Source organism: Variovorax sp. ZS18.2.2 (assembly GCF_024701975.1).
In the GTDB taxonomy this organism is placed as follows: domain Bacteria; phylum Pseudomonadota; class Gammaproteobacteria; order Burkholderiales; family Burkholderiaceae_C; genus Variovorax.
This window is the reverse complement of the sequence record NZ_JANLNM010000001.1, coordinates 1,177,730-1,405,781: the sequence shown is the minus strand read 5'-3', so window position 1 is coordinate 1,405,781 and position 228,052 is coordinate 1,177,730. Positions and strand designations below refer to the sequence as shown.

Sequence of the window (228,052 nt, the reverse complement as noted above, 5' to 3'; positions counted from 1 at the left end):
CATCGAGCGCGAAGCGCGCCGCCACCTCGGCCACACGCTCGGAGCCCTTGGCGATCACGATGAACTGCACGATCGCGATGATGAGGAACACCACCCCACCGACCACCACGTTGTTGCCCACGATCAGCTTGCCGAAGGTGTCGATGATGTGGCCCGCGTTGGCGTGCAGAAGGATGAGCTTGGTGGATGCGATGTTCAGCGCAAGGCGGAACAGCGTGGTGAACAGAAGCAGCGAAGGAAAGGTCGACAGCGACAGCGCCGAAGGCACGTACATCGCAACGATCAGCAGCACCAGGCTGATGGCCAGGTTGCTCGCGATCAGGAAGTCGAGCAGCGGCGTGGGCAGCGGCAATACGAACAGCGCCACCACCACCACGAGCAGCGCAGCGAGCAACAAATCGTTATAGCGACCTGCATTGCTCAGCAGGTCACGAAAACTTCCGCGGTACTGTTGAAGAGATCGCGAGGAATTCGCCATTGCGTCCTTGCTCAAGTGGAATCTTGGAGTTGTTTTCCGATGCGCACTGCCTCCAGTTGCGCAACGAGCGTGATGAAGAGTCCCACGTCGCGATGCACTCTAAGCGGCGCCCTCCGATCACGGCAACCACGAGTTCTCGTAAGTACGAATGACCTGTGGCGCGCGCGGCACTACGCGTTCCCGTACTACCTGCACCCTGCCCCTTTCGCTAAGCTGCGCCGACCCGATGCGAAGCTGTTCGCGTTGTTGCTCGAAGGTATGTAGACAGTGACAGAACGTAGACATTGTTCGAACGAAAGCATGCATGCCGAGCCACGCCGTTGAAGCGGTGACGGAACTCGGCGAAGCCCGCGCATTGCCTCGCGCCGATGCGGCGAATGTGCGAGCGCTCAATCGTCTCTATGCGGCCGCACCGGTGCGTGGCGTGGCAGCACGCGGCGTGAGCTACCAGCTCGCGTGGCACCACGATGCGGCCTTCGGCCACACGACGCGCGAGCGCTACAGCTTCAGGCTCGGCGCGCACGTGGGCCACCTCGCGATGGATGCGCCGAGCATGCAGGTGCTGCTCGGCGAACGCCGCATCGACCTCTTGCCGCGCGACCTTCGCTACATCCTCCTGGCCGATGCGCTGCATCCGGTGATCGATGCGCTTGAGAAAGCGCTGCGCCTGCATTTCGAATGGCAGCCGTCGGAGGCCGAAGCAAGAGAACCCCGCGATGCGCGCGAAGCCCGCGAGCAGCCCCTCGTGCACTGCGACCCCGAGCGCGCGGCCTTCTTCGTGGCCACGCCATCGGACGGCGGCGCGATGCTGCGCGGCTTCGTGCAGTTCGACGATGCCGCGACGCTCGACGCACTCGTGCCGCCCACCACCGGACCGCTGCATGCCGTGCGCACCAGCGAGGCCTTCCACACGCTGCGCATGCCGGTGAGTTTTCAACTCGGCAGCACGCCGATCCAGCTTCGCGAGATCAGCAGCATCCGCCCCGGCGACATCGTCGGCATCGAGCAATGGAGTTCTTCGGGCGGCGGCATCGTCGTCACCGCCGCGCTGGGCGGCCCGACCGGGCTGTTTCTCTCGGCCGTGGCCGAAGGCTCGCGCATCACCGTTCAGCAATCGAGAGACAGTGCCATGAAGCCAGACACGCCCGCCGACCCTGCGGCCGCCGCAGACAACAACGTCAACCTGCCGCTCGACCGGCTCGATGCGCTGGAGGTGACGCTGCGCTTCGAGGTGGGCGACCTGTCGCTGTCGCTCGGCGAGTTGAAGAGCATCCGCGCGGGCCACGTGTTCGACCTGGCCGAACCGCTGAACCGCAGCCCGGTGCGCATCCTTGCGCACGGCAACGTGCTGGGCAAGGGCTACCTCGTGGCCGTGGGTGATCGCCTGGGGGTGCGCGTGTCGGAGTTCGCGCCCGGTGAAGTTTGACTAGATAGAACAACGCAGAACGAGGCCGCCCATGCAAGGAGGAATCCCGGAGCCACTCACCCTCGTCGCGGTGATGGTCGCGTTCGGCTTCGCGACCTTCGCGGCGCTGATGGTGACGAGCTATACCAAGCTGGTGATCGTGTTCGGCCTCCTGCGCACCGCGCTCGGCCTGCAGCAGACGCCGCCGAACATGGTGCTCAACGGCATCGCGATCATCCTCACGGTCTACATCATGGCGCCGGTCGGCATGGACATCGGCGACACGCTGCGCAACCGCAACTTCGGCGTCAAGGGCGAGAGCATGGGCGACATCATGGCGGTGATCGATGCCGCCAAGGTGCCGGTGAAGGAGTTCCTGCAGAAGCACACGCACGAGCGCGAACGGCAGTTCTTTCTGAAGTCGGCTTCCAACATCTGGCCCAAGGCGCGGGCCGAGCAGTTGAAGGACGACGACTTCATGGTGCTGGTGCCCAGCTTCACGTTGAGCGAACTGACGCGCGCGTTCCAGATCGGTTTCATCATCTACCTGGTGTTCGTGGTGGTGGACCTGATCGTGGCGACGGTGCTGCTCGCGCTCGGCATGTCGATGATCGCGCCGACCACCATCTCGCTGCCGTTCAAGCTGTTGCTGTTCGTGATGCTGGATGGGTGGACGCGGCTGGTGCACGGGCTGGTGCTTTCGTACCGCTGAGTTCGTCCACGAGCCGGTCGACCGCAGCCTCGGCCTTCTGCATCGATTGGGCGAGCTGTTCGCCGCCGAACTCGTCGCACTCCACCGCCGCCTCATGCACATCGGTGATGCCGATATAGCCGAACACCGAGCGCACTGAGGCTTCCGTATGGTTCAGGTGCGCGATGCGCCCGCCTGGGTCGTAGCCATGGTCGCCGCGCGCACCGAGCAGCACCATGCGCTTGCCGGCGTCGGCGAGCATCGGCCAGTACGGCACGGCACCGCGCGCACGTTCGAAACCGAAGGTGCGGCCCACACGCACGATGTTGTCGATGTACGCCTTGAACTGCGCGGGCACGCTGAAGTTGTACATCGGCAGGCCCACCACGATCAGGTCGGCGGCGACGAGTTGATCGACGAGGCGGTCGCTTTCTGCGAGCACATCGGCCATCCAGGGTTCGCGGTCGGAGGGTGCGGTGAAGGCGGCATGGATCCAGCGGCTGTCGACGTAGCCGGGCGGGTGCTGGCCGACGTCGAGATGGTCGATGCGGTCGTCGGGACGCGCCGCGAGCCAGCGCTCGACAAAGCGTGCGGAGAGGCGTCGCGTGTGCGAGCCGTGGGGGTCGGTGCCCGAGAGGCCCGGGCGGGCGCTGGCGTCGATGTGGAGCAGGTTGAGGGTCATGTCGCTCTTTCGGTGAATAGATGGATGAGTTGATCTGCGCTGTGTTGCGCTGTCAGAATGACTGCACAGGCCTTGAATCTATGGATACACATGGCCATTCACAAACGATCATTTCTCCCGTCATGCAAGAGATTGGCTCACCTGTTCGACCACTGCGCCGCCTGCCTCCCCTGCTCTCGCTGCGGGCCTTCGAGGCCGCGGCCGCGCACCTGAGCTTCCAGCGCGCGGCGGTCGAGCTCTCGGTCACGCCCTCGGCCATCAGCCACCAGGTGCGCGCGCTCGAAGACACGCTGGGTCAGCCGCTGTTTCGCCGGCTCACGCGGCAACTCGCGCTGACGCCCGCGGGTCAGCGGCTCTTTGATGACTTGCGCATAGGCTTCGATGCACTCGAAGCAGGCGTCGACCGGTTGCGCCGGCCTGCGGCTTCGCAATCCGTCACGCTCACCACCAACACGGCCTTCGCGGCACGCTGGGTGCTGCCGCGCATGGCGGTCTTCCGCCAGGCCTGCCCCGGTATCGAGCTGCGGCTGCATGCGGGCGACACGGTGGTCGACCTGGCGCGCGGCGATGCAGACATCGCGGTGCGCTCGGGCAGCGGCAACTGGCCGGGGCTGGCGGTCAGCGAGCTGATGCCCGAGCGCTATGCGCCCTTGTGCAGCCCGATGCTGGGCCTGCGCCGCAAGGGCGATCTACCAAAGCACCAGCTGATCCATTGCGACTGGCAGCCGCAGGCGCTGGCGCCGGCGCTGTGGTCGCGCTGGTTTCGTGAAGCGGGCATCGCGCCGCCGCGTGGACGGTCGACCAGGGCGGCGGGCCTGTCGTTCTCGGACGAGACGCACGCGATGCTCGCCGCGCTGGCGGGCCACGGCATCGCGCTGCTGAGTCTCACGCTCGCGGCCGAGGAGTTGCGCAGCGGCGCGCTGGTGCAGCCCTTCGGGCCGGCACTCGATACGGGGAGCTACTTTCTCGCGACCGCGAACGGGCGAGAGAACGAACCTGCGATCCGGGCCGTGTGGCAGTGGATCGAATCGCAGGCTGCCGCCGGCTGATCAGGCCAACGGGTCTGTGATCTCGCGAAGCGCCATGCGCTTGTAGCCCTCCACCAGCGCCGCGCCTTCGGTTGCATCGACTGCGATGGCCAGGCGGATGGTCGCCTCGCCCATCTCCCAGATCAGGAAAGCGGTTTGCTCGATGCGCTTGATGTCGGCGCGGGCACGCACCTTGTGCACCTTGAACATCGCGTCGGCGAGCATCTGCCCGCAGGCGCGGCTCTCGGTGAGCTGCAAGGTCAGCAGTTGCCTGTCGACCTGCATGCCGCTCCAGATGTCGCGCATGACGGGGCGCTCGTTGACGATGGCGTAGTACACGTCCACCAGCGCCGCGAAGGACGACTGCAGGCTCGCGAGGTTTGTCACGTCCTTGAGGCCGTCGCGGATGCACTCGCGGCTCGCGGCATTGATGCGCTCGGCCAGCATGCGGATCAGCGCGGCCTTCTCGGGGAAGTACTGGTAGAGCGAGCCGATCGAGATGCCGGCGGATGCGGCGACCTCGCTCATCTTGAGCTGGTCGCTGCCGCCGCGCACGATGAGCTCGGCGGCCGCTTCGAGGATGCGCTCCACGCGCGCCTTGCTGCGCTCCTGGATCGGACTCTTTCTGGCCGAAGGCGCCTCGGCGACGGCCACCTGCGATTGCAAGGATGCACTGCGTGTCATAGGGTCGCCCGGGGGTTGACATTCAAAATGTGAGTATCTATCATTTTTTACGTGAGCATTACTCACATTATCTCAAGGAGTTCGAAAATGGCAATCAGCAGCAGCACCCGGGATGATGTGCATCCCATTTTGGTACTCGGCGCGAACGGCAAGACCGGCGGGCGCGTTCTGGACCGGCTCCGCGCCGCCGGGCATGCAGTGCGTGTCGGCTCGCGCTCCGCGCATCCGCGCTTCGATTGGGAAGACCGGGCCACCTGGACTGCCGCGCTCGAGGACGTGCGCGCCGTCTACGTCGCCTACCAGCCCGACCTGTGCGTGCCGGGCGCCGTCGAGACGGTGACCGCGTTCTACGCTGCGGCCGCCAAGGCCGGCGTCGAAAGAGTCGTGCTCCTGTCGGGCCGAGGCGAGCCCGAAGCGCAAGACGCAGAGAAGGCCCTGCAGGCCACCACGCTCGACTGGACCATCGTGCGCGCCAGCTGGTTCTTCCAGAACTTCAGCGAGAACTACTTTCTGGACGAAATCGTCGCAGGCGCGATCACCCTGCCCGAAGGGCTGGCACCGGAGCCCTTCATCGATGCCGACGACATCGCCGACATCGCAGCCGAAGCGCTGGTCGACAGTCGCCACAGCCGCAAGCTGTACGAGCTGACCGGCTCCCAGGCTTTCACCTTCCCGGAAGCCATCGCAGAGATCGGCCGCGCGACGAATCGGCAGATCGACTGCAACATCATTTCGATGGACGAATACGCCAAGGTGCTGTCTGAAGCCGGCCTGCCGCCAGACCTTTCGTGGCTCGTCATCTACCTGTTCACCACCGTGCTCGATGGCCGCAACACGCCCATCGCCCACGGCGTGGAACAGGCGCTGGGCCGCCCGCCGCGCACCTTCGCCGACTACGTTGCGCGCACGGCCCCGACCGGCGTGTGGGGAGCCAAGTGATGATGGGCAAGACCGCGACGGTGCTGATCCTCGTCAGCGCCTTTTCCACGGCGATGGTCGCCGGCATCTTCTACGCGTTCTCTTCGTTCGTGATGCCCGCGCTCGCGCGCATCCAGAACAGCGAAGGCATCCATGCGATGAATTCGATCAACGTCACGGTGATCACGCCGAGTTTTATGCTTTTGTTCATGGGCAGCGCCGTGCTGGGCATCGTGCTCGGGGGCTGGTCGCTGTTCTCGATCTCGCAGCTCGATTCGCAACTCGTCCTGCTCGCAAGCCTGCTCTACGTGGTCGGCTGCTTCGGCGTGACGATGGCCCTCAACGTGCCGCTGAACAACCAGCTCGCAGCGACATCGCCCACCGACGGCCATGTGTTCTGGCAGACCTACCTCAAGACCTGGACGCTGTGGAACAGCGTGCGGACCGCCTCCTCGGCACTCGCCGCGATCGTCTTCGTTGCAGTTGCATTAAAGCGGGCCACCGCGTAGGGCTTTGCAGCTTGCGCATGCACGTGGAACATGGTTTCATCCAAAAGAAACAGGGAGTAAGTAGAACAACCGGTTCAGGAGAGGAATCGAGATGAAGCACCATGACTCGCGCGTGCTCGCGGCACTGGCACTGCTGACCACCTGCATGGCATCGATCGATGCGCGTGCGGCCGACGGCACCATTCATTTCACGGGCGAAATCGTCGCAGCCCCTTACGAGATGCGCCTCGCGGCGCACGCGCCGGCACCGGCGCCAACGGTGGCCCACCGCAAGAGCGGCTCGGGCCCCGTCGCCGAACTCTCCTTCGTGCAGCAACGCGTGGACCGGCCCAGCGGCACCGTGCGAATCGACGGGCTCGGCGCCCTGCCCCTGCGCACCGTGTTCACCGATGCCCAGGGCCGACAGCATCCCTTCGATCCTTCACAGGCACGCGAAATCGGCCTGGACGGGGGCAAGCTGTCCATTGCGACGCTACGGCAGCCGCCCACAGGCCGCGTGGCGGCCGCCATGGTGACGGTCAGCTACAACTGACCGCGCACCGGCGCAACCTCAAGCTGCGCGAAGCTGCTCGCGCAGCTTCTGGCCGATCTCGGGCCTTTCGAGGAACGGATCGGCCGGGTTCACGACCGCCACGATGTTCTCCATGCGTGCGCGCACGTTGCCCAATGCCTTGGGGTGGCTGAACACGTAGAACTGGTTGTCGCTGATGGCGTCGAACACCTTCGCCGCGACTTCGGCCGCGGTGATCTTGCCGCTGCTCACCGCCTTGTTGCTCATGGCCTGGCCGATGAGCTGGCTCTTGGTGAGTTCGGTGTCCTTCGGCGCATTCGGGCGGTTGCGCTCGCTGCTCGTGATACCGGTCGGCACGAAATACGGGCACAGCAGGCTCGCGCCGATCTGGTCGGTGACCAGCGTCAGGTCCTGGTACAGCGTCTCGGTGAGGCTCACGACCGCGGCCTTGGCGGCGTTGTAGATGCCCATGTTGGGCGGCGTGAGCAGGCCCGCCATGCTGGCGGTGTTGGTGATGTGGCCGCGGTAGCCGGGGTCCTTGGCGGCAGCTTCGAGCATCATCGGCGTGAACAGGCGCACGCCGTGGATCACGCCCCAGAGGTCCACGCCCAGCACCCATTCCCAGTCGGACACCGTGTTCTCCCACACGAGCCCGCCCGCGCCCACGCCGGCGTTGTTGAACACGAAGTGCGGCGCGCCGAAACGCTCCTTCACGGCGGCGGCCAGCGCTTCCATCTGCGCGGCATCGGACACGTCGACCTTGCGGGCCAGCACCTGCGCGCCGGCGGCTTCCATTTCAGCCTTGGCCTTGTCCAGCGCGTCCTGCTGCACGTCGACCAGCACGAGGTTCATGCCGCGCCCAGCGCCGATGCGCGCGCATTCGAGGCCGAAGCCCGAGCCCGCGCCGGTGAGAACGGCGGTCTTGCCCTTGAAGTCCTGAATCATTTGCCGGTGTCCTTCTTGCGTTGAATGTCTCTGACGTTGGAGCCGCTATTGAAGTACGGAACGCGCCATCGCGCAGTCACGAAGGTGCCCGACGCGGGGACGCTTCAGGCTTCTGCTTTTTTCAGCACATAGCCGATGCGCGGAAAGTGCACATGCACCGTGCCGATGCGCTCGTCGCTGCGCTCCAGCGTGTAGTGCGTGCGCGTGGCGGCCACCAGCGTGCCCGACGTTTCCTCCAGGCCGAAGCTCTCGGCGCGGATGGTCACGGCGCTGCCGAGCGCGATGCCGTGGTCGTCCTGGAAGGTGCTGTCGGTCAGCAGCGTGTGCGGCGTCGCGGCCTTGGCCACGGCAACGGCTTCGTCGGCGCTGAACTTCTCGGGCGCGCCATGCCCGATGGCGGCCATGCGGTCCATCCAGTCGACCACCGCGGGCGTCAGGTCGAGGATGGTGCGCACCGACTCGATGCGGCGCGTGTACCAGAGCGGGTGGTAGGCCGCGAAGTCGCTGATGCTCGGCACCTCGCCCAGGAGGTAATGGCGGTCGTCCAGCATGTCCGACAGGCGGCGCAGGTACGACTTGTAGGCGCTGGTGGCATCGGCCGGACGCAGGCGCGTCATGTTGCCCGCGCTCATCTTGCCGCGGTCTTCGCCGAAGGCCTTGGCCGCCTCGGGCGGCGCCTTCGCAAACACTTCGGCCGCGCCCTTGGGCTGCAGGTTCCAGGCCATCGCGGCCCAGAACAGGGTTGTGTCGGCCCACTGCGCGAGGATGCGCGACAAGCCCTTCTCGGGCTCCGGGTACAGCGTGGGCTCGGGCTGCAGGTGCTCCAGCACGTCGGCGATGAGCGCGCTGTCGCAGTACATGTCGGCGCCGATCTGCAGGAACGGCGTCTTGCGGTAGCCGCCGGTGAGCAGCTCCACATCGGGCTTGGGCATGATCGGCGGGATGAAGACCGACTTCCACGGCAGCTGCTTGGCGCCGAGGATCAGCCGCACCTTCTCCGAGAACGGCGAGGTGGTGTAGTGGTGGAGGATCAGGTCGGCCATGGGTTTCGGTTTCCTTGTAGTCGTGAGGCTGAATCCACCTCCACCGTTCGGGCTGAGCCTGTCGAAGCTGCGCGTGGCACTTCGACAGGCTCAGTGCGAACGGATTCGCGGGGTGGCGTGAATATCTATAGAGGACTTGCGCGCCGGATGATCGAATCGAAATCGGTGCCCGCGCCCAGCGTGCCGAAGGCATTGCCCCAGTCGCCGCCCAGGCGCGAAGCACAGAACGCCCCGACCACCGCGGGCGGTGCCGTCTGCGCAAGCAATGAAGCCTGCACGGCCAGCGCCACGTCCTGTGCCAGACGACGCGCCTCCACCTCGGAGGCCATCGCCTCGATGCGCGCCGGCAGCGCGTCGGCCAGTCGGTCGAGTGCGGCGTGCTGGCCGCGGGCCGGCGCCAGTTCCTTGGTCAGTGCCGCCACCGCATCGCCCTTGCGCAGGCCCCGCAGCAAGTCGAGCGCCATGATGTTGCCCGCGCCTTCCCAGATCGAGTTGAGCGGCATCTCGCGATAGACGCGGGCCATGATGCCTTCGCCGCCCTCTTCCACATAGCCGTTGCCGCCCAGGCACTCCATCGCCTCCTGCGCGAAATGGCTGCCGCGCTTGCAGATCCAGAACTTGGCGACCGGCGTGAGCAGGCGCGCCATCAGGCGTTCGTGTTCGTCGTCCGGATGGTCGAAGGCGCGGGCCAGGCGAATGGCCAGCGCGGTCGAGGCTTCGCTTTCGAGCGCAAGGTCGGCCAGCACGTTCTTCATGAGCGGCTGCTCGATCAGCGGCTTGCCAAAGGCGTTGCGCTGCGATGCGTGGTTGATGGCGATGCTCAACGCCTGCCGCATCAGGCCGCTGGTGCCCAGCGCGCAGTCGAGCCGGGTCATCGTGCCCATCTCCAGGATCTGCGGAATGCCGCGCCCCTCCTCGCCCACCAGCCAGGCGCTGGCGCTGTGGAACTCGACCTCGGAACTCGCGTTGGCCTTGTTGCCGAGCTTGTCCTTCAGGCGCTGGATGTGGATGGCGTTGCGCGAGCCATCGGGCAACACGCGCGGCAGGAAGAAGCAGCTCAACCCGGCCGGCGCCTGCGCGAGCACCAGGAAGGCATCGCACATCGGCGCCGAGAAGAACCACTTGTGGCCGGTGATCGCGTAGCGCTCGCCCCAGGCGTCGCTGCCATCGCGCACGGCCTTGGTGGTGTTGGCCCGCACGTCGGAGCCGCCCTGCTTCTCGGTCATGCCCATGCCCATGGTCACGCCGGGCTTGTCCTTGAAGGACTTGAGCGCCGGGTCATACCAGAGGCTCGTGAGCTTGGGGCCCCAATCGGCGTACACGGCCGCATTGCCGCGCAGCGCGGGCGTGACCGCATAGCTCATCGAGATCGGGCACAGCATCGAGGGCTCCAGCTCGGTGAAGAGCATGAAGCCGGCCGCGCGCAGCACATGCGGAGATGCCGACGTGCCCGCCCAGGGCGTGCCGTGCAGGCCGGCGCCCACGGCAGCCGACATGAGCACGTGGTAGCTCGGATGAAACTCCACCTCGTCGATGCGCCGCCCGAAGCGATCGTGCGTGTGCAGCTCGGGCGTGTGGATGTTGGCCAGCCGCGCATGCGTCTGCATCTCGGTCGAGCCGATGGTCACGCCCAGCTCCTGCAACGGCGCTACCTGCAGTTGCGGCGCATTGAACTTCAACGCATCGCGCAGGGGCCGGTTGGTCTCGAACAGGTTGTAGTCCGCGAGCGGTGCGGGCTGGTTAAACACCTCATGTGTCGTTTCCATGACCGGCCTCCTTGCCGTGCGTTCAGTGCATTCAGATCAACTTGACCAGTTGCTTGCCGAAATTCTTGCCTTTGAGCAAACCCAGGAAGGCCTCAGGGGCGGACTCGATGCCCTCTGCAATCGATTCGCGCGGCTTGAGCTTGCCCGTGCCCACCAGCGTGCCGAGCTCGGTCAGCGCCTCGGGCCACACTTCCAGGTGCTCGCTGACGATGAAGCCTTCGATCTTCATGCGGTTGATGAGGATCAGCGCGGGGTTCGCCAGCGGCAGCGGTGCGCCGTCGTAGCCCGCGATCATTCCGCACAGCGCCACGCGCGCGAAGGCGTTGCAGCGCAGCAGCACCGCGTCGAAGATGTAGCCGCCGACGTTCTCGAAGTAGCCGTCGATGCCGTTCGGGCAGGCTTCCTTCAGCGCCGCGCTCATGGACTTCACGTCGGGGTGCTGGCGGTAGTCGATGCAGGCGTCGAAGCCGAGTTCGTCGGTCACGTACTTGCACTTGTCCGGGCCGCCCGCGATGCCCACCACGCGGCAGCCGCGCGCCTTGGCGAGCGCACCGAAGGCGCTGCCGACCGCACCGCTGGCGGCAGTGATGACCACGGTTTCGCCGGCCTTGGGCGCAATGATCTTCACGAGGCCGTACCAGGCCGTGACGCCCGGCATGCCCACTGCGCCGAGGTAATGCGACAGCGGCACATGCGTGGTGTCGACCTTCTTCAGCGAGCCGGGCTGCGAGCCATCGACCACGCTGTACTCCTGCCAGCCGCCGAAGCCGACCACCTTGTCGCCGACCGCGTACTTCGGATGCTTGCTCTCGACCACTTCGCCGACCGTGCCGCCCTGGAACACCTGGCCCACGGGCTGCGGCTGCGCGTAGCTCTTGGCGTCGTTCATGCGCCCGCGCATGTACGGATCGAGGCTCATGTAGTGGTGGCGCACCAGCACCTGGTTGTCGGCGAGCGCAGGCGTCTCGACGGTCACCAGCTTGAAGTTGCCGGCAACGGCTTCGCCATCGGGGCGGTTGTCGAGGTGGATCTGCTTGTTCGTGGGCATGTGTGTCTCCTGGGGAATTCGGTCAGTCGGTCGAAGGCGGCCGCATTTCATTCGCGCTGGCGGGGCCGGTCGGCAATCGGCGCTTCACGTACTTGAAGGTGCCGGTCGCATGGGCGCACACGCGCTCCTGCTCGTCGTAGATCTTGGCTTCGGTAAAGGCCAGCGTCGCGGTGCGATGTATCAGCGTGCCGCGCGCATGCAGCGGGCCGACCGAGGGCTGCATGAAGCTGGTCTTCATCTCGATCGTGACCACGCCGGTCTCGGGCGCCACGCTGCGCGCGGCCGCTGCCATGGTGATGTCCAGCAGCGTCATGCAGGCGCCGCCGTGCGTCACGTCGAAGGTGTTCAGGTGCTCGGGCTTGGCCGTATAGATGATCTCGGACTCGCCGCCCTCGAACTTCGTGAGTTCGAAGCCCAGGTGGCGCGCGAACGGGATCTGGCTCGTGTACGAGCGGATGTTGATGTCAGAGGATGAGGCGTCAGTGTTCATTGAATTTTTTCGTGAGACACCGCGGAACCGGCTTCGCCGGGCCGCAGGTGTCGCCCCCGGCGAGGGGGTTGGCGTAGCGACACGAAGTGCGCGCAGCCTGGGGGAGAACTCACGCTGCGCCGAGGACCACGCTCACGCCGCCGTCCACCGCCAGCCACTGGCCGGTGATGTGCTTGCCGGCATCGCTCGCGTACAGCAGCGTCAGGCCCTTCAGGTCTTCCTCGTCGCCCAGGCGTCCGAGCGGTGCCTGCGCGGCCATTTTTTCTTCGCCCAGCGACTTGATCAGGCCCGCCGCCATCTTCGTCATGAAGAAGCCCGGGCAGATCGCGTTCACGGTGATGCCGTACTTGCCCCACTCGGCCGCCAGCGTGCGGGTGAAGCCGATCACCGCCGTCTTGGAGGTGTTGTAGGCCAGCGTCTGCATCTCGGGCGGGTTGCCGTTCAGGCCGGCGATCGAGGCGATGTTGATGATGCGGCCGGTCTTCTTCGGGATCATGTAGCCGTTGGCAATCTGCTGCGACAGGATGAAATAGCCGCGCACGTTGAGGTTCATCACCTTGTCCCAGGCCTCGACCGGGTGGCTCTCGGCGGGCGAACCCCAGCTCGCGCCGGCGTTGTTGACCAGGATGTCGACCGCGCCCATGCGCTGCAGCGTCTCGTCGGCCAGGCGGCGGGTGTCTTCTTCCTTGGAGCAATCGGCGGCGATCCAGCGCGCGTCGATGCCGGCGGCCTGCAGCTCGGCGGCGGCCTGCTCCAGGTCGTCGGCCTTGCGCGAACTCAGCATGATCTTCGCGCCGGCTTCGCCGAGCGCATGGGCCATCTGCAGGCCCAGGCCGCGCGAGCCGCCGGTGATGAGGGCGGTCTTGCCCTTCAGGTCGAAAAGCTGTTGGGCAGTGCGTGGCGTCATGTCTGTGTCTCCGGAGTCGGTGTGAAGAAGGAAGAGATCGAAGGCATCGCGCCGATGCTACGAAGCGGCTTCGGCCAAATCGACGGCCGCGACCTTGCCCGATGCCACGGCTGCCTTCAGCCCGCGCCAGTCGGCCTGGTTGACGTCGGCATAGGCTTCGGCGAAATCGGCGAGCGCGGTGTTGAAGGTCTTGGAGCGTCCGAGGTAACCGTCGATGGCCCAGGCGTCGCCGCCCTTGGCATGTGCGCGCGCGAGGCTGTAGCCGCAAGCCTCGGCAAATTCGAGCAGGTCGACGGGCTTGAAGTCCTCGAGCTTGTACGAAGCCTTCATGTCGCGCAGTTGCCGCACGTAGAAGCCGCGTCCGCCCTGCGCTTCGGCCCAGCCCAGGAACACGTCGCTCGCAGCTTGCGCGAGCTTCTGCCCCTGCACCACGCGCTGGCCCGGCGAGCCCTGCTCCGGCGGCGAGCCCAGATGCGGTTCGAGCACCGAGTCGCAGGCTTCCTTGCATTGCAGGAACAGCGGATGAACCCCATCGGCCACCAGCAGCAACAGGAAGCAGCGCCGCCCCACCGAGCCCACGCCAGGCGTGAGCACCGTGACGTCGTGCAGCTCGTAGCGGTCGAACAGCCGCTGGCGCTCCGGCGGCAGGCTCGCGCGGTATTGCGCGAGGAAGGCCGGCAAGCCGGCACGGAAGCGGCGGATCTCGCGGGCCGTCGCCTTGGCGTCGTGGTACACGAACGGCGGCTGCTCGCGCATCATCAGGCGCCCGTCGACGATCTCGGTGGCGCCCGTGGCGAACACGCGCGAGGTGCTGCGGCGGGCCTTCTTGATGACCGCGAGCTCGGTCGCGTCCTGCGCGCCGAGCTTCAGCAGCGTCTGCGAGGTGAGGCGCGCGTACCAGGCGTCCAGCGTGTCCATCTGCGCGAAGCGGCGCATGCGGTCGCGATACGCCTCGGCCAGTTGCCGGACCGCATCGCGCCCCACACGCGGCTTGAACTTGAGGTCGCGTGCAGCCACGACGAACGAGGTGGCCAGCCGGCGCACGTCCCAGTCGAACGGGCCTTGCAGGGTCTCGTCGAAATCGTTGATGTCGAAGACCAGCGAGCGCTCGGGGCTGGCGAAGAAGCCGAAGTTCGCAAGGTGCGCATCGCCGCACAGCTGCGTGACGACGCCGCTGTGCGGCAGCTTCGCCAGGTCGTTCGCCATCAGGCTGGCGGCACCGCGGTAGAAGGTGAAGGGGCTGACCAGCATGCGGCCGTGGCGCACCGGCACCAGCTCGGGCACGCGGCCGCGGTTGGAGGCCTTCAGCCAGCCGAGCGGGTCGCGGTCCTTGGCATCGGGCTTGGGTGACTCGGCCCACTGGTCGAGCGTGCAGCGCGCGCGCTGTGCGCGGCCGAACGCCCGCCGGTCGGCCGGCGAAGCTTTCGCGTCGGGTGCGCGGGGTTCAGACTTCATAGTCCATGCACTGCCGCGCTTCGCGCACGGCACCGATGAAAGGCTTGAGCGCCACATGCTGCGGGTGGTCCGCATAGGCCGCGAGCGCGGCCGCATCGGTGAATTCCGAGTACAGCACCAGGTCGTATGTGGCCTCGAGCCCGGGCTGGGCAATGGCCACCTCGAAGCGGTGCGTGCCAGGCGAGAGCTTCGCGCAGGCATCGAGCAGCGCCTTGGCCTTCAGCAGGTTGGTCGCCTTGTCGGCGCCCTCGGCGTGCTCCTTGAACTTCCACATCACGATGTGCTTGAGCATGGTCTGGCCTTCTTGCTTATTTCTTGTCGTTCAGGCGCGAGCGCACATAGATGAGCACGAAGCCCACCAGCGCGAGCACGCCGCCAGGCGTGGCCATCGACCAGCCGAGCACGGCATCGGTGCGGCCTGTGGCGATGCCCAGGATCACCAGGAACAGGCCGCCATAGATCAGGATCCAGATCCACTTTTCGAGCCGGGCGTGCGGCTTCGGGGGTTTGACGGGGGTGGGCGTGTTGGGGGCGGCGTTGGCCATTGTCAGAAAGCGTCCTCGGGCAAAGCGGTACAGGTGGGGTCGCGGCTCTCGACCACGTTGAGCCAGGCACCGATTTTCGGCAGCTCGTAGTGGAAGAAGTAGTCCGTGGCGCCGATCTTGCCAGCTGTTACCGCCCTCGCCTTGTCCGCGTCGATTTCGAGCGCCCGCCGCGCCACGTCCAGCCAGAGCCAGGCGAGCACCGTGTGGCCGAAGGCCTGCATGTACGGCACGGCGTTGGCCAGCGCGTCGGCCGGGTCGCCCGTGGACCAGGCGGCCTCGGTGGCGCTGCCGATGCGCTGCAGCGCGGCGCCCAGCGCCTTGGCATGCGGCGCGAGCGCGGGCACCTTGGCCGTGCGACCGATGGTCTCGGTGATGCGACCGGCCAGCAGTTGCAGGCCACGGCCTTTTTCCATCAGCACCTTGCGGCCCAGCAGGTCGGCCGCCTGGATGCCGTGCGTGCCCTCGTGGATCATGTTCAGGCGGTTGTCGCGCCAGTACTGCTCCACCGGAAAGTCGCGCGTGTAGCCGTAGCCGCCATGCACCTGGATCGCGAGCGAATTGGCTTCCAGGCACCATTCGCTCGGCCAGCTCTTGGCGATGGGCGTGAGCACTTCGAGCAACAGCCGCGCATCGTCGGCCGCCTGTGCATCGCCGGTCTTCTGCGTGTCGACCAGCCGGGCGCAGTACAGCTCCAGCGCCAGCGCGCCCTCGCAGTACGCCTTCTGCGCAAGCAGCATGCGGCGCACGTCCGCGTGTTCGATGATGCGGACCTGCGGACTGGCCGAGTCCTTCGCCACCTGGCTGCCTGCACCGGCCTCGGGCTTCTTCACGAGACGGCCCTGCGGCCGGCTCTTCGCGTACTCCAGCGAAGCGTAGTAACCGGCCATGCCGAGCATGGTCGCGGCCGTGCCCACGCCGATCCGTGCCTCGTTCATCATGTGGAACATGCAGTGCAGGCCCTTGCCGGGCGCGCCGACGAGATAACCCACTGCGCCCGCCTTGCCATCGACCGGGTACTTGCCCTCGCCAAAGTTCAACAACGTGTTGGTCGTGCCGCGCCAGCCCAGCTTATGGTTCAGGCCCGCCAGCGCCACGTCGTTGCGCTCGCCGGTCAGCTCGCCCTTCGTGTTCACCATGCGCTTGGGCACGATGAAGAGCGAGATGCCGCGCGTGCCCGGCACCAGCTTGCCGTTCTCGTCGGGGATCTTGGCGAGCACGATGTGCACGATGTTCTCGGTCAGCTCGTGATCGCCGGACGAGATCCACATCTTGTTGCCGGTGAGGCGGTAGCGCGGCCCGAGCGGATCGTCTTGAGAGTCCGCGCCATCGGGCACAGCGCGCGTGGCCACGTCGCTCAGTGACGAACCGGCCTGCGGCTCCGACAGGCACATGGTGCCCGCCCAGCGACCGGAGAACTCGTTCTTCGCGAACACCTCTTTCTGCATCTCGGTGCCGTGCACCATCAGCAGGTTGGCGTTGCCGCTGGTGAGCATGTTGGAGCCGATGCTCACCGAGGCCATCGCAAAGAAGCTGTTGGCCGCGGCCGACAGCGTGTAGGGCAGTTGCATGCCGCCGATGTCGTAGTCCTGCGCGGCGCTCATCATTCCCGATTCGACAAAAGCCTTGTGCGCGTCATGCGTGGCCTTCGGCAGGATGACCTTCTCGCCGTCGAAATGCGGCTCCTGCGTGTCGACCGTGCGATTGAACGGCGCGTACTTCTCGCGCGCAATGCGCTCGCAGGTGTCGAGCACGGCGTCGAAGGTTTCGCGCGAGTGGTCGGCGAAGCGCTCGCTCTGGTTGAGCGACTCGGCATCGAGCCAGTCGTAGAGCAGGAAGTCGAGGGTGGGACGCAGGCTCATGTGGGGTGTCTCTTCTGGCTACTTCTTCGAGGATTCGGGCAGCTTCGCGATGGTGCCCTGCGCGAGCGCGCAGAGCTTTTCCACACCGCCCGTCACCGCGAAGATCTCGCAGGTGCAGACGGCTTGCGAACTGCCGGTGTGCACGGCCTTGGCGCGCGCGATGAGGCGATCGCCGACGGCTGGCCGCACGTAATTGATCTTGAATTCGGAGGTCACCACCGGCACGCGCAAGGCGGTGCCGCCGGCGAAGGTCAGCGCGTTGTCGGCCATGTAGCTCACGATGCCGCCGTGGGCGAAACCGTTCTGCTGCTTGAGCTGCGCGGTCAGCGGCAGCTGGAGATCGACGTTTCCCGGCGAGAGCGCGTGCATTTCTGCACCGATCAACACGCTGAAGGGTTGCGAGGCCAGGACGCCCCGCCCCATTTCGAGCAGGGCCAGAAGGGCTTCGGGCGAGACCTGGATGTCACCGCCCGACATGATTACAAGACCTCGAACACGCCCGCGGCACCCATGCCGCCGCCGATGCACATCGTGACCAGCACCTTCTTCGCGCCGCGGCGCTTGCCCTCGATGAGCGCGTGGCCCGTCAGGCGCTGGCCGCTCACGCCGTAGGGGTGGCCGACTGCGATGGCGCCGCCGTCCACGTTCAGGCGATCGCCCGGGATGCCGAGCTTGTCGCGGCAGTAGATCACCTGCACGGCGAAGGCTTCGTTCAGCTCCCACAGGTCGATGTCGTTGACCGTGAGGCCCAGGCGCTTGAGCACCTTGGGAATCGCGAAGACCGGGCCGATGCCCATCTCGTCGGGCTCGCAGCCGGCCACGGCAAAGCCGAGGAAACGGCCGAGGGGCTTGAGGCCCTTTTGCTGCGCGTACTTTTCGTCGACCACCACGCAGGCGCCGCCGCCGTCGGAGAACTGGCTGGCATTGCCGGCCGAGATCAGCCCGCCGGGAATGGCCGAGCGGATGCCGCTGATGCCTTCCTTGGTGGTGCCGGCGCGGATGCCTTCGTCGTTCTCGATCGTGACTTCCTTGGTGCGCAGGCCCATCACCGGGTCGGCCACGCCGGCCAGCACGGTGATCGGTGCAATTTCTTCCTTGAAGCGGCCGGCTTCGAGCGCGGCGGTGGCGCGCTGCTGGCTCGCCGCGCCGTATTCGTCCATGGCATCGCGGCCGATGTTGTAGCGCTTGGCGACCTGCTCGGCCGTCTGCAGCATGTTCCAGTAGATCTCGGGCTTGTGCTTCACGAGCCACGGGTCGGCCAGCATGTGCTTGTTGGCTTCGTTCTGCACGCACGAGATGCTCTCGACGCCGCCGGCCACGTACACGTCGCCTTCGCCCGCGATGATGCGTTGCGCGGCGGTGGCGATGGTCTGCAGGCCCGAGGAGCAGAAGCGGTTGATCGTCATGCCCGAGGTGGTGACCGGGCAGCCGGCGCGCAGCGCGATCTGGCGTGCGATGTTGGAGCCGGTGGCACCTTCGGGCGTGGCGCAACCCATGATGACGTCATCGACTTCGGCGGCGTCGATGCCGGCGCGCGAGATGGCGTGCTGAACGGCGTGACCGCCGAGCGTGGCACCGTGCGTCATGTTGAAGGCACCCTTCCAGCTCTTCGCGAGCGGCGTGCGGGCGGTGGAAACAATGACGGCGCTGGTCATGGTGAGGTCCTTTGAAGATGGAAGGGAAAAGAGGGTGTGGTCGTCATTGCGCCGGAGCAGCGTTGCTGTTGCTCAGGAGCTGGTGATAGAAGCCGATCATCTCGCCGTAGTTGGAGATGGCCAGACGTTCGTTATTGCCGTGAAAGCGCGCGAGGTCTTCGCCCTTCACGCGGAACGGCGAGAAGCGGAAAACGGCGTCGCTCACGAGGCTGAAGTGGCGCGAGTCGGTGGCTGCCGTCATGAGGCCCGGGGCCACGACCGCATCGGGAAAGGTCTGGCGCACAGCCTGCTGGATCGCGCGGTAGCCGGTGCTGTCGGTCGGCGACACGGGCGACGGCTCGGAGTTGCCGGGGTACTGCTTGATCTTGATGTCGTCATTGGCCAGCGTCTTGCGCAGGTGCGCCTCGACGCTCGCGATGCTGTCGCCCGGCAGGATGCGGAAGTTGACGGCTGCCTCGGCGCGGCCGGGCAGCACGTTGTCCTTGTTGCCGGCGCGCACGATGGTGAGCGCCGTGGTCGTGCGCAGCATGGCGTTGCTGCTCGGGCTCTTCTCGAGCTGGCCGCGCACCAGCGGCTCGGTGAGCCACAGGTTGGAGAGCATCACGCGGTTGACGCCGCTCATCTCGGGTGCGAGCGCACCGAACATCTGCCCCGCCACGCCCGTGATACCACCGGGCATCGGGTTGGCTTCGAGCCGGGCGAGCGCCGCGCTCATGCTGCCGATGGCGCTGTGCAGCGGCGGCATCGACGAATGGCCGGGGGCGGTGTCGAGCGAAAGGAAGAAGGTGCCGTAGCCCTTCTCGGCCAGGCCGATCAGCGCCGCGGGCTTCGAAAGGCCGGGCAGCACGCCATCGAGCACGAGCAGGCCTTCGTCGAGCACCCAGTCCAGGCGCACGTTGCGCGACTTGAGCAGCTCGGCAATGGGTAGCGCGCCGCGCAGGCCGCTCACCTCCTCGTCGTCGCCCATCACGAGATAGACGGTCTGCTTCGGCTTGAAGCCGGCGCCGATGAGCAGCTCGATGGCTTCCATCTGCGCGAAAAGATTGCTCTTGTTGTCGAGCGTGCCGCGGCCCCAGACGAAGCCGTCCTTGATCTCGCCCGCGAAGGGATCGACCGTCCAGGCCTTCTCGGTGCCGGGGGCGATGGGCACCATGTCCTGGTGCGCCATCAGCGCGATGGGCTTGGCCGACGGATCGGTGCCGGTCCATGTGTAGAGCAGCGCCTTGCTACCCACGACTTCCTTCTTGAGGGTGGCGTGGACCTTGGGGTACTGCTGTTCGAGGTAGGCGTGCAGCTTGTCGAACTCGGCCGCGTTGGTGGCCGGGTCATCGAGGCCCGACACCGTGCGGAACGTGATCGCCGTCGATAGCCGTTTGGCTGCCGCCTGCAGATCGATGTCCAGCTTCGGTGCGGGCGCCACCGCCAATTGCTGCGATGGCGTGGTCCAGGTCTTGACCGCCACGGCGGCTACCAATGCCAGAAGCACCAGCAGCAGCCCGAGGAAGATGCGTTTCAACATAGGCGGTCAGGACTGACGGATCAGCTGAAGGACTTGCCTTCGGCCACCAGCTTCTGGATCAGCGGTGCGGGCTGCCAGAACTCGGCGTCGTCGCGTGGGTTCTTCGCGAAGCGCTTCATCGACTCGGCCACGTTGTAGAGACCCACTTGCGACGCATAGTGCATCGGGCCGCCGCGCCAGATCGGGAAGCCGTAGCCGGTGAGGTACACCATGTCGATGTCGCCGGACTTCGACGCGATGCCGTCTTCCAGGATGTGCGCGCCTTCGTTGACCAGCGCATACACCAGGCGTTGCACGATCTCCTCGTCGGAGATCTTGCGCGGCGTGATGCCCAGTTCCTTGCGGTGGTCCTCGATCATCTTGTTGACGAGTTCCGAAGGAATCGCATCGCGCTTGCCGGCCTGGTAGTCGTACCACCCTGCCCCGGTCTTCTGGCCGAAGCGGCCCAGTTCGCAGAGCTTGTCGGCCGTGCGGCTGTACTTCATGTCGGCACGCTCGGTGGCGCGGCGCTTGCGAATGGCCCAGCCGATGTCGTTGCCGGCCAGGTCGCCCATGCGGAACGGACCCATGGCAAAGCCGAACTTCTCGACAGCCTTGTCCACTTGCTGCGGCGTCGCACCTTCATCGAGCAGGAAGCCCGCCTGACGCGAGTACTGCTCGATCATGCGGTTGCCGATGAAGCCGTCGCACACGCCCGAGACCACCGAGGTTTTCTTGATCTTCTTGCCGATGGCCATGACCGTGGCGAGCACGTCCTTGGCGGTGGCCTTGCCGCGCACCACTTCGAGCAGCTTCATCACATTGGCCGGGCTGAAGAAGTGCATGCCGACCACGTCCTGCGGACGCTCGGTGAACGAAGCGATCTTGTCGACATCGAGCGTCGAGGTGTTCGAGGCCAGGATCGCGCCCTTCTTGGCGACGCGGTCGAGTTCCTTGAAGACCTTTTCCTTGACGCCGATTTCTTCGAACACCGCTTCGATGATGAGGTCCGCGTCCTTCAGGTCGTCGTAGCTCAGCGTGGTGCTCAGGAGCGCCATGCGCTGCTCGTACTTGTCCTGCTTGAGCTTGCCCTTCTTGACCTGGGCTTCGTAGTTCTTCTTGATGGTGGCGACGCCGCGGTCGAGCGCGTCCTGCTTCATCTCGAGAATCTTCACGGGGATGCCCGCGTTCAGGAAGTTCATCGAGATGCCGCCGCCCATGGTGCCGGCGCCGATCACGCCCACGGCCTTGATCTCGCGCTTGGCGGTGTCTTCGGGCACATCGGGAATCTTCGACGCAGCGCGCTCGGCCATGAACAGGTGGCGCAGCGCCAGCGATTCAGGCGTGAACATCAGCGCGGTGAAGAGACGGCGCTCCTCGGCCATGCCTTCGTCGAACTTCAGCTTGGTGGCAGCCTGCACGGCGTCGATGCACTTGAGCGGCGCCGGGTAGTTCTTGGACATGCCGCCGACCATGTTCTTGGTGAACTGGAAGTAGGCGTCGCCTTGCGGGTGCTTGCACGGCAAGTTGCGCACCAGCGGCAGCGCTTCACCTGTCTTGCCGGCCACGCTCTTGGCGAAGGCCACGGCCTCTTCGAACACCGACTCAGGCGAAGCGGCCAGCTTGTCGAACAGCTTCTGGCCCGGCAGGCTCGCGAGCAGTTCGCTCTTCACGGGCTCGCCGCTCACGATCATGTTGAGCGCGGTTTCCACACCGATCACGCGCGGCAGACGCTGTGTGCCGCCGGCGCCGGGCAAAAGGCCCAGCTTGACTTCGGGCAGTGCCACGCTGGTGCCGGGAGCGGCCACGCGGTAGTGGCAGCCGAGCGCCAGTTCGAGGCCGCCGCCCATGCACACGGAATGGATGGCTGCAACGATGGGCTTGGGGGAGGCTTCGAGCGTGAGGATCACGCTCAGCAGGTTGGGCTCTTGGAGCGCCTTGGGCGTGCCGAACTCCTTGATGTCCGCACCGCCGGAGAACGCCTTGCCGGCGCCGGTGATGACGATGGCCTTGACGGCGTCGTCGGCATTGGCCTTGGCCAGGCCATCGGTGATGCCGATGCGGGTCGAGAAACCGAGACCGTTGACCGGAGGGTTGGTCAGTGTGATCACGGCGACATCGCCGAGCACTTTGTATTCAGCCGTCATGCTGCGTTCCTTGGTGTGTGAAGAAAAAGAAGAAAAAGCACGAGTGTTCTTTTTCGAGGGATTCTAGGCGTTTCGCGTGGCTCAACAATGGCACGCAGTCGCTGTCGGGACAAGCCCTTCATGAGGAGGGCGGGCCTTTCGGGGAACACCGCGGAACCGGCTTTGCCGGGCCGCAGGTGTTGCCCCCTGCAAGGGGGTTGGCGTAGCGACACGAAGTGCGCGAAGCCTGGGGGTTTGCTAGACTTCCAGCCACTCTTTGCGAGTGGTGGCATCCGCGCGCAGGCTGTCCGGCGTGCCGTCGAACACGATGCTGCCGTGGCCCATCACGAGCGCGCGGTCGGAGATCTGCATCGCGATGGTGAGCTTCTGCTCGATCAGCAGCACCGAGATACCTTTGTCCTTGAGCGTACGCAGGTATTGCCCCACCAGCTCCACGATCTTGGGCGCAAGGCCTTCGGTGGGCTCGTCGATGATGATGAGGTCGGGGTCGCCCATCAGCGTGCGGCACAGCGTGAGCATCTGCTGCTCGCCGCCCGAGAGCACGCCGGCCTCGGTGTGCTGGCGCTCCTTCAGGCGCGGGAACATGGTGTACATGTCGTCGAACTGCCAACGGCTGCCCTTGCCCGTGCCCTTCTGCCCCAGCAGCAGGTTCTGGTGCACCGTGAGCTTGGGGAAAATGTCGCGGTTCTCGGGCACGTAGCCGATGCCCAGGTGGGCGATCTCGTAGGCCTTCTTGCGCAGGATGTCCTGGTCCTTCCAGCGCAGCGTGCCTTCGGCATGCACCAGGCCCATGATGGCCTTGGCGGTGGTCGAGCGGCCCGAGCCGTTGCGACCCAGCAGCGCGACGATTTCGCCGGGGCCGACGTCGAACGAAACGCCATGCAGCACATGGCTCTTGCCGTAGTAGGCGTGGATGTCGTGAAGCTTCAGCATGTCAGTGTCCCGCCCCTTGTGCGTCGGCCACCGAGGACCCGAGATAAGCCTCTTGAACCCGCGCGTTGGCGCGAACTGCGGCAGGCGTGTCGAAGGCGATGACCTCGCCGTACACCACCACCGCGATCTTGTCGGCGAGGCCGAAGACCACGCCCATGTCGTGCTCCACCGTCAGCAGCGTCTTGCCGACCGTCACTTGCTTGATGAGCGAGATGAAGTGCGAGGTCTCGGTCTTGCTCATGCCGGCCGTGGGTTCGTCCAGCAAGATGACACCGGCACCGCCCGCGATCGTCACGCCGATTTCCAGCGCGCGCTGCTCGGCATAGGTGAGGTTCACCGCATGCACGTCGCGCTTGCGCTCCAGGCCGATCTGCTTGATGAGCTCTTCGGTGCGCGCATTGGCATCGTCCAGGTTCGAGAGAAAACGGAGGAACGTGTACTTGTAGCCCAGGCTCCAGAGCACGCCGCAGCGCAGGTTCTCGAACACGCTCAGCTTCGGGAAGATGTTCGTGATCTGGAAGCTGCGCGAAAGGCCCAGCCGGTTGATCTCGTAGGGCTTCTTGCCGTCGATGCGCTCGCCGTTCAGCAGCACCTCGCCGCTCGTGGGCGTGAGGCGGCCGCTGATCAGATTGAACAGCGTCGACTTGCCTGCTCCGTTCGGGCCGATGATGGCCACGCGTTCGCCGGCGTTCACCGCCAGGTCCACGCCGCGGATGATTTCGGTCTTGCCGAAATTCTTGCGCAGCGCCTTCAGTTCCAGTGCATATTGCGCGCTCATTTACGCCGCCTCCCGACGTTTGATTTCTGCTTCTATTTCTTCTTGCGCGTGGCCCCAGACGCGCACGAAGCGGCGTCGCGCCACTTCCAGCGCGCCCAGGCCGATCGCCAGGATCACGGCCGCGCCGAGCCAGCTGCCGACACCCGCGGTGTTGAGCGCCACACCGAAGAAGTTCAGCGTTGGGCCCATCGCTGCGTTGAGCTGGATGTGATAGATCATCTCGATCAGCGCGGCCGCACCGACGACGACCGGAACCAGTGCCACGGCGAGCGCAAGGTACAGCCACCAGAAGCGGTCGAACTTGCCGAACTTCGCGACCCGCAGGTTCATCATGATCAGGCTCGCGATGCCGCCGGGGGCGAACATCACCATGAACACGAACACCAGGCCGAAGTAGAGCTGCCAGGCCTTCGAGAGTTCGGACAGCAGGATCGACGCGAACACCAGCAGCACCGCGCCGATGATCGGTCCGAAGAAGAACACCGCGCCACCCAGGAAGGTGAACAGCAGGTAGCCGCCCGAGCGGATGGCGTTGAGGCTGTCGGCCGCGTTCACGATCTCGAAGTTGATGGAAGCCAGGCCACCACCGATGCCGGCGAAGAAGCCCGCGATGATGAATGCGAAGTAGCGCACGCGCTGCGTGTTGTAGCCGATGAATTCGACACGCTCCGGGTTGTCGCGCACCGCGTTCAGCATGCGGCCGAGCGGCGTGCCGGTGAAGGCATACATCAGCGCGGTGCAGACGAAGCAGTACGCGGCGATCAGGTAGTACACCTGGATCTGCGAACCGAAGTTGAAGCCGAAGAAGGTCGGGCCGTACACACGGTCGGTGGTGATGCCGCCTTCGCCGCCGAAGAAGCTCGGGAACATCAGCGCCATCGAGGCCACCAGTTCGCCGATGCCCATGGTGATCATCGCGAAGGTGGTACCCGACTTCTTGGTGGTGACGAAACCGAGCAAGATCGCGAAGAACATGCCGGCCAGGCCGCCCACCAGCGGGATCAGCACCAGCGGAATCTGCACGCCGCCCTTGCTGCCCATGTTCATTGCATGGATCGCCAGAAACGAGCCCAGGCCGACGTAGACCGCATGGCCGAAGCTCAGCATGCCGCCCTGCCCCAGCAGGATGTTGTAGCTCAGGCAGATGATGATGAGATAGCCCATCTGCGAGAGCATCGTGAGCGCCAGGCTGCTCTTGAAGAACAGCGGCGAGATGACCAGCACGACGGCGAACAGCGTCCAGATCAGGTAGCGCCCGATGTTCCAGGGCTTGAAGCGGTAGTACTGTGTGGTTGCAGTGGTCATGGGGTCAGTCCTCCCGGGTTCCAAGAAGACCCTTGGGCCGGAAGATGAGGATCAGCACCAGGAACAGGTACGGCAGGATCGGCGCGACCTGCGAGATCGTGAGCTTGAGCAACTCATAGCCGAAGGTCTGGTCGGTCACCGTCATGCCGATGGCGCGCAGGCCCGTGGCCAGCGACTGGTCCATGGCGACCGCGAAGGTCTGGATGACGCCGATCAGCAGCGACGCGAGGAACGCACCTGCCAGCGAGCCCATGCCGCCGACCACCACCACCACGAAGATGATCGAGCCGACCGAGGCCGCCATCGCGGGCTCGGTGACGTAGGTGTTGCCGCCGACCACGCCCGCGAGGCCCGCGAGTGCGGCGCCGCCGCCGAACACCAGCATGAAGATGCGCGGCACGTTGTGGCCCAGCGCCTCGACCATGTCGGGGTGCTTGAGCGCCGCCTGAATGACGAGGCCGATGCGCGTGCGCGTGAGCAGCAGCCACACCGAGATCAGCATCAGCACCGCCACCAGCATGATGAAGGAGCGCGACTTCGGAAACTGCGTGCCGTAGAGCGAAAACAGCGGGCCCTGCAACTGGGTCGGCAGGCCGTAGGGCACGGTGGAGCGGCCCCAGGCCAGCTGCACCAGTTCGAGGATGAGGTACGAGAGGCCGAAGGTCACCAGCAGTTCGGGCACGTGGCCGAACTTGTGGACCCGGCGCAGGCTGTAGCGCTCGAAACCCGCGCCCAAAAGGCCCACCAGCAGCGGCGCGATGAACAGCGCCGGCCAGAAGCCGATGATGCCCGACAGCGTGTACGCAATGTAGGCGCCGAGCATGTAGAAGCTGGCGTGCGCGAAATTGAGCACGCCCATCATGCTGAAGATCAGCGTAAGGCCAGAGCTCAGCATGAACAACAGCAGCCCGTAGCTGACGCCGTTGAGCAGCGAGATGACGAAGAATTCGACGTTCATCGGTCTTTCGGATGCGTGAAAAAGAAAGAGGCCCGAATGTTGAAGTCGGGCCTCGTCCGGTCAGGCGACGGCGGCGGTCAGGAAGCCGCGGCGCCGGGTCGCTTCATCTGGCACGTCGTCGGCGTGCTCGCGACGTAGGGCTCGTAGTACTTCACCGGGGCCATCGTGTAGCCGGTGTTCTCCGGGCTGTACGGGTTCTTGGCGTCGGCCTTCTGCCAGCGCGAGATGTAGAGACCCTGCTGCAGCTGGTGGTCGGTCTTGCGCATCTCGACGTCGCCGTTGAAGCTCTTGAACTTCATGCCTTCCAGCGCGGCCGCGACCTTGACGGGCTCGGTCGACTTGGTGCGCGCGAAGGCCTCGCTCAGCATCGCGTACGCCGTGTAGACGCTGGCGGTGTACAGGTCGTCGTTGAAGCGCTTCTTGAACTCACCCATCAGTGGCTGCAGCGGGCCCGGCGCGTTGTAGTGGCTGTAGGCGGCCATGAAGACCTTGCCGTCGGAGGCCGCCCCCATCGCGGTCGGCGTGCCGGTGACGCTGGCGTAGTAGGTATAGAACTTGACGTTCAGGCCCGAGTCGTTGGCCGACTTGATGAGCAGCGCCAGATCGGAGCCCCAGTTGCCGGTGATGACCGTGTCGGCGCCCGAGGCCTTGATCTTGGCGATATAGGGCGAGAAGTCGCGCACCTGGGCGAGCGGGTGCAGGTCGTCGCCGACGATTTCCACGTCGGGGCGCTTGGCCTTCAGGTTGTCCTTGGCGAACTTGGAGACTTGCTGGCCGTGCGAGTAGTTCTGGTTGATCAGGTAGACCTTCTTGATGTCGGTCTGGTCCTTCATGAAGGTGGTGAGCGCCTCCATCTTCATGGAGGTGTCGGCATCGAGGCGGAAGTGCCAGTAGCTGCACTTGCTGTTGGTGAGATCGGGATCGACCGCCGCATAGTTGATGTAGAGCACTTCCTTGCCCGGGTTGCGGGCGTTGTGCTTTTCCAGCGCGTCGATGATGGCGAGCGCGGGGCCGGAGCCGTTGCCCTGCACCACGTAGCGCGCGCCCTGGTCCATGGCCGATCGCAGTGCGCTGGTGGTTTCCTGGGGGCTCAACTTGTTGTCGATGCCGATGATCTCGAACTTCACGCCGGCCACGTTCTTCTTGTTGAATTCTTCGGCCAGGAACTGGAAGGTCTTGAGCTGGTTCGTGCCCACCGCGGCCATGAGGCCCGAGAGCGGGTCGAGCCATGCGATCTTGACGGTTTCACCCTTCTGGGCCAGAGCGCCTGTGGCACTCGCGGCAAGGATGGCTGCGGTAGCGATTTTCAGAGCGAACTTCACGATCTATTTCTCCTGGTCAAACCGAATCAAAAAGCCTTGCACGAGCGTACAAGCGTTCGCAGCCCCTCCCCTCAGGGAATGCCCGTAAGGGGGTGGCCGCGAAGGCCCGTTTCTATCGCGCAGGCGACAGCGCATTTCTCCAATTGCTACCCACCGGTAGACAGCTTCTACCGATGAGTAGGAAATGCGTTCACAAAGACGCCTAGGGGCGCTTCATCTGGCAGGTCGTGGGCGTGCTCGCCACATACGACTCGTAGTACTTCACGGGGACGTTGGTGTAGCCGGTGTTCTCGGCGTCGTAGGGGTACTTGGCGCTCGCCTTCTCCCAGCGCGAGATGTAGAGGCCCTGCTGCAACTGATGGTCGGCCTTGCGCATTTCGACCTCGCCGTTGAAGCTCTTGATCTTCATGCCTTCGAGGGCCGCGGCCACCTTCACGGGATCGGTCGACTTGGTCTGCACGAAGGCGGCATCGAGCAATGCGAACGTGTGATAGATCGAGGACTGCGTCAGGTCGTCGTTCATCTTCTTCTTGTAGCCGGCGAGCAGTTTCTGGATCTCGCCGCCCATGTTGTAGTGGGCATAGGCCACCGTGTAGACCTTGCCGGCCGAGGTGGCGCCCATGGCCGTGGGCGTGCCGGCGCCCGGTGCGTAGTACGTGAGGAACTTGACGTCCAGCCCCGAGTCGTTCGCCGCCTTGATGAGCAGTGAGAGGTCCGAACCCCAGTTGCCTGTGATGACCGTGTCGGCGCCCGAGGCCTTGATCTTGGCGATGTAGGGCGAGAAGTCGCGCACCTGCGCGAGCGGATGCAGGTCGTCGCCCACGATCTGGATGTCGGGGCGCTTGACCTTCAGGTCTTCCTTGGCGAACTTCGACACTTGCACGCCGTGCGCGTAGTTCTGACCGAGGATGTAGACCTTCTTGATGTCGGGCTGGTCCTTCATCCAGGCGGTCAGTGCTTCCATCTTCATGGAGGTGTCGGCGTCCAGGCGAAAGTGCCAGTAGCTGCACTTGCTGTTGGTGAGGTCGGGATCGACCGCCGCGTAGTTCAGGTAGAGCAGTTCCTTGCCGGGATTGCGCGCGTTGTTCTTCTCGATGGCATCGATGATGGCGAGCGCCGGGCCGGAGCCGTTGCCCTGGGTGATGTAGCGCGCGCCCTGGTCCTGCGCCGAGCGCAGCGCGGCGGTGGTTTCCTGCGGGCTCAACTTGTTGTCGATGGCAATGATCTCGAACTTCACGCCCGACGCATTCTTCTTGTTGAACTCCTCAGCCAGGAACTGCGTGGTCTTGAGCTGGTTGGTGCCGACCGCGGCCATCAGGCCGGACAGCGGATCCAGCCATGCGATCTTGACCGTCTCGCCCTTCTGGGCGAACGCGGCGGTCACGCTCACCAACATGGCACAGGCAGCGACTGACTTGAGAGCAAATTGCATGAAGAGTCTCCTGAAAGAAAGGCGGGATGGTGCGAAATGGGGCGGGATGCCAGCGTACAAGTGCCCCTTTTTTCTACGCACAGGGATTGCCCGGAAGGAAGCCCGCCGGAGCGGTCTTCCTATCGCATGCGCGACAGTGCAGGTGGACTTCGAGGGTGCGTCAGAGCGTTGGCAGCTTGTAGTCCTTGAGCAGTTCGCGCAGCTTGGTCTTCAATATCTTTCCGGTGGCGCCGATCGGAATGGCCTCGACGAAGACCACGTCGTCGGGGATCTGCCATTTGGCGGTCTTGCCTTCGTAGAACTTCAGCAGCTCCTCGCGCGTGACCTCGGCGCCGGGCTTCTTCACGACCGCGATGATCGGCCGCTCGTCCCACTTCGGATGGAACACGCCGATGCAGGCGGCCATGGCCACGGCCGGATGCGCGACGGCGATGTTCTCGATCTCGATCGAGCTGATCCACTCGCCACCGGACTTGATCACGTCCTTGCTGCGATCGGTGATCTGCAGGTAGCCCTCGGCGTCGATGGTGGCGACGTCGCCGGTGGGGAACCAGCCGCGGCCTTGCGCATCGGGAATGAGCGGATCGCCGCCCTCGCCCTTGAAGTATTCCTTGACGATCCAGGGGCCTTTGACCAGCAGATCGCCGTAGGCCTTGCCGTCCCAGGGCAGCTCGTTGCCGTCGCCATCGACGATCTTCAGGTCGACGCCGAAGATCGCGCGGCCCTGCTTCATGCGGATCTGCAACTGCGCATCGGGCGGCAGCGACAGGTGCTTGTTCTTGAGCGTGCACAGCGTGCCGAGCGGGCTCATCTCGGTCATGCCCCAGGCGTGCAGCACCTCGACGTTGAACTTCTCCTGGAACGCCCTGATCATCGCCGGCGGGCAGGCCGAGCCGCCGATCACGGTGCGGTTCAGCTTGCTGAACTTCAGGTCGCCGGCCTGCATGTGGCCGAGCATCATCTGCCACACGGTGGGCACGCCGGCCGCAAAGGTCACGCCTTCGGATTCGATCAGCTCGAACACCGACTTGCCGTCCAGCGCCGGGCCGGGAAACACGAGCTTGCAGCCCACGAGCGCCGCCGAGTACGGAATGCCCCAGGCGTTGACGTGGAACATGGGCACGACCGGCAGCACCGAATCGCGCGCCGACAGGTGCATGACGTCGGGCAAGGCCGCGGCGTAGGCATGCAGCATGGTCGAGCGGTGGCTGTAGAGCGCGGCCTTGGGGTTGCCCGTGGTGCCGCTCGTGTAGCACATGCTCGAGGCCGAGTTCTCGTCGAAGGTGGGCCAGTCGTAGTCGGACGGCTGCGCGCCCATCCAGCTTTCGTAGCTCACCAGGTTGGGGATGCCGCTGTCGGCCGGCAGCTTGTCGGCATCACAAAGCGCAATCCATTTCCGGATCGTGGGGCACCTGGCATGCACCGCCTGCACCAGCGGCAGGAAGGTGAGGTCGAAGCACAGGATCTGGTCTTCGGCATGGTTGGCGATCCAGGCGATCTGGTCGGGGTGCAGGCGCGGGTTGATGGTGTGCAGCACGCGGCCGCTGCCGCTCACGCCGTAGTACAGCTCCAGGTGGCGATAGCCGTTCCAGGCGAGCGTGGCAATGCGGTCGCTGAAGAGCAGCTGCTCGCCATCGAGCGCATTGGCCACCTGCCGGGCACGCGATGCGATTCCGCCCCAGTTGGTGCGGTGAATGTCGCCTTCGACCCGGCGCGAAACGATCTCACCATCGCCGTTGTGGCGCTCGACGAACTCGATCAGCGACGAGATCAAAAGCGGTTGGTCTTGCATCAAACCCAGCATCTACAGGCTCCTTGTTTCAACAAAATTCAGTGGTTTCTCGGACTACGGCGATTCACGCAATTTATGTGCGTTCGCACAATGACAGAAACCCGCAGTCTGCGAGGACCGATCTGTCGTCCGGATGACAGCTGGCGCTTGCCGGAGCATGCAGGCACCTCGCCAACGCGGCGGCCATCGCCACCGCGTTGGTGTGCCTTGATTCGCGCGCAGTGCTCAAGGCGCGCTGTTCTGCAGCTGCGTCTTGCTGGCGTCGAGCACGATCTTGCGTGGCCAGTTGGGCCAGGTCACACCCAGGCCCGAATGGTTCGGATTGCCGGTGCGCGCGAACGCAGACAGGCTGCCGACCATCGCATCCGACAACGCCTCGCGTCCCGGCCGGTTCGCCTCGCCAAAGGAGAACGAGAAGATGCTGGTGCCGAAGTTGTGGAACATGAACGCCGTGTCCAGCCCGTGCGTGGCGCCATAGACGGTGTTGAACGGCGCCACCTGCTGGCTCCAGTCGAAGCGGTAGTACCAGGTCCTGGTTGGCAGGTACTTGGCCACCGAGTCGATCTGCGCGGGCAGGCCGTTCAGGAAGATCGCGTTGGTGGCGAAATCCGACGCCGCCTTCCAGCCGTTCAGCGGCTTATCTACCGGCAGGTAGGGTGCGTTGATCAGGTCGGCCTCGGTGAGCGTCACGGGTGCGTCGGGGTTGAAGTTGTATTGCAGGCCGAAGCGCTCGTAGTCGGTGGGCTTGAAGCCCAGGCCCTGCCCCGTGAAGGTCCCGAACAGGTTGGCGAACAGCGTGCCTTCGTCGCGCGTGTTGCCGATCAGCATCGGCACCTTGTTGAACCTGCCGGCATCGACCTCGGCGCGCGAGTTCACCGGCAGGATGGTGCCGTCCTCGATCGGTGCAGGCGCGTTGCCCAGCTGCGGGTTCGCGAGCACGATGGTCAGGAGCTTGCTTGCCGGAAGGCCGCGCAGATACGTTGCCACCTGGGCATCCGTCTGTGTCGCCACCCACGCATTCGCCGAGGTGGTGTCGGTGGCCTTGCCGTCGGCGATGACGATGGCGTTCAGCAGTCCCTTCGCGTAGGTCTGCGCGGTGGCGCGCGGGTAGAAGGAGATCCCGCCGCTCAACGGCGCCGCCTTGTGCAGCAGGCCGGCCGACGCACTCGATACGACCAGCCCCCAGGTATTGACCGCGCCCGCCGACTGCCCCATCACCGTGACGTTGCCCGCGTCGCCGCCGAAGGCGCCGATGTTGGACTGGATGAACTTCAGGGCCTGCATCTGGTCGAGCAGCGCGAAGTTGCCCGAGTCATTGCTCGCATTGCCGGTCTTGAGCTGCGGCAGGTCGAGCCAGCCGAGCATGCCCAGGCGGTAGTTGATCGTCACGACGACGGCGTTGCCACGCTTCGCGAGCTGCGCGCCGTCGTAGCCTGGATCGGCCGTGTAGCCCGAGATGTTGCTGCCGCCGTAGATGTAGACGATCACCGGCAGTTTGGCGTCCGCACCGGCCGGGCGCCAGATGTTGAGCGTCAGGCAGTCCTCGTCGCCCACTGGCTTGCCGAAGCCCTCGCGCACGGCCAGACCGAAGGGCGCGTCGTTGGGCGCGGGGCTGAAATAGCGTCCGCCCTGAGCGCAGCCGTGGCCGAACTTCGTTGCGGCGCGCACGCCCTCCCAGGCCTTGGGGTCGGCGGGCGGTGCCCAGCGCAGCGCGCCGACCGGCGGCCGGGCGAACGGAACACCCTTCCACGAATAGGTGCCCGTCTTGGCGCTGTCGTCCACGCCTTCGATCTTGCCGATGGTGGTCTGGCGCACCATGGGACCGTCGGCGGCCGGGGGCGGCGCAGCCGGCGGCCCCACGGGAACGATCGGTGTGAAGGAAAAACCGGAGTCCGAGCCGCCGCCGCAGGCGGAGAGCGCGATGCAGGCCGCGACCCCCATGGCGCGCGCCACCGTTCCCACCGCTGTTTGCCGGGTTGCGTCCTGGCTTTCCGTTGTCTCTGCTGTATTCATTGTTTGTCTCCACACCGGGTTAATCGGAATTCCTGCGTCGGTGTCCCGCGGCCATACTCCGGCCGACCGGACCCGCCAGAAAATTCTAGGAACGGACCGCATTTCCCCCGCTATCGCAAGCGAGCCAATTCAATGACTTCAGGAGCCTCCATGCCGCATGCCCAGCGCCGACCGCAACGCCGGCCGGGCTGCGCCCAGCAGCAACCGGAACTGCGGACCAGCTCGGCCGCCTGGCTCGAAGGCGTGCTCTCGATGTTCGAGGCCGAGGGGCTGGACGTGCCCTCGCTGCTGCGCGAAGCCGGCTTCGACCCCGATTCGCTGCACCGGCAGAACGCACGCGTGCCGGTCGACGAGATCTCCGTGCTCTGGCAACTGGCCGTGGCGCGCGCCGGCAAGCCCACGCTGGGCCTGCACCGGGACCTGGCCGCCACGCACAGCAAGCTGGGCACGGTCGGCCACGCCATGGCCTGCAGCGCCGACCTGGGCGCGGCACTCACCCGGCTCACCCGTTACATGGCCGTGATCTCGGACGCGACCGCCTTCTCGATGCGGCCCGAGGCGCGCGGCGCCTGGATGGTGATGGAGCACACCGGCGGCAGCCTGCCGATCCCGCGCCAGCGCGTCGAATACGCCCTTCTGACCGTCTTCATGCAGTGCCAGTGGCTCACCCGGCGCGAGCTGCAGCCGCTGGCCATGGAGTTCGTCTACCCGCCGCCGGCCGACGACCGGCTGCACCGCGAAGCCTTCGGCTGCCCGATCCGCTACAACGCGCCCGCCAACCGTCTCTTGCTGTCGGCGGCCGACATGGCCATGCCGCTGCCCACCTACCATCCGACGCTCGGCGAGATGCAGGAGCATCTGCTGGACGACCAGTTGAACCTGCTGGGCCAGACCACCACCGGCAACCTGGTGTGCGCCGAGATTGCGCGCCGGCTGCCGCATGGCGAGCCGCGCCGGCAGGACGTGGCCGCGGGCCTGGGCCTCGCGGAGCGCACGCTGCAGCGGCGGCTGCAAGAAGAGTCGGTGTCGTTCCAGTCGCTGCTCGACCGCACCCGCCGGGAGCTCGCGCAGCAGTACCTGGCGGAAGACCGCCACACGCTCACCGATGTGGCGGACATGCTCGGCTTCGTCGACAGCAGCAACTTCTTTCGGGCCTGCAAACGCTGGTTCGGCCTGCCGCCCGCGCAGTACCGGGCGCGGATCTGGGATACGCCGGCGCTGGCGCACTGAGTCGTTCCGGGCCCCGATGGCCCGTGCAGCAAGGGGTTACGGCCGGTGCCGGACAATCCGGGCATGAGCCTGCTTGCTGAAGACACGGACGTCGCGGACCTGGGATTGCGCTGGAAACCCGGTTTCGCGGCCCTCGGCCCCGCCTTTCTCACCCACCTGCGTCCAACGCCGCTGCCCGATCCGTACTGGGTAGGCCACAGCGAGGCGGTGGCGCGCGAACTGGGTTTGCCGGCCGATTGGCGGCAATCAGACATCACGCTCGCGGCGCTGACCGGCAGCCTGCCGATCGCCGGCACCAACCCTTTCGCCACGGTCTACAGCGGGCACCAGTTCGGCGTGTGGGCCGGCCAGCTCGGCGATGGGCGGGCGATCATGCTGGGCGAAACCGAAGGCGGGCTCGAGGTGCAACTCAAGGGCGCGGGCCGCACCCCCTACTCCCGCGGCGGCGATGGCCGCGCGGTGCTGCGCTCCAGCATCCGCGAATTCCTCTGCAGCGAGGCCATGCACGGCCTGGGCATCCCGACCACCCGTGCGCTCAGCGTGACCGGCTCCGACGCCCGCGTGTTCCGCGAGGAGCCCGAGAGTGCCGCCGTTGTGGCCCGCGTGGCGCCGAGCTTCATTCGCTTCGGCCATTTCGAGCACTTCGCAGCCAACCAGCGCGAAGGCGAACTGCGCGCCCTCGCCGACTACGTCATCGACCGCTACTACCCCGCCTGCCGCACCACCGACCGCTTCAACGGCAACGCGTACGCCGGCTTCCTCGAAGCCGTGAGCGAGCGCACCGCCGCCCTGCTCGCCCAATGGCAGGCCGTGGGTTTCTGCCACGGGGTGATGAACACCGACAACATGAGCATCCTCGGGCTCACCATCGACTACGGGCCATTCCAGTTCCTGGACGGCTTCGATCCGCGCCACATCTGCAACCACAGCGACACCAGCGGGCGCTACGCCTTCAACCAGCAGCCGAACGTGGCGTACTGGAACCTCTTTTGCCTCGCACAGGCGCTGCTGCCGCTGATCGGCGACCAGGAAGTCGCCGTCGCCGCGCTGGAGTCGTACAAGACGGTGTTCCCGAACGCGTTCGAGGCCCGCATGCGCGCCAAGCTCGGCCTCGCGGATTCGGCCGAAAGCGACCGCGCGCTGATCGAAGGCGCGCTCAAGCTGCTGGCCGCCGGCAAGGTCGACTACACGATCTTCTGGCGACGCCTTTCGCAGTACATGGCCGATGGCAACGCCGAGCCGGTGCGCGACATGTTCCTGGACCGCGCGGGCTTCGATACCTGGCTGCTCTCATTTTCAGAGCGCCACGCGCAGTCGGTGCGTTCGGAAGCCACCGGTTTGATGCTCAGATCCAACCCGAAATACGTGCTGCGGAACCACCTGGGCCAGCAAGCCATCGAAGCGGCTGGTCAAAAAGACTTCTCGGGTGTGGCAACCTTGCTCACGCTGCTCGAAACCCCATTTGAAGAACATCCCGGCGCCAACGCGTATGCCGGCTTCCCGCCCGACTGGGCTTCCACGATTGAAATCAGCTGCTCATCATGACCAACACCGTTGAAAAAACCGACGCCGAATGGAAGGCCCTGCTCGCTGAAAAAGGCGCGGAACCCGCCGCCTTCGAGGTGACCCGCCATGCCGCCACCGAACGCCCCTTCACCGGCAAGTACGAAGCCCACTGGGACGACGGCACCTACCACTGCGTGTGCTGCGGCGCGAAGCTGTTCGAATCGGGCACCAAGTTCGACGCCGGCTGCGGCTGGCCCAGCTTCTCGGAAGAAGCGGTGCCCGGCGCCATCAGGAACATCGTCGACCGTTCGCATGGCATGGTGCGCACCGAGAATGTCTGCGCCAATTGCGGCGCCCACCTGGGGCACGTGTTCCCCGACGGCCCCACCGACACCGGCCTGCGCTATTGCATGAACTCGGCGTCGCTCGACTTCCAGAAAAAATGAAACTGATCCTCGACTTCTTCCCGATCCTGCTGTTCTTCGGCGCCTACAAGCTCGCCGACATCTACACCGCCACCGGCGTGCTGATGGCCGCCACCGTGGTGCAGATGGCCATCATCTATGCGATGGAGCGCAAGCTCCAGGCGATGCAGAAGGCCACGCTGGTGCTGATTCTTCTGTTCGGCACGCTCACGCTGGTGCTGCACGACGACCGCTTCATCAAGTGGAAGCCCACCGTGCTCTACGGCGCAATGGCGATCGCGCTGGCCGTGGCGCTCTGGGCGCTGAAGAAGAACTTTTTGAAGATGCTGCTGGGCTCGCAACTCGAACTGCCCGACCGCATCTGGGGCCGCCTGAACGTGGCGTGGATCGGCTACTGCCTCTTCATGGCGCTCATCAACGGCTACGTGGCGGCCTACTTCACCACCGAGGCCTGGGTCAACTTCAAGCTCTGGGGCTACGTGTTCCCGATCGTCTTCCTGGTGGCGCAGGGCCTGTACATCGCGCCGCACCTGAAAGAAGACAAGCCGACCGCATGACGAACACGACGACCATTCCCCTGCCGACCGTGGCTGCGCTCGAGAACGCGCTGCGCGAAGCGCTGGCTCCCACGCAGCTCGAGGTGATCGACGAAAGCGCTGCGCACGCAGGGCACACGGGCGCCAATGCAGAGGGCTACGGTACCCATTTCCGCGTGCGCATCGCCTCCCCGTTCTTCGAAGGGAAGCCTCGCGTGGCGCGACATCGCCTTGTGTATGATGCCCTCCAAGTTTTTATCGCACAGGGTCTGCACGCCATCGCCATCGAGGTGCTCTGAGTCGTCCAATCGCTTGCACGTGGCCCTCGCCGCGATGCCCAGCCCTCGCTCCTCCCCTTTTGTCCGTCTCTCTCCGCTTTCTTTCACGCGCCTTTTCCTACACGCGCATTTCCTCTCCAGCCTGATATTCATTCCATGAAAAAACACATCTTGCAGGCCGTTGCGGCCGCAGCGCTGATCGGTGCCATTCCCATGGCGGCTCTGGCGCAGAACGCAGCCATCGTGAACGGCAAGCCGGTGCCCAAGGCCCGCATGGACGTTCTGGCGCAACAACTGGCCGCCGCAGGCCGCCCGGTGACGCCGGAAATGCAAAACCAGCTGCGCGACGAAATCGTGGCCCGCGAAGTGTTCATGCAGGAAGCGCAGAAGCAAGGCCTGGACGCCAACGACGACTACAAGAACCAGCTCGAACTCGCCCGCCAGGCCATCCTGATCCGCGCGCTGTTCGACAACTACCGCAAGACCAACCCGGTCTCGGACGCTGACGTGAAGGCCGAGTACGACAAGTTCGTCGCGGCCAACGGCGGCAAGGAATACAAGGCCCGCCACATCCTGGTGGAGACCGAAGACCAGGCCAAGAAGATCATGGCCGACCTGAAGAAGGGCGCCAAGTTCGAAGACATCGCCAAGAAGCAGAGCAAGGACCCGGGATCGGGCGCCAACGGCGGCGACCTCGACTGGGCCAACCCCGCGAGCTTCGTGCCCGAGTTCTCGGAAGCGATGATCAAGCTGAAGAAGGGCGAGACCACCCCGGCGCCCGTCAAGACGCAGTTCGGCTATCACATCATCCGCGTGGACGACATCCGCCAGGCCCAACTGCCGAAGCTGGAAGAAGTGAAGCCGCAGGTTACGCAGCAGCTGCAGCAGCAGCGTTTGCAGAAGTACCAAGAGGAATTGCGCGCGAAGGCCAAGGTCGAGTAAGCCCCAGGCTTCCACCTCCCTTAAAAAAAACGGCCCGCAGGCCGTTTTTTTTCGACTGCCGCAGCAGCATTCAGGCGATCAGCCCACCCACTTGCGCGCGTTGCGCCAGATCTGCATCCAGGGGCTGAGTTCGCTCCGGTCGCCCGGCGTCCAGCTCATCTGGATGTTGCGGAACACGCGCTCCGGGTGCGGCATCACGGCGGTGAAGCGGCCGTCGGGCGTGGTGACCGAAGTGAGGCCGCCGGCGCTGCCGTTCGGGTTGAACGGGTACTGCTCGGTCGCGCTGCCGTGGTTGTCCACGAAGCGCATCGCCGCGATGGCCTTGGCCGCGTCGCCGCGGTGCTTGAAGTTGGCGTAGCCCTCGCCGTGCGCCACCGCGATCGGCAGGCGGCTGCCGGCCATGCCTGCGAAGAAGAGGCTCGGCGATTCGAGCACTTCGACCATCGACAGGCGCGCCTCGAAGCGCTCGCTCTGGTTGGTGGTGAAACGCGGCCAGGCTTCCGCGCCCGGGATGATGTCGGCCAGCTCGGCGAACATCTGGCAGCCGTTGCACACGCCCAGGCCAAAGGTGTCTTCGCGGCCGAAGAAGGCCTTGAACTGCTCGGCCAGCTTGGGGTTGAAGGTGATGCTGCGCGCCCAGCCGATGCCGGCGCCCAGCGTGTCGCCGTAGCTGAAGCCGCCGCAGGCGACCACGCCCTTGAAGTCGGCGAGGTCCGCCCTGCCCGTCTGCAGGTCGGTCATATGCACGTCGTAGGCCTCGAAGCCGGCTTCGGTGAACGCGTAGGCCATCTCGACGTGCGAGTTGACGCCCTGCTCGCGCAGGATCGCCACCTTGGGGCGCGATTGCAGGATGGCAGGCGCTGCAGGCTGCGCATTCGGCAGGAACACATGCATGCCGGGGTCCGATGACTCACCGGCCGCGGCGTGCTCTGCATCGGCGCAGGCCGGGTTGTCGCGCTCGCGGGCGATCTTCCAGCTGACCGAGTCCCAGACCTGATGCAGGTCGTGAAGGCTGGCGCTGAACACCGACTTGGCATCGCGCCAGACTTCGAGCTTGCCCTTGCCCGCATCCATGGTCGAGCTCGTGGGCCGCGTCTTGCCGACGAAGTGGCTGTGGGCGCTGAGGCCGTGGGCGCGCAGCACCTGCATCACGTCATTGCGCTCGGCCGTGCGCACCTGCAGCACCATGCCCAGCTCTTCGTTGAACAGCGCCTTGAGCGTGAGTTCTTCGCGCCTCGCGCTGACCTGCTGCGCCCAGTTCTTGGCGTCGCCGGTTTCCATGCGGCTGTCGGAAATGCCGTCGCCTTCGGTGACCAGCACGTCGACGTTGAGCGCCACGCCGACATGGCCGGCAAAGGCCATTTCGCAGGCGGTGGCGAACAGGCCGCCGTCGCTGCGGTCGTGCATCGCAAGGATCTTGCCGTCGGCGCGCAGGGCGTTCACGGCATTCACGAGTGCCACGAGCTGCGCCGGATCGTCGAGGTCGGGCACAGTGTCGCCGCTCTGGCCGAGCGTCTGCGAGAGGATGCTGCCGGCCATGCGGTGCTGGCCACGGCCCAGGTCGATCAGCACGAGCGTGGTGTCGGCTTCTTCTGCATCGAGCTGCGGCGTGAGCGTGCCGCGCACGTCGGCCAGCGAGGCGAAGGCGGTGACGATCAGGCTGACCGGCGACGTGACCTTTTTCGCTTCATCGCCGTCCTTCCACTGCGTCCGCATCGACAGCGAATCCTTGCCGACCGGAATCGACACGCCCAGCGCCGGGCACAGTTCCAGGCCGACGGCCTTGACGGTCTCGTACAGCGCGGCGTCTTCGCCGGGCTCGCCGCAGGCGGCCATCCAGTTGGCAGACAGCTTGACGCGCGAAAGTTCGATCGGTGCGGCCAGCAGGTTGGTGATGGCCTCGGCCACGGCCATGCGGCCCGAGGCCGGTGCGTCGAGCGCGGCCAGCGGCGTGCGCTCGCCCATGCTCATGGCTTCGCCAGCGAAGCCCTTGTAGTCGGCCAGCGTCACGGCGCAATCGGCCACGGGCACCTGCCAGGGGCCGACCATCTGGTCGCGGTGGCTCATGCCGCCCACGGTGCGGTCGCCGATGGTGATCAGGAAGCGCTTGGAGGCCACGGTCGGATGCGCGAGCACCTCGATGGCGGCCTTCTGCAGGTCCACGCCCGTGAGATCGAGCGGCTTGAAAGTGCGCGCGACGGTCTTCACGTCGCGGTGCATCTTGGGCGGCTTGCCGAGCAGCACATCCATCGGCATGTCGACCGGCTGCACGGCCGCGCCTTCGTCGGCCACCAGCAACTGGCGCTCTTCGGTCGCCACGCCGACCACCGAGAACGGGCAGCGCTCGCGCTCGCAGAAGGCCTTGAACTGTTCGAGCGACTCCGGCGCGATGGCCAGCACGTAGCGCTCCTGGCTTTCGTTGCACCAGATTTCCTTGGGCGCCATGCCCGACTCTTCGAGCGGCACGGCGCGCAGGTCGAAGCGCGCGCCGCGGCCGGCGTCGTTGGTCAGCTCGGGGAAGGCATTGCTCAGGCCGCCCGCGCCCACGTCGTGGATCGCCAGGATCGGGTTGGCCGCGCCCTGCTGCCAGCAGTGGTTGATGACCTCCTGCGCGCGGCGTTCGATCTCGGGGTTACCGCGCTGCACCGAGTCGAAGTCGAGCTCGGCTGCGTTGGCGCCGGTCGCCATCGAGCTGGCGGCGCTGCCGCCCATGCCGATGCGCATGCCGGGGCCGCCGAGCTGGATCAGCAGCGAGCCGGCCGGGAACTGGATCTTCTTGGTCTGGGTCGCATCGATGCTGCCGAGGCCGCCCGCGATCATGATGGGCTTGTGGTAGCCGCGCTGCACGGTGTCGAGGTCGCTCGTCACCGCCTGTTCGTACTCGCGGAAGTAGCCCAGCAGGTTGGGACGGCCGAACTCGTTGTTGAACGCGGCGCCGCCGAGCGGCCCCTCGGTCATGATTTGAAGCGGGCTGGCGATGTGTTCGGGCTTGCCGTAGTGGCCGTCTTCGGGCCAGAGCTTGGAGACGGTGAAGCCGGTCAGGCCCGCCTTGGGCTTGGAGCCGCGGCCGGTGGCGCCTTCGTCGCGGATCTCGCCGCCCGCACCGGTCGAGGCGCCCGGGAACGGGGAAATCGCGGTCGGGTGGTTGTGCGTCTCGACCTTCATCAGCACATGGCTCAGGGCGCTATCTTTTTGATAGCTCTGCGAGCCGTCGGCCGGAATGAAGCGCTCGATGGTCGCGCCTTCCATCACCGAGGCGTTGTCCGCATAGGCGATCACCGTGTGCTGCGGGTTTTGCTTCTCGGTGTGGCGGATCATCGAGAACAGGCTCTGCGGCTGCGCCTTGCCATCGATGGTGAACTGGGCATTGAAGATCTTGTGGCGGCAGTGCTCGCTGTTGGCCTGCGCGAACATCATCAGTTCGACGTCGCTGGGGTTTCGGCCGAGGCGCGTGAAGGCTTCGACGAGGTAGTCGATCTCGTCCTCGGCCAGCGCGAGGCCGAAACCGGTGTTGGCGGCCACCAGGGCTTCGCGGCCACCCGTTTGCACGTCGACCTGTGCCATCGGCTGGGCCGGCAGTTCGCTGAAGAGGCTGGCCGCCTGCTCCACGGTGGCGAGCACCGATTCGGTCATGCGGTCGTGCAGCGGGCCAGCCACGGCGGCGAGCGTGTCGCCCTCGATGACGGGCGCCTTGCCGATCAGCGGCGACTTGAGCTTCAGGTGGTACTGGGTGACGCGCTCGACCCGGCGCAGCGCCAGGCCGCAGTTGTGGGCGATGTCCGTGGCCTTGGAGGCCCAGGGCGACACGGTGCCCAGCCGCGGCGTGACGACCACTGAGGTGCCCGCCTTGGCCGGCGCCTCGAAGGGCTCGCCGTAGGTCAGCAGCGCAGCGAAGCGGTCATGGCCGACCGCGTCGAGCGCCGCGTCGGTAACCACCAGATGGACGAAACGGGCCGAGATGCCCTCGATGCGCGGCTCGATGGCCTGCAGCTTCGGCAGCAGTTGCCGTGCGCGGAAATCGCTGAGTGCGCTGCCGCCCTCGAACAGGGTTACGACGGGAAGGGCTTGGGATGCGGGCTGCGTCACGGTCGATGTGGGGCCTCGGGGGCCGCGTTGGGAATCAAGGAAACGGGGCGAATGGCCGCTGACTGGGGTCATCCGCGTTAGCCCGGGATTTTAGGCCAACGCCGGGCCGCCCCAAGTTGGCCGCCCCCCTCGGGGGGCAGCGGGAACACGAAGTGTCCCGCGTTGGGGGCAGGCCCATTCTCCGATGGGATAATTCGAATCATGAGCATTACTTACAAAGACGCTGCAGGCATCGAAGCCATGCGCGTCGCCTGTCGCCTCGGCTCCGAGGTGCTGGACTACCTCACGCCCTTCATCAAGCCCGGCATCACGACCAACGACGTGGACCGGCTCGCCGCCGAATACATGGTCAAGCAGGGCACCACCTCGGCCACGGTGGGCTACATGGGCGCCAGCAGCGTCCCGTTCCCCAAGTCGCTCTGCACCTCGGTGAACCACGTGGTGTGCCACGGCATCCCCAACGACAAGCCCCTGAAAAAGGGCGACATCATGAATGTCGACGTCACCGTCATCAAGGACGGCTGGTTCGGCGACAACAGCCGCATGTTCGTGATCGGCGATGCCTCCATCGCGGCCAAGCGCCTGTGCAGCATCACCTTCGAAGCCATGTGGCACGGCATCCTGCAGGTGCGCCCGGGCGCCCACCTGGGCGACGTGGGCCATGCGATCCAGAAGTTCGCCGAGGGCCAGGGCTTCTCGATCGTGCGCGAGTTCTGCGGCCACGGCGTGGGCCAACGCTTTCACGAAGAACCGCAGGTGCTGCACTACGGCCGCCCGGGCACCATGGAAGAGCTCAAGCCCGGCATGATCTTCACCATCGAGCCGATGATCAACGCCGGCAAGCGAGACGTGAAGGAAGACTTCAAGGGCGGCCAGTACGACGGCTGGACCATCGTCACCCGCGACCATTCGCTGTCGGCCCAGTGGGAGCACTCGGTGCTCGTCACCGAAACCGGCTACGAAGTGCTGACCCTGTCGGAAGGCAGCCCGCCGCTGCCCTCCTTCGTCACCTCGACCAAAACCTGACGCGCCCGAGCGCGCCCCGCCGTGATCGAAGCAGCCAAGATCGACGTGGCGACGCTGCGTGAAGCCTATCGCGCGAAGAAGCTCGCCCTCTTCGACACCCTGCGCTTTGCGCGCGCCCCCACCCGCAGCGTGCACACGGTGCTGCGCCAGCTCTCGGCGCTGGCCGACCAGACGCTCTGCACCCTCTGGCAGGAAGCCGATTTCGGCGATTCGCTCACGCTGGCGGCCGTCGGCGGCTTCGGCCGCGGCGAGCTGTTCCCGTACTCCGACGTCGACGTGCTCCTCCTCTTGCCGCCCGAAGGCCACGAGAGCGAGATCGACCCGGCCCGCATCGAGGCCTTCATCGGCCACTGCTGGGATGCCGGGCTTGAAATCGGCTCCAGTGTGCGCACCGTCGAGGAGTGCCTGGCCGAGGCCGAGAAGGACGTCACCGTCCAGACCTCGCTGCTCGAGTCGCGGCTGATCGCAGGCAACAAGAAGCTCTTCGTCGCCTTCCGCCGCCGCTTCACGCGCGCCATCGATCCGCAGGCCTTCTTCGTGGCCAAGTCGCAGGAAATGCGGCACCGCCACCAGAAGTTCGACAACACGCCCTACGCGCTCGAGCCCAACTGCAAGGAATCGCCGGGCGGGCTGCGCGACCTGCAGACCATCCTCTGGATGACCAAGGCCGCCGGCTACGGCAGCCGCTGGGACGACCTGGCCAAGAACGGCCTGGCCACCTCCTTCGAGGCGCAGCAGATCAAGCGCAACGAGGCGCTGCTCTCGCTGATTCGCGCCCGGCTGCACGTGATTGCCAACCGGCGCGAAGACCGGCTGGTGTTCGACCTGCAGACCGCCGTGGCCGCGAGCTTCGGCTACGAAAGCACGATCGACGGAGGGCAGCGCAAGGCCAGCGAGGCGCTGATGCGGCGCTACTACTGGGCGGCCAAGGCCGTGTCCCAGCTCAACCAGATCCTGCTGCTCAACATCTCCGAGCGCCTGCAGCCGAGCGACGAGCAGCACACGCCGATCAACGAGCGCTTCTACGAGCGCGCCGGCCTCATCGAGATCGCGAGCGACGACCTCTACGAGCGCGAGCCGCATGCGGTGCTCGAGACCTTCCTGCTCTACCAGAAGACCATCGGCGTGAAGGGCCTGTCGGCGCGCACGCTGCGCGCGCTCTACAACGCGCGCCATGTGATGGACAGCAAGTTCCGCAACGACCCGGTCAACCACGAGACCTTCATGCGGATCCTGCTGCAGCCCTACGGCATCACGCATGCCTTCCGGCTGATGAACCAGACCTCGGTGCTGGGGCGGTACCTGCGCGTGTTCCGCAGCATCGTGGGACAGATGCAGCACGACCTGTTCCACGTGTACACGGTGGACCAGCACATCCTGATGGTGTTGCGCAACGTGCGGCGCTTCTTCATTGCCGAGCATGCGCACGAGTACCCGTTCTGCTCGCAGCTCGCGGCCGGCTGGGACAAGCCCTGGATCCTGTACGTTGCCGCCCTCTTCCACGACATCGCCAAGGGCCGGGGCGGTGACCATTCCACGCTCGGCGCGCGCGACGTGCAGCGCTTCTGCAAGCAGCACGGCATTGCGCGCGAAGACTCCAAACTCATCGAATTCCTCGTAGCCGAGCACCTGGTGATGAGCCAGGTTGCGCAAAAGCAGGACCTGAGCGACCCCGAGGTGATCGGCGCCTTCGCCAAGCGCGTGGGCAACGAGCGCTACCTCACGGCCCTTTACCTGCTGACCATCGCCGACATCCGCGGCACCTCGCCGCGCGTGTGGAATGCGTGGAAGGGCAAGCTGCTCGAAGACCTGTACCGCTACACGCTGCGCGCCCTCGGCGGCCGCATGCCCGACCCGGACGCCGAAGTCGAATCGCGCAAGCGCGAGGCGCTGGTGCAGCTGGCCCTGCACGCGCAGCGCTTCGAGGCGCACAAGGCGCTGTGGGACACGCTCGATGTCGGCTATTTCATGCGCCACGACGCGAGCGAGATCGCCTGGCATGCGATGCAGTTGTCGCGCTTCGTGCCGCCGAAGAACATGCCGGTCGACCCGAAGGCCGCGCCCGTGGTGCGCGCGCACCTGTCGCCCGTGGGCGAAGGCCTGCAGGTGGTGGTCTACACGCCCGACCAGCCCGACCTGTTCGCGCGCATCTGCGGCTATTTCGACCAGGCCTCGTTCAGCATCCTGGATGCCAAGGTTCACACCACGAGCAACGGCTATGCGCTCGACACCTTCCAGGTTGTGACCACCTTCCTGCCCGACCACTACCGCGACCTGATCAGCATGGTGGAGTCGGGCCTCGCGCAAACGCTCACCGAAGCCGGCGCCCTGCCCCCGCCGAGCATGGGCCGGGTGTCGCGCCGGGTGCGGAGTTTTCCGATCAAGCCGCGCATCAGCCTGTTGCCCGACGACAAGGCGCAGCGCTGGCTGCTCAACATCTCGGCCAGCGACCGCGCGGGTCTGCTGTATTCGGTGGCGCGGGTGCTGGCGCGCCATCACCTCAATCTGCAGCTCGCCAAGGTCACGACCCTGGGCGAGCGGGTGGAAGACACCTTTTTGATCAGCGGCCCCGAGCTCCAGGGCCAGAAGACGCAGCTCGCGATCGAGACCGAGCTGATGGAAGCGCTGGCCTCCTGACCCGCTGCGTCAGCCGCAGTACGCGCCGACGATCCGGCCGGTGGGTTCGACCTGCAGGTTGAGGCGCGTGGGGTCTTGCGCGGTGCTCGCGGCTTCCGTTGCGGGCACGGTGCGGCCGGTCTTGGCGCCCGCGCGTTGCAGCATTTCCTGCAGCAGAGCCTGGGTCGCCTGCAAGCCGAGCCCGAAGCGGGCGGCCGCGGCCTGGCAGGTTTCCGGCGGCGGCGCGAAGCTCGGCGGCTCGGGCACCTCGGAGGTCAGCGGGCGGTCCTTGGGCGGGGCTGCGCAGCCCGCCATCAACAGGGCCACCGCCGACAGACACAACCAGCTTCGACCATTCTTCATGCGCATACTTTTTTGCTCCTTGAAACTGGTGGAAGCTTATTCGCCAAAAACGACACGACGCACACAGGTTAAGCCAGCGGTACACAAAGCATCAACTAATTCACGATGGGTATCGGCGCTGCCTTTTCGATGGCGTATCCTGAAAGCGATGCATGCAGCCAAGGCCCGATGGGCACCCCCTTCATGACACAGCAATCCCACACCGTTTTCCTGGTCGACGTCGACAACACCCTGCTCGACAACGACCGCGTCGTCGGCGACCTGCGCGCTCACCTCGAGCAAGCCTTCGGCACCGAGAGCGCCAACCGCTACTGGGTGGCCTTCGAGGCGCTGCGCAACGAACTCGGCTACGTCGACTACCTCGGCGCATTGCAGCGCTACCGGGCCGAGGAAAGCAAGCGCAGCATGAGCGATTCGCGGCTGCTCCTGATGTCGAGCTTTCTCATCGACTACCCCTTTGCCGACCGCCTGTACCCCGGCGCGCTCGATGTGCTCAAGCATCTGCGCCGCTACGGCCCGACCGTGATCCTGTCCGATGGCGACGTGGTGTTCCAGCCGCGCAAGGTGCAGCGCTCGGGCCTGTGGGACGCGGTCGAAGGCCGCGTGCTGATCTATGTGCACAAGGAGCAGATGCTCGACACCATCGAGGAGTGCCATCCCGCGGCGCACTACGTGATGGTCGACGACAAGCTGCGCCTGCTTTCCGCCATGAAGACGATCTGGGGGCCGCGGCTCACCACCGTCTTCGTGCGGCAAGGCCACTACGCGCTCGATGCGCAGGCCATTGCCGCCTACGCGCCCGCCGACATCACCATCGAACGCATCGGCGACCTCATTCAAATCGACAACTGGGCACCCAAGAAATGAGCGCCGCGCCGGGCCGCCCCAAGCAAGCTCGCACCGCAGTGCGAAGCACGGAGGTTATTTAATGACTCAAAAAACCAATCCCCTCGCGGGCCAACCTGCGCCTCTCGAATTGCTGGTGAACGTGCCACGCCTGATTTCGGCGTACTACACGGGCCGGCCCGATCCGTCGGTGCCCGCGCAGCGCGTGGCCTTCGGCACCTCGGGCCATCGCGGCTCGTCGTTCGACGACGCGTTCAACGAATGGCATGTGCTGGCGATCAGCCAAGCCATTTGCGACTACCGCAAGCAGAAAGGCATCGACGGTCCGCTGTTCCTCGGCATCGACACGCACGCGCTTTCCACGCCCGCCTTCAGCAGCGCGGTCGAAGTGCTGGCCGCCAACGGCGTCGAGCTGATGCTCTCGAAGGACGACGAGTACACGCCTACGCCGGCCGTCTCGCATGCGATCCTGGTCTACAACCGCGGCCGCACGACAGGGTTGGCCGACGGCATCGTCATCACGCCTTCGCACAACCCGCCCGAGAGCGGCGGTTTCAAGTACAACCCGCCGAACGGCGGCCCCGCCGGCACGGACATCACCTCCGCCGTCGAAGCCGCCGCCAACAAGATGCTGGCTAACCAGCTCGAAGGCGTGAAGCGCATGCCGCTCGCGCAGGCGCTGAAGGCCTCCACCACGCACCGGCACGACTATCTGAACACCTACGTCGAAGACCTGGCCCAGGTGCTCGACATGGACGCCATCCGCGGCGTGGAAATCGATCTCGGCGTCGACCCGCTCGGCGGCGCCGGCGTGCATTACTGGCCGGCCATCGCCGAGCGCTACAAGCTCCAGCGCCTCACCGTGCTGAACCAGGAGGTCGACCCGACCTTCCGCTTCATGTCGCTCGACTGGGACGGCCGCATCCGCATGGACCCGTCCTCCCCCGATGCGATGCACAAGCTGATCGCGCTGAAGGACCGCTTCGGCATCGCCTTCGCCTGCGACACCGACCACGACCGCCATGGCGTGGTCACGCGCAGCGCGGGCCTGATGCAGCCGAACAGCTACCTCGCGGTGATGATCGACTACCTCTACACGCACCGCCCGCAATGGCCGGCGGGCGCGGCCGTCGGCAAGACGGTGGTGAGCAGCCAGATGATCGACCGCGTCACCGCCCGGCTCGGGCGCAAGCTCTACGAAGTGCCGGTGGGCTTCAAGTGGTTCGTCGACGGGCTGGTGGAAGGATCGCTGGGCTTCGGCGGCGAGGAAAGCGCCGGCGCGACCTTCCTGCGCCACGACGGTTCGGCGTGGACCACGGACAAGGACGGCATGGTGCCCGCCCTGCTCTCGGCCGAGATCGCCGCGCGCACCGGGCGCGACCCGGGTGAGCGCTATGCGGAACTGACGCAGGCACTCGGGCAGCCGGTGTCCGACCGCGTGGATGCGGCGGCGACGGTCGAGCAGAAGAAGAAGCTGTCGAACCTGTCGCCGCAGCAGGTCAGTTCGACCGAGCTGGCGGGCGACAAGATCGAGGCCGTGCTGAGCCATGCGCCCGGCAACGGCGCGGCCATTGGGGGCGTGAAGGTCGTCACCGCCAATGGCTGGTTTGCGGCGCGGCCCTCAGGCACGGAGAACATCTACAAGGTCTACGGCGAGAGCTTCAAGGGCGCGGAGCACCTCGCGCGCATTCTCGAAGAGGCACAGCAGCTGGTGGACAAGGCGCTGTCGAGCTGACGCCGACCATGGAAGCCCACGCGCTGCGCCTGAACCCGGGCGACGACTTGCGCGCGGCGCTCGATGCGGCGCTGAAGCAACGCGGCGCCGAAGCGGCTTTCGTGGTCTCCGGCATCGGCAGCCTGAACGGCGCGCGCATCCGGTATGCCGGTTTGGAAAACGCCGCGGTGCTCGAAGGCGATCTCGAAATCCTCACGCTGTCCGGCACGCTCTCGCCGGACGGCGCTCATCTGCACATCAGCGTGTCGGACAGCATAGGCCAGGTGCGCGGCGGCCATGTCGCACCGGGCTGCACCGTACGAACCACTGCCGAAATCCTGATCGCCTGGCTGCCCGAATGGCGCTTTGCCCGCGAGCACGACCCTGCAACCGGCTACCCCGAACTGGTGCCGCGCCCCAAGGCCTGAGCAGGTTCAGTGCGGCTCCTTGTTGAGGTCGTACTTCATCACGCGGCCGTGGCGGCCTTCGATGTCGCGCTCGACCGCATACACGTCGCCGCTCGGCAGCTGGCGCTGCGAGAGCACCGTATCGAGCGTGGCCATGTCTGCTGCATCGAGCTGCAGCGACAGCACCTTCAGGTGGTCCGCCAGATGGTCGCCGCGCCGCACGCCGACGATCACGCCCGCCACCTGCGGCTGCTGCAGCACCCAGCGCATCGCCACCGTGGCGATCGACGTGCCGTGCCGCTCTGCCACCCTCTTCAACTGCAGCAGCAACTGCTGGAACAGCTCCCATCCGCCGAAGTCATCGATGACGAGCTTGTACTTGACCAGCGACCGGTTCTCGTAAGGCTCCCGCGGCTCGCTCGCACCGAGCCAGCGCTCCGAGAGAAACCCGCCGGCCACGCTGCCGTAGCACAGCAACTGGATGCCCGACGCCGCGCAATACGGCGCCAGCGTCGGCTGCGGCCGCTGGTCGAGCAGCGAATACTGCACCTGCATGCTACGCAGCGGTACATCGGCGTCGACCAGTTCGCGCACCCGCGCGGTGTCGAAATTGGTGCCGCCCAGCAGCTCGATCTTGCCGGCGCGCTGTAGCTCCTGCAGCCAGTGCGCCACCTCGACATAGCGCGGCACGCCGTAGTCCCACCAATGGAACTGCACGAGGTCGAGCCGCTCGACGCCCAGGCGCTGCAGCGAGCGGTCGATGGTCTGTTCGACCTGGCGCCTGTCGATCTGCGCGAGCGTCGCCAGGTCGGGCACGAACTTGGTGTGCACGCGCAATTGCGAGAGGCTGCCGCTGCCGTGGCGCGCGATGTGCTCGCGCCGGAAGTCGCCGATCAGCTCTTCCACGCCCGTGTAGATGTCGGCGCAGTCGAAGGTGGTGATGCCGGCTTCGTAGTAGGCCGCCATGTCGGCGATGGCCGCGGCGCGGTCGATGCCGCCATGGCCGCCGGCCAGTTGCCAGCCGCCCTTGAGCAGACGGGAGATCGAGTAGTTCGGCGCGAGGTCGATGCGTTGCGGTTGGCTCATGGGTTCTGCCTGGAAGGCTTGGAGGGGTGGACCACGGCCGTGGTGTCGGCGTGGCGGAAAACGCGCGTCGCGGTGCGCGTGATGCGAAAGCGCGACGGGCAGTGCGGATCGGGGCACGCCACTTCGGCGTCGGTGCTCATCCAGTCGTTGGCATCGGTGGGGCGCTGCTTGGCCGCGAGCAGCGGCAGCAAGGCGCCCAGCGAGTAGATCGAGAAGCCCTGCCCCTCGGGCAGGTGCAGCATCTCGCCACGCAGCTCGAAATAATCGCCGACCCTGGCATTGCAGTAGAGCTTCGCGCCTTCGGGCGCGACCACTTCGACGCGCAGGTCGTAGAGCGTGAAGGCGCCGTCGTCCGGTGTTGTCGTGGTGTTCATGCTTCAGGGGTTCGGTGGGGTGACGGACAGGATGATTTCGGTCGGCGCCTGCGAGGCGTTGATGTAGCGGTGCGGCAGCCGCGCATCGAAGGAGATGCTCTCGCCGGCCTTCACCGCGTAGTCGACCCCCGCCACCTGCGCCACCAGCGCGCCCGCGACGACGTAGACGCATTCGGCCGATTCGTGGCCGCGCGGCTCGTCGGCCGACATCTGGCCCGGCTCGAGCACGGCGCGCAGCACTTCGAGCTGGCCCGCGCCGGCCGTGAGGCGCTCGTAGGCCACCTGGCCTTTGGGCGCGGTGAGCATCACGCGCTGACTCGGCCGGCTGATCCAGACGGTGGGCGGCGTCGGCTCCGAGAACAGCGAGGACACCGATTCGCCGAACACGCCCGCGAGCCGGCGCAGGGTTTCCAGGCTGGGATCGGTGACGGCGCGCTCGATCTGGCTCAGCAGCGTGGCGGACACGCCCGCCTGCGCCGCCAGTTCGCGCAGGGACAGACCACGGGCCGTTCGCAATTCCTTCAGTCGGTCGCCGATCATGGGGTTGAGTCTTCCTTTGCTTCTTGTTTGTGCATCCACACAGCACAACAAGCGGGATGGTATGTACGGTTCTGGTGCACGTCAAGCGCTAGAAATCGCTGCGCATGCCCCACGTTCTCCAACGATCTTTGCCGCCAACCCTGCTTGTGCTTTGTGCATTTTCTCTGCACACTCCGCGCCCATATCGTGCAGTAATACTTTACAGGAGCATCGAGATGGCCGACCCGCATTCCCCCACACGCCCCACCCGGCGACGCCTTGGACACCGCTGGCTGCTGGTCTTTCCGTTCATCTGGCAGGCCTGCCTCGCGCCGGCCGTGAACGACATCGCGCTCACCCCGTTCGGACTGCCCTTTCCCATGTTCTGGCAGATGGCGGGCATCGTGCTGACCAGCGTGGTCATCGCCATCGTGTTCCGGCTCGATGCCAAGGCCGGCGTGGAGGCCGAGGAAGCCGCCTTCCTCGCCCACAGCCTGAAGACGCATGAGGACGGCGCACCATGAAGCTCGCCATCGTCCTGGCCATCCTGCTCGCGACCGTGGCGGGTGCCATCGCCTACGGGCGCCGCACGCGCCGCGCCAACAACTTCGCCGACTGGGCCGTCGGCGGGCGCAGCCTCGGCACGCTGGTCTTCTGGTTCATGAACGCGGGCGAGGTCTACACGACCTTCGCGGTGCTCGGCATCTCGGGCTACGCCTGGGCGCTGGGCGCGCCGGCGTACCTCGCGTTCTGTTCGGTGTCGATGAGCTATGCGGTCGGCTACTGGCTGATGCCACGGATCTGGCGCGCGGGGCGCATCGGCAAGCTGCTCACGCAGTCCGACTTCTTCGCCGCGCGCTACGAGGCGCCGTGGCTGGGCGTGCTGACCGGCGTGGTCGGCATCGCCTCGCTGGTGGTCTATGTGCAGATCCAGCTGGTGAGCCTCGGGCTGATCGTGCAGCTCACGCTCGGCAACAGCATCACGAGCGAAGCCGCGACCATCGGCGCCGGCGTCCTGATGATCGCGTTCGTGTTCGTCGCGGGCGTGCGTTCCGCCGCCTTCGCCGCGGGTGTGAAAGACGTGCTGATGGTGGTCGTGGTGGTGCTGCTCAGCGTCACCGTGGCCAGCAAGGTGGGCGCGGCTTCGCTGCTCGACCTGTTCTCGATGGCGGAGGCGAAGCACCCGGGCATCGGCAAGTTCCCGGGGCTGGACGCCACCTCGCCGACCACCGCGATCTGGCTCATGACCTCGGCGATCAACATCGCGCTGGGCAACTGGGTGTTCCCGCACCTGTTCCAGATGTCGTACACGGCGCACAGCGCGACGGCGATCCGCCGCAACGCGATCTGGCAGCCGCTGTATTCGCTGGCGTATTTCTTCATCATCCTGCTGGGCTTCGCGGCGCTCCTGGCGCAGACGCAGCCGCCGGGCGGCAACCTCAATGCGGCGCTGCTGCAGTTCGTGTCCGACCGCTATCCGGCGTGGATGGTCGGGCTGCTGGCGGGCACGGGCTTCCTGCTGGCGCTGGCGCCCGGGTCGTTGCTGCTGCTGACGGCCGGGTCGATCTTCACGCGCAATGTGGTGCGGCCGTTCAGGAGCGGGCTGAGCGAGCGCGCATCATTGGCGCTGTCGCGCGGCTCGCTGGTGATCTTCGCGGCGATCGCCGTCTGGCTGTCGGTGAGCCAGAAGGGGTCGCTGGTGAAGATCCTGCTCGACGCGTATTCGGCCATCGGCATGCTCGCGCCCGGCGTGTTCCTCGGATTCCTGTGGAAGCGCACGAGTGCGATCGGCGTGCTGGCCGGGCTGGTCGCGGGCTTCGTCGCGCTGCTGGCGCCGTTCGCGGCGAAGTTCTGGGCGGCGACCGTGCCGCAGTGGGAGGCCGGGCTGATCGCGATGGCCATCAACGCCGCAGTCGTCGTGGTCGTGAGCCTCGTGACGAAAGCGCCGCGGGACAAGGCCGTCGCGCTCGGACTGCAGGACGACAGTCCGCAGGATGCTCAGGTCGGCGCGCTCGCCAGCCTGCGCTCCAGCCACACGCTGTAGCGCGAGAGCCCGAAGCACAGCACCCAGTACACGGCGGCGATGAAGAGATAGCCCTCGAGGTAGAACGGCCGCCAGACCGGATCGCCGCCGAGCGCGAGGCCCAGCGCGCCGGTCAGCTCGAACAGGCCCACGACGGTGACGAGCGAGGTGTCCTTCAGCGTGCCGACCACGCTGTTGGTCAGTGCGGGCACGACCAGGCGCAGGGCCTGCGGCAGCACGATGTCGCGCTGCACCGGCCAGCGCCCGAAGCCCAGCGCCATCGCCACCTCGGTCTGCCCGCGCGGCACGGCCTGCAGGCCGCCGCGGATGATTTCGGCCAAGTACGCCGCGACGAACAGCGTGAGGCCCGCGAGCACCCGCACCAACACGTCCGGCTGCCAGCCCGCCGGCCACAGCAGCGGCAGCAGGAACGAGGCCATGAACAGCACCGAGATCAGCGGCACGCCGCGCACCAGCTCGATGTAGCTCGCGCTCAGCGTGCGAACCACCGGCCAGCCGGAACGCCGACCCAGGGCGAGCAGCAGCGCGAGCGGAAAGGCCAGCGCCAGCCCGACCACCGCCAATCCGATGGTGAGCGGCAGGCCGCCCCAGCGACTGGTCGGCACGTTGCTCAGCCCAAAGACACCGCCGCGCATCAGCAGCACGAACAGCAGCAGCGCGACGACCCACAGCGGCACCAGCCACCAGCGCCAGCTGCGCGGCCAGGCGCTCAGCACGGTGACGGCGGACAGCACGACCACCGCGATGGCTGGGCGCCATTGCTCTTCGTAAGGGAAGCGGCCGAACAGCATCGGCCGCCATTTCTCGGCCACCACGCCCCAGCAGGCGCCGTGCTGCACCGCGCGGCAGGCTTCGGCATCGGCGCGGAACACCGCGTGCACCACGGCCCAATTGAAGATATGAAAACCGACCCACGCGAGCAGCACGATCAGCAGCACAGTCGCCAGCGCGCGCAGCGGCGAACCCCAGAGTTCGCTGCGCCACGCGATCGGGCCTTGCGCGACATTCCTCATCGCCAGCCCCGCAAAGCGACACGCGCGTTGTAGCGGTTCATGCCGAAGGAGATCGCGAGCGACAGCAGCAGGTACACCGCCATGATGATCGCGATGCACTCGAAGGCCCTGCCATTCGAGCCGATGGTGGTGTTGGCCACCGACACGAGCTCCGGATAGCCCACGGCCACCGCGAGCGACGAATTCTTGACGAGGCTCAGCAACTGGTTGGTGAGCGAAGGCACGATCACCCGCAGCGCCTGCGGCAGGATCACGATGCGCAGCTGCTGCACCGACGACAACCCCAGCGCCTGCCCCGCCAGCACCTGCCCCTGCGAAACCGACAGGATGCCGGCGCGCACGATCTCCGCGACGAACGCCGCCGAGTAGAACGACAGGCCCGCGACGATGGTCACGTACTCGGGGCTCGGCGCCGCACCGCCGCTCACGCCGAAATCGCCACGCTCGGGCCATTCGAAATGCGTGGGCCACCAGCCGCCCTCGCCCGCCACGGGCCACGGTACGCTGAGCCCGCCTTTACTGAGCCACACGCCCGGCAGCAGCCGCACGGGCTCGGTCGGGTCGGGCAACAGGTTCGCCATCGCGAAGGCCAGCATCAGCAGTTGCACCAGCAGCGGCACGTTGCGCAGCAGCTCGACATACGCGGTGCAGATGCCGCGCAGCAGCACGTGCGGCGCGAGCCGGCCGATGCCGATCAGCGTGCCGAGAACGACCGAAAAAATCGCCGCCGGGACTGCCGCCCGCACCGTGTTGATCAGGCCCGCGAGAAAGGCGCGCCAGAACGGCTGGCTGGCATCGAAATCGAGCCAGCCCTCGCTGATCGAGAAGCCCGCGGGCTCGGTGAGAAAGTCGAAGCCGGATCGAACGCCGCGTGCACGCAGCACGTCGAGCGCATGGTGCACCACCCAGAAGGCGCCGGCCACGACGGCCAGCACCAGCAGCGCCTGGACGGTCCAGGCCAGCCAGGCGCCGCGGCGCGAGGCGCCCTCAGGACTCATCGCACGGGTGGTGCGTAAATCAGGCCGCCTTTGCTCCACAGGTTGTTGGAGCCGCGCGGCAGCTTGAGCACCGACTTCGGTCCGACGTTGCGCTCGAACACTTCACCGTAGTTGCCCACGGCCTTGATCGCGCGGAACGACCAGTCCTTGTCCAGGCCCAGCAGCTTGCCGAGGTCTTCGCCGGTGCCGACCAGGCGCTGCTGCGCCGGGTCTTTGCTGCTGGCCTTGAGCTCGTCGGCATTGGCCTGCGTGACGCCGGCTTCCTCCGCCTCGATGAGCGCGTTGGGCACCCACTTGGCAATGGCGAACCACTCGTCGTCGCCGCGGCGCACCAGGGGCGCGAGCGGTTCCTTGGAGATCAGCTCGGGCAGGATGAGGTAGTCGTCGGGGTTCGGCGCTTCCTTGTTGCGCAGGCCCGCGAGCGCCGAGGCGTCGGTCGTGAAGGCCTGGCAGCGGCCCGAGAAGAAGGCCTTGAACGAGGCCTCGAAGCTCTCGAAGACGACAGTCTTCACGGGGATGTTCAGGCCGCGGAAGTAGTCGGAGACGTTCTTCTCGTTGGTGGTGCCCGACTGGGTGCAGATGGTGGCGTTCTTCAGTTGCTTGGCGCTCGTCACCTTGAGCTTCTTCGGCACCAGGAAGCCCTGGCCGTCGTAGTAGGTGATGGTGGTGAAGTTGAAGCCGAGCGAGGCGTCGCGCGTGAGCGTCCAGGTGGTGTTGCGCGCGAGGATGTCGATCTCGCCGGCCTGCAGGGCCGAGAAGCGCTGCTGCGAATTGAGGGGCACGAAGTCGACCTTCTTCGCATCGCCGAGCACGGCCGCTGCAATGGCGCGGCAGGTGTCGACATCCAGGCCCGACCAGTTGCCCTGGGTGTCCGGTGCGGAGAAGCCCGCCACCCCGTTGGTCACGCCGCACTTGACGGTGCCGCGCTGCTTGACCGCATCGAGCGTCTTGCCCGCGAAGGCCGGTGCGGCAGTGACAAGGGCGACCAGGGATGCGGCGGCGATCAGGGCCGGGCGGAATCGGTTTTTCATGGGTGTGTTTCTCCTCAACAGACAACAAAAGGCAGTGTACGGGGCGGCGCCGCGGCGCGCCAAAGAACGCTCGGTTGGATGCATATGCCCGACCACGCATCAATACCGCAATACCATACGGCCCTTTATCAACTCTCCCGAACAGGAATCACACAATGTTCAAGTCCGACGACACCGGCAAGCTCGTTCTGCGCCTCGCGCTGGGCATCCTCATCCTGCTGCACGGCGTGGCCAAGGTCACCAAGGGCGTGGACGGCATCGGCGGCATGCTCGCCTCGCACGGCCTGCCGGCCTTCCTGGCGTACGGGGTCTATGTCGGTGAAATCCTGGCGCCCGCGCTGCTGATCGTCGGCCTGTTCACGCGGCCCGCCGCGGTGATCGTGGCGATCAACATGCTGGTGGCGATCTGGCTGGTGCACCGCAAGGACCTCGGCGCCATCAACGGCCAGGGCGGCTGGGCGCTGGAACTGCAGGGCATGTTCCTCTTCGCGGCGATCTCGCTGGCCTTCACGGGCGGCGGCCGCTTCGGCCTCAGCAACAGGTAACGACCGGGGCTTGGCGCCTCAGTCGTCGTCCGCTGCATCGAGGCCCGGAAACAGGACCTCGGTGTAGCCGAAGCGCGAGAAATCGCGCACCCGCATCGGGTACAGCTTGCCCAGCAGGTGATCGACTTCATGCTGTACCACGCGCGCATGAAAACCGCTGGCGACCCGGTCGATCGGGTCGCCATACGGATCGAAGCCGGTATAGCGGATATTGGCGAAGCGCGGCACCACGCCGCGCAGGCCCGGCACCGAGAGACACCCTTCCCAGCCTTCTTCCTCGTCCTCGCCGATGGGCGTGATGACGGGGTTCAGCAGCACGGTGCGGGGCACCGGCGGCGCGTCGGGGTAGCGGGGGTTGACGATATCGGTGCCGAAGATGACGAGTTGCTGATCCACGCCGATCTGCGGGGCCGCGAGGCCGGCGCCGTTGACCGCATGCATGGTCTCGAACATGTCGCGCACCAGGAGGTGCAGTTCGTCGGTATCGAAAGCGGCGACCGGCTGCGCGATGCGCAGCAGCCGGGGGTCGCCCATCTTGAGTATTTCGCGAATGGCCATCGCGGGATTATCGCGATGGCCGCGAGGCCATGCTCAGGGGATGCCGCCGGGGTTGTTCTTCGAGTCCGGCGAGGTCCACAGCCGCGCCCGGCCTTGGGGCATCTGCTGCGGCTGCGAGGGGGTGACGCCCGGAATGCCACCACCGGCGGTGCCAGGACCCGTACGACCACCGCCCCAATCGACCCGCGGAGGACGCGCGGCGGGGTAGCCGGGCCTCACCGCGGGGTAGCCCGGGCGCACGGCCGGATAGCCGGGGCGGCCCCCATAGTACGGACGGCGGTCGTAGTAACGGCCACGGTCGTAATAGCCACCGCCCTGGATATAGACCGGCGCTGGCGCAACGACCACGGGCGACGGATCGGAGTAGTACGGCTCCGAGTAACCACCGGAGTAGCCCCCCGAGTAATACGGATCGCCGGGGACCGCAACGCAGCCGGTCAGCAGCGCGAGGCCGCCGAGGGCAATGCTGGCACCAAGAACGCGAATTTTCTGCATGAGGGGCTCCTTGTTGGCCTTCAGTTTTCTTTCAACGTCAGGTTGTAGACCCTGTTGACTGCGCTGCGATGAAGTCACGTAACGGCCGGTAAAGAGGCGGCCCCGCCGAACCTCACTCCGTGATGCCGTTCTCGAGAATCTCCAGCATACGCGCCTCGTCGATCACTGCCACCCCGATTTCCCGGGCCTTGTCGAGCTTGCTGCCGGCTTCTTCGCCGGCCACGAGGTAGTGGGTCTTCTTGCTGACGGAGCCGGAGACCTTTGCACCGGCTGCCTCCAATTTATCCTTCGCCTCATCGCGGCCCAGCGTAGGAAGGGTACCGGTGATCACGAAGGTCAGGCCCGCCAACGGCTTGGGCGCGCGGGCCGCGGGCTCGCCCTCTTCCCAGGTCAATCCGCAGGCACGCAGTTGCTCGACGACCTCGCGGTTGTGCGGCTGGTCGAAGAAGGTGCGCAGGCTCTGCGCCACCACCGGGCCCACGTCGTTGACCTCGAGCAGGTGCTCCTCGGTCGCGTCCATGATGGCGTCGAGCTTGCCGAAATGCTTGGCAAGGTCCTTCGCCGTGCTCTCTCCGACGTGCCGGATGCCCAGGCCGAAGAGGAAGCGCGGCAGCGTCGTTTTCTTGGAGGCTTCGAGCGCATCGACGAGATTTTTGGCCGACTTCTCGGCCATGCGGTCCAAGCCCGCCAACGTGACGAAGCCAAGTTTGTAGAGATCGGGCAACGTGCGGATCAGGCTGGCATCGACCAATTGCTCCACCAGCTTGTCACCGAGCCCATCGACATAGACCGCACGCCGTGCCGCGAAGTGCAGGATGGCCTCCTTGCGCTGCGCCGCGCAGAACAGCCCGCCGGTGCAGCGGTAGTCGACTTCTTCTTCCTCGCGCACCGCCGCCGAGCCGCACACGGGGCACTCGTGCGGCATGGTGAAGATCGGGCCGCGTTCGCCCTCAGGCCTGGCGAGGCTCTCGGGCACCACGCCGACCACTTCGGGAATCACGTCACCCGCGCGGCGCACGATGACCGTGTCGCCCACGCGCACGTCCTTGCGGCGCGCTTCGTCCTCGTTGTGCAGCGTAGCGTTGGTCACGGTCACGCCACCGACGAACACCGGGGCCAGCTTGGCCACCGGCGTGAGCTTGCCGGTGCGGCCGACCTGGATCTCGATGCCGAGCACTTCGGTGAGCTGCTCCTGCGCCGGGTACTTGTGGGCCACCGCCCAGCGCGGCTCGCGCGAAACAAAGCCAAGTTGCCGCTGCAGCTCGACGCTGTCGACCTTGTAGACCACGCCATCGATGTCGTAGGGCAAGGCATCGCGCTGGCGACCGATGTTTTCGTGGAACGCGATCAGTTCGATCGCGCCTTTCGCCCGCGCCGTCTGCGTGGCCACAGGGAAGCCCCAGGCGTGGAACTGCTGCAGCCAGTCGAACTGGGTCGGGCAGTCGGGCCCGCCTTCTGCGGCCGGCGTGACTTCACCGAGGCCGTACGCAAAGAAGCTCAGCGGCCGCGCCGCGGCAATCGCCGGATCGAGCTGGCGCACCGCGCCGGCGGCCGCATTGCGCGGATTGACGAACACCTTCTCGTTCTTCTGGCCAGCCGCGATCTTCTCGCGCTGGCGCTCGTTGAGCGCATCGAAATCGGCGCGCTTCATATAAACCTCGCCGCGCACCTCGACCACGGGCGGTGCCTTGCCATTGAGCCGCAGTGGAATCTCGCGCACCGTGCGGATGTTCTGCGTGACCTCTTCGCCGACTTCGCCGTCGCCGCGCGTCGCGGCCTGCACCAGCACGCCGTCTTCGTAGCGCAGGTTCATGGCCAGGCCGTCGAACTTGAGCTCGCAGACGTACTCGACCTGCGGTCCGTCCTCGGCCAGGCCCAACTCCTTGCGCACGCGCGCATCGAAGGCGCTCGCGCCGCCGGGCGTGATGTCGGTCTCGGTGCGGATCGACAGCATCGGCACCTTGTGACGCACCTTGGTGAAGCCGTCGAGCACCTTGCCGCCCACGCGCTGCGTCGGCGAATCGGGCGTGCGCAGCTCGGGAAACTCCGTCTCCAGGGCCTGCAGGCGCTGGAACAGCTTGTCGTACTCGGCGTCGGGCACCGAAGGCGCGTCGAGCACGTAATAAAGGTGGGCGTGCTTGTGAAGCTGTTCGCTCAGTGCGGCGGCTTCGCGTGCCGCTTCGTCGCGCGTCGTCATGTGGGTGTCTCCCGAAGGTCGGAGTTAGCTGAAGAGGCGCCGTGCAAGCGGCGAGCCCGCCGCGAGATCACGCGCATCGAGCGTGTCGTAAAGCTGCTCGAGGTCGTTGCCGATGACGTCCATCGTCTCGTCGCGCAGCAACTGGCCGTCGCTGTCGGTCACCACGCCGTCCATCTCGCGTGCGAGCGTGGCAGCGGCTTCGCGCATGCGGCGGAACGGCTCTTCGGCGCGGTCGACCTGCGGCACGTCCAGGCTCAGGCTGAGCTCGCGGATGGCCGATTGCGCCGGGTCGTCGGCCAGCGCAGCCTGGGTGTCGAAGGCCAACCCGAGGATCGGCGGCAGGCCGATTTCGCCGGTCGGCAGCACCATGCGCCCCGGGATGATGCCGGCCACGAAGCCGAGTCGCGCGGCATTCTGCTGCACGTAGCCCGGGCTCCAGGCCGCATGCAGCGCGCGCAGCACGAAGCCGAGTTGCGCGTCGTGCGCACTGGCGAACTGGTCGAGCTCGCGGGCCCGCGCCACTTCGTCGAGCATCTCGGGAAACTCGGGCGAACCATTGACCGCATCGGCAAAGGCCTGCGCCTTGACCACGAACTCGGAGTACTCGATCTCGTTGAGCGCGCCCGTGCGGTTGGCCAGCTGCACGCCGACCTGGAACGCGCTGTAGCGCTGCCCAGCGACCGGTGGTTCCCATTGGGCGGTGTGCTCGTTGAGGCCTTCGATGGCGACCGGCTTGCTGCCCGCGCGCCGCGTCGGCGGCATGGCCGCGATGGCGGCGTCGCCCGAGGCAAGGCCATCCAGCGACACCGGGGCGATCACGTCGATCAGCGGGTCGAGCCCGCCGCGCCGCTCGCCGGTGGCGACCGGAACGCCGCTGGGCGCCGGCAGGTCAGGATCGAACAGGGGCTCGTGGCGATCGTGCGCCGAGCGCTGGTTCGGATCGACGTGCAGCATCGGCTCCACGCCGTCGCCCGACGACATCGAGCGTTCCACGTCGGCCAGCGCGGTATCCACCGCATCGGGCTGGCGCGGCGCATTGCGGCGCGACATCAGGGCTTCGTAGCCGACGACGGCCGCGAGAACGAGGCCTCCAAGAATGGAGAGAGCGAGAGTGAGATTGCTCATGCGCGCCGCCAGCCTCAGGCGGCCTCGACCATGGAAGCCGCAGCCTCCATGTCCACCGCGACGATGCGCGAAACGCCCTGCTCCTGCATCGTGACGCCGATCAACTGCTCGGCCATTTCCATGGCGATCTTGTTGTGGCTGATGAAGAGGAACTGGGTTTCGCGGCTCATGGCGGTCACGAGTTTGGCATAGCGCTCGGTGTTCGCGTCGTCCAGCGGCGCGTCCACTTCGTCCAGCAGGCAGAACGGCGCCGGGTTGAGCTGGAAGATGGCAAACACCAGCGCGATGGCCGTGAGCGCCTTCTCGCCGCCCGAGAGCAGGTGAATGGTCTGGTTCTTCTTGCCGGGCGGCTGCGCGAGCACCTGCACGCCGGCATCGAGGATTTCGTCGCCCGTCATCACCAGCCGCGCGTTGCCGCCGCCGAAGAGCTCGGGGAACATGCGGCTGAAGTGCTCGTTGACGATCTTGAAGGTGCCGCCAAGCAGGTCGCGCGTTTCGGCGTCGATCTTGCGGATGGCGTCTTCGAGCGTGCCGATGGCTTCGTTCAGGTCGGCCGACTGGGCATCGAGGAAGGTCTTGCGCTCGCTCGCGATTGCGAGTTCGTCGAGCGCGGCGAGGTTCACCGCGCCGAGTGCGACGACTTCGCGGTTGAGGCGGTCGATTTCGCTTTGCAGGCCGGTCAGGCGCACCTTGTCGGTCTCGATGGATTGCGCAATGGCTTCGAGGTCGGCGCCGGCGTCTTCCAGCAACTGCTGGTACTGCTCGACACCCAGGCGCGCGGCCTGTTCCTTGAGCTGGAATTCGGTGATGCGCTGACGCAGCGGATCGAGCTCGCGCTCCAGCTGCAGACGGCGCTCGTCGCTGGCGCGCAGCTTGAGCGTGAGGTCGTCGTACTGGCTGCGCGATGCGCCGAGCGCGGTTTCGCGTTCGAGCTTGAGCGACAGCGCGTCCTGCAGGCCAGCCTGCGCGGCGGCATCGGACAGGCGGCCCAGTTCGGCGCGGGCGCGCTCGTCTTCGTCGGTGAGCGCCACGGTCTGCTGCGATGCAGTCTCGATGGCGCGATTCAATTCGGCACGGCGCGCTTCGAGCGTGCGCTGCGAGAAGGTGGCCTCCTGCGCCTGGCGCTCCAGGCTGCGGTGCTGCTCGCGGCTGGCATTCAGCGCGCGGCCGGCTTCGATCACGCGCTCGTCGAGTTGGGCGTGGCGCTCCTGGCTATCGGCCAGTTGCATGTCAAGCTCTTCGAAGCGGCCTTCGGCGGCGACGCGCTTTTCCTGCAGTTCTTCGAGCTGCGCGTCGACTTCGCCGAGGTCGGACGCCAGCTGCTGGCTGCGCGCACGCGTCTGCTCGGCGAGCTGGGTCATGCGCAGGGTCTCGACCTGCAGTTCGTGGGCGCGCGACTGGGTGTCGGCGGCTTCACGACGCGCAGTCACGAGGCGTTGCGCCGCATCGCCGTAGGCGGCTTCGGCGCGGATCAACGCGGTGCGCGCTTCTTCATTGATGAGCGTCTGCGCGCGGAGCTGGCGCTCCAGGTTTTCCATTTCCTGCTGGCGGGCCAGGAGGCCGGCCTGCTCGGAATCGGGTGCGTAGAAGTTGACGCTGTGCGAGGACACGGCATGGCCGCTCTGCACATAGATGACTTCACCCGGCTGCAGCGTGGCGCGCTGCGCCAGTGCTTCTTCGAAACTCGCTGCGGTGTAGCAGCCGTGGAGCCAGTCGTTCAGCAAGGCTTGCTGGCCGGCATCGTTCAAACGCAACAGGCTCGACAGCCGGGGCAGCGTGGTCGTGACCTGCGGCGCACCGGCCGCAGGCGGGCTGTAGAACGCCAGCTTGGCCGGCGGCGCATCGTTGCCGAAGGCGCGGACCATGTCGAGCCGGCTGACTTCAAGCGCGCCCAGACGCTCGCGGAGAGCAGCTTCGAGCGCGCTCTCCCAGCCCTGCTCGATGTGGATGCGGCTCCACAGGCCCTGAAGGCCGTCGAGGCCATGCTTGGCGAGCCAGGGGGCCAGCTTGCCATCGGTCTTGACCTTCTCTTGCAACGCGCGCAACGCTTCGAGCCGCGCCGAGAACTCGGCGTGGCGCGCACCTTCGGTATTGACGGCCTGCTGCTTTGCGCGGCGGTCGTCGTCGAGCTGCGGCACGGCTTCCTGCAGTTCGTGCAGGCGGGCTTCGGCTTCGCTGGCGGTTTCCTGCGCCGCGGCGAGTTGCTCCTGCATGTCGAGCAGGCGGGCCTCGTCGGGTGCGGCCAGCGCGTTCTGGTCGGCGCGCAGGCGCTCGCTGCGCTGCGTGAGCTGGCGGCTCTGGTCTTCGATGTTGCGCTGGTCGGCGGCCAGCACCTGGATCTGCTGCTGCACCTGCGACACGGTCGTGCGCTGGGTGTTGGCCTCGTCCTGGGCGCGCTGCACGGCTTCTTCGAGCTCGGGCATGCGCGCGTCGTGTTCCTCGAGCTGGGCGGCCAGCAGGATCGCCTGCTCTTCGGCATCGACGCCCTTCCCGGCCAGCGTTTCGATCTCGGTCTCGGCCTCTTCGCGGCGCGTGCCCCACTGGCCCATCTGCTCGCGCAGTTGGACGAGCCGCTGCTCGACGCGTTGGCGGCCTTCGACCACGAAGCGGATCTCGCCTTCGAGCCGGCCGACTTCGGCGCTGGCCTCGTAGAGCTTGCCCTGCGCCTGGTTGACCTGGTCGCCGGCCGCGTAGTGGGCTTGGCGCACGGTCTCGAGTTCGGCTTCGATGTGGCGCAGGTCTGCGGTGCGCGATTCGAGGTCGTTGATCGCCTTTTCAGAATCGGACTTGATCTTGGCCTGGTCGGCATCGCTCTCACTGCGCTTGAGGAACCACAGCTGGTGCTGCTTCTTCGTGGCATCGCCCTGCAGCGTGTTGTAGCGCGCGGCCACCTCGGCCTGCTTCTCGAGCTTCTCGAGGTTGGCGTTGAGTTCGCGCAGGATGTCTTCGACGCGCGTGAGGTTCTCGCGCGTGTCGCCCAGGCGGTTTTCGGTCTCGCGGCGGCGCTCCTTGTACTTGGAGACGCCGGCTGCTTCCTCGAGGAACAGGCGCAGTTCCTCGGGCTTGGATTCGATGATCCTGCTGATCGTGCCCTGGCCGATGATGGCGTAGGCGCGCGGGCCGAGGCCGGTGCCCAGGAACACGTCCTGCACGTCGCGGCGGCGCACCGGCTGGTTGTTGATGTAGTAGCTGCTGGTGCCGTCGCGCGTGAGCACGCGCCGCACGGCGATTTCGCCGAACTGGTTCCACTGGCCGCCGGCGCGGTGGTCGGCGTTGTCGAACACCAGCTCGACGCTCGAACGGCTGGCCTGCTTGCGGGTGGTCGTGCCGTTGAAGATCACGTCCTGCATCGACTCGCCGCGCAGCTCCGAGGCGCGCGATTCGCCGAGCACCCAGCGCACCGCATCCATGATGTTCGACTTGCCGCAACCGTTGGGCCCGACCACGCCGACCAGTTGGCCCGGCAGCAGGAAGTTGGTGGGTTCGGCGAACGACTTGAAGCCCGAGAGCTTGATGGAATTGAGACGCACGACTTGTCGGCCTGCCTTGACATTAACGCCAAGGTATTGATTTGTAAGGAAAAATGCACGGGCCCGCAGCTTGAAGCGAGCCGCCGCCCCAGTCTTGGATGATAACGTCAGGGCATGAGTGTTTCTCCGGTTTTACCCCTTGCGGCACGCCGCACCTGCCTGCTGGCGGGCGCTGCCTCCTTGCTCGGCCTGGCGGGTTGCTCGTCGGTCCGTTCGACCGAGCGCGCCGAGCCCTATGCCAACCAGGAATGGCTGCAATCCGGCGCCAACCGCATCGCGAATCTCTCCCTGCGCGACAACCTGCAGTCGATTCGGCGTGTGCAGACCACGCTCTACAAACGCAACCCGCGGGAATGGCGCAAGTCGGCGGCGAGCATCGACGAGGCCAGCCAACGCGCCTGGGACGCGGTACTGAAAGGCCCCGACCTGCCCGAGTTGCGCGGCGCTACCGGCATCGAGGCCATCCGGCTGGCTTTCGAAACGGCGCCGCAGCCCTACCAGGGTGATCGCGTCGCGGCGCTGGTGTTTGGCTGGGCCTCGATGCTCAAGCAGGCCAACGGCGGCACCTGGGAGCAGACCATGATCGACGGCGTCGATGCCGAGAACAGCTACCGGGCCGCGCGCAATTTCGAGATATCGCTCTGGCTGATCTCCTCCAAGACCGCCCCCGACGGCCAGCCGCTGCTGCTGGCCACCGAGATCAGCGAGCGCGGCCGCAACCTTGTGGCCGACCGCGAACTGTCGAAGGTGGTGGCCCGGCTCGACCTGCTGGCCGCACAGGCCGACGAGAAATACCGCCGCGCGGCGCTTGATTTCGGGCAGAACTGGGTGATGGGCGTGGTCATGCCCTTCTTCACGATGCTGCCGAAATAGGCCTGCCGAACCGCATGAATTTGGAGGAAATATATTTCCTAAAATGCCATTTACGGTAATATATTTCCGTGAACAAGCAGGAACTCATCACCACCCTGGTCGCGCGGCGCGATGCCTCGGGCCTCTCGACCGCCGAGATTGCGCTGCGCTCGGGGCTCACCGAGCGCTCGGTGCGCAATGCCCTGAGCCTTCAGGGCAACCCACAGATGTCGTCGCTGCTCGCGCTGGTCGATGCGCTCGGACTGGAACTGCAGCTGGCACCCAAGGGCTTCGGCGAAACCGCAGCCACCGATCCCGGCTACCGCCCCGTCACCACCCGCGTAGGCCACGCGGTCGCGCAGGCGCCGGCCCCGCCGCCGTACACCACCACCAACAACAAGCGCCGCTCGCCATGAATGTCAAGATCCTTGAGATCTCGCTCGGCACGCGGCGCTTCGGCAAGCTCTTCCAGTACGCCGACCTGTGTCGTTTCGTGGCGGAACCCGAGCTGATCGCCGCGCCGCCACCAGAGGTGCTGTCCCTCTCGATGGTGGCGAGCGACCCCGCCACACAGGCCGCCCTCTGGAGCGACGTGAAGAATCCTCTCTTCAACGCCCAGGGCGGACAGCTCCCCCGCTTCTTCCAGAACCTGCTGCCCGAAGGCGTGCTGCGCAGCCACATCGCGCAACTCCGCGGCTGCCGGGAGAACGATCACTTCGAGCTGCTCGCGGCCTGCGGCGGCGATTTGCCCGGCGCGGTGAGCGCCAAGCCGGTGTCGGTGGACCGCGGCACGCTGCAGCGCCTCATCACCCAGGACCAGGACGCGCTCGAGATGTCCGTGGTCGAGCTGCCGATGCCGCAGGGCATCTCGGTCTCGGGCGTGCAGCCCAAGCTTGGCCTGCGTCGCCAGGGCGGGCGCTACGTGGCGCGCACGCGGGCCGGCGCGAGCACGCGCGTGATCGCCAAGCTGCCCGTGGCCGGGCGCCCGCACATGCCGCAGCTCGAAATGCTCTCGCTGCGGATGGCGGGCGCCGCGGGCGTCGAGGTGTGCGATGCTGAACTCGCGCCGCTCTCGGCCATCAAGGCCGAGCACAGCTACGCACTACCCGACGAACCCGACTTCCTGGCCGTCACACGCTTCGACCGCGACGGCGCACGCCGCATTCACTTCGAAGATTTCGCGCAGGTGCTCGCCGTGGACCCGATGCACAAGTACAGCGCGAGCTACCTCGACATGGCGCTCGCGATGCAGGCCTTCCCCTCGCTGGGCGAGGACGCGGTACTCGAGCTCGTGCGGCGCCTCGCGGTGAACGACCTGCTCGGCAACCCCGATGCCCACCTGAAGAACTTCGGCGTGCTGTATGCCGACGGCGTCGCGCCGCAGTTGGCGCCGGCCTACGACATCGTTGCGTACGCGGCGATCCAGGGCGTCGACGGCCATGCGCTTCCGCTCCTGCCGACGAACACCGCGGCGCCCAGGCGCACCGCCCTCTTCACACCCGCCAACGTGCGCGCCTTCTGTTTCTCGACCGGCCTGCACGAACCGCTGGTGCGGCGCGTGGTCGCCGACGCAGCACGGCTCGCGCGCAGCCTCTGGCCCGGGATGATCGACACATCGACGCTTCCCGCGCCATGGAAGAAACGGCTGCAGCAACGCTTGCAGGCACACCCCTTGCTGCAAGGCATGACCAAGCGCGGCAAATAGGCCAACAGAAAAACACGCCCCCTAGAATGATTCCGCCCTTCACCCCTCAACCCATTCGAGGCAGCAGCAACTCATGAGCTCCATCAATTTCATCGGCGGCGAAAAAGGCGGTGTCGGCAAGTCGGTCACGGCGCGCGTCCTGGCGCAGTACTTCATCGACCGCAGCCGCCCTTTCACCGGCTTCGACACCGACCGTTCGCACAGCTCGTTCACCCGCTTCTACGAAGGCTTCGCCTCGCCCGTCGTGGTCGACAGCTACGAGGGACTCGACACGGTCGTGAACGGCTTCGAAAGCAATCCCAAGCAAAGCGTGATCGTCGACTTGGCAGCCCAGACGCTGGCGCCGCTGTCGCGCTGGATCAAGGAATCGGACCTGTTCGACGTCTTCGCCGAGATCGGCGTCACGGTCAATTTCTGGCACGTGCTCGACGACGGCAAGGACTCCACCGACCTGCTCGGCTCGCTGATCGACACCTTCGGCAACCGCCCGAACTACATCGTGGTGCAGAACTACGGGCGCGGCAGCGATTTCGGAATGCTGCTGGCATCGCAGTCGCTCTCCAAGGCGAATGCGAACGGGGCGCGGGTCATTGCACTGCCGCGTCTGCACGAGGCCAGCATGCGCAAGATCGATGCGCAGAACACGAGCTTCTGGAAGGCTGTGAACGACCGCGAAGGCGCGCATGCCCTGGGCCTGCTGGAACGCCAGCGCGTGAAGTCGTGGCTGGCTACGGCTTACGCCGCGTTCGATACGCTGCCGCTGTAACGACCGGCCGCGGCCTCAGATCATCCCGCCGTTGATCGAGATCACCTGCCCGGTGATGTAGGCCGCCTCTTCGCTCGCCAGGAACGACGCCAGCGCGGCCACTTCCTGCGGCGTCCCCGCCCGCTTCACCGGCACCATCTGGTTGATGACCGCCGGATCGAACACCGCATCCGCCATCGGCGACGCGATGATCCCTGGCGCAATCGCATTGACAGTCACACCGCGCGACGCCACTTCGAGCGACAGCGCCTTGGTCGCGCTGTTGAGCGCGCCCTTGGCCGCGGCGTAGTTGACCTGCCCGCGGTTGCCCGTGATCGCGGACACCGACGAGATGTTCAGGATGCGCCCCCAGCGCGTGCGCATCATCGGCAGCAGCAACGGCTGCGTCACACGGAAAAAGCCGTTGAGCGACACGTCGATCACCTTGTGCCACTGATCCGCGCGCATGCCCGGCAGCACCGCATCGTCATGCACCCCGGCGTTGTTGACGAGGATCTGGACCGCCCCGCCTTCCAGGATGCGCGCGCACGCGGCGGCAGAGGCCTCATCGCTGCGCAGGTCGAACACATGGCATTCCGCCTTGCCGCCCGCCGCCGTGATCGAAGCTGCCAATTGCTCGACCGCTTCAGGCCGCGAGTTGGCGTGCAGCAGCACCGTCGCGCCATCGCGCGCGAACCGCTCGGCCATGGCCGCGCCGAGTGCGCCGCTGGCGCCGGTGATCAGCGCGCGTTTTCCTTCGAGACTCATGTTGCGGTGCTTTCTTATGTTGCGAGTGGCGTGTTCAGAACCACCACGGCCCGGCCCTCGGCCAATGTGCGGCCGTCGTCGGCGTTCACCGCGAATTCATAGAGGATCTGCCGCTCGTCGCCCGACAGGCGCCGGGCCTGCACGTGCAGTTCGCCCTCGACGTCGTCAAGCCGCGCGACGGCCAGCCGCACATTGCGCGCACTCGCCAGAAAACCGGCCGAGGGCGTGCTGCCTTCAGCAGCCAGCAAACCGCCATGCAGCGCCATCGCCTGCGCCGCGTATTCGATGGCATTCGGGGCCAGCAATCCGCCGGCCGTGCGCAGCGGGTTGTCCGCCAGCCTGTGGGTGGTCGTGCTGCAGTGGATCGCTTCCGCATCCCAGCCGTCGAGCCGCTCCAGCAGGCACATGCTGCCGCTGTGCGGGATGCGCTTGGCAATGCCCGCGCGGTCCAGCGTTTGCGGCGCCGTCAAGCGGCAGCCTCCAGGTCGGCCACCAGCAGCACGTTGGCGAACGGCGTGCCTTCGCTCATCGGAATGCTCTGCACGCGGAAACCCAGGCGCTGCAGCAGCGCCGTCCATTCGGCGAGCGGGCGGCCCCAGGTCGGCGAGACCTTGTGGCCGCGGATGCGCGTCACCGTGCGATCGACCCATTGGCTGATCGCGAAACCGCGCCGACTCGATGCATCGCCCACGCGCAGCAGCAAGCGGGCTTTCGGACTGCCGCCGCGCTGCAGCGCATCGCGCACGCGCGTCAACACGCCCTCTTGCGCCGCGAGGTCCACGTAATGCAGCACGTCGAGGATCACGACCAGGTCGCAGTCGGGCAAGGCGGCTGAACACATGTCGGCGCACACCAGGCGCGGCGTCGGCTGCAGGTGGCCGACCGACGCCTCGGCGCGCGCCACGTCCTTGGGCATCAGCTCGATGCCGGTGTAGTCCGCGGCGGCCGGCGTGGCGGCCCATGAAGCGGGCCAGCGGCCCTGCTGCTGCATCGCGCTCATCGAGGCCAGCAGGCTCACGAAGAGGCCTTGCCCGCAGCCGATATCGACCACGCGCCGATGCTGCGCGTCGATCAGCCCGCGTTCGAGCAGGCCACGGAACACCGGATCGCGCCCGAGCTTGCCGCGTGCGAACTGCCAGGCGAAGGTGCCGCCCTTCTTGTAGGGAACGGTCGCGGCTTCATGCAGCTCGCGCCACGCGTTGTCCGTCGATTGCGACGACATCACGGCGCTCATTCCTTCATTCCTTCGGGCAGGGTCACGGCGCGCAATCCATCGGCGCGCAGGCGTTCGAGCAACAAGGGCAATACCTCCAGCAAAACGGGTTTTCCTTCGGCGGTGCGCGCGGCGTTGCCGTCGTGCAGCAACAGGATGTCGCGGGCCTGCAGGTTGCGGGCGAGACGCGCCATCACCTTGGCGGGGTCGCCTTCGCGCGTGTCGAAACCGCGCCGCGTCCAGCTCACGAGCGAGAGGCCCAGGCGGTGCAGCACCGGTTCGAGAAAGGGGTTCCGCAGCCCGGCGGGCGCGCGGAAACAGGTCGGGCGCTGGCCGGTGACCTCGGTCAGGATGTCCTGCGCGCGCGCGATCTCGCTCGCAAAGCCGCGCGGCCCGAGGAACGAGAAGTTGTGCCGGTGCCGTGCCGTGTGGTTCTGGATGCTGTGGCCGCGCGCCACGATCTCGCGCGCCAGTTCCGGATGTGCCAGCACGCGTTCGGCGATGCAGAAGAAGGTGGCGCGCTGGCCGTGCGCGTCCAGCAGGTCGAGCACACGGGGCGTGACCTCGGGCTCCGGTCCGTCGTCGATGGTGATCGCCACTTCGCGGCGCCCTGCCGCCGCTTCGGGCAGCCGCGTGAGGTTGGGCCCCAGCAGGTTGCTGCGCGGCGTGAGACCGGCGCCGGTGATCAGCGCGTGGTTGAGCACGATCGCGCCAATGGCCCAGGGCCAGGCGCCCGGCACCAGCACGCCCGCGCCGATGGCCGCCACATGCCAGGCCGCGCTGGCGCGCATGGCCGGCGGCCAGGGCCAGGATTCGGGGGTGGCGGTTGCGGAGGACATGGCAGCGGATTTTCCCATCAGGTGCGCCGTTCGGACGGCGCCACATGCCGGGCGAATGCCGCCGACAGCAACAGCGCCAGCAACGCCCCCGGCGCGACCACGCGACCGATTGACGACAACGCCGGGATATCCGATATCGCAATCAAGCCGAATGACACCACCGTCGTCAGATTCGCCAGCATCAGCGAAGCCAGCGTGTCTTCATCCGCCCGCCCGGTCGTACGCAGCTGATCGAAGAACAGCGCGTAGTTCGAGCCCACCGCCACGATCAGCAGCAGCCCCACCAGGTGCAGGATGCCGAGCGCGGCCTGCGCGAGCGCCATGCCGCCCAACGTGAGCATCACCGCAAACACCAGCGGCTGGCACACGGCCAGCAACCGGCGCCACGACCGCAAATAGATGCCGAGCAGCACCACCACCGCCAGCGCGCCAAGCAGCACCTGCACGAAGGCCTCGTGCAGATAGCGCTGGTACAGGCTCGCGAGTTCGCGGCCGACATCGACCACCTGCACGTCGGTCGTGCCCGCGAGCGCGGCTTCGAGCCGGCCCTGGTCGAATTTCGGGCCGGGGTGCAGCACGAGCAGCGTCGCCCATCCGCCGCCCGGGCGCTGGTACATCAGCGTGTTCAGCACGGAGCCCAGCGGCCCGCCGGCCAGGTCGGCGCGCTGCACGGGCGATTGCTTGCGCGCCGCCTCCACGTCGGCCAGGAACGGCCCGAGCCGCGAAGCCGGCAGCGGCAGGCCCTTCGTCGCTTCGGCGAGGCTGGCTTGCAGCGTGGCCGCGTCGGGCAGGCTCGCGATGCGTGCACGCTGCGCCGCCGCGCTGGGCAGCACGCGCGTGACGGCCTCGTAGCCGACGAGTTCGCCCGTGTCGACCAGCGCATCGAGCTTCGCGGCGGCCGCTTCGGTGTTCTGCAGCGCCGCCTGATCGTCGTCGCCGTAGGCCACCACCAGCACGCCGCCATCGCTTGCACCGATGTCGTTGCGCAGCATCTCGTCGAGCTGCTGGGCCGACTTGGGCACCGGACTCATCGCGCCCAAATCGGCGCGCCAGAGGTGCCCGCCCTGCCACAGCACCAGCCCGAGCGCAGCCACACCGAGCGCGGCCAGCGGCCAGCGCAGGCGCGGCAGGCCGCGCACCAGCATGCCGGCGACCTGCGCCATGTACTTGCGCATGCCCATGCCAGTCGCCCCATCGGGTGCGAGCATGGGCAGCACATAGCGCGTGGCCAGCGCGGCAGCCACCAAGCCGGCAATGGAGAACACGCCCAACTGCGCAAGCCCCGGGAAGCCCGAGAACACCAGCGCCGCGAAACCGCACACCGAGGTGAGCAGCCCGAGCCGCACGGTGGGCCAGTTGAGGTCGCGCCAGCGCTGCCAGCCGGTGCCTGCCACGGCGGCCCCGCGCGCCTGGATCAGGTAATAGATGGCGTAGTCCACCGTCTCACCGATCAGCGTGCTGCCGAAACCCAGCGTGAGGCCGTGCACCGAGCCGAACACCAGGCTCACGCTCGCGGTGCCGATCACCACGCCCGTCGCCACCGGCAGGAAAGCGATGAGCAGCGCGCGCGGCGAGGCGAAGGCCAGCAGCAGCAGTGCGCCCATCACGATGCCGCCGACGATCGCGAGGTGGATGGCTTCGGTCTTGATCTTGTCGCGGCTCATCACCGAGAACACCGGCGGGCCGCTCAGCAGCAGCTTGGGCTTGGCCTCGCCCATCTCGCGCGTGGCGGCCTCGAAGGCGGCATGCACCTTCGCGATGGCCACCGCTTGCGCGTCAAGGTCGCTGCCGGCGGCGCGCGTGGTGGCGATCATCAGCGCGCGCGGCGCGGTGCGCGACATCCACACGCCGTCTTCGCTGCGCGGCGCGCTCGCCGGCACCAGTTCCATGGCGATGCGCTGCGTCTCGCCGGTCGGATCGCGGTCGAGGAAGGGCTTGATCACATTGCCGGCCGGCGTGCCGAGCATCGACAGCGTCTCGTTGATCGCGTCGCGCAGGCCCTCGGCCGTGAACTGCCCGGGCGTGACGCCGGGCGACAACTGGTAGCGGTGCTGGAACACCCAGGTGCCGGCTTCGCTCCAGTCGCCGACATCGCCGTTCTGGATCAGGTCGAAGAGCTGGCTCTCGCGCATGGCCTTCGCCGTGGCACGCGACACCGTGGCGCGTTGCTCGGCGCTGCCGCCTTCAATGCCCAGCATCAGCGTGCGCGAGGCGACGCCGCTTTGCAGCTGCTCGATCAGCACGCGCTGGCGCAGGTCGGGGCTCTTGGGCAGAAACGCCGAGAGATCGGCGCCGATCTGCGTGCGCGCGATGACGAATGCGCCGCACAGCAGCACCAGCAGCCACGCCAGCAGCACGACCGCCCTGCGCTGCCAGCTCGGCGGGCCGCCCGCCTGCGGCGCCGTCGCGGCAGTCACGCGAGTCACGGTGTGGTGCGTCCGGCCGCGCCGGACGGGGCCGCGTTGGTGGATGCCGCGGCGGCCGGTGCCGGCGCGTTCGGCGAGATGTTCATCACCGAGCGGTCACCGCCGACGAACTCCATCTCCAGCCCCAGCACGTCGCTGGCGCGGCCGGTGATGCGGATGCTGCGCACCTGCGCGGCGAGCCGGCTGTCCATGGGTGTCAGGTCGAGCGTCCACTTGGCCGGCGCACCCGTCACCGCGCTCTTGAAGTAGCGCTGCAGCGTCGCGCCGTCGCCGCTCAGCGTGCCGCGCATGGCTTCGACCAGGCCGAGCAGCTCGGGCATGCTGTCCAGCGCCAGCGTGCGGTTGCGGCCGCCGCGCGAAAGCGTGAGCGTGTTGCCGTCGACCGCCATGGTCTCGATGCGCGGCGACAGCGTGCGGCGCACGAGCTTGTCGGGTGCGTCGAAGCTCAGCGTGCCGCTCGCATCGAGCGGACCTTCCAGGCCGTGCACGAAGCGCTGTTCGGTGAAGCGGGCCTCGCCGCTCTTCTGCTTGGCCAACAGGCCCATCAACTCAGGCAGGTCGAACGCCCACGCCGGGGCGGCACAGAACGCCAATGCCAACAGGAACACCCTGCAAAGCCGGTCAAGCCGCATCTTCGAGCCAGAAATCATGAAAGTTGAACCAGTTGTACGGATAAGCGCGGCACAGCGCCTCCAGGCGTGCGACGTAGGCCTCGACCGCGGCACGGATGCGCCGCTCGCGGTCCGCGGCGTCGACCGCCGGCTCGGCGAAGTCGGCCAGCGGATCGAACCGAACATCGTAGCGAGCGCCGCCGCCATAAAGACCGGCCATGAAGAACACCTTGCGGCGCAGCAGGGCCGCGAGCCGGAACGGCCCGTCGTTGAAGGTGGCAGGTTGACCGAGAAACGGCAGCACGATGTTGTTGCCGCGGTGGTGCGAGGGTTGGTCTTCGCTGCCCGGCAGGGTGCGGTCGGCCAGCATGCCGCCCAGGCCACCGTCGTCGAGCCAGTCGCGCAGCGCGAGCATCGAATTCGGCCGGCCGAGCGCGATCACGTGGGGCCGCATCTCGGGCACCGCGATGTTGTTGAGGATGGAGGTGATGCGCTGCGCGTTGTCCGGGTACATCAGCATCGCCAGGCGCAGACCCTTCTGGTGCCTTTGATTCTTGCAAGCGCCCATGACCTCGAAGCTGCCCACGTGCGCGCCGAGCAGGAAAGCGCCCCGCCCTTCGGCCGCCTCGGTTTCGAGCGGGACATTGCCTTCGATCGTCAGCTTGAAGAGATCCATGCGCCCGCGCAGGAAGTACACCCGGTCGAGCACCGTCGAGGAGAACGCGTGCAGCAGCCGATAGCCATCGACCCAGCCCGCATGCGGGCCGATGGCCCTGAACAGGTAGCGCTTGATCTGCCGGCGCGGCGCCGGCGCGAACAACAGGAAGTAAAGACTGATCGGCGGCAGCAGCAGCCGCGTGACGTGGCGCCCGCACACCAGGGCCATCAGGCAGATGAAGCGCAGCGCCAGCATGTTGCTGCGCTCGGGCGCCCGGGTCCAGCCGCTCTTTTGTTGCGCAGACTGCGCGGCCTCGTTGACGGCGCGCGTTTCGACGGCTGTGTGCTTCATCGGGCCGACTCTTGCACAGCCGTCCAGCGGCCGCTGACAGCCACCACGCCGTCGCAACGCACGTCGAAACGTACGCCGCGGCCCGCACCGGCTTCCGGATGCAGTTCGATGGAGAGCGCGCTCCCGGGCCGCACGGGCGCGAGGAACTTGGCCGCCGCGAGCGTCGGGCTCACTCCAAGACGCGCGACCAGCGCCGGCACGCGCTGGATGGCTTCCATCACCTCGGCCAGCACCAGCGCACCGGGCAACAGCGGCTGGCCGGGGAAATGGCCAGCGAAGGAAGGATGGTCGACGGGCACGGTGTGGGCGATCTTCACCGGCGTGTCGTCTTCAGCGAGCTGCGCCAGCGCGAACTCGCGCAGCGCCCGCACCGTGAGCTTGCCGGTGCCTTCACGCGGAAAAGACTTCACCTGCACCACGCGCCGCGGCACGAACACCGCCTCGAGGCGCTGCCGCAGCGCGGCAATGATCGCGCCCGAAGTCAACGTCGGCGCGACCACGAAGGCCACCGGCCGCACCACGCCGTCGGCCACCTCGTCGGGCAGCCAGAACGCGCCGTCGTCAACGCCGGGAATGCTGTTCAGGTGGTAGTTCAGGTGCGCCAGCGAACTGCGCCGGCCGGCCACGTGAATCAGGTCGTTCGCGCGGCCGAACAGGCGAAAGCGCCGGTCGTCGAGCAGTTCGAGCACGTCGGCCATGGGCGTGGGCTCGGGCAGGAAGTCGCCCTCGAAGATGAAGCGCTCGGGCCCATCGGCCTCGCCAGGCTCTGCATGCACGCGGATCTGGCCGAAGTTTTCCCAGATCTCGCTGTCGGTCGTGCGGCGCGTGGCGACCTGGCCCGATTCGGTGCTGCCGTAGATTTCGAGCAGCACCGCACCCATGGCCTGCTCGGCCTGGAGCGCGAGCTGCGGCGACAACGGCGCGGTGGCCGAGAGGATCAGATCCACCGGCGGCAGCGCGATGCCCGACAGCAGCAGCGTCTTCAAATGGAACGGCGTGGTCACCAGCGCGCGCGGGCGCGGCACCGAGGCCAGCGTCTGTGCCACGTCGGCCGGAAAGAAAGGCCGTCCGCTTTCGAAAGCGGCGCCGCCCAGCATCGCCAGCAGCACCGACGATTCGAGCCCGTAGCTGTGCTGCACCGGCACGGTCGCGACCAGCGTCAGGCCTTCGAGCGTGGGGCGCTCGAGCACGCGGCAGAGCCGCTCGACCGCGACAGCCACATCGCCCACCAGCGTGCGCCAGGTCTTGGCATGCGGCTGCGGCGCGCCGGTGGAGCCCGAGGTGAGCAGGCTGGCGGCGTGCATCGCGCCGTCGAATGCGGGCACGGTGGCGCTCGCATTCCCTTCGAGGCTGGAGCGGTCTTCGATCAGCACGCGCTGCATGCCCGGCGTCTGAAGCTTCGTGTCGTCGGTGAGCGCGAAAAGCCGGGTGCCATGGCTTTCGACCAGCCGCGCCAGCGTGTCGGGCCGCGCATCGGGCGGCAGCAAGCTCGCATGGCCGCGCATAAGCGCGGCGCCAAGGCTCACGGCAAAGGCATAGCGGTCGACGCACAGGTTGACCGCGGGGCCTTCGGCCGGCAGCACCGGCGCGAAGCGGGCCACATCGGCCAGGAACTGGCGGGTGCTCACGGGCACGCCGGCGCGCCAGGCCAGGGGGGCGTCGGGGTCGCGGTCCGCGAGCAGGGGCAGGAAGTGGGAGTCTGTCGTCACGCGGGCTGCGCCTGTGTCACCGGGGGCCGGCGCCGTTGTCGATCGTCGAGGTGCCGTAGAAAGCGCGCACCGCATCAACGAGCCGGGTGCGCTCGAATTCGGGGTGCAGCTTGTACCGCACCAGGTGCTCGCCCACGAAAAGCAGCGCCACCGTGAGCGGCGACAGCACATTGGCCAGCAGCGACCAGGCCGAGAACGGCATCGTCAGGTAGACCACGATCGACGACACGACCACCACCGCGAAATACACGGTCCAGACCTGCGTGAGATGCGTCGTGTAGGACAGCATGTGCCCCTTGAGCGGATGCACGCGCTGCGCGAACTGCGTGATCAGCGGCAGCCCGCGGCCGCGCAGCGTGGAGCCGAACCAGCCGCACAGCGCGCCGTTGATGCCCACGTGCTGCAGCACATAGAGACGGTTCGGATCGCCCGCTTCACCCAGGAAGACCAGCGAGAAGCCGCCGATACCCAGTGCCAGCACCACGGCAAAGCCCCAGCGGCCGAACCAGCTGGCCGCCATGCCCATGGCCGCGAGCCAGAGCGGCCCCAGAAGCACCACCACCGCCCACGGCTCGGTAGCGTGGAACAGGGTCATCCAGTGAGAGAGGCCGGCATAGGCCACTCCCACCAGCAGCAGGAGCGCCAGTCGCCATCGTGACATGGGTCAGGAAGCGCTGCGGTGCTGGGCGACGTGGGTCGCGAGCGTGCGCAGCGACTGGAAGATCTGCTGGTTGCGTTCGTCGTCCGAACGCAGCTGGAAACCGTAGCGCCGCGAGACTTCGAGCGCGACTTCGAGGATGTCGATGGAGTCAAGGCCCAAACCTTCGCCGTACAGCGGCTCGGTGGGGACGATGTCCTCGGGCGCAACCTCGAGATTGAGGGCGTTCACGAGCAGCACGGCGAGTTCTTTTTCGATCGGCGACTGTTCTGACGCATCGCCAGTGGCGGGAATGGGGGGCTGAGCAGTCGATGACAAAAAAACCTCCTGAAAACTTTTTCCTGAACCTATCGTGCGGCGGTGGATTATAGGAGTGCCGCTTGATTAGACTGCCCGCTTCGATACGACCCGGAGCACCCCATGGCAGACCCCCTTCTGATCGCCCGCCACGACAGCATCGAGTGCGCCCTCCTCCCCAGCCTCGCCAACCGCCACGGCCTGATCACCGGCGCCACCGGCACCGGCAAGACGGTCACCCTGCAGACCATCGCCGAGAAGCTCTCCAGCATCGGCGTGCCGGTGTTCATGGCCGACGTCAAGGGCGACCTGACCGGCATCAGCCAGAAAGGCGCCGTCGGCGACAAGCTGGCCGCCACGCTCAAGGAACGCGGCATCGACGTGCCCGAGCCCTCCGCCTGCCCCGTCACGCTCTGGGACGTGTTCGGCGAACAGGGCCACCCGGTGCGGGCCACGGTGTCCGACATGGGCCCGCTGCTGCTGGGCCGCATGCTCGATGTGAACGAAACCCAGGCCGGCGTGCTGAACCTGGTGTTCAAGATCGCCGACGACAACGGCATGCTCCTGCTCGACCTGAAGGACCTGCGCGCCATGCTGCAGTACGTGGGCGAGAACTCCAGCCAGTTCACCACCCAGTACGGCAACATCAGCGCCGCCAGCGTGGGCGCCATCCAGCGCGGCCTGCTGCAGATCGAGACCCAGGGCGGCGACAAGTTCTTCGGCGAACCGATGCTCAACATCGCCGACTTCATGCAGACCGTGGGCGGCAAGGGCGTGGTCAACGTGCTGGCGGCCGACAAGCTGATGAACTCGCCGCGCCTGTACGCGACCTTCCTGCTCTGGATGCTGTCGGAGCTGTTCGAGCAGCTGCCCGAAATCGGCGACCCCGACCAGCCCAAGCTGGTCTTCTTCTTCGACGAGGCCCACCTGCTTTTCAACGAGGCGCCCAAGGCGCTGGTCGAGCGCATCGAGCTCGTGGTGCGCCTCGTGCGTTCCAAGGGCGTGGGCGTGTATTTCGTCACCCAGAACCCGCTGGACATTCCCGACACGGTGCTGGCCCAGCTCGGCAACCGCGTGCAGCATGCGCTGCGCGCCTTCACCCCGCGCGACCAGAAGGCCGTGAAGGCGGCCGCCAGCACGATGCGCCAGAAGCCGGGCCTCGACATCGAGACCGCCATCACCGAACTCGCCGTCGGCGAAGCGCTGGTGAGCTTCCTCGATGAAAAAGGCCGTCCGAGCGTGACCGAGCGCGTGTTCGTGCTGCCGCCGGGCAGCCAGCTCGGCCCGATCACGCCTGACCAGCGCAAGGCATTGATCGCCAACTCGCTCGTCGCCGGCGTGTACGAGAAGACCGTGGACCGCGAATCGGCCTACGAAAAGCTCAAGGGCCGCGCCGAGTCCGCGCCCGATGCACCCGCAGCCGGCGCACCGGCGGGCAAGGCCGGCACCGAGGAGGCCGGCTCCGGCATGGGCGGCATGCTCAACGACATGATCTTCGGCAGCACCGGCCCGCGCGGTGGCAAGCGCGACGGCCTGGTGCAGACCATGGCCAAGTCGGCGGTGCGCACCATGGGCACCTCGGTGGGCAAGGAAATCCTGCGCGGCGTGCTCGGCGGCATCTTCGGCAGCAAGAAGCGCTGAAGCCGACAACGGCACACACGCGGCGACCCGCATGTCCACCAGCAAGCTGCCGGACAAGGAGGTCAGCGAATTCTGGGAGCGCTGCATCTGGCCGCGCGTACTCACGCAAAGCGAGCGCGAGGTGGTCTACAAGGCGCTCTTCACGCGCGAGCACGGTCCGGGCGAATTCGTCTGCCAGCGCAACGAGATCGCCGACAGCTGGATCGGCGTGATCCGCGGCTTTCTCCGTGTGCAGGACACCTCGGCCGACGGCAAGCCGGTGATGTTCACCGGCGTGGCCACCGGCGGCTGGATCGGCGAAGGCTCGCTGCTCAAGGTCGAGCAGCGCAAGTACGAGATCGCCGCCACGCGCCCCACCACCACGCTGCACCTGCCGCGCGACACCTTCGCGTGGCTGCTGGACCGCAGTGTTCCCTTCAACCACTTCATGCTGTCGCACCTGAACGAGCGGCTGAGCCAGTTCATCGCCACGGTGAAGTTCGACCGGCTGCTGGAGCCCACCGCCCGCGTGGCGCGCGGCATCGCGAGCCTGTTCCATCCGGTGCTCTACCCGAACACCGACGCCACGCTGCAGATCAGCCAGGAAGAAATCGGCTGGATGGTCGGCGTGTCGCGCCAGCGGGTGAACGCGGCGCTGCACGAGCTCGAAGCGGCCCAGCTCATCAAGACGGGCTACGGCTACATCAACGTGCTCGACAGGCAGCGCCTGTCGAGGTTTCCGAACAACCAGCCCGGTTGAGGGCTGCCAACTCGGAACGTCAGAACGCCACGGACACCGGCGCGGCCGGCATGTCCTGCCCGCCGGGGCCGTTGCGGAAGGTGGTCGGCGTCCACGGCACCTGCCCCACGCCCGGCTTGCTCCAGTTGCACACGCCATCGGGGAAGGTCGCCTGCAAGCGAACCTGCTGGCCGCCCGTGAAGCGGATGCCGGCGTAGTCGGCCGATGCGAAGTCGATCGGCTTCAACTGGCACTTGAAAACGTCTTCCGACAGCGGCCCGCCGGACACGATGCGCACCGACTCGTAAGGCCTCACCGGGCACGCGGAGGTGGTGAAGCCGACGTCCACCAACTCGGCCGTGGTCATGCCCGCGGTCGCGATGCAGGAATCGACTGCGTCGGAGGGCTTGTTCTTCACGACCTTCTTTTCCTTCGCGTCGCTCGATGCGTCGGCCTCCATGGCGCTCAGCCAGCGGTCCATCATCAGGAAGGCCTGCTTGGTGAGCGCGACGCCGGTGCCGGCCGCGCTTGCCAGCACCACGTGGTTGTCGTGCCCGCCGTTGCCCGCATCCAGCCGTGCGCGCTGCTCGAAGGTGCGCCAGGCCATGTGGATGTCGGCGCCCAGCTCGGGCCGCAGGTCGATGATCGGCACCTTCGCGAGGTTCTTCGCGTAGCTGACGAGGCCGCTGCGGTAGAGCGCGGTCATGGCGCTGGTCTGCGCCCGGGCGCGCACTGCGGGAATGACGGCCTTGTCGCCCGTCCAGACCATGTCCGCGTCCCAGCTGCCGATGCCTTCGTTGAGCGCCACGAACTCTTCGGGCGTGATGGCGCCGGAGCGCAGCGCCTTCAACCCGTACTGCACGCCCGCGTTGTCGTACGGCAGGTTGGGCACGGTGTTGCCGTTGAGCTGGGTGGTGCCGAGGATCGCGGTCATCACGTCGTGGATGGTGCAGCGCACGCCATTGGGCCGCAGCACCGGGTCGTACACCAGCGCCGCCGGAAAGCCCGGTCCGCAGTTGGTGGACTGCACCGGGTTCTGCGGCGCGAGGAACGAATAGACCCAGCTGGTGCAGTAGTCGGCCGTCGGATGGCCCTCGATGGCGGCCCTTGCCGCCTGCGACAGGCCGGTGCCCGGACCGGTGCCGTAGTAGCGCCAGAGATTGCCGCAGTCGCGCGTCTCGATCCAGGTCGTGACCGCATCGGGGTAGCTGTAGCCGGTCTGCAGGCCATCGAGCAGGCCCGGCATCACCGAGGCCGGCACGGTCTGCATCATCGAGCCGCCCGAGCCGCCGTCGGACATGGTGAAGCGGATCTCGCCGTAGGTGTCGACGATGTGCTCCTTGACCATCATGATGTTCTCGGTCGCCAGGAACTCGTTGTTGTTGTCGTTGTGGTTCGTGAGCTGCGAATTGACCGTCATGAAGCCGGCGCGCAACGCGTTGTCGTCGAACAGCGCCGTGCCCGGGTTCTGCTGGAAGCGGTTGCCCGAGGCCGAGGCGCCCATCTTCCAGAGCACCTTGCCGTTCCAGCCCTTCTGCGGCTCCCACGGTGTCCAGGGCTTGGCGGGGTCGAAGTACACCGCCACCTGGTATTCGCTGCGGCCCATGGTGCCGAGTTCCACGCGCAGCAGGGCCTTCACCGTGTCGCCGCGGTCGGTGGTGAAGTTCGCGATGTCTGCGTCCTTCGGGCGCTTGGTGGGGTCGTACTGCAGGAAGCAGGCGTAGGGGCCGAAGGGCTGCTGGCCGCAGTCGGTGCCCTCCTTGGCCTTGGGCTGGTAGTAGTAGGTGTAGATGGTGGGCGCGTTGCAGTCGGCGTCGACGGGGTCGGCATCGAGGCCGCTCACCTGCGTCGTCACGCTCGCCGACAGGCCGGTGCCGGGCACCGCGACCGTTGCAACCGAACCGGCCTTCGTCGCGCAGATCCACGGCTGGACCGGCGTGCCCGCGAAGATGTTGCCGCCGCGGCCGAAGTTCTCGATGGCGAGCTTCGCGCCGGTCTTCGTGGACTTGAGCGTGGCGGTGAGCGTGTTGCTGCCCACGCGAAGGCCAGTGACTGTGCCGAGCACGCGGCCGTTCGCGCGCAGGGCGAAGGCGGAAGAGACGTCCTTGCCGTCGAGGTCCACGGCGAGATCGAGCGCGCTCTTGCCCTCGGGCAGCACGATCTCGATGTAGGCATCGCCGTCGCTGATCATGTCGGCGCGGTTCGACAGCGTGCGGATCTTCAGCTCGCCAACCGCCGACACCGGAGGTCCGCCAGGCGGGTTGGTCGTGGGCGGCGCGTTGCCCGATGGCGGCACGATCGGCACGAAGCCGCTGCCACCTCCCCCGTCGCCGCCGCAGTTGATGAGGGAAGCCAACACACACAGGCCCAGGACCCTGAGCCCCGCTCGGTAAATGTCTCGCATCGCGTCTCCTTCGTTATTTGAGGAAAAAGGCGACGCGATTCCACTACTTTCGTTTTCTGCGGACTGTTATGGGAACGACATTTCAGCCCCGACTAGGGTTTGTCCCACGAGGGGACATCGAAGGGCTACCAGCGCAGCAGGCGCGGACCCAGCGCGGCACCGACCAGCACCGGCACCGCGATCCCGCTCACGTACCAGACCGCCAGGAACGGCGCGGTGAGCTCCATGCAATGCAGCGCGTAGACCGCAGCGCCGACACCGCCCGCGAGCGCACCTGCCGCGGCGCCCGCCAGCGCGGGCTGTGTGGGCGCGAGCCCCCTGAGCGCCACCAGCGTGGCGACAAAGACCGGCAGCGCCATCAGCCCGATGCTCGCCGCGCAGATGCGCCACGACTGCCCCATCAGCGACGGCATCTGGTCTTCAGCCGGCATGGTGAACCACGCGACGACGGCCAGCGCCCAGACCACGAGCACCGGCAACACCGCGCCGGCCCATGCATGCCGCACCTCGACGCCGGGCCGCGCGAGCCGCTGCACCATCACGAAGCCGGCCGCCGCAATGCACAGCGGGAACAGCACCTTGACCCAGAACATCGGCCAGAACATGGCCTGCACCAGGTCGCGCCGCAATCCGTACTCGACAAACAGGACGACGAAGGACAGCGGCACGCCGACCAGCAGCGCCAGCCAGAGCCGCCGGCTCGTCGCGCGGCGCGGCACAGCGACGGGGCCGTTCGCCAGCATCGCGACCAGGTCGTCGGTCTTCATGCAGCAGCACTCCAGTTGTGGCCGAAGCGCGCGGCCAGCGCCTTGAGCCCGCGGTGGATGCCGACCTTCACCGCCGACTCCGACATGCCTGTGAGGCTCGCGGTCTCGGCGACCGAGAGGCCCTCGATCTTCACGTGCACGATCGGCAGGCGCTGGCGTTCGGGCAGCGTTTCGAGCAGGCCGCCCAGGTCGCGCCTTGCGTCGCTGGCCTCGGTGGCCGACTCGGCGAACACCGCGAGGTCGTCGTCCAGCGGGTCATGCAGGTCTTCGCGGACCGACTTGGCGCGCAAGAGGTCGATCATCTTGTAGCGCGCAATGGCGTGCACCCAGGCCGTCAACGGCTGGTCGCTCTGGTAGGTGTGGCGCTGGTTGTGCATGGCGAGCAGGCATTCCTGGACGAGGTCTTCCACTTCATCGGGCCAGCCAAAGAGGCGCTTGCCCAGAAAGGCGCGCAGGTGCGCGCTGAGTTTCTGCAGGAATTCGCGGTAGGCCTTCGCGTCGCCATCGAGGCCCCGAAGGAACAGGCTCCGCAGCGCCGCTTCCGCGTCGCTCATCTGCATCCTGCTGCCTTCAGTGGTTCGTGCCATCGGGCTGGCTGGTTACAGCCTGGTCGAAAAATAGTGCGTTGGATTGTGCCGTGCCAGGGAAAGTGCCAGCGCCCGCAAGCCCTTCGGCTAAGCTGCGCCGATGTTCAGCGGACTCGTCTCGCACCCCTGGGCCTACCCGGCGCTGGAGGTGGTGCATATCGTCGGCATCGCACTGCTGTTCGGCGGGCTCTTCGTGTTCGAGCTGCGCGCCCTCGGCGTGGGGCGCGAGTTGCCCGCGCCGCTGCTGGCGCGCATGACGCTGCGCCCCGCCCTCGCCGGCTTCGGCCTGTGCGCGGTCACCGGGCTCACAATGTTCTCCGGCCAGCCCGACGAGCTGCTCGCCAACAATGCCTTTCGCATCAAGATGCTGCTGATCGCCCTGGCCGGCGCCAACGCGGTGCTGTTCCACTTCCGCAGCGGCGTTGCGGCCCTGGACCGGTTCGCCAGGGTGCAATGCCTTCTGTCCTTGGGGTTTTGGCTCGCTGTCATCATCTGCGGGCGCTGGATCGCCTACCTCTGAACTGCCTGAAATCTAGGAGACCGAGATGATGCAAAGACGCCTCTTCGTTGCCGGTTCGATGAGCCTCGCATTGCCTGCCTGGGCCCACCATGGATGGAGCAGCTTCGACCAGGAGCGCCCGCTGTACCTGGAGGGACGCGCGACCAAGGTCATGTGGCGCAACCCGCACGGCGAACTGGAGCTCGAGCTGCCCGAAAACCCCACGCTGCCCGCCGACCTGAAGCAACGTGCATTGCCGAAGCAGTCGACGTCCGTCGACGGCCCCGCGCTCCTGGCCAAGGCGCAATTGCCGACGCGGCGCGACCGCAAATGGCAGATCGAGCTGGCGCCCCTCACGCGCCTGCAGGCCTGGGGCGTGGAAGAGATCAAGCCCGGCACCCAGGTGGGCGTGCTCGGCTTCACCTTCACCGGCGAGAAAGGCGATGCGGTGCTGCGCGCCGAATACCTGTTCGTCGGTGGCAAGACCTACGGCCTGCGCTCCTCGCCGGCCTGAGCATCACGCTCGTTTGGCGAATGCGGGGCATGGTCCGCCCCGGCTTGCCAGCCGCACGCGTGATCGGTACATTGCATTTTTTGAGGGCCTGCAATGTCCGTAGATAGCACCGAGATCCCTTCCGCGCTGCCGGCTGGCACCACGCCCCCTCCACCGCTCCCACCGCTTCACCCCTCCTCGTCGACCGGCCACATCCGCCTGACCTCGCATGCCGGCGGCTTCGGCGCACTGCCCATCCAGTGGGGCGCGGGCACCGCCACCGAGCGCGGCCCCGTGGTCGGCACGACCACCAAGCGCGCGCACCGCAACGTCATCGGCACGCACAGCGGCTCGTACAGCGTGTACCGCGCGCTCGCGGTGGCGTCCGGCGCCTTGAAGCGCGAGCACAAGGCCGACCTCACCAACACATCGCCCACCGACGTGATCGGCCCCTATCCACAGTGGGGCGAGCCGGGCCGCATCGTCTCGCTCGACCCCTGGGGTGCGCTGGTGGCCGACGCGTTTTCCACCGAGCTGGCGGCGGGCTACGACATCCGCCCGACCATCGCGATCACCAAGGCCCACGTGATCCTGCCCGAGGTGATCGAGGCGCTGCAAAGCGGCCGCCTGAAGGCCGACGGCCACTTTCTCACCTCGGGCGGCGCCGCGATGGTGACCAAGGCGGCCATCGAGCCCGTGTGGTATCTCCCCGAGGTGGCGCGCCGCTTCGGCTGCTCCGAAACCGACCTGCGCCGCACGCTCTTCGAGGAGACCGGCGGCATGTACCCGGAGCTTGTCACGCGCTCCGACCTCGAAGTGTTCCTGCCGCCCATCGGCGGGCAGACGCTCTACATCTTCGGCAACCCGCGCGACCTGGCTAACCCCGAGGTGGAACTCACCGCGCGCATCCACGACGAGTGCAATGGCTCCGACGTGTTCGGCTCCGACATCTGCACCTGCCGCCCCTACCTCACGCACGCGATCGAGGAATGCATCCAGGGCGCGCAGCGCGGTGGCGTCGGGCTCATCGCCTACTCGCGCAAGGAAGGCCGCGCGCTCGGCGAGGTGACCAAGTTCCTGGTCTACAACGCCCGCAAGCGCCAGGTGGGCGGCGACACGGCCGACCAGTATTTCGCGCGCACCGAGTGCGTGGCCGGCGTGCAGGACATGCGCTTCCAGGAGCTGATGCCCGACGTCTTCCACTGGCTGGGCATCAGGAAGATCCATCGGCTCGTGTCGATGAGCAACATGAAGTTCGACGCGATCACCGGCTCGGGCATCGAGATCGGCGAGCGCGTGAACATTCCCGATGCACTGATCCCGGCCGACGCCCGCGTCGAGATGGACGCCAAGATGGCCGCCGGCTACTTCACGCCCGGTCCGGTGCCGGACGCCGAGGAACTGAAAAAGGCCAAGGGCCGCGGACTCTCCGAATGACGACCAGCCGAAACACCGACCCGAACATGCCCGTCGACGGTTCCGGCAGCCTGCCAGCCGGCGGCGCGGGCAAGGTCGACCCATCGATCGAATTCACCGCAGACACCGCCCACCCGGCCGGCGCGGCCTCGCTGCTGCGCACCACGGCCGCCATCCGCCAGCGCGCGGGCGCCCTGCTGGCGCGCGCGCGGCGCGGCGAGTCGCAGTGGTTCCGCATCGGCAGCGACGACGCGCTCGAAGACGCGGCGCGCACCGTGGCCGAGGTCACGCGCGAGCGCTATCCGTGGGACACCATCCCGTACCACAGCCGCTGGCGCCACTTCGAGGCCGGCGGCATCGACCGGCTGAAGCAGCTCGACCAGCTGCTCGGCAAGGGCATCGACGCCCGGCAGCGCGCCCGCGCACACATCGACCTCGTGCTGGTGAGCGTGCTGCTCGATGCCGGCGCCGGCGCCGACTGGCGCTACACCGAGCCCGCCACCGGCGAGCGCTACACGCGCTCCGAAGGCCTGGGCGTGGCGAGCTTCCATGCCTTCACCAGCGGGCTTTTCTCGTCCAACCCCGACCACCCGCTGCAAGCCGACGCGGCCGGCCTCAAGGGCCTCGTGACCGACCGGCTGGGCGACGCCTTCCAGGTCAGCGACGTCAATCCGCTGGTGGGCCTTGCGGGCCGCGCCACGCTGCTGCGCCGGCTCGGCGAGGCGATGAGCGAGCAGCCCGAGACCTTCGGCGACGACGGCCGACCCGGTCGCCTGTTCGACGCGCTGGTCGGCCCCTACGGCCCGGCCGCTCCGCCCACGGCCGAGATCACGGCGCACCAGATCCTCTCGCTGCTGCTGGAGACGCTCTCGCGCATCTGGCCCTCGGCGAACTCGGTGGACAGCATCGCCATCGATGGCAGCGACAGCGCCGGCGGCATCGGCTCGGGCGACCCGGCGCTGGCGCTCGGCGACTGCTGGCGCCACAGCGCGGTGCGCGGGCCCGGTCTCACCAACGGCTGGATGCCGTTCCACAAGCTCTCGCAATGGCTCACCTATTCGCTGCTCGAACCCTTCGAATGGGCGGGCGTGAAGGTGCGCCACCTCGACGCGCTCACCGCCCTGCCCGAATACCGCAACGGCGGCTTGCTGATCGACAGCGGCGTGATCGTGCCGAAGGATGCGGCTTTTCTCACCCGCCGCTGGAAGGCCAGCGACGAGTTCATCGTCGAATGGCGCGCGCTCACCGTGGCGCTGCTGGACGAGGTGGCGCCGCGCGTGCGCAAGGTGCTCGACCGCACCGAGGAAGAGCTGCCGCTGGCCTGCGTGCTCGAAGGCGGCACCTGGGCCGCGGGCCGGGCGCTGGCACAACGCTTGCGAGATGGAGCGCCACCGCTCCTGATCGAGAGCGACGGGACGGTTTTCTGATTGATCGGCCGCCCCCTGCGAGATCTCATGACACCTTCAAAGAACGACGAGGCCATCCGATCCTACGAATCTTCCGCCGAGGCCTATGCCCGGCAGATCGATCCGCATCCGCCCGCCGAACGCGAGGCCGCGCTGCGGCGCCTGGCGGCTGCGGTGCAGCCGGGAGCGGCCGTGCTCGAAGTCGGCTCCGGCACCGGCCGCGATGCCGATTTCCTCGAGACCCTCGGCCTGAAGGTGCGGCGCACCGACGCGACGCGGGCCTTTCTCGAACTGCAGATGCAACGCGGCAAGCGGGCCGAGCTGCTGAACATACTCACCGACGACTTCGGCGGTCCCTGCGACGCTGTCCTGGCGCTGTGCGTGCTCCTGCACGTCGAGCGCGATCTGACCGACCGGGTGCTGCACAAGGTCGCCGGTGCGCTGCGGCCGGGTGGCGCGTTCCTGGTCTCCGTCCGGGACGAGACCGGCGCGGCCGGCGACCGTCGCAATCTCACGTTCTGGGACCGTGCCGGCTTCGCCGCCCGCCTGGAAGCCGCCGGCCTGCGGGTCGACTGGGACGACCGGCACACCGACGAAGACGGCGACACCTGGCTGACTTTTCTGGCCGGCAAGACAGGGGACGGGCCACGTCCCCTGGACTTCTAGTCTTTTAGACTCACGGCTTCACCCAACGACAACAACGAGCCGATCGCTTCGCGGTCCGACCCTTCCAATGAGCAGCAGCAACGTCCACCTCGTCGACCACCCCCTCGTCCAGCACAAGCTCACGCTGATGCGCCGCAAGGACGCGTCCACCAACAGCTTTCGCCGGCTCCTCAACGAAATCAGCATGCTCATGGCCTACGAGGTCACGCGCGACATGCCGATGCAGGACATCGAAGTCGAAACCCCGCTGGAGACCATGCAGGCCAAGGTCATCGATGGCAAGAAGCTGGTGCTGGTGTCGATCCTGCGCGCCGGCACCGGCATCCTGGACGGCATGCTGACGGTGGTGCCCGGCGCGCGTGTCGGCCACATCGGCCTGTACCGCGACCCGAAGACGCTCACGGCCGTCGAGTACTACTTCAAGATGCCCGGCGAGATGGAGAACCGCGACGTGATCGTCGTCGATCCGATGCTGGCCACCGGCAACTCGGCGGTGGCCGCGGTCGAGCGGCTGAAGGAGCTGAACCCCAAGTCGATCAAGTTCGTCTGCCTGCTGACCTGCCCCGAGGGCGTGAAGACCTTTCAATCCGCGCACCCGGATGTGCCGATCTACACCGCGGCGATCGACCGCGAGCTGAACAGCCACGGGTACATCCTGCCTGGCCTCGGCGATGCGGGCGACCGCATCTTCGGCACGCAATAGGCTCGCCCCCAGGCTGCGCGGCACTTCGTGTCCGCTTCTCCTTCCCCCTACCGGGGGCAACACCTGAGGCCCGGCGAAGCCGGTTCCTCGGTGTTTCCCGAATGGGGTCGGAGGCAGAGCGGGCACGGAGGTTGCTGCACTTGTTTTTTTACGACCGAGGAGAAGACCTTGACAGCACGCCGTCAGTTGATCATTCGTTCCGTCGCCATCGCCGCGGCACTTGCGGCCGGTGCGCCGGGCATCGCGCTTGCGCAGGCCAAGCTCAAGGTGGCGGCGGTGTACACCGTGCCCTTCGAGCAGCAATGGGTGGGCCGCATCCACAAGGCGCTCAAGGCGGCCGAGGCGCGCGGGGAGATCGAATACAAGGCCACCGAGAACGTCAGCAACGCCGACTACGAGCGCGTGATGCGCGAGTACGCCACCGGCGGCAACCAGCTGATCCTGGGCGAGGTGTTCGGCGTGGAAGCGGCGGCGCGCAAGGTCGCGAAGGACTTTCCCAAGGTTGCGTTCCTGATGGGATCGTCGCTCAAGCCCCAGGCGCCCAACTTCAGCGTGTTCGACAACTTCATCCAGGAGCCGGCGTACCTGAGCGGCATGGTGGCCGGCGGCATGACCAAGAGCAACCGCATCGGCATGGTCGGCGGCTTCCCGATTCCCGAGGTCAACCGCCTCATGAACGCCTTCATGGCGGGCGCGAAGGAAACGAACCCGAAGGTGGAGTTCAGCGTGAGTTTCATCAACAGCTGGTTCGACCCGCCCAAGGCCAAGGAAGCGGCCTTCGCGATGATCGACAAGGGCGCCGACATCATGTACGCCGAGCGCTTCGGCGTCTCCGATGCCGCCAAGGAAAAGGGCAAGCTCGCCATCGGCAACGTGATCGACACCCAGAGCCAGTACCCCGACACGGTGGTCGCCTCGGCCCTGTGGAACTTCGAGCCCTCGGCCGACCGCGCGATCAAGCTCGTGAAGGAAGGCAAGTTCGCCGCCGAGGACTATGGCGTCTACTCGCAGATGAAGCACAAGGGCTCTGAACTCGCGCCACTCGGCACCTTCGAGAAGAAGGTGCCGGCCGACATCGTTGCGAAGGTGAAGGCCAGGCAGGCGGACATCCTCTCGGGCAAGTTCACCGTGAAGGTGGACGACGGCCAACCCAAGTCAACCGCAAAGTGAGCGAACAGATGACGATGCGCTGGCGCACTCTTCTCGCGGCCGGCGTGCTGGCCCTCGGCCTCACGGGCTGCGTCGGTGTCTACAAGGGCACCGGCGTCAGCATCAACAGCAGCACCCGGCTGGACGACACGCCGCGCATCGCGGTGGTCTCGGCCTTCGAGCCCGAGCTCAAGCTGCTGCTCGCGCGCCTGCAGGGGCCTGCGAAGCACAGCGTGAACGGCGTCGAGTTCACCACCGGCACGCTCGAAGGCAAGCCGGTCGTGCTGTTCCTCTCGGGCATCAGCATGACGAACGCGACGATGAACACGCAGCTCGTGCTCAACCGCTTTCGCGTGACGAGCATCGTGTTCAGCGGCATCGCGGGCGGCGTGAATCCGTCGCTGCACGTCGGCGACGTGACGGTGCCCGCGCAGTGGGGCCAGTACCTCGAGGTGCTGATGGCACGCGAAACAGCGCCCGGCAAGTACACCGCGCCGCCCTTCATCAAGGACGCCACGTTCCCCAACTTCGGGATGGTGCATCCGCGCCCGGTCGAGGTCCGCTCGGCCGCGAAGCCGGAGATCGAGCGCAAGTTCTGGTTCGAGGTCGATCCGAAGATGCTCGAGGTGGCCCGCAGCATCCGTACCGTCGACCTGGCGAACTGCAGCGCCGGCAAGTGCCTCGCGCGCAAGCCCCAGCTCGTGATCGGCGGCAATGGCGTCTCGGGCCAGGCCTTCATGGACAACATGGCGTTCCGCCAGTACACCTTCAAGACCTTTCAGGCCAACGTGCTCGACATGGAAACCGCGGCCGTGGGCATGGTGGCCTACAGCAACGGCGTGCCCTACATCGCCTTCCGCTCGCTCAGCGACCTCGCGGGCGGTGGCGACGGCGAGAACGAGATGGGCACCTTCATGGGCATTGCGGCGGACAACTCGGCCAAGGTGATGCTGGCGTTCCTGGCTGCGTGGAAATGACTCCGCCTTCGCTCCCTCCCCTTCCGGGGGAGGGTTGGGGTGGGGGCACGCGGCCTTCGATCGATCGCAGCGGTGTAGCAAGCGCCGCTTGCCCCCATCCCAGCCTTCCCCCGGGAGGGGAAGGAGCAAGACCTTCATGACCAACGCAACCGTTCTCCGCCTCCAGGGCATCACCAAGCGCTTCGGCACCCTCGTCGCGAACGACGCCATCTCCCTCGACCTGCAGGCCGGCGAAGTGCTCGCGCTGCTCGGTGAGAACGGCGCGGGCAAGTCCACGCTGATGTCGATCCTGTTCGGCCACTACGTCGCCGACGAAGGCAGCATCGAGGTGTTTGGCGCGCCGTTGCCGCCGGGCAACCCCAAGGCCGCGCTCGCCGCGGGCGTGGGCATGGTGCACCAGCACTTCACGCTGGCCGACAACCTGAGCGTGCTCGACAACGTGATGATGGGCACCGAGCCCCTGTGGCGGCCGGTTTCGCGCCGTGCCGCTGCGCGTGCCCGGCTGCTCGACGTGGCGCAGCGCTTCGGCCTGCCGGTGCAGCCCGACGCGAAGATCGGCAGCCTCTCGGTCGGCGAGCGCCAGCGTGTGGAAATCCTCAAGGCGCTGTACCGCGGCGCGCGCATCCTGATCCTCGACGAGCCGACCGCCGTGCTCACGCCGCAGGAAAGTGAAGCGCTGTTCGCGACGCTCGCGCAGATGGTGGCGCAGGGGCTGTCGGTGATCTTCATCAGCCACAAGCTGGGCGAAGTGCTGCGCGTGTCGCACCGCATCGCGGTGCTGCGCGGCGGCAAGCTCGTGGCCGAGGCGCGCACGGCCGACACGACGCAGGCGCAGCTCGCGCTGTGGATGGTCGGCCATGCGGTCGAGGCGCCGCAGCGGCGGCCCGCCAAGACGGTGGGCGATGCGGTCTGCGTACTCGACCATGTGAGCACCGCATCGACCAAGGACGGTGGGCAGGACCGGCTGCGCGAGGTGTCGCTGACGCTGCGCGCCGGCGAAATCACCGCCATCGCAGGCGTCTCGGGCAACGGGCAGGTGGCGCTGGCCGAACTGCTCTGCGGCACGCGCCGCGCCGTCTCGGGCACTGCCCAGTTGATGGGCCGCGCGCTGCCGCCCTCGCCCGCCCGGCTGGTGCAGCGCGGCGTGGCGCGCATCCCCGAAGACCGGCATGCGGTCGGCGTGGTGGGCGATCTGCCGGTGTGGGAGAACGCAGTGTCGGAGCGGTTGCGCAGCCCGGTGTTCTCGCGCTGGTCGGTGTTCGTGCGGCGTGCGGCTGCGCGGCTGCATGCGCGGCGCATCGAAAAGGCATTCGACGTGCGCGGCGCGGGCCTGATGGCGCCGGCCCGCTCGCTCTCCGGCGGGAACATGCAGAAGCTGATCCTGGGGCGCGCGCTGCTCGCGCCCGAGCAGGTGGAAGACATCGAGAACAAGAAATACCCGAACCGCGCCCCGCGCCTGATCGTCGCGCACCAGCCGACCTGGGGTCTGGACATCGGCGCCGTCGCCTACGTGCAGCAGCAGCTCATCGCCGCGCGCGATGCCGGTGCGGCGGTGCTGGTCATTTCCGACGACCTCGACGAAGTGCTCACGCTCGGCGACCGCGTGGCGGTGATGCACGGCGGCCATCTCGGCGAAGCGCGCCCGGCCGCGGCGTGGACGCGCGAAGCCATCGGCCTCGCGATGGCCGGCGCCACGAAAGGCGCGCCATGATGCGGCTCGAACGACGCCACGAAACCTCGCGCGCCGCGCTGGTGCTGGCGCCCATCGGCGCGGTCGTGTTCACCATGGTCGTGAGCGCGCTGCTCGTGCTGTGGGCCGGTGCACCGGTCGGCCGCACCTACGCGCTGCTGCTGCAAGGCGGCTTCGGCTCGGTGTTCGCGTGGAGCGAGACGCTGACGCGCGCGATCCCACTGATCCTCACCGGCCTCGCCGCGACTGTCGCGTTCAAGGCGCGGCTCTTCAACATCGGCGCGGAGGGGCAGCTCTTCGCTGGCGCCCTCGCCGCCGTGGCCGTGGGCGGCATGCACGGCGGCACGGGCTTCGAGCTCTCGCCCTGGGTGCTCTTCCCGCTGATGATGCTGGCCGCCGCCGTGGCGGGCGCCCTGCTGCTGCTCGGCCCGGCGCTCATGAAGAACAAGCTCGGCGTCGACGAGGTGGTGACCACGCTCTTGATCAACTTCATCGTGCTGCTCGGTGTCTCCGCGCTGCTCGACGGGCCGATGAAAGACCCGGCCGCCATGGGCTGGCCCCAGAGCGTGTCGCTGCAGTCCGATCTCGAACTGGGCAAGCTCATCGCCCAGACGCGCGTGCACACCGGGCTGCTCTGGGCTGTGTCGCTCGCGGCGATCGTGTGGGCGATCTTCAAGTACACGGTGCTGGGTTTCGACATCCGCGCGGTCGGCGCGAATGCGCGCGCCGCCGCGTTTGCCGGCGTGCCAGTCACGCGCACTGTCGTGATGGTCGCCCTGCTCTCGGGTGCGCTGGCCGGACTGGCCGGCGCCATCGAGGTGGCGGGCCGCACCAGCTACGTCACGCTCGACATGTCGCCGGGCTACGGCTACACGGGCATCGTGATCGCGATGCTCGCCGGCCTGCATCCGCTGGGCGTGATCGCTGCCGGCGTGTTCGTGGCCGGCGTGCTGGTGGGCGCCGACACCATGAGCCGCGCGGTGGGCGTGCCGACCTACATCGCCGACGTGATCGTCGCGGCCTCGCTGATCGCGGTGCTGGTGGCGACGCTGCTGACGCAATACCGGGTGCGGATGACGAAATGACCGACCTTCTCGACATCCTCGCCAACCCCTCTTTCTGGGTCGCGGTGCTGCGCATCGCCACGCCGCTCATCCTCGGCACGCTCGGCGTGCTGCTGTGCGAACGCGCGGGCGTGCTCAACCTCGGCATCGAAGGGATCATGGTCGCAGGCGCCTTCACCGGATGGCTCGCCGTGTACGCCGGCGCGCCGCTGTGGGTCGGCGTCGGCGTGGCGGCGCTCACGGGCATGGTGTTCGGATTGCTTCACGCCTTCCTGACCGTGGGACTTGCGCTCTCGCAGCACGTCTCCGGCCTCGGCATCACGCTGCTCGCGACGGCGCTCAGCTACTTCGGCTACCGCGTGAGCTTTCCGAAGGTGAACACGCCGCCGACCATCACGCCCTTCGCGCCGATGGACTGGCTGCCCGTGCCCATCCTCAATGCGCAGACCGCGCTCACGCTGTTCGCGCTGTTGCTGGTGCCGGCGGTCGGCTGGGTGCTGTACCGCACGCCGCTCGGGCTCGCGCTGCGCATGGTCGGCGAGAACCCGCAGGCGGCCGAGAGCCAGGGCGTGTCGGTCGCGGCCACGCGCACCGGCGCCATCGTCGCGGGCTCGGCGCTGATGGGCATGGCCGGGTCGTTTCTTACGCTCTCGGCCTTCAACGCCTTCTTCTTCAACATGGTGAACGGCCGCGGCTGGATCTGCGTGGCGCTGGTGGTGTTCGCCTCGTGGCGGCCCGGCAAGGCCCTCCTGGGTGCGCTGCTGTTCGCCTTCTTCGATGCGCTGCAACTGCGGCTGCAACAATCGGGCGACGCCGTGCTGCCCTACCAGCTCTACCTGATGCTGCCGTACCTGCTGTCGATCCTCGCGCTGGTGCTGGTGGCGCGCAAGGCCAGCTATCCGCAGGCGCTGATGAAGCCGTACCGCAAAGGGGAACGCTGAGATGATGAAGACGACCGCTGCCACCCTGCTCGCCGCGCTGCTCGCGCTCGGCGGCACCGGCGCCCATGCGCTGGGCAGCGACTACAGCTACGACACCTTCAAGACGCCCGATGCGGTCAGCTGGGTGCAGCTATGCGGCACCTGGGGAAAAGACCACCAGGGCACCTACCGCGTGGTCCATGCGGACCAGTACGCGCAGTCCTTCCTCTACGTGCAGTGGATGACGCGCGATGCCAACGGCGGCCTGCATGCCGAGCACACGGTCGCCATCGCCGAACTCGACAACGACCATGCCGAGATCGCACTCACCGACATCACCTGCCGCGCCACGCCGCGCGGCATCGTGGTGACGGCGAAGGCGGCGTCCGGACATGACGACAAGCTGCGACGAGTGACGATCGAGGTCGGGCCTGCGGCGGGGCAGTACCGCTATCGGGCGCAGCGCACGCGCTGAACGACAGTCCAGGAACTCTCACGATGCTCGACCTCCTCATCACCAACGCCACCCTCCCCGACGGCCGCACCGGCATGTCGATCGCCGTGCAGGACGGCCGCATCGCCGAGGTCACCGAAGGCCTGGACGCCCCGGCGCATGAAAAGCTCGACGCGCAAGGCATGCTCCTCGCCCCTCACTTCGTCGACCCGCATTTCCACATGGACGCCACGCTGAGCTACGGCCTGCCGCGCGTCAACGAGAGCGGCACGCTGCTCGAGGGCATCGCGCTGTGGGGCGAACTCAAGCCGCTGCTCACCGCCGATGCGTTGATCGAACGCGCACTGGCGTATTGCGACTGGGCCGTGGCCAAGGGCCTGCTGGCGATCCGCACGCACGTGGACACCAGCGACCCGAGCCTGCTCGCTGTCGATGCGCTGCTGGAGGTCAAGCGCCAGGTCTCGCCCTACATCGACCTGCAGCTGGTTGCCTTCCCGCAGGACGGCGTGCTGCGCTCCCCAGGCGGCGTCGAGAACCTCACGCGTGCGCTCGACAAGGGCGTGGACGTGGTCGGCGGCATTCCGCATTTCGAGCGCACCATGGCCGACGGCGCCGCCAGCGTGAAGCTGCTGTGCGAGCTGGCCGCCGAGCGCGGCTTGGCTGTAGACATGCACTGCGACGAGTCCGACGACCCGCTCTCGCGCCACATCGAGACGCTGGCCTTCGAAGCACAGCGCCTGGGCCTGCAGGGCCGCGTGACGGGCTCGCACTGCACCTCGATGCATTCGATGGACAACTACTACGTGAGCAAGCTGCTGCCGCTCATCGCGCAAAGCGGCGTGGCCGTCATCGCCAACCCGCTCATCAACATCACGCTGCAGGGCCGCCACGACACCTACCCCAAGCGCCGCGGCATGACGCGCGTGCCCGAGCTGATGGCTGCCGGCGTGAACGTCGCCTTCGGCCATGACTGCGTGATGGACCCCTGGTACGGCATGGGCTCGGGCGACATGCTCGAAGTGGCGCATATGGGCCTTCACGTCGCGCAGATGACGAGCCAGGCCGGCATCCGCCAGTGCTTCGAGGCGGTGACCACGAATGCCGCGCGCGTGATGCACCTGGAGCGCTATGGCATCGAGGCCGGCTGCGACGCGAGCTTCGTGCTGCTGCAGGCGCGCGATGCGGTCGAGGCGATCCGGCTGCGCGCGACGCGGCTCAAGGTGTTCCGCAAGGGCAAGCTGCTGGCGGAAACGCCGGCGGCCACGGCCACGCTGCATCTGCCGGGCCGGGCACAGGCGAGCAGTTGGATGATCCCCAGGGCCTGAGCCCATGCAGGGCCTCGCGTTCCGGCCGATGCAGGCCTCGGACCTACCCCTGCTGCACGAATGGCTCGGTCGGCCGCATGTGGCCGAGTGGTGGGGCCCCGCGCCGTCGCAGGCCGAAGTCGATGAAGACTACGCGCCGATGCTGTCGCCCGCATCGACCGACCGCGCGTACATCGCCTTGCTGGACGAGGCACCCATCGGCTACATCCAGTCCTACGTTGTCATGGGCTCGGGCAACGGCTGGTGGGAGGACGAGCGCGATCCGGGCGCACGCGGCATCGATCAATTTCTCGCCGATGCCGGGCAGTTGAATCGCGGACTGGGCAGCGCGATGATTCGCGAATTCGTCGACCTGCTGTTCCTCGACGCGGCTGTGACGAAAGTGCAGACCGACCCGTCTCCGACCAACCACCGCGCGATCCGCAGCTACCTGCGTGCCGGTTTTCATGAGCAGGGTGAAGTGACCACGCCGGATGGCCTCGCATTGGTGATGGTGCGAACCCGATGAACAACGATCCCTGGAGACAGACAACATGAAAGTCCACGGCGCCTGCCATTGCGGCCAGATCACCTACGAGGCCGAAGTCGATCCCGACAAGGTCAGCCTGTGCAATTGCGCCGATTGCCAGGTGCTCTCCGGGACGGCCTACCGCGTCTCCGCACCCGTGCCGGCCGAAAACTTCAGCCTGCTGACCGGCCAGCCCAAGGTCTACGTCAAGACCGCTGAAAGCGGCACGCGCCGCCGGCAGAGCTTCTGCGAGAACTGCGGAACGCCGATCGCGTCGAGCCCGGACGTCGATCCACCCGTCAGCTATTCGCTGCGTATCGGCAGCATGGCGGAGCGGGACCAGTTGCCGCCGCGCAGGCAGCAGTGGTGCAGGTCGGCGCTCGGCTGGTCGCAGGACATCAGCGGCCTGCCTGCCAAGCCGACCCAGTAGGGCTCATCCCCGGCCAGCCCGTTCGAGGTCGCACCACATGTGCACCTTCGCGAGCAAGGCACCGTCGACCGCGATGGCCAACGGCTCGACACCGAAGACCTGGAAACCGCAGCGCTCGTACAGCGTCTGTGCAGCCGCGTTGCCTTCGGTCACCGTGAGCTGCACCAGGCGCAGCCCGCCGTGCGCGCGCGCATGGTCGAGCACGGCCTGCACCAGCCGACGGCCGAAGCCCGCGCGGCGCGCCGAAGCCATCACCGACATGCCGAACAGCGTGGCCTTGTGGCGCGCACGCTCGCGGTGCTCGACGCTCAGGCCGGCGGCGCCGACCAGCACGCCCTGGTCGTCGAACGCACCGTAGACCACGCTCGCCGCATCCGCCTGGGCGCCGAGACGCTTCTCCCACCAGCCGAGCGGCAGGCCCTCGCGCTCACCGACGGTGGAAGTGAAGGCACTGGGATGCGTGGCGTAGGCATCGAGCATCACGGCGCGGTACGCCACAGCGTCCGCGGCGGTCAGCCGGCGGACGACGTTGCGGTCCTTCACGGTGTGTTCTTCAGAAGCGGACACAGACGGATTGCCTTTCCTGCAGCACCGCCTCCTGGCCGAAGTTCTTGCGGTACGTGTCGATGATGCCGGCGATGGCCGCATCGTCCTTTGCATTGCGCGGATGCAGCAGCACCACCAGCTTCGACGGCTCGCGCACCACGCCGCCCGAGGCGCCGCGCCATTGGCCGACGGCATCGAGCACGGTCAGGCCCTGCGGGAACGCGGGGGTCATGGTGGTGTCGAGAAAACCGGCCCACTGCGCATCCGAGACCTGACCGCCGGCCGGTATGGCCCGGCCGAAGAAGAGCGTGTCGCGCTCGAAGGCATCGAAGCCGGTGTCGCAGGTCTTGCCGGCCGTCGAGGCGGAAGGCAAGGTGCCGCAGGCTGCGAGCGCTGTCACCATGAGCGCGATCAGCGTCAGGCGGGCACGGGAAGCAACGTGCGTCATGGGCGTTCAGGCCTCGGGGGCGATCGCCTCGGCGTACTCGTAGAGCGCACCGAGGATTTCTTCGCCGCGTTCGTCCGCCGTTTCGGACAACGCATCGACTTCGCTGAACAGCTGCTCGATGGTGCGCACCCCACCCTCGCCGTGGAACAGGCGCGCCACGCGCAGCGCCTCCCAGCGTTCGGTCTCTTCGGGGGCGAGCGATTCGGGCCAGTTGCGCGCGCGGTAGCGGAACACGATCTCTTCGAGGCGGCCGTCGTCGAAGCCGGTGCGGTCCTTGGCAAGCTCGCCGGCCGAGAGGCCGCGCAGTTGGTTCAGACGCCGGCGGTCGGCGTTGCCGACGAAGCCGCCGTAGAGGTCTTCGTCCACATCGGGCGTGGCCTCCTTCGGCCGCGCATACACCTGCGACCAGATCGCGCTCATGTCGGGCAGGTCGCGCGCGATGGCGGCGTGGCGCATCGCGGTGTCGAGGTCGACGCCCCAGCGCTCGGCCATCGGCGCTGCGAGCGTGCGCAGGTTGCCCACCACCATCGGCGACTTGTTGAGGTGGATGCCCTTCACGGGCAGGCGCACCACGCCTTCGGGCAGGTCGGCTGTGCGGGTGAAGAGCCGAAGGCGCAGCGTCTCGACGTCGAGGTCGCGCAGCTCGCTCGGGTCATGGGCGAGGTCCCAGGCGATCAGCTCGTTCTTGTTGGTCGGGTGGCTCGCCAGCGGCCACATCACGGCGAGGCAGCCGCGTTCCACCGGGAACATCCCCGAGACGTGCAGGAAGGGCTTGGCGGTTTCGCGCATCGCGGGCAGGCCGAGCTCGCTGGCGACACGATCCTTCCTGTGCAGGCCGAAAGCGAAGTCGAACAGCTTGGGTTGCCTGTCGCGGATCAGCCGGGCCAGCGCGATGGTCGCGCGCACGTCGGAGAGCGCATCGTGCGCCGACTCGTGCAGCAGGCCGTTGGCGCGCGCCAGGTCTTCGAGCTTGAAGCTGGGCTTGCCGTCTTCCTTCTTCGGCCACTCGATGCCCTCGGGGCGCAGCGCATACGTCAGGCGCACCACGTCGAGCAGGTCCCAGCGGCCGCAGTCGTTCTGCCACTCGCGTGCGTACGGATCGATCAGGTTGCGCCAGAACATGAAGCGCGTCACCTCGTCGTCGAAGCGGATGGTGTTGTAGCCCACGCCGATGGTGGCGGGCTGCGAGAAGGCGCGTTCGATCTGCGCGGCGAAGTCGTGCTCGGGAATGCCGCGCTCCAGGCACACCTGGGGCGTGATGCCGGTGATGAGGCAGGCCTCGGGGCTGGGCAGGTAGTCCGGCGCGGGCTTGCAATAGATCATCAGCGGCTCGCCGACTTCGTTCAGCTCGGCATCGGTGCGGATGGCCGCGAACTGCGAAGGCCGGTCGCGACGCGGCACGGCGCCGAAGGTTTCGTAGTCGTGCCAGAGAAAGGTGTGGTTCATTCAGAGCAAGGGTGAAAACAAGCGCGCAATGGAATCGCCGAGGCGACGCCAGAAATTCTGTGGCCGGTTGGCGCGCACCGCGCCGGAACTGTGCAGGTCGGTCTCGAACTGCGCCGCCAACGGCCGGGCCAACTCGGGGCCGTAGACCACCGCGCAGACCTCGAAGTTGAGCCGGAAGCTGCGGTTGTCGAAATTCGCGGTGCCGATCATCGCGCAATGCTCATCGACCACCAAGGTCTTGGAGTGCAGCATGCGCGCCTTGTATTCCCAGACCTTCACGCCCGCGGCGATCAGCTCGTCGAAGTACGAGCGAGCGGCGGCGCTCACGATGGCCGAATCGCTGCGGCGTGGCACGAGCAGGCGCACGTCGACGCCGCGCAGCGCGGCGCTCGTCAGTGCCATCAGCGCGGGTTCGCCGGGCACGAAGTAAGGCGTGGTGAGCCAGGCGCGGTGCGTGGCCGAATGGATCGCCTCGACATGCATGCGATGGATGGGCTCCAGCATGTTGTCGGGGCCGCTGGTCACGATCTGCACGGGGATGTCGCCGGCCTCGAGCTGCGGCAGCATCGCAGCCATCGTGTCGTCCATGCCGCGCGGGTCTTCACCGGTGGCATAGGTCCAGTCTTCGAGGAAGGTGGTCTGCAGCCAGCGCACCGCGCTGCCCTCGATGCGCAGGTGAACGTCGTGATACGCGTCGGGATTGGTGCGCTTGTCTTCCTCGTCGGTGATGTTCACGCCACCCGTGAAGCCCACGCGGCCGTCGCACACCACGATCTTGCGGTGGGTGCGGTAGTTGGTCACCGGGCGCAGGCGCCGGCCGATCTTGGTGTCGTGGAACAGCGCGACCTTCACGCCCGCTTCGAGCATCGGCGCCATGAACTTGCGGCCGACGCGCTTGGAACCGAGCGCGTCGAGCAGCAGGCGGACGACGACGCCCTCTTTCGCGCGTTCGACCAGCAGGTCGCGCAGCGCGGTGCCGATCTTGTCGGGCTCGAAGATGTAGTACTCGAGGTGGATGTGGTTCTCCGCCGAGCCCACCGCCTCGAAGATCGCGTCGAAAGTGCGCGCGCCGCCCGAGAGCAATTCCACATCGGATGCGCTCGACACCGGCAACCCGCAGGCCGCGGTGCCCAGCCGCGCCATCTGCTGCAGCGCCGGTGGCGCGTTCTGCGCCGCGTCGCGCAGCCGGGCGAGATCAGCCTGCGCCGACGCCCCGGCACGGCTGCGCAAGCGCTTGATGCGCTGCTTGCGCAGGCGCTGCGGCCCGAGGAAGTAATAGATGACGAAGCCCGCGAACGGCAGCAGCGCCAGCGACAGGATCCAGCTCATCGTGGACACCGGCGCGCGCTTCTGCATCACGATCCAGATCGACAGCACAGCGATGTAGCCGCTCCACGCGAGGGAGAGGCCGGTTTTCCATTCGTGGCTGAGTTCGGGGAGGATCAAGGTGACGAATGCGGGTGGATGGGTTTCGGCGGCCCAAAGAAAAAGGCCGGCAGCGCGATGCTACCGGCCTTTGGAGGCGGTTCCGCAGCCTCGTCGGCCGCGGAATGCCCGGTTTCTTATTAGCCCGTGGCGGCTTCTTCGGCCTCGGGCTTGGACTTGCCTTCCTTCTTGGGCAGAGGCTGGATGTCCAGCAGCACTTCGTCCTTGTCGTCGAGGTCGACTTCGAGGCGGCCACCGTCGGTCAGGCGACCGAACAGCAGTTCGTCGGCCAGTGCACGACGGATCGTGTCCTGGATCAGGCGCTGCATCGGACGCGCGCCCATCAACGGATCGAAGCCCTTCTTCGCCAGGTGCTTGCGCAGCTTGTCGCTGAAGGTGACTTCCACCTTCTTCTCGGCCAGTTGCGTTTCCAGCTGCAGCAGGAACTTGTCGACCACACGCAGGATGACGTTTTCGTCGAGCGCCTTGAAGTTGACGATGGCATCCAGCCGGTTGCGGAACTCGGGCGAGAACAGGCGCTTGATGTCGCCCATTTCGTCACCGGTCTGGCGCGGGTTGGTGAAGCCGATGGTCGCCTTGTTCATGGTCTCGGCGCCCGCGTTCGTCGTCATGATGACGATGACGTTGCGGAAGTCGGCCTTGCGCCCGTTGTTGTCGGTCAGCGTGCCATGGTCCATCACCTGCAGCAGCACGTTGAAGATGTCCGGATGCGCCTTCTCGATCTCGTCGAGCAGCAGCACCGAATGCGGCTTCTTCGTGACGGCTTCGGTCAGCAGACCACCCTGGTCGAAACCGACGTAGCCGGGAGGAGCGCCGATCAGGCGGCTCACCGCATGACGCTCCATGTACTCCGACATGTCGAAGCGGATCAGCTCGATGCCCATGATGTAGGCCAATTGCTTGGCCGCTTCGGTCTTGCCGACGCCCGTGGGGCCGGAGAACAGGAACGAGCCGATCGGCTTGTCGCCCTTGCCCAGGCCCGAACGCGCCATCTTGACCGCGGAGGCCAGCACTTCGAGTGCCTTGTCCTGGCCGAACACCACGCTCTTCAAGTCGCGCTCGATCGTCTGCAGCTTGCTGCGGTCGTCGTTGCTGACGTTGGCTGGGGGAATGCGCGCGATCTTCGCCACGATTTCCTCGACCTCGGTCTTGCTGATGGTCTTCTTGCGCTTGCTCGGCGGCAGGATGCGCTGGGCGGCACCGGCTTCGTCGATGACGTCGATCGCCTTGTCGGGCAGGTGACGGTCATTGATGTACTTGGCGCTCAACTCGGCCGCGGCCTGCAGGGCTGCCACCGCGTACTTCACGCCATGGTGCTCTTCGAAGCGCGACTTCAGGCCCTTGAGGATGTCGACGGTTTCCTGCACCGACGGCTCGACCACATCGACCTTCTGGAAACGACGCGACAGGGCCGCGTCCTTCTCGAAGATGCCGCGGTATTCGGTAAACGTGGTCGCGCCGATGCACTTGAGCTGGCCGCTCGAGAGCGCGGGCTTGAGCAGGTTCGACGCATCGAGCGTGCCGCCCGAAGCTGCGCCCGCACCGATCAGCGTGTGGATTTCGTCGATGAAGAGCACGGCGTTCGGCTTGTCCTTGAGCGACTTGAGCACGCCCTTCAGGCGCTGCTCGAAATCGCCGCGGTACTTGGTGCCGGCCAGCAATGCGCCCATGTCGAGCGAGTAGACCTGCGCCTCGGCGAGGATCTCGGGCACGTCGCCCTGGGTGATGCGCCATGCCAGGCCTTCCGCAATCGCGGTCTTGCCGACACCGGCCTCGCCCACGAGCAGCGGGTTGTTCTTGCGCCGGCGGCACAGGATCTGGATGACGCGCTCGACCTCGTATTCGCGGCCGATCAGCGGATCGATCTTGCCGTCCTTGGCGAGCTGGTTGAGGTTTTGCGTGAACTGCTCGAGCGGCGATGCCTTCTCGTTGCGTTCGCCGCCGCCCTCTTCGCCTTCGCCCTGGGGGGCTTCGCCGCTGCCCTTGACGGCTTCCGGCGGATCGCTCTTCTTGATGCCGTGGGCAATGAAGTTCACCACATCGAGGCGGGTCACGCCCTGCTGGTGCAGGTAGTAGACCGCGTGCGAGTCCTTCTCGCCGAAGATCGCGACCAGCACGTTGGCGCCGGTGACTTCCTTCTTGCCGTTGCCGGTGGACTGCACATGCATGATGGCGCGCTGGATCACGCGCTGGAAACCCAGCGTGGGCTGGGTGTCTACATCGTCGGTACCCGCCACTTGCGGCGTGTTGTCCTTGATGAAGTTGGTGAGCGACGCCCGAAGGTCGTCGACGTTCGCCGAGCAGGCGCGCAGAACCTCTGCGGCGCTCGGGTTGTCCAGCAAAGCGAGCAGCAGATGCTCCACGGTGATGAACTCGTGGCGCTGCTGCCGGGCCTCGACGAAGGCCATGTGCAAGCTGACTTCCAGTTCTTGGGCAATCATGTGATTTCCTTTTGCCTTGCTGTAAATAAGTTCTCAGATGGGTTGGAGCTTGCGCAATTCAACAGGTTCACGCAACTGGCTCACTGACACATTGCAGCGGGTGCCCAGCCTGCTGCGCGGCCTCCATGACCTGATTCACCTTGGTGGCCGCCATGTCGCGGGAATAGACCCCACAGACACCGCGGCCATCGAGATGGATCTTCAACATGATCTGCGTTGCGGTTTCGCGGTCTTTGCTGAAGTACTCCTGCAGCACCACGATCACGAACTCCATGGGGGTGTAGTCATCGTTCAGCATGACCACTTGGTACATCTGGGGCGGCGCAGTTTTCTGCGGCCGGCGCTCCAGAACGACCGAATCTCCGTCATCCCCGGCCGGTTTTTGGGCCGGAGGGGTGGGGGGAGTCTTGGGAATTCTCGTTGCCATGAAAAAGATTCTATAGAGCGTGCAAGCACCGTGCCGACGCGAGAGGACTTGGTGGCGCGTATTCGACAAATCAAGGGGCTTGCGTCGCGCACGACAACACGAGGCGTGAAATAAATCGGCGAATTGCCGGCCTGCTCTCAAGTCAATGTGGCTTTGCCACTTGAATTGATCCCCCACGGGGGGCGGGCTGGGCGCAGCCCGGCCCTGGGGGCGCTCAGATATTGCGCAGGATTGGCTTATTTGGCGCTGACATTTTCCGGCTGCGCGGCCGGACGGGAGGCGGCAAATCGGGCGGCAAGGCGTCGATTTCCTCATCGGTGAGCTCTCTTTCGGGCTCCTCCGGCACGGCGACAGGCACCGGCTGCGGCCGGCGGACGCTCATGGCTTCATCCATATCTGCAGGAGCCGGGGGCGGCACAGGTGTATATCTTTTTTCCGGCTCGCGACCCGATGGCTGCCCCGTGTTCGGCTTGGGAGGCCTGGGAGGCCTGGGAGGCCTGGGAGGCCTGGTGGGCCCGGGGGTAGCAATGGGCTCAAGCAGCAACGCGCGCCATTCGGCCTGTCTCTGGTCTTCCTGCTCCGACTGCCAGCGCTTCAGTTCGCGCAGCAACTCCCTGTGGCGCTCCGTGTGCTGCCGCCCCAGAAGCTCCAATTCAACGCGCGCCGCCTTCTGTACCCACTGCGGCACGCACAGCAAGGCCTGCTGCAAGTCCCGCTGGACTTGCTCGCTGGCGAGTTCGAAAGCCCGTCGCTGCGCCTTCAACTGCGCGCGAGCCGTCAGCGAAAAGACCCAGGCGCCCAAACCCGCGCCGAATGCTCCCAGGGCGATGCAGGTCACCAGAAAGCAGATCTGCATCTCAAGCTCTATCAAACACGTTCCCCCTCTGAATCCCATTTCTGCAACAGATCGAGCGGAATGGCATTGGCGACCAGCGCAAAGCGCTGGCCGACCATGCGCTCGGCCTGCTTGAGCAACACCGCCACCGGGCTGCTGGGTTCGTGGTTTTCGAACCACTCGCGCGCGCTACGAATGGCCCGGAGCACGTCGTCGCGCGGAGCGGGACCGGAAACGCTCGGGCGCTCGGTGCCTTCGCGAGATGAGACGGGCTCGGCGCGGTGGATCGCGTCGATTTCGTCGAAAGGCTTCAGGAGGTCGATCAACGCCTGGAGCGAAGGCGCGTCCCCACTCAGTTGGCGCGCCGCCCAGTCAGCGATCTGCCGGGACGCCCGCAGCGCTTGCGACAACAGATTCACCGGCGCATCGGCATCCCCGTTCGCAGCAAGACGCAATTGGGTGAGCTGCTGCGCGACCGATTCAGGACTCGGCGCGTCGGCCAGGCGCGGCACCGACCAGGCTCGCTCGATTTCGCGCACTGTCAAATGCCTCGCGGCATTGGCCGCGACAACGATCTCCCGCACATCGCCCAGCAATCCATCGGGGTCCGCCAGCGCCGCCAGGGCGTTGGCGCGCACCGCCGGATCACGCTCCCCCTCGACAACGAGCTGCGGATGCACCGCGTCGGGCCAGCGCTCCAGCACCTCCGAGAGCACGGCCAATGACTGTGCAAGCCCCGCGGCCTGCGCCAGCCTTGTGCGCGCCCGGCACAACCAGACGAAGAGGTTGATGTCCCGGGTCCGCAGCAGCAGGCGGCGGCAATCGCGCTCGATCTCGGCCCAGTTCGGCGCTTCCGGCGTTCCGACGAACTGCCCGTATTGCGCATCGCCGCGTGGCGACATGCGCGAGAGCAGCACGGCGTACTCCGCGTCGTATTCGAGACTGGGGCCGCAAGGAGCCCTGGCGTTCAAGGGCTCGAGCTCGATGGCCGGCACGAGGGGACTGTCAACGTAGGTCATGGATGTCGGGGGAAAGGAGTCAATGAACGGCCTGGGCGACCTGGGTGACCTGGGTGACCTGGGTGACCTGGGTGACCTGGGTGACCTGGATATTGCTGCGATGGCGCACGCCGATGTATTGCTCCGGCTCGAACACCATTCCCACGGTGAAGCCGACAACCTGCGCGGCTTGGCCCTTCGAGCCGCCCAACCACGTCGACCATCCGAGCTTTTCCGAATCATCGAGCCGGGCGGGCGGCGTGCTGTCGTTGCGCAGACGCAGCTCGACCTCCCAGACGAACTCGTGGCCGATGAAGCCCCGCACCCATTCGACGAGCAGCGGGAGGTCTCGCCCGTGGGGGGTGAAGCGCAGGTACTGGTCGAGCGTCAATGGGCCGATCACCAACCGGAACTTGTTCTGCCGATCGGCCACGACCTCTCCCGCAATCGCCCCCACCGCCATGACGCTGGAAGCGCGTGCCTGGCCCAGACGGCACTGGTCCTCGTCGTCGATGCGAATCCAGTGCAGCACGAACTCCTGGAGCTGCACGGGAACGGCGAAGAAGCGAGCGAGCGTGGCAGCCAATCCGTCGGGGTTGCGGGCCTCGCGGGTCAGGTGCGTCGAGGCCGCAAGGCGGGCGTGCGTGGGCAGTGCCGAGTCGCGGATCTCCAGCGGGTCATGCCCCGTGAGGCGAGCGACGTAACGACTGAACGCCTCGTCTTCCGCGCGGTCCAGCCCCGCCGCAGCCTGGCTCTGCGCCCACGCGCGGTACATGTGCGTCAGGTAGCGGTGGTGGAAAAGATCCAGGAAATCCGCCAGCGTGCTGTCGTTGTGGTTCTCGACGCGATCGCGGATCAGCTCCGTGTAGTGCAGCGGAAGTGGTCCGTTCGGGCCCAGCAGGCCCAGGCCGTACACGCGCACCGTGGGAAGGTTCGGGTTGTTTCCCGAGCGCAGCGGTGCCGCTCCTGAAAAGGCCGGTTGGTGATCGCCCGGCAGCGCCGCGCCGGCAATTTCGCGCGGCGCAAATATCAATGCCGCCACCTGTCCCAACCGAAAGGACTCTTGTTGTGGACGGCTGGCGAGCCCGATGGGAGGCTGTGGCGAGCAAGAAGCGCCGAGGCGCCTCAGCACGGCAAAGAAGCCGAACTTCCAGGGTGCAGCGCGCAATCGCGTGAACATTTCCTGCAACGCAGGTCTGGCAGGAGACTCCTTCACAGAACACCCTCGCGATCATTGTCGCCATGGCGATCGCCCACGCGCGTCGAACCGATCCGAACATGGCTGTCCGGCGAGAGATCGTGATGCTCGCGTCGCGTCAGGCTGGGTAACGAGACCGTGGCTTCGCGGGCAAGCTCCGGCGCGAACATGCCCAGCAGTTCCTGCGAGGGCTCCGCATCGAGAAGTCCCGATCTCGCGAGCGGTTCGAACGCCCCGATGATCTGGTCGATGCCTTCGCGCGGCAGCAGGATGTCGCGCAGCAAGGGATACGTCTCGGCTTGCCTGCTCAATTCTTCCAGCGTGGGGGCTGCCTCTGCACCGAGAAGCACGAAGCCTTCCCACGGATTGCGACCCGCGAGTTGGCCGGGATCCTGGACCACGCGCACGAACTCCTCGTGCAACTCGTCCAGCAGAACATCTGCAGGTCCGGCGTCGAACAGAGGCTTTGCCGAAGGCGCGGTCCGCGCTTCGAGCCGCGGTCTTTCATCAAGCAATGCAGCCAAGATGTCCGCGGCGGGGCGAGACCTTGCACCGGCGATATCAAGCACGCCGAAAGGGTCGGCAAGAGAGTCGATTCGCCGGCCGCCGTCGCTGCCCCGGCCATCCAGGTCGCGCAGCTCGAAGGCTTGTGGCGACGCGGAGCCGATGTCCCGGTCTTCGGGCGCGGCCAACTGGACCGCTTGTGTTTCGATGGCCGCAGGCATCCGTTCGGGCGCCTGCTGCGCCTGTTGCGCCTTTTGCGTCCCTTGCTCCAGCACGAAGCGCAGCAGCCCCAGTTCAAGCGTGTCGCCCACGGCGACAGGCACCACCGCGCCGGCTCGGACCCGCTTGCCGTTGCGTGCGCACATCAGCGTGTAGCTGCCATTGCTCAATTGCCATCCCTCCGCTTCCCCGCGCCAGGCAATGCGGCACAGATTGGCGACGCCCCCTCGGCCAACGCTCTGGTGCTCGGCCCGCAGTTGGAGGCTATCGGCCATGCCTGCGCCGGCCGGCGGAATCAACATGGTTTCGTGGCGCGCCTCGCCACTGCTGTGGGTGAGGCGAAGAATCAACGGCGCCACGGGAGTGTTACCAGTGCGAGGGGTGCCCGTATTCACGGCGAGACGCTCCACAATCTTTTCAGCTCGTTGGCCGCACCGATGAACCGGCCATTCGCGTCCTGTTGCCAGAACGCGCTCTTGGCATGCGCGCCTTGCAGGCGGTGCGGCCAATCGGCCCAGGGAAGATGGCGGACGCCATGCAGTTCGGCCGCGGGATCGTTGCGAGGGGCTGGGCCTGTTCGCTGATCGAGCAGGGCTTGCATCCAGCGAACGCGCTGTACGGAGAAATTCTTTTCCAACTCGCGGCTCTCCACCCGCAGAGCGCGCAACGTGGTCTCCAGACCGTGAATATCGGCACGACCCATGCATGCCTGGCGGGCGACGGCACGCGCAAGCCAGAACTGCCAATCGAGCGGCTGACGAAGCTGTGCCTCGAAATGCCGGATGGCCCGGCGCGGCAACTCCTGCTGATAGATCACCAGGGGATGAGGCCGCCCCGCCTTGTCGACGGACAGCGCAATCACGCCAAGCACGAACGGTTGCCGCGCAAACGGCAAGGTGCCGGGCGGCAGCGCGAACGCGACCGGTACCGACATGGCTCTCGCGGTGACGTCGATGTCCGCGTCAAGGCCGTGCGCCGCAAACCATTGCGACCACGCCTCCGCTTCACCGTGCCGCACGCCGCTGCGCACGAGGTCCGTGTGACCCGGCAGCCTGCCCCAGATAGCCGGTGGAGATGCGCGCCAGGGAGCGAACAGTCTTGCGAGCATGAAATCAGGGCGTCAGGCCGCTCGTCCCGGGCAACGGAAGCCCTTGAGCACATCGCTGCTGAGCGGATTGGGCTGGCTGCCGGAATTGATGTCGATCAACGCCTTGCGACCGTCGAACGAGTATTCGACGCTCAATCGTCCCGGTGTGGCCGTGTTCACGATGCGCCCCTTTTCGAGCAGGCGGAACAGCGCCCACGGACCGTTGGCCAGAAGGGTCGAGGTAGGACCCGAGATGCGCGGATTGGCCGTGATCTCCGCCATTGCACCGCCACGCGGCCCAGGCCAGTGAACGGTAAACGCCTGCACCGGACCATGGATGTAGCGGTGGCCCTGTCCGTCGATGTCGATGATCAGGTCGGTGATGCTGGGTTCCAGTTCGAGCACCCGCAGATCCATCTTCCACGCCAGTTTCTTGCCTCCCGCATCGCGGAAGAAAAGGTCACGAATCTGTTGAGCGCGGTAGAAGGCATCAAGGTTCGGTCCGCTCTGAGCCAGCAGCTTGAGCAGTTCGCCAAGCAATGTCGGGCCCGGGGTCGCGGGTGCTGGCGCCGCTCCTCCGGCAACACCCTCGGCACCGGCAAGGGCCTGGACCGCATTCGGGTCCTTGTAGCGCCATGGACGCACGCTGGTATCGACGTAGGAAGCCAGGTACTTGTTGAAGAACTCGTCCGCGGCGCCGCTTGCGGCGAAGACCAGCGTGAAGTCTTCAATCGATGCATCCTGCGCCACCGCGGCCAGCGGATAACGCCCCTCCACGCCGCGCTTGCATGGTTCGCTGACCTGCATCGCCATCAGGCCCATGATGCGATCGAGCTGCTGCTGGGCCTGGTTGCGCAGGATGCCTGTGGAACCGAGCACCACCTTCTCACCACCGCTCGTGGCCAACGCGGTCAGCACCTCGCGAAACGGCGCCGGGAGTTTTCCGGCCTCCAGCTTCAGCCGCGCACCGACTTCGGAGCCCCCGGGTGGCAGGCTGCCCGCAGTCAGCGCCGTATCGGCCACGACCAACAATGTGTAGAACTCGTTGACCAGGCCCGAGATGGTTTCGAGCCCCGGCTTGGCGCCGGCAGCGCCGACGTTTCCGGCGCCTATGTCCGGCTGGCCCGTGACCACCTCGCGCAATGCGGCAAAGCGGTTGTCGACGATTTCCTTTTCGAGACGTTCCTCCGCGCGAATGCCAAGGTTCCTGCCGATCGCGCTGGTCTGCTTGTTCAGTTCATCGGAAGCCTTGTCGAGGAACCCCTTTTCCTCCTGGGCACGCACGACCAGCGGACGCGACAGCGTGGTCTCGCGTGCCGCCGCACGCGCCAGCCGCGCCAGCGGCGAGTCTGGCGCGGCAAACTGCCGCAACACGCTCAGGTCGAACCCCAGGCTGGTGCCGGTGGTGTCGCTGCCCCCGACCGTGCGGATCGATTCGAGAAAGGCCTCCCAGTGCTGGGCGTATTCACTCAGGTACTGACGACGGATGTCATCGAGGAACGGATCGTTCTGCAATTTGCGAGCGGCGGCATCGAGCACTGCCGAGGCACTACGCCCCATCACCCATGCGTCGTCGTCAATGGCCTGCCCGACGAATTCCGGCAACCGCTTGCTGAAGACATCGTGGTATCCGTCGTAGGTGAAAAGGCCCGGCACCCCTTTCTCGAGAGGCAGGCCGCCGGCACGGGAGAACACGGTGCCGGCTTGCGGCCCGACCGCCCGGATCAACGTGAACTCTTGAGGGGCCTCACGCAGCATTGCGGCCTTGGCGCGTTCGTAGACGCGCTGCGTCGAAGTGTTGCTGTTCAGGAAATCCTGCACCGCACGCACGAGCGCCTCGTTGGGCAACGATGCCGATTGCACCGGACGCTCGCCGGAAAAGAGTGCCGTGGCATGGCCCGCCATCGAAGCGCGTCCGCCGAAGGCAGCGGCACTGTCGGCATGCTCCCAGTCCTTGAGAACCCAGTTGCTGACGTCCCGGGTGCCTCCTTTCATGTACCGGTCCTTGTCGTGCAGGAGCTTGTAGACGCGCAAGGTTTCATAGGCGGTCTTGGCGTCGCCGTCCTTCATGCTCTGCGTCAGCACGGCCTCCATGCGCTGCAGGATGGTCGGGAGCAAGGTGTGGTCCTGCAGCTGGGCGTAGGTGTCGGCAGTCACAGCCAGCACTGGCGGCACGCTGTACAGGCCATAGCGGAAGCTGCCCGGCGGGCTGTCGATGTCCAACCCCGCATAGCCAGGCAGCTCGCGTGCGCCGTTCAGCACATCCGGCACGCCCGACGGCTTGAAGCTGCCGAACAGCGCGCTCACCTGTCCGGCGAGCACATCGGTACGCTGGCCAACGGTGTCCAGGTATCGGCGGTTGTTGCCGAAGCTCACGGCCAGCGCGCCGGCCAGCCACACGAAGATCACGAGCGCCAGGGCATGCCCCATCAGGCGCAACAGCCGGAACCGAAATTCCCAGCGCAGATTGGGCCTCACGAGGTGAGCTTCCGGGATGATGACCTTGGTCAGCAGCTCCTGGAGAAAGAACCCTTGCTGCCCCTGCTCGGACGACGTGCCCGCGGCCTGCAGGCTCGAAGATGCCGACAGGCCGAGGCTGCGCTGCAGTCGCTGGACCAGCGTCTGTTGATCGGCGGGCACCTCCACATGCGCTTGCGCACCGCTCGTGAAGTACACGCCGCGCAGCGTGTCGTGCAACTGGGTCCTGTCGAAACGCGAGACGAGAAAGATCTGGTCCAGCATCGGCACCAGCGGCACAGCCAATGCAGCCAGTTCCTTGGGCAATGCGAACAGGCGCTTGCGGCGCTCGACGTCGAACTCTTCGTTCAGCCGCGCGCGAAGGCCATCGGCCAGCCGGTCATTGAGCAGTGCAAGCTCCGCGTCCACCTGCGTGCGCAGGGTGTCTCGGGCCTGCACGCCGGGCCGCGCGTTCTTCAGGCCGCGGAACGGCAGCGCGAAGCCCCAGGCCTGCATGCGCCCTTCGCTGGTGAGCGATTGAAAGTATTCGCTGAACCCCCGCAACAGATCCATCTTCGTGACGATCACGTACACGGGGAAACGAATGCCCAACTCCTGGCGCAGATCGGTCAGGCGGTCGTGCACCAGGCTCGCATGCTCGGCACGCTCCATCTCGGTCATGGTCAGCAGCTCGGCTGCATCGAGCGCGACGATCACGCCATTGAGCGGCGCACGCGTGCGGTGCTTGCGCAGCAGACCAAGGAAAGCGCGCCACTCGACCGGATCGGTTGCGGGATTGCGCTCCTGCGTGGTGTAGCGGCCTGCTGTGTCGATGAACACGGCCTCGTTGGCAAACCACCAGTCGCAATGCAGCGTGCCCCCTTCCGACTTGAACACCACGCGCTTGGACGCATTGCCCATCTGGCGCGCCAGGGGAAACTGCAGCCCCGCGTTGAGCAGCGCCGTGGTTTTCCCCGCGCTGGCGCTGCCGATGACCATGTACCAGGGCAGTTCGTACAGATAGCGATTGCCTTCGAACAGGCGACGCAATCCGCCACTGCCGCGCAGTCCTTTGAGTTGCGCCAAGGCGCGATGGACTGCGGCTGTGACCGTCTTGATCTCTTCCTTGGCCGTCTCGTCCTTGCCCGCATCCTTTCCGAAGCTCAGGACCTTTGCGAGCAGGTCTTCGTTGTTGCGCAGGGCCTGCCAGAAGCGATAGAGCCAGTACAACGCATACAGCAGCAGGATCGCGCCAATGATCACCACACGCACGCCAACCGACGCGAGCGGCTTTGCCGCCCCGATGTCCAGCAAAGGCCCCGCCTGCCAAAGCAGCAGGCACAGCGCGGCCACCCCGACCAGGCTGTACGGCCCCGAAACGAGCCAGAGGATGCCAAGCACCAGCAGCAGCACGATGAAGGCCACGCGCACGCCGACCGAGGCCAGCGGACGCAGTCCATCCACGGCCAGCAAGGGACCGACGAACCAGATCGCCAGTGCCAGCAGCGCCATGGCGACGAAAGCCAGCATCTGCCGGAAAAAAGAAATGCCAGGAACTGTTTGAGGTATTGCATGAATGACTCTCGGCCTGCCTCTAGCGCACCGCCGGCGTTGCGGCGGGCGACGCGGTGCTACCGCCGTCACCCTGGATGACGACGATGTCGACGCGGCGATTCCTGGCGCGCCCGGCTGCCGTTGCGCTGTCGGCCATCGGCATGGTGTCGCCGCGCCCTTCGGTACGGATGCGCGACGCCACCACGCCCTTGCCCAGCAGCACGGCGGTCACTGCATCGGCACGCTTCTCGCTCAGGACCTGGTTGTTGGGAAACTCGCGGGTCTTGATCGGGCGGTTGTCAGAGTGGCCGGTGACCTGGACGGAGCCCGAGACCTGGTTGATCTCATCCGCGACCTTGTCCAGGACCGGAAGGATCTTTGCGTTCAGGCGCGCCTGGCCGGGAACGAACATGTCGTCGCCCCTGAACGTGACCGCGCTGCGATGCTCGTCTTCTTCCACGCTCACGGTGCCGCGTGCGATCTCGGGCGCCAGCAGTTCTTTCAGGCGCAGCGGCTTGACCACGGGCGTTGGGGGTGCAGGTGGCGGGCGCATCCGGCCGATGGCGGCGATGCGTTGCTCCACATCGGCGCTGGTCTGCAACAGCTGGTACTTGTACCAAGCGAACAGGCCGCACAAGATCAACGCCAGCAGCGACGCCGTCAGCCACACCGGAATGCTGCGCAACAGGCGGAACGTACCCGCGCCCACACCCTTCCAGTGCGGGGAAAGATCCCGCGGAACTTCGCCGCGCGCCATACCAAGCAGCGTGAAGAGCCGGTGGCGAACTGTCTCCAGTTGCCGGCGCCCGTTGGTCGCCGTGCCGAAGCGCCCCTCGAAGCCCAGCCCCAGGACCTGGTACATCAGCTCGAGCAGATCGATGTGCTCTTGCGGGTTTGCGGCCAGGCGCCCCACCAGCAGGAAGAACTTGTCGCCGCCCTTCGTGTCGCCGTGGAATTTCGCGGCCAGTTGCTGCCCGGCCCAGATGCCGGCCTCGCCATTCTTGCCGCCCCCCCACTCCGTGCTGTTGGCAGCCTCGTCGAGCGCAGTGCACAGCGAATAGCTCGCGGCGACCGCATGCTCGTGCCTGATCTGCGCACTGCCGCAGAGCGATTGAAAGCTCGCGACCTCGCGCTCCAGCAACTGATGCAGGATCGTCACGCCCTCGCTGCCGAGCGTCGCCGGCATGTCGGCGAGTGCGCGCAGCAGCGGCTGCGCCGCTTCGAGCAGGGGATTCCTGGCGGCAGTGACCGCGGCCAGGCGCACTTGCATCGATGGCTCCGGGGCGAGATGCACCCCCTTCTCCGGATCGCCCGGCCGGGAATCGGTGGGTGAAGGGTCGGCAGACGAATCGGGCCCCCCCGAGTCGTCGTGGGGCTCTTCCTGGTTGTGCATGGGATCTTCGACGAAGGGCTTCATTTCTCTCGCACGCCCCAGAGTTCAAGACGCAGACCGGGGAACTCACCCGCCACATGCAGTGCCAGTCCACCATGCTTGACCATGTGCTCCCACAACGGCCCGCGCGAGTCGATCTGGAAGTAGACAAAGCCCGCGTTGAAGGGGATCTGGCGCGGCGGCACCGGCAGCGTTTGCAGCGGAATGCCGGGCAGATGCGAGCGGATGAGTTCGCCAAGCCGATCGCTCGGCCCGACCTTGCATCGCGCCGGAAACTCGCTGGCCAACTGATCGGGCGGCGTGTGGGCGGCCACGGCGAACACGAGGCTGGAGAAGCCCTGCAATTCCGAGGGCTCGACGCTTGCCACGCGCACACCGTTGGCGCGATTGGCGAGGGGAATGCTCTGCGCGCTGCGAACCAGCACATCGTTGAGCAAGGCCTGCACATCGGCTATCAGCCCCCTGAAAGACAGGCAGGGATCGATGTGCTGGTAGGCCGGGTGCTCGGTGGGGCGACGCGTGCTCGCGCGCACGAACGTCGCAAGCTCCCCACTGAGGGAACACAAAGCGGTATAGAGCACCTCCGGTGAGGTCTCCCGCACGCGCAGCCAGTGCTCGAACAAGGGCTCGTAGCGATTGAGTATCTGCAGCAGGAGGAAATCGGACACTTCGGCCGATTCGCTCGACTTGCCGTCATTGCCGCTGAGCCGCGCCGCGAGCGTTTGCGCGCGGAGACGGCACAGGCCGTGCAGGTTCGTCACCCAATCGGCCAGCAGCGGGCTCGCACCGTAGCCGGCGACCGGCGGTATCAGATACGGGTCTGTGGCGATGCTTCCATCGGATCGCAGCACCGTCACCTTGGCGAGCGGAAGGCCGATCCAGGCATCCGTCAGTTCCCGTTGCGGCAGCAGGCGCAAACGAAGGCGCGAAAGCTGCACCGTCTTCGGACCTTGCCCGATGGAATTCGCGTCACGCAGTTCGGTGTCGAAGACCGAGAAGCGTGCGAGCGATGCCGCAGCCGCCATCGCGTCGTCGAAGGTCGTTTCCTCGCCATTGGGCGTGCGAATGGGCACGGCCAGATGGATGATCTGCTCCAGATGCTCCGGCTGGATGGTGAGCGGTGCGGGTGGCAGTGTCTGGCCGGGTGCGTCAAAGGGCGTACCGTCCGAAAAGATGCCCGCGGCACTGGCAAGCACGAGCTTGCCAAGGGACAGGGATTCCGCGTCGATGCTGTAGTGATTGAAGCCCCAGTAGAACGGACTGAGCGAGGCCGTGCGCTTGTGCGCGAGGTGTTCGAGATAGCGCTCCTGCTGCTGGAACAGCTGCGGGCGCAGGAAGAGTCCTTCGCTCCAGGCGACTTTGTTGTACCAACTCATGGGATCGATCGTTGTGCGTTCAAGTCGCGGGCCTATTTGAGGGGGGTGAGCTGGATGCCCTTGGCTTGAAGGTCGATCTGCAACTTGAGCTTGTTCGCCGGCAGGACCGAGCGATACCAGGCGACTTCCGGGGCAGGGTCGATCTTTTGCACCACTCGCCAATCGGCCTGCGCGAGATCGCGGTAGCCGGCGACGACACCGATGGCTGCGAGGTCGGGGTGCGACTTGCGGCGGATGGTCTTGACATCGCCGGGGCGCAGGATGAATTCGTCTCGAACGAGCAGCTCGCTGCCGATCAGGGCCTTGTCGTTGCTGGAAAGTGAAAAGTAGTCGGCGGCTTCGAAGACGCCTTCCGACTTGAGTTCGTAGATGCGCACCAGGATGGGTGCCGCCCTGCCCTTGTCGTCGGGATTGACGCCCGCCTCCGCCGTGATCGTGATGTCGAGCCTGGTCTGCTCTCTCGGGTAGGAGAACTGGGCGTGCGAGGGCTGCGCCGTGACCAGCGCGAGCGCCGGAACGAGCGAGGAGAGCACCACGCAAAGCCATTGCCGCGAGGCGGTTCGCCTGGGACAAGACACATTGAAAGACATGCTGAGAAGGAAGTGATGCGATCCGACGACAGGAATGGCCGTGAGCAGCGCAACGCACCTTCGTGCGCCACGCCACTCAAGGCCGAAAGGCTCTGGGCTGACTCAGGCCGCGTCGCTGTGTCAGGACTCCTTGTTCCCCTTGATGTCGTAGCCGGCCGTGACCGCGCCACCGCTACCGCCCTGGGCGTTCTGCACCGAGTACTCCTGCTTGATCTTGGAGAACGACAGGCGCACGCGCTCCTTGACACGCAGTTCGTCAGAGTTCGATCCGGAGGGTTGGACCAAGGTGATGATCACGTCACTGAACGTGAACTTGAGGTATTCGAGCGGATTGCCGCCGGCCTTGCGCACGGTGAGCTTCGCTTCCTGGACGTGCTTGCCGGTCAGGCAGTACTTCATCAGGTTGGGACTCGAGCGATCGACGTAGTGTTCGAACTCCAGGTCTTCGACCGTGGCCTTGCCCGCGCCGCCGCCTGAGCCGGCATGCATCGTGGATTCTTGGAAAGCCTTCCAGTTGAAGGTCAGAACCTCGATTTCATTCTTGTGGTCGGAGTCTTGAGACTCGCCTTCAATGCCGTTGATCTTGAGAAAAATGTCTTGTGCCATGAGAACTCCCTGGGAGATTTGATCTAAAAATGGTTAACGGTTTGCCCGGTCGTGAATACAACCGCTGCGACTGTTCTTGGTGATGTCTGCGCACCACTTCCTCAGACGATTCATGCAGGCCGGTCAGGCCGCTTCCTTGAGGGACGGCAACTTCGCAACAAGGCGCAGCGAAACGGTCAGGCCTTCGAGCTGGAAGTGCGGACGCAGGAAGAACTTCGCGCTGTAGTAGCCGGGGTTGCCCTCGATGTCTTCCACCACGACCTCAGCCGCTGCGAGCGGCCTGCGCGCCTTGGTTTCCTGCGACGAGTTGGCGGGATCGGCATCGACGTAATGCATGATCCATTCGTTGAGCCAGCGCTGCATGTCCTCGCGCTCCTTGAACGAACCGATCTTGTCGCGAACGATGCACTTGAGGTAATGCGCGAAACGGGTGCTCGCGAACAGGTACGGCAGGCGGGCCGACAGGTTGGCATTGGCCGTCGCATCAGGGTCCATGTACTCCTGCGGCTTCTGCATGGACTGCGCACCGATGAAGGCGGCGTGATCGGTGTTCTTGCGATGCACCAGCGGAATCAGGCCTGCCTTGGCGAGTTCGGCTTCGCGGCGGTCCGAGATGGCAATCTCGGTCGGGCACTTCATGTCGAAGCCGCCGTCGTCGGTCGGGAAGGTGTGGCATGGCAGGTTTTCCACCGTGCCACCCGACTCCACGCCGCGGATCATCGTGCACCAGCCGTAGAGCTTGAAGCTGCGGTTGATGTTGACGGCCATGGCATAGGCCGCGTTGCTCCAGACGTAGTTCCGGTGATCGGCGCCTTCGGTTTCCTCTTCGAAATCAAACTCGTCGACCGGGTTGATCTTTGCGCCATAGGGCAAGCGCGCGAGAAAACGCGGCATGGCCAGGCCGACGTAGCGCGAGTCCTCGGTGTTGCGCAACGAATTCCAGGGCGCGTGCTCGAGGTTCGAGGTGATCTTCGCCAGGTCGCGCGGATTCGCAAGCTCTTGCCACGACTCCATGCCGAGCAATGACGGTGCCGATCCCGCGATGAACGGCGCATGCGATGCGGCCGAAATCTTGGCAATGGCGCCGAGCAGTTCGACATCCGGCGGCGTGTGGTCGAAGTAATAGTCCGCCACAAGGCAACCATAGGGCTCGCCGCCGAGCTGTCCGTACTCTTCCTCGTAGATGCGCTTGAAGATCGGGCTCTGGTCCCACGCAATGCCCTTGTGGCGACGAAGCGTGCGGCGCACTTCGTCCTTCGACACATCCATGAAACGGATCTTGAGTTTCTCGTCCGTCTCGGTGTTGTAGACCAGATGGTGCATGCCGCGCCAGGCCGACTCGACTTTCTGGAACTCGTCCTTGTGCAGCACGAGATTGATCTGCTCCGAAAGCTTTCGGTCGATCTCCGCAATGATGGCCTCGATGCTGCTGTAGGCATCGTCGGTCATGGTCGCGGCATTGACGAGCGCCTGTTCGGCCAAGGTGCGAACGGCTGCCTCGACGGCGTCGCGGGCTTCCTCGGTCTTGGGCTTGAACTCCTTGTCCAGCAGAGACGCAAAGTCGGAGGGGTTGGCATATTGCGCCGTCACGGGCGCGTCGAGCACGGAATCGCTTGTGGTGTTCATGTGAAGTTCCTTGGTGCGGGGTTCACGCTACCGAGTCGGCAGTCGGGGCTTCGTTGGGGTCTGCAGCACGGGGCTTCGGCGTCTGCGCCAACGACTTCATGAGTGCGGGGTCTTGCAGCAGCTGGTTGAGCAAGCCTTCGGCGCCGGCCTTGCCATCCATATAGGTCTGGAGGTTCGCAAGCTGGGTGCGCGCCTCGAGCAGGCGACTGAGTGGTTCCACCTTGCGAGCCACGGCCGCCGGCGAGAAGTCGTCGATGCTCTCGAAGGTGATGTCGACCATGAGCTGACCCTGGCCCGACAGCGTGTTGGGCACGGCGAAGGCCACGCGCGGCTGGATCGCCTTCATGCGCTCGTCGAAGTTGTCGATGTCGATGTCGAGAAACTTGCGGTCGGCCACCGGCGGCAATGCCTGGGTGGGCTTGCCGGAAAGATCGGCCAGGACACCCATGACGAAAGGCAGCTCGATCTTCTTCTCCGAGCCGTAGATTTCCACGTCGTATTCGATCTGTACGCGTGGCGCCCTGTTGCGGGCGATGAATTTCTGACTGCTGTTGTTGTTTGTCACGAAAACTCCCTGATGAAAACTAAGAAATAGAGCCCTGGAAACACTGCGATTCGAAGAGTCAGACGTATTCGGTATGGCAGGTGACGACATCTCCTTCCTGCAAGTGCGGACCTGTTTTTCCAAATGGCCTTGCGTCGACGGAGATCCGGGTGATCGTTCGCTTTTCCTGCAAGGCGTTGAGCCACTGCCGCGACAAGACGGGCAGCAGGTTCTGCTCGATGAAACCCGTCAGGCGGCGCGCACCGGTTTCATGCGTACCGCATCGATCGACGATTTCGGCCACCAAACCGGGGGCGTACTGCAATTCGATGCCATGCTGTTTTTTCATCCGACGGACCACGTGATCCAGATGCAGCGAGACGATGCTGCCCAAGGCCTGCACACCCAATGGCAGATAAGGCACGACGGACAGGCGCCCCAGGAATGCGGCCGGGAAAATCTGGCGAAAAACGGGCTGCAGCGCTTCGCGCAAGGTTTCGACTTCGGGCGGCGATGTGGGGTCTTCGCACAAGCTCTCAATGAGTTCCGCACCGGCGTTGCTCGTCAACAGGATGGTCGTGTTCCTGAAGTCGATGTGGCGGCCTTCGCCGTCCTCCATCCAGCCCTTGTCGAACACCTGGTAGAAGATTTCGTGGACGTCCGGATGCGCCTTTTCCACTTCGTCGAGCAGGATCACGCTGTAGGGCTTCCGGCGCACGGCCTCCGTCAGAACACCGCCTTCTCCGTAGCCCACGTAGCCCGGCGGCGAACCCTTCAGCGTCGAAACGGTGTGCGGCTCCTGGAACTCGCTCATGTTGATGGTGATGAGGTTCTGCTCACCGCCATACATAGCGTCCGCAAGTGCCAACGCCGTTTCAGTCTTGCCGACGCCTGAAGGACCGGCCAGCAAGAAGATGCCGACCGGCTTGTTCGGATCGGTCAGGCGCGCCCGCGACACACGGATTCGTTCGGCAATCGCGGCAAGCGCGCGGTCCTGGCCGACGACGCGTTCGCCAAGCATCGTTTCGAGCCTGAAGACCGCGGCAACTTCGTCTTGCACCATGCGACCCACGGGTATCCCCGTCCAATCCGCGACGATCGCCGCGATCACAGACTCGTCGACCTGGGAAAGAACCAACGGCATGTCCTGCTGACGCAACAGGAGTTCGTCCTCCAGGGCATGCAATCGCGCCGAGGGCCACTCGCCCTCGGCGCCACTCTCCCTCTCCCCCTCCTCCCTCTTCTTTGTTCTCAGCAATTGAATCTGCTGAACCAGCGCGAGCTCTTCTTGCCATCGGGACTCGTAGGTCGACAGCTCGTGTTCGGTGGCATCGAGTTGGGCATTTGCAGCGTCGAGGCGCTTTGATCGCGCATCGCCGCCTCGCGAGATCGCGCTTTCCTGGGCCAGCAGGGCGAGTTCCACATCCAGGGCGGCGATCCGCTGGCGCAGTTGATCGACCACGGCAGGTGGCGTGTGCAGCGACATGGCGACACGCGCACAGGCCGTGTCGAGCAGGCTGATGGCCTTGTCCGGCAGCTGGCGCGACGGAATGTAGCGATGAGACAGGGACACCGCCGCCCGCACCGCCTCGTCCAGTACGGTGACACCGTGATGTTCAGCAAAGGTAGCGACCAGCCCGCGCACCATTTCGGTGGCTGAGGCCTCCTCGGGTTCGGCGACCTGCAGCGTCTGAAAACGCCGGGTCAACGCGGGGTCCTTCTCGATATGGCGCTTGTATTCGCTCCACGTGGTCGCGCCGACGGTGCGCAAGGTGCCGCGTGCGAGGGCGGGCTTGAGCAGATTGGCAGCGTCTCCGGTTCCGGCTTGTCCGCCGGCGCCGATCAGGGTATGCACCTCGTCGATGAAGAGAATGACCGGTTGACTTGAGTTGCTTGCCTCTTCGAGCAGCGATTTCAGGCGGGACTCGAACTCCCCCCGCATGCTGGCGCCAGCGAGCAGCGCGCCCACATCGAGACTGAGCAGGCGGGCATCGCGCAGCGAGGGCGGAACCTCGCCGTTGGCGATTGCCAGCGCGAGCCCTTCGACCACGGCCGTCTTGCCCACGCCCGCCTCTCCTGTGAGCAGCGGGTTGTTCTGCCGCCGACGCAGCAGGATATCGACCATCGTGCGGATTTCGTGTTCGCGGCCGATCACGGGATCGATTTGCCCGTCGCGGGCGCGGTCTGTCAGGTCGATGCAATACCGGGCCAGGGCAGACTTTCCATTCGGCGAATCGGCGATCGCGCCGCTCGCTTCCCCGGGCATTGCAGCCGGGAGGCCCGAGCCGTCGTGTGGCCCTTCGTTGTCTTCAGGGGAGCCTGCGACGAGGGAGACAATGGCATCCGTCAGTTGCTCGACGGGCAGCTTTCGGAACGCGGGCGATATGCCAAGAAGCAGCCGCCGTAGCTCCGGCGTTTGCACCAGTGCCGCAAGCAACCAGGCACTGCGCACACGACGATCGCCGAATTCGAGGCTGGAGAGAACCCAGGCACGCTCGATGGCTGTTTCGACGTGATGGGAGAAATCGCTCAGCGATGTGGCGCCCGAGGGCAATTCCGACAATCTGGAAACCAGATCTTTCTCGACGGCCTGAACATCGACCTGGTAATGACGGCAGACGCGATGCAGATCGCTGTCGTTGAGTTGCCAGAGTTGATGAATCCAGTGCGTCAATTCGACATATGGATTCCCCCTCAGCTTGGCAAAAGCAGTTGCGGATTCAATACCGCGAAACAAAGTGAGGTTGAGCTTGCCAAACAGCGCGCGTCGAGAAATTGTCATCGCAATTTACCGACTCAATAACAGTGTTAATTGCGCGGTGAAATCACGCGGCGTACCTCTCGGCAAGGCACCGATATTTACTGTTTTCCCGCTCACTTCACGCTCCCTATGCTTTCTCGAATAGGCGTGATTCTGTGTGCTTGCGCAGGCCTGTGCGGCGCACAGTTTTTACCAATAGTTAAACCTAAAAAGCAGGCAATTGATCTGTGAAATTTCTCCGGGAATCCGCAATTCCGACAACCCAAGAGTAGTAATTTCCATTGAATGACACGGGTGTCCGGCCCATAAAAAAAACCTTGAATTCCTTCGGAAATTCAAGGGCTTTTTGCAGTGACGTCACAAGACGTCGGAGCGCGCAGTCGATTACATGTGGTCGAGCATGACCTGCCCGAAGCCCGAGCAGCTCACCTGCGTCGCACCTTCCATCAGGCGCGCGAAGTCATACGTGACCCGCTTGCTGGCAATCGACTTCTTCATCGCGCTGATGATCAGGTCGGCCGCTTCGGTCCAGCCCATGTGGCGCAGCATCATTTCGGCCGAAAGGATTTCGGAGCCGGGGTTCACGTAGTCCTTGCCGGCGTACTTGGGCGCCGTGCCGTGCGTGGCTTCGAACATCGCGACGGTGTCGCTCAGGTTCGCGCCCGGAGCGATGCCGATGCCGCCGACCTGTGCGGCCAGCGCGTCGGACACGTAGTCGCCGTTGAGGTTCAGCGTGGCGATCACGCTGTACTCGGCAGGACGCAACAAGATCTGCTGCAGGAACGCGTCGGCAATGCTGTCCTTGACGGTGATTTCCTTGCCCGTCTTCGGGCTCTTGAACTTCATCCACGGGCCGCCGTCGATCAGCTCGGCGCCGAACTCCTTGGCGGCCAGGGCATAGGCCCAGTCGCGGAAGCCACCTTCGGTGAACTTCATGATGTTGCCCTTGTGCACGATGGTCACGCTGGGCTTGTCGTTGTCGATGGCGTACTGCAGCGCCTTGCGCACGAGGCGCTCGGTGCCTTCGATCGACACGGGCTTCACGCCGATGCCGGAGGTGTTGGGGAAGCGGATCTTCTTGACGCCGAGTTCGTCCTGCAGGAACTTGATGAGCTTCCTGGCCTTGTCGCTTTCGGCTTCGAACTCGATGCCGGCATAGATGTCTTCCGAGTTCTCGCGGAAGATGACCATGTTGGTCTTGTGCGGCTCGCGCACCGGGCTGGGCACGCCTTCGAAGTACTGGATGGGACGCAGGCACACGTAGAGGTCGAGCTCCTGGCGCAGCGCAACGTTCAGCGAACGGATGCCGCCGCCGACGGGCGTGGTGAGCGGTCCCTTGATGGAGATCACGTAGTCGCGAACGGCTTGCAGGGTTTCCTCGGGGAGCCAGACGTCGGGGCCATACACCCTGGTCGACTTTTCGCCGGCATAGACCTCCATCCAGTGGATTTTTTTCTTGCCGCCGTAAGCCTTGGCCACGGCCGCGTCCACCACCTTGAGCATCACCGGGGTGATGTCCAGCCCCGTACCGTCGCCTTCGATGAAGGGGATGATCGGTTGATCAGGCACATTCAGCGAGTTGTCGGCATTGACCGTGATCTTCTGGCCTTCGGCCGGGACTTTGATGTGCTGATAACTGGGCATGAGGGAGGTGGCTCCGGGAGTGATGTAATTTTGACGAGTGTCAGCGAATTCAGACAGCGAGGGGGTTTCGCTGTACAACCGGCAAACAAATCGCTGTACATTTTAGACGCTGCCCATCAGCTGGCGTTTGTCAACCATGGGGCCAATGGGCTCGTTAGTGGCTGACCTTCTGCTCGCCGGGAGGCGTTTCCAACCAATTCTCGATAGAGGAATCTTCAATGAGCAAAATTCTCGCAGTCATGATCGCTGGTCTGTTCGCAGCTGGCGCCTACGCCCAAAACCCGGCCGGCACCACGCCCGAACAAGGGAACGCAACCAGCAGCAAGCCGCAAGCGCGCGCTGAAGCCAAGAAGGAAGCCAAGCCCGCTGGTCAAGTGGCTGCTCCCGCTGGCGACATCGCCAAGACGCCCGAAGGCGGCGCCATCGGTGCCGACAAGGCTGCAGCCTCTGGCGAAAAGCGCGCCAGCACGCGCGACCAGCGTCGTCGCAACAAGGACGGCAGCGTGAAGCGCAAGGCAACCCAAGGCGGCACGCCCGACATGCCGGGCGCCAAGTAAGTCGGCCTGCCCCACGAAAAAGAGCGCTCTCCGGAGCGCTTTTTTTCGCCTGAGGTCGCCGAACTGCTGTCAACCGCGCACACCGGGGTCCGTTGAATGTGAGCCTTCCACAGGGAGGTGGTCCAAATCAACAATCTCAAAGGATTTCTCATGAACAAGCTGCTCGCAGCCCTGGTCGCCGGTCTCTTCGCTGCCGGTGCTTTTGCTCAAACCGCTGAACCCGCGTCCGCCGCTCCGGCCGCACCTGCTGCCCACAAGGCCAAGGCCAAGCACGCAGTCAAGAAGCACAAGGTTCGCCACGTGGCCAAGGCCCACACGGCTGCCGCCAAGAAGGTGTAAGCTTTCAAGCTCACCCGGCAATGCCCGCATCAGCGGGCATTTTTATTGGTTACGGGCCGGGCCTTTCACGGCCCCGCCCTGAAAGAGTTGTCCGATGTTTCAGCGTTTAGCCGCCCTGCTCCTGCTGTCCGCCTCGTTCGCGATGCCGACGCATGCCCAACAACAGCAGCAACCCCAGACCGACCTTGCGCGCACGCAGCTGTCGGTCGGCCTGTACAAGATCGATACCCAGATCGCCCAGACGCCCCAGCAGCGTGAAATCGGCCTGATGTTCCGCAAGACCATGCCGCAGGCCGAGGGCATGATCTTCGTGTTCGAGCAACCCGCCACGCAGTGCTTCTGGATGCGCAACACCCTGCTGCCGCTGACCGCCGCCTTCGTGGCCGACGACGGTCGCATCGTCAACCTGGTCGACATGCAGCCGCTGACCGAGAACTCGCATTGCTCCGAGGAGCCGGTGCGTTATGTGCTCGAGATGAATCAGGGCTGGTTCGCCAAGAAGAACATCAAGAAGGGCGCCAAGCTTGGCGGCGAGTTGTTCTCGACCGCCAAACGCTGAGCTTCTGCTGGCTGCAGCCCATAAAAAAAGCCGACCCGAGGGTCGGCTTTTTCATGCGCGAACGTGGCTCAGCCGAAGTTCTTGGCGACGAAGTCCCAGTTCACCAGCTTGGCCAGGAAGGTCTCGACGAACTTCGGGCGCAGGTTGCGGTAGTCGATGTAGTAGGCGTGCTCCCAGACGTCCACGGTCAGGAGCGCGGTATCGGCGGTGGTCAGCGGCGTGCCGGCGGCGCCGGTGTTCACGATGTCCACCGAGCCGTCGGCCTTCTTCACGAGCCAGGTCCAGCCCGAACCGAAGTTGCCGACTGCCGACTTCACGAAGGCTTCCTTGAAGGCGTCGTAGCTGCCCCACTTGGCGTCGATGGCCTTGGCCAGCGCGCCGGTCGGTGCACCGCCGCCCTGGGGCTTCATGCAGTTCCAGAAGAAGGTGTGGTTCCAGATCTGGGCGGCATTGTTGTAGATGCCGCCGCTGGCCTTCTTGATGATTTCTTCCAGCGTGAGGGCTTCGAACTCGGTGCCCTTTTGCAGGTTGTTGAGGTTCACGACATAGGCGTTGTGATGCTTGCCGTAGTGGTACTCGAGGGTTTCCTTCGAATACTCGGGTGCCAGCGCGTCGAGGGCGTACGGCAGGGGTGGGAGCACATGTTCCATGGTTTTTTCTCGTGGGTTGGTTGTGGGGAATTAGGGATTCTAGGAAGTAATTATTGAGGTGGCGTCGGACGTCTTCCCGTCGCGCCGCCGGGCGTCACGGTCATGTCGACCTCGCCGTCCGCGAGCCGCGCGACCACTGCGTCGCCTGCGTTCAGCTTCTTCGCGCTGACGACGGCGCGGCCATCCGCATCGGTGAGCCAGGCGTAGCCGCGCTGCAGCACGAGTGCCGGATCGAGCAATCGCAGACGCAGCGCCACGCGTTCCAGACGTTCGCGCCGCTGCACAAGTGCACGATCGAATTTCGCTGGAAGATCGGCCGCGATCGATCGCGGCACCTGCGCCAGTCGCTCCCGTCTCGACAGCACCGCAAAGTGCAGGCGCTGCGCGTGGTGCGCCAAACGAAGCTGCTGGCGGGCCACCAAATTCGATGGACGGCCGAGGCGGCCCGCGGCTTGATCGAGCCGCTGTCCCAACACGTCGAGGCGCGCGCCCAACGCATCGCTCAGCCTTTCGTCGAGCAGATCGAGCGCCCCGAGCCACAGGTCGCGCGGCGCGCTGACGAGTTCGGCTGCCGCGGTGGGCGTGGGCGCACGCAGGTCGGCGCAGAAATCGGCGATGGTGAAGTCAGTTTCGTGTCCAACACCGCTCACCACCGGCACGGGGCTCTGCACGATGGTCCGCGCCAGCGCCTCGTCGTTGAAGGCCCACAGGTCTTCGATCGAACCACCGCCGCGCACCAGCAGGATCACGTCGACCGATGGCTCCAGCGCATAGAGCGAATGCAGCGCGCGCACCAGCTCGGCCGGCGCATTCGCGCCCTGCACTGCCGCCGGGGCCAGCACCACGGGGATGTGCGGCACGCGCCGCCGCAGCGCCGTGACGACGTCATGCAGCGCCGCAGCACCCAGAGAGGTGACGACGCCCACCGCGCGCGGCATGGTGGGCAGCGCACGCTTGCGGCCGGGGTCGAACAGCCCTTCGGCCTCGAGGCGCGCCTTGCGCTGCAGGAACTGTTCGAACAGCGCACCCTGCCCCGCACGCTTCAGGCTTTCGACGACCAGTTGCAGATCGCCACGCGGCTCGTACACCGCAAGCCGGCCACGCACCTCCACCTGGTCGCCATCGCGGGGCGAAAAATCGAGCAATCCGGCGGCGCGGCGGAACATGGCGCAGCGCAGCTGGCCCGACTCGTCCTTGAGCGAGAAGTAACAATGTCCACTGGAGGCGCGCGAAAAACCCGAGATCTCGCCGCGCACGGCCACCGGATTGAAGCGCGCGTCCAGCGTGTCGGCCACCGCCCGGCACAACGCACCGACAGCCCAGATGCGCGGCCCGGGCGCGGAATTCGTTTCACGCAAGTTCACAAAGCGCACGAGCGGCCGAAAGCCACTCTTCCACAACAGGCCCGACTTCCCCTGCCCAAAGCCCCCCATGCGGGGCAGGCGCACGGTTTCTCGTGCAAGTGGTTGATTTCATTCGAAAAAGTACTGCTCAAAATTCAATCGATCTAGCGGGAAGGCCCGCCCATGCGGGTTCGGGCAAGTTGCGAAGCAGGTTAATCACAAAGTTATCCACAGAATCTGTGCGTCCTTGCCGACACGCAAACAAGCCACATCCCGATGGTGGGCTCGGTGGATAATCGCCGCGCATTTGCAGTCTACGGGCCGGAGGATTTTCTTGTTTTCCATCATTGTTGCCGCGGGTTGGCCTATCTGGCCGCTGCTCGCTTGTTCGGTTATTGCGCTCGCGCTGGTTATAGAACGTTTCACGAGCCTCAAGACCGTGAAAGTATTGCCGCCGAAATTGCTCGACGAAACCATCACCGTCTCGCGCGGGTCCGTTCCCGGACCGGACATCGTGACCAAACTCGAACGCAACTCGATGCTCGGCCAGGTGCTGGCCGCGGGCCTGCGGGCGCTCAACGCCAACCCGCGCTGCACCGAAGACGACCTTCGCGCTGCCATGGAGGCCTCGGGACGCACCATCGCGCACAAGCTGGAGCGCTACCTGCCGGCACTGGCCACCATCGCCTCGGCCGCGCCGCTGCTGGGCCTTTTGGGCACGGTGATCGGGATGATCGAGATCTTCGGCTCGCAGTCGCCTGGAAGCGGCGCTGTCGGCTCGGGCAACCCGGCGCAGCTTGCGCACGGCATCTCGATCGCGCTGTACAACACGGCGTTCGGCCTGATCGTGGCGATTCCCACGCTGATCTTCTGGCGCTACTTCCGCAGCCGCGTCGACGAATACCTGCTGAACCTCGAACTCTCGGGTGAGCGGTTCGCCCGCCACCTGAACGCGCTGCGCAAATGAGCAGAGCCCGCATGCAGTTTCGCCACGGCGCGCGCGACGAGCCGGAGATCAACCTGATCCCGTTCATCGACGTGCTGCTGGTCATCCTGATCTTCCTGATGCTGTCGACCACCTACAGCAAGTTCACCGAGATGCAGCTGCGGCTGCCGACGGCGGACGTGGATGCACAACGCGACTATCCGAAGGAAGTGGTCGTGACGGTCTCCGCCGACGGCCGCTATACGGTCAACAAGGTCGCAGTGGCAGACCGCAACGTGAGTTCCGTGGCCGCCGCACTCGGTGCCGCGGCCACCGGCGGCAAAGAAAGCGTGGTGATCATCAGCGCCGATGCGAGCAGCCCGCACCAGGCCGTCGTCACGGTGATGGAAGCCGCGCGCCGCGCCGGCCTGATGCAGATCACCTTCGCCGCCCAGTCGACGGCGCAAGCCGGACACTGAGTGCCGTCGCAGGGCCGCAGCAGTACGGGCGCATCCAGCGCATCCGCCTCGCGGCTGCAGGACGCCTGGCTGCATCGCGGCCTGCTGGCCTGCCTGCTGTGGCCGCTGTCGTTGCTCTACGGCGCGCTCTTCGCGCTGCGCGGCTGGCTCTATCGGATCGGATGGCTACGGGCCGAACGCGTGCCCGTTCCCGTGATCGTCGTCGGCAACGTGATTGCGGGCGGTGCGGGCAAGACGCCTGTCGTGATGGCCATCGTCCGGCATCTGCAGGCCCGGGGACTCCAGGTCGGCGTGGTCTCGCGCGGCTACGGCCGACGCACGGACGATTGCCGCGAGGTGCTGGAGGGCAGCGATCCCCACGATGTCGGCGACGAACCGGCGCTGATTCGCCACGTCACGGGCGCCCCCGTTTTCGTCGCGCGACGACGCATCGAAGCCGCACGCGCCCTGCTGGAGCGGCATCCAGCCACGCAGGTGATCGTGAGCGACGACGGCCTGCAGCACCTGGCACTGGCACGCGACGTCGAGATCTGCGTGTTCGACGACCGCGGCATCGGCAACGGCTGGCTGCTGCCCGCGGGCCTGTTGCGCGAGCTCTGGCCACGTCGCTGCGACCTGGTGCTCCATAGCGGCGAGCGGCCCGCATTTGCCGGCGGCTACACCGCCACGCGCAGCCTTGCGCAGGATGCTGTTGCAAGCGATGGGAAGCGCGTTCCTCTGACGACCCTCGCGGGCAAGCCGTTGATCGCGCTGGCCGCCATCGCACGGCCCGAGGGATTTTTCGACATGCTGCGCGCGCGGGGACTCACGCTCACCGAGACCATCGCGCTGCCCGATCACCATGACTTCGACGCATGGCAGCGCCCTTCCGGCAGCGAATACACCTTGCTCTGCACCGAGAAAGATGCGGTCAAGCTGTGGCGCAAGGCACCCGATGCGCTGGCCGTGCCGCTGCACTTCGAACCCGCCCCGGAATTCTTCGCGGCGCTCGACGCAAAGCTATCATCGCCCGATGGATACCAAGCTGCTTGAACTGCTCGTCTGCCCCGTCACCAAGGGCCCCCTGACCTGGAACGCCGAGAAGCAGGAGCTGTGCTCCCGCAGCGCCCGCCTCGCCTACCCGGTGCGCGACGGCATTCCGGTGCTGCTCGAGAACGAGGCGCGCACGCTGTCCGACGAAGAGCTGGGGCTGTGACCGGCCCTGTGCGCTTCACCGTCCTGGTGCCGGCACGCCTCGCCTCGACGCGGCTGCCCGACAAACCCCTGGCCGATATCGCGGGCCTGCCGATGGTGGTGCGGGTGGCGCAGCGCGCGAGCCAGTCCGGCGCATCGCGCGTTGTCGTTGCCGGAGACGATGTTTCCATCGTTTCGGCCTGCAAGGCGCACGGCGTCGAAGCCATCCTCACTCGCCAAGACCATCCGAGCGGCACCGACCGGCTGGCCGAGGCCTGCGAGCAACTGGGCCTCGACGGCGACGAGATCGTCGTCAACGTGCAGGGCGACGAACCTCTCATCGATCCCGAACTGATCGATGCCGTGGCCGCTGCGCTGGCCCTTCATCCCGAAGCGGCGATGAGCACCGCGGCCCACGAGATCGACTCGGTGAGCGATTTCATGAATCCGAACGTGGTGAAGGCGGTGCTCGACACCCAGGGCAACGCGCTGTACTTCAGCCGCGCGCCGATTCCCTGGTGGCGCGACGGTTCTGCCGGTGGCGCGGCACCCTCCGTGCTGCCCTCGCCCGCGCCGCTGCGCCACATCGGCATCTATGGCTACCGCGCGGGCTTCGTGCGGAAATTTCCGTCGCTGCCGCCGGCGCCCGTCGAAGCCACCGAAGCACTCGAGCAATTGCGCGCGCTGTGGCATGGGCATCGCATCGCGGTGCATGTCAGCCATGTCGCGCCCGGTCCGGGCATCGACACCCCTGAGGATCTGGCGCGCGTGCGTGCCGTCTTTGCCGCCGGGCCAGCGTCCTAAGACGTGCGCCACGGAGGGAATTCCCTACGGGGGCGCATGCTATCCTCGACGTGAAATCCGCCTTGCCCAGCCCTCGGGCCGACGCTTGGCGTGACACAAAATCTAAGAACCGTCCGAGGACACCATGAGACTAATTTTGCTGGGCGCGCCCGGGGCGGGCAAAGGCACGCAAGCGGCCTTCATCTGCCAGAAATACGGCATCCCCCAAATCTCGACCGGCGACATGCTGCGCGCCGCCGTCAAGGCAGGCACCCCGCTCGGACTGCAGGCCAAGGCCGTCATGGACGCGGGCGCACTGGTGAGCGACGACCTGATCATCAACCTCGTGAAAGAACGCATCGCCCAGCCCGACTGCGCCGAAGGTTTTCTGTTCGACGGTTTCCCGCGCACCATTCCACAGGCCGATGCCATGAAGGCCGCGGCCGTCAAGCTCGACTACGTGCTCGAGATCGACGTGCCCTTCGGCGACATCATCGAACGCATGAGCGGCCGCCGCTCGCACCCGGCATCGGGCCGCACGTATCACGTCAAGTTCAATCCGCCCAAGGTCGAAGGCAAGGACGACGTGACCGGCGAAGACCTGATCCAGCGCGAGGACGACAAGGAAGAAACCGTGGGCAAGCGGCTCGACGTCTACAGCCAGCAGACGCGTCCGCTGGTCGACTACTACTCGGCCTGGGCCAAGGCCGATCCGGCCGCTGCGCCGAAGTACCGCGCGATCAAGGGCGTCGGTACGGTTGACGAAATCACGCAACGTGCTCTTGCGGCATTGAGCAGCTGATCCCCCGCCACCCTTCGACAGGGCGGCTATTTCCCCAGCAGTTCCAGCATCAGCGCGATGCGCGCCCTTACCGGCGTGAGCGCGCCTGCGTCACGCAGCCGGTCATCGGGCTTCGGCAGGATGCGGCCACTGGTGCAACGCGTCGCGCGCAGCACCGCAATGCCGGCATCCTGCGCCTTGAGCGCTGCAGCTTCCAGCGCGTGGTGCACGGTGCCATTGCCGGTGGTGGCGAGGACCAGCCCGCGGACAGGCTCCTCCGCGCCCCCCCGAAGGAGCGCGTCAACGATTGCGCCGCTTGCGCCGGCATGGCTCATGACGATCTCGACCCGGGGCCAAGGCCCCGACGCATTCAGCGCCTTCGAAGCTTGGGATGATGGCGCAACCGGCCACTCCTTCACGCGCCGCACCGCGCCCTCTTCCACATAGCCGATCGGTCCTGCATCGCCGGATGCGAAGGCATCGAGCCGATACGTGTGCACCTTCTGCACATCCACTGCGCTGTGCACCGTGCCGGCACACACCGCCATCACGCCCTGCGCGCCCGCCGTCGCAGCAACCGCGATGGCGTCCCGCACGTTCTGCGGTCCATCCGGCGAAAGCGCCGTTGCCGGGCGCATCGCGCAGGTCAGCACCACGGGCTTGGCAGGCGCCAGCACTGAGTGAAGGAAGAAAGCCGTCTCCTCGAGCGTGTCAGTGCCGTGGGTGATCACCACGCCGGCCACGTCGGGCTCGGCCAGCCAGTGCACGCAGCGCTGCGCGAGCTTCTGCCAGATGTCGAAGGCCATGTCCTTGCTGTCGACCTGCGCCACCTGCTCCGCCAGCAGCGCGATGCCCTCGGGCGCCTCGATGCCGCCCAGCAGGTCCGCCACGTCCACCTGCCCGGCGGTGTAGCCGATGTTGTCGCCGCTGCTGGAGGCCTTTCCGGCGATGGTTCCGCCGGTGCCCAGAACCACCACGCGACGCACTTCGGGCAACGGGGAATTGGCCATGACTTGTCAACTTCCAAAAACTGGTTAAAAATACAGGTACTGGATATCTAGCCAGTGCCGCAAGGAACCACATATGCAGTTCGCCGTGAAGCTTACCGCCCGCCAGCAGCAGATCCTCGACTTGATCCAGAGCGCCATCGCGCGCACTGGCGCGCCGCCCACGCGCGCCGAAATCGCCAACGAGCTGGGATTCAAGTCGGCCAACGCCGCCGAAGAGCACCTGCAGGCGCTGGCGCGCAAGGGTGTGATCGAACTCGTCAGCGGCACCTCGCGCGGCATCCGCCTCAAGGGCGATGCACTGCGTTCGCTCAATGAAACGCGCCATCGCGAAGGCGGGCAGTTCTCGCTGTCGCTGCCCGGCATGGCGCAACTGGCGCTGCCGCTCATCGGTCGTGTCGCGGCCGGCTCGCCCATCCTGGCGCAAGAGCATGTCGACCAGACCTATTACGTCGAGAACACGCTGTTCCAGCGTCAGCCCGACTACCTGCTCAAGGTGCGCGGCATGTCGATGCGCGACGCCGGCATCATGGACGGCGACCTGCTCGCCGTGCAGGCCACCAAGGAAGCGCGCAACGGCCAGATCGTGGTGGCGCGCCTGGGCGACGAAGTCACCGTCAAGCGCCTGAAGCGCAACAAGCAGGTGATCGAACTGCACGCCGAGAACCCCGACTACCCGACCATCATCGTCCAGCCCGGCGAGCCCTTCGAAATCGAAGGCCTCGCGGTCGGCCTCATCCGCAACACCATGCTGATGTAGGCCTTGCGGCCTGCTTTGCAGCAGCACCCATCCGGCCGCAACAGGTGGCGGGCGTATGGCGCGAAGTCGCCATCACCCTGTCGCGGCCGATTGAAGAAATCCTGCCTGTGTTCAACCTCAGACTTTTTTGGAGTTCACATGGGAATCGCCCTCCTCGCCATCGCTGATTTCTGGATGCCGCTGCAATCGCTTGCCAGCCGCCTCATGCCCGCTCGCCGCACCCGTCACCGGGACAGCAGCGACACCGCCGCCGGACTGCGCTATGTGGCTGTGCGCCCCGCCTGCACCACGCGCACCGCAGGCACACCTTCGCCAACGGCGACCGCCGCAGCACCGGCACGCCCGCTGCGCGTGGTTCGCGTGATCGACGGAAAAAGCCGGGACCGCAGCCGCATGGTGATCTCGGGCCGCATGGCCGATGTCTGCGCGGAGCTCGACCGGCTGGCCGCGCTCGAGGCGGCGGAAACCATGGGTTCGACACCGCGTTCCGCACGCCTGCATTGAGGCATTTCCCCCGGGGAGCCGCTCCAGAAGCGCCCCGGGCTGGGTATCCAAACGTTCACTGGCGCGACATCCCAATGCTGCGAGGCACAATGGCACGCCATGAACATTGTGATCCTCGACGATTACCAGGACGCCGTGCGCAAGCTGCGCTGCGCCGCCAAGCTGGACGCGTACGCGGCCAAGGTCTACACCAACACGGTCAAGGGCATCGGGCAACTGTCGGTTCGCCTCAAGGACGCCGACGTGATCGTGCTGATTCGCGAGCGCACCCACATCTCGCGCCAGCTGATCGAGAAGCTGCCCAAGCTCAAGCTCATTTCGCAGACCGGGCGCGTCGGCGGCCACATCGACGTCAATGCCTGCACCGAGCGCGGCGTGGCGGTGGCCGAGGGCACGGGCTCTCCGCAGGCGCCCGCCGAGCTCACCTGGGCGTTGATCATGGCGGCCATGCGCAGGCTGCCGCAGTACATCAGCAACCTCAAGCACGGCGCGTGGCAGCAGTCGGGTCTCAAGTCGGCCTCGATGCCGGCCAATTTCGGGCTCGGCTCGGTGCTCAAGGGCAAGACGCTCTGCATCTGGGGCTATGGCCGCATCGGGCAACTGGTCGCGCGCTACGGACAGGCCTTCGGCATGCAGGTGGTGATCTGGGGTCGCGAGGCCAGTTGCGCCAAGGCGCGCTCCGATGGTTTCCAGGTGGCGCAGAACCGCCACGAGTTCTTCGCCGCGGCCGACGTGCTGTCTGTGCATCTGCGGCTCAACGAAGAAACCAACGGCCTCGTCACGCTCGAAGACCTCTCGCGCATGAAGCCGACGGCGCTCTTCGTGAACACGTCCCGCGCCGAACTGGTCGAGGCCGATGCCCTGCTCGCCGCACTCAACCGCGGACGCCCGGGCCTCGCCGCCATCGACGTGTTCGAGAGCGAACCGCCGCTGCAGGGCCATGCGCTGCTGCGCCTCGAGAACTGCATCTGCACGCCGCACATTGGCTATGTCGAGCAGGACAGCTACGAGAGCTATTTCGGCCAGGCTTTCGACAACGTCGTGAGCTTCATCAAGGGCAATCCCACCAACATCGTGAATCCCGGCGCCCTGCAGGTTCGCCGGTGAGGTCATGAGCCGCCGGGCCGCCCCAAGGCGAATACCGCAGCCGAAGGCGAAGGTCACTCAATGAGCCGGCCTGCGCCCCAGGGCGCACTCTGGGCGCTGCTGGCCGGCAATTTCGTGATCGGCACCGGCGTGATGGTGGTGCCCGGCACGCTCAACGAGATCAGCGCCTCGCTTGCTGTCACCGCTGCGACAGCGGGCCAGCTGATCACCGCCGCCGCGATCGTGATGTGCCTCGGCGCACCGCTCCTGGCAGCCTTGGTCGCGGGCTGGGACCGTCGCCAGCTCCTGGCCCTCACGCTCCTCTGGTACGCCGCCGGACACGCCCTCTCTGCGCTCATGCCGAGCTTCGCCGCCCTGCTGCCGGTCCGCATGCTCACGGTGATTGCCCCGGCGATCTTCACGCCGCAGGCCGCGGCCTGCGCCGGCATGCTGGTGCCGCCGGAGCACCGCGGGCGCGCCGTCACCTTCGTCTTCCTCGGCTGGTCGATGGCCTCGGTGCTGGGCCTGCCCATCGGCACGCTGATCGGCGGCCACCTCGGCTGGCGCATGGCCTTCATGGCCATCGCGATGCTCAGCATCGTGAGCGCCGCCTCGATCTGGCTCACGCTGCCCAGCGGCATCCGGCCCGCCGCGCTCACGGCCGCCGCGTGGTCGCGCGTGCTGCGCAGCCCGGTGCTGATGGGCATCGTGTCGGTCACGGCGCTGCAGGGCTCGGGGCAGTTCGTGCTGTTCAGCTATTTCGGGCCCGTCCTCAAGCAGAGCTTCGGTGCAGACGCCAACACGCTGAGCCTGATGTGGGCCTTGTTTGGTGCCTTCGGGCTGATCGGCAACATGGTGGTCAGCCGCTATATCGACCGCGTGGGCGCCGGCCGCATGGTGTTGCTGACGAGTTCGTTGATCGCGCTGAGCCTGCTCTTGTGGCCGTTCGCGAGCACGCTCGCCTGGCTGGCGGTGGTGATCGTGCCCTGGGGCCTGGGCTGCTTTGCCACCAATTCGGCGCAGCAGGCGCGGCTCGTGGGCCTGGCACCCGCGCTGGCACCGGGCTCCGTGGCGCTCAACAGCTCGGGTATCTACATCGGCCAGGCCGTCGGCGCGGCGCTCGGCGGCTGGCTGCTCGCGAACGATGCCGCGCCCTGGATGAGCCGGGTCGGCCTTGCGCTGCTGCTGGTCGCCATCGGCCTGAGCGTGACCATCGACCGCAGCCGTCGTCCGGCCTGAAAACGCGGCCCCGCGTAAGACCCGGGACGCATCGCCCGCGCGGGATTGCAAAATCGGAGTCTGCCGACGCTCGCCAGTCGCTCTCCGGCCAGCACCTGCGCGTCAGGCCCTCATACCACTCAACCAGCGAAAATCTCCATCAAATGACAGTGAACTACAAAAGGATCGGGCTCATCGGCGCCGGCGCCATGGGTCGCGGGATCGCGCAGATCGCCGCACAGGCCGGCAGCGAAGTGCTGCTGCTCGACAGCTTTGCAGGTGCCGCCGAGCGTGGACGCGAAGCCCTCGTCGCCCAATGGAACAAGCTGCATGAAAAGGGCAAGCTCGATGCCGCAGCCCGTGATGCGCAGATCGCACGCGTGCAGGCCGTCGACTCGATCCAGGCACTGGCCGGCTGCGACCTCGTGATCGAGGCGGTGATCGAAGACCTCGAGGTCAAGCGCAAGCTGTTCCGCGAGATCGAGACCGTGGTGGCCCCGACGGCCACGCTGGTCACCAACACCTCGTCGCTCTCCGTGACGGCCATCGCGGCAGGGCTCGCGCATCCGGAGCGCTTTGCGGGCTTTCACTTCTTCAACCCCGTGCCGCTGATGAAGGTGGTCGAGGTGGTGGCGGGCTTCAAGACCGCGCCCGAGGTCTGCAAGCAGCTTGCAGGCTACGCGGTGCAGATGGGGCACAGCGCGGTGCAGGCGCAGGACACGCCCGGCTTCATCGTCAACCACGCGGGCCGCGGCTACGGCACCGAGGCGCTGCGCATCGTCGGCGAAGGCGTGACCGACTTCGTGACCATCGACCGCATCCTGAAGGACCAGGCCGGTTTCCGCCTCGGCCCGTTCGAGCTGCTGGACCTGACGGCGCTCGACGTGTCGCACCCGGTGATGGAGTCGATCTACCACCAGTACTTCGAGGAGCCGCGCTTCCGCCCGAGCGTGATCACCGCGCAGCGCCTGGCAGCCGGCGCACTCGGCCGCAAGACCAACGAAGGCTTCTACCGCTACACCGACGGCGTGATGCAGCAGACGCCAGAAGCCGCGCCGCCCATGGTCGACGGCACGCCCTCGGTCTGGGTGTCGCCCCGCGCGGCCCGTCGTGCCGAGCTGCTGCGCCTGATCAACACGCTGGGCGCGCAGATCGACAGCGGCGCCACCGCTGCGCCGCATTCGCTGATCCTCGTGGCCCCACTGGGCTTCGACGTGACCACGGTCGCGGCGGTGGAGCGACTGGACGCCACGCGCACCGTCGGCATCGACATGCTGATCGACGACGCCGCCACCAAGCGCCGCGTGCTCGCCACCAACCCGGCCACCCGCCGCGACATCCGCGACGCCGCGCACGCCCTCTTCGCACGCGACGGCAAGGCGGTGAGCGTGATCCGCGACAGCGGCGGCTTCGTCACGCAGCGCGTGATCGGCACCATCGTCAACATTGCCACCGACATGTGCCAGCAACGCGTGTGCACGCCGGCCGACCTGGAGACGGCAGTGCAGCTGGGCCTGGGCTATCCGCGCGGCCCGCTCGCGATGGGCAACCTCTACGGCCCGACCAACATGCTCGAGGTGCTGTTCAACCTGCAGACCGTCTATGGCGACCCACGCTATCGCCCGAGCCCGTGGCTGCGCCGCCGCGGCGCACTGGGCCTGAGCCTCCTGCACGAAGAAGAATAAATAAACAAACCACCAACCGACTGGAAACGCGACACAGCGATGACCGCCGAACTCAAGAGCACCAGCGAAGGCAGCACCATGGTGCTGACCATCGCCAACCCCACCCAGCGCAATGCGCTGGGCCCCGAGATCTACGCCGCGGGCATCGAGGCGCTCAATGGCGCCGAGAGCAGCGCCGAAATCCGCAGCGTCGTCATCGTGGGCGAAGGCGCATGGTTCTGCGCCGGCGGCTCGCTGCAGCGCCTGCTCGCCAACCGAGAGCTCGACCGCTCGGTGCAGGCCGAGAGCATCGAAGGCCTGCACAACTGGATCGATTCGATCCGCACCTTTCCCAAGCCGATCATCGCGGCCGTCGAAGGCGCCGCGGCCGGCGCGGGCTTTTCGCTGGCCCTGGCCTGCGACTTTGTGGTGGCGGCGCGCGACGCGGTGTTCGCGGCCTCGTACAGCAACGTGGCGCTGTCGCCCGACGGCGGCCTGAGCTGGCATCTGGGGCAGCAACTGCCGCGCCAGCTCGCCAGCGAATGGCTCATGAACGGCGAACGCATCGCCGCACCGCGCCTGCATGCGGCCGGCCTTGTGAACGAACTCACCGAGAACGGGCAGGCCCTCGCAGGCGCCCTGTCGTTGGCGAAGAAGCTCAACGCCCGCGCACCCAACTCGCTGGCCAGCATCAAGGAACTGCTGAGCGAAGCACGCGGCGCCACGCTGGCCGCGCAGCTCTCGCAGGAGCGCGATCACTTCGTGCGCAACCTGCACCATGCGAACGCGGGCATCGGCATCGCCGCGTTCCTCGAGAAGAAACCGCCGCAGTACGAGTAGCGCCTTCTGGCGTCGCTCCCGTGACACCCCCCAGCTTTTCAGTCGCCGAGAGGACAGACCAATGGACGACCCCATTCTTACCATCGAAGAACGTGAAGCGATCAACAGTGGTCGCTGGTTTTCTTCCCTATCTCCATCGCTACGGCACGACATCCTCCGATGCGCTTTCGTCAAACGCTACAAAGACGGCGACCTGATCGCCGCACGCGGCGACCCTCCCGAACACTGGATTGCCTGCGCCAAGGGCGCGGTGCGGGTCAGCTCGACGGCCGTCTCGGGCAAGCAGGTGACGCTGACCTACGTGGAGCCGGGCATCTGGTTCGGCGACGTGGCGATGTTCGACGGGGACCGGCGCACGCACGACGCCTATGCGCATGGGGACAGCACCATCCTCTGCGTGGCGCGGGCCGACTTCCAGAAGATCCTCGCCTCGCATGTGGAGCTGTACGAAGCGCTGATGCGGCTGCAGGCACGGCGCATCCGCACGCTGTTCGGGCTGGTGGAAGACCTCAACACCCTGCCCTTGCGCGCGCGGCTCGCCAAGCAGCTGATCCATTTGGTGCGCAGCTACGGTGTGCCCAACCTGGACGACGGCAGCCAGATGCGCATCGGCCTGCAACTGGCGCAGGAAGAACTGGCGCAACTGCTCGGCGCCTCGCGCCAGCGCGTCAACCAGGAACTCAAGACCATGGAACGCGAGGGCAGCATCCGGATCGAGCCGGGTGGCCTGGTGGTTCTGGACCGTGCGGCCTTGCGGCGCATCTCGGAAGCGGATATCTGACATGAGCCAGGACTTCTCCAACTTCGTCGGCACCCGCGCGGTTTCGCAGCAGCACGCCTTCGACATCGAGGTGCTCGCCACCTGGCTCGAGAAGAACCTCGAGGGCTTCAAGGGTCCGCTGACGGTGGAGATGTTCAAGGGCGGGCAGTCGAACCCGACCTACAAGCTCATCACGCCGTCGCAAAGCTACGTGATGCGCGCCAAGCCTGGCCCGGTCGCCAAGCTGTTGCCTTCCGCCCATGCGGTGGAGCGCGAGTTCAAGGTCATGAGCGGCCTGCAGGGCACCGACGTGCCCGTGCCGCGCATGCACTGCCTGTGCGAGGACGAGTCCGTCATCGGCCGTGCCTTCTACGTGATGGAGTTCATGCAGGGCCGGGTGCTCTGGGACCAATCGCTGCCCGGCTTCAGCAACGCCGAACGCGCGGCGTACTACGACGAGATGAACCGCGTCATCGCGGCGCTGCACACAGTGGACTTCGCCGCCCGAGGCCTGGCCGACTACGGCAAGCCCGGCAATTACTTCGAGCGCCAGATCGGCCGCTGGAGCAAGCAGTACAAGGCCTCGGCCGATGGCACCGGCGAACTGTCGCAGCCGATCGAGGCCATGGAACGCCTGATCGACTGGTTCCCCACCCACATGCCGGCAAGTGCGCGCGACGAGAGCAAGGTCTCGATCGTCCATGGCGACTACCGCCTGGACAACGTGATGTTCCACGTCACCGAGCCGCGGATCATCGCGGTGCTCGACTGGGAGCTTTCCACGCTGGGCCATCCGCTGGCGGACTTCAGCTATCACTGCATGTCCTGGCACATGCCGCCCTCCACCGGTCGCGGCATCGGCGGCGTGGATGTCGCGGCGCTGGGCATCCCCACCGAGAGCGAATACATCCGCCGGTACTGCGAGCGCACGCGCATCAGTACGCCCGAGGCGCTGGCGCCCGACTGGAATTTCTATCAGGCCTACAACCTGTTCCGCATGGCTGCGATCCTGCAGGGCATTGCGAAGCGGGTCGAGGCCGGTACCGCATCGAGCGAGCAAGCCGTGGCGTCAGCGCGCGGCGCGAGACCGATGGCCGAGATGGCCTGGCAATTCGCCCAAAAGGCGTAACCAGGCCCTCCTCCCGACAACCCCCACCAGGAGACAGCATGGATTTCGAATATTCGGCCAAGACCAAGGAACTGCAGAAGCGCGTCAGCGACTTCATGGATGCGCACATCTACCCGGCCGAAGCCGAGTATTCCGCCGAGCTGGCCGCCAACACGGCCGCCGGCAAGCGCTGGACCGCGTTGAAGACCGTCGAGAAGGTCAAGGAAAAGGCCAAGGCCCAGGGCCTGTGGAACCTGTTTCTGCCGGTCGATAGCGCCGCCGCCTCGGGCTACGACGGTGCGGGCCTCACCAACCAGGAATACGCGCCGCTGGCCGAAATCATGGGCCACGTGCCATGGGCATCGGAAGCCTTCAACTGCTCCGCGCCGGACACCGGCAACATGGAAACCATCGCCCGCTATGGCTCCGAAGCCATCAAAGCACGCTGGCTCAAGCCGCTGCTCGAAGGCCAGATCCGCTCGGCCTTCGCGATGACCGAGCCCGATGTGGCATCGAGCGATGCCACCAACATCTCGACCCGCATCGAACGCCAGGGCGACGAGTACGTGATCAACGGCCACAAGTGGTGGATCTCGGGCGCCGCCGATCCGCGCTGCGCTGTCTTCATCACGATGGGCAAGAGCGATCCGGACGCGCCGCGCCATTCGCAGCAGAGCATGGTGATCGTTCCGGCCGATGCCAAGGGCATCCGCATCGTGCGTCCGCTCAACGTGATGGGTTACGACGACGCGCCGCATGGCCACGTCGAGATGTACTTCGAGAACGTGCGCGTGCCTGTCGACAACATCCTGCTCGGCGAAGGCCGCGGCTTCGAAATTGCTCAAGGCCGCCTTGGCCCGGGACGCATCCACCACTGCATGCGCCTGATCGGCCTGGCCGAGCGCGCGCTCGAGCTGATGTGCAAGCGCGCCTCCTCGCGCGTCGCCTTCGGCAAGACCGTCGCCTCGCAGACCGTGACGCAGGAACGCATCGCCGAAGCGCGCTGCAAGATCGACATGGCCCGCCTGCTCACGCTGAAGGCGGCCTGGCTGATGGACGTGGCCGGCAACAAGGTCGCCAAGAACGAGATCGCGATGATCAAGGTGGTCGCGCCCAGCATGGCCTGCCAGGTGATCGACTGGGCCATGCAGGTCCACGGCGGCGGCGGCATGTGCGACGACTTCCCGCTCGCCTACGCCTATGCCGGTGCGCGCACGCTGCGCTTTGCCGACGGCCCGGACGAGGTGCACCGCAATGCGATCGCGAAGTGGGAGCTGGGCAAGTACGCGCCCAACAAGACCGAAGCCGAGGCGCCCGTCACGCGCTTCTGATTCGTCTTGCTCCCTCTCCCCTCGGGGAGAGGGTTGGGGTGAGGGCCGACGGCGACCAATTCGCCCCGGCCCTTTTCTTTTTCAGAGCTTCTTCTGCAAGAAGACCGCTTGGCCGAAAGCCGGGTCGAGCTGGTAGCCGGCGAATCCCTCGCGCTCATAGGAGCGCAGCGCCGATGCGTTGCCCGAAAGCACTTCGAGCGTGAGCTTGCAGGCACCCCGCTTGCGCGCCTCTTCTTCGACCCGCGCGAACATCTGCTGCGCGACGCGTTGGCCGCGGTGGCTCGGCAGCACGACCACGTCGTGCACGTTGACCAGCGGCTTGCAGGCGAAGGTCGAGAAACCTTCGATGCAATTGATCAGGCCCACCGGCGTGTCGCCATCGAAGGCCAGCACGCTGAAGGCCTGCGGACGCGCCGCCAGCGCCGCGGGCAAGCCTTCGCGCACGGCAGCATCGAGCGGCGTGCCGCCACCGGCCGGATCGCGGGCATAGGTGTCGAGCAAGTCGACCAAGGCCGCGGCCTGTGCGACATCGCGGTAGTCCGCGATCAGGGTTTCAATGCTCACCGCGCCGGCTCCAGCGTCGCTGCGAGGCGTTCTGCGCACGACCTGGATTGCTTTGCATCCCGCGCCTCGACCATCACGCGAACCAGCGGCTCGGTGCCGCTCGCGCGGATCAGCACGCGGCCTCCGTCGCCCAATTCGGCCTCGATGCGCTGCGTTTCGCTGGCCAGCGCCTTGTTGTCCTTCCAGTTCTGGTCGGGTGCGAGGCGCACGTTGATCAGCGTCTGCGGGAACAGCGTGACGCCTTCGAGCAGCTGCGCCACCGTCTTGCCGCTGCGGACGCACGCCTGCAGCACCTGCAGTGCGCTCACGATGCCATCGCCGGTGGTGTGGCGGTCGAGCGCCAGCAGGTGGCCCGAGCCCTCACCGCCGAGCAACCAGCCGCGCTTGTCGAGCTCTTCGAGCACGTAGCGGTCGCCCACCTTGGCGCGCACGAACTCGACGCCCTGCCCGCGCAGCGCGACTTCCACCGCCTTGTTGGTCATCAGCGTGCCGACCACGCCCACCGGCTTCTCGCCGCGCGCAATGCGCTCCGCCACCATCAGGTAGAGCAGTTCGTCGCCGTTGAACAGTCGCCCGCTGGCATCGACCAGCTGCAGGCGGTCGGCATCGCCGTCGAGCGCGATGCCGTAGTCGGCCTTCTGTGCCGTCACCGCGGCGACCAGCGCCTCGGGATGCGTGGCGCCAAAGCCCTTGTTGATGTTGAGCCCGTCGGGTGCGCAGCCGATGCTGCTGACTTCGGCGCCCAGCTCGTGGAACACGTTAGGTGCCACCTGGTAGGCCGCGCCGTGCGCGGCATCGACCACGAGCTTCATGTTCCTCAGCGTCAGGTCATTCGAGAAAGTGCTTTTGCAGAACTCGATGTAGCGGCCAGACGCATCGTCAAGGCGGCGGGCCTTGCCGAGGTTGACGGAATCCACCCAGACCGGCGCTTCTTCCAGCGCGGCTTCGACGGCCAGCTCCCATGCATCATCGAGCTTGGTGCCCTGCGCGCTGAAGAACTTGATGCCGTTGTCGGGAAAGGCGTTGTGGCTCGCGCTGATCACCACACCGAGGCTGGCGCGCTGGGCGCGCGTGAGATACGCCACACCGGGCGTGGGCAGCGGGCCCAGCAGCACCACGTCGACACCAGCGGAATTGAAGCCCGATTCGAGCGCCGATTCGAGCATGTAGCCGGAAATGCGGGTGTCCTTGCCGATCAGCACGCGGGGGCGGGATTCGGTTTTCTTGAGCACGCGGCCCACGGCGTGCGCGAGGCGCAGCACGAAATCGGGCGTGATGGGCGATTGGCCGACCGTGCCGCGGATGCCGTCGGTGCCGAAGTATTTGCGGGTCATGCTGTGGGTTCCTCTTTTGTTTGTTGTGGTTGTGCTTGTGCTTGCGGTGCCGTCGCTTTCATCGCGCGCCACACGGCGAGAGCAGCTACCGTGTCGCGCACATCGTGCACGCGCACCACGGCGGCGCCACGGTCCACGGCCAGCACGGCGGCTGCGACGCTGGGCACGATGCGCTCGCCCGCCGCTTCGATGCCCGTGACGGCGCCGATCGACGACTTGCGCGACCAGCCCAGCAACAGCGGATAGCCGGCAACGAGCAGTTCGCGCTGCCGGCCCAAGAGGGCGAAATTCTGTACCACGGTTTTCCCGAAGCCAACGCCCGGGTCGAGCGTGATGCGGGACGAATCGATCTGCAGCGCGTGAAGCTGCGCCAACTGCGCAGCCCAGAACGCCATCACCTCGGGGACCACGTCGCCGTGCATGGGCACGGCCTGCATGGTCTGCGGATCGCGGTGCATGTGCATCAGGCAGATGCCGCACGACGGATGCGCCGCCACGGCCTCGCGCGCGCCCGGCTGGCGCAGCGCCCAGATGTCGTTGACGATATCCGCGCCCAGGTCGAGCACCGCGCGCATGACCTCGGGCTTGTAGGTGTCGATGGAGAGCGGCACGTTCAGCTTCGCCGCCTCGCGCACCACCGGCAGCACGCGCGCCAGCTCGGCATCGAGCGGCACGGCCGGGCTGCCCGGGCGGGTGGATTCACCGCCGATGTCGAGGATGTCCGCGCCCTCCTTCAGCAACTGCTCGCAATGACGCAGCGCGGCCTCGGTGGAGGCGTGTGCGCCGCCATCGGAGAAAGAGTCGGGTGTGACGTTGACGATGCCCATCACGCGCGGTTGCGCGAGGTCGATCCTGAAGCGCGAGGTCTGCCAGACCGCGCCGCCCAGCTCACCATGAAAAACGGGGCCAGAGGCCCCGTTGTTGCTTGATTTCAAGCCCACCTCAAGCGGCGGTCGGCGCCGGGTCGGTATTGACGGCCGGCGTGCCGCCACTGCCACCGCTGCCCGAAGGAGGGGTGCGCGGCGTCCAGTCCTTGGGCGGACGCGGTGCGCGGCCGGCCATGATGTCGTCGAGCTGCTCGGAATCGATGGTTTCCCATTCGAGCAGTGCCTTCGCCATCGCATGCATCTTGTCGCTGTTCGCTTCGATCAGGCCACGCGCCAGGGCGTACTGCTCATCGATGATGCGGCGCACTTCGCCGTCGACCTTTTCCATGGTCTGTTCGCTCATGTTCGTGGTCTTGGTGACCGAGCGGCCGAGGAACACTTCGCCTTCGTTCTCGGCGTAGACCATCGGGCCCAGCGCATCGGTCATGCCGTAGCGCGTGACCATGTCGCGGGCAATGGAGGTGGCACGCTCGAAGTCGTTGCTGGCGCCGGTGGTCATCTGGTGCATGAACACTTCCTCGGCAATGCGGCCACCGAACAGCATGCTGATCTGGTTCAGCATGTATTCGCGGTCGTAGCTGTAGCGGTCCTGCGCCGGCAGGCTCATGGTCACGCCCAGGGCGCGGCCACGCGGAATGATCGTGACCTTGTGGACCGGGTCGCACTTGGGCAGCAGCTTGCCGATGAGGGCGTGGCCAGACTCGTGGTAGGCCGTGTTGCGGCGCTCTTCCTCGGGCATGACCATGCTCTTGCGCTCAGGGCCCATGAAGATCTTGTCCTTGGCCTTCTCGAAGTCCTGCATCTCGACGACGCGCGCATTGCGGCGAGCGGCCATCAGGGCGGCTTCGTTGCAGAGGTTGGCCAGGTCGGCACCGGACATGCCGGGCGTGCCGCGGGCGATCACGCTCGGGTTCACGTCCTGGCCCAACGGGACCTTGCGCATGTGCACGCCGAGGATCTGCTCACGGCCGCGGATGTCGGGCAGCGTGACGTAGACCTGGCGGTCGAAACGGCCGGGGCGCAGCAGCGCGGCGTCCAGGATGTCCGGGCGGTTGGTGGCAGCCACCACGATCACGCCGAGGTTGGTTTCAAAGCCGTCCATCTCGACCAGCATCTGGTTCAGGGTCTGCTCGCGCTCGTCGTTGCCGCCGCCGAGACCGGCACCGCGCTGGCGGCCCACCGCATCGATTTCGTCGATGAAGATGATGCAGGGTGCGTTCTTCTTGGCGTTCTCGAACATGTCGCGGACACGGGCAGCGCCCACGCCGACGAACATTTCAACGAAGTCGGAGCCTGAGATCGAGAAGAAAGGAACCTTGGCTTCGCCGGCGATCGACTTGGCCAGGAGGGTCTTGCCGGTGCCGGGAGGGCCGACCAGCAGCAGACCGCGCGGAATGCGGCCGCCGAGTTTCTGGAAGCGCTGCGGGTCTTTGAGGAAGTCGACGACTTCACGAACCTCTTCCTTGGCCTCGTCGCAGCCTGCGACGTCGGCGAAGGTCACCGTGTTGTTGTTCTCGTCCATCATGCGGGCCTTGCTCTTGCCGAAGCTGAACGCCCCGCCCTTGCCGCCGCCCTGCATCTGTCGCATGAAGTAGATCCAGACGCCGATCAGGAGAAGCATCGGGCCCCAGCTCACCAGCAGCGTCATGAGGAGCGAGCCCTCTTCACGCGGCTTGACGTCGAACTTGACGTTGTGGTCGATCAGGTCGCCCACGAGGCCGCGGTCGAGGACCGTGGCGGTCGTGCGGATCTTGCGATCGTCGTTGGTGACAGCGACGATTTCGCCGCCGCCCGCGCCTTCAGGAATGACGGCGCTCTTGATCTGGTTGCTCCGGACCTGGTCCAGAAACTCGGAGTAGCTGACTGCTCCAGAGCCGACGCCACCGCGGGTGTCGAACTGCTTGAACACAGTGAACAACACCATGGCAATGACGAGCCATACGGCAACTTTGGAAAACCACTGATTGTTCAAACGAAGCTCCAGTCGAAAGCGCGTGACGAGGATGTGAAAAAACGCGCTATGGGTACGCAATTGCGCCCCATTTTAGGCTTTTCAAGCTGCGAAAAACGGGCATTTCCCTAAAGCAGCCATAGCCTGACAAGGGTTTGCGCCCCCTGACGACCCGTGGCGGCAAGGTATCAAGGCGTATCCAGGGCCTTCAAACCCATCCCGACCAGGAAGGTCTCGGCCGATTTATCGCGCGAAGCCTTGGGCTTGAACGGCTTGACGGTACGAAAACTGGCCTTGAACAGCTTGACCGATTCGTCATAGCCGCCCCCATGGAAAAGCTTGGCAACCAGCGCCCCTTCGGGCTTCAGGTGGTGCTGGGCGAAGTCGACTGCCAGCTCGATCAGGTGCGCAATGCGGGCCCCGTCGGCCGAATGGATGCCCGAAATGTTGGGCGCCATGTCCGAGACCACCAGGTCAGCCTTCCGGCCCGCCAGCACGCCCAGCACCTGCTCCAGCAGCTCTGCCTCACGGAAGTCCCCCTGGAGGAAGGTGACGCCCTCGATGGGCTCCATGGCCAGCATGTCGAGCGCGATGATGGTGCCGTTCAGCGTGCCGACCGCGGCGCCCTCGGGCGACATGCGCCGCCGCAGGTACTGGCTCCAGGCCCCGGGCGTGGAGCCCAAGTCGACCACCAACTGGCCCGGTTTGACCAGCCCCAGCGACTCGTCGATCTCCTTGAGCTTGTAGGCAGCGCGTGCGCGATACCCCTCTCGCGTGGCCAATTTCACGTACGGATCATTGATGTGATCGTGAAGCCAGGCTTTGTTGACTTTTTTGCTTTTTGCTTTGGTGCTCATTGGGGTGCTTATCTACCCTCGATAATACGGGGATGCCCGCCATTCAACTTACCCCTGCCGAGCGCAAGGTGCACCGCGCCGAAGCTCACCACCTGGATCCGATCGTCATGGTCGGTGGAGACGGGCTTACCCCTGCCGTGAAAAAGGAAGCCGACGCGGCGCTCAAGGCCCATGGCCTGATCAAGGTCCGCGTCTTCTCCGACGACCGCCTCGCCCGCGATGCCATGCTGCAGGAGCTTGCCAACGAGCTCGACGCCGCCCCCATCCAGCACATCGGCAAGCTGCTGGTGCTCTGGCGCCCGATCCCCGAAAAGGAAAAAGTGGTCGATGAAGACCGCATGCCCGGTCCGCGCGACGTCAAGGTCCTGAAGTACAGCAAGCGCGGCGGCCAGCGCCCCGAGATCAAGACCCTGCGCGTGCTCGGCAACCAGCGCCTCACCCCCGGCGGCACCATCAAGCGCGCCAAGGCCAAGCGGCCGTTGTCGGCCAAGAAGCGCAACCAGTCGGACTGAGGGTGCTCAGCACAACCACAGTCCTGGCTTTGATGCTTCGTCTTCACGTGCGAACACCGCGGAACCGGCTTCGCCGGGCCGCTGGTGTTGCCCCCGGTGAGGGAGTTGGCGTAGCGACACGAAGTGCGCGCAGCCTGGGGGAGAACCGATGACTCGCCATATCCTCTGCATGAAATGGGGCACGAAATACGGCCCCGAATACGTCAACCGCCTCTATGCGATGGTGCGCCGCAACCTGAGCGGCGACTTCAAGTTCGTCTGCCTGACCGATGACGGTGCCGGCATCCGCCCCGAGGTGACCTGCCTGCCGATCCCGCCGCTGAACCTGCAACTGGCCCCCGGCCAGCGCGACGGCGCCTGGAAGAAGCTCACGACCTTCGAGCAGGACCTGCACGGCCTGCGCGGCACCGCCCTCTTCCTGGACGTCGATGTGGTCGTCGTGGGCAGCCTGGACGCCTTCTTCGAGCAGCCCGGCGAGTTCCTGATCATTCACGACTACGCCCGCCCCTGGCGGCGCGAGAGGATCACCGGGAATTCATCGGTCTACCGCTTCGAGCTGGGCGCCCATGCCGACGTGCTGGCGCATTTCCGCGCCAACATGGACAAGGTGCAGGCCGAACACCGCAACGAGCAGGCCTACCTGTCGGACTTCCTGCACAAGCAAGGCAAGCTTTCCTACTGGCCCGAAGCCTGGTGCCCTAGCTTCAAGTACCACGGCATTCCGACCTGGCCGACCAACTACTGGGAAGAGCCATTCGTTCCCGAAGGCGCACGCATCATGATCTTCCATGGCGAGTGCAATCCGCCCGATGCGCTGGCGGGACGGCGCAATCGCGCCTTCCGCTATATCCGGCCCGCGAACTGGGTCGCGAAGTTCTGGAAAGAGTGAGTGTGTAGATGGCGGCGAAAGCCGCCATCGCCGCTTTATCGGCGGCTGGTCAACGACCGGGCCGAGCGCCCATGCGCCAGAGCAGTACCAAGGTGCACACCCATTGCACGACATACATGCCGCTGCCAAGGGCGTGCCACAGCTTGAGGTTGTCCCGCGCCAGGATGCGAGGCGCCACTGCGTACTGCTGGAGCAGTGCCAGCAACAACGCACCAAGGACCAGGCCGATGGAGGTCATCGTGGCCGCGTCCATGCGCTCGTCGGCCTTGCTCCGAAAATGAATCAGCAGGATCAGGCCGCACCCAATGGCGACCCAGCTCTGCGCCTCGAACAGCTGGCCGGCGAAATTGCCCGCAACAGCCGGATTGCCGAGCTTGGCGAACAGCATCGGCACCACCAGGAAGCCGATCGTCGTGAGGCTGCCCCACCAGAAGGCGGCGAGCAACAGGGCGAGGCGGTCTTTCATCGAAGAATCGATCAGAGGTAGCGGACGGCCACGATCTCGTAGCGCTTCAGGCCGCCCGGGGCCTGCACTTCGGCGGTGTCGCCCTCTTCCTTGCCGATCAGCGCGCGGGCAATCGGGCTGGAGATGTTGATGAGGCCCAGCTTCAGGTCGGCCTCGTCCTCGCCCACGATCTGGTACTTGACGGCTTCGCCGGACTCTTCTTCCTCGAGTTCCACGGTCGAGCCGAACACGATCTTGCCGCCGGCGTCGAGCTCGGTCGGATCGATGATCTGCGCAGCCGAGAGCTTGCCCTCGACCTCCTGGATGCGACCTTCGATGAAGCCCTGGCGGTCCTTGGCGACTTCGTACTCGGCGTTCTCGCTCAGGTCGCCCTGCGCGCGGGCTTCTGAGATCGCGTTGATGACCCAGGGGCGGTCCACGGTCTTGAGCTGGTGCAGCTCGGCGCGCAGCTTTGCGGCACCGCGCTTGGTGATTGGAATGGTGGCCATGTTTGGTTCTCCATAAAGCGAAACCGCCGAACGATGCCGTTCGGCGGTCGATTGGGGGGACAGATCAGACGAGATTGCGTCCGGTCAGCCGGCTCAGGATGGCGAGCGGGCTCGAGTCGGGATTGTATTGCTTCGAAGCGGCCAGATGAAGGGTCTGTTCGAGCATGTACTGGCCCGCCATGACGGCGTGCGAGGTCTGGTCGGAAAAGCACACCCACACCGAACCCGGCGGGAACTCGGCCTTCTCCTGCGGCGAGGTTTCCTGGTACGCCATGTCTGACTTCATGCCGTCGTGCAGCTGAAGCATCAGGTGGTCGTATTCGCTGCGGAAGGACTTGGTCACGTGCAGCGCCTGCAGCAGCCTGGCCTGCCAGCGCACATACGGTTTGGCCCGTGGCAGGAAGCGCTTGGCGATGTCCTCGAAGGGCTCGCCCACGCGCCAGACGCGCGGCGCGCCTTCGGGATTGACGTTGGTGAACACCCGCAGGATGCGCTCGCCATAGTTCGGCCGCGAGGGGAACGAGTCCACGTGCAGCCGGCGATCGTCCGCGCGCCACGACTGCACGCGCGTCTCGACCTGCGCCGGCCGGTAGCTCGTGGGTGCCAACCGCAGGGCCGGCGTGTAGTGCGGCAGCAGGCCGTGGATCAGCTGCTGCGCCTGCGCGCGAAACCGCCCCACCATCGCGGCCGCCGTGCGCTGCACCGCCTCGTCGCCGACGGCGCCCTTGAGCTTGCCGTTGGCGTCGAGGCTGATGTTGCGCACGTCGGGCGACAGCAGGCTGGGCGTGAGCAGGCTGCGCTCTTCGGGCAGCAGCTCGAAGCCCAGGCGCGGGAAGTACAGCACCTTGCCCGCCTCCAGCTCCGCGATCCACGCCTCGTTGGGCGTGGCCGCATTCCAGTCGGCCAGATCCAATTCGACGAGCTGCGTTTTCATGGCGACGCTCAGGCTGCGGCGAGTTGCGCGTGCATCTCCTGCACCGAGATCACGCCCAGCTCGTCCATGAAGCCCATGCCCTCGACCGCGGCTTCGGCGCCGAAGATCGTGGTGAAGGTCGTCACGCGAGCCAGCAGCGCCGAGGTGCGGATCTGCCGCGAATCGGTGATGGCGTTGCGGCGCTCTTCCACCGTGTTGATGACCAAGGCAATCTCGTTGTTCTTGATCATGTCCACGATGTGCGGGCGGCCTTCGGTCACCTTGTTCACCGTCGCGCATTCGATGCCCGCGGTGGCGATGGCGGCGGCCGTGCCCTTGGTCGCGATCAGCTCGAAGCCCAGCTTGGCCAGACCGCGCGCCACTTCCACGGCACGCGCCTTGTCGTTGTTCTTCACCGAGATGAAGACCTTGCCCGACTTCGGCAGGTGGGTGCCCGCACCGATCTGCGACTTCACGAAGGCTTCGCCGAAGGTCTTGCCCACGCCCATCACCTCGCCGGTCGACTTCATCTCGGGGCCGAGGATGGTGTCCACGCCCGGGAACTTGACGAACGGGAACACGGCCTCCTTCACGCTGAAGTACGGCGGCGTCACTTCCTTCGTCACGCCCTGCGACGCGAGTGACTGGCCCGCCATGCAGCGTGCAGCCACCTTGGCGAGCTGGATGCCGGTGGCTTTACTCACGTAAGGCACGGTGCGCGAGGCACGCGGGTTCACTTCGAGCACGTAGATGACGTCCTTGCCTTCCTTCTGCTGGATCGCGAACTGCACGTTCATGAGGCCCACCACGTTCAGCGCGGCCGCCATAGCGGCACTCTGGCGCTTGAGCTCAGCGATCGTTTCGGCGCTCAGGCTGTAGGGCGGCAGCGAGCAGGCGGAGTCGCCCGAGTGCACGCCGGCTTGCTCGATGTGCTCCATCACGCCACCGATCAACGTGCCGCCTTCGGCGTCGCGGATGCAGTCGACGTCGCACTCGACGGCGTCGTTCAGGAAGCGGTCGAGCAGCACCGGCGAGTCGTTGCTCACCTTGACCGCTTCGCGCATGTAGCGCTCGAGGTCGCGCTGCTCGTGCACGATTTCCATCGCGCGGCCGCCGAGCACGTAGCTCGGGCGCACCACCAGCGGATAACCGAGTGCCGCAGCCTTTTCGAGCGCTTCGGGTTCGGTGCGCGCCGTAGCGTTCGGCGGCTGGCGCAGGCCCAGCTCGTGCAGCAGCTTCTGGAAGCGCTCGCGATCTTCGGCTGCATCGATCATGTCGGGCGAGGTGCCGATGATCGGCACGCCATTCGCTTCGAGGTCGAGCGCAAGCTTCAACGGCGTCTGGCCGCCGTACTGCACGATCACGCCGAGCGGCTTTTCCTTGTCGACGATCTCCAGCACGTCTTCGAGCGTGAGCGGCTCGAAGTACAGGCGGTCGGAGGTGTCGTAGTCGGTGGACACGGTCTCGGGATTGCAGTTGACCATGATGGTCTCGTAGCCGTCCTCGCGCATCGCGAGTGCGGCGTGCACGCAGCAGTAGTCGAACTCGATGCCCTGACCGATGCGGTTGGGACCGCCGCCGAGCACCATGATCTTCTTTTTGTCCGTCGGATCGGCTTCGCACTCGTCTTCATAGGTCGAGTACATGTACGCCGTGTTGGTCGCGAACTCGGCCGCGCAGGTGTCCACGCGCTTGTAGACCGGGCGCACGCCCAGGGCGCGGCGCTTTTCGCGGATGGCCGTGTCGGTGGTCTTGAGCTGCTTGGCCAGGCGCCGGTCGGAGAAGCCTTTCTTCTTGAGCGCGAGCAGCGTGTCCTTGTCGATGTCGTCCAGCGACTTCGTTTCCAGTTCGAGTTCGATCTTCACGATCTCCTCGATCTGCACCAGGAACCACGGATCGATCTTGGTCAGCGCGAACACTTCATCGACGCTCAGGCCCATGGCGAAGGCATCGCCCACGTACCAGATGCGCTCGGGACCGGGCTCGCCCAGTTCCTTCTCGAGCACTTCGCGGTCCTGCGTCTTCTCGTTCAGGCCGTCGACGCCCACTTCGAGGCCGCGCAGGGCCTTCTGGAACGATTCCTGGAAGGTGCGGCCCATGGCCATCACCTCGCCCACCGACTTCATCTGCGTCGTCAGGCGCGAGTCGGCCTGCGGGAACTTCTCGAACGCGAAGCGCGGGATCTTGGTGACCACGTAGTCGATCGACGGTTCGAACGACGCGGGCGTGGCGCCGCCGGTGATTTCGTTGCGCAGCTCGTCGAGCGTGTAGCCCACGGCCAGCTTGGCCGCGACCTTGGCGATCGGAAAGCCCGTGGCCTTGGAGGCCAGCGCCGAGGAACGCGAGACGCGCGGGTTCATCTCGATGACGACCATGCGGCCGTCCTTCGGGTTGATGGAGAACTGCACGTTCGAGCCACCGGTGTCCACGCCGATCTCGCGCAGCACGGCCAGCGAGGCGTTGCGCAGGATCTGGTATTCCTTGTCGCTCAGCGTCTGCGCGGGCGCCACGGTGATCGAGTCGCCGGTATGCACGCCCATCGGGTCGAGGTTTTCGATCGAGCAGACGATGATGCAGTTGTCGGCCTTGTCGCGCACGACTTCCATCTCGTACTCTTTCCAGCCGAGCAGCGACTCTTCAATCAGCAGCTCGTTGGTGGGCGAGGCTTCGATGCCGCGCTTGCAGATCGTCTCGAATTCATCGGGGTTGTAGGCAATGCCGCCGCCGGTGCCGCCGAGCGTGAAGCTGGGGCGGATGACGGTCGGGAAGCCGAGCGTCTTCTGCACGGCCCAGGCTTCGTCCATCGTGTGGGCGATGCCCGAGCGGGCCGAACCGAGACCGATCTTGGTCATCGCGTCCTTGAACTTCAGGCGGTCTTCGGCCTTGTCGATGGCTTCGGGCGTGGCGCCGACCAGTTCGACGGGCTTGCCGGTGGCTGCGCCCATGTACTTGTCGAGCACGCCGTTGCGCCAGAGGTCCAACGCGCAGTTCAGTGCGGTCTGGCCACCCATGGTCGGCAGGATCGCGTCGGGGCGCTCCTTGGCGATGATCTTCTCCACCGTCTGCCAGGTGATGGGCTCGATGTAGGTGACGTCGGCGGTGGCCGGGTCGGTCATGATCGTCGCGGGGTTGCTGTTGATCAGGATGACCTTGTAGCCCTCTTCGCGCAGCGCCTTGCAGGCCTGCACGCCGGAGTAGTCGAACTCGCAGGCCTGGCCGATGATGATCGGGCCGGCGCCGATGATGAGGATCGATTTGAGGTCTGTGCGCTTAGGCATTCTTGCTCTCCGTCTGTTCCGTCTTTTCTGTCTTGTTCTTTTCCATGAGTGCCGTGAAGCGATCGAACAGATAGCCGATGTCGTGGGGGCCCGGCGAGGCTTCCGGGTGACCCTGGAAGCAGAACGCGGGCTTGTCGGTGCGCGCCAGCCCCTGCAGCGTGTTGTCGAACAGGCTGATGTGGGTGGGACGCAGATTGGCCGGCAGCGACTTCTCGTCGACCGCGAAGCCGTGGTTCTGGCTGGTGATGCTCACGCGGCCGTTGTCGAGGTCCTTCACCGGATGGTTCGCGCCATGGTGGCCGAACTTCATCTTGAAGGTCTTGGCGCCCGAGGCCAGCGCCATGATCTGGTGGCCGAGGCAAATGCCGAAGGTGGGAATGCCGGTCTCGATCAGTTCCTTGACGGCGCTGATGGCGTAGTCGCAAGGCTCCGGGTCGCCGGGTCCGTTGGCCAGGAAGATGCCGTCGGGTTTGAGCTTGAGCACGTCGGCCGCGGGCGTCTGTGCCGGCACCACGGTGATGCGCGCGCCGCGCTGGGCGATCATGCGCAGGATGTTCTTCTTGACGCCGTAATCGAAGGCGACCACGTGGAACTTGGGCGTGATCTGCACGCCATAGCCCGCGCCGAGCTTCCACTCGGTTTCGGTCCACTCGTAGGTCTCGGTGACCGACACCACCTTGGCGAGGTCCAGGCCGGCCATGCTCGGCGCGGCCTTGGCGGCGGCGATGGCCTTGTCGATCAGCGCCTGTGTCACGGCTTCGCCTTCGGCCAGGCCCAGGATGCAGCCGTTCTGCGCGCCGTGGGTGCGGAGGTGCCGCGTGAGCTTGCGGGTGTCGATGTTCGCGATGGCGACCGTCTTGCCGGCCACGAGGTACTCGCTCAGCGTGGCGGTCTGGCGGAAGTTGGAGGCGACGAGGGGCAGGTCCTTGATGATCAGGCCCGCAGCATGGATCTTGTCGGCTTCGATGTCTTCCCCGTTGACGCCGTAGTTGCCGATGTGCGGATACGTGAGGGTCACGATCTGCTGGCAGTAGCTCGGGTCGGTGAGGATTTCCTGGTAACCGGTCATGGCGGTGTTGAACACCACTTCACCGGTCGTGGAGCCGGCGGCTCCGATCGAATTGCCTTGAAAGACCGTGCCGTCTGCGAGCGCCAGGATGGCGGGCGGGAAATTTCCCTTGAGAGACAAAAGCACTGGGTTCTCCGGATGGTTACGGTCGCCCGGAGCCCCAGGCGCGTTGCCTGCGGACTTGCTTCAAGGGGATTTTGGCGTTAAAGGCGGCCGGGCGACGCTATTGCGAGTAAGCCCCCGATTGTAGCCCGGACTGGGGCCTTATCTGGCCTGGAGGGCTGCTCCGCTCGCATGCAGGCAGATGGCCGCAGCGGCCGCCACATTCAGCGATTCCTCGCCACCGGGCTGGGCGATGCGGATGTGATGGGTCGCCCGGGCTTCCAGCGCGGGGGAAACGCCCTGCCCCTCGTGGCCCATGAGCCAGGCGCAAGGGTGTGGCAAGCGGGCGTTGTGTAGCCACTCGCCGTGGTGCGAACTGGTCGCCACCAGCGGAATCTTCAACGCATCGAGCGCATCGGCTTCAACGCCTTCGATCAGCCGCAGGCCGAAATGAGCGCCCATGCCGGCGCGCAGCACCTTCGGCGCCCACAACGCAGCCGTGCCTTTGAGCGCGATCACCTGGGTGAAGCCGAAAGCGGCCGCGCTGCGCAGGATGGAGCCGGCATTGCCGGCGTCCTGCAGGCGGTCGAGCACCACGCTCGGGGCGTCCGGGATCAACTCCGGCCGCGCCGGCTGGTCGAGCACGAAGCCCATCGGCGCTGGCGATTCCAGCCCGCTGACGCCGCGCAGCAGGTCGTCGGCAACAACTACGGTTTTGATAGCACTCGCACCCCATTCGGCTGGGGCAGTCGGCCAGAAAGACTCCGAAAACACTGCAATCGCCGGTTTGACGCCGCGTGCCAGCGCCGCCCGACACAGGTGATCGCCTTCGAGCCAGATGCGTCCCAGTTTGCGATAGGCGCCCGGGTCCTGGGCGAGCTTGCGCAGGTCCTTGAGCAGGGGGTTGTCGCGCGAGCTGATGTGGCTCGCGCCGGCGTCGGTGGTCATTGGCGGATCAGGGCGCGGCGCGCAGGTCGAGGCGAACGGTCTCGACCGTCGCAAAGACCGCGGGCGTGACCGACACGGTCTCGACGACCAGCGTGGCGCCCGCCGCTGTCCGCGCCAGCGCAGCAGCAACCGGGCTGAACGACCTGCGATGGTGGACGCAGGCGCCGTGGCGCTGCAGCGCCTCGAGGTGCTCCGGCGTGCCGTAACCCTTGTGGCCCGCAAAGCCGTAGTGCGGGAATTCGGTATGCAGTTGCTCGCACAGCCGATCGCGATGAACCTTCGCCAGGATCGACGCGGCGGAGATCGCCTTGACCAGCGAATCGCCCTTGACCACGGCTTCGGCCAGCACGTCCAGCGTCGGCAGGCGGTTGCCGTCGACCAGCACCTTGGCGGGCTTCAGCCGCAGGCCCTCGACCGCCCGGCGCATGGCGATCATCGTGGCCTGAAGGATGTTGTGGGTGTCGATTTCCTCGACGCTCGCCTGGGCGATGGAACAGCACAGGGCCTTGGCCAGGATCTGGTCGTGCAGGCGTTCGCGCTGCAGTGGCGTGAGGGTCTTGGAGTCGGCGAGGCCACGGATCGGCCGGGTGTCGTCGAGGATCACCGCTGCGGCCACCACGGGCCCCGCCAGCGGGCCGCGGCCGGCCTCGTCGACGCCTGCAAGCAGCCCCGGTGCGTCCCACACCAGACGAGCCTGCTCAGCCTTCAAGAACTTTCTGGATCGCATCGGCGCAAAGTGTCGGCGTATCGCGCTGCAATTGCACGTGCAGCTCGGAAAATCTTTGTTGCAGGTCCCGCGTCTTTTCGGGCGCGTCGAGCCAGGCCAGCGTGGCCTGGGCCAGCGCCTCGGGCGTGGCGGCTTCCTGCAGCAACTCGGGCACCACGAATTCGCGGCAAAGGATATTGGGCAATCCGACCCACGGCTGCAACTGCTTGCGCTGCATCAGGCGCCACGAGAGCCCGTTCATGTTGTAGGCGATGACCATCGGCCGCTTGAAGAGCGCCGCCTCGAGCGTGGCGGTGCCGCTGGCGATCAGCGTGGCGTCGCAGGCGGCCAGCGCGGCGTGCGACTGGCCGTCGAGCAGCTTCACCCGGCCCGCCATGCCGCTCGCCTGGAGCAAGGCGTCGACCTCGGCACGCAGGCTGGGGATGATGGGCGCCACGAACTGGAGTTCGGGCCGCGCCTTCTGCATCAGCGCGGCGGCGGCGAAGAATCGGGCCGCCAGATAGCGGATCTCGGAGCGACGGCTGCCCGGCAGCAAAGCGACGACCTGCGCATCGGGCGCCAGGCCCAGCGCGGCGCGCGCCGCGGCGCGGTCGGGCGTCATCGGGATCACATTGGCAATCGGATGCCCCACGTAGCTCGCGGCCACACCCTGCTTTTCGAGCAGTTCGGGCTCGAACGGGAAGATGCACAGCACATGGTCGGCCGCAGCCCGGATCTTCTCGATGCGCTTCGGCCGCCACGCCCAGATCGAGGGGCAGACGAAGTGCACGGTCTTGATGCCTTGGCTGCGCAGGCCCGCTTCAAGATCAAGGTTGAAATCGGGCGCATCCACGCCGATGAAGAGCTCGGGCCGCTCCTGCAGCAGCCGGGCCTTCAGCTGGCGGCGGATGCCTGCAATCTCGGCGTAGTGCCGCAGCACTTCGATGTAGCCGCGCACCGCGAGCTTTTCCTGCGGCCACCAGCTCTGGAAGCCGTGCGCGAGCATGCGGGGTCCACCGATACCGGCGGTCTGGAGGTCAGGCCAACGAGCTTGCAGGCCATCGAGCAACAGCCCCGCCAGCAGGTCGCCGGACGCTTCGCCCGCGACCAGCGCGAAGCGTCGCTGTTCGGCTGTCTGCATCGGCGTCACGTCAACGCGCGATACCGCGCGTGGAGCTGGCGAGGAAGGATTCCATCAAGGCGACGTCCCCCGCCGCCTCGGGCATCTCGGCAGTCAGCGCGGCGATGGCTGCACGCGCCTCTTCGAGCGTCTTGCCCTGGCGATACAGCAGCTTGTGCATCTGCTTGACCGCCGCCAGCCGCTGCACCGAGAAATCGCGCCGGCGCAGGCCCACGACATTGAAGCCGCGAACCGCCAGCGGATTGCCGTCGACCAGCATGAAAGGCGGCACGTCCTGCGTGATCGCGCTCCCAAAGCCGACCATGGCATGTGCGCCGATCGAGACGAACTGGTGGATGCCGGTAAGCCCGCCGATCGTGACCCAGTCCGCCAGGTGCACATGGCCTGCCAGCGTCGTGTTGTTGGACAGCGTGGTGTGGTTGTCGACATGGCAGTCGTGCGCGATGTGCGTGTACGCCATGATCCAGTTGTCGTTGCCCACGCGCGTCACGCCCCCTGCCCCCGGCACGCCGAGGTTGAAGGTGCAGAACTCGCGAATGACGTTGCGGTCGCCGATGACGAGCTCGGTCGGCTCACCGGCGTATTTCTTGTCCTGCGGGATCGCGCCGAGCGAGGAGAACTGGAAGATCCGGTTGTCGCGCCCGATGGTGGTGCGTCCTTCGATCACGCAATGTGCGCCGATGGTCGTACCCGCCCCGACCCGCACATGCGGGCCTATGACGGTATAGGGCCCGACCGAAACCGAGGCGTCGAGTTGCGCCTGGGGATCGACGAGCGCTGTCGAATGAACCTGGGTCATGCCTTGCAAGTGACAGAGGCCGGGTCAGCTGATCTGGCGCATCGCGCACATCAGCGTGGCTTCGCAGGCCAGCTCGCTGCCCACCAGCGCGCGGCCCTTGAACTTCGAGATGCCGGCCTTCATGCGTTCGATCTCGACCTCGAGCGTGAGCTGGTCGCCGGGCTCCACGGGGCGCTTGAAGCGCGCGCCGTCGATGGCGGCGAAGTAGTAGACGGTGTTGTCGTCCGGCACGATGTCCAGCGAGTGGAACGACAGCAGGGCTGCGGCCTGTGCCATGGCTTCGAGCATCAGCACGCCCGGCATCACCGGACGGTGCGGGAAATGGCCGTTGAAGAACGGCTCGTTCATCGTCACGTTCTTGAGCGCCGTGATGCGCTTGCCCTTTTCCATGTCCAGCACGCGGTCCACCAGCAGGAACGGGTAGCGGTGGGGAAGCAGCTTGAGGATTTGATGGATATCGAGCGTCGTCGTCATGATTTTCTGTTCCTGCATCGTCGTCATTTTTTCGGGAGGGCTTTCTCCAGCGCCTTCAGTCGTTCGCGCAGGCTGTGCAACTGCTTGAGCGTTGCCGCATTTTTTTCCCAGCTCGCATTGTCATCGATGGGAAACATGCCGGTGTACTGGCCGGCCTTGTGAATGGAGCGTGTCACCACGGTCGCTGCGGACACGTGCACGCCATCGGCCACCGTCAAATGGCCCAGCACGATGGCACCGCCGCCGAAGGTGCAGTTGGCGCCGATAGTCGCACTGCCGGCCACGCCGACGCAGCCCGCCATGGCGGTGTTCTTGCCGACGCGCACGTTGTGGCCGATCTGGATCAGGTTGTCGAGCTTCACGCCGTCCTCGATGACCGTGTCGTCGAGTGCGCCGCGGTCGATGCAGGTGTTGGCACCGATCTCCACGTCGTTGCCGATGCGTACCGCACCCAGTTGTTCGATCTTGACCCAGGCTCCCTGGTACAGCGCGAGGCCGAAGCCATCGGCCCCGATCACCACGCCCGGGTGCAGCAGGCAGCGCTCGCCGATCGTGCAGTCTTCGCTGACCGTCACGCGCGACTTGAGCACCGTGCCCGCGCCGATGCGTGCGCCCCGCTCCACCACGCAGAGCGCACCGACGCGCGCCGTGGCATCGACATGGGCTTCCGGATGGATCACGGCGGACGGGTGGATGAGGTCGGCCTCCGGACGCGCGTGGTGCGACTTCCAGAGCTGTGTCAGGCGCGCAAAGTAGAGGTAGGGGTCGGGCGTGACGATGAACGCCCCGCGCGCAGCAGCCGCCTCATGCATGGCAGGCGACACGATCACGCACGCGGCTTTCGACGCTGCCAGTTCCTGCTGGTATTTGGGATGGCTCAGGAAGCTGAGCGCATCGGGCTGTGCATTCTGGAGTGGCGAGAGCCGCTCGATGGACAGCGTGGCATCTCCATGAAGCTCGCCCCCCAGGGCGTCAACGATGGCTCCGAGCTGCAGCGACACGCCGGTTCGCGGCGTTATTTGCCGGCCGCGGGCGCTGTGGAGCCGACCGACGCGTTCAGCGCCTTGATCACCTTGTCGGTGATGTCGTGCTTCGGGTTGATGTAGATCGCTTCCTGCAAGATGGCGTCGTACTTTTCAGCTTCTGCGACCTGCTTCACGACGCGGTTGGCGCGCTCGTAGACCTGCTGGAGCTCCTCGTTCTTGCGCGCATTCAGGTCTTCCTGGAACTCGCGGCGACGGCGCTGGAAGTCGCGGTCCTGGTCGATCAGCGCCTTCTGGCGCGTGGCGCGCTGGCTTTCGGAGATGGTCGGCGCTTCGCGCTCGAACCTCTCCGACGCCGTCTTCAATGCGTCGCCCTGTGCGGTGAGATCCTTTTCGCGCTTGAGAAACTCGGCTTCGAGCTTCGCCTGGGCCGCCTTGGCCGGCTGCGCTTCACGCAGCACGCGGTCCGGATTGACGAATCCGATGCGAAAGGTTTCCTGCGCCTGCGCAGGCGCAGCGACGATCGCAAAAGCGGGAATCAACAACGCACCAGCCGCGGCGCGAATCAAATGCTTCATTTAGAAAGACGTTCCGATCTGGAATTGCAAGCGCTGAATTCTATCCTTGGGGATCAAGACGGGAGGCGCCCCCGTTAGCGGGTCAATTCCCGGTCCCGTCACTTCCTTCTGCGACTTGATGGGGAAGGCGTAGGCCAAGCGCAGCGGACCCAGCGGCGAAATCCAGCTGATGCCGAGGCCGACAGAAGCACGCAGCTTCTTCTGCGCCTTCCATTGCTCGTCGGTCAGGCCGGCTGCGCGTGAACCGAACACATTGCCCACGTCGAAGAAGCCATAAAGACGCAAGGTGCGGTCGTTGCCGGCGCCCGGGAACGGTGTGCTGAGTTCGGCGTTGAAGACCGCCTTCTTGGTGCCGCCCAGTGGAGCGCCATCGGTCTGGCCGAGCAGCGGCACATCGCGCGGACCGAGCGAATTCTGTTCAAAGCCGCGGACCGAGCCCAAGCCACCCGCATAGAAGTTCTTGAAGATCGGATAGACCTTGCTGCCCAGGGCCTTCGCGTAGCCCACATCTCCGTTGATGGCGAAGGTGTACTGCTTGTTGATCGCGAAGAACTGCTGGTACTGGTAGCTCGTCTTGATGTATTGCATGTCGCCGCCGGCGCCAAGCTCAAGGTTGGCACGCTGCATGACCCCGGTGGTCGGAACCAGCGCGCTGTCGCGGCTGTCGCGACCCCAGCCGATGGTGAGTGGCACACCCCAAACGCTCTTCTGATCGCATCCAGTCACGATCCATCCCGCCGGCCACGGCCCTTCAGTATTCGTCTGGCACTGGAAATATCTCAGATAGGACTTGGGCGTATAGAGCCCCGAGAGCGCCGTCGATGAGTTCGGGTCGAACGCATACCGTTCGAGCCCGATGCCGAAGAACACGGTGTCGAGCTCGCTGAACGGCACGCCGAAACGGATGGACGCCCCCTGGTTGACCAGCTTGTAGTCACCGTCGGTGGTCTGCGAGTACGGACGCGTCGTCGTGTGATAGACGCTGATCGTGCGCGAGATGCCGTCCTTCGTGAAGTAGGGGTCGGTGGTGGTCAGCGACAGCGTGCGGTTGTACTTGCTGGTGTTGACTTGCACGCCCAGGAAATTGCCGGAACCGAACACGTTTTCCTGCGAAATGCCGAAAGTCAGCGCGACCTTCTCGGCGCTCGAGTAGCCGGCGCCCAGCTGCAGGCTGCCGGTGGGTTTTTCGGCCACGTTGACGGTCAGGTCCACCTGATCGGGCGAACCAGGCACTTCCTGGGTCTCGACGTTCACTTCGGTGAAGAAGCCCAGGCGGTCCACACGGTCGCGCGAGACCTTGATCTTGTCGCCGTCGTACCAGGAGGCTTCGTACTGGCGGAACTCGCGGCGGATCACTTCGTCGCGGGTCTTGTTGTTGCCACCGACGGACACACGGCGCACGTACACGCGGCGCGAAGGCTCGGCCTGCAGCGTCAGCGTGACACGGTTGTTGACGCGGTCGATCTCGGGAACGGCCTGCACACGGGCGAAGGCGTAACCGAAGGTGCCGAAATAGTCGCTGAAAGCCTTGGTGGTTTCCGTGACCAGTTCGCCGTTGTAGGGCTCGCCGGGCTTGATGGTGATCAGCGACTTGAATTCGTCGTCGCGGCCCAGGTAGTTGCCATTGAGCTTGACGCCGGCCACCACGAACTTCTCGCCTTCGGTGATGTTGACCGTGACCGTCAGGTCCTTGCGGTCGGGCGAGATGGCGACCTGGGTCGAATCGATGCGGAACTCGAGGTAGCCGCGCGTGATGTAGTAGGAACGAAGCGTCTCGAGGTCAGCGTTGAGCTTGGCGCGCGAGTACTGGTTCGACTTGGTGTACCAGCTCATGAAGCCGCCGCTGTCCTGGTCGAACAGGCTCAGCAGCGTCGATTCGCTGTAGGCCTTGCTGCCGACAATGTGGACTTCGCGGATGCGTGCGGAATCGCCTTCGGTGACGGTGAACGTCAGGTTGACGCGATTGCGTTCGATGGGCGTGACGGTGGTCACGACCTGTGCGTTGTAGAGGCTGCGGCTCACGTACTGGCGCTTGAGCTCCTGCTCGGCGCGGTCGGCCAGCGCCTTGTCGTAGGGACGGCCGTCGGTCAGGCCGATTTCGCGCAGTGCCTTCTGCAGCGCCGCCTTGTCGAATTCCTTGGTGCCGACGAAGTCGACGTCGGCGATGGTCGGGCGCTCTTCGACGATCACCACCAACACATTGCCATTGACGTCGATGCGCACGTCCTTGAACAACCCCAGGTCGAACAGCGCGCGAATGGCGGCCGAACCGCGTTCGTCACTGTATGTATCGCCCACGCGCAACGGCAACGACGCGAAGATCGTGCCGGCCTCGACGCGTTGCAGGCCTTCGACGCGGATGTCGCGCACGGTGAAAGGCTCGACGGCCCAGGCTGCCGTGGCTGCAAGCGCACTGGCGACCACCGCGACAACGCTACGCAGGCGAAAGCGATTGGAGTTTTTGTTCATCTGTGAATTGGGCCGGCACGGAAAGGGCCGACAGAAAGTTAACCAAAGAGCCGCGTGACGTCGTTGAAAAGTGCGACCGACATCATGACCAGCAGCAAGGCGACACCGCCGCGCTGAAGCCGTTCCATCCAGGCGTCAGAAACGCTTTTGCCGGTCAGGCCCTCCCAAAGATAATACATCAGGTGTCCTCCATCGAGGACCGGCAGCGGCATGAGATTGAGCACGCCCAGGCTCACGCTGATGACCGCGAGGAAGATCAGGTACTGGGTCAGGCCGAGGCTCGCAGACTTGCCTGCATAGTCGGCAATGGTCAGCGGACCGCTCAGGTTCTTCAGCGACGCCTGCCCGGTCACCATCTTGACCATCATGCGCACGGTCAGCGCGGACATCTCCCATGTGCGCACCACGCCACGCCAGACGCCGTCGACCGGGCCCTGGCGCACCGTCACCATGTCCGGCGGCGCGCCAACGTACGCGCCAACACGGCCGACCTTGACGGCGCCCTCCTCGCGCACCTCAGGCTTCACTTCGAGCGTGAGCGACTGGCCGTCGCGCTGGACCTGCCAGGCCTGGGTGCGCGGCTGGTCGCCGTCGACCGAGGCGCGGATCACCTCGCGCAACTGCTGCCCGTCGTAGATGGGCGTATCGCCGACGGCGCGCACCAGATCGCCCTTTTTCAGGCCCGACTGCTCGCCGGCGCCACCGGCCATGACCTCACCGATCTCGGGACGGGTCAGAGGCGCGAGCACGCCGATCTTGCGGAACATCTGCGGATCGGCGTCCTTGGCCTCCATCCGGCTCAGCGGCAGCACCAGCTGGCGCGCGGGCTTGCCATCTTCGCCGGCCACTTCGAGCGTGAGGTCCCGGGCGTCGAGCGCGCCCTGCGTCATGCGCCAGCGCAGATCCTCGAAGGACTGGATCGGCGTCAGATCGCCGTCGAAGCCTGCACGCGTGATGTGCTCCCCGCCGCGCAGGCCCGCAGCCTCAGCCAGCGAGGCCGCCACGGGTCGCGCCAGCTTCGCAACCGGCTCTTCCACGCCGATCCAGTTGACGGCCGTGTAAAGCACGATCGCCAGCAACAGGTTGGCGACGGGCCCGGCCGCCACGATGGCTGCGCGCGAACGCAGGGGCTGGGTGTTGAAGGCCCGATGCCGCTCCTCGGGCGCCACGGGTCCCTCGCGCTCGTCGAGCATCTTGACGTAGCCGCCCAGCGGGAAGGCAGCAATGACGAATTCGGTCTGCTGTCCCGGATGCTGCCGCCTGGGCTGCCAGCGGAACAGTGCCTTGCCGAATCCGACCGAGAAGCGCTCCACCTTGACGCCGCAGGCGACAGCCACGCGGTAGTGGCCATATTCATGCACCGCAATCAGGACACCGAGTGCAACCACAAAGGCTATGACAGTGAGCATCGGATCCTCAACGAATGGGGGAAGTCAGGCTGCGAAACGCAGCGCAGCGGCATTGGCGGCCGCTCGGGCGCAGGCATCGAGCGCCAGCAGGTCCGCCAGCGATGCCGGCTTGGAGGGGGCAACGGCTTCCAAAGTTTCCATGTTGACCGCATGAATGCGATCGAAACGCAGGCGCCGGTCCAGAAAGGCCTCGACGGCAACCTCGTTGGCCGCGTTGAGCACCGCCGTCGTGCCGGGCGCAGCGCGCAGTGCATGCCATGCAAGGCCCAGGCCGGGAAAGAGTGCCGCGTCGGGCGCATCGAACGTGAGCGACGCCATTTGACGGAAGTCGAGCCGCGCCGCCCCGCTCTCGATACGCTCGGGCCAGGCCAGACCAACCGCGATCGGCACCCGCATGTCGGGCGTGCCGAGCTGGGCGATGACCGAGGCGTCGGTGAACTGCACCATCGAGTGCACCACGCTCTGCGGATGGATGACGACTTCGATCTGCTCGGGCAAGACGCCGAACAAGTGCCGCGCCTCGATCACCTCGAGCGCCTTGTTCATCATCGTGGCCGAATCGACCGAGATCTTGCGGCCCATGACCCAGTTCGGATGCGCGCAGGCCTGCTCGGGCGTCACGGCGCCCAGCGAGCCAGGCGCCCGGGTGAGGAACGGGCCGCCCGAGGCGGTCAGGATGATCTTGTCGATGCGCCGCGCCCAGGTGGACGGGTCTTCGGGCAGCGACTGGAAGATAGCCGAGTGCTCGCTGTCGATCGGCAGCAGCGTGGCGCCGCCCTCACGCACCGTGTGCATGAACAACTCGCCGCCGACCACCAGGGCCTCCTTGTTGGCCAGCAGCAGGCGCTTGCCGGCCCGCGCTGCGGCCAGGCACGGGCCGAGTCCGGCAGCACCGACGATGGCGGCCATGACGGCATCGACCTCTTCGTGCGAAGCTATCTTTTCAATAGCATCCACGCCCATCAGCACACGCGTATCCAGGCCGTTTTGCTTGAGCTTTTCGGCGAGCAATGCGGCGTGCGGCGCGCTCGCCATGACGGCGAACCGGGGCGAGAACTGCGCGCACTGCGCCAGCATTTCGTCGACCTTGGTGGCCGCGGAGAGCGCGAAGACCTCGAAGCGTTCGGGGTGCCGCGCAATGACGTCCAGCGTGCTGACGCCCACCGACCCCGTCGAGCCCAGCACCGTGATGCGTTGTTTGGGAGTGTTCACAGGAAAGCCAGCATCATGGCAATGGGAAGTGCCGGCAAGAGGGCATCCACGCGGTCGAGCACGCCGCCGTGGCCGGGGAGCAGGCGGCTGCTGTCCTTGGCACCGGCGCTGCGCTTGATCAGCGATTCGACCAGGTCGCCCACGACGCTCATCGCGGCAAGAAACACCGCGCCGATCAGCAGCAGCCACCAGCCGCGTTCGTTCAAGCGGGTGTAGAGGCTGGGCACCGTGGCACCGAGCGCCTTGTCGGCGAAGACCCAGGCGAAGGCCAGCACGATGACGCCGATCATTCCGCCCCACACGCCCTCCCAGCTTTTGCCCGGGCTGATCGCCGGCGCCAGCTTGCCGCGGGTGAACTTCAGGCCGAAGGTGCGACCCGCGAAATACGCGAACACGTCCGCCACCCAGACCAGCACCAGGATCGACAGCAGGAAGTTGATACCGACCATGCGGGCCTGTACCGCAGCGAGCCAGGCGACCCAAAGCGCCAGCAGGCCGCCCACCAGCCGAAGCCCGCGCGGAATGCGGGGCCAGCCCGGCACCGCCACGCGCAACAGCGCCGCGCCGCCGAGCACCCAGGCCGCGCTGGCCAGGGTCCACATCAGGACCAGGGGTTGTTCGAGCAGGCCCAGCCACCACGAAAGCCCGCAAAGCACCACCGTCTCGGCGCCCAGGAACAGCGACACCTTCTGCCCGTAGCCGTTCAGACGCCCCCACTCCCACGCGGCCGCGCCGATCAGTACAAGCATCACGCAGGCGAATGGAATGTAGTTTCGGTAGAACAGCGCCGGCAGCAGGATCGCGAGCAGCACGATCGCCGTGAGGATGCGTTGTTTGAGCATGCGGGAGGTTGTGAGGCCTTCTCAGGCCGCAGCCGTCGAGACCTGTGCCGAGGTTTGGCCGAAGCGGCGCTCGCGGCTCTGGAACGCGGCGATGGCTTCGTCCAGCGCGGCCTCGTCGAATTCGGGCCAGAGCTTGTCGCTGAAGAACAGCTCGGCGTAGGCACTTTGCCAGAGGAGGAAATTCGACAACCGCTGCTCGCCGCCGGTGCGGATGAACAGGTCGGGGTCGGGCACATGGGCCAGCGCCATCGCGCGGTCCATGTTCATCTCGGTCATCGGCAGGCCCTGCTCGGCGAGCTTGGCCGCGGCCTGGGCGATGTCCCAGCGCCCACCGTAGTTGAAGCAGATGTTGAGCACGAGCCGCGTGTTGGGCGCGGTCGCCTGTTCGGCACTGACCAGCCCGGCCACCAGCTTGGCGGACAGACCACCGCGTTCGCCGACAAAATGGAGCCGAACGCCGTCGCGGCTCAGACGCGGCACCTCGCGCGCCAGCGCGCCCACCATCAGCGACATCAAGCCGGAGACTTCTTCAGGGGGACGGTTCCAGTTCTCCGAGGAGAACGCGAACACGGTGAGAACCCCCACGCCGCGATCGGCGCAGGCCTTGACGCAACGCCGCAGCGACTCGACGCCCTGCTTGTGCCCCGCCACGCGGGGCAGGAACCGCCGCGTCGCCCAACGACCGTTGCCGTCCATGACGATGGCAACGTGGTGGGGAATGCTCGGCGACGAAGAGGCCATGACGGGCCTCAAACGGCCATGATCTCCGCTTCTTTCGCGGCGACCAAACGGTCGATTTCCGCGATATGGCGGTCGGTGACCTTCTGGATGTCGGCTTCGGCGCGCTTCTGGTCGTCCTCGGACGCCAGCTTGTCCTTCACGAGCTTCTTGACCGACTCGTTCGCATCGCGGCGCAGGTTGCGCGTGGCGACCTTGGCGGTTTCGCCTTCGTTGCGGACCAGCTTGGTCATTTCCTTGCGGCGCTCTTCGCTCATGGCGGGCAGCGGCACGCGGATCAGGTCGCCCATCGACGCAGGGTTCAGGCCCAGGTCGCTTTCGCGGATGGCCTTCTCGATCTTGGCGCCCATGCCCTTTTCCCAGGGCTGGACGCTGATGGTGCGCGAGTCGAGCACCGACACGTTGGCCACCTGGCTCAGCGGCACTTGCGAGCCGTAGTACTCGACATGAATCGAGTCGAGCAGTGCCGAATTGGCGCGGCCCGTGCGGATCTTGGTGAGGTTGTTCTGGAATGCGGCGAGCGACTGATTCATCTTCGCGTCGGTCGCATTGCGAATGTCTGCAATGGTCATCTCAAATACTCCTAGGCATGCACCAGCGTGCCCTCGTCCTCGCCCATCACGACGCGCTTGAGCGCGCCGCTCTTGAGGATCGAGAACACCTTGATCGGCAACTTCTGGTCGCGGCACAGCGCGAAGGCCGTGGCGTCCATGATGCCGAGATTCTTTGCGATCGCCTCGTCGAAACTGAGCGAGACGTAGCGCGTTGCGTGGGGGTCGAGCTTGGGGTCGGCGGAATAGACGCCGTCCACCTTGGTGGCCTTGAGCACCAGCTCGGCGCCGATCTCGGCACCGCGCAGCGCGGCGGCCGTGTCGGTGGTGAAGAACGGGTTGCCGGTGCCGGCCGCGAACACGACGACCTTGCCCTCTTCGAGGTACTGCAGGGCCTTGGGACGCACATAGGGCTCGACGACCTGCTCGATCGCGATGGCGGACATCACACGGGCCACGAGACCCTGCTTGTCCATCGCGTCGGCCAGCGCCAGCGAGTTCATGACGGTGGCCAGCATGCCCATGTAGTCGGCGGTGGCGCGGTCCATGCCGACCGAACCGCCCGCGACGCCGCGGAAGATGTTGCCGCCGCCGATCACGACCGCGACCTGCACGCCCATGTTCACGACTTCGGCCACGTCCTGCACCATGCGCACGATGGTCGCGCGATTGATGCCGAAGGCGTCATCGCCCATCAGTGCCTCTCCCGACAGCTTCAACAAGATTCGCTTGTGGGCTGGGCGGGCATCAGACATGGGCAATTTCCTTTGAGTTGGCGGTGACGAGTGTAAAACGTAGCGATGAAAAAACGACGGCACGCGAGCACGCGCCGTCGTTGGAAGCCTTATGGCTTAAGCAGCGGCCTTGGCTGCTGCAACTTGCGCGGCCACTTCGGCTGCGAAGTCGTCGACCTTCTTTTCGATGCCTTCGCCGACCACGTACAGGGTGAAGCCCTTGATCGACGTGTTGGCGGCCTTGAGCATCTGCTCGACGGTCTGCTTGTCGTTCTTCACGAACGGCTGGTTGTGCAGCGAGACTTCCTTCAGGTACTTCTGCACGCCGCCTTCGATGCGCTTGGCAACGATGTCGGCAGGCTGCGGCTTCTTGCCTTCGGCTTCTGCCGTCTTGCGGTCTTCTTCGGCCTTGCCAGCGGCAACGGCGCGCTCTTTTTCGATCAGGTCGGCAGGCACGTCCGATGCCTGGATGGCGACCGGCTTCATGGCGGCGATGTGCATCGCGACGTCCTTGGCCGACGTGTCGTCGCCCTCGAACTCGACCATCACGCCGATGCGCGTGCCGTGCAGGTACGAAGCCAGCTTGCCGTTGCCCGCGAAGTGCTTGAAGCGGCGGAAGCTCATGTTCTCGCCGATCTTGCCGATCAGGCCCTTGCGCACGTCTTCGAGCGTGGGGCCGAAGCCGTCCTGCTCGTAGGGCAGCGCGCCCAGGGCAGCGATGTCGGCGGGGTTGTTCTTGGCGACCAGCATCGCGGCAGCGTTGGCCAGGGCCAGGAAGCTGTCGTTCTTGGTGACGAAGTCGGTTTCGCAGTTGATTTCGATCATGCCGCCCCGAACCGACGAACCTTCGCCGTCGACGAAAGCCGTGACCACGCCTTCAGCCGTGATACGACCCGATGCCTTGCCAGCCTTGTTGCCGAGCTTGATGCGCAGCAGCTCTTCGGCCTTTTCCATGTTGCCTTCGGCCTCGGTCAGGGCCTTCTTGCATTCCATCATCGGCGCGTCGGTCTTTGCGCGCAGTTCGCCGACCATGCTTGCGGTGATTGCAGCCATTTGTGTATCTCCGTAAATCCAAAAATCAGGTTAAAAAAAAGGGGCACCAAAGCCCCTTCTTCAGGCTCGCGAGAGAACCGATCAGGCCGAAGCGCTTTCTTCGACTTCGACGAATTCGTCGCTGCTGCCTTCGGCGATGGCCTTGACCACGTCACCGCCGGCGCTGTTGCGGCCTTCGATGATCGCGTCGGCGATGCCGCGTGCGTACAGCGTGACGGCCTTGGACGAGTCGTCGTTGCCGGGGATCACGTAGTCGATGCCTTCGGGCGAGTGGTTGGAGTCCACCACGCCGATCAGCGGAATGCCCAGCTTCTTGGCTTCGGCCACGGCGATCTTGTGGAAGCCCACGTCGATCACGAAGATGGCATCAGGCAAGGCAGCCATGTCCTGGATGCCGCCGATGTCCTTTTCGAGCTTCGCGATTTCGCGCGAGAAGGTCAGCTGCTCCTTCTTGCTCAGGCTGTCGAGGCCGGCTTCCTGCTGGGCCTTCATGTCCTTCAGACGCTTGATCGAGGTCTTGACGGTCTTGAAGTTGGTCAGCATGCCGCCGAGCCAGCGGGTGTCGACGAAAGGCACGCCGGCGCGACGGGCTTCTGCCGCGACGATTTCACGGGCCTGGCGCTTCGTGCCGACCATCAGGATCGTGCCGCGGTTGGCCGTGAGTTGCTTGGCGTACTTCATCGCGTCCTGGAACATCGGGAGCGATTTTTCCAGGTTGATGATGTGGATCTTGTTGCGATGGCCGAAGATGAACGGGGCCATCTTGGGGTTCCAGAAGCGGGTTTGGTGACCGAAATGGACACCGGCTTCCAGCATTTCGCGCATGGTGGTAGACATTAGAAATTACTCCAAAGGTTGGGTCTAAAATCCAGCCCGTTTTGCGCTCCTTTCGAATGGAGTCACAACACCTTGATTGGGCTGGTTTGCGGATGTGTTTGGCTGGATGCAACGGGAGCCGTCGCTCGACCAGCGAAACCCAAAGAGTATAGCACGGCCGCAGCCCCTCTTTCCCCCTTGAACCGAGCCGCCCACGGCACCAGCAGCCACCCATGAACGACCTTCACGCCGCCCGTCTCACCCTTCAGGCAGGTGGCTCCGATGCACGCACCGAAATGGCGCGCGCCATCGAAATCTCGATGGCGCGCGCCATCGAAATCTCCGAGTCTCCGGCCTGCGCCCACGTTTTCACCCGCACGATGTTCGACGAGGCCCGTCAGGGTGCCGCCGAGGCGAATCCTGAAAGCAGACTCGCCGGACTCGCCTTCACTTCCAAGGACCTGTTCGACATCGCTGGCCAACCGACGCCTGCGGGGTCCGTCGTCTTGTCTCATGCGCCTGCAGCCAAGGCCGATGCCGTCGCGGTGGCGCGGCTCCGCGCTGCGGGCGGCGTGCCCACGGGCCGCACCAACATGAGCGAATTCGCCTTCTCGGGCGTGGGCACCAATCCGCATCACGGCACGCCGGTCAACGTCAGCGACAAGGCCACCCCGCGCATCCCGGGGGGCTCCTCTTCCGGCGCGGCGATCTCGGTGGCCAGCGGCGCCGCCTTCATCGGCCTGGGCTCCGACACCGGCGGCTCGATCCGCATCCCGGCGGCGCTGAACGGCATCGTCGGCTTCAAGAACACGGCCCGCCTGGTGCCGGCCGACGGCGCGCTGCCGCTGTCGACCACGCTCGACACCGTCTGCGCCATGACGCGATCGGTGCGTGACGCGATCACCGCGCACGAGATCCTTTCGGCCCGACGCGTGACCGCCGGCACGGCCCCACTCGCCGCCTACAAGCTGGCCGTCGTGAAGAACGTTTTCTTCGACGGCATCGAGCCGGCCGTGGCTGCCGCTATCGAACGCACATTGAAAACGCTTCGCGCCGCGGGCGCTCGTATCGAGGAAATCGAACTGCCTGAGCTGGCCGACCTGCAATCCATCAACGCCACTGGTGGCTTCTCCGCGGCCGAATCGCATGCCTGGCACCGCCTGCTGCTGGAGCGCAGCGGCGCGGGCTACGACCCGCGCGTGGCCCAGCGCATCCTGCGCGGTGCCGCGATGAAGGCGCACGAATACATCGACCTGCTCAACGCCCGCCGTGCCTGGATCGCCCGCGTCGAAACAGCGCTCGCGCCCTTCGACGCCGTGCTCTCGCCGACCGTGCCCCTCACCGCGCCGTCCATCGCCAGCGTGGCGCCGGGCGCAGAACGCGACGATGAATTCTTCCGCGTCAACGCGCTGCTGCTGCGCAATCCGTCGATCGTCAACATGCTCGACGGCTGCGCCATCTCGTTGCCCTGCCATGCCGCCGGCGAATTGCCAGTCGGCCTGATGCTGTGGCACGCCGCACTGCATGATGACGCCGTGCTCGCCATCGCCCTGCAGGCGGAGCGGGCGCTGCAAAACCAATAGCTGTCCGCGCCTTTCCACGGGCGTCAGCCGTCTCCTTTACCTCTGAACAATCAATGAAAATCGCGATCGTGGGCGCCGGCATCATCGGCGTCACCACCGCCTGGGAACTGGTCTCCGACGGCCATGAAGTGACCGTGTTCGAGCGCCGCGGGGCCGCGGCCGAAGAAGCCAGTTTCGCCAATGCTGGCGTCATTGCGCCGGGCTACGTCACGCCGTGGGCCGCGCCGGGCATGCGCATGAAGGTGCTGCGCTCGCTGCTCTCCACGCACGGCGCCATCAAGCTGCGCTGGCCGCTCGGCGCACGCGACCTCAGCTGGATGTCGCGCTGGCAGAAGGCCTGCAAGCTCGAGACCTACCTCGCCAACCGCGCCCGCATGCAGCGGCTGGCCTTCTACAGCCGCACCCGGCTGCACGAAGTGAGCGAGGCGCGCGAGCTCAGCTACGAGCGCAGCGACGGCTACCTCGTGCTGCTGCGCTCCAAGCGCGAGAAAAAGCTGATCCAGCCCGGCCTCGAAGTGCTGCGCACGGCCGGCAGCGTGTTTCGCGAAGTCGATGCCGACGAGGCCCGACGGATCGAACCCGCGCTCAACGCCGACACGCCGCTGGCAGGCGCCATCCATCTGCCGGAAGACGAGGTCGCCAATTGCCGCCAGTTCGCGCTGCTGCTCAAGTGGGAGGCCGAGGCGCTCGGCGCGCAGTTTCATTTCAACTGCGACATCGCGCCGCTGAGCCGCGCGGCGCCCACCTCGCTCTCGCTCGCCAGCGGCTCGGAAGCGCTGCGCTTCGACGCCGTGATCGTGTGCGCCGGCCTGGCCTCGGCAACGCTGCTGCGCCCGCTGGGCCTGCGGATTCCACTCGCGCCGGTCTACGGCCACTCGGTCAGCGCGCCGGTGCGCGAGCCGCTCAATGCCCCGCGCAGCGCGGTGATGGACGAGCGCTACAAGGTCGCCATCTCGCGCCTGGGCCAGCGCGTGCGCGTGGCCGGCAGCGCCGAGATCGGCGGCTCGCTCGACACGATGAATCCGGCCGCGATCCAGACGCTCTACAAGGTGCTGCACGACTGGTTCCCTGGCGCGGCGACGCTGCAATCGGGCGTGCAGCAATGGAAAGGCGCGCGGCCGATGCTCCCTGACGGCCCGCCGGTGCTGGGCGCCAGCGGCATTCCCGGCGTGTGGCTCAACCTCGGCCACGGCTCGAGCGGCTGGGCGCTGTCATGTGGCAGCGCGCGCGTGCTGGGCGACCTGATCGGTGGACGCGACCCGGGCGTCGATCTCGAAGGCCTGGGCGTCGAACGGCTCAGTCTTTAGGGCCCCACCGCCGAAGCATTTCAGGGCTCGGCGGCGGTTCGACCGGCAGGTCGGGCTCCGCTGGCGGCCTGAGCTTCTGGGCAACCCATGCCAACAGCGCGGGCGCCACGAGCGCAAAGAAAACAAGGCACAGCAGACCAGCGCCCATCATCAGCCAACGCTGCATGGTGGAAAGTCCCTCGACCGGCAGGTCGAACCAGCGGATCACGCCGACGCCATAGGCGACACCTGCGACCCAGGCCACATCGCGCAACGGGACCCAACGCTTCACTTCGGCCAGCAAGAAGGTGCCCCACACGAGGCCCAGCAAGCCGAGCGACCACGCCATGCCAGCGATCCACGCCACCGTCGCCGCCAGGAAAAAGACAATCCCCGCGACCAGCAGGGTCAGCAGCCAGCCAAGGCTCTTGAGCTTCATTCGCCGATCATAGGACGGCAAAATGCCTCGATGCACCGCATCACCTCCGCCACCGTCGCCGACCTGTTCGACATCGCGACAACGCGCCGCATCGAGCAGCCGGCAGCCACCGCCCTGCCCGCCCACACGCTGATGCAGCGCGCCGGCCTCGCCGTGGCGCGGCTCGCGATGGCGATCGCACCGCATGCGCGCACGATCTGGATCGCCTGCGGACCGGGCAACAACGGCGGCGATGGCTTCGAAGCCGCGGCGCAATTGCAGCACCGGGGCTTCATGCCGATCGTCACCTTCCTGGGCGACGAGAACCGGTTGCCGCCCGATGCCAAGGCATCGCTGCAGCGTGCCCGGGACGCCAGCGTCATCTTTGCGCAGAAGCCGCCGGCCGAATACGAGCTGGCGATCGATGCGCTGCTCGGCATCGGATCGACCCGACCGCCCGAAGGCGTCATGGCCGAATGGCTGCGGGAGATGGATACAACGGGCCAGCCGGTGCTCAGCGTCGACGTGCCGTCCGGACTGAACGCGGACACGGGCGTGCTGTCGGGCAGCACCGGAGCCCATGCGGACACGGCTCGCTTCTGCGTGACCTTCCTGACCCTGAAGCCCGGCCTCTTCACCGCGCAGGGCCGCGACGCAGCAGGCACGGTGTGGTTCGACGACCTGGGCTGCGGTGACACCGCCGAGCCATCGACCGCCCGCCTGGCAGGCGCCCCCAAGGCGCAGGCCCGCACCCACGCATCGCACAAGGGCAGCTACGGCGATGTCGCGGTGATCGGGGGAGCGTCGGGCATGGCAGGTGCCGCACTGCTGGCCGGATCGGCCGCGCTGCATGCGGGTGCCGGCCGGGTGTTCGTCGGGCTGCTCGACCCCAGCGCTGCGCCGGTGGACACAACGCAACCCGAGTTGATGCTCCGGGACGCCAGCACGCTCGACCTTTCGGGCATGACCGCAGTCTGCGGCTGCGGCGGAGGCACGGACGCTCGCTCGGCGCTGCCGCGTGTGCTGGCGACGGCGGCTGCACTGGTGCTCGATGCCGACGCGCTCAACGCCATCGCAACCGACAGCGCGTTGCAGACGCAACTGGCGTCACGCGCCCGGCGCGGAAGGCCGACCGTGATCACGCCTCATCCACTGGAAGCAGCGCGTCTGCTGGGCTGCACGGCCGGCGATATTCAGGCGGACCGTTTGGCGGCGGCGCACCAACTGGCATCGCGCTTCGGCGTGGTCGCCGTACTCAAAGGATCGGGTACGGTGATCGCCGATGACAGCGACGCGCCGGCGGTACTCAACCTCACAGGCAACGCCCGGCTCGCAACGGCCGGAACCGGCGATGTGCTCGCCGGCATGATCGGCGCCGCGCTGGCAGCGCAGCAACCGGCGTTCGAGGCGGCATGCGAAGCCGTCTGGCGACACGGCCACATCGCCGACACATGGCCGGCCAATGCGGCCCCGCTCACGGCCAGCACGCTCGCGCGCCAGGCGCCCTTCTGACAGCGCTTTAGCCGCGCCCGACGAAGGGCATCTTCGTCGCCATGATGGTGTGGAAGAGCACGTTGGCTTCCAACGGCAGGTTCGCCATGTAGAGCACCGACTGGCCCACGATCTTGACGTCGATCAGCGGCTCGATCGCGAGTTCACCGTTCGCTTGCGGCACGCCCTTGGCCATGCGCGCAGCCAGCTCGGTCATTGCGTTGCCCACGTCGACCTGGCCTACGGCAATGTCGTACTTGCGGCCATCGAGCGATGCGGTCTTGGTCAACCCTTCGACCGCATGCTTGGTTGCCGTGTACGCAATCGAATTCGGACGCGGCGCGGTGGCCGAGATGGAGCCGTTGTTGATGATGCGACCGCCCATCGGCACCTGCGCCTTCATCGTGCGGAACGCCTGCTGGATGCAGAAAAACATGCCGGAGAGGTTGATGTCGACCACACCCTGCCACTGCGCAGGCGTCCAGTCCTCGAACGGGCCCGGCGGGTTGCCCACGCCGGCGTTGTTGAACAGCAGGTCGACGCGACCGAAGCGCTCCACCGTGGCGGCGAAGAGCGACTGCACCGATTCGGCGTTCGACACATCGGTCGGCACCGCGAAGGCGCGCGCACCGGCGCCCGACTCCTCGGCCACCTGCTCCAGCGGCTCGAGGCGACGGCCTGCGAGGGCCACGCTCCAGCCATCGCCCAGCAGCGCCAGCGCGGCGGCCCGGCCGATGCCGGAACCCGCGCCCGTGACGATCGCGATGCGGCCCTTGTTGTTGCTTTCAACGCTCATGTTCAATGTCTCCTTCTCGGCTTGTCTGTCGTATCGGTTTTCAGGGGGTCATCCGCGGCGGGGCTTGCGCCCCTTCATCTTGTTGGCGGCCTTCTTGACCGCCGACTTGAAGGCCTGCATCGCCGACTGCGGTCCGGCGGCAACGGCAGCCGTGCTGCGCTCGACCCGCTGGTCGCTGGTAGCCGCCTCCGCCTTGTGGCGCGAACCGCGCTTGGCCGACGCCTTGACCGGCACACCGCCGGATGCGGCACCCTTGTCCTTCATGGCGCGCGCCGTCAGGTCTTCGCCTTCGCGCACGAGACGGAAGTCGATCTTGCGGCCGTCCAGGTCGACGCGGCTCACCTGCACCCGCACGCGCGTGCCGATGGCATAGCGGATGCCGGTGCGCTCGCCGCGCAGCTCCTGGCGCATCTCGTCGAACTTGAAGTACTCGCCACCGAGTTCGGTGATGTGCACCAGGCCCTCGACGTACATCGCGTCGAGCGTGACGAAGATGCCGAAGGTGGTGGCCGCGGTGACCACGCCGCCGTATTCCTCGCCCAAGTGTTCGCGCATGTACTTGCACTTGAGCCAGGCCTCGACGTCGCGGCTGGCTTCATCGGCGCGACGTTCGTTGGCGCTGCAATGCAGGCCCGCGGCTTCCCAGGCCAGCACTTCCTTGCTGGGCGCAATGGTCGCCTTCTGCGGCTTGCTCGTCGGCGCTTTCACACGCGAGGCCAGGCGCTTGGCCAGCTTGGCATGCGCCTCGCCCGGCGTCGGCAGCATCGGCAGCTGGTAGCGCGTCTTCGTGAGGATCGCCTTGATCACGCGGTGCACCAGCAGGTCGGGGTAGCGACGGATCGGGCTCGTGAAATGCGTGTACGCCTCGTAGGCCAGGCCGAAGTGACCGCTGTTGAACGGCGTGTAGATCGCCTGCTGCATCGAGCGCAGCAGCATGGTGTGGATCTGCTGCGCGTCGGGGCGCTCCTTGGTGGCTTCGGCGATGGCCTGGAACTCGCCGGGCTTCGGATCGTCGGTGATGGTGAGGCCCACGCCCATGGCCTTGAGGTAGCCGCGCAGGATTTCTTTTTTCTCCGGCGTCGGACCTTCGTGCACGCGGAACAGGCCCGGATGCTTGCCTTCGGCGATGAAGTCGGCGCTGCACACGTTGGCCGCGAGCATCGCTTCTTCGATGAGGCGGTGCGCCTCGTTGCGCGTGCGCGGCACGATCTTCTCGATGCGGCCGGCGTCGTCGCAGATGATCTGCGTCTCGGTAGTTTCGAAGTCGACCGCGCCGCGCTTGCCGCGCTGCTTGAGCAGAGCCTTGTAGACGTCGGCGAGGTTCAACAGGTCCTTGACGCGGTCCTTGCGTTTCGCAGCTTCGGGGCCACGCGTGTTACCAAGGATCGCGGCCACTTCGGTGTACGTGAAACGCGCGTGGCTGAACATCACGGCCGGATAGAACTGGTACGCGTAGATCTCGCCATCGGCAGCCACAAGCATGTCGCACACCATGCACAGGCGCTCGACCTCGGGGTTCAGCGAGCACAGGCCGTTCGAGAGCTTCTCGGGCAGCATCGGGATGACGCGACGCGGAAAGTAGACGCTGGTGGCGCGGTCGTACGCGTCGATGTCAATCGCCGAACCGGTCCGCACATAGGCGCTGACGTCGGCAATCGCGACCAGCAATCGCCAGCCCTTTCCACGGCCTACTTTGGCGGGCTCGCAGTACACAGCGTCGTCGAAGTCGCGGGCGTCTTCGCCATCGATGGTGACGAGCGGGATGTCGGTGAGGTCGACGCGGCCCTTCTTGTCGGCGGGGCGAACCTTCTCGGGCAAGGCCTTGGCTTCGACCAAGCACTCCGCGGAAAACTCATGCGGCACGCCGTACTTGCGCACGGCGATCTCGATCTCCATGCCGGGGTCGTCGATCTCGCCCAGCACTTCTCTCACGCGGCCCACGGGCTGGCCGAACAGGGCCGGCGGCTCGGTGAGCTGCACCACGACCACCTGGCCCACCTTGGCGGGACCGGTCGCACCCTTGGGAATCAGGACGTCCTGCCCATAGCGCTTGTCTTCAGGGGCTACGAGCCAGATGCCGCCTTCGTGCAACAGGCGGCCGATGATCGGCTGCTCCGGACGCTCGACGATTTCGACCACGCGTCCTTCGGGACGACCGCGGCGGTCCTGCCGCACGACGCGCGCCTTGACGCGGTCCTTGTGCAACACCGCGCGCATCTCGTTCGGGGGCAGGTAGATGTCTGCCTCGCCGTCATCGCGTTGCACGAAGCCGTGACCGTCGCGATGTCCTTGAACAGTGCCTTCGAATTCGTCCAGCAAGCCGCTGGAATTGACATTATTTTTGATATGATCTCCTTCTTTCCTGAAATTCAAAACGTACTTGCTTTTGCAGGTATGTGGGCCCAGATGGCGGAATTGGTAGACGCACTAGTTTCAGGTACTAGCGAGTAACATCGTGGAGGTTCGAGTCCTCTTCTGGGCACCAAGTTTAAACAGACCCTCACCGGGTCTTTCGATTCAAGCCACCGGTCTCCGGTGGCTTTTTTCTTGCCCGCTCGATTCAGCATCGAGCGACCCACGAACTTCTTCAGCGCGGCGAAATGGCTGCATCCGATTTGGTATACTCGTGGGCTTTCCTGAAGAGCACCGCATAACTGCTCCGGCAGGTATGAGGCCCAGATGGCGGAATTGGTAGACGCACTAGTTTCAGGTACTAGCGAGTAACATCGTGGAGGTTCGAGTCCTCTTCTGGGCACCAAAGTCAAGCAGACCCCTACCAGGTCTTTCGAATGAAGCCACCGGCATCCGGTGGCTTTTTTCTTGCCTGTTCGAATCATCAAACCGGCAATGCGATCAGGTCATGCCCCTCGGCGCCCACGATACGTGCGCGAGTGAACTCACCGACCTTCAGCGTCTTGCTGATCTTCTCGGGCGGCAGCAGCCGCACGGTGCCGTCGATCTCCGGCGCATCGGCGTAGGTGCGGCCCACACCGCCCTTGCGACCCATGCCGGGCGCGGAATCGACCAGCACCTGCATGGTCGCGCCGATGCGGCGCTGCAGCTTGGTGATCGACACGGCTTCAGCCACCTCCATGAAGCGGGCGCGACGCGCTTCGCGCTCCGCCTCGGGCAGCATGCCCGGGATGTCGTTGGCGGTGGCGCCCTCGACAGGGCTGTAGGCAAAGCAACCGGCGCGATCGATCTCGGCCTCGCGGATGAAGTCGAGCAGATGCTCGAACTCCTGCTCAGTCTCGCCAGGGAAGCCGGCAATGAAGGTGCTGCGGATCACGAGCTCCGGGCACACCTCGCGCCAACGCGCGAGCCGCTCCAGGTTCTTCTCGCCGCTCGCAGGACGCTTCATGCGCTTGAGCACATCGGGGTGGCTGTGCTGCAGTGGCACGTCGAGGTAAGGCAGCACCTGGCCGCTCGCCATCAACGGGATGATTTCGTCGACGCTCGGGTAGGGATACACGTAGTGCAGGCGAACCCACGCGCCGTAAGGCTCGGCAATTTCGCCGAGCGTGCGCACCAGCTCGAGCATGCGGGTCTTGACCGGCTTGCCGTCCCAGAAGCCGGTGCGGTACTTCACGTCGACGCCGTAGGCGGAGGTGTCCTGGCTGATCACCAGCAGTTCTTTCACGCCGCCTTCGAACAAGGCCTTGGCCTCGCCGAGCACATCGCCCACCGGCCGCGACACGAGGTCGCCGCGCATCGAAGGGATGATGCAGAAGGTGCAACGGTGATTGCAGCCTTCGCTGATCTTCAGATAGGCGTAGTGGCGCGGCGTCAGCTTGAGGCCGGCGATGCCGAAGGCATTCGGCACCAGGTCGATGAACGGATCGTGCGGCTTGGGCAGGTTGGCATGTACCGCATCCATCACCTCTTGGGTGGCGTGCGGGCCCGTGACCGCCAGCACGCTCGGGTGCATCTGGCGCACCAGGTTGCCACCCTGGTCGCCGGTCTTGGCGCCCAGGCAGCCGGTGACGATCACGCGGCCGTTCTCGGCCAGCGCTTCACCGATGGTGTCCAGGCTTTCCTTCACGGCATCGTCGATGAAACCGCAGGTGTTGACGATCACCAGATCGGCACCTTCGAAAGTCTTGGAGGTCTGGTAACCCTCGGCGCTCAGCCGGGTCAGGATCAATTCGGAATCGGTCAAGGCCTTGGGGCAGCCAAGGCTCACAAAGCCGACCTTGGGGGCGGTCGACGTGGTCGTTCGTTCGGGGGAGGCAACTTCGCTCATATCCCTCTATTGTCCCAGCTATCGGTGACAGCCGGGCAATCATTGGGCAAGCCCCGCCTTGGTGCGGCCCGAAGGCGCTCAGGGACGCTTGATGCCAAAGGCCCCCAGCACCTGCTCGGTGTTTTTCTGCATCTGCTCCTGCATCTGCAGGAAGACATTCTTGGATTGTTCGACGTAGTTGCCCATGAGGCCCTGGAGCATCGGCGACTGCATGGTCATGAATTTCGACCACATCTCGGGCGTCAGGCCCTCAGCCTTGTCGGCGAGTTGGGCCTGCACTTCAGTCATGGCCTGGATGTTCTTCTCGAGGTACGGGCCCATGTAGCCCTGCATCGCCTGGCCGTAGAAACGGATGATGTTGGCGAGCACCTGCTCGGTGAACATCGGCGCCCCACCCGCCTCTTCTTCCAGGATGATCTGCAACAGGATGCTGCGCGTGAGGTCGTCGCCGGTCTTGGCATCGCGCACCACGAACTGGGCATTCTGGATGACCAGCTGCTTCACCTCGGTCAGCGTGATGTACGTGGATGTCTCGGTGTCGTAGAGCCTTCGGTTGGGGTACTTCTTGATCACACGCTGTACCGGTTTGACCCCGGACTTCTTGCTCTGCACTGCGGACTCCTTCACATGGACGCCCATGTCATCGGATGATTCTAGGGAGCGGTTTTGCTGCATCGCGACAAGGTTTACCCTGACCGCGCGCTGCACTTCAGCCCCGCGATGTCGCGTACTCGGCGCCGCATGCGTGGCAGGCGGCTGTTTCGGGGCGTTCTTCGGTCGCCTCGCGAAAGCGAAGCGGGCTCTTGTGGCCATAGACCACCCAGCAACGCGGGCAGTGCTCCTGCCCCACGGTCGGCAAATAGGCGCGGGCGCGCTGCTCGGCGCGCTCTTCAGTCACCGCCACGCCTTGCCGCAGGGCCCGCGCCACTTCGCGCGCTGCCATGGTGTCGGTGCGGCCGCCCGCATGGTCGCTGATGCCATAGACCGCGCGCGCAAACTCGATGGGAGCCTGCCGCAACAGCGCGGCAACGCGCAGGTCGGCATGAGCCCGATCAACCAGCGTTGATCGCGTATTCATCGGATCGCTTGTCAAGAAATTGGAGATGGGATTGCAGAACGGCCAAGGTAGCACAACAACATGGCCATGGTCTTTTTCTGCATCACCACAAGGGACGATTGAAACACCGGGGAACCCGGTGAAAGCTCTGCTCAACAGATCCGGTGGTTGGCCGGAAGTTGAAACAGAAATTGGTAGGCGCGATTGGACTCGAACCAACGACCCCCACCATGTCAAGGTGGTGCTCTAACCAGCTGAGCTACGCGCCTAAGGATGTGTCCGAGAAGCAGCTATTGTAGCAGGAGAAAACACGCTTTTTAGCGGCGACGTGCAGATCGCACACCAACAACTGCAGTGGCGATGCCGAGCACCTGCGTCAGCCGTGCAGCATCGGCGATTTCCACAGTGAACGTCATCCATGCCGTGCCCTTCACCGACTGCGTCTGCACGCCGATCACGTTCATCTTCTCCCGGGCGAACACATCGGAGATGTCACGCAGCAGGCCTTGACGATCGGCGGCCTCGACAGCGACGTCGACCGCGTACACCGGCGCATCGCCGCCCTTCTTCGCCGCGCCCCATTCGACATCGATCACACGCTCGCCATCGCGCGTGGCCATCATGCGGAAGTTGCTGCAATCGCTGCGGTGCACGCTGACGCCGTGGCCGCGCGTCACGAAGCCGCTGATGGCATCGGGCGGCGCAGGCTTGCAGCACTTGGCAAGCTGCGTCATCAGCGACGACACGCCCACCACCAGCACGCCGCCCTTGCCGGACTTCTCGCTGCCGCGCGCCTTCTTGATCTGCACGCCGTCGTCGGGATTGGGCGCCGGCTCCGGTGGACGCAGCAACGTCTCGATGTTGCGCAGAGAAAACTCGTCCTTGCCCACCACCTCGAACAGATGGTCCGCCGACTTGAAGCCGAGCTGCGAAGCCAGGTCCTCGAGCCGCATGGCCGTCTTGCCTTCGCGCTGCAGCAGCTTCTCGACGGCCTCGCGTCCGCGCGCCACGGTCTCGTGCGTGATCTGCGCGTTGAACCATGCGCGCACCTTGGCGCGTGCACGGTGACTCGCCAGATAACCCAGTTCGGCATTGAGCCAATCGCGCGATGGGCCGCCCTCCTTGGCCGCGATGATCTCGACCGTCTGCCCATTCGACAGCGGCGTGTTGAGCGGCACCATCGCGCCATCGACACGCGCACCGCGGCAGCGATGGCCCAGCGTGGTGTGCACCGTATAGGCAAAGTCCACCGGCGTCGCGCCCTGCGGCAACTCGACGATGGCCGCATCGGGCGTCAGCACATAGATGCGGTCGTCGAACAGGCCTTGCCCCTGCAAGCCACCCGAGAGATCGCGCTCCCAAGCCAGCAGCTGACGCAGCACCGCAATCTTCGCGTCGTACTCGCCACTCGCCCAGACGCCCGCATAGCCTTTGTGCCCTGCTTCCTTGTAGGCCCAATGCGCCGCCACGCCATGCTCGGCGTGATCGTGCATCTCTTCAGTGCGGATCTGAATCTCGATCGGCTTGCCCGGCTTGCCATCGACCAGCTCGCGCACCACGGTGTGCAGCGACTGGTAGCCGTTCGGCTTGGGCCGCGCGATGTAGTCGTCGAACTCCTCGTCGATCGGCTGGAAATGCGTGTGCACCCAGGCCAGCGCCGCATAGCAGTCCTTCACGTCCGCCACCACCACGCGCAGCGCGAGGATGTCGAACACCTGCGCGAAGTCGAGAGACTTGCCGCGCATCTTTTTCACGATGCTGTAGATGTTCTTGGGCCGCCCCTGCACCGTGGCGTGCACGCCCTCGGCCTGCAGTTCGCGTTCGAGTTCGGAGCGCAATTGCTCGACGTGGCCTTCGCGTTCGATGCGCTTCTCGTCGAGCAGGCGCGCAATCAGCTTGTAGGTTTCAGGCTCGATGAAGCGGAACGAAAGATCCTCGATCTCCCACTTCACCTGCCAGATGCCCAGGCGATTGGCCAGCGGCGCAAACACCTGCAGCGATTCGCGCGCCACGCTCTCGGGCGCCGGCTGCTTGCTCGCTGCCGCATGGCGCAAGGTCTGCAGGCGAGAGGCAAGTCGCAGCATCACGACGCGCAGATCGCGCGAGAACGCCAGCAGCATCTTGCGCACGTTCTCGGTCTGCGCACCGGCGCCTTCGACGTGATGTCCCTGCGACGCCGAGCGGGCCTGCTCCTGCACACGGACCAGCTTGGTGGTCTCGACCGCGAGCGCCGCGAAGTTGTCACCGAACACCTTGGCGATCACCTCCTGCGGCCGGTTCAGGTGCTGGCACGAATAGACCAGATAGCTCGCCGCCTGCATCGCCTCGGAGCCGCCCATCTTCGCGACGATGGCGGCCACCGCATCGGCATGCGCCAGCGTGTTCTCGCCGGTGTCGAGCTTTTCATCGGCGATCAGCGGCTCGGCGAACGCGCGCGCGCGGGCGAGCATGTTCTCGATCACCGGCGTGCGGTCGGCCGTTGCCGCGGACAACGGATAGTCGACCACGGCGGTATCGGACAGGGGTGCCGTCTGCAGGCTCGAGGACTCGCGCTTCACGCTGCTTCACCCCATCAATCGAACAGGAAGGAAATGACGACGGCAACCTGCGCGGGATCGATGAAGGTCGGCGCATGGCCCACACCTTCGAACTCGACCAGCGCCGCCTTCGGGCCGCGCTGCGTCATGGCCTGTGCCGTCTCGCGCGACAGCAGGTCCGACACGGCCCCGCGCGTCACCAGCGTGCTTGCCTGGATGGCGTCGTACAGGCTCCACATGATTGCGCCGCCCTGTGCTGCCGCTTCGGGTGTGATGGCGCGCAGTGCCACGGCAATGGCCGGGTCATAGTGCAGCAGCCACGGGCCATCGCCAGCGCTATCGCCGGCTTCGATCTTGGCGACCCCATCGGCCGTGCGCTGCGATGCGGGCACCACCATGTGCTGCGAAAGCGCGAGCCATTGCTCAGGCGTGTGCGGACCGAAGCTGGTCGAAATCGCCCACATTGCATCGGCCGCTTCCTGCACGCTGCCGTAGCGACCGCCCTGCCCCACATAGGCGGCGATGCGTTGCAGCGCGACAGGCTCGATCGTCGGGCCGACATCGTTCGCGATGAAACGGCGCACCGGTCGCGGGAGCGGCAACTCCTTGTGGCCCGCCAGCACGAAGCCGATCAGACCGCCCATGCTGGTGCCGAAATAGTCGAGCGTGTCGATGGCCTGCTTGCGTTGCAGCTGGGCAATCAGCGACACCATGTCGGCCGCGTAGACAGGCACTTGGTAGAAGGCCGGATCGCGCAGCCAGTCGCTGCGCCCGCGTCCCACGACGTCGGGGCAGATCACCCGTACATCGCCGCCCGCGCGCGCCACGATGGCCTGTGCCAGCGCGTCGAAGTCGCGCCCTTGTCGGGTGAGCCCATGCACGCAGACCACGACATGCGCGCTGCGCTCGTCGCCCCATTGCCAATAGGCCATGCGATGACCGCCCTGGGCGTCGTCGCATGCCACGTAATGAAGCGTCGGTTCGGTCATGAAAACGGGGGAGTCGTGGTGCGGATAATGGTCTCGTTGCATCCTAATTCATCCGGAGATTGATCTTCATGCTCAAAGGCAAAACCGCGCTTGTCACGGGGTCCACCAGCGGCATTGGCTTTGCCGTTGCCAAGTCGCTCGCCCAGCAAGGCGCACACATCGTGCTCAACGGCTTCGGCGATGCCGAAACGCCCAAGGCCCAGATCGAAGCGCTCGGCGTTCGCGCCGAGTACCACGGTGCCGACATGAGCAGGCCAGAACAAATTGAAGACATGATGAAGTTCGCCGCGTCGAAGTTCGGCCGTGTCGACATCCTCGTGAACAACGCCGGCATCCAGCATGTCGCCAAGGTCGAGGACTTTCCGGTCGAACGTTGGGACGCGATCATCGCAATCAACCTCACGAGCGCATTTCATACGACGCGCCTGGCGATTCCCGCGATGCGCGAGGCCAACTGGGGCCGCATCATCAACATCGCATCGACCCATGGCCTGGTCGCCTCGGCGCAGAAGTCGGCCTATGTGGCGGCAAAACACGGCATCGTCGGTTTCACCAAGTCGGTCGCGCTCGAAACCGCGACCACCAGCATCACCAGCAACGCGATCTGCCCCGGCTGGGTGCTGACGCAGCTCGTGCAGAAGCAGATCGACGACCGCGCGGCCCGCGAAGGCATCTCGGCCACGCAGGCGCAGAACGAACTGCTGGGGGAGAAGCAGCCTTCGCTGCAGTTCACCACGGTCGAGCAACTCGGTGGCCTTGCGGTCTTCCTGTGCTCGCCGGCAGCCGATCAAGTGCGCGGCGTCGCTTGGCAAATGGACGGCGGCTGGACAGCGCAATAAGGCGCCATCCAGCGGTGCCCGCGCTTTTTACTTGAGCTGCACCGACCCCGAAACGTTCACGATCACGCTGGTCTTGCCGGCTTCGACTGGCACGGCCGAATCGGCCGAGAACGACTTGGCCTGCATCGCCATCACCCGAGGGCGCGGGCCGCCGTCGTTCGCGTTCACCGACACCTCGCGCAGCGTGTAGCCGCTGAAGCCGAAGCCCTTGGCCAGCTCGTTGGCCTTCTGCTTGAAGTTCTCGATCGCGATGTTCTGCGCTTCGGCCTCGGTCTTGGCGCGTTGCTCGCGGCTCAGGCCGAAACCCACGTTGCCCACGCTGAGCGTGGTGATGCGGCCGGCCGTCTGGGTGATGCGCGGAAAGTCGCGGCCTTCGAGCACCAGCTCCGTGGAGCCCTGCCAGCCGTTGATCTTGCCGTCCTTCGTGTAGCGCGGCGAGAGGCTGAAGTTGCCGGTGCGCACGTCGAGCTGGCCGGGCTGCGCGTTCTTCTTGGCTTCGTTGAGGGCGGCGTCGAGCGCGACCTTGAGCTGCGTCTGCACGGTGGCTGCATCGGTCGCGTCGCGGGTGGTCACGAGCGTCATGCTCAAGAGGTCCTGCTGGACCTCGACCGTTCCGGAGGCAGTGAGCTGCAGCACGTTCTGCGGCGCCGGAGCGACCACGTTCTGGGCCAGCGCGGAGCCGGCAGCGGCCAGGGCGGCGCAAACGGCGAGCAATTTGATTTTTTTCAAGGCAAGGGACTCCCTAGGTTGATGGCGAGGAACACCCGCGCCAGGGCCCTCAGGGGCGCTGGCTGCGCGGCGCGATCAGCGAACGCGCGGCGGGCATCGGTGCCGGCGCGATCCGCTCGGCTGGTTGCGATTCTGCCGAATTCGCCATGGCACCCACGCCCGGCGGCATCCACTGCCCCCGGATCTGCTGCCGCAACTCGAACAACTCCCCGGCGGTCAGGCGCCTGCCGGCGACGGCTTCTTCCCGGCGGATTTCCTCTCGCTGCGCAGCCCGATGGGCGGCCACTGCATCCCGCACTTCACTGCGGCGCACCTCGCCGACCCTGAAAAAGTCACCGGAAACCGCCCATGTGGAACCACAGGCGCAGGCAAGAAGCAATGGCAGTGCGGAAAAAGGAAGTCTCATCGAGTGGTTGGTCGTGAAGGCAGGGGAACTTTGCCACCGCTGGACGAACACCGGATGTCCATAGGGCGAGCGTCCGCAAGTTTTGTAACTTAGTGTCAAACCATAAGTAAATCTGGCTCGATGGGGTGCTAACGCCTTCAGAATCGGCGCTGTTACAAATTCAACGTTGTAGAAATGACTCAAGTTCCCGCTCGCACCGACAAGATCGTGATCGTCGACGACGACGCCCGCATCCGTGACCTGCTTCGCCGCTACCTGACCCAGGAAGGTTTCGAAGTGATCGTGGCCGAGGACGGCAAGGCGCTCAACCGCATCCTGTTGCGCGACACGGTCGACCTGATCGTGCTCGACCTGATGATGCCCGGCGAAGACGGCCTCTCGGTCTGCCGGCGCCTTCGCGCCGCCAACGACCGCACGCCGATCATCATGCTCACCGCCAAGGGCGAAGACGTGGACCGCATCGTCGGCCTCGAAGTCGGCGCCGACGACTACCTCGGCAAGCCCTTCAACCCCCGCGAACTGCTGGCCCGCGTGCATGCCGTGCTGCGCCGCCGTCCGCCGCTCGAGGCACCCGGCGCCCCCTCTACCGAGAACGAGACCGTCACCTTCGGCCCGTTCGCCTTCGATCTCGGCTCGCGCACGCTCAAGAAGGACGGCGAGGAGCTCTCGCTGACCACCGGCGAGTTCGCGATGCTGAAGGCGCTGGTGCGCCATCCGCGCCAGCCGCTGTCGCGCGAAAAGCTCGCCCAACTGGCCCGCGGCCGCGAATTCGAACCCTTCGACCGCAGCCTGGACGTGCAGATCTCGCGCCTGCGCAAGCTGGTCGAGTCCGACGCCGCGGCACCGCGCTACATCCAGACCGTCTGGGGCGTGGGCTACGTGTTCGTGCCGGACGGCGCGGCCTGACGCCCCGCTGAGAGGTGGCCATCGGCCCAACTGCCAGACCTGCCAGACCCGGCCCGGCGCAGGAGGATGGCGCGCAGGTCACGATGCCGAGCCCGCTGGAGGCCAGCGCGGCGCGTGACCGTCGCCCCGGCCTCAAGGTCGGGTTCAGCCTTTTCTGGCGCACTTTCTTCCTGCTCGCGCTGCTGCTGATCGGCTGTACGGTCGCCTGGCTGCAGACCTTCCGCTCGCTCGAATACGAGCCACGCGCCATTCAAACCGCCCACCAGATCGCCTCGCTCGTGAACCTCACGCGCGCGGCGCTGGTGTATTCGGACGCCATCACCCGGGTGTCGCTGATCAAGACGCTGGCCGACCAGGAAGGCGTGCGCATCCTGCCGCGCGAGCCCAACGACCGCTTCCAGCCCTACACCAGCGGTGCGCTCGACCTGCGCGTGACCGAGGAGCTGATCGACCAGCTCGGTGAAGGCACCACGGTGGCCAGCCGCGTGAACGACGAAGCGGGCCTCTGGATCGGCTTCACCATCGAGAGCGACACCTACTGGCTGCTGCTCGACCCCACGCGCTTCAGCCGCGTGGGCGGGCGCACCTGGCTCGTCTGGCTCAGCACCGCGATGGCGCTGTCGCTGGCCGGCGCGGCGCTGATCACCCGGCTCATCAACCTGCCGCTCAAGCAGTTGTCGCGCGCCACCATGCAGGTGCGCGAAGGCGAGTACGAGGCGCACCGGCTCGATGAGCGCGCCCGCACCAACGAGATCCGCGCGGTCAACATCGGCTTCAACCGCATGGCCGACCAGCTCGCCAAGATCGAGCAGGACCGCGCCATCATGCTGGCCGGCATCTCGCACGACCTGCGCACGCCGCTCGCGCGCCTGCGGCTCGAAACCGAGATGAGCGTGGCCGACGAAGATGCGCGCGACCACATGGCGGCCGACATCGCCCAGCTCGACGCGATCATCGACAAGTTCCTCGACTACGCCCGGCCCGACCATGTCGATCCGCGGCCCGTGCTGCTGCGCGACGTGGTCGATGCCTGCACCTACGCCGTGCAGGACTACGAGGAGATGAACATCAAGGTCGAGGTGCCACCCGACCTGCGCGTGCTGGGCGACGAGGTCGAACTCACGCGCGTGATCTCCAACCTGGTCGAGAACGCCCGCCGCTACGGCAAGACGCCGGCCACCGGCGTCGCGGACGTCACGATCCAGGCGCAGGCGAACAACGATGCGGTGCTGATCAAGGTGCGCGATCACGGCGCGGGCGTCGAGCCCGCCCTGCTTTCGCAGCTGACCAAGCCCTTCTTCCGCGGCGACGCGGCACGCACCTCGGCGGCGGGCGCAGGCCTGGGCCTGTCGATCGTGGCGAAGAACATCGAGCGCATGGGCGGCACCTTCGCGCTCACCAGCACGCCGGGGCGCGGGCTCGCGGCCCACATCCGCATGCCGCGCGCCATGCCGACGCCCAAGCCGGGCGAAGTACCGGGCGGCGGCAAGAAGCCCGGCTGATCCGGCCTTTCCAGCCGCTCAGCGGTGGAGCAAGACCGCCGCGCGCGCCTCCATTGCCCGGCCCTCGCCCACTGGGCCGAGCTTCTCGGCCGTCTTGGCCTTCACGTTGACTTGGTCGAGCGCGATGCCCAGCGTGTCCGCGATGCGCTGGCACATGAGCGGAATGTGCGGCGCCAGCTTCGGCGCCTGCGCGATCACGGTGCTGTCGACGTTGCCGATCTCCCAGCCGGCCGCCCGCACGCGGCGCGCCGCCTCGGCGAGCAGCACGGCCGAATCGGCACCGCGGAACTGCACGTCGGTGTCGGGAAAGTGCCGGCCGATATCGCCCAGCCCCACGCCGCCCAACAGCGCATCGGTGATCGCGTGCAGCAGCACGTCGGCGTCCGAGTGCCCCAGCAGGCCGGTGGTGTGCGGCACCTCGATGCCGCCCAGGATGAGCTTGCGCCCCGCCACGAGCTGGTGAACGTCCCAGCCCTCGCCGACGCGGATGTTGAACGGCGCTGCAGGTGACGTCATGCGATGGCTTTCTTGCGGCTGAGCAAAACCGCCTCGGCCAGTGCGAAATCTTCAGGAAAGGTGATCTTGAAATTCTGGGCGCTGCCCGGTACCAGCAGCGGCGCAAGGCCGATGGCCTCGATGGCGCTGGCCTCGTCGGTCACCACGTCGCCCACGCGCTCCAGCGCGTCGAGCAGCATGCCGATGCGGAACATCTGGGGCGTCTGGGCCAGCCATTTGTCGGCGCGCGACAAGGTCTGCGAGACGCGGCTGTCGGTCGAGGACACCTTCAGCGTGTCGGCCAGCCGGTGCGCCAGCAGGCCGCCGACGGCGTCGTGTTCGCAGGCGGCGATCAGTGCCTCGATCTGGCTGGAGGTGACGAGGCAGCGCGCCGCGTCGTGCACCAGCACCCAGTCGTGCGCTCCGGCACCCTTCTGTCGCAGCGCGGCGAGGCCGTTGCGCACCGTGGCGGCCCGGGTCAGGCCGCCGACCTGCAGCAGGTATTCGTCGTTGCCCGGAAAGCGCGGCAGCGCGGCCTGCACTTCACGGTCGTCCGGCGACACCACCACCGCCAGCCCGGCAAAACGACCGGCCAGGGCACGAAAGGCTTCCACCGTGTGCGCCACCATCGACGCCCCCGCGAGCCGCCGGTACTGCTTGGGCTGGGTGCCGCCCGCGCGATGGCCGGAGCCGGCACAAGGGATCAGCACGAAAAATCGGGAAGAAGACATTGATGGGTGCGGCACAGGCCAATGGCCGACAAGCGGATAAAGGGCCGCCATTCTAGAATTGCCCTCCGCACACCCCTCGCCGCCCGGCGCGGGGTGTCTTGCATTTTTCGAAGCGTTCCATGGACCTCCCCCACCTCACGGCGGGCAAGCGTTTCACGCTGCCGCGTCCCCCTCTGTCGGCCGATGCCCTGCTGCTCGCGCAGCTGGGGATGCGCGAGAAGGCTGCCGGCCGCGCCACCGCGATGTTCACGGCCGACGCCAACGACGCGCAGCGGCTCATCGACGAGATCGCCTTCTTCGCGCCCGACCTGCGCTGCGCCCTCTTCCCCGACTGGGAGACGCTCCCCTACGACAGCTTCTCGCCCCACCAGGACCTGATCAGCGAGCGCCTGGCCACCCTCTGGCGCATCAGCCAGAAAGAGGCCGACGTGGTGCTGGTGCCCGCCACCACCGCGCTCTACCGCCTGGCGCCGCCGGCGTTCCTGGCCGGCTACACCTTCCATTTCAAGGCCAAGCAGAAGCTCCAGGAATCCAAGCTCAAGGCCCAGCTCACGCTGGCCGGCTACAGCCACGTGACGCAGGTGGTGAGCCCGGGCGAATACGCGGTGCGCGGCGGCCTGATCGACCTCTTCCCCATGGGCTCGCTCGTGCCGTTCCGCGTCGACCTGTTCGACGACGAGATCGACTCCATCCGCACCTTCGACCCGGACACCCAGCGCAGCCTCTACCCCGTGCCCGAAGTGCGCCTGCTGCCGGGCCGCGAGTTCCCGATGGACGACGACGCCCGCGCGCGCTTTCGCAGCCGCTGGCGCGAACTGCTCGAAGGCGACCCGACCAAGAGCCGCATCTACAAGGACATGGGCAACGGCGTGGCCACCGCCGGCATCGAGTACTACCTGCCGCTGTTCTTTGACGAGACGGCCACGGTATTCGACTACCTCGGCCCCGACGCCACCGTGGTGCTGCATGGCGACCTCGAACCCGCGTTCCAGCATTTCTGGCAGGACGCGAACGAGCGCTACAGGCTGGTGCGCGGCGATCCCGAGCGCCCCGCGCTGCCGCCCGAGGCGCTGTTCCTGAACGCCGAGCAGTTCTACCAGCGCGCCAAGCCGCACGCCCAACTGGCCATCCGCGGCGACATCACCACCGACACGCCCTACGCCGAGTTCGACCGCCTCCCGCCCTTCGCCGTGGTGCGCGGCGCGGAAGACCCGCTGGTCGGCCTCAAGGCCCACATCGCCGCCACGCCGCATCGCGTGCTGCTGATCGCCGAGAGCGACGGCCGGCGCGAAAGCCTGCTCGACTTCCTCCGCGCAAGCGGCGTGAGCCCGCCGGCCTTCGATTCGCTGGCCGAGTTCGAGGCGTCCACCGACGAGAAGATCGGCATCGTCACCGCCGCGCTGGCCTCGGGCTTCGCATGGCGCGAGCAAGGCATCGACCTGGTCACCGAGACCGAACTCTTCGCCACCGCGCCCACCACGCGCCGGCGCAACAAGAAGCAGGAACAGGTCAGCGACGTCGAAGCGCTGATCAAGGACCTCTCGGAGCTCAACGTCGGCGACCCGGTCGTCCACACCGCCCACGGCATCGGGCGCTACCGCGGCCTGATGCACATGGACCTGGGCCAGGGCGTCGACGCCGAAGGCAAGCCGCTCCTGCAGGAAATGCTGCACCTGGAGTACGCCGACAAGGCCACGCTCTACGTGCCCGTGTCGCAGTTGCACCAGATCAGTCGCTACACCGGCGTGAGCGCCGACGAGGCCCCGCTGCACCGACTGGGCTCCGGCCAGTGGGAAAAGGCCAAGCGCAAGGCCGCCGAGCAGGTGCGCGACTCGGCTGCCGAGCTGCTCAACATCTACGCCCGCCGCGCCGCGCGCGAAGGCCATGCCTTCCGCTACTCGGCCGCCGACTACGAGGTGTTCGCCAACGACTTCGGCTTCCAGGAAACCGCCGACCAGAAGGCTGCGATCCACGCCGTGGTGCAGGACATGATCTCGCCCCAGCCGATGGACCGGCTGGTCTGCGGCGACGTGGGTTTCGGCAAGACCGAGGTCGCGCTGCGCGCCGCCTTCATCGCGATCACCGGCGGCAAGCAGGTGGCGTTTCTCGCCCCCACCACGCTCCTGGCCGAGCAGCACTACCAGACGCTGGTCGACCGCTTCGCCAAGTGGCCGGTGAAGGTGGCGGAGATGAGCCGCTTTCGCTCGGCCAAGGAAATCACGGCCGCCGCGAAGGGGCTGGCCGAAGGCCAGATCGACATCGTGATCGGCACGCACAAGCTGCTCTCGCAGTCGGTCAAGTTCAAGAACCTGGGCCTGCTCATCATCGACGAGGAGCACCGCTTCGGCGTGCGCCACAAGGAGGCGATGAAGGCGATGCGTGCCGAGGTCGATGTGCTGACGCTCACCGCTACGCCGATTCCGCGCACGCTGGGCATGGCGCTGGAGGGCCTGCGCGACCTGAGCGTGATCGCCACCGCGCCGCAGCGGCGCCTGGCGATCAAGACCTTCGTGCGCAACGAGGGCACCGGCGTGATCCGCGAAGCCGTGCTGCGCGAATTGAAGCGCGGCGGACAGGTCTACTTCCTGCACAACGAGGTCGAGACCATCGAGAACCGCCGCCAGAAGCTCGAAGAAATATTGCCCGAGGCCCGCATCGCCGTCGCCCACGGCCAGATGCCCGAGCGCGAGCTGGAGCGCGTGATGCGCGATTTCGTCGCGCAGCGCTACAACCTCTTGCTGTGCTCGACCATCATCGAGACCGGCATCGACGTGCCGACCGCCAACACCATCGTGATGAGCCGCGCCGACAAGTTCGGCCTGGCGCAGCTGCACCAGCTGCGCGGACGCGTCGGGCGCTCGCATCACCAAGCCTATGCGTACCTGATGGTGCCGGACACCGAGGGCCTGACCAAGCAGGCGGCCCAGCGGCTCGATGCCATCCAGCAGATGGAAGAGCTGGGCTCGGGCTTCTACCTCGCCATGCACGACCTCGAAATTCGTGGCACTGGCGAAGTGCTCGGTGAGAACCAGAGCGGCAACATGATGGAGATCGGCTTCCAGCTCTACAACGAGATGCTGAGCGAAGCCGTGCGCGCGCTCAAGGCCGGGCAGGAGCCCGACCTGCTCTCGCCGCTGTCGGTCACGACCGAGATCAACCTGCACGCCCCCGCCCTCCTGCCCGACGACTACTGCGGCGACGTGCACCTGCGCCTGTCGTTCTACAAGAAGCTCGCCACCGCGAAGACGCCCGACCAGATCGACACGCTGCTGGAAGAAATCGTCGACCGCTTCGGCAAGCTACCGCCGCAGGCGCAGACGCTCATCGACACGCACCGCCTGCGCGTGCTCGCCCGGCCCTACGGCGTGGTGAAGGTCGATGCGGCGCCGGGCCTCATCAACATCACCTTCAAGAAGGACGCACCGGTCGACGGCATGGCCATCATCCAGCTGGTGCAGAAGAACAAGCACATCAAGCTCGCCGGCAACGAGAAGCTTCGCATCGAACGCGAACTCAAGGAGCCGAAGGACCGCGCGCAGATGGTGCGCGATGTGCTGCGCAGTCTCGGTCAACCCCTTGTCAAGGAAATCGCCCCCGCATGAGCGCTACAGAAATTTCCCCCGGCCTCGTCCTCCAGCGCGTGAAGGCGCCGCTGGCGCTGGCCGACTTCAAGCTGATCGCGTTCGACATGGACTCGACGCTGATCAACATCGAATGCATCGACGAGATCGCCGATGCGGTCGGCAAGAAGGCCGAAGTGGCCGCGATCACCGAGGCCACGATGCGCGGCGAGATCAAGGACTTCAAGGAGAGCCTGCGCCGCCGCGTGGCGCTGCTGCAGGGCGTGCCGGTCGAGGCGCTGCAGCAGGTGTACGACGAGCGGTTGAAGCTCAACCCGGGTGCGACCGAATTGGTGGCCGCGTGCAAGGCGGCCGGCCTCAAGGTGCTGCTGGTGTCGGGCGGCTTCACCTTCTTCGCGAACCGCGTGAAGGACCAGCTGGGCATCGACTTTGCGCGCTCGAACCTGCTCGACGAAGCGGACGGCAAGCTCACTGGCCAGGTCGTGATGCAGAGCTGGGGCGACATCTGCGACGGTGCCGAGAAGCGTCGCACGCTGCTCGAAGTGGCGTCGCTCATGGGCATTTCGCCGCAGGAAACTATTGCCGTGGGCGACGGTGCGAACGATCTGCCGATGATGGGCGAGGCCGGGCTTTCGGTGGCCTATCACGCGAAGCCGAAGGTGCGCGAGCAAGCCATGGTGGCGATCAACGAAGGCGGGCTCGACCGCCTGCTCGAAATCCTGAAATGACCTCTGCCGCAGTGGACGCCCCGCTCTACCGCGCCGACGCGCTGCAGGACTACGCGAGCGCCCTGCTGCAAAAAGCCGGACTCGCCGCAACGATGGCCGACAGCGTCGCCCGCACCCTCGTCGAGGGCGACCTGCTGGGGCACGACACGCACGGCCTCGCACTCCTGGCCGGCTATGTGAAGGAAGTCGAATCCGGCGGCATGACGCGCGACGGCGCACCCGAGGTGCTGTCGGACCGCCCCGCCGCCGTGCTGTGGGACGGCAAGCGCCTGCCCGGACCCTGGCTCATGGACCAGGGCATGGACCTGCTGGTGCCGCGCGCCCGCGAACTCGGCACGGCCTCGCTCGTGATCCGCCGCAGCCACCACATCGCCTGCCTCGCGGTTTACATGCTGCGCGCGCTGCAGGAAGACATGCTGATGCTCCTGGCCTGCTCCGACCCCAACACCGCCAGCGTCGCGCCCTTCGGCGGCACGCAGGCGCTGTTCACGCCGAATCCGCTGGCGATGGGCTTTCCACTCTCGCAGGGCGGCGTGATGGTCGACATCTCGGCCTCGATCACCACCAACGGCATGAGCAACCGCAAGCGCGCGGCCGGCGAGACCTTCGCCGAGCAATGGCTGATCGACGCAACCGGCAAGCCTTCAAACGACCCGCAGGTGCTGTTCGACCAGCCGCCCGGCACGCTGCTGCCCGTGGGTGGCCTGAGCCATGGCCACAAGGGCTACGGCATGGCGCTGCTGGTGGAGACGCTGACGGCCGGATTGGCGGGCTTCGGCCGGGCCGATCCCAAGGAAGGCTGGGGCGCGACGGTGCATATCACGCTGCACGACCTGAATGCATTCGGCGGCAAGGAAGCGTTCCTCCGCCAGATGGACCACGTTGCGGCCCGGTGCCGGGACAACACCCCCATCGACGCCGCCAGGCCGGTCCGGCTGCCGGGTGAAGGGGGTTTGAAGCGCCGGGATGCGCAATCGAAGAACGGGGTGCGGCTGCACCCGTCGATCGCGCGCTCGCTGCAGGATGCGGAGCAGCGCCACGGGCTGCAGCTCGCGAAGGCGCTTCTCTAAGGGATCAGTCTTCCTCGGGCGGCTCTTCGGTCCGCTCCCCGGCTGGGCGCGGCGTGCGCTTGCCGGGCTTGGCGAGGATCTCGACGTAGAACTGCTTGCCGGCATCTTTCACGATGCCGTCAATCAGCTTGTTGATGGCCGGCAACTGGGCGACTTCAGCGGTTTCCGCCGACGCGCCGAACTTGCAATCGAAGTCCCAGAAATCGCTGCCCTCGGGCAGATCGCGGCGGCGTTCGCGCTTGATGTACTTGCTGATCTCGTGCTTGATGGCTTCGACGAGACGATCGGGGTGCTTGCCCTCGACTTGAAGCTGAAAGGTTTTTCTCATGGGTGATCGTAACGCCCCCGAGGGGGCTGCCGCGCTGTGTACAGTCGGCGGTTCAATGGAAAGCAGGTGATAGACATGGCGCGCGCAAACGACTGGGCAAGCAAGGTGATGGCATTGGTGAACGGCGGCAACGCCCCCGCGGCCATCGCGCAGATCAAGGTCGCGCCCTCGGTCAAGGACCTGAAGGCGCTGCAGACCATCATGACGCTCTCGAAAATGAAAGGCCGCTATCCGAACGTGGATGCGGCCATTTCAGACAACCTGGACCTGCTGGCGGCGCCCCGGCTGCATCGTTCGCCCTGAGCTTGTCCTGAAGGCTTACAGGGCCTGGCCGAGGCGCTTCACGCCCTCTTCGATCTTCGCCACGTCGGCGGTCGCAAAGCTCAGGCGCAGCGTCGCCACATCGGGCTTCTCGGCGAAGAACGGCGCACCGGGCACGAAGGCCACGAGCTTCTCGATCGCCCGTTTGGCCAGCTCGTTCGCATCGGCCAGCTTGCCGTTGGCACCCGTGAGGCGAGCCCAGAAGAACAATCCGCCGCCCGGCTGCGTGAAGCTCACCGCATCGCCCAGTTCGCGCTTCAGCGCCGCGCCCATGGCCTGCGCGCGCTGGCCGTAGACCTCGCGCACATGCGCCAGCGTGCCGGGCATGCGGCCGCTCTTGAGGTATTGCGCCGCCGTGGCCTGCGAGAAAGTGCTGGTGTGCGCATCGCTGAACTGCTTGCACATCGTCGCCTTGGCGAGCAGTTCGGGGGGCGCGATCATCCAGCCGATGCGCAGGCCCGGGCTCAGCACCTTGCTGAGGCTCCCGCAGTGCGCGAGCAGCTCGCGGCTGCCGGGCACGTCCTTGCTCAAGGCCAGGATCGAGGGGGGCGGCGCTTCGCCGAAATAGAGGTCGCCGTAGGGGTCGTCCTCGACGACCAGTGTCTGGTACTTCACGGCAAGTTCGAGCACCTTCTTGCGGCGCTCCAGCGTCAGCATCGCGCCGCTGGGATTGCCGAAGGTCGGGATCAGGTAGACGAACTTGGGCTTGTGCTCGGCGATGAGTTTTTCCAGCTCGTCGGTCTTCACGCCGTTGGCGTCGATGGGCGCGCTGATGAGCTGCGCGCCGTAGAGGCGGAAGCACTGGATGGTGGCCAGGAAGGTCGGGCCCTCGACGATCACCTTGTCGCCGGGCGAGATCATGGTCTTGCCCAGCAGGTCCAGCGCCTGCTGGCTGCCGGTGGTGACGATCAGGCCGCTGGGGTCCACATCGACGCCCTTGGTCTTCATGAAAGAACTGAGCTGGCTGCGCAGCGGCTCGTAGCCTTCGGTGGCACCGTATTGCAATGCGCCGCCGGGCTCCTCGGTCAATGCCTTCTGGCTCGCTTCCTTCAGGCCCTCGACGTCGAACATCGCGCTGTCGGGAAAACCACCTGCGAAGCTGATGATGCCGGGCTTGCCGAGCAGCTTGAAGAGTTCGCGGATGGCGGAGGTTTCGACGTTGTCGAGGCGGGAGGCGAATTGCATGATGTCAGTCTCACTTTCTGGGCGCCATTGTCGCGAAAGCCGGGTGCATGAATGCTGCGTAAGGCTATCGTCTTTCAACGATATATTGCGCCTGTCGCCGCCCTGCGCCCTCGGGCAGACGCGCGCGACGCCCCCCGAGCCCCATGAAAAAAGACAACATCCCCCTCTTCTTCGCCATCCTGCAGGCGGCCAACCCCACGCCCGAGACCGAACTCGAATACGACACGCCCTTCGAGTTGCTGGCGGCCGTGCTGCTCTCGGCACAGGCCACCGACGTGGGCGTGAACAAGGCCACGCGCAAGCTTTATCCGGTGGCCAACACGCCGCAGGCGATCCTCGATCTGGGCGTCGAAGGGCTGGAGGAGTACATCAAGACCATCGGCCTGTACCGCAGCAAGGCCAAGCACCTGATCGAGGCCTGCCGAATGCTGATCGAGCTGCACGGCGGCGAGGTGCCCAGGACCCGTGCCGAACTCGAAGCCCTGCCCGGCGTCGGCCGCAAGACGGCCAACGTGGTGCTCAACGTGGCCTTCGGGGAGCCGACCATGGCGGTCGACACGCACATCTTCCGTGTGGGCAACCGCACCGGGCTCGCGCCGGGCAAGACGCCGCTGGAGGTGGAACTCAAGCTCGAGAAGCGCGTCCCACCGGAGTACCGTCTGCATGCGCACCACTGGCTCATCCTGCACGGCCGCTACATCTGCGTGGCGCGCAAGCCGCGCTGCTGGGAGTGCGCGGTGGCCGCGTACTGCGATTTCAAACCCAAGACACCCGCCCCGAAAACGGACTGACATCACACGCATGACGATCCCGAAGAAGAATCACGGCGCCCTCCTCGCCACCGCGCTGCTCTCGGCAGCCGCTTTCCTGCCGGCCGCGGCCTGGTCGCAGCAAGCCGGCAAGGGCCTGCCGCCCGACGCCATGGCGGCCTACGGCGGCCGCTGGTCGACCGCATGCGCCGATGCGTCCGCGCCCACGCTTCAGGTTCGCGAAGACCAGCTGATCGTCGAAAGCGGCAAGCGCCGCGTGGTCGGCCAATCGCCCGACACGGCCCACAGCTTCTTCGGCAACAGCCAGCCGCCCGCGCGCTTCGACGTCGCGCTGATGAGCGACGTCGACAAGGCCGGCGCCCTGACCTTCCTCGTCTTCCGCGAAGCGCGCGGACAGTCCATCACGCTGGACGCCGCGAAGCCGGTGGCGGGGCAACTGGGCCCCGAGCTGATGAAGCTGCGCTACTGGCGATGCGACGGCTCCGCGCGCGCCGCGCTGCCGCCCGTGGAACCGGCAGCGACGAAACCGCCGCCTCCGCCCACAGGCAGCCCCGCCGCCCTCGCACAAGGCCCCGCGATGCAGAAAGCCTGGCGCGCCGCACTGGGCACCAAGGAAAACGACCGCTGGCTGGTCCGCCGCGAAGGCCCCGCACCCGAGCCGCAATGGGTCACCGTGGACGGTACGCGCTATGTGCTGCACGCCTTCTGCAAGCCGCACGACTGCCACGACAACAACGCGGTCGCGCTCTACGACCAGGGCTCGGGCCGCATCTACGGGCTGGTGCAGCGCAACGGAAAGAAAACCCTCCTGGGCGCGCCGCCGCAGGCACTGGCGCCGCAGCTGGACAAGCTCTGGCGCGAACAGTGGCGGCAAAAGAACTGAGCTGACGGGGCCCGGCCGCCCCCCAACGCACTACCACCGTCTACCACCAACGATGGATGTGCAACCGCCGGCACAGGCAGACACTGCACGCCACCACCACCCGTGGAGGAGGCAGACGCCATGGCACTCACGCCCGAGCAGCAGCAGGACATCCGAGAGGAAGAGTACTTCCGGATGGAGGTGCGCAAATCCCTCACCGAACCGAAGGGCCCGCCCACGCTGATGGACCGCCTCTCGGCCTTCGGAGACTCCAAGGTCGGTTTCTGGTTGCTGACGACGGTGCTGGCGGGCGTCGTCGCCACGGGCTTCACCAAGCTGCAGCGCTACTTCGACCAGGAAGACATCGCCCGCCGCGAGCTTTCCGAGCGCAGCCGCCGCGACGCGGACATGCTGCTCAAGCTCGGCCCGCTGCTCACCTCCGACAAGCGCCCGCAGGTGGACATGGCGATCGTGCTGCTCAACAGCCTCTCGGCCGGCGATGGGATCGACAAGCAGGTGTCGGGGCAGATCGTCGCGCTGTTCCGCAGCACGGCCGAGGCCGGCAACCGGCCCAACGCCACGCCGGAAGAGCGCGTGGCGAGCCAGGCGATCTACACCTTCTTCGACAAGGCGGGGCTCTCTGCGATGCAGGCCTGGGGCACGCCGGCCGCGGCGAGCATCACCGCCGAGCCGGCCCCAACGGCTGCCGCGCCCAGCCTCGTGGCGGCCGCGCTGGACAACACCTCGCTGCCGATCCGCATCTACCTGCAGGTCGGCGACCGGGCCGACTGGCCGGCCGCCACCAAGGCTTCGGAAGGATTGCGGCAGGCCGGGATGATCGTGCCCGGCATCGAGCTGGTGCCGGCGCAGAACACGCCCAAGCAGAACAACGTTCGCTACTGCAAGGACAAGGTCTCGCCCGCGGCGCTGGACCGGGTGCGAACAGCCACGGCGAGCCAGGTGGCTCCGGCGCCCGCGATGACCGAGCTGCCGCCGAAGCTGTGCGGCAACGTGCGCTTCAACCACTTCGAGCTGTGGTTCGCGCGGGGACAGTGATCAGCCAGCCGGAGGATGTTCGAAGGTCAGCCAGCCGCCGAATGCCAGTTCGCCGGCGGGCCAGTCGGCTGCGGTTTCCGGGCAGCGGATGCCGCGCTGCAGGAGCGTCACGGCGCGCAGCACGCCGGCATGAGTGACCCAGAGCGCATCGCCCTCACCCGAGCGCCATTCGTCGTGCGCTTCGGCCGCGCGCTGCATGAAGGCGCGCACGCTCTCGCCGTTCGCACCGGCGATGCCGTCGGCGAAATTGCCGGTCCAGGCCTCGAACTCCTCGCGCCCGATGGCGGACCATGGCCGCCCTTCCCATGCGCCGAAGCTCATCTCGGCCAGACGGGCATCGTGCTGCACGGCCAGGTCGGGGCGGAGTGCCGCGATGGCGTCGGCCAACACGGCGCAGCGCCGCAGCGGCGAACTGCGCAGCGCGATGCCGGCGGGCAGCAAAGGCGCGATGCGTTGCGCGGCGGCCAGCGTGGCCTCGGCTTCCGCCTCGAGGTCAGTCGCGCCGTAGCAGAGACCGGGCTCCGCGATCACGGGCGCGTGGCGCAGGAGCCAGAGTTTTCTCATGCCTGCCAGGCCAGTGCGAGATAGATCGCCAGCTCGCAGACCTGCTGGGTCGCACCCAGCCCGTCGCCGGTGAAACCCTGCAGGCGCCGCAAGAAGAGACGCGCCATCCAGCCCGCAGCCACGACGACCGCCAGCAGCGCCGCGGCGACATGCACAGCGTCATGCGCACACAACAGCAACGCCACGGCGGGCACCGACCACAGCACCGCGATGACCAGCGCCCCGCCGCTGATCGCATCGGCCAGCGGCTTCGCCTTGCTCGCTCCGCTGTCCCCCACATAGGGCAGCCAGCGGATCAGGAACAACGGTGCCAGCCGCGACAGCACATGCGCGCCGACGATGGCGACAGCCACCGTCTCCAGCCCGCGTCCGGCCAGCGTGGCGAGCAGCGCGAACTTGAGGCCCAGTGCGAGCACCAGCGCCACGGCACCGAAGGCGCCGATGCGCGAGTCCTTCATGATCTCCAGCGCCCGGTCGCGGTGGGCCGAGCCGCCCAGGCCATCGGCCACGTCGGCGAGGCCGTCTTCATGGAAGGCGCCGGTCAGCATCACGGTGGCGACGGTGCTCAAGACCGCCGCGGCAAACGCGCCCGCGATGCTCTGCAAACCAATGCCCACGGCCACGAAAACCAGTGCGGCAACTCCACCCACCAGCCACCCGATGCCAGGCAGATGCGCCGCGCTCGCACGCAGCATCTGCGGACTGAAACCGACCCATGCCGCGAGCGACCCCGTTACCGGCACGCGGGTGAAGAACTGCAATGCCAGCAGGAAGTGGCGAATGCCGTTCATCAGTCTCAGGCTTCCTTGCGCGACACGCCCGCCGCCTCGAAGCTCGCCATCTCGCGCAGGATGCGGCAAGCGGATTCGAGCAGCGGCCAGGCCAGCGCGCCGCCGGAGCCTTCGCCCAGGCGCAGGTCCAGGTTCAGCAAGGGCTCCAGGCCGAGGTGCTTCAGCAGCAGCGCATGGCCGGGCTCCGCCGAGCTGTGCGCGGCCACGCAGCGCTGCGTCACATGCGGCTGCAGCGCCTGTGCGACGAGCACCGCGGCGCTGGCGATGAAGCCATCGACCACGATCACGCGGCGCTCCTCTGCCGCCTGCAGCACGGCGCCGACCAGCGTGGCGACCTCGAAACCGCCGAACGCGGCCAGCGCGTCGAGCGGTTCCGTCGCCGCCGAATGCAGTGCAAGCACCTCGCGCAGCACATCCCGCTTGCGCGCGAGCCCCGCGGCATCGAGGCCAGTGCCCGCACCAGTGCAAGCGCCGATGTCCAGCCCCGCAAGCCGGGCCAGCAGCAGCGCCGCAGACGAGCTGTTGCCGATGCCCATCTCACCCAGCAACAAGGCATTGCCCGGCAGCGCGCGCACCACCTCGCGCCCGTTGGCAATGGCCTGCGCGCATTGCTCGGCGGTCATGGCCGGACCGGCCGACGCATCCGCCGTCCCGGCAGCAATCCGTCGCGACACCAGTCCCGAACGCGCCTGAAAGTCGCGCCGCACGCCGCAATCGACCACCGTCAGCGCAAGTCCGTGCTGCCGTGCCAGCACGCTGACCGCCGCGCCGCCGGCGAGGAAGTTCTCGACCATCTGCCAGGTCACATCGCTCGGAAACGCCGAGACGCCGCGCGCCGCCAAGCCATGGTCGCCCGCACAGACCAGCATCTGCGGCGCTTCGAGCGTTGGTGCTTCGCTGCCCAGGATCGCGCCGATCCGCAAGGCCAGCGTTTCGAGCCGGCCGAGCGCGCCGAGCGGCTTGGTCTTGTTGTCGATCGCGCTCTGCAGCCTCGCAGCCAGCGCGGCATCGGTGATATCGGAGATGGAGGGGATCGTGTCGTTCATGCGGGTTCAATCAGGCCGGCAAGAACGCCGGCGTCGAAATGGGTGTCGATGAAATCGGCCAGGCCGTCGAAGGTGCTGTCGAGGGTCGGCGCCGCGGCACCGAAGAGCGCATGCAGCACCGCCGCATCCTCGAAGAGCCCGTGAAGGTACAGCCCGAGCACATTGCCGCGCGCGTTCTGCCAGGCCAGCCCTTCGGGCATCACGGCGTGGCCGTCCTGCGCCATCTGCGGGTGGGCGGCAGTCTGGCCGTGATGGATCTCGTAGCCGGCCATCGGTACACCCGACAGCCTGGCCCAATCACCGGTCAGCGTGCCGAAGGCAGCTTTGCGATGGCGCACGGTCTTCTCGCGCTCGAACACCGTCACCAGCGGCAGCAGGCCGAGGCCGGGCGCATTGCCGTCGATGCCGTGCGGATCGACCAGCGCCTCGCCCAACATCTGCAGCCCGCCGCAGATGCCCAGCACCACGCCGCCCCGGGCGGCATGGGCGGCCACGGCGCTGTCCAACCCCTGCGCGCGCAGCCAGGCCAGGTCGCCGCTCGTGTGCTTGGAGCCGGGCAGCACGATCCAGTCGGCGCCGGCCACGTCGGCGGGTGTGCGCGCCCAGAGCAGGCGCACACCGGGCACGTTCTTGAGCGACTGGAATTCGTCGAGGTTGCTGATGCGCGGATAGGCGATGACAGCCACGGTGCGGGTCACGGTGCCGCTCGCCCGGCTGCGGTCGTCGAATACGCCGTCTTCCTCGGGCAGGCCGTGCTGCCACCACATCGGCAGCGTGGCAACCGTGGGCACGCCCGTCAACGCCTGCAGCTTCTCGGGCGCGGGCGACAGCAGCGAGGCGTCGCCGCGAAACTTGTTGAGCACGAAGCCGTGCAGCAGCGAACGATCAGCCTCGGGCAGCAGCGCCCAGGTGCCGTAAAGGTGGGCGAAGGCGCCGCCCCGGTCGATGTCGGTCGCGAGCAGGCAGCGGGCCTCGGCGTACCGGGCGACGCGCAGGTTGACGATGTCGCTGGCCATCAGGTTGATCTCGGCCGGCGAGCCGGCGCCTTCGATCACGACCACATCGTTTTCGGCGCGCAGCTCATCGAGCGCCTCTGCGATCTGCGGCCAAACACGTTCGCTGCGCCCGCGCCAGGGCAAGGCAGAAAGCGCCTCGCTCACCTGCCCCATCAAAACGACCTGGCTGTGGGTGTCGCGCTCGGGCTTGAGCAGCAGCGGGTTCATGCGCACATCGGGCACCGCATTCGCGGCCAGGGCCTGGAAATACTGGGCGCTGCCGATCTCGCCACCATCGACCACGCGGGCGTTGTTGCTCATGTTCTGCGCCTTGAAGGGCGCCACCTTGAGCCCCTGCCGCGCATACCAGCGGCACAGCGCCGTGGCCAGCCAGCTCTTGCCGGCTCCGCTGGTGGTGCCCAGGACCATGACGCAGCGCGCCGGCCTGCTTTTCGCCGTTGAACTCATGGGCCGGATTGTCGTTGAGCGCCGGCGCGCCCCGAGTCGGGCAGCTGAAATGCGGCATCTTTCACGCAGGCAGCCGGAGATGCGGTTGCGTTTTGAATCCGGGGTCGGCGCTTATCCGTATACAAGACATCTCAATGCCTTGCGATCACGGACCCATGCCTGCCCTCAACGACCTGGCGCTCACCGTCGAGGAACGCGAGCCGGGCCAGTTCTACTGGACCCTGCTCGAAGCCCTCGACAACAGCGGCCATTCAGACATTCACGACACCCGCGACACCCTCGATTACCGGGTGTTCCGCTCGGCCGCCAGGCCGCAGGCCAGCTACTCCAACGCCCTGGCCCTGGGCGTCGCGGAGCTCCAGAAGATCAGCGCGTCGCCACCTTCTGCGTCGGCGTAGCCGAAGCGGTTGCCGCCGGCACTTCCCACGTGCCGCCGATCGCGCGGATCAGGCCCACGGCGGCCTGGTACTGCGCCGACTTCACCTGCAGCGCCTGGCGCCGGTTGCGCAGTTCGCTGCGGCGCGCGTCGAGCAGGTCGAGCTGGCTGATGTAGCCGTTGCGATAGCGCGTGTCCGACAGGCTCGTCGCCCGCTGGGCCGACGACACCGCCTTGGCCTGCACCACCGACTGCTCCTGCAGGATGCGGATCGCGGCCAGCTGGTCTTCGACCTCCTGGAACGCCACCAGCACCTGCGTGCGGTAGCTGGCGAGCGCGCCGTCGAGCTGGGCGTTGGCGCCCTGCACGCCGGCCTCGCGGCGGCCGCCGTCGAAGATCGGCAGCGACAGCAGCGCGCCCACGCCCCATGAACGGGCCGACCACTTGAAGAGGTCGCCGATCTCGGGCGAGGCGTAGCCGGCGGCGCCGGTCAGCGAGATGTCCGGGAACCACGCGGCCTGCGCCACGCCAACGCGGGCCTGCGCGGCCAGCACCGCGTTCTGCGCGGCCGACACGTCGGGGCGGCGCGTGAGCACCGTGCCCGGCACGCCGGGTGGAATGGCCGGCAGCGCGGTCGCCCATTCGTCGTTGCGCACACCGAAGCTGGAGGCCGAATCGCCCACCAGCACCGCGAGCGCATGCTCGACCTGGGCGCGTTGGCGGTCGAGCGCCAGCGCGTCGGATTCGGTGGACGAGACCTCGGTCTGCACCCGCGCCACGTCGAGTTCGGCGATGTCGCCGGCGGCCTGGCGGCGCTGCGTGAGGCGCAGCGTGTCGCTGTAGGCCTCGACCGTCTCGCGCATCAGTGCGCGTTCGGCATCGAGCGCGCGCAGTTGCAGGTAGGTCTGCGCCACTTCGGCCTGCACCGCGAGGCGCGTGCTCTGCAGCAAGGCTTCGCGGCCGACCGCGTCGAGCTTGGCCGCGTTGCTGGCGCCCGAGAGGCGGCCGAACAGGTCGACCTCATAAGAGAACGTGGCGCCGATGTTGGTCATCGTGCCGGGCGTGACGCTGGCTGAGGCCTTGTCCAGGCCCGCGCCGCGGTTGGCACCGGCGCCGAGGCCGATCTGCGGCAGCCGGTCGGCGTTGGCGCTGCGCGCCAGCGCGCGGGCCTCGGCCAGCCGCGCTGCTGCGGCCTGGATGTTGTTGTTGTTGACGTCGGCCTTTTCGACCAGCGCATTGAGCACCGGGTCGTTGAACGCCAGCCACCAGGCGCCGCGCGCCTGCGCTTCGGAAGGCAGCGCCTTCGTGAAGCCGGCGGGCGGCGTGGCGCCCTGCTCCTTGAACTGCGCCGTGGTCTGGATCTCCGGCACGCCGGAGGGCACGGTGGCGCAGCCGGCCAGCGCCAGGGCCGCCACCAGCGGCAGCAAGGCGCCGCGGACCAAAGGTTGGAATGCGAATTTCATGATGAACTTTCTTCTTGATCGGCTATGCGATCAGTCATGCGACTCGTGCGAGGGACGCGGCGAGGCCGGCACCGGGTGCAGTCCGCCACCGCCCGAACCACCGTGCGAGGCCGGAGCGGCCGGATGGCCCGCCGAGACGAACTCCTCGCCATGCGGCACTTCGCCATGCAGCTTGAGCGGCCGGTTGCCCGCCAGGCGGCGCAGCAGCACATAGAACACCGGCGTCAGGAACAGGCCGAAGGCCGTCACGCCGATCATTCCGGCGAATACCGCCACGCCCATCGCCTTGCGCATTTCCGAGCCCGCGCCGGTCGAGAGCACGAGGGGCAGCACACCCATCACGAAGGCCAGCGAGGTCATCAGGATCGGGCGCAGGCGCAGGCGGCTCGCTTCGATCGCGGCCTGGATGGGCGTGCGTCCGGCGAACTCCAGCTCCCGTGCGAACTCCACGATCAGAATCGCGTTCTTCGCACTCAGCCCCACCAGCACGATCAGCCCGATCTGCGTGAAGACGTTGTTGTCACCCCCCGATATCCATACGCCCGCCATCGCGGCCATGATGCCCATCGGCACGATCAGGATGATCGCGATCGGCAGCGTCAGGCTCTCGTACTGGGCAGCCAGCACCAGGAACACCAGCAGGATGGCCAGCGGGAACACCAGGAAGGCGGAGTTGCCGGCCAGGATTTCCTGGTAGGTCAGCTCGGTCCACTCGAAGCTCACGCCCTTGGGCAGCGTCTCGGCCGCGATCTTGGTGATCGCGTCCTGCGCCTGGCCCGACGAGTAGCCGGGCGCCGGGCCGCCGTTGATGTCGGCCGCAAGGTAGCCGTTGTAGCGCATGGCGCGTTCCGGGCCGAAGGTCGAATTGACCTTCATCAGCGCAGCCAGCGGCACCATCTCACCCGAGGTCGAGCGCACCTTCAGGAGGCCCACGTCTTCGGCACGGGCGCGGTAAGGCGCATCGGCCTGGACGCGCACGGAGTACGTGCGGCCGAACTTGTTGAAGTCGTTGGCGTACAGGCTACCCAGGTAGATCTGCATCGTGTCGAAGATGTCCGTCACCGGCACGCCGAGCTGGCGAGCCTTGGTGCGGTCGATGTCGGCATAGAGCTGCGGCACGTTGACCTGCCAGCTCGTGAACATGCCGGTCAGTTCGGGCGTGGCGTACGCCTTGGCCATGAAGGCCTTCACGGCGACGTCCATCTGGTCGTAGCCGACCGAGGCGCGGTCTTCGATCTGCAGCTTGAAGCCACCCGTGGTGCCCAGGCCCGCCACCGGTGGCGGCGGGAACATCACGATGAACGCGTCCTGGATGCTGGCGAAGGCACCGTTGAGCTGCCCGGCCACCGCACCACCGCTCTGGTCGGCGCGCTTGCGCTGGTCGAAGGGCTTGAGCGTGGCGAACACGATGCCCGAGTTCGAGCTGTTGGTGAAGCCGTTGATCGACAGGCCCGGGAAGGCGATGGCGTCTTCCACGTTCGGGTTCTTCTTCATGATGTCGCCCATGCGGGTGATCACCTCTTCCGTGCGGTCCAGCGTGGCGCCGTCGGGCAGTTGGGCAAAACCGATCAGGTATTGCTTGTCCTGCGCCGGCACGAAGCCGCCGGGCACCGCCTTGAAGAGGCCGAAGGTCACGGCGATCAGCGCGACGTAGATCGCCAGCATCAGCGCCTTGCGCGAGATGACGTTCTTCACGCCGCCGCTGTAGGCCTCCGAACCGCGATGGAACAGCTTGTTGAAGCCGCGGAAAAGCCAGCCGAAGGCCTTGTCCATGCCGCGCGTCAGCGCGTCCTTGGGTTGGTCGTGGCCGCGCAGCAGCAGTGCGGCGAGCGCGGGCGACAGCGTCAGCGAGTTGATGGCCGAGATCACCGTCGAGATCGCGATGGTCACCGCGAACTGGCGATAGAACTGACCCGTCAGGCCGCTGATGAAGGCGAGCGGAACGAACACGGCCACCAGCACCAGCGCGATCGCGATGATGGGCCCGGACACTTCGCGCATCGCCCTGTAGGTCGCCTCACGCGGCGTGAGCCCGGCCTCGATGTTCCGCTCGACGTTCTCCACCACCACGATGGCGTCGTCCACCACGATGCCGATCGCCAGCACCAGCCCGAAAAGACTCAGCGCATTGATCGAGAAACCGAGGATGTGCAGCACCGCGAAGGTACCGATCACCGACACCGGCACGGCCAGCAGCGGAATGATCGACGCGCGCCACGTCTGCAGGAACAAGATGACCACGAGCACCACCAGCATGATGGCTTCGAGCAGCGTGTGGATCACCGATTCGATGGACGCACGCACGAACTGCGTCGGGTCGTAGGCGATGCGGTATTCCAGGCCCTCGGGCATGTTCTTGTTGAGCTCGGTCATCGTCTTGCGAACGTTGGACGAGATGTCGAGCGCGTTGGAGCCCGGTGCCTGGAACACGCCCATGCCGACGGCCGGGTCGTTGTTCAGCAGCGAACGCAGCGAGTAGTCGGCGGCGCCCATTTCGAGGCGGCCGATGTCGCGCAGGCGGGTCACGGCGCCGTCGGTGCCGCTCTTGACGATGATGTCGCCGAATTCCTCTTCGCTCTGCAGGCGCCCTTGCGCATTGATCGAGAGCTGCATGTCCACGCCCGAGAGGCCCGGCGATGCGCCGACCACGCCGGCCGCGGCCTGCACGTTCTGGCCGCGGATCGCAGCCACCACGTCGCTTGCCGAGAGGCCACGCTGCGCGACCTTCTGCGGGTCGAGCCAGACGCGCATCGAGTAATCGCCGCCGCCGAAAATCTGCACCTGGCCCACGCCTTCGATGCGCGCGAGCGGGTCCTTGACGTTCAGCACCGCGTAGTTGCGCAGGTAGTTGATGTCGTAGCGGTTGTTCGGCGAGACGAGGTGAACCACCATCGTCAGGTCAGGCGCGCTCTTGACGGTCGTGATACCGAGACGGCGCACTTCCTCGGGCAGGCGCGGCTCGGCTTGCGAGACGCGGTTCTGCACAAGCTGCTGTGCCTTGTCGGGATCGGTGCCGAGGCGGAAGGTGACGGTGAGCGTGAGCACGCCGTCGGTGGTTGCCTGGCTGCCCATGTAGAGCATGCCTTCGACGCCGTTGATCTGCTCTTCGAGCGGGGTCGCAACGGTTTCGGCGATCACCTTCGGGTTCGCACCCGGGTACTGGGCGCGCACCACCACCGAAGGCGGCGCGACTTCCGGGTACTCCGAGATCGGCAGCCCGCGCAGCGCGATCAGGCCGGCTATCAGCATCAATAGCGACAGCACGCCGGCAAAGATCGGCCGGTCGATGAAGAATTTAGAGAGATTCATGTTGGTTCTCCGGCGGACGCAAAAGCGTCCCCTCCGAGTTCATCGAATTCGATTCAGGACTTCGCGGCCTCGGCCACGCGTTCCGGTTGTTGTTGCTTGGCGGCGTCGGCCTTGGCGTCCATCGTCACGTTCTGCGGCGCCAGCAGGGCACCCGGGCGGATGTGCTGCAGGCCGTTGACCACGACGCGATCGCCGACCTTCAGGCCCTTGCTCACGACGCGCAGGCCGTTGATGGAAGCGCCGAGCGCCACTTCGCGATAGACCGCCTTGTTGTCTTCACCCACGACCATCACGAACTTCTTGTTCTGGTCGGTGCCGATGGCGCGTTCGCTCACCAGCAGCGCCGTGTCGTTGCGGGCCTGGCCCATGCGGATGCGGGCGAACTGGCCGGGGATGAGCGCGCCGTCCTTGTTGTCGAACGAGGCGCGCACACGCACGGTGCCGCTGCGGGCGTCGACCTGGTTGTCGATCAGCTGCAGCTTGCCGGTGAAGGGCGTGCCGTCGAGGCCCGCGGTGCCCATCTGTACGGGGATCGTGTCGATCTGGCCGCGTGCGCCGGCGCTGGCCGGCAGGTCCTTCAGGGCGCGGGTGATGACTTGCTCGTCGGCATCGAAGCTCGCGTAGATCGGGCTCACCGACACCAGCGTGGTCAGCACCGGTGCGCCGGGGCCCGCGGCGACGAGGTTGCCCACCGTCACTTCGAGCTTGCCGATGCGGCCGGACACCGGTGCCCGCACCTGGGTGTAGCCCAGGCTCAGGCGTGCGGTCTGCAGCGAGGCCTGCGCGGCGCGCAGGTTGGCTTCGGCTTCGCGGCCGGCGTTCACGCGCTCGTCGAGCTCGCGCTGCGCGATGGCTTGTTCATCCCACAGGCGCTTGGCGCGTTCCTGCTCGCTGCGGCTGAACGCCTGGCGGGCTTGCGCCGAGGCGACCTGCGCTTCGGCACGCTCCACCTCGGCGGCATACGGTGCCGGGTCGATGGTGATCAGCAGTTCGCCCTGCTTGACCAACGCGCCTTCGCGAAAGTGCACCGACTGCACGGCGCCCGCCACGCGGGATCGCACGTCGACGCGCTCGACCGCTTCGAGGCGGCCGGAGAACTCGTCCCACGCATTGATCTCGCTCGACGCGACGGTCGCGACCGACACCGGGGTGCCCTGTTGCGCCGCGACCGGTGCCGTGGCCTCGGCCTTGAAGCTGTACATACCCACCACCGCGGCGGCCACCGCCAGCAGTGCGGTCAGGCCGGTCACGGCGGGCCACAGGCCCTTGCGGGCGGCGGAAGAGAGCTTTTGTTGATCGTTGTTCGACATGATGTTTCGTCCTTCTCGATGACTTTTGGGATGCAACAGGCCACCCCGGTGCTTTTGGCACCGGGAGGCGGATTCAGGGAAAAGAGGGGCCGTTCGCCCGCCTCAGGGGAGGCGGCGGCTGTCAGTGGGTGGTTCTGACTCTTGCGGGTCTAGCTGGGCTCGGGCGCCGCGGGAGGCGTCGCCGTCGCACTGAAGAACTCGCGAAAGTGCTGCTGCACATTGGCCGCGCAGTCCCGACAACCCTCGCTTTCAGGGTCGTACAGCGCCTTGGGCCAATTCGCCGCACCGGGCAGCACGCTGCTCGTGACCTCGATGCCGGCCGCGCGCAAACGGCCTGCGAAGGTCATGGCTTCGTCGCGCATCGCGTCGTCCTGTCCCACCAGCACCAGCGCGGGTGCCAAGGCAGAGAGGCGCAGCGATCCGCTCGGCACCGCATAGGGGTGCGTCGCGTTCGAGGGGCAGCTCAGGTACTTTTCCCAGCCGCTGGCCCAGCGGCATTCGGGGGCATCGTTGGTGGCCTTGCGCAGCGACGCGGTGCCTGCGCACGGATCGAGCATCGGCGACAGCAGTATCTGGCCCGCCAGCGGCGGATGCGCCCGGTCACGGGCGATCAGCGCGACCGCCGCGGCCAGGTTGCCACCGGCTTCTTCGCCGGCCAGATAAACCAGCGCACCCTTGCCGCCCAGCTTGGTGCGTTGCTTGTAGAGCCATTCGAGGGCGGCATAGCCGACCTCGATAGGCTCCGGGAACGGCACCAGCGGATAGGCCAGCGAGACCACCACCGCACCCGAGCCGGCCAGCAGCCGGCCCACGTTGCGCCCGTTGTCCAGGCCGCCGCACACAAAAGTGCCGCCATGGAAATGCAGCACCAGCGGCGCCGTGTCGCTCTTGGCGCGCTGTCCGTAGACACGGGCGGCCACCGGTTCGCGACCGGGCAGTTCGATCAGCAGATCGGCTTCCACGCCTTGCACCGCAGCAGCAGCGGCGGCAGCTTCGGCAGAACGGGACGATGGAACGGGTGACATGGGCGACCTCAGGGGGATGGGCGATGGTTGAAATATAAGGCGCTCTGTGTGACATGAAACAGGCAACCTGACCCCACTCTGTTTCCAAACGGCTAACAATCCGTATGCCTCGGGGGGTTGAACGCCTTGTGTGAGAATCCGCTCCCCCCGGCATTGGCCGGGCCCCCAGAACAGGCATTCAATGGATCAGATCCAGGCAATGCGGATCTTTGTCCGCGTGGTGGAAGCCGGCACTTTTACCCGGGCGGCGGATTCGCTCGCCCTGCCCAAAGGCACGGTCACCAAACAGATTCAGGCGCTGGAAGCGCGCCTGCGCGTCAAGCTGCTCAACCGCACCACGCGCCGGGTCACGGTCACGCCCGATGGTGCGGCCTACTTCGAACGCGCTGCCCGCCTGCTGAACGACTTCGACGACATGGAGGCCAGCATGACCAATGCGCAGGCCAGCCCGACGGGGCGCCTGCGCATCGACATCGGCACCTCCGTGGCAAGGCTCATCATCCTGCCCGCGCTGGCCAGCTTCTGTGACCGCTACCCCGATATCCAGGTCGACCTGGGGGTGAGCGACCGCGCGATCGACCTGATCAGCGACAACGTCGACTGCGTGATCCGCGCCGGCGAACTCAGCGACCAGTCGCTGGTGGCCCGACGCATCGGCACGCTGCATTTCGTGACGGTGGCCTCCCCCGCGTACATCAAGCGCTATGGCGCACCGCAGCATCCGAACGACATCGACAAGCGCCACACCGTGGTGAGCTATTTCTCGGGCACGACACGGCGCGTCTACCCGCACGAGTTCCAGAAGGGCGACGAGCGCATCGAGCTGAACGGCCACTACCGCGTGTCGGTCAACGAGAGCAACGCCCACATCACGGCGGTGCTCGGCGGCTTCGGCATCTCGCAGTGCATCACCTTCATGGCGGAGCCGCACCTGGAAAGCGGCGAGCTGATCGAGGTGCTGGCCGACTGGAGCCGCGATCCGCTGCCGATCCATGTGGTGTATCCGCCGAATCGCCACCTGAGCGCCAAGGTGCGGGCTTTCGTCGACTGGGCGGCCGAACTGTTCGCCAAGAACCCAAGGCTGCAACGGCGATGAGCGAAGGGGGTCGGCAGCTCTTTTCCGAAGACCGCCATGAACCGCTGAACGCGCCGGCATGGGACGAAGAGCGCGCCCGCAGCGCCATCGAGCGCATCGTGCGCGAGACCGAGGCGGCGTTCTCGCCGACGGGCATGTGGCCCATGCATCCCCAGGACGACAAAGATCCTGCGCCGCAGTACCTGCTCTACTTCGGCGCGAGCGGCGTGATCTGGGCCCTGCACTACCTGCAGGCACTCGGCGCAGCGAAGCTGTCGCGCGACTACGCCCCGTTCGTCGAGCCGCTGCTCGCGCTCAACAGAAAAGCCATGGGCCGCGAGGACAACCCCGCATTCGCGGCCTACCTGATGGGCGACACCCCGATCCAGTTGCTCCGCTACGGGTTCGCGCCGTCCGAGGCGGTCGCCGCCGAACTGGCCCGGCTCGTCGGCGCCAACATCGACGATCCCACACGCGAACTCATGTGGGGTGCGCCCGGCACCCTGCTGGCCGCGTTGTTCATGCACGAGCGCACCGGCGAGGCGCGCTGGCAGCAGCTTTACCGAACCACGGCGCGCAAGCTCTGGTCGCAGCTCGAATGGTCCGAAGAATTCGGCTGCCACCACTGGACGCAGGATCTCTATGGCAGGCGCGTGACATACCTCGATGCGGTGCATGGCTTTGTCGCCACCGCGGTGCCGCTGATCCGCGGCCGTCACCTGCTCGACACGGCCGAATGGCAGGGCTGGCAGGACTGCATCGCCAACACCGTGCGGCAGACGGCCGACCGCGAAGGCCCGATGGTCAACTGGCGCCCCTTCCTCACCATCCAGCCCACGCCCGACCGGCCCAAGTACGTGCAGATGTGCCACGGCGCGCCCGGCTTCGTGATCTGCCTGGCGGACTTCCCCACCGACACGCTCGACGACCTGCTGCTCGGCGCCGGCGAAACCACCTGGCGCGCCGGCCCGCTGCGCAAGGGCTCCAACCTGTGCCATGGCACGGGCGGCAACGGCTACACCTTTCTCAAGCTGCACCGCCGTTTCAACGATCCGATGTGGCTGGAACGCGCCCGCGCTTTCGCCATGCACGGCATCGCGCAGACCGAGGCCGACTTCGCCACCTACGGCCAGTTGCGCCATTCGCTCTGGACCGGCGACCCGGGCTTTGCGATCTACCTGTGGGACTGCATCCACGGCGGCGACCGCTTTCCGACGCTCGACGTTTTCTTCGCCGGCTGAATCCGGTTTTCGCGCCCGCCGCCGCTTGCATCGGCGATCCGGAACAGGTACACCGGACAGGCCACCGATGCCACGGAGCGAAAGACCCGCCGCGCATCGGCGCAGGTAGTTCTTTCTCTTTATCTAGCCACCCAACGAAGGGGAGCCATGATTCATCAGATCCAAGTGAACGGAAAGACGCGGCGCGTCGACGTGGACGACGACACGCCGCTGCTCTGGGTCCTGCGCGACCACCTCCAGTTGACCGGCACCAAGTTCGGCTGCGGCGTAGCCCAGTGCGGCGCCTGCACCGTGCACATCGACGGACAGCCGCTGCGCTCCTGCTCGATGCCTGTCTCCGCAGTCGGCAAGCGCACCATCACCACCATCGAGGGCGCGACCAGCCGCGAGGCCAAGGCGGTGCAGGCTGCCTGGATCGCGCGCGACGTGCCCCAGTGCGGCTACTGTCAGTCGGGCCAGATCATGAGCGCGGTCGCGCTGCTCAAAGAAGTGAAGAAGCCCACCGACCGCGACATCGATCTCGCGATGAACGGCAACCTCTGCCGATGTGCGACCTATGTGCGCATCCGCGCGGCCATCCATGACGCGGCGCGCGCGCTGCAAGGGTGATGCGATGACCACAACGACAGGCACCCTCTCCCGCCGCACGCTGCTGCAGGCCACCACCGGCCTGCTGATCGGTGTCTACCTGACGCCCGCCACCCGCGCCGCGCAAGCCACCGCTGCCAAAGGCAAGGTCGCACTCGCGCCGAACGCCTTCGTGCGCGTGTCCACCGACAACACCGTCACCGTGCTCGTGAAGCACATCGAATTCGGCCAGGGGCCGATGACCGGCCTCACCACGTTGGTGGCCGAGGAGATGGACGCCGACTGGTCCCAGATGCGCGCCGAGCACGCCCCCGCCGACGCCAAGCTCTACAACAACCTCAGCTTCGGCCCACTGCAGGGCACGGGTGGTTCGAGCGCGGTGGCCAATTCGTACGAGCAGATGCGCAAGGCCGGCGCGGTCGCGCGCGCGATGCTGGTACAGGCGGCCGCCAACGCGTGGAAGGTGCCCGCCTCCGACATCGCGGTGGAACGCGGCGTGCTGCGCCATGTCGCCTCGCGCCGGCAAGGCCGCTTCGGCCAGTTCGCAGTCGCCGCGTCGAAGCTGCCCGTGCCGCCGGACGCGCCGTTGAAAGATCCGTCGTCCTTCCGCCTCATCGGCCGCGAAGGCGTGGTGAAGAAGCTCGACGTGCCCGGCAAGACCAACGGCACCGCGCAGTTCGGGATGGACATCCACGAGCCCGGCATGCTCACCGTTCTGGTCGCGCGGGCGCCGCGCTTCGGCGGCAAGGTCACGTCATTCGATGCGACCGCCACGCGCGCGGTCAACGGCGTGGTCGAGGTGAAGCAGATCTCCGCCGGCATCGCCGTCTACGCGAAGGACACCTGGTCGGCCATCAAGGGCCGCGAGAAGCTGAAGGTCGTGTGGGACGACGCGGCCGCCGAGAAGCGCAGCAGCGCGCAGATCGTGGAGGACTACCGCCAGCTCGCGCGCTCCCCCGGCACCGTGGCCGCGAGCCAGGGCGACGTCGCGGCCAAGGTGGCCGGCGAGCGCGTGGTGGAGACCGAGTACGTCTTTCCCTACCTCGCCCACGGCCCGATGGAGCCGCTCAACGGCTTTCTCGTGTGGGACGGCCAGCGCGTGAAGGCGCGCTACGGCAGCCAGATCCAGACGCTCGACCAGATGCAGATCGCCAAGGTCTTCGGCATCAAGCCCGAAGACGTCGAAATCCAGACCATGCTCGCGGGCGGCAGCTTCGGGCGGCGCATCGACCTGGGCCACGACATGATCCTGGACCTGGCCGAAGCGGCCAAGGCGCTCGGCCCCAACAAGCCGGTGAAGATCGTCTGGACGCGCGAGGACGACATCACCGGCGGCTTCTACCGCCCCGCCTTCGTGCACCGCCTGCGCGGCGTGCTGCGCGACGGCAAGGTGGCCTCGTGGAGCAACACCATCGTGGGCCAGTCGTTCATCATCGGCACCGCCTTCGAGGGGCTCATGAAGGACGGCATCGACGGCACCATGGTCGAGGGCGCGAAGATCATTCCCTACGACATTCCCAACTTCCGCTGCGATGCGCACATCGCCAAGGGCAGCGTGCCGGTGACCTCGTGGCGCTCGGTGGGCAGCACGCACACGGCCTACGCGACCGAGTGCTTCATCGACCAGTTGCTCGAAACCGCCGGGCTCGACCCGGTCGACGGGCGGCTCTCGCTCATGGGCAAGTCGGCGCGCCACGCGGGCGTGCTGAAGGCCGTAGCGGAAATGGCCAAGTGGTCGTCGGGCACCCAGCCCGAACGCGGGCGTGCGCGCGGCGTGGCAGTGGCCGAATCCTTCGGCACCTACGTCGCGGAAATCGCCGAGGTGTCGATGAACGAGAACGGCGAGCCGCGCGTGCACAAGGTGTGGTGTGCGGTGGACTGCGGCACTGTCGTCAACCCCGACATCGTGCGCGCGCAGATGGAAGGCGGCATCGGTTTCGGGCTCGGCCACATCCTCTATGCGCAGGTGAGCCTGGACGAAGGGCGGCCGGTGCAGCGCAACTTCAACACCTACCGGTCGCTGCGCATCCAGGAGATGCCCGAGATCGAGGTGAAGATCATCGATTCGAAGGAGAAGCCCACAGGCGTCGGCGAACCCGGCGTGCCGCCCATCGGACCCGCGGTGGCGAACGCGCTCGCGCGGCTCGGGAAACCAAGGCCTTCGCAGTTGCCGATGGTCAGGGGGGACGCATGATGAAGCGCCTCTCCCTTTCGATGCCGGCGCTGCTCGGCGCCGCCCTGCTCTCGCTGGTTTTCACGGGCAATGCCCTGGCACAGCTCGCTCCGCCGACCAACCCCACCACACTCAAGCCCGCATCGGAGTTCGACCGCATCGAGAACAAGCAGGACCGCGCGGCCGCTCTCTTCATCGAGGCCGGCAAGGTCATCAACAGCCCGCGCTGCCAGAACTGCCACCCCGGCGGCGAACGCCCCACGCAGACCAATGCGATGAACCCGCACCAGCCCTGGGTGATACGCGGCGCCGACGGCTTCGGCGCGCCGGGCATGCGCTGCGCCACTTGCCACCAGGCCGCCAACTTCGAAAGCTCGGGCGTGCCGGGCCATCCGAAGTGGCACCTGGCACCGGCCTCGATGGCATGGCAGGGCAAGTCGCTCGCGCAGATTTGCGAACAGATCAAGGACAAGTCGCGCAACGACAACATGGACCTCGCCGCGCTGGTGAAGCACATGTCCGAAGACACACTGGTCGGATGGGCCTGGAAGCCGGGTGCGAACCGCACGCCGGCGCCGGGGACGCAAGTGCAGTTCGGGGCGTTGATTCGTGCGTGGGCGGAGGCTGGGGCGTATTGCCCGAAGTCCTGAGCATTCGGGGCAGGGGCGGCGATCACGCCGACGGTGGGCCCTGTTTCGCGAATGTCCCCCGGCTTCGCCTCCTCCTTGATTTCGCGAAACAGGGCCCACCGCCAGCGTGATCTTTCAGAGCACTGGTTGATCGGCCCGCACCAGCAGAGCGGTTGATGTGCGCAGGGCATCGGGTGCTCCCCGCAGCGAAATCAAGGAGGAGGGGCGAAGCCCCGGGGGACATTCGCGGAGGGGAGTACCCGGTGGCCTGCGCACACGCCCTGAACAAAGGCAGGCACGCTGTGCTGTCGCTAGTCAGCCCGATAGACCGGCTCGCAACGCACGTCCGTCTTCACCGAATTAGCGATGAAGCACTCCTCGTGCGCGCGGTGGTGCATGTGCTCGATCTGCTCGCGCGTGGGCAGGTTCTCGCCCGAGAACGTGACCTCGGGCCGGAGCGTGACCACGGTCATGGCCATCTTGCCCTCGGCGTTCTTCTCCATCACGCCGCTCGCTGCATCGAAGTAACGGTCGACGCAGAACTTGCGCTTCACTGCCATCGTCAGGAACCACAGCATGTGGCAGCTCGAGAGCGACGCCACGAAGGCCTCCTCCGGGTCGACCGCCGATGCATCGGAAAACGGCAGCGGCACCACGTGCGGCGACGACGAGCCTGCCCATTCCGCGCCGCCGTCGAAGCGCAGCGAGTGCCTGCGGCTGTAGGTGTTGGCCAGGAAGTCCTGGTCGCCTCGTTGCCACAGGATTTCTGCGGTGTATTCGGACATGGTCGTCGTTCTCCGTGAGGGTTGTTCGTTGATTCAGTGGCGCGGCGGCGCCGAAGCGCGGATCTGCGCGGCCGTCACGGCCCAGGCCTTGCCGAGCATGCGCGAGAGATAAGAGCCCGACTCCCACCCCACCTGCTGCGCGACCGAGAGCACCGAGTCGTCGGTGGTCTCGAGCAGGTAGCGCGCGCGCTCCAGGCGCTTGCGCTGCTGGAATTCGAGCGGCGACACCTCGAAGGCGGTCTTGAAGATCCGCTCGACCTGCCGCCGCGAGAGCCGGTGCCGTTCGGCGAACGCATCGAGCGCCAGCGGACGCGCGAGGTCCGCCTCGATGTCGTCGGCCAGCAGCGCGGCGAGCACCTGCGCGGGCGCACCGCGATCATTCGGCTGCACGAGGGGATGGGCCGTGAGCCGCGCGGCTTCCATGACGAGCGCACCGCAATGGGCGACCAGGCCTTCCTCGGTCTCGCCCGCCTGCGCCAGCGACAGCATCTGCTGCGACAGCGCGGTGAGCGCAGCGCTGCCCGCGCGCATGCCTTGCAGTGGTCGATGCACGCCCTGGGCACGCAACGCCGTCTCCCAGAATTCGGAATCGACGTACACCGCGACATGCGTCTGGCGCAATGTCTGCGCGCTCGTCGCGTGGGCCGCGCCGGCCGCGAACCAGAGGAAGTGGCCGGGCGAAGACTGCAGCGGATCGCCCTGCGCATCGACGATGTCGAAGCGGCCCGCGAGCGGCACGAAGAGCATGTCGCAATCGTGCGCATGCGTGCTCGTTGCGTAGCCCTCGCGCGCATTCGCCACCATCGTCGCCTTGTGGGCGAGCCGGTCGATGAACGGCGAAATCCGCAGGCCGGGCTGGGCGTCTTTCGTGGGCATGGGGGATTGTCGCCAATGTCGCTTTCGTGCGCGCGGGTGTCGCGATCCGGCGCACCTCGGTTGCAGCCTTCGACAAGACTAGCCCGCATCCCACTGTCGATCCTGCAAGGAACCCTCATGACCCCCTCGTCCCTCGCGCGCACCGGCCTCCGCCTGGCTGCAGCCGGTGTGCTCGCAGCCGCAGCGGCCGCGCACGCCGCCTACCCGGCCAAGCCGGTGACCATCGTCGTGCCCTTCCCCGCGGGCGGCGGGACCGACGTGATCTTCCGCGCGGTGCAGGTGAAGCTGCAGGCTGAACTGGGCGTGCCGGTGATCATCGACAACCGCGCCGGCGCGGGCGGCACCGTCGGCACGGGCTATGCGGCCAAGGCCGCGCCCGATGGCTACACGCTGGTGGCAGCGACGACCACCACCATCGCCTCGGCGCAGGCCGTGTACCCCAAGCTGCCCTACGACCCGCTGGCCGACCTGACGCCGGTCGGCACGCTCGGCACCACGCCCTTCGTGCTGGTCGTGTCGCCCGAACTGCCGGTGAAGAACCTGGCCGAGTTCATCCGCTACGCCAAGTCCAAGCCCGGTGCGCTCAACTACGGCAGCATCGGCAACGGCACCGCGAGCCACCTGGCGGCGGAGCTCTTCAAGCAGCGCACCGGCGTCGACATGACGCACATTCCCTACCGCGGCGCGGCGCCCGCGCAGACCGACCTGATGGCGGGCCAGATCCAGGCGCTGTTCGACAACCCCGTCGCGCTCGCGCCGCAGGTTCGCGCTTCGCGCATGCGCGCGCTGGCAATCAGCCAGCCCTCGGCGGTGTTCCCCGAGCTGCCGACCTTCGAGGCCTCGGGCATCAAGGACTTCAAGCCCGAGCTCTGGTATGGCCTCATGGCGCCCGCCGCCACGCCCAAGGACGTGCTCCAGCGCCTGCGCACTGCCCTGGACAAGGTGCTGCAAGACCGCAACCTGCGCGCCGACATGATGAGCAAGGGCGTCGCCCCGGAAAGCCTGAGCCCTGAAGCGTTCGCGCAAAAGATCCGGGCCGACATCACGCTCTGGGGCGGCATTGCCCGCGCCGTCAACGCCAAGGCCGACTGAGGGAAGGAAGGAAAGAAAGATGACCATGCAGCTCGTTCGCGTATTCGCCCTGCCCGGCGCCGACACCGGCGGCAACCCGGCCCCCGTCTGGCTCGGTGCCGACGACATGACCACCGCGCAGATGCAGGAGCACACGCGCCTGAGCGGTCACGAATCGGTGTTCGTGCTGAAGCCGTCGAGCGCCGATCACCAGTTCCGCATGCGCTACTTCGTGCCGCGCCACGAAATGGAGATGTGCGGCCACGCGACCATCGGCGCACTGTGGCTGCTGCACGCGCGCGGCCTCTGGAATGGCGAGCCGGTGGCCGTCGAGACCTTGAGCGGAACGGTCGAGGGCCGGTATGTGCAGGGCACGGTCGAGATCAGCCAGCCGCGCGCCCAGGTGCAGGTCGTGGGCGATGCGCTGGTGCAGGAGATTGCGCGCTGCCTCGGCGTGGAGATGCGGCAGATCGTCGGCCCGGTGCTCAATTCGGCGACGAGCCGGGTCAAGACGCTGGTCCACCTCGAAAGTCTCGAGGTGCTGCACACGCTGCGCGTGGACCTGGGCAGCGTCGAGGCGCTGTGCGACCGGCTCGGCTCGACCGGCCTCTACCCCTTTGCACTCGCCGACAGCGCTGGCCCGGTCGTCAGCGCGCGGCAGTTTCCGCGCTCGTCCGGCTACCCGGAAGATGCCGCCACCGGCATCGCAGCGGCCGCGCTCGCTTGGGGCCTGCGCGAACAATCACTCGCGGGCGACGCGGCCACGCTCATGACGGTCAGGCAAGGCGAAGCGATGGGCTCGCCTTCGATGATCGGCGTGCGGCTGCCCGCGCGTGGTGATGAAGCGCAAGGCTGCTGGCTGCGCGGCGAAGCGCGAGCCATGTGAACAGCGTCAGGCGCCGAGCAGCTTGACCAACAGAGGCACCAGCAGTGCCGTCGCGATCCCGTTCAGCCCCATCGCGAGTGCCGAGAACGCGCCGGCCGTTTCATTGACCTGAATCGCGCGCGCCGTGCCGATGCCATGCGCCGCCATGCCGACCGCAAAGCCGCGCACCGCGGGCTCCTTGATGCGCAGCAGGTTCAACAGGCCGGTCGCCATGATCGCGCCCGAGATGCCGGCCACCGCAGCCGCCACCGCGGCCAGCGACGGCAGGCCGCCGATCTTCTCGGCCACGCCCATCGCGATGGGCATGGTGGCCGACTTCGATGCGAGTGACATGATCAGTTCGTGCGAGCCCCCCAGCGCCCACGCGATGCCGATGGCCGAGACGATGGCGGCCACCGATCCCACCAGCAGCGCCACACCGATCGGCAGCCACAGCCGCCGCAGCCGCGCGATCTGTCCGTAGAGCGGCACGGCCAGCGCCACGGTGGCCGGTCCGATCAGGAAGTGCACGAACTTCGCGCCTTCGAAATACGTGTCATAGGGCGTGCGCGTGACGAGCAGCACGGTGACGATGACGACCACTGAGATCAGCACCGGATTGACCACCGGGTTCGCACCACTGCGCCGGTGCAGCCACAGCGCGCCCAGGTACGCGAGCAGCGTGAGCGACAGCCACAGCAGCGGCGACTGCGCAAGAAAAACCCAGATCTCGGAGAGCTTCGCAGGCGCGGTCATTCCGCGTTCTTCCCGGTGATGCGGATCATCCAGCGGAAGGTGAGCGCGGTGACCGTCATGGTGAAGGCCGCGCCGACGATGCCGGCCGCGAGGAACGGCAGCCACTCGCGCCCCACCCGCTCGAAATGCAGCATGACGCCGGTCACGGCGGGAATGAACAGCAGCATCAGGTTGCGCAGCAGATGGCCCGAGGTGTCGGTCAGCGCCTGCGGTACGCCGCCGCGCACGAGCAGCGCGATGAAGAGCAGCACCATGCCGATCAGCGGCCCCGGAATCGGCAGGCCCAGCCACTGCACGAGCAGTTCGCCGGCCAGCTGGCAAAGGAAGAGCGAGGTGATGGCGTAGAGCATGTCTTCAATCTTCAGCGCAAGCGGCTGCGCGTGTCCAGGCCTGCTTCAGCGCCTGCTGGCTCTGCGGCGGCAGCACGCCCAGTCTTACGTGGCCCGGCAGGCCGAAGGAGGCGCAGTCGCGCAGCTTGATGCCGTCGGCGCGCAATGCGGCTGCGAGCCGGGGGTATGGGGTGTCGGTGCGGGCGCAGAAGAAATTGGTGTCGCTGGGCAGGCACTGCCAGTTCAGCGATTCGCAGAGGGCGCGTTGTTGTGCTTTCCAGGTGCGCAGGGTGTGCAGGCTTTGAGCAAGCCAGGCTTGTGCTTCGTCGCCGGTCCAGGTTTCGAGCAGCGCCACGCCGTGGGTGCCGATTGGCCATGACGGTGCGAGTCGTTCGAGCCGCTGCATCAGGGGCGCTGCGTCGTCGGGTGCGATTGCATAGGCAGCGCGGATGCCGGTGAGGCCCATGGCCTTGTTCGGTGTCCAGAGTTGCCAGACGCGGTTGCGCTGCGCGGCATCGAGCGAAGCCCGGCCTTCGAGGCGCAGCGGTTCGTAGGCCATGTCAAGCACGCAGGTGCCACTGGATTGCGCATGCAGCGCGAGATCGGCCTGCGCCTGCCCTAGCGGGCTCGACGGCTCGCAGCGCCAGTGCAGCGCCGCGCCATCGTGCGGCTCGGGCGCTCGATGCACCTGCAGTCCCCATGCCAGTGCTGCACGCTCATAGTCGCCGTAGCTGTGCGCTGGTAGCCAGACCTGCCGGCCACCGCTTTGCGCGACGGCCGCACTGATGCGATGGATGAACTCGCTCGCGCTCGCAGCGATCACGATGCGCTCGCCCGCGACACCATGAAATGCAGCGAGCCTTTCCCTCAACGACGTGTAGCGCGGATCGGGATAGTGCGCGGCATCGACCGCGTGCAATGCAGCCACCGCCGCCGGGCACGCACCGACCGCGTTGCCATTGGTCGAGAAGTCATGCAGCGCCGCGCCGGTCTCGTCGGGGCCGCCGTGCAGGCCATGGGTCAATGTCATGGCCACCCCGCCATCGCAACGATGGCCGCCGATGCGAACACGGCCGCCGCCAGCACCGCCCTGCCACCGAGCACCGCGGTACGTCGCGTGTCCTCTGCCGCGGCTTTCCGCCCTTCGCCATTCAAGGTGTAGACGCCGGGTTTCGCAAGCCGCACGCCGACCAACAGCGCCATCGCCGCCATCGGCCAGCCGCTGTTGGGCGACGGCGTGCGGCGCGCCTCGCGGCCCAGGTCCCTCGGCCATCGCCATGCTGCCAGGGCCAGCAGCAGCACGGTGATGCGCGCCGGAAGCCACGAGAGCACATCGTCGGCGCGCGCGGCCCATTTGCCCAGCCAGGTCCAGTCGCGGCCGTTGCGCAGACCCCGGTAGCCCCACATCGCATCGGCCGTGTTGGCGAAGCGGTAGAGCGCCGCGCCCGGCAGGCCGAGCAGCACGAACCAGAACAGCGGCGCCACCAGCGAGTCGTTGAGGTTCTCGGCCAGCGATTCGATGGCGCTCTCGCGCACCTCGCGCTCGCTGAGCGCGGACACATCGCGGCTCACCAGCCGGGCCAGTTGCGCCCGGCCCGCGTCGAGCGACACGGCCAGCGCCGCCTCGACCGCGAGCACTTCGTCGCGCAGCATCCGCCATGCGAAGAGCGGCTTCAACAACAGCCCCAGCAACACGGCCGCGGCCCATGCGGGGAGGTGCAGCGTGACGAGCGATTGCAGCAGCTGCGCCACGCACCAGGCCGCCATGCCGCCGAGGCACCACGTCAGCGCGCCGATGAAGAAGACTGGCAAGTCCACGCGCTTCGCCCGGTGGGGCTCCGGCGCGATGCGCGAGCCGATCCAGCCGAGGTACTGCCCCATCCACACCACCGGATGCAAGCGCGCCGGCGGCTCGCCCAGCCAGCGGTCGATGGCCAGCGCGAGCCATAGCGCCGCGACGGCGATGAGGGCATGGGCGAAAGAGAGAGCGGGCATGGGGGCCGTCATTCTCGCGAATCAGGCAGTGGTGGCAGCCGGATGTCGTGCCCGGCCGCGCCGCCACTGCGCGAAGGCGCCGAGCGCGATGAGCAGGGCCGCGCCGAAGGCGACCCAGAGGCGGAGCACCACGCCCTCGGCCTTCGGGGACGGCGCCTCATCGGGCGAGGGGTCGAGCTTGAGGCCGGTCACGGGCTGGGCACCGTCGTCATGCGCGGGTGCGGCCTTGTCGGGCGACGGTGCAGGCGAAGGCACGGCCGCCGGCGCTGCCGCAGTCGCCTTCTGCGCTTCAACCGGCACAGCAACCCGCTGCGCCAGTTCCACCTGCACGAAGCGCTGCACCGCCGCATTGCGCTCGCGAAGGCCCGTAGCGCGCACGGCCTCGGCATAGGCCGTTGCCAGTTCGCGCCGCGTCGCAGCATCGGGCTTCCAATAGTCCAACCGCACCGCATCGAGCATGCGCTCCAGCGTCTGCGCGAAGGCGGCTCGGTTGTCGCCTTCCAGCCATTCGCGCGTGCCCAGCTTGTATCGGTCGCGCACATACACGTCGTGCAGCGACTGCCACTGGTCCTGCCGCACGGTGCCAGGCGCGGTGACCTGCCAGCCCCAGAGGAACTGCGCGGTCTTGAGCACCTGCAGCGTGCCGCTGTAGCCCTCAGCCCTCTGCGCGGCGATCCACTGCGGGTGCAGGTAGCGCGTCTGCATTTCGCGGGCGATGGCGCCGGCGGCGGTGTCGGTGCGCACCGCGCCAGCGTCGCGCAGGTTCTGCACGTAAAGCGCCGGGTCCTTGCCGGTGAGTTGCCGCACGGCCTGCGCGATGCCGCCCAGGTACTGGAACGGATCGTCGTTGGTGAGCACGCCGTAGAGGTTGGAGGTGCGCGCCATCAGCGCCGCATCGACCTGCGCGAGATTGCCCGCGTAGGCGCCGGTGCGCCGGGCACCATCGAGCCCTTGGCCGTAGGCGTATCCCATGCGGTCCATGTAGAGCTGCGCCATCTGCGCATCGCCGCCGCCGCGCCGCTGCGAAGTCCACACATCGCTTGCGAGCGCAGCCTCCTCAAGCCCGGCGCCGTAGCTGCCCTGCTCGTTCGAGAACACGCGCGCGGTCGACCAGCGTTTCGCCTCGGCCGGCGTGGCACCTTCCGCGCGGAGTTTGCGGGCCAGTGTCTCGCTGTGTTGCGCGACGGCGTTGCCGGGTTCATTCAGGGCCGCCACCTGCTGCACCGCTTCGTCAAGCCAGCGCATCACGTTCGGGAACTGGTCGCGGTACGAACCGGTGACGCTGACCAGCACGTCCATGCGCGGCCGTTTCAACGTCGACGCGGGCAGTATTTCGATGCCCGCGATGCGCCCTGCCTCGTCCCAGCGCGGCTTCACGCCCATCGCGTAGAAGGCCTGGCTCTCCAGCACACCCTGGTGGCGCGAGGCTTCGCCGGCCCAGAGGGTGAAAGCGATCTTCTCGGGCGGCCTGCCGGCATGGGTCTTGGCGTGCTCGGCGATCCATGCGTCCATCGCGGCGACGCCGACGTCCCAGGCGGCGCGCGTCGGCACGCGGCTCGGGTCGAAGCCGTAGAGGTTGCGGCCGGTCGGCAGGCTGTCGGGGTTGCGCACCGGGTCGCCGCCGTAGCTGGCCTTGAGGTAGCGGCCATCGAGAGCGGTGAGCAGGCCTTCGATTTCCTCGTTGTGCGCGAGCGCGGCGTCGATCTTCCGGGCGCGCTCTGCCATGGTTCGCAGTGCTTCAGCTTTCGCGGCATCCGCGCCCATCGTGCTCGCGGCATCGGCATCCTTAAGCGCCACTTCGATCCATCGCGCCGGGCGCGACGCCGCGATGTTCTTCGCGTCGATCAGGAAGGCCTCATGGACGTCTTCGCCCAACGCCTCGGCCAAGGGCTTGCCGAGGATCGGCAGGATCGTCATGCGGCGCCGCTCCGCGTCAGGTGCCTGCCCGAAAGTGGCAAGGCCCAGCGGCTGCGCGGTCTGCGTCAGTTCGTCCAGGTACGGATGCAGCACCGCGATGAAGCCCGTGAAGTCGGCGCGAATGCGCGCGGGCGTCCATTTGAGGTCGCGGTCGTAGTGCTGCTCTACGAACTCCGCGGTGAGCTGCCTTTCCATCGCGGCCTTCACCGGCCCGAGCGACAGCGTCTCCCAGTCGTGCATGCGCTCGTGCATCGCCTGCACGCCGGGGCGAAAGCCCGCGGGCGCGAACATCGGCGTCGAATGGCTCACCATCGTCGCGCGGCCGCGGCGCTTGGCGGTGGTGGCTTCGCCGAGGTTGTCCATGATGTACGGGTAGACATTCGGCAGGTCGCCGAGCGCGAGCAGCGGATCGTCCTGCACCGAGAGCCCGCGCTCCTTGCCCGCCGACCATTCGACCGTGCCGTGCGTGCCCACATGCACGACCGCATTCGCACCGAACTGCGTGCGAAGCCAGAAGTAGGTCGCGAGATAGCTGTGGCTCAGCGGAATCGCCGAGCGGTGAAAGACCTGCTCGGCCTTGCCCGCCACCTGCGTGCCGGGCTCGAAGCGCGGCGGCTGGCGCAGCACGACGACATTGCCGAACTGCACGCGCGGGATGACGAAGGCCGGCTCGCCTGCGACGGGCCGCAGCATGGTCGACTTTTCGGGCGGCCCCCAGTAGGTCTCGATGCGGCGCTGCGTCTCCGCGGGCAGTGCACGAAACCACGCGACATAGCGCGACAGCGGCAGCGAATCAGCCAACCCCTTGTCGAGCAGCGGCTGCAACACATCGCCGCCATCGACCGGGTAGTACGCCTTCATCGTCGCCTGCACCTGCGCGATGAGCGCGTCCGCACCGGGTATCTCGGTGCGGTAGCCGGCCGACTGCATCGCCGCCAGCATGTTGTTCACGCTGCGCGGCACGTTGAGAAACGAAGCGCCGAAGTTCGTCTCGCCCGGCGGATAGTTGTAGACCAGCATCGCGACGCGCCGGTCCGCGGCCGGCGTGCGTTGCAGCCGCAGCAGCGCAGCCGCCTTGCCAGCCACGGCGTCGATCTGCGCGGGCAGCGGCTGCAGCGTGCCGATGGCGGCGTCGCGCGCGCTCACGAGCATCGGGTCGGTCATGCCGGCCAACTCGCTGGGGCTGTAGTAGGCGGCGATGTCGGTCTGCGCGAGGCCGTCCTTGCTCCCGGCCCACTGCGTGGCATCCATGGCAAGCGACGGCAGCGTCTGCAGCACCGGCACGCCGATGCGTTCGAGATCGGCCTTGCGCTCGTTCGGCGTGAAGACCAGCGAGGCGTTGACGATCAGGTCGGCCACGCGGCGCCCTTCTTCACCGGCCGCATGCGTCATGCGAAAGAACAGGTCCTTCTGCTGGCGCGGGCCATAGAAGGCATAGGCACGCAGGCCGCGCTGTTCGAGCGCGCCGATCAGCGTGTCGAGCCAGCCGGTGTCGTCGCCCGTCACGGTGGCGCTGTTGACGGCGATGGCGACGGTTCCTGCGGTGCCGGGCAGCTTGTCCACCGCCGCGATGTCCGTTTCGATGCGAGGCCAACGCGGGTGATAGAAGCCCGACAGCGGCGTCGGCACGGGCGGTGGCAGGCCGTTCACGTCGTCGATCTGCGCCAGCGCCTTCATCGCCGACTTCAAGTTGGCCGTGCCCGCGAACCGCCAGTACTCCCGCAATCGCTGTGCCCAGACCGCATCGACGCCGCGCTCGGCGGCGAGCGGCGCCGCGCTGGCGCTTTGCCCCTTGGCGACAAGCGCGAACTCGCCGATCAGCACATACGGCGCGGCACTGCGAGAAATCACATCGCCGAACCGCGCCGCCGCGGCCTGCGCCACGCTGATGTGCGGCGCGTCGATCACCAGCAGCCGCGCACCACTGAGTGCCGAAGCCAGCGCCTCAGGCGAATCCTTCGCGGCCGACACCACCTGCAGCGGCAAGCCCACCTCGTGCGCCGCCTCCTGCAGCCGCACCACGCGCGCCGGGGACACCAGCGATGTGCTCAGCACCACAATGCGCGAAGGCTCGTCCGGCTCGGCGTGCGCACAGACCGCCAACGCCATCAGCAAAATCCAAGCGAAGAACCGTGTCACTTCCCGCCCTGGGCAGCCGGAACCGCATCGGCCGGCACATAAACCATCGTTCCGTCCTTCAGCCGCCAGGCCGTGCCGGCCTTCTCGCCGTCGCCCTGCCCCGTCGCACCGCTGGCCTTGAAGCGCGTGACCTTCTGCCCCTCGCGCGTGATGATCTCCATGTCCGGCTTGCCCTCGTTGCGGATGATCGTGACCTTGTCCTGCGCGAACGGGTTCATCGGGTTGTTGATGACCGCGATCATCAGCATGCCGATCACCACCATGAACACGTCGATGAGGTTGATGGTCGAGAGCACCGGGTCGTCGTCATCGGCGTCCAGGCTGCTCAGGATCGAGAACTGCCTTCGGGTCATGACAAGCGATCCCGCGCATCGAGCACCGTCACCAGCTCACGCATCAGCCAGCGCCGGCGCACCGTGTAGACCACGAAGGTGATCGAGGCCGAAGCCAGCGCCACGATCACCGCGGCGAACGCCGGCGCAAGGCTCTGCGCCACGCCTTGCGATTCGCCCGACGCAACGGCCACCAGCGCCGGCCCCATCGGGATCATCGTGGCGATCAGCCCGAGCATCGGCGCCACGCGGCTGCACAGGCGCACGCCTTCGAGTTGCTTGAGCACCACCAGCTCCATCTGCTCCTGACTCG

The 228,052-nt window shown here is 66.5% G+C and carries 213 protein-coding genes and 3 tRNA genes (2 of these 216 cut by a window edge); 84 read left to right on the top strand and 132 right to left on the bottom strand.

Annotated elements, in window-relative coordinates:
• A protein-coding gene (gene sctV / locus NU688_RS06685; protein ID WP_257859748.1) for a type III secretion system export apparatus subunit SctV crosses the window boundary here: on the bottom strand, positions 1-394 show its 5' end (the start). 1,595 nt of this gene lie to the left of the window's left edge; 394 of the gene's 1,989 nt are visible here — the first part of the coding sequence; its start codon is at positions 392-394; its stop codon lies off the left edge, out of view.
• A 388-nt stretch (positions 395-782) separates the two neighbouring features.
• On the opposite strand from sctV, the gene sctQ reads away from it, so the two are divergent.
• Entirely contained in the window at positions 783-1,904 is a 1,122-nt protein-coding gene (gene sctQ / locus NU688_RS06680; RefSeq protein WP_257859747.1) for a type III secretion system cytoplasmic ring protein SctQ, read from the top strand.
• A 31-nt stretch (positions 1,905-1,935) separates the two neighbouring features.
• Positions 1,936-2,595, top strand: coding sequence for a type III secretion system export apparatus subunit SctR (sctR, locus tag NU688_RS06675; protein ID WP_257859746.1), 660 nt, complete (start codon positions 1,936-1,938; stop codon positions 2,593-2,595).
• Here the strand turns inward: sctR and NU688_RS06670 are convergent.
• A complete protein-coding gene (locus NU688_RS06670; RefSeq protein WP_257859745.1) occupies positions 2,522-3,256 on the bottom strand; it encodes an FMN-dependent NADH-azoreductase in 735 nt (244 codons plus the stop codon). The genes sctR and NU688_RS06670 overlap by 74 nt on opposite strands.
• Positions 3,257-3,378: 122 nt before the next feature.
• Between NU688_RS06670 and NU688_RS06665 the strand changes: the two genes are divergently transcribed.
• Positions 3,379-4,305, top strand: coding sequence for a LysR substrate-binding domain-containing protein (locus tag NU688_RS06665; protein ID WP_257859744.1), 927 nt, complete (start codon positions 3,379-3,381; stop codon positions 4,303-4,305).
• Here the strand turns inward: NU688_RS06665 and NU688_RS06660 are convergent, their stop codons facing one another.
• Positions 4,306-4,968 carry a TetR/AcrR family transcriptional regulator gene (locus NU688_RS06660; protein ID WP_257859743.1) on the bottom strand — a complete coding sequence of 221 codons (663 nt, stop codon included), beginning with the start codon at positions 4,966-4,968 and terminating at the stop codon, positions 4,306-4,308.
• 87 nt (positions 4,969-5,055) lie between these two features.
• Between NU688_RS06660 and NU688_RS06655 the strand changes: the two genes are divergently transcribed.
• The 3 genes from NU688_RS06655 to NU688_RS06645 all read left to right on the top strand — a co-directional run bounded on the left by NU688_RS06655 (position 5,056) and on the right by NU688_RS06645 (position 6,927).
• Positions 5,056-5,907 (top strand): NAD(P)H-binding protein, encoded by an 852-nt coding sequence (locus NU688_RS06655; protein WP_257859742.1) that lies wholly within the window; start codon positions 5,056-5,058, stop codon positions 5,905-5,907.
• Positions 5,907-6,395, top strand: a complete 489-nt coding sequence (locus tag NU688_RS06650) for a DUF1772 domain-containing protein (protein ID WP_257859741.1) — start codon at positions 5,907-5,909, stop codon at positions 6,393-6,395. Before NU688_RS06655 ends, NU688_RS06650 begins: the two co-directional genes overlap by 1 nt.
• A 91-nt stretch (positions 6,396-6,486) precedes the next feature.
• Positions 6,487-6,927 (top strand): hypothetical protein, encoded by a 441-nt coding sequence (locus NU688_RS06645; protein ID WP_257859740.1) that lies wholly within the window; start codon positions 6,487-6,489, stop codon positions 6,925-6,927.
• 18 nt (positions 6,928-6,945) lie between these two features.
• Here NU688_RS06645 and NU688_RS06640 read toward each other — a convergent pair whose 3' ends face one another.
• From NU688_RS06640 to NU688_RS06535, 22 genes are all read right to left on the bottom strand, one after another.
• Positions 6,946-7,851, bottom strand: a complete 906-nt coding sequence (locus NU688_RS06640) for an SDR family oxidoreductase (protein ID WP_257859739.1) — start codon at positions 7,849-7,851, stop codon at positions 6,946-6,948.
• Between the two features lie 104 nt (positions 7,852-7,955).
• The gene (locus NU688_RS06635; RefSeq protein WP_257859738.1) at positions 7,956-8,894 is read right to left on the bottom strand and encodes a glutathione S-transferase family protein; all 939 of its coding nucleotides are present in this window, start codon (positions 8,892-8,894) and stop codon (positions 7,956-7,958) included.
• A 125-nt stretch (positions 8,895-9,019) separates the two neighbouring features.
• Positions 9,020-10,660, bottom strand: coding sequence for an isovaleryl-CoA dehydrogenase (locus NU688_RS06630; RefSeq protein ID WP_257859736.1), 1,641 nt, complete (start codon positions 10,658-10,660; stop codon positions 9,020-9,022).
• A gap of 31 nt (positions 10,661-10,691) precedes the next feature.
• A complete protein-coding gene (locus NU688_RS06625; protein ID WP_257859735.1) occupies positions 10,692-11,708 on the bottom strand; it encodes an NADP-dependent oxidoreductase in 1,017 nt (338 codons plus the stop codon).
• Between the two features lie 22 nt (positions 11,709-11,730).
• Positions 11,731-12,198: a PaaI family thioesterase gene (locus NU688_RS06620; protein ID WP_257859734.1), complete on the bottom strand. Its 468-nt coding sequence runs from the start codon at positions 12,196-12,198 to the stop codon at positions 11,731-11,733.
• 109 nt (positions 12,199-12,307) lie between these two features.
• Positions 12,308-13,105, bottom strand: a complete 798-nt coding sequence (locus NU688_RS06615; RefSeq protein WP_257859733.1) for an SDR family oxidoreductase — start codon at positions 13,103-13,105, stop codon at positions 12,308-12,310.
• A 57-nt stretch (positions 13,106-13,162) separates the two neighbouring features.
• Positions 13,163-14,560, bottom strand: coding sequence for a DUF2252 domain-containing protein (locus tag NU688_RS06610; protein ID WP_257859732.1), 1,398 nt, complete (start codon positions 14,558-14,560; stop codon positions 13,163-13,165).
• On the bottom strand, positions 14,550-14,852 hold the full coding sequence (locus tag NU688_RS06605) for a Dabb family protein (protein ID WP_257859731.1): 303 nt from the start codon (positions 14,850-14,852) through the stop codon (positions 14,550-14,552). The genes NU688_RS06610 and NU688_RS06605 overlap by 11 nt, the downstream gene beginning before the upstream one ends.
• A 16-nt stretch (positions 14,853-14,868) precedes the next feature.
• Positions 14,869-15,105, bottom strand: a complete 237-nt coding sequence (locus NU688_RS06600; protein ID WP_257859730.1) for a hypothetical protein — start codon at positions 15,103-15,105, stop codon at positions 14,869-14,871.
• Between the two features lie 2 nt (positions 15,106-15,107).
• Entirely contained in the window at positions 15,108-16,964 is a 1,857-nt protein-coding gene (locus NU688_RS06595) for an acyl-CoA dehydrogenase (RefSeq protein ID WP_257859729.1), read from the bottom strand.
• A gap of 18 nt (positions 16,965-16,982) precedes the next feature.
• Positions 16,983-17,441 (bottom strand): PaaI family thioesterase, encoded by a 459-nt coding sequence (locus tag NU688_RS06590; RefSeq protein ID WP_257859728.1) that lies wholly within the window; start codon positions 17,439-17,441, stop codon positions 16,983-16,985.
• Between the two features lie 2 nt (positions 17,442-17,443).
• The gene (locus NU688_RS06585) at positions 17,444-18,619 is read right to left on the bottom strand and encodes an acetyl-CoA C-acyltransferase (protein WP_257859727.1); all 1,176 of its coding nucleotides are present in this window, start codon (positions 18,617-18,619) and stop codon (positions 17,444-17,446) included.
• Positions 18,620-18,662: 43 nt separating this feature from the next.
• Positions 18,663-20,138: a M20 family peptidase gene (locus tag NU688_RS06580; RefSeq protein ID WP_257859725.1), complete on the bottom strand. Its 1,476-nt coding sequence runs from the start codon at positions 20,136-20,138 to the stop codon at positions 18,663-18,665.
• Between the two features lie 20 nt (positions 20,139-20,158).
• The gene (locus tag NU688_RS06575) at positions 20,159-22,264 is read right to left on the bottom strand and encodes a 3-hydroxyacyl-CoA dehydrogenase NAD-binding domain-containing protein (protein WP_257859724.1); all 2,106 of its coding nucleotides are present in this window, start codon (positions 22,262-22,264) and stop codon (positions 20,159-20,161) included.
• 237 nt (positions 22,265-22,501) lie between these two features.
• On the bottom strand, positions 22,502-23,197 hold the full coding sequence (locus NU688_RS06570) for an ABC transporter ATP-binding protein (protein WP_257859723.1): 696 nt from the start codon (positions 23,195-23,197) through the stop codon (positions 22,502-22,504).
• A gap of 1 nt (position 23,198) precedes the next feature.
• Positions 23,199-23,975 carry an ABC transporter ATP-binding protein gene (locus tag NU688_RS06565; protein ID WP_257859721.1) on the bottom strand — a complete coding sequence of 259 codons (777 nt, stop codon included), beginning with the start codon at positions 23,973-23,975 and terminating at the stop codon, positions 23,199-23,201.
• Positions 23,976-25,280, bottom strand: a complete 1,305-nt coding sequence (locus tag NU688_RS06560; protein WP_257859720.1) for a branched-chain amino acid ABC transporter permease — start codon at positions 25,278-25,280, stop codon at positions 23,976-23,978.
• A gap of 4 nt (positions 25,281-25,284) precedes the next feature.
• A complete protein-coding gene (locus NU688_RS06555) occupies positions 25,285-26,238 on the bottom strand; it encodes a branched-chain amino acid ABC transporter permease (protein WP_257859719.1) in 954 nt (317 codons plus the stop codon).
• A gap of 77 nt (positions 26,239-26,315) precedes the next feature.
• Positions 26,316-27,560 (bottom strand): branched-chain amino acid ABC transporter substrate-binding protein, encoded by a 1,245-nt coding sequence (locus NU688_RS06550; RefSeq protein ID WP_257859718.1) that lies wholly within the window; start codon positions 27,558-27,560, stop codon positions 26,316-26,318.
• A 202-nt stretch (positions 27,561-27,762) separates the two neighbouring features.
• Positions 27,763-28,992, bottom strand: a complete 1,230-nt coding sequence (locus NU688_RS06545) for a branched-chain amino acid ABC transporter substrate-binding protein (protein WP_257859717.1) — start codon at positions 28,990-28,992, stop codon at positions 27,763-27,765.
• 160 nt (positions 28,993-29,152) lie between these two features.
• Entirely contained in the window at positions 29,153-30,796 is a 1,644-nt protein-coding gene (locus tag NU688_RS06540) for a 3-(methylthio)propionyl-CoA ligase (RefSeq protein WP_257859716.1), read from the bottom strand.
• Between the two features lie 213 nt (positions 30,797-31,009).
• Positions 31,010-32,797 (bottom strand): carboxylesterase/lipase family protein, encoded by a 1,788-nt coding sequence (locus NU688_RS06535; protein WP_257859715.1) that lies wholly within the window; start codon positions 32,795-32,797, stop codon positions 31,010-31,012.
• Positions 32,798-32,947: 150 nt separating this feature from the next.
• On the opposite strand from NU688_RS06535, the gene NU688_RS06530 reads away from it, so the two are divergent.
• The 6 genes from NU688_RS06530 (at position 32,948) to NU688_RS06505 (ending at position 37,714) form a co-directional block, all read left to right on the top strand.
• Positions 32,948-34,027 (top strand): AraC family transcriptional regulator, encoded by a 1,080-nt coding sequence (locus NU688_RS06530; RefSeq protein WP_257859714.1) that lies wholly within the window; start codon positions 32,948-32,950, stop codon positions 34,025-34,027.
• A gap of 63 nt (positions 34,028-34,090) precedes the next feature.
• A complete protein-coding gene (locus NU688_RS06525) occupies positions 34,091-35,572 on the top strand; it encodes a YdiU family protein (RefSeq protein ID WP_257859713.1) in 1,482 nt (493 codons plus the stop codon).
• Positions 35,569-35,979 carry a peptide-methionine (R)-S-oxide reductase MsrB gene (gene msrB, locus NU688_RS06520; protein ID WP_257859712.1) on the top strand — a complete coding sequence of 137 codons (411 nt, stop codon included), beginning with the start codon at positions 35,569-35,571 and terminating at the stop codon, positions 35,977-35,979. The genes NU688_RS06525 and msrB overlap by 4 nt, the downstream gene beginning before the upstream one ends.
• The gene (locus NU688_RS06515) at positions 35,976-36,515 is read left to right on the top strand and encodes a septation protein A (protein ID WP_042581657.1); all 540 of its coding nucleotides are present in this window, start codon (positions 35,976-35,978) and stop codon (positions 36,513-36,515) included. The genes msrB and NU688_RS06515 overlap by 4 nt, the downstream gene beginning before the upstream one ends.
• A complete protein-coding gene (locus NU688_RS06510) occupies positions 36,512-36,793 on the top strand; it encodes a BolA family transcriptional regulator (RefSeq protein WP_257859711.1) in 282 nt (93 codons plus the stop codon). Before NU688_RS06515 ends, NU688_RS06510 begins: the two co-directional genes overlap by 4 nt.
• Before the next feature lie 135 nt (positions 36,794-36,928).
• Complete coding sequence (locus NU688_RS06505) at positions 36,929-37,714, top strand: peptidylprolyl isomerase (protein WP_257859710.1); 786 nt, start codon at positions 36,929-36,931, stop codon at positions 37,712-37,714.
• A 78-nt stretch (positions 37,715-37,792) separates the two neighbouring features.
• Here the strand turns inward: NU688_RS06505 and purL are convergent, their stop codons facing one another.
• Positions 37,793-41,800 (bottom strand): phosphoribosylformylglycinamidine synthase, encoded by a 4,008-nt coding sequence (gene purL, locus NU688_RS06500; protein WP_257859709.1) that lies wholly within the window; start codon positions 41,798-41,800, stop codon positions 37,793-37,795.
• A gap of 201 nt (positions 41,801-42,001) precedes the next feature.
• Here purL and map point away from each other — a divergent pair, with 201 nt between their 5' ends.
• Positions 42,002-42,826: a type I methionyl aminopeptidase gene (gene map / locus NU688_RS06495; RefSeq protein WP_257859708.1), complete on the top strand. Its 825-nt coding sequence runs from the start codon at positions 42,002-42,004 to the stop codon at positions 42,824-42,826.
• Between the two features lie 21 nt (positions 42,827-42,847).
• Positions 42,848-45,463: a [protein-PII] uridylyltransferase gene (locus tag NU688_RS06490; RefSeq protein ID WP_257859707.1), complete on the top strand. Its 2,616-nt coding sequence runs from the start codon at positions 42,848-42,850 to the stop codon at positions 45,461-45,463.
• Positions 45,464-45,472: 9 nt separating this feature from the next.
• Here the strand turns inward: NU688_RS06490 and NU688_RS06485 are convergent, their stop codons facing one another.
• Positions 45,473-45,805: a hypothetical protein gene (locus NU688_RS06485; protein ID WP_257859706.1), complete on the bottom strand. Its 333-nt coding sequence runs from the start codon at positions 45,803-45,805 to the stop codon at positions 45,473-45,475.
• A gap of 183 nt (positions 45,806-45,988) precedes the next feature.
• Between NU688_RS06485 and NU688_RS06480 the strand changes: the two genes are divergently transcribed.
• From NU688_RS06480 to NU688_RS06470, 3 genes are all read left to right on the top strand, one after another.
• A complete protein-coding gene (locus NU688_RS06480) occupies positions 45,989-46,672 on the top strand; it encodes an HAD family hydrolase (RefSeq protein ID WP_257859705.1) in 684 nt (227 codons plus the stop codon).
• 61 nt (positions 46,673-46,733) lie between these two features.
• Positions 46,734-48,386: a phosphoglucomutase (alpha-D-glucose-1,6-bisphosphate-dependent) gene (gene pgm / locus NU688_RS06475; protein ID WP_257859704.1), complete on the top strand. Its 1,653-nt coding sequence runs from the start codon at positions 46,734-46,736 to the stop codon at positions 48,384-48,386.
• An 8-nt stretch (positions 48,387-48,394) separates the two neighbouring features.
• Positions 48,395-48,793, top strand: coding sequence for a PPC domain-containing DNA-binding protein (locus NU688_RS06470; protein WP_257859703.1), 399 nt, complete (start codon positions 48,395-48,397; stop codon positions 48,791-48,793).
• A 6-nt stretch (positions 48,794-48,799) separates the two neighbouring features.
• Here NU688_RS06470 and NU688_RS06465 read toward each other — a convergent pair whose 3' ends face one another.
• Genes NU688_RS06465 through NU688_RS06455 form a run of 3 tightly spaced genes read right to left on the bottom strand, consistent with a single transcriptional unit; the run spans position 48,800 to position 50,772 of the window.
• The gene (locus tag NU688_RS06465) at positions 48,800-49,858 is read right to left on the bottom strand and encodes an aldo/keto reductase (protein WP_257859702.1); all 1,059 of its coding nucleotides are present in this window, start codon (positions 49,856-49,858) and stop codon (positions 48,800-48,802) included.
• Positions 49,855-50,232, bottom strand: a complete 378-nt coding sequence (locus NU688_RS06460) for a TIGR04076 family protein (RefSeq protein ID WP_257859701.1) — start codon at positions 50,230-50,232, stop codon at positions 49,855-49,857. Before NU688_RS06460 ends, NU688_RS06465 begins: the two co-directional genes overlap by 4 nt.
• Before the next feature lie 3 nt (positions 50,233-50,235).
• On the bottom strand, positions 50,236-50,772 hold the full coding sequence (locus tag NU688_RS06455; protein ID WP_257859700.1) for a cupin domain-containing protein: 537 nt from the start codon (positions 50,770-50,772) through the stop codon (positions 50,236-50,238).
• Positions 50,773-50,987: 215 nt separating this feature from the next.
• On the opposite strand from NU688_RS06455, the gene NU688_RS06450 reads away from it, so the two are divergent.
• A complete protein-coding gene (locus NU688_RS06450; protein WP_257859699.1) occupies positions 50,988-51,275 on the top strand; it encodes a DUF3311 domain-containing protein in 288 nt (95 codons plus the stop codon).
• A complete protein-coding gene (locus NU688_RS06445) occupies positions 51,272-52,795 on the top strand; it encodes a sodium:solute symporter (protein WP_257859698.1) in 1,524 nt (507 codons plus the stop codon). The genes NU688_RS06450 and NU688_RS06445 overlap by 4 nt, the downstream gene beginning before the upstream one ends.
• Here NU688_RS06445 and NU688_RS06440 read toward each other — a convergent pair.
• From NU688_RS06440 to NU688_RS06430, 3 genes are read right to left on the bottom strand one after another with little or no spacing between them, the layout of a single operon-like run.
• Positions 52,750-53,808 (bottom strand): amino acid ABC transporter permease, encoded by a 1,059-nt coding sequence (locus NU688_RS06440; protein ID WP_257859697.1) that lies wholly within the window; start codon positions 53,806-53,808, stop codon positions 52,750-52,752. The two genes, NU688_RS06445 and NU688_RS06440, sit on opposite strands and share 46 nt — an antisense overlap.
• Positions 53,805-54,806 (bottom strand): amino acid ABC transporter permease, encoded by a 1,002-nt coding sequence (locus tag NU688_RS06435; protein WP_257859696.1) that lies wholly within the window; start codon positions 54,804-54,806, stop codon positions 53,805-53,807. Before NU688_RS06435 ends, NU688_RS06440 begins: the two co-directional genes overlap by 4 nt.
• Positions 54,803-55,837 (bottom strand): amino acid ABC transporter substrate-binding protein, encoded by a 1,035-nt coding sequence (locus NU688_RS06430; RefSeq protein ID WP_257859695.1) that lies wholly within the window; start codon positions 55,835-55,837, stop codon positions 54,803-54,805. The genes NU688_RS06435 and NU688_RS06430 overlap by 4 nt, the downstream gene beginning before the upstream one ends.
• Before the next feature lie 155 nt (positions 55,838-55,992).
• On the opposite strand from NU688_RS06430, the gene NU688_RS06425 reads away from it, so the two are divergent.
• Complete coding sequence (locus NU688_RS06425; RefSeq protein WP_042581827.1) at positions 55,993-56,382, top strand: DoxX family protein; 390 nt, start codon at positions 55,993-55,995, stop codon at positions 56,380-56,382.
• An 18-nt stretch (positions 56,383-56,400) separates the two neighbouring features.
• Here the strand turns inward: NU688_RS06425 and def are convergent, their stop codons facing one another.
• The 5 genes from def to smc all read right to left on the bottom strand — a co-directional run bounded on the left by def (position 56,401) and on the right by smc (position 64,287).
• On the bottom strand, positions 56,401-56,940 hold the full coding sequence (gene def / locus NU688_RS06420) for a peptide deformylase (RefSeq protein WP_013541635.1): 540 nt from the start codon (positions 56,938-56,940) through the stop codon (positions 56,401-56,403).
• Positions 56,941-56,973: 33 nt separating this feature from the next.
• On the bottom strand, positions 56,974-57,435 hold the full coding sequence (locus NU688_RS06415) for a hypothetical protein (RefSeq protein WP_257859694.1): 462 nt from the start codon (positions 57,433-57,435) through the stop codon (positions 56,974-56,976).
• A gap of 112 nt (positions 57,436-57,547) precedes the next feature.
• Entirely contained in the window at positions 57,548-59,632 is a 2,085-nt protein-coding gene (ligA, locus tag NU688_RS06410) for an NAD-dependent DNA ligase LigA (RefSeq protein ID WP_257859693.1), read from the bottom strand.
• 24 nt (positions 59,633-59,656) lie between these two features.
• Complete coding sequence (locus NU688_RS06405) at positions 59,657-60,757, bottom strand: cell division protein ZipA C-terminal FtsZ-binding domain-containing protein (protein WP_257859692.1); 1,101 nt, start codon at positions 60,755-60,757, stop codon at positions 59,657-59,659.
• A gap of 14 nt (positions 60,758-60,771) precedes the next feature.
• Positions 60,772-64,287 (bottom strand): chromosome segregation protein SMC, encoded by a 3,516-nt coding sequence (gene smc, locus NU688_RS06400; RefSeq protein WP_257859690.1) that lies wholly within the window; start codon positions 64,285-64,287, stop codon positions 60,772-60,774.
• 114 nt (positions 64,288-64,401) lie between these two features.
• Here smc and NU688_RS06395 point away from each other — a divergent pair, with 114 nt between their 5' ends.
• From NU688_RS06395 to NU688_RS06380, 4 genes are all read left to right on the top strand, one after another.
• Positions 64,402-65,160, top strand: coding sequence for a hypothetical protein (locus NU688_RS06395; RefSeq protein ID WP_257859689.1), 759 nt, complete (start codon positions 64,402-64,404; stop codon positions 65,158-65,160).
• A 68-nt stretch (positions 65,161-65,228) separates the two neighbouring features.
• A complete protein-coding gene (locus tag NU688_RS06390; protein ID WP_257859688.1) occupies positions 65,229-65,555 on the top strand; it encodes a transcriptional regulator in 327 nt (108 codons plus the stop codon).
• Positions 65,552-66,844 carry a type II toxin-antitoxin system HipA family toxin gene (locus NU688_RS06385; protein ID WP_257859687.1) on the top strand — a complete coding sequence of 431 codons (1,293 nt, stop codon included), beginning with the start codon at positions 65,552-65,554 and terminating at the stop codon, positions 66,842-66,844. The genes NU688_RS06390 and NU688_RS06385 overlap by 4 nt, the downstream gene beginning before the upstream one ends.
• Positions 66,845-66,917: 73 nt before the next feature.
• Positions 66,918-67,610: a mobilization protein gene (locus tag NU688_RS06380; protein ID WP_257859685.1), complete on the top strand. Its 693-nt coding sequence runs from the start codon at positions 66,918-66,920 to the stop codon at positions 67,608-67,610.
• A 15-nt stretch (positions 67,611-67,625) separates the two neighbouring features.
• On the opposite strand, the gene fabG is transcribed toward NU688_RS06380, so the two are convergent.
• Genes fabG through NU688_RS06330 form a run of 10 tightly spaced genes read right to left on the bottom strand, consistent with a single transcriptional unit; the run spans position 67,626 to position 77,140 of the window.
• Positions 67,626-68,357, bottom strand: coding sequence for a 3-oxoacyl-ACP reductase FabG (fabG, locus tag NU688_RS06375; RefSeq protein WP_257859684.1), 732 nt, complete (start codon positions 68,355-68,357; stop codon positions 67,626-67,628).
• A gap of 14 nt (positions 68,358-68,371) precedes the next feature.
• The gene (locus tag NU688_RS06370; RefSeq protein WP_257859683.1) at positions 68,372-68,827 is read right to left on the bottom strand and encodes a hydroxymyristoyl-ACP dehydratase; all 456 of its coding nucleotides are present in this window, start codon (positions 68,825-68,827) and stop codon (positions 68,372-68,374) included.
• The gene (locus tag NU688_RS06365) at positions 68,824-69,591 is read right to left on the bottom strand and encodes a class I SAM-dependent methyltransferase (protein ID WP_257859682.1); all 768 of its coding nucleotides are present in this window, start codon (positions 69,589-69,591) and stop codon (positions 68,824-68,826) included. Before NU688_RS06365 ends, NU688_RS06370 begins: the two co-directional genes overlap by 4 nt.
• Positions 69,588-70,427 carry a polysaccharide deacetylase family protein gene (locus tag NU688_RS06360; RefSeq protein WP_257859680.1) on the bottom strand — a complete coding sequence of 280 codons (840 nt, stop codon included), beginning with the start codon at positions 70,425-70,427 and terminating at the stop codon, positions 69,588-69,590. Before NU688_RS06360 ends, NU688_RS06365 begins: the two co-directional genes overlap by 4 nt.
• Positions 70,427-72,835 carry an MMPL family transporter gene (locus NU688_RS06355; protein ID WP_257859678.1) on the bottom strand — a complete coding sequence of 803 codons (2,409 nt, stop codon included), beginning with the start codon at positions 72,833-72,835 and terminating at the stop codon, positions 70,427-70,429. Before NU688_RS06355 ends, NU688_RS06360 begins: the two co-directional genes overlap by 1 nt.
• Complete coding sequence (locus NU688_RS06350; protein ID WP_257859677.1) at positions 72,832-73,485, bottom strand: outer membrane lipoprotein carrier protein LolA; 654 nt, start codon at positions 73,483-73,485, stop codon at positions 72,832-72,834. The genes NU688_RS06355 and NU688_RS06350 overlap by 4 nt, the downstream gene beginning before the upstream one ends.
• Complete coding sequence (locus NU688_RS06345; RefSeq protein ID WP_257859675.1) at positions 73,457-74,455, bottom strand: acyl-CoA synthetase; 999 nt, start codon at positions 74,453-74,455, stop codon at positions 73,457-73,459. Before NU688_RS06345 ends, NU688_RS06350 begins: the two co-directional genes overlap by 29 nt.
• Positions 74,452-76,164: an AMP-binding protein gene (locus NU688_RS06340; RefSeq protein WP_257859674.1), complete on the bottom strand. Its 1,713-nt coding sequence runs from the start codon at positions 76,162-76,164 to the stop codon at positions 74,452-74,454. Before NU688_RS06340 ends, NU688_RS06345 begins: the two co-directional genes overlap by 4 nt.
• Positions 76,165-76,180: 16 nt before the next feature.
• Entirely contained in the window at positions 76,181-76,825 is a 645-nt protein-coding gene (locus NU688_RS06335; protein WP_257859673.1) for a hypothetical protein, read from the bottom strand.
• Between the two features lie 3 nt (positions 76,826-76,828).
• Complete coding sequence (locus NU688_RS06330; RefSeq protein WP_176657581.1) at positions 76,829-77,140, bottom strand: phosphopantetheine-binding protein; 312 nt, start codon at positions 77,138-77,140, stop codon at positions 76,829-76,831.
• A 102-nt stretch (positions 77,141-77,242) separates the two neighbouring features.
• On the opposite strand from NU688_RS06330, the gene NU688_RS06325 reads away from it, so the two are divergent.
• Both NU688_RS06325 and NU688_RS06320 read left to right on the top strand, forming a co-directional pair.
• Positions 77,243-78,760 (top strand): helicase HerA-like C-terminal domain-containing protein, encoded by a 1,518-nt coding sequence (locus tag NU688_RS06325; protein WP_257859672.1) that lies wholly within the window; start codon positions 77,243-77,245, stop codon positions 78,758-78,760.
• 31 nt (positions 78,761-78,791) lie between these two features.
• Entirely contained in the window at positions 78,792-79,499 is a 708-nt protein-coding gene (locus tag NU688_RS06320; RefSeq protein ID WP_257859671.1) for a Crp/Fnr family transcriptional regulator, read from the top strand.
• Positions 79,500-79,518: 19 nt separating this feature from the next.
• Here NU688_RS06320 and NU688_RS06315 read toward each other — a convergent pair whose 3' ends face one another.
• From NU688_RS06315 to NU688_RS06305, 3 genes are all read right to left on the bottom strand, one after another.
• Positions 79,519-81,882 carry a DUF6351 family protein gene (locus NU688_RS06315; protein ID WP_257859670.1) on the bottom strand — a complete coding sequence of 788 codons (2,364 nt, stop codon included), beginning with the start codon at positions 81,880-81,882 and terminating at the stop codon, positions 79,519-79,521.
• A 125-nt stretch (positions 81,883-82,007) separates the two neighbouring features.
• On the bottom strand, positions 82,008-82,649 hold the full coding sequence (locus tag NU688_RS06310; protein ID WP_257859669.1) for a DUF1109 domain-containing protein: 642 nt from the start codon (positions 82,647-82,649) through the stop codon (positions 82,008-82,010).
• Entirely contained in the window at positions 82,646-83,236 is a 591-nt protein-coding gene (locus NU688_RS06305; RefSeq protein WP_257859668.1) for a sigma-70 family RNA polymerase sigma factor, read from the bottom strand. Before NU688_RS06305 ends, NU688_RS06310 begins: the two co-directional genes overlap by 4 nt.
• 100 nt (positions 83,237-83,336) lie before the next feature.
• Between NU688_RS06305 and NU688_RS06300 the strand changes: the two genes are divergently transcribed.
• The 15 genes from NU688_RS06300 to NU688_RS06230 all read left to right on the top strand — a co-directional run bounded on the left by NU688_RS06300 (position 83,337) and on the right by NU688_RS06230 (position 96,936).
• Positions 83,337-83,756, top strand: coding sequence for a hypothetical protein (locus tag NU688_RS06300; RefSeq protein ID WP_257859667.1), 420 nt, complete (start codon positions 83,337-83,339; stop codon positions 83,754-83,756).
• A gap of 25 nt (positions 83,757-83,781) precedes the next feature.
• Positions 83,782-84,249 carry a DUF6152 family protein gene (locus tag NU688_RS06295; RefSeq protein ID WP_257859665.1) on the top strand — a complete coding sequence of 156 codons (468 nt, stop codon included), beginning with the start codon at positions 83,782-83,784 and terminating at the stop codon, positions 84,247-84,249.
• Between the two features lie 93 nt (positions 84,250-84,342).
• Positions 84,343-85,665 (top strand): GTP cyclohydrolase II, encoded by a 1,323-nt coding sequence (locus NU688_RS06290; protein WP_257859664.1) that lies wholly within the window; start codon positions 84,343-84,345, stop codon positions 85,663-85,665.
• The gene (locus NU688_RS06285) at positions 85,662-87,071 is read left to right on the top strand and encodes a URC4/urg3 family protein (RefSeq protein WP_257859663.1); all 1,410 of its coding nucleotides are present in this window, start codon (positions 85,662-85,664) and stop codon (positions 87,069-87,071) included. The genes NU688_RS06290 and NU688_RS06285 overlap by 4 nt, the downstream gene beginning before the upstream one ends.
• 27 nt (positions 87,072-87,098) lie before the next feature.
• On the top strand, positions 87,099-87,716 hold the full coding sequence (locus NU688_RS06280) for a bifunctional 2-polyprenyl-6-hydroxyphenol methylase/3-demethylubiquinol 3-O-methyltransferase UbiG (RefSeq protein ID WP_257859662.1): 618 nt from the start codon (positions 87,099-87,101) through the stop codon (positions 87,714-87,716).
• Between the two features lie 67 nt (positions 87,717-87,783).
• A complete protein-coding gene (gene upp / locus NU688_RS06275; RefSeq protein ID WP_257859661.1) occupies positions 87,784-88,419 on the top strand; it encodes a uracil phosphoribosyltransferase in 636 nt (211 codons plus the stop codon).
• A gap of 168 nt (positions 88,420-88,587) precedes the next feature.
• Positions 88,588-89,589, top strand: a complete 1,002-nt coding sequence (locus NU688_RS06270; RefSeq protein WP_257859660.1) for a BMP family protein — start codon at positions 88,588-88,590, stop codon at positions 89,587-89,589.
• Positions 89,590-89,597: 8 nt separating this feature from the next.
• Positions 89,598-90,545 carry a 5'-methylthioadenosine/S-adenosylhomocysteine nucleosidase gene (locus tag NU688_RS06265; protein ID WP_257860531.1) on the top strand — a complete coding sequence of 316 codons (948 nt, stop codon included), beginning with the start codon at positions 89,598-89,600 and terminating at the stop codon, positions 90,543-90,545.
• Between the two features lie 136 nt (positions 90,546-90,681).
• On the top strand, positions 90,682-92,256 hold the full coding sequence (locus NU688_RS06260; RefSeq protein ID WP_257859659.1) for an ABC transporter ATP-binding protein: 1,575 nt from the start codon (positions 90,682-90,684) through the stop codon (positions 92,254-92,256).
• Positions 92,256-93,320: an ABC transporter permease gene (locus NU688_RS06255; protein ID WP_257860530.1), complete on the top strand. Its 1,065-nt coding sequence runs from the start codon at positions 92,256-92,258 to the stop codon at positions 93,318-93,320. The genes NU688_RS06260 and NU688_RS06255 overlap by 1 nt, the downstream gene beginning before the upstream one ends.
• Positions 93,317-94,240, top strand: coding sequence for an ABC transporter permease (locus NU688_RS06250; protein ID WP_257859658.1), 924 nt, complete (start codon positions 93,317-93,319; stop codon positions 94,238-94,240). Before NU688_RS06255 ends, NU688_RS06250 begins: the two co-directional genes overlap by 4 nt.
• Position 94,241: 1 nt before the next feature.
• The gene (locus NU688_RS06245) at positions 94,242-94,694 is read left to right on the top strand and encodes a hypothetical protein (RefSeq protein ID WP_257859657.1); all 453 of its coding nucleotides are present in this window, start codon (positions 94,242-94,244) and stop codon (positions 94,692-94,694) included.
• A 23-nt stretch (positions 94,695-94,717) separates the two neighbouring features.
• A complete protein-coding gene (locus NU688_RS06240; protein ID WP_257859656.1) occupies positions 94,718-95,998 on the top strand; it encodes an amidohydrolase family protein in 1,281 nt (426 codons plus the stop codon).
• Positions 95,999-96,002: 4 nt separating this feature from the next.
• On the top strand, positions 96,003-96,506 hold the full coding sequence (locus NU688_RS06235) for a GNAT family N-acetyltransferase (RefSeq protein WP_257859655.1): 504 nt from the start codon (positions 96,003-96,005) through the stop codon (positions 96,504-96,506).
• 25 nt (positions 96,507-96,531) lie between these two features.
• Positions 96,532-96,936, top strand: a complete 405-nt coding sequence (locus NU688_RS06230; protein WP_257859652.1) for a GFA family protein — start codon at positions 96,532-96,534, stop codon at positions 96,934-96,936.
• Between the two features lie 3 nt (positions 96,937-96,939).
• Here the strand turns inward: NU688_RS06230 and NU688_RS06225 are convergent, their stop codons facing one another.
• From NU688_RS06225 to icd, 20 genes are all read right to left on the bottom strand, one after another.
• The gene (locus NU688_RS06225) at positions 96,940-97,479 is read right to left on the bottom strand and encodes a GNAT family N-acetyltransferase (protein WP_257859651.1); all 540 of its coding nucleotides are present in this window, start codon (positions 97,477-97,479) and stop codon (positions 96,940-96,942) included.
• Between the two features lie 10 nt (positions 97,480-97,489).
• Entirely contained in the window at positions 97,490-97,930 is a 441-nt protein-coding gene (locus NU688_RS06220) for a DUF3574 domain-containing protein (RefSeq protein WP_257859650.1), read from the bottom strand.
• A 6-nt stretch (positions 97,931-97,936) separates the two neighbouring features.
• Positions 97,937-99,376 carry an exodeoxyribonuclease I gene (gene sbcB, locus NU688_RS06215; protein WP_257859648.1) on the bottom strand — a complete coding sequence of 480 codons (1,440 nt, stop codon included), beginning with the start codon at positions 99,374-99,376 and terminating at the stop codon, positions 97,937-97,939.
• Positions 99,377-100,822, bottom strand: a complete 1,446-nt coding sequence (gene cls / locus NU688_RS06210; RefSeq protein ID WP_257859647.1) for a cardiolipin synthase — start codon at positions 100,820-100,822, stop codon at positions 99,377-99,379.
• Between the two features lie 119 nt (positions 100,823-100,941).
• Complete coding sequence (clpA, locus tag NU688_RS06205) at positions 100,942-103,263, bottom strand: ATP-dependent Clp protease ATP-binding subunit ClpA (RefSeq protein ID WP_257859646.1); 2,322 nt, start codon at positions 103,261-103,263, stop codon at positions 100,942-100,944.
• Between the two features lie 67 nt (positions 103,264-103,330).
• On the bottom strand, positions 103,331-103,690 hold the full coding sequence (gene clpS / locus NU688_RS06200; protein WP_013541678.1) for an ATP-dependent Clp protease adapter ClpS: 360 nt from the start codon (positions 103,688-103,690) through the stop codon (positions 103,331-103,333).
• A gap of 214 nt (positions 103,691-103,904) precedes the next feature.
• Positions 103,905-104,546, bottom strand: coding sequence for a hypothetical protein (locus NU688_RS06195; RefSeq protein ID WP_257859645.1), 642 nt, complete (start codon positions 104,544-104,546; stop codon positions 103,905-103,907).
• Between the two features lie 11 nt (positions 104,547-104,557).
• Positions 104,558-105,544, bottom strand: a complete 987-nt coding sequence (locus NU688_RS06190) for an ImpA family type VI secretion system protein (protein WP_257859643.1) — start codon at positions 105,542-105,544, stop codon at positions 104,558-104,560.
• A gap of 19 nt (positions 105,545-105,563) precedes the next feature.
• Complete coding sequence (gene tssG / locus NU688_RS06185) at positions 105,564-106,703, bottom strand: type VI secretion system baseplate subunit TssG (RefSeq protein WP_257859641.1); 1,140 nt, start codon at positions 106,701-106,703, stop codon at positions 105,564-105,566.
• A 32-nt stretch (positions 106,704-106,735) separates the two neighbouring features.
• Positions 106,736-107,803 (bottom strand): TagK domain-containing protein, encoded by a 1,068-nt coding sequence (locus NU688_RS06180; RefSeq protein ID WP_257859640.1) that lies wholly within the window; start codon positions 107,801-107,803, stop codon positions 106,736-106,738.
• 32 nt (positions 107,804-107,835) lie between these two features.
• Positions 107,836-108,552 carry a TagF domain-containing protein gene (locus NU688_RS06175; protein ID WP_257859639.1) on the bottom strand — a complete coding sequence of 239 codons (717 nt, stop codon included), beginning with the start codon at positions 108,550-108,552 and terminating at the stop codon, positions 107,836-107,838.
• A gap of 12 nt (positions 108,553-108,564) precedes the next feature.
• On the bottom strand, positions 108,565-112,518 hold the full coding sequence (gene tssM, locus NU688_RS06170; RefSeq protein ID WP_257859638.1) for a type VI secretion system membrane subunit TssM: 3,954 nt from the start codon (positions 112,516-112,518) through the stop codon (positions 108,565-108,567).
• A 64-nt stretch (positions 112,519-112,582) separates the two neighbouring features.
• The gene (tssL, locus tag NU688_RS06165; RefSeq protein WP_374684621.1) at positions 112,583-113,959 is read right to left on the bottom strand and encodes a type VI secretion system protein TssL, long form; all 1,377 of its coding nucleotides are present in this window, start codon (positions 113,957-113,959) and stop codon (positions 112,583-112,585) included.
• Positions 113,956-115,311 (bottom strand): type VI secretion system baseplate subunit TssK, encoded by a 1,356-nt coding sequence (gene tssK / locus NU688_RS06160; RefSeq protein ID WP_257859636.1) that lies wholly within the window; start codon positions 115,309-115,311, stop codon positions 113,956-113,958. Before tssK ends, tssL begins: the two co-directional genes overlap by 4 nt.
• Positions 115,312-115,343: 32 nt before the next feature.
• Positions 115,344-115,844, bottom strand: a complete 501-nt coding sequence (tssJ, locus tag NU688_RS06155) for a type VI secretion system lipoprotein TssJ (protein WP_257859635.1) — start codon at positions 115,842-115,844, stop codon at positions 115,344-115,346.
• 177 nt (positions 115,845-116,021) lie between these two features.
• Positions 116,022-116,507 carry a type VI secretion system tube protein Hcp gene (locus NU688_RS06150; RefSeq protein WP_257859634.1) on the bottom strand — a complete coding sequence of 162 codons (486 nt, stop codon included), beginning with the start codon at positions 116,505-116,507 and terminating at the stop codon, positions 116,022-116,024.
• Between the two features lie 123 nt (positions 116,508-116,630).
• The gene (gene tssC / locus NU688_RS06145) at positions 116,631-118,133 is read right to left on the bottom strand and encodes a type VI secretion system contractile sheath large subunit (RefSeq protein WP_257859633.1); all 1,503 of its coding nucleotides are present in this window, start codon (positions 118,131-118,133) and stop codon (positions 116,631-116,633) included.
• Between the two features lie 22 nt (positions 118,134-118,155).
• Positions 118,156-118,698 (bottom strand): type VI secretion system contractile sheath small subunit, encoded by a 543-nt coding sequence (gene tssB, locus NU688_RS06140; protein ID WP_257859632.1) that lies wholly within the window; start codon positions 118,696-118,698, stop codon positions 118,156-118,158.
• Positions 118,699-118,756: 58 nt separating this feature from the next.
• Positions 118,757-121,459, bottom strand: a complete 2,703-nt coding sequence (tssH, locus tag NU688_RS06135; RefSeq protein WP_257859631.1) for a type VI secretion system ATPase TssH — start codon at positions 121,457-121,459, stop codon at positions 118,757-118,759.
• A gap of 363 nt (positions 121,460-121,822) precedes the next feature.
• Positions 121,823-123,082, bottom strand: coding sequence for an NADP-dependent isocitrate dehydrogenase (gene icd, locus NU688_RS06130; RefSeq protein ID WP_257859630.1), 1,260 nt, complete (start codon positions 123,080-123,082; stop codon positions 121,823-121,825).
• Positions 123,083-123,300: 218 nt separating this feature from the next.
• Between icd and NU688_RS06125 the strand changes: the two genes are divergently transcribed.
• The 3 genes from NU688_RS06125 to NU688_RS06115 all read left to right on the top strand — a co-directional run bounded on the left by NU688_RS06125 (position 123,301) and on the right by NU688_RS06115 (position 124,537).
• Positions 123,301-123,639 (top strand): cell envelope biogenesis protein TolA, encoded by a 339-nt coding sequence (locus NU688_RS06125; RefSeq protein ID WP_257859629.1) that lies wholly within the window; start codon positions 123,301-123,303, stop codon positions 123,637-123,639.
• Between the two features lie 150 nt (positions 123,640-123,789).
• On the top strand, positions 123,790-123,978 hold the full coding sequence (locus NU688_RS06120) for a hypothetical protein (RefSeq protein ID WP_257859628.1): 189 nt from the start codon (positions 123,790-123,792) through the stop codon (positions 123,976-123,978).
• A gap of 94 nt (positions 123,979-124,072) precedes the next feature.
• Positions 124,073-124,537, top strand: a complete 465-nt coding sequence (locus NU688_RS06115; RefSeq protein WP_257859627.1) for a DUF192 domain-containing protein — start codon at positions 124,073-124,075, stop codon at positions 124,535-124,537.
• 68 nt (positions 124,538-124,605) lie between these two features.
• Here NU688_RS06115 and NU688_RS06110 read toward each other — a convergent pair whose 3' ends face one another.
• The gene (locus NU688_RS06110) at positions 124,606-125,187 is read right to left on the bottom strand and encodes a superoxide dismutase (RefSeq protein ID WP_042578222.1); all 582 of its coding nucleotides are present in this window, start codon (positions 125,185-125,187) and stop codon (positions 124,606-124,608) included.
• Positions 125,188-125,237: 50 nt separating this feature from the next.
• Positions 125,238-126,551 carry an exodeoxyribonuclease VII large subunit gene (gene xseA / locus NU688_RS06105; protein ID WP_257859626.1) on the bottom strand — a complete coding sequence of 438 codons (1,314 nt, stop codon included), beginning with the start codon at positions 126,549-126,551 and terminating at the stop codon, positions 125,238-125,240.
• A gap of 313 nt (positions 126,552-126,864) precedes the next feature.
• Between xseA and NU688_RS06100 the strand changes: the two genes are divergently transcribed.
• The 6 genes from NU688_RS06100 to adk all read left to right on the top strand — a co-directional run bounded on the left by NU688_RS06100 (position 126,865) and on the right by adk (position 130,692).
• Positions 126,865-127,497: a MotA/TolQ/ExbB proton channel family protein gene (locus NU688_RS06100; RefSeq protein WP_093433040.1), complete on the top strand. Its 633-nt coding sequence runs from the start codon at positions 126,865-126,867 to the stop codon at positions 127,495-127,497.
• Between the two features lie 11 nt (positions 127,498-127,508).
• The gene (locus NU688_RS06095; RefSeq protein ID WP_374684633.1) at positions 127,509-127,934 is read left to right on the top strand and encodes an ExbD/TolR family protein; all 426 of its coding nucleotides are present in this window, start codon (positions 127,509-127,511) and stop codon (positions 127,932-127,934) included.
• On the top strand, positions 127,935-128,966 hold the full coding sequence (gene lpxK / locus NU688_RS06090) for a tetraacyldisaccharide 4'-kinase (protein ID WP_257859623.1): 1,032 nt from the start codon (positions 127,935-127,937) through the stop codon (positions 128,964-128,966).
• Positions 128,947-129,129 carry a Trm112 family protein gene (locus tag NU688_RS06085; RefSeq protein ID WP_013541700.1) on the top strand — a complete coding sequence of 61 codons (183 nt, stop codon included), beginning with the start codon at positions 128,947-128,949 and terminating at the stop codon, positions 129,127-129,129. Before lpxK ends, NU688_RS06085 begins: the two co-directional genes overlap by 20 nt.
• 8 nt (positions 129,130-129,137) lie before the next feature.
• Positions 129,138-129,911 (top strand): 3-deoxy-manno-octulosonate cytidylyltransferase, encoded by a 774-nt coding sequence (gene kdsB, locus NU688_RS06080; protein ID WP_257860529.1) that lies wholly within the window; start codon positions 129,138-129,140, stop codon positions 129,909-129,911.
• Positions 129,912-130,035: 124 nt separating this feature from the next.
• Positions 130,036-130,692: an adenylate kinase gene (gene adk / locus NU688_RS06075; RefSeq protein ID WP_257859621.1), complete on the top strand. Its 657-nt coding sequence runs from the start codon at positions 130,036-130,038 to the stop codon at positions 130,690-130,692.
• 26 nt (positions 130,693-130,718) lie between these two features.
• Here adk and NU688_RS06070 read toward each other — a convergent pair whose 3' ends face one another.
• Positions 130,719-131,681 (bottom strand): asparaginase, encoded by a 963-nt coding sequence (locus NU688_RS06070; protein ID WP_257859620.1) that lies wholly within the window; start codon positions 131,679-131,681, stop codon positions 130,719-130,721.
• A 73-nt stretch (positions 131,682-131,754) separates the two neighbouring features.
• On the opposite strand from NU688_RS06070, the gene lexA reads away from it, so the two are divergent.
• The 9 genes from lexA to NU688_RS06025 all read left to right on the top strand — a co-directional run bounded on the left by lexA (position 131,755) and on the right by NU688_RS06025 (position 140,949).
• On the top strand, positions 131,755-132,438 hold the full coding sequence (gene lexA / locus NU688_RS06065; RefSeq protein ID WP_013541704.1) for a transcriptional repressor LexA: 684 nt from the start codon (positions 131,755-131,757) through the stop codon (positions 132,436-132,438).
• Between the two features lie 138 nt (positions 132,439-132,576).
• Positions 132,577-132,942 carry a hypothetical protein gene (locus NU688_RS06060; protein WP_257859617.1) on the top strand — a complete coding sequence of 122 codons (366 nt, stop codon included), beginning with the start codon at positions 132,577-132,579 and terminating at the stop codon, positions 132,940-132,942.
• Between the two features lie 99 nt (positions 132,943-133,041).
• Entirely contained in the window at positions 133,042-134,049 is a 1,008-nt protein-coding gene (locus NU688_RS06055) for a D-2-hydroxyacid dehydrogenase family protein (RefSeq protein ID WP_257859616.1), read from the top strand.
• 60 nt (positions 134,050-134,109) lie between these two features.
• Positions 134,110-135,267, top strand: coding sequence for an MFS transporter (locus NU688_RS06050; protein WP_257859615.1), 1,158 nt, complete (start codon positions 134,110-134,112; stop codon positions 135,265-135,267).
• Positions 135,268-135,410: 143 nt separating this feature from the next.
• Entirely contained in the window at positions 135,411-136,931 is a 1,521-nt protein-coding gene (locus tag NU688_RS06045) for a 3-hydroxyacyl-CoA dehydrogenase (protein ID WP_257859614.1), read from the top strand.
• Between the two features lie 39 nt (positions 136,932-136,970).
• A complete protein-coding gene (locus NU688_RS06040) occupies positions 136,971-137,750 on the top strand; it encodes an oxepin-CoA hydrolase, alternative type (protein ID WP_257859612.1) in 780 nt (259 codons plus the stop codon).
• Between the two features lie 61 nt (positions 137,751-137,811).
• Complete coding sequence (locus tag NU688_RS06035) at positions 137,812-138,531, top strand: Crp/Fnr family transcriptional regulator (protein ID WP_257859611.1); 720 nt, start codon at positions 137,812-137,814, stop codon at positions 138,529-138,531.
• Position 138,532: 1 nt separating this feature from the next.
• A complete protein-coding gene (locus tag NU688_RS06030; protein ID WP_257859610.1) occupies positions 138,533-139,639 on the top strand; it encodes a phosphotransferase in 1,107 nt (368 codons plus the stop codon).
• Between the two features lie 38 nt (positions 139,640-139,677).
• On the top strand, positions 139,678-140,949 hold the full coding sequence (locus NU688_RS06025) for an acyl-CoA dehydrogenase family protein (RefSeq protein WP_257859609.1): 1,272 nt from the start codon (positions 139,678-139,680) through the stop codon (positions 140,947-140,949).
• An 81-nt stretch (positions 140,950-141,030) separates the two neighbouring features.
• Here NU688_RS06025 and NU688_RS06020 read toward each other — a convergent pair whose 3' ends face one another.
• The 5 genes from NU688_RS06020 to NU688_RS06000 form a co-directional block, all read right to left on the bottom strand.
• Complete coding sequence (locus tag NU688_RS06020) at positions 141,031-141,513, bottom strand: GNAT family N-acetyltransferase (protein WP_257859608.1); 483 nt, start codon at positions 141,511-141,513, stop codon at positions 141,031-141,033.
• On the bottom strand, positions 141,510-142,847 hold the full coding sequence (gene glmM, locus NU688_RS06015; RefSeq protein WP_257859607.1) for a phosphoglucosamine mutase: 1,338 nt from the start codon (positions 142,845-142,847) through the stop codon (positions 141,510-141,512). Before glmM ends, NU688_RS06020 begins: the two co-directional genes overlap by 4 nt.
• Positions 142,844-143,674, bottom strand: coding sequence for a dihydropteroate synthase (gene folP / locus NU688_RS06010; RefSeq protein WP_257860528.1), 831 nt, complete (start codon positions 143,672-143,674; stop codon positions 142,844-142,846). Before folP ends, glmM begins: the two co-directional genes overlap by 4 nt.
• Positions 143,675-143,789: 115 nt before the next feature.
• Entirely contained in the window at positions 143,790-145,706 is a 1,917-nt protein-coding gene (gene ftsH / locus NU688_RS06005; protein WP_257859606.1) for an ATP-dependent zinc metalloprotease FtsH, read from the bottom strand.
• Between the two features lie 167 nt (positions 145,707-145,873).
• On the bottom strand, positions 145,874-146,542 hold the full coding sequence (locus tag NU688_RS06000) for an RlmE family RNA methyltransferase (protein ID WP_257859605.1): 669 nt from the start codon (positions 146,540-146,542) through the stop codon (positions 145,874-145,876).
• Positions 146,543-146,574: 32 nt separating this feature from the next.
• Between NU688_RS06000 and NU688_RS05995 the strand changes: the two genes are divergently transcribed.
• Both NU688_RS05995 and NU688_RS05990 read left to right on the top strand, forming a co-directional pair.
• Complete coding sequence (locus NU688_RS05995; RefSeq protein ID WP_257859604.1) at positions 146,575-147,054, top strand: YhbY family RNA-binding protein; 480 nt, start codon at positions 146,575-146,577, stop codon at positions 147,052-147,054.
• A 148-nt stretch (positions 147,055-147,202) separates the two neighbouring features.
• Complete coding sequence (locus tag NU688_RS05990; RefSeq protein WP_257859602.1) at positions 147,203-147,943, top strand: glycosyltransferase; 741 nt, start codon at positions 147,203-147,205, stop codon at positions 147,941-147,943.
• Positions 147,944-147,992: 49 nt separating this feature from the next.
• Here the strand turns inward: NU688_RS05990 and NU688_RS05985 are convergent, their stop codons facing one another.
• The 21 genes from NU688_RS05985 to rpsB all read right to left on the bottom strand — a co-directional run bounded on the left by NU688_RS05985 (position 147,993) and on the right by rpsB (position 169,733).
• A complete protein-coding gene (locus NU688_RS05985; protein WP_257859601.1) occupies positions 147,993-148,409 on the bottom strand; it encodes a DUF4149 domain-containing protein in 417 nt (138 codons plus the stop codon).
• An 11-nt stretch (positions 148,410-148,420) separates the two neighbouring features.
• A complete protein-coding gene (gene greA / locus NU688_RS05980; protein WP_257859600.1) occupies positions 148,421-148,897 on the bottom strand; it encodes a transcription elongation factor GreA in 477 nt (158 codons plus the stop codon).
• A 64-nt stretch (positions 148,898-148,961) separates the two neighbouring features.
• Positions 148,962-149,831, bottom strand: a complete 870-nt coding sequence (locus tag NU688_RS05975) for a Kdo hydroxylase family protein (RefSeq protein ID WP_257859599.1) — start codon at positions 149,829-149,831, stop codon at positions 148,962-148,964.
• A gap of 8 nt (positions 149,832-149,839) precedes the next feature.
• Positions 149,840-153,088: a carbamoyl-phosphate synthase large subunit gene (carB, locus tag NU688_RS05970; RefSeq protein WP_257859598.1), complete on the bottom strand. Its 3,249-nt coding sequence runs from the start codon at positions 153,086-153,088 to the stop codon at positions 149,840-149,842.
• Complete coding sequence (gene carA / locus NU688_RS05965; RefSeq protein ID WP_257859597.1) at positions 153,081-154,283, bottom strand: glutamine-hydrolyzing carbamoyl-phosphate synthase small subunit; 1,203 nt, start codon at positions 154,281-154,283, stop codon at positions 153,081-153,083. Before carA ends, carB begins: the two co-directional genes overlap by 8 nt.
• A gap of 138 nt (positions 154,284-154,421) precedes the next feature.
• Complete coding sequence (locus tag NU688_RS05960; RefSeq protein WP_257859596.1) at positions 154,422-155,207, bottom strand: RNA methyltransferase; 786 nt, start codon at positions 155,205-155,207, stop codon at positions 154,422-154,424.
• A 7-nt stretch (positions 155,208-155,214) separates the two neighbouring features.
• Positions 155,215-155,934, bottom strand: coding sequence for a ribonuclease HII (gene rnhB / locus NU688_RS05955; protein ID WP_257859595.1), 720 nt, complete (start codon positions 155,932-155,934; stop codon positions 155,215-155,217).
• A complete protein-coding gene (gene lpxB / locus NU688_RS05950) occupies positions 155,906-157,054 on the bottom strand; it encodes a lipid-A-disaccharide synthase (RefSeq protein ID WP_257859594.1) in 1,149 nt (382 codons plus the stop codon). The genes rnhB and lpxB overlap by 29 nt, the downstream gene beginning before the upstream one ends.
• A gap of 10 nt (positions 157,055-157,064) precedes the next feature.
• Positions 157,065-157,853 (bottom strand): acyl-ACP--UDP-N-acetylglucosamine O-acyltransferase, encoded by a 789-nt coding sequence (lpxA, locus tag NU688_RS05945; protein ID WP_257859593.1) that lies wholly within the window; start codon positions 157,851-157,853, stop codon positions 157,065-157,067.
• Between the two features lie 24 nt (positions 157,854-157,877).
• Positions 157,878-158,327, bottom strand: a complete 450-nt coding sequence (gene fabZ, locus NU688_RS05940; protein WP_013541729.1) for a 3-hydroxyacyl-ACP dehydratase FabZ — start codon at positions 158,325-158,327, stop codon at positions 157,878-157,880.
• A gap of 23 nt (positions 158,328-158,350) precedes the next feature.
• A complete protein-coding gene (gene lpxD / locus NU688_RS05935) occupies positions 158,351-159,328 on the bottom strand; it encodes a UDP-3-O-(3-hydroxymyristoyl)glucosamine N-acyltransferase (RefSeq protein ID WP_257859592.1) in 978 nt (325 codons plus the stop codon).
• Between the two features lie 14 nt (positions 159,329-159,342).
• Positions 159,343-159,888, bottom strand: a complete 546-nt coding sequence (locus NU688_RS05930; protein WP_257859591.1) for an OmpH family outer membrane protein — start codon at positions 159,886-159,888, stop codon at positions 159,343-159,345.
• The gene (gene bamA, locus NU688_RS05925) at positions 159,889-162,357 is read right to left on the bottom strand and encodes an outer membrane protein assembly factor BamA (protein WP_257859590.1); all 2,469 of its coding nucleotides are present in this window, start codon (positions 162,355-162,357) and stop codon (positions 159,889-159,891) included.
• A 38-nt stretch (positions 162,358-162,395) separates the two neighbouring features.
• Positions 162,396-163,766: an RIP metalloprotease RseP gene (rseP, locus tag NU688_RS05920; protein ID WP_257859589.1), complete on the bottom strand. Its 1,371-nt coding sequence runs from the start codon at positions 163,764-163,766 to the stop codon at positions 162,396-162,398.
• Between the two features lie 24 nt (positions 163,767-163,790).
• Positions 163,791-164,978: a 1-deoxy-D-xylulose-5-phosphate reductoisomerase gene (gene ispC, locus NU688_RS05915; RefSeq protein ID WP_257859588.1), complete on the bottom strand. Its 1,188-nt coding sequence runs from the start codon at positions 164,976-164,978 to the stop codon at positions 163,791-163,793.
• Positions 164,975-165,820 (bottom strand): phosphatidate cytidylyltransferase, encoded by an 846-nt coding sequence (locus tag NU688_RS05910; protein ID WP_257859587.1) that lies wholly within the window; start codon positions 165,818-165,820, stop codon positions 164,975-164,977. The genes ispC and NU688_RS05910 overlap by 4 nt, the downstream gene beginning before the upstream one ends.
• Positions 165,821-165,841: 21 nt before the next feature.
• Positions 165,842-166,561 carry a polyprenyl diphosphate synthase gene (gene uppS, locus NU688_RS05905; protein ID WP_257859586.1) on the bottom strand — a complete coding sequence of 240 codons (720 nt, stop codon included), beginning with the start codon at positions 166,559-166,561 and terminating at the stop codon, positions 165,842-165,844.
• An 8-nt stretch (positions 166,562-166,569) separates the two neighbouring features.
• Positions 166,570-167,130, bottom strand: a complete 561-nt coding sequence (frr, locus tag NU688_RS05900; protein ID WP_257859585.1) for a ribosome recycling factor — start codon at positions 167,128-167,130, stop codon at positions 166,570-166,572.
• Positions 167,131-167,141: 11 nt separating this feature from the next.
• The gene (gene pyrH, locus NU688_RS05895) at positions 167,142-167,864 is read right to left on the bottom strand and encodes a UMP kinase (RefSeq protein WP_013541738.1); all 723 of its coding nucleotides are present in this window, start codon (positions 167,862-167,864) and stop codon (positions 167,142-167,144) included.
• A gap of 96 nt (positions 167,865-167,960) precedes the next feature.
• Positions 167,961-168,896, bottom strand: coding sequence for a translation elongation factor Ts (tsf, locus tag NU688_RS05890; protein WP_257859583.1), 936 nt, complete (start codon positions 168,894-168,896; stop codon positions 167,961-167,963).
• Positions 168,897-168,977: 81 nt separating this feature from the next.
• Complete coding sequence (gene rpsB, locus NU688_RS05885) at positions 168,978-169,733, bottom strand: 30S ribosomal protein S2 (protein WP_013541740.1); 756 nt, start codon at positions 169,731-169,733, stop codon at positions 168,978-168,980.
• 212 nt (positions 169,734-169,945) lie between these two features.
• On the opposite strand from rpsB, the gene NU688_RS05880 reads away from it, so the two are divergent.
• Both NU688_RS05880 and NU688_RS05875 read left to right on the top strand, forming a co-directional pair.
• Positions 169,946-171,295, top strand: coding sequence for an amidase (locus tag NU688_RS05880; RefSeq protein WP_257859582.1), 1,350 nt, complete (start codon positions 169,946-169,948; stop codon positions 171,293-171,295).
• Between the two features lie 53 nt (positions 171,296-171,348).
• Positions 171,349-172,602, top strand: a complete 1,254-nt coding sequence (locus NU688_RS05875) for a D-amino acid dehydrogenase (RefSeq protein WP_257859581.1) — start codon at positions 171,349-171,351, stop codon at positions 172,600-172,602.
• Here the strand turns inward: NU688_RS05875 and NU688_RS05870 are convergent.
• Positions 172,592-173,020 (bottom strand): hypothetical protein, encoded by a 429-nt coding sequence (locus NU688_RS05870; RefSeq protein WP_257859580.1) that lies wholly within the window; start codon positions 173,018-173,020, stop codon positions 172,592-172,594. The genes NU688_RS05875 and NU688_RS05870 overlap by 11 nt on opposite strands.
• Positions 173,021-173,050: 30 nt before the next feature.
• Here NU688_RS05870 and NU688_RS05865 point away from each other — a divergent pair, with 30 nt between their 5' ends.
• Positions 173,051-174,511, top strand: a complete 1,461-nt coding sequence (locus NU688_RS05865) for an NAD(P)H-hydrate dehydratase (protein ID WP_257859579.1) — start codon at positions 173,051-173,053, stop codon at positions 174,509-174,511.
• 7 nt (positions 174,512-174,518) lie between these two features.
• Here NU688_RS05865 and NU688_RS05860 read toward each other — a convergent pair whose 3' ends face one another.
• Together NU688_RS05860 and rnr are read right to left on the bottom strand one after the other, a co-directional pair.
• Entirely contained in the window at positions 174,519-175,286 is a 768-nt protein-coding gene (locus tag NU688_RS05860; protein ID WP_257859578.1) for an SDR family oxidoreductase, read from the bottom strand.
• 48 nt (positions 175,287-175,334) lie between these two features.
• Positions 175,335-177,605, bottom strand: a complete 2,271-nt coding sequence (gene rnr, locus NU688_RS05855; RefSeq protein WP_374684620.1) for a ribonuclease R — start codon at positions 177,603-177,605, stop codon at positions 175,335-175,337.
• Positions 177,606-177,686: 81 nt separating this feature from the next.
• On the opposite strand from rnr, the gene NU688_RS05850 reads away from it, so the two are divergent.
• Both NU688_RS05850 and NU688_RS05845 read left to right on the top strand, forming a co-directional pair.
• Positions 177,687-177,771: transfer RNA gene (locus tag NU688_RS05850), tRNA-Leu, on the top strand.
• Between the two features lie 188 nt (positions 177,772-177,959).
• A tRNA-Leu gene (locus tag NU688_RS05845) sits at positions 177,960-178,044 on the top strand.
• Between the two features lie 78 nt (positions 178,045-178,122).
• On the opposite strand, the gene rimO is transcribed toward NU688_RS05845, so the two are convergent.
• The 6 genes from rimO to NU688_RS05815 all read right to left on the bottom strand — a co-directional run bounded on the left by rimO (position 178,123) and on the right by NU688_RS05815 (position 184,154).
• The gene (gene rimO, locus NU688_RS05840) at positions 178,123-179,529 is read right to left on the bottom strand and encodes a 30S ribosomal protein S12 methylthiotransferase RimO (protein ID WP_257859577.1); all 1,407 of its coding nucleotides are present in this window, start codon (positions 179,527-179,529) and stop codon (positions 178,123-178,125) included.
• A 78-nt stretch (positions 179,530-179,607) separates the two neighbouring features.
• Positions 179,608-180,168, bottom strand: a complete 561-nt coding sequence (phaR, locus tag NU688_RS05835; protein ID WP_013541748.1) for a polyhydroxyalkanoate synthesis repressor PhaR — start codon at positions 180,166-180,168, stop codon at positions 179,608-179,610.
• A gap of 70 nt (positions 180,169-180,238) precedes the next feature.
• Positions 180,239-180,607: a hypothetical protein gene (locus NU688_RS05830; RefSeq protein WP_257859576.1), complete on the bottom strand. Its 369-nt coding sequence runs from the start codon at positions 180,605-180,607 to the stop codon at positions 180,239-180,241.
• A gap of 171 nt (positions 180,608-180,778) precedes the next feature.
• A tRNA-Val gene (locus NU688_RS05825) sits at positions 180,779-180,855 on the bottom strand.
• 48 nt (positions 180,856-180,903) lie between these two features.
• Positions 180,904-183,144, bottom strand: a complete 2,241-nt coding sequence (locus tag NU688_RS05820; RefSeq protein ID WP_374684619.1) for a bifunctional (p)ppGpp synthetase/guanosine-3',5'-bis(diphosphate) 3'-pyrophosphohydrolase — start codon at positions 183,142-183,144, stop codon at positions 180,904-180,906.
• Positions 183,145-183,158: 14 nt separating this feature from the next.
• The gene (locus NU688_RS05815; protein WP_257859575.1) at positions 183,159-184,154 is read right to left on the bottom strand and encodes an alpha/beta fold hydrolase; all 996 of its coding nucleotides are present in this window, start codon (positions 184,152-184,154) and stop codon (positions 183,159-183,161) included.
• 26 nt (positions 184,155-184,180) lie between these two features.
• Between NU688_RS05815 and NU688_RS05810 the strand changes: the two genes are divergently transcribed.
• Entirely contained in the window at positions 184,181-184,951 is a 771-nt protein-coding gene (locus NU688_RS05810; RefSeq protein WP_257859574.1) for a 3-hydroxybutyrate dehydrogenase, read from the top strand.
• 27 nt (positions 184,952-184,978) lie between these two features.
• Here NU688_RS05810 and NU688_RS05805 read toward each other — a convergent pair whose 3' ends face one another.
• Entirely contained in the window at positions 184,979-185,680 is a 702-nt protein-coding gene (locus NU688_RS05805) for an SIMPL domain-containing protein (RefSeq protein ID WP_257859573.1), read from the bottom strand.
• 49 nt (positions 185,681-185,729) lie between these two features.
• Positions 185,730-186,269, bottom strand: coding sequence for a hypothetical protein (locus NU688_RS05800; RefSeq protein WP_257859572.1), 540 nt, complete (start codon positions 186,267-186,269; stop codon positions 185,730-185,732).
• On the opposite strand from NU688_RS05800, the gene ompR reads away from it, so the two are divergent.
• Together ompR and NU688_RS05790 are read left to right on the top strand one after the other, a co-directional pair.
• The gene (gene ompR / locus NU688_RS05795; protein ID WP_257859571.1) at positions 186,261-186,992 is read left to right on the top strand and encodes a two-component system response regulator OmpR; all 732 of its coding nucleotides are present in this window, start codon (positions 186,261-186,263) and stop codon (positions 186,990-186,992) included. The genes NU688_RS05800 and ompR overlap by 9 nt on opposite strands.
• A gap of 83 nt (positions 186,993-187,075) precedes the next feature.
• Entirely contained in the window at positions 187,076-188,494 is a 1,419-nt protein-coding gene (locus NU688_RS05790) for a sensor histidine kinase (protein ID WP_257859570.1), read from the top strand.
• A gap of 18 nt (positions 188,495-188,512) precedes the next feature.
• On the opposite strand, the gene ispF is transcribed toward NU688_RS05790, so the two are convergent.
• Both ispF and ispD read right to left on the bottom strand, forming a co-directional pair.
• Positions 188,513-189,010, bottom strand: coding sequence for a 2-C-methyl-D-erythritol 2,4-cyclodiphosphate synthase (gene ispF / locus NU688_RS05785; RefSeq protein ID WP_257859569.1), 498 nt, complete (start codon positions 189,008-189,010; stop codon positions 188,513-188,515).
• On the bottom strand, positions 189,007-189,720 hold the full coding sequence (ispD, locus tag NU688_RS05780; protein ID WP_257859568.1) for a 2-C-methyl-D-erythritol 4-phosphate cytidylyltransferase: 714 nt from the start codon (positions 189,718-189,720) through the stop codon (positions 189,007-189,009). Before ispD ends, ispF begins: the two co-directional genes overlap by 4 nt.
• A gap of 119 nt (positions 189,721-189,839) precedes the next feature.
• On the opposite strand from ispD, the gene mfd reads away from it, so the two are divergent.
• From mfd to NU688_RS05765, 3 genes are read left to right on the top strand one after another with little or no spacing between them, the layout of a single operon-like run.
• Complete coding sequence (mfd, locus tag NU688_RS05775; protein WP_257859567.1) at positions 189,840-193,322, top strand: transcription-repair coupling factor; 3,483 nt, start codon at positions 189,840-189,842, stop codon at positions 193,320-193,322.
• Positions 193,319-194,029 (top strand): phosphoserine phosphatase SerB, encoded by a 711-nt coding sequence (gene serB / locus NU688_RS05770; RefSeq protein WP_257859566.1) that lies wholly within the window; start codon positions 193,319-193,321, stop codon positions 194,027-194,029. The genes mfd and serB overlap by 4 nt, the downstream gene beginning before the upstream one ends.
• On the top strand, positions 194,026-195,099 hold the full coding sequence (locus NU688_RS05765) for an Ldh family oxidoreductase (RefSeq protein WP_257859565.1): 1,074 nt from the start codon (positions 194,026-194,028) through the stop codon (positions 195,097-195,099). The genes serB and NU688_RS05765 overlap by 4 nt, the downstream gene beginning before the upstream one ends.
• A 4-nt stretch (positions 195,100-195,103) precedes the next feature.
• Here NU688_RS05765 and NU688_RS05760 read toward each other — a convergent pair whose 3' ends face one another.
• Positions 195,104-195,427: a DUF6172 family protein gene (locus NU688_RS05760; RefSeq protein ID WP_257859564.1), complete on the bottom strand. Its 324-nt coding sequence runs from the start codon at positions 195,425-195,427 to the stop codon at positions 195,104-195,106.
• A gap of 75 nt (positions 195,428-195,502) precedes the next feature.
• Between NU688_RS05760 and NU688_RS05755 the strand changes: the two genes are divergently transcribed.
• Positions 195,503-195,730 (top strand): hypothetical protein, encoded by a 228-nt coding sequence (locus NU688_RS05755; RefSeq protein ID WP_013541760.1) that lies wholly within the window; start codon positions 195,503-195,505, stop codon positions 195,728-195,730.
• A 15-nt stretch (positions 195,731-195,745) separates the two neighbouring features.
• Here the strand turns inward: NU688_RS05755 and NU688_RS05750 are convergent, their stop codons facing one another.
• Positions 195,746-196,933, bottom strand: a complete 1,188-nt coding sequence (locus tag NU688_RS05750; RefSeq protein WP_257859563.1) for a PLP-dependent aminotransferase family protein — start codon at positions 196,931-196,933, stop codon at positions 195,746-195,748.
• A 143-nt stretch (positions 196,934-197,076) separates the two neighbouring features.
• On the opposite strand from NU688_RS05750, the gene nth reads away from it, so the two are divergent.
• The 3 genes from nth (at position 197,077) to NU688_RS05735 (ending at position 199,621) form a co-directional block, all read left to right on the top strand.
• On the top strand, positions 197,077-197,724 hold the full coding sequence (gene nth / locus NU688_RS05745) for an endonuclease III (protein WP_257859561.1): 648 nt from the start codon (positions 197,077-197,079) through the stop codon (positions 197,722-197,724).
• A gap of 10 nt (positions 197,725-197,734) precedes the next feature.
• The gene (locus NU688_RS05740) at positions 197,735-198,586 is read left to right on the top strand and encodes an inhibitor of vertebrate lysozyme family protein (protein WP_257859560.1); all 852 of its coding nucleotides are present in this window, start codon (positions 197,735-197,737) and stop codon (positions 198,584-198,586) included.
• Between the two features lie 120 nt (positions 198,587-198,706).
• Positions 198,707-199,621, top strand: coding sequence for a hypothetical protein (locus NU688_RS05735; protein WP_257859559.1), 915 nt, complete (start codon positions 198,707-198,709; stop codon positions 199,619-199,621).
• Here the strand turns inward: NU688_RS05735 and NU688_RS05730 are convergent, their stop codons facing one another.
• The 4 genes from NU688_RS05730 to NU688_RS05715 are packed head-to-tail and all read right to left on the bottom strand — an operon-like array spanning position 199,622 to position 203,485.
• On the bottom strand, positions 199,622-200,185 hold the full coding sequence (locus NU688_RS05730; RefSeq protein ID WP_257859558.1) for a histidine phosphatase family protein: 564 nt from the start codon (positions 200,183-200,185) through the stop codon (positions 199,622-199,624).
• Positions 200,182-200,976 carry an adenosylcobinamide-GDP ribazoletransferase gene (locus tag NU688_RS05725; protein ID WP_257859557.1) on the bottom strand — a complete coding sequence of 265 codons (795 nt, stop codon included), beginning with the start codon at positions 200,974-200,976 and terminating at the stop codon, positions 200,182-200,184. Before NU688_RS05725 ends, NU688_RS05730 begins: the two co-directional genes overlap by 4 nt.
• Positions 200,977-200,981: 5 nt before the next feature.
• Positions 200,982-202,022 (bottom strand): nicotinate-nucleotide--dimethylbenzimidazole phosphoribosyltransferase, encoded by a 1,041-nt coding sequence (gene cobT / locus NU688_RS05720; protein ID WP_257859556.1) that lies wholly within the window; start codon positions 202,020-202,022, stop codon positions 200,982-200,984.
• Positions 202,019-203,485, bottom strand: a complete 1,467-nt coding sequence (locus NU688_RS05715) for a cobyric acid synthase (protein WP_257859555.1) — start codon at positions 203,483-203,485, stop codon at positions 202,019-202,021. The genes cobT and NU688_RS05715 overlap by 4 nt, the downstream gene beginning before the upstream one ends.
• Before the next feature lie 134 nt (positions 203,486-203,619).
• On the opposite strand from NU688_RS05715, the gene NU688_RS05710 reads away from it, so the two are divergent.
• Entirely contained in the window at positions 203,620-203,883 is a 264-nt protein-coding gene (locus tag NU688_RS05710) for a hypothetical protein (protein WP_257859554.1), read from the top strand.
• Here NU688_RS05710 and NU688_RS05705 read toward each other — a convergent pair.
• The 4 genes from NU688_RS05705 to NU688_RS05690 all read right to left on the bottom strand — a co-directional run bounded on the left by NU688_RS05705 (position 203,852) and on the right by NU688_RS05690 (position 210,968).
• Positions 203,852-205,324 carry an efflux transporter outer membrane subunit gene (locus NU688_RS05705; RefSeq protein ID WP_257859553.1) on the bottom strand — a complete coding sequence of 491 codons (1,473 nt, stop codon included), beginning with the start codon at positions 205,322-205,324 and terminating at the stop codon, positions 203,852-203,854. The two genes, NU688_RS05710 and NU688_RS05705, sit on opposite strands and share 32 nt — an antisense overlap.
• A gap of 30 nt (positions 205,325-205,354) precedes the next feature.
• Positions 205,355-208,633, bottom strand: a complete 3,279-nt coding sequence (locus tag NU688_RS05700) for an efflux RND transporter permease subunit (protein WP_257859552.1) — start codon at positions 208,631-208,633, stop codon at positions 205,355-205,357.
• 53 nt (positions 208,634-208,686) lie between these two features.
• Positions 208,687-209,943, bottom strand: coding sequence for an efflux RND transporter periplasmic adaptor subunit (locus NU688_RS05695; protein WP_257859551.1), 1,257 nt, complete (start codon positions 209,941-209,943; stop codon positions 208,687-208,689).
• A 149-nt stretch (positions 209,944-210,092) separates the two neighbouring features.
• Positions 210,093-210,968 carry an alpha/beta hydrolase gene (locus tag NU688_RS05690; RefSeq protein WP_257859550.1) on the bottom strand — a complete coding sequence of 292 codons (876 nt, stop codon included), beginning with the start codon at positions 210,966-210,968 and terminating at the stop codon, positions 210,093-210,095.
• 181 nt (positions 210,969-211,149) lie between these two features.
• Here NU688_RS05690 and NU688_RS05685 point away from each other — a divergent pair, with 181 nt between their 5' ends.
• From NU688_RS05685 to NU688_RS05665, 5 genes are all read left to right on the top strand, one after another.
• The gene (locus NU688_RS05685; protein WP_257859549.1) at positions 211,150-212,064 is read left to right on the top strand and encodes a LysR family transcriptional regulator; all 915 of its coding nucleotides are present in this window, start codon (positions 211,150-211,152) and stop codon (positions 212,062-212,064) included.
• The gene (locus tag NU688_RS05680; protein WP_257859548.1) at positions 212,061-213,284 is read left to right on the top strand and encodes a LanC-like protein; all 1,224 of its coding nucleotides are present in this window, start codon (positions 212,061-212,063) and stop codon (positions 213,282-213,284) included. Before NU688_RS05685 ends, NU688_RS05680 begins: the two co-directional genes overlap by 4 nt.
• A 147-nt stretch (positions 213,285-213,431) precedes the next feature.
• On the top strand, positions 213,432-213,893 hold the full coding sequence (locus NU688_RS05675) for a (2Fe-2S)-binding protein (protein ID WP_257859547.1): 462 nt from the start codon (positions 213,432-213,434) through the stop codon (positions 213,891-213,893).
• 4 nt (positions 213,894-213,897) lie between these two features.
• Positions 213,898-216,066 (top strand): xanthine dehydrogenase family protein molybdopterin-binding subunit, encoded by a 2,169-nt coding sequence (locus NU688_RS05670; protein WP_257859546.1) that lies wholly within the window; start codon positions 213,898-213,900, stop codon positions 216,064-216,066.
• Positions 216,063-216,695 carry an Isoquinoline 1-oxidoreductase subunit gene (locus NU688_RS05665; protein WP_257859545.1) on the top strand — a complete coding sequence of 211 codons (633 nt, stop codon included), beginning with the start codon at positions 216,063-216,065 and terminating at the stop codon, positions 216,693-216,695. The genes NU688_RS05670 and NU688_RS05665 overlap by 4 nt, the downstream gene beginning before the upstream one ends.
• A gap of 290 nt (positions 216,696-216,985) precedes the next feature.
• Here NU688_RS05665 and NU688_RS05660 read toward each other — a convergent pair whose 3' ends face one another.
• Both NU688_RS05660 and NU688_RS05655 read right to left on the bottom strand, forming a co-directional pair.
• Positions 216,986-217,459 (bottom strand): OsmC family protein, encoded by a 474-nt coding sequence (locus tag NU688_RS05660; protein ID WP_257859544.1) that lies wholly within the window; start codon positions 217,457-217,459, stop codon positions 216,986-216,988.
• A gap of 33 nt (positions 217,460-217,492) precedes the next feature.
• Entirely contained in the window at positions 217,493-218,335 is an 843-nt protein-coding gene (locus tag NU688_RS05655; protein ID WP_257859543.1) for a helix-turn-helix domain-containing protein, read from the bottom strand.
• A 117-nt stretch (positions 218,336-218,452) separates the two neighbouring features.
• On the opposite strand from NU688_RS05655, the gene NU688_RS05650 reads away from it, so the two are divergent.
• Complete coding sequence (locus NU688_RS05650) at positions 218,453-219,427, top strand: tripartite tricarboxylate transporter substrate binding protein (RefSeq protein WP_257859542.1); 975 nt, start codon at positions 218,453-218,455, stop codon at positions 219,425-219,427.
• 19 nt (positions 219,428-219,446) lie between these two features.
• Positions 219,447-220,292: a PhzF family phenazine biosynthesis protein gene (locus NU688_RS05645; protein WP_257859541.1), complete on the top strand. Its 846-nt coding sequence runs from the start codon at positions 219,447-219,449 to the stop codon at positions 220,290-220,292.
• 6 nt (positions 220,293-220,298) lie between these two features.
• On the opposite strand, the gene NU688_RS05640 is transcribed toward NU688_RS05645, so the two are convergent.
• The 7 genes in view from NU688_RS05640 to NU688_RS05610 are tightly spaced (at most 21 nt apart) and all read right to left on the bottom strand, a layout consistent with a single transcriptional unit that may run on beyond the window.
• Positions 220,299-221,027, bottom strand: a complete 729-nt coding sequence (locus NU688_RS05640) for an LrgB family protein (protein ID WP_257859540.1) — start codon at positions 221,025-221,027, stop codon at positions 220,299-220,301.
• Positions 221,024-221,377 (bottom strand): CidA/LrgA family protein, encoded by a 354-nt coding sequence (locus tag NU688_RS05635; protein ID WP_093433160.1) that lies wholly within the window; start codon positions 221,375-221,377, stop codon positions 221,024-221,026. Before NU688_RS05635 ends, NU688_RS05640 begins: the two co-directional genes overlap by 4 nt.
• Before the next feature lie 4 nt (positions 221,378-221,381).
• Positions 221,382-222,386 carry an aminotransferase class I/II-fold pyridoxal phosphate-dependent enzyme gene (locus NU688_RS05630; protein WP_257859539.1) on the bottom strand — a complete coding sequence of 335 codons (1,005 nt, stop codon included), beginning with the start codon at positions 222,384-222,386 and terminating at the stop codon, positions 221,382-221,384.
• Positions 222,383-223,351, bottom strand: a complete 969-nt coding sequence (cbiB, locus tag NU688_RS05625) for an adenosylcobinamide-phosphate synthase CbiB (protein ID WP_257859536.1) — start codon at positions 223,349-223,351, stop codon at positions 222,383-222,385. The genes NU688_RS05630 and cbiB overlap by 4 nt, the downstream gene beginning before the upstream one ends.
• Positions 223,352-223,372: 21 nt before the next feature.
• Positions 223,373-227,407, bottom strand: a complete 4,035-nt coding sequence (cobN, locus tag NU688_RS05620) for a cobaltochelatase subunit CobN (RefSeq protein ID WP_257859535.1) — start codon at positions 227,405-227,407, stop codon at positions 223,373-223,375.
• A complete protein-coding gene (locus NU688_RS05615) occupies positions 227,404-227,760 on the bottom strand; it encodes a DUF2149 domain-containing protein (protein WP_257859534.1) in 357 nt (118 codons plus the stop codon). The genes cobN and NU688_RS05615 overlap by 4 nt, the downstream gene beginning before the upstream one ends.
• On the bottom strand, positions 227,757-228,052 hold the 3' portion of the coding sequence (locus NU688_RS05610) for a MotA/TolQ/ExbB proton channel family protein (RefSeq protein WP_257859533.1). Its footprint extends 178 nt past the window's final position; the window shows 296 of its 474 coding nt (coding positions 179-474); its start codon lies off the right edge, out of view; it ends in the stop codon at positions 227,757-227,759. The genes NU688_RS05615 and NU688_RS05610 overlap by 4 nt, the downstream gene beginning before the upstream one ends.

Coding starts and splice junctions, on each gene's coding strand:
- sctQ (WP_257859747.1), top strand. CDS start 783: ATGCCGAGCCACGCCGTTGAAGCGGTGACGGAACTCGGCGAAGCCCGC.
- sctR (WP_257859746.1), top strand. CDS start 1,936: ATGCAAGGAGGAATCCCGGAGCCACTCACCCTCGTCGCGGTGATGGTC.
- NU688_RS06670 (WP_257859745.1), bottom strand. CDS start 3,256: ATGACCCTCAACCTGCTCCACATCGACGCCAGCGCCCGCCCGGGCCTC.
- NU688_RS06665 (WP_257859744.1), top strand. CDS start 3,379: ATGCAAGAGATTGGCTCACCTGTTCGACCACTGCGCCGCCTGCCTCCC.
- NU688_RS06660 (WP_257859743.1), bottom strand. CDS start 4,968: ATGACACGCAGTGCATCCTTGCAATCGCAGGTGGCCGTCGCCGAGGCG.
- NU688_RS06655 (WP_257859742.1), top strand. CDS start 5,056: ATGGCAATCAGCAGCAGCACCCGGGATGATGTGCATCCCATTTTGGTA.
- NU688_RS06650 (WP_257859741.1), top strand. CDS start 5,907: ATGATGGGCAAGACCGCGACGGTGCTGATCCTCGTCAGCGCCTTTTCC.
- NU688_RS06645 (WP_257859740.1), top strand. CDS start 6,487: ATGAAGCACCATGACTCGCGCGTGCTCGCGGCACTGGCACTGCTGACC.
- NU688_RS06640 (WP_257859739.1), bottom strand. CDS start 7,851: ATGATTCAGGACTTCAAGGGCAAGACCGCCGTTCTCACCGGCGCGGGC.
- NU688_RS06635 (WP_257859738.1), bottom strand. CDS start 8,894: ATGGCCGACCTGATCCTCCACCACTACACCACCTCGCCGTTCTCGGAG.
- NU688_RS06630 (WP_257859736.1), bottom strand. CDS start 10,660: ATGGAAACGACACATGAGGTGTTTAACCAGCCCGCACCGCTCGCGGAC.
- NU688_RS06625 (WP_257859735.1), bottom strand. CDS start 11,708: ATGCCCACGAACAAGCAGATCCACCTCGACAACCGCCCCGATGGCGAA.
- NU688_RS06620 (WP_257859734.1), bottom strand. CDS start 12,198: ATGAACACTGACGCCTCATCCTCTGACATCAACATCCGCTCGTACACG.
- NU688_RS06615 (WP_257859733.1), bottom strand. CDS start 13,105: ATGACGCCACGCACTGCCCAACAGCTTTTCGACCTGAAGGGCAAGACC.
- NU688_RS06610 (WP_257859732.1), bottom strand. CDS start 14,560: ATGAAGTCTGAACCCCGCGCACCCGACGCGAAAGCTTCGCCGGCCGAC.
- NU688_RS06605 (WP_257859731.1), bottom strand. CDS start 14,852: ATGCTCAAGCACATCGTGATGTGGAAGTTCAAGGAGCACGCCGAGGGC.
- NU688_RS06600 (WP_257859730.1), bottom strand. CDS start 15,105: ATGGCCAACGCCGCCCCCAACACGCCCACCCCCGTCAAACCCCCGAAG.
- NU688_RS06595 (WP_257859729.1), bottom strand. CDS start 16,964: ATGAGCCTGCGTCCCACCCTCGACTTCCTGCTCTACGACTGGCTCGAT.
- NU688_RS06590 (WP_257859728.1), bottom strand. CDS start 17,441: ATGTCGGGCGGTGACATCCAGGTCTCGCCCGAAGCCCTTCTGGCCCTG.
- NU688_RS06585 (WP_257859727.1), bottom strand. CDS start 18,619: ATGACCAGCGCCGTCATTGTTTCCACCGCCCGCACGCCGCTCGCGAAG.
- NU688_RS06580 (WP_257859725.1), bottom strand. CDS start 20,138: ATGTTGAAACGCATCTTCCTCGGGCTGCTGCTGGTGCTTCTGGCATTG.
- NU688_RS06575 (WP_257859724.1), bottom strand. CDS start 22,264: ATGACGGCTGAATACAAAGTGCTCGGCGATGTCGCCGTGATCACACTG.
- NU688_RS06570 (WP_257859723.1), bottom strand. CDS start 23,197: ATGCTGAAGCTTCACGACATCCACGCCTACTACGGCAAGAGCCATGTG.
- NU688_RS06565 (WP_257859721.1), bottom strand. CDS start 23,975: ATGAGCGCGCAATATGCACTGGAACTGAAGGCGCTGCGCAAGAATTTC.
- NU688_RS06560 (WP_257859720.1), bottom strand. CDS start 25,280: ATGACCACTGCAACCACACAGTACTACCGCTTCAAGCCCTGGAACATC.
- NU688_RS06555 (WP_257859719.1), bottom strand. CDS start 26,238: ATGAACGTCGAATTCTTCGTCATCTCGCTGCTCAACGGCGTCAGCTAC.
- NU688_RS06545 (WP_257859717.1), bottom strand. CDS start 28,992: ATGCAATTTGCTCTCAAGTCAGTCGCTGCCTGTGCCATGTTGGTGAGC.
- NU688_RS06540 (WP_257859716.1), bottom strand. CDS start 30,796: ATGCTGGGTTTGATGCAAGACCAACCGCTTTTGATCTCGTCGCTGATC.
- NU688_RS06535 (WP_257859715.1), bottom strand. CDS start 32,797: ATGAATACAGCAGAGACAACGGAAAGCCAGGACGCAACCCGGCAAACA.
- NU688_RS06530 (WP_257859714.1), top strand. CDS start 32,948: ATGCCGCATGCCCAGCGCCGACCGCAACGCCGGCCGGGCTGCGCCCAG.
- NU688_RS06525 (WP_257859713.1), top strand. CDS start 34,091: ATGAGCCTGCTTGCTGAAGACACGGACGTCGCGGACCTGGGATTGCGC.
- msrB (WP_257859712.1), top strand. CDS start 35,569: ATGACCAACACCGTTGAAAAAACCGACGCCGAATGGAAGGCCCTGCTC.
- NU688_RS06515 (WP_042581657.1), top strand. CDS start 35,976: ATGAAACTGATCCTCGACTTCTTCCCGATCCTGCTGTTCTTCGGCGCC.
- NU688_RS06510 (WP_257859711.1), top strand. CDS start 36,512: ATGACGAACACGACGACCATTCCCCTGCCGACCGTGGCTGCGCTCGAG.
- NU688_RS06505 (WP_257859710.1), top strand. CDS start 36,929: ATGAAAAAACACATCTTGCAGGCCGTTGCGGCCGCAGCGCTGATCGGT.
- map (WP_257859708.1), top strand. CDS start 42,002: ATGAGCATTACTTACAAAGACGCTGCAGGCATCGAAGCCATGCGCGTC.
- NU688_RS06485 (WP_257859706.1), bottom strand. CDS start 45,805: ATGAAGAATGGTCGAAGCTGGTTGTGTCTGTCGGCGGTGGCCCTGTTG.
- NU688_RS06480 (WP_257859705.1), top strand. CDS start 45,989: ATGACACAGCAATCCCACACCGTTTTCCTGGTCGACGTCGACAACACC.
- pgm (WP_257859704.1), top strand. CDS start 46,734: ATGACTCAAAAAACCAATCCCCTCGCGGGCCAACCTGCGCCTCTCGAA.
- NU688_RS06470 (WP_257859703.1), top strand. CDS start 48,395: ATGGAAGCCCACGCGCTGCGCCTGAACCCGGGCGACGACTTGCGCGCG.
- NU688_RS06465 (WP_257859702.1), bottom strand. CDS start 49,858: ATGAGCCAACCGCAACGCATCGACCTCGCGCCGAACTACTCGATCTCC.
- NU688_RS06460 (WP_257859701.1), bottom strand. CDS start 50,232: ATGAACACCACGACAACACCGGACGACGGCGCCTTCACGCTCTACGAC.
- NU688_RS06455 (WP_257859700.1), bottom strand. CDS start 50,772: ATGATCGGCGACCGACTGAAGGAATTGCGAACGGCCCGTGGTCTGTCC.
- NU688_RS06450 (WP_257859699.1), top strand. CDS start 50,988: ATGGCCGACCCGCATTCCCCCACACGCCCCACCCGGCGACGCCTTGGA.
- NU688_RS06445 (WP_257859698.1), top strand. CDS start 51,272: ATGAAGCTCGCCATCGTCCTGGCCATCCTGCTCGCGACCGTGGCGGGT.
- NU688_RS06440 (WP_257859697.1), bottom strand. CDS start 53,808: ATGAGGAATGTCGCGCAAGGCCCGATCGCGTGGCGCAGCGAACTCTGG.
- NU688_RS06435 (WP_257859696.1), bottom strand. CDS start 54,806: ATGAGTCCTGAGGGCGCCTCGCGCCGCGGCGCCTGGCTGGCCTGGACC.
- NU688_RS06430 (WP_257859695.1), bottom strand. CDS start 55,837: ATGAAAAACCGATTCCGCCCGGCCCTGATCGCCGCCGCATCCCTGGTC.
- NU688_RS06425 (WP_042581827.1), top strand. CDS start 55,993: ATGTTCAAGTCCGACGACACCGGCAAGCTCGTTCTGCGCCTCGCGCTG.
- def (WP_013541635.1), bottom strand. CDS start 56,940: ATGGCCATTCGCGAAATACTCAAGATGGGCGACCCCCGGCTGCTGCGC.
- NU688_RS06415 (WP_257859694.1), bottom strand. CDS start 57,435: ATGCAGAAAATTCGCGTTCTTGGTGCCAGCATTGCCCTCGGCGGCCTC.
- ligA (WP_257859693.1), bottom strand. CDS start 59,632: ATGACGACGCGCGACGAAGCGGCACGCGAAGCCGCCGCACTGAGCGAA.
- NU688_RS06405 (WP_257859692.1), bottom strand. CDS start 60,757: ATGAGCAATCTCACTCTCGCTCTCTCCATTCTTGGAGGCCTCGTTCTC.
- NU688_RS06395 (WP_257859689.1), top strand. CDS start 64,402: ATGAGTGTTTCTCCGGTTTTACCCCTTGCGGCACGCCGCACCTGCCTG.
- NU688_RS06385 (WP_257859687.1), top strand. CDS start 65,552: ATGAATGTCAAGATCCTTGAGATCTCGCTCGGCACGCGGCGCTTCGGC.
- NU688_RS06380 (WP_257859685.1), top strand. CDS start 66,918: ATGAGCTCCATCAATTTCATCGGCGGCGAAAAAGGCGGTGTCGGCAAG.
- fabG (WP_257859684.1), bottom strand. CDS start 68,357: ATGAGTCTCGAAGGAAAACGCGCGCTGATCACCGGCGCCAGCGGCGCA.
- NU688_RS06365 (WP_257859682.1), bottom strand. CDS start 69,591: ATGAGCGCCGTGATGTCGTCGCAATCGACGGACAACGCGTGGCGCGAG.
- NU688_RS06360 (WP_257859680.1), bottom strand. CDS start 70,427: ATGGGAAAATCCGCTGCCATGTCCTCCGCAACCGCCACCCCCGAATCC.
- NU688_RS06350 (WP_257859677.1), bottom strand. CDS start 73,485: ATGATTTCTGGCTCGAAGATGCGGCTTGACCGGCTTTGCAGGGTGTTC.
- NU688_RS06345 (WP_257859675.1), bottom strand. CDS start 74,455: ATGAAGCACACAGCCGTCGAAACGCGCGCCGTCAACGAGGCCGCGCAG.
- NU688_RS06335 (WP_257859673.1), bottom strand. CDS start 76,825: ATGTCACGATGGCGACTGGCGCTCCTGCTGCTGGTGGGAGTGGCCTAT.
- NU688_RS06325 (WP_257859672.1), top strand. CDS start 77,243: ATGGCAGACCCCCTTCTGATCGCCCGCCACGACAGCATCGAGTGCGCC.
- NU688_RS06320 (WP_257859671.1), top strand. CDS start 78,792: ATGTCCACCAGCAAGCTGCCGGACAAGGAGGTCAGCGAATTCTGGGAG.
- NU688_RS06315 (WP_257859670.1), bottom strand. CDS start 81,882: ATGCGAGACATTTACCGAGCGGGGCTCAGGGTCCTGGGCCTGTGTGTG.
- NU688_RS06310 (WP_257859669.1), bottom strand. CDS start 82,649: ATGAAGACCGACGACCTGGTCGCGATGCTGGCGAACGGCCCCGTCGCT.
- NU688_RS06305 (WP_257859668.1), bottom strand. CDS start 83,236: ATGGCACGAACCACTGAAGGCAGCAGGATGCAGATGAGCGACGCGGAA.
- NU688_RS06300 (WP_257859667.1), top strand. CDS start 83,337: ATGTTCAGCGGACTCGTCTCGCACCCCTGGGCCTACCCGGCGCTGGAG.
- NU688_RS06295 (WP_257859665.1), top strand. CDS start 83,782: ATGATGCAAAGACGCCTCTTCGTTGCCGGTTCGATGAGCCTCGCATTG.
- NU688_RS06290 (WP_257859664.1), top strand. CDS start 84,343: ATGTCCGTAGATAGCACCGAGATCCCTTCCGCGCTGCCGGCTGGCACC.
- NU688_RS06285 (WP_257859663.1), top strand. CDS start 85,662: ATGACGACCAGCCGAAACACCGACCCGAACATGCCCGTCGACGGTTCC.
- NU688_RS06280 (WP_257859662.1), top strand. CDS start 87,099: ATGACACCTTCAAAGAACGACGAGGCCATCCGATCCTACGAATCTTCC.
- upp (WP_257859661.1), top strand. CDS start 87,784: ATGAGCAGCAGCAACGTCCACCTCGTCGACCACCCCCTCGTCCAGCAC.
- NU688_RS06265 (WP_257860531.1), top strand. CDS start 89,598: ATGACGATGCGCTGGCGCACTCTTCTCGCGGCCGGCGTGCTGGCCCTC.
- NU688_RS06260 (WP_257859659.1), top strand. CDS start 90,682: ATGACCAACGCAACCGTTCTCCGCCTCCAGGGCATCACCAAGCGCTTC.
- NU688_RS06255 (WP_257860530.1), top strand. CDS start 92,256: ATGCGGCTCGAACGACGCCACGAAACCTCGCGCGCCGCGCTGGTGCTG.
- NU688_RS06250 (WP_257859658.1), top strand. CDS start 93,317: ATGACCGACCTTCTCGACATCCTCGCCAACCCCTCTTTCTGGGTCGCG.
- NU688_RS06245 (WP_257859657.1), top strand. CDS start 94,242: ATGATGAAGACGACCGCTGCCACCCTGCTCGCCGCGCTGCTCGCGCTC.
- NU688_RS06240 (WP_257859656.1), top strand. CDS start 94,718: ATGCTCGACCTCCTCATCACCAACGCCACCCTCCCCGACGGCCGCACC.
- NU688_RS06235 (WP_257859655.1), top strand. CDS start 96,003: ATGCAGGGCCTCGCGTTCCGGCCGATGCAGGCCTCGGACCTACCCCTG.
- NU688_RS06230 (WP_257859652.1), top strand. CDS start 96,532: ATGAAAGTCCACGGCGCCTGCCATTGCGGCCAGATCACCTACGAGGCC.
- NU688_RS06220 (WP_257859650.1), bottom strand. CDS start 97,930: ATGACGCACGTTGCTTCCCGTGCCCGCCTGACGCTGATCGCGCTCATG.
- sbcB (WP_257859648.1), bottom strand. CDS start 99,376: ATGAACCACACCTTTCTCTGGCACGACTACGAAACCTTCGGCGCCGTG.
- clpA (WP_257859646.1), bottom strand. CDS start 103,263: ATGATTGCCCAAGAACTGGAAGTCAGCTTGCACATGGCCTTCGTCGAG.
- clpS (WP_013541678.1), bottom strand. CDS start 103,690: ATGGCAACGAGAATTCCCAAGACTCCCCCCACCCCTCCGGCCCAAAAA.
- NU688_RS06195 (WP_257859645.1), bottom strand. CDS start 104,546: ATGCAGATCTGCTTTCTGGTGACCTGCATCGCCCTGGGAGCATTCGGC.
- NU688_RS06190 (WP_257859643.1), bottom strand. CDS start 105,544: ATGACCTACGTTGACAGTCCCCTCGTGCCGGCCATCGAGCTCGAGCCC.
- tssG (WP_257859641.1), bottom strand. CDS start 106,703: ATGTTCACGCGATTGCGCGCTGCACCCTGGAAGTTCGGCTTCTTTGCC.
- NU688_RS06175 (WP_257859639.1), bottom strand. CDS start 108,552: ATGCTCGCAAGACTGTTCGCTCCCTGGCGCGCATCTCCACCGGCTATC.
- tssM (WP_257859638.1), bottom strand. CDS start 112,518: ATGCTGGCTTTCGTCGCCATGGCGCTGCTGGCACTGGCGATCTGGTTC.
- tssL (WP_374684621.1), bottom strand. CDS start 113,959: ATGAAGCCCTTCGTCGAAGATCCCATGCACAACCAGGAAGAGCCCCAC.
- tssK (WP_257859636.1), bottom strand. CDS start 115,311: ATGAGTTGGTACAACAAAGTCGCCTGGAGCGAAGGACTCTTCCTGCGC.
- NU688_RS06150 (WP_257859634.1), bottom strand. CDS start 116,507: ATGGCACAAGACATTTTTCTCAAGATCAACGGCATTGAAGGCGAGTCT.
- tssC (WP_257859633.1), bottom strand. CDS start 118,133: ATGAACACCACAAGCGATTCCGTGCTCGACGCGCCCGTGACGGCGCAA.
- tssH (WP_257859631.1), bottom strand. CDS start 121,459: ATGACAATTTCTCGACGCGCGCTGTTTGGCAAGCTCAACCTCACTTTG.
- icd (WP_257859630.1), bottom strand. CDS start 123,082: ATGCCCAGTTATCAGCACATCAAAGTCCCGGCCGAAGGCCAGAAGATC.
- NU688_RS06125 (WP_257859629.1), top strand. CDS start 123,301: ATGAGCAAAATTCTCGCAGTCATGATCGCTGGTCTGTTCGCAGCTGGC.
- NU688_RS06120 (WP_257859628.1), top strand. CDS start 123,790: ATGAACAAGCTGCTCGCAGCCCTGGTCGCCGGTCTCTTCGCTGCCGGT.
- NU688_RS06115 (WP_257859627.1), top strand. CDS start 124,073: ATGTTTCAGCGTTTAGCCGCCCTGCTCCTGCTGTCCGCCTCGTTCGCG.
- NU688_RS06110 (WP_042578222.1), bottom strand. CDS start 125,187: ATGGAACATGTGCTCCCACCCCTGCCGTACGCCCTCGACGCGCTGGCA.
- NU688_RS06095 (WP_374684633.1), top strand. CDS start 127,509: ATGCAGTTTCGCCACGGCGCGCGCGACGAGCCGGAGATCAACCTGATC.
- NU688_RS06085 (WP_013541700.1), top strand. CDS start 128,947: ATGGATACCAAGCTGCTTGAACTGCTCGTCTGCCCCGTCACCAAGGGC.
- adk (WP_257859621.1), top strand. CDS start 130,036: ATGAGACTAATTTTGCTGGGCGCGCCCGGGGCGGGCAAAGGCACGCAA.
- NU688_RS06070 (WP_257859620.1), bottom strand. CDS start 131,681: ATGGCCAATTCCCCGTTGCCCGAAGTGCGTCGCGTGGTGGTTCTGGGC.
- lexA (WP_013541704.1), top strand. CDS start 131,755: ATGCAGTTCGCCGTGAAGCTTACCGCCCGCCAGCAGCAGATCCTCGAC.
- NU688_RS06060 (WP_257859617.1), top strand. CDS start 132,577: ATGGGAATCGCCCTCCTCGCCATCGCTGATTTCTGGATGCCGCTGCAA.
- NU688_RS06055 (WP_257859616.1), top strand. CDS start 133,042: ATGAACATTGTGATCCTCGACGATTACCAGGACGCCGTGCGCAAGCTG.
- NU688_RS06050 (WP_257859615.1), top strand. CDS start 134,110: ATGAGCCGGCCTGCGCCCCAGGGCGCACTCTGGGCGCTGCTGGCCGGC.
- NU688_RS06045 (WP_257859614.1), top strand. CDS start 135,411: ATGACAGTGAACTACAAAAGGATCGGGCTCATCGGCGCCGGCGCCATG.
- NU688_RS06040 (WP_257859612.1), top strand. CDS start 136,971: ATGACCGCCGAACTCAAGAGCACCAGCGAAGGCAGCACCATGGTGCTG.
- NU688_RS06035 (WP_257859611.1), top strand. CDS start 137,812: ATGGACGACCCCATTCTTACCATCGAAGAACGTGAAGCGATCAACAGT.
- NU688_RS06030 (WP_257859610.1), top strand. CDS start 138,533: ATGAGCCAGGACTTCTCCAACTTCGTCGGCACCCGCGCGGTTTCGCAG.
- NU688_RS06025 (WP_257859609.1), top strand. CDS start 139,678: ATGGATTTCGAATATTCGGCCAAGACCAAGGAACTGCAGAAGCGCGTC.
- glmM (WP_257859607.1), bottom strand. CDS start 142,847: ATGACCCGCAAATACTTCGGCACCGACGGCATCCGCGGCACGGTCGGC.
- folP (WP_257860528.1), bottom strand. CDS start 143,674: ATGGGCATCGTCAACGTCACACCCGACTCTTTCTCCGATGGCGGCGCA.
- NU688_RS06000 (WP_257859605.1), bottom strand. CDS start 146,542: ATGAGCACCAAAGCAAAAAGCAAAAAAGTCAACAAAGCCTGGCTTCAC.
- NU688_RS05995 (WP_257859604.1), top strand. CDS start 146,575: ATGCCCGCCATTCAACTTACCCCTGCCGAGCGCAAGGTGCACCGCGCC.
- NU688_RS05990 (WP_257859602.1), top strand. CDS start 147,203: ATGACTCGCCATATCCTCTGCATGAAATGGGGCACGAAATACGGCCCC.
- NU688_RS05985 (WP_257859601.1), bottom strand. CDS start 148,409: ATGAAAGACCGCCTCGCCCTGTTGCTCGCCGCCTTCTGGTGGGGCAGC.
- greA (WP_257859600.1), bottom strand. CDS start 148,897: ATGGCCACCATTCCAATCACCAAGCGCGGTGCCGCAAAGCTGCGCGCC.
- NU688_RS05975 (WP_257859599.1), bottom strand. CDS start 149,831: ATGAAAACGCAGCTCGTCGAATTGGATCTGGCCGACTGGAATGCGGCC.
- carB (WP_257859598.1), bottom strand. CDS start 153,088: ATGCCTAAGCGCACAGACCTCAAATCGATCCTCATCATCGGCGCCGGC.
- NU688_RS05960 (WP_257859596.1), bottom strand. CDS start 155,207: ATGACCACCGACGCCGGCGCGAGCCACATCAGCTCGCGCGACAACCCC.
- rnhB (WP_257859595.1), bottom strand. CDS start 155,934: ATGCGATCCAGAAAGTTCTTGAAGGCTGAGCAGGCTCGTCTGGTGTGG.
- lpxB (WP_257859594.1), bottom strand. CDS start 157,054: ATGCAGACAGCCGAACAGCGACGCTTCGCGCTGGTCGCGGGCGAAGCG.
- lpxA (WP_257859593.1), bottom strand. CDS start 157,853: ATGACCCAGGTTCATTCGACAGCGCTCGTCGATCCCCAGGCGCAACTC.
- fabZ (WP_013541729.1), bottom strand. CDS start 158,327: ATGACGACGACGCTCGATATCCATCAAATCCTCAAGCTGCTTCCCCAC.
- NU688_RS05930 (WP_257859591.1), bottom strand. CDS start 159,888: ATGAAGCATTTGATTCGCGCCGCGGCTGGTGCGTTGTTGATTCCCGCT.
- bamA (WP_257859590.1), bottom strand. CDS start 162,357: ATGAACAAAAACTCCAATCGCTTTCGCCTGCGTAGCGTTGTCGCGGTG.
- rseP (WP_257859589.1), bottom strand. CDS start 163,766: ATGCTCACTGTCATAGCCTTTGTGGTTGCACTCGGTGTCCTGATTGCG.
- NU688_RS05910 (WP_257859587.1), bottom strand. CDS start 165,820: ATGCTCAAACAACGCATCCTCACGGCGATCGTGCTGCTCGCGATCCTG.
- uppS (WP_257859586.1), bottom strand. CDS start 166,561: ATGGCCTCTTCGTCGCCGAGCATTCCCCACCACGTTGCCATCGTCATG.
- frr (WP_257859585.1), bottom strand. CDS start 167,130: ATGACCATTGCAGACATTCGCAATGCGACCGACGCGAAGATGAATCAG.
- pyrH (WP_013541738.1), bottom strand. CDS start 167,864: ATGTCTGATGCCCGCCCAGCCCACAAGCGAATCTTGTTGAAGCTGTCG.
- tsf (WP_257859583.1), bottom strand. CDS start 168,896: ATGGCTGCAATCACCGCAAGCATGGTCGGCGAACTGCGCGCAAAGACC.
- rpsB (WP_013541740.1), bottom strand. CDS start 169,733: ATGTCTACCACCATGCGCGAAATGCTGGAAGCCGGTGTCCATTTCGGT.
- NU688_RS05880 (WP_257859582.1), top strand. CDS start 169,946: ATGAACGACCTTCACGCCGCCCGTCTCACCCTTCAGGCAGGTGGCTCC.
- NU688_RS05875 (WP_257859581.1), top strand. CDS start 171,349: ATGAAAATCGCGATCGTGGGCGCCGGCATCATCGGCGTCACCACCGCC.
- NU688_RS05870 (WP_257859580.1), bottom strand. CDS start 173,020: ATGAAGCTCAAGAGCCTTGGCTGGCTGCTGACCCTGCTGGTCGCGGGG.
- NU688_RS05865 (WP_257859579.1), top strand. CDS start 173,051: ATGCACCGCATCACCTCCGCCACCGTCGCCGACCTGTTCGACATCGCG.
- NU688_RS05860 (WP_257859578.1), bottom strand. CDS start 175,286: ATGAGCGTTGAAAGCAACAACAAGGGCCGCATCGCGATCGTCACGGGC.
- rimO (WP_257859577.1), bottom strand. CDS start 179,529: ATGAGCGAAGTTGCCTCCCCCGAACGAACGACCACGTCGACCGCCCCC.
- phaR (WP_013541748.1), bottom strand. CDS start 180,168: ATGGGCGTCCATGTGAAGGAGTCCGCAGTGCAGAGCAAGAAGTCCGGG.
- NU688_RS05830 (WP_257859576.1), bottom strand. CDS start 180,607: ATGAATACGCGATCAACGCTGGTTGATCGGGCTCATGCCGACCTGCGC.
- NU688_RS05815 (WP_257859575.1), bottom strand. CDS start 184,154: ATGCAACGAGACCATTATCCGCACCACGACTCCCCCGTTTTCATGACC.
- NU688_RS05810 (WP_257859574.1), top strand. CDS start 184,181: ATGCTCAAAGGCAAAACCGCGCTTGTCACGGGGTCCACCAGCGGCATT.
- ompR (WP_257859571.1), top strand. CDS start 186,261: ATGACTCAAGTTCCCGCTCGCACCGACAAGATCGTGATCGTCGACGAC.
- NU688_RS05790 (WP_257859570.1), top strand. CDS start 187,076: ATGCCGAGCCCGCTGGAGGCCAGCGCGGCGCGTGACCGTCGCCCCGGC.
- ispF (WP_257859569.1), bottom strand. CDS start 189,010: ATGACGTCACCTGCAGCGCCGTTCAACATCCGCGTCGGCGAGGGCTGG.
- ispD (WP_257859568.1), bottom strand. CDS start 189,720: ATGTCTTCTTCCCGATTTTTCGTGCTGATCCCTTGTGCCGGCTCCGGC.
- mfd (WP_257859567.1), top strand. CDS start 189,840: ATGGACCTCCCCCACCTCACGGCGGGCAAGCGTTTCACGCTGCCGCGT.
- serB (WP_257859566.1), top strand. CDS start 193,319: ATGAGCGCTACAGAAATTTCCCCCGGCCTCGTCCTCCAGCGCGTGAAG.
- NU688_RS05765 (WP_257859565.1), top strand. CDS start 194,026: ATGACCTCTGCCGCAGTGGACGCCCCGCTCTACCGCGCCGACGCGCTG.
- NU688_RS05760 (WP_257859564.1), bottom strand. CDS start 195,427: ATGAGAAAAACCTTTCAGCTTCAAGTCGAGGGCAAGCACCCCGATCGT.
- NU688_RS05755 (WP_013541760.1), top strand. CDS start 195,503: ATGGCGCGCGCAAACGACTGGGCAAGCAAGGTGATGGCATTGGTGAAC.
- NU688_RS05750 (WP_257859563.1), bottom strand. CDS start 196,933: ATGCAATTCGCCTCCCGCCTCGACAACGTCGAAACCTCCGCCATCCGC.
- nth (WP_257859561.1), top strand. CDS start 197,077: ATGAAAAAAGACAACATCCCCCTCTTCTTCGCCATCCTGCAGGCGGCC.
- NU688_RS05740 (WP_257859560.1), top strand. CDS start 197,735: ATGACGATCCCGAAGAAGAATCACGGCGCCCTCCTCGCCACCGCGCTG.
- NU688_RS05735 (WP_257859559.1), top strand. CDS start 198,707: ATGGCACTCACGCCCGAGCAGCAGCAGGACATCCGAGAGGAAGAGTAC.
- NU688_RS05730 (WP_257859558.1), bottom strand. CDS start 200,185: ATGAGAAAACTCTGGCTCCTGCGCCACGCGCCCGTGATCGCGGAGCCC.
- NU688_RS05725 (WP_257859557.1), bottom strand. CDS start 200,976: ATGAACGGCATTCGCCACTTCCTGCTGGCATTGCAGTTCTTCACCCGC.
- cobT (WP_257859556.1), bottom strand. CDS start 202,022: ATGAACGACACGATCCCCTCCATCTCCGATATCACCGATGCCGCGCTG.
- NU688_RS05715 (WP_257859555.1), bottom strand. CDS start 203,485: ATGAGTTCAACGGCGAAAAGCAGGCCGGCGCGCTGCGTCATGGTCCTG.
- NU688_RS05710 (WP_257859554.1), top strand. CDS start 203,620: ATGCCTTGCGATCACGGACCCATGCCTGCCCTCAACGACCTGGCGCTC.
- NU688_RS05705 (WP_257859553.1), bottom strand. CDS start 205,324: ATGAAATTCGCATTCCAACCTTTGGTCCGCGGCGCCTTGCTGCCGCTG.
- NU688_RS05700 (WP_257859552.1), bottom strand. CDS start 208,633: ATGAATCTCTCTAAATTCTTCATCGACCGGCCGATCTTTGCCGGCGTG.
- NU688_RS05695 (WP_257859551.1), bottom strand. CDS start 209,943: ATGTCGAACAACGATCAACAAAAGCTCTCTTCCGCCGCCCGCAAGGGC.
- NU688_RS05690 (WP_257859550.1), bottom strand. CDS start 210,968: ATGTCACCCGTTCCATCGTCCCGTTCTGCCGAAGCTGCCGCCGCTGCT.
- NU688_RS05685 (WP_257859549.1), top strand. CDS start 211,150: ATGGATCAGATCCAGGCAATGCGGATCTTTGTCCGCGTGGTGGAAGCC.
- NU688_RS05680 (WP_257859548.1), top strand. CDS start 212,061: ATGAGCGAAGGGGGTCGGCAGCTCTTTTCCGAAGACCGCCATGAACCG.
- NU688_RS05675 (WP_257859547.1), top strand. CDS start 213,432: ATGATTCATCAGATCCAAGTGAACGGAAAGACGCGGCGCGTCGACGTG.
- NU688_RS05670 (WP_257859546.1), top strand. CDS start 213,898: ATGACCACAACGACAGGCACCCTCTCCCGCCGCACGCTGCTGCAGGCC.
- NU688_RS05665 (WP_257859545.1), top strand. CDS start 216,063: ATGATGAAGCGCCTCTCCCTTTCGATGCCGGCGCTGCTCGGCGCCGCC.
- NU688_RS05660 (WP_257859544.1), bottom strand. CDS start 217,459: ATGTCCGAATACACCGCAGAAATCCTGTGGCAACGAGGCGACCAGGAC.
- NU688_RS05655 (WP_257859543.1), bottom strand. CDS start 218,335: ATGCCCACGAAAGACGCCCAGCCCGGCCTGCGGATTTCGCCGTTCATC.
- NU688_RS05650 (WP_257859542.1), top strand. CDS start 218,453: ATGACCCCCTCGTCCCTCGCGCGCACCGGCCTCCGCCTGGCTGCAGCC.
- NU688_RS05645 (WP_257859541.1), top strand. CDS start 219,447: ATGACCATGCAGCTCGTTCGCGTATTCGCCCTGCCCGGCGCCGACACC.
- NU688_RS05640 (WP_257859540.1), bottom strand. CDS start 221,027: ATGACCGCGCCTGCGAAGCTCTCCGAGATCTGGGTTTTTCTTGCGCAG.
- NU688_RS05635 (WP_093433160.1), bottom strand. CDS start 221,377: ATGCTCTACGCCATCACCTCGCTCTTCCTTTGCCAGCTGGCCGGCGAA.
- NU688_RS05630 (WP_257859539.1), bottom strand. CDS start 222,386: ATGACATTGACCCATGGCCTGCACGGCGGCCCCGACGAGACCGGCGCG.
- cbiB (WP_257859536.1), bottom strand. CDS start 223,351: ATGCCCGCTCTCTCTTTCGCCCATGCCCTCATCGCCGTCGCGGCGCTA.
- NU688_RS05615 (WP_257859534.1), bottom strand. CDS start 227,760: ATGACCCGAAGGCAGTTCTCGATCCTGAGCAGCCTGGACGCCGATGAC.